Here is a 230,686-nt window from a genome sequence, read left to right on the forward strand (position 1 = left end):
TTCCGTTTGGTATCTACGGTAATCTCTAGAGGCATAATTCCTTCAAACTCTTTTTCAAAAAATAAAATATCCGTATAAAAACCGGTATTCTTTGGCATGTCTTCAATCAAACTTCCGGAGGTTTTTATTTTAAAAGCGCCAATGATGCTTACCAAAAACAAAAATAAAGCAACTAGATACACGTAACGTCTTTTGTATTTAACGGTTTTTTCAATCCATTGAATAAAAACACGGGTGTAATTGCGGTTTAAATGTTCTAGATGTTTGGGTTTTGGTACGGGCTGGTAGCTATAATAGATAGGAATAACAATCAAACACAAAAAGAATAGAGCTACAATACTCAATGACGAAATAATACCAAACTCTTTGAGCAGTTGGCTACTGGTGATAATAAAGGTAGCAAATCCCGCTGCGGTGGTCAAGTTGGTCATTAGAGTAGCGGTTCCAACCTTAGTAATTACGCGTTGTAATGCTTTGGCTTTATTACCATGCACACTGTATTCTTGCTGGTATTTGTTGGTCAAAAAAATGCAATTTGGAATACCAATTACAATCACCAAGGTAGGCACCAAGGCAGTAAGTACCGTAATTTGATAATGAAACAAACCTAACAAACCAAAGGTCCACATCACCCCAACTACAACAATCAAGATAGCAATTAAGGTGGCTCTAAAAGATCTAAAAAAGAAGAAAAATATTAAAGAAGTCAGTAATAAAGAAACGCCAATAAACAAACCAATTTCATTTACAATACTAATGGCATTGAGCGTACGGATGTAAGGCATTCCTGAAACCCGCAAATCAATACCTGTTTCGTTTTCAAAGGCAGTTATTTTAGGGATAAAATCCTTTACTATATACTCTTTGCGATGTGCCGTATTGACAATTTTTTTGTCTAAATAAATGGCAGAACGAATGGTTCCGTTTTTTTTGTTAAAAAGCAATCCTTCATAAAAAGGCATGTTTGTAAACAACTCTTTCCGGAGGCTATTTAAATAATCTTGGCTATTTGTTTTTGTAGGATCTACAAACGAAACGGCTTCAAAGCTTTGTAAAGAATCGTTTTTTTGTAGTTGCTTTAAATCGTGTATAGACACCACTACGTCTACTTCTTTTTGTGCTTTAATAGAGGTCATTAACTGGTTCCAAGCCGCAAAAGCTTTGGGTGTAAAAAAAGTGTCGTCTTTTACACCAACCACAATAAGGTTTCCTTCTTCGCCAAATTGTTCTAAAAAAGCATGGTATTGGTTGTTAACTTCGTTGTTGTCTGGCAGTAAGTTGGCCTCTGTGAATGAAAACTGAATGTTTTTCCATTGTAATGCCAAGAAAACAGTTATTAAAAAAATAACACCGAGTATAGCAAGTCTGTTTTTAAGTACAATCCTGGCAATGAGTTCCCAGAAACCTACTTTTAATCTTTTTTTCATAAATGGGTATAAATGACTGCAAATGTAGTAAAAACAGCCATTAATGAAACCATTTGGCCAAATCTTTTTGGTTATTTTAGTCTTTTTGGGCACTTTAATTCAGGCTTTTAAAATATTTTTTGGACATGTAAAACCTATGCTAGAATTTTACATCTTTGTGTTATTTTTATAACAAATACGCTAGGGTAAAATGGATTTAAAAAAGTACAAAAACAGCTTGTTTTATTTTGGCGTTACCGGAGGGTTTGGCGCCTTAATTTATTGGATAGTCCAAAGAGGGAAAGCTTTAGAGAAAAGCAACAATCTAATGGTTGCCTCCACAGGGCATAGTTCTTGGAATGATTTTATAGATTCTATGCAGCACAATTTTCAAGATCCCTTGGCCATACTTTTGGCACAGATAGTCATGATAATATTGGTAGCACGATTGTTTGGTTGGATTTTCAAAAAAATTGGACAACCTACCGTAATTGGCGAAATCATTGCCGGAATTGTTTTAGGTCCCTCCTTGGTAGGAATGTATTTTCCGGAGTTTTCGGCGGCCTTATTCCCGGTAGAATCGTTGGGCAATTTAAAATTTTTGAGTCAAATAGGATTAATTCTTTTCATGTTTGTGATCGGGATGGAATTGGATATAAAGGTTTTAAAAAACAAAGCCAGCGAAGCAGTTGTTATCAGCCATGCCAGTATTGTGATTCCTTTTGCATTAGGCATAGGCCTGTCTTATTTTGTTTATAATAAATTTGCGCCACAAGGAGTTGCTTTTTTGTCCTTTAGTTTGTTTATGGGAATAGCCATGAGCATAACGGCCTTTCCGGTACTGGCACGCATTGTGCAAGAGAGAGGGATCCATAAAACAAAACTCGGCGCTATTGTAATCACCTGTGCTGCCGCAGATGATATCACCGCTTGGTGTTTGTTAGCAGTAGTAATTGCTATTGTAAAAGCAGGAGATTTTATAGGATCCTTGTACGTAATCTCCTTAGCGGTAGTATATGTCCTGGCGATGATTTTTATTGTAAAACCCTTTTTAAAAAGAATTGGAGATTTATACGGATCCAAAGACAGTATTGGCAAACCAGTGATGGCAATCTTCTTTTTGTTTTTAATTTTGTCCTCTTACGCTACAGAAGTAATCGGTATTCATGCCCTATTTGGCGCCTTTATGATGGGTGCAATCATGCCAGATGTGTCTAAATTTAGAATGATTTTTATAGAAAAAGTAGAAGACGTAGCCGTAATTTTACTCTTGCCTTTATTTTTTGTTTTTACGGGTTTAAAAACCGAAGTAGGCTTGATCAATGATGCGTACTTATGGAAAGTGACAGGAGCTATTATTATGGTTGCCGTGATCGGAAAATTTATAGGTAGTGCCTTGGCAGCCAAATTTGTAGGACAAAACTGGAAAGATAGTTTGACCATAGGTGCCTTGATGAATACCAGAGGACTAATGGAATTAATTGTTTTAAACATAGGGCTTGAGCTCAAAGTACTCACACCAGAGGTGTTTACGATGATGGTGATTATGGCCTTAGTAACTACCTTTATGACTGGACCTGCCTTAGATTTGATAGATTTTGTATTTAAAAACAAAAACACCTCTATAGAAGAAGAATTGCCGGACACCAATAAGTACCGTATTTTGGTTTCTTTTGGAAACAACGAAAAAGGAAAATCTCTTTTGCGATTAGCCAATGGATTCATAAAAAAACAAAAAACCAGCTCGACCATTACTGCCCTACACTTAACCCTTAGTGAGGAATTGCACTCTTTCAACATGGAAGAAAAAGAGAAAGATAGCTTTGAACCTATATTTGAAGAGTCCGAACAACTCAACCTTGAAATTGATACCATCTTCAAAGTAACCACAGATATTGAGACCGAAATTACGGATCTAGCCAACCAAGGCGAGTATGATTTGTTGTTGGTTGGTTTAGGAAAATCTATTTTTGAAGGAACACTATTGGGCAAAGTCATTGGATTTACCACCAGAATTATAAACCCAGATCGGTTGATTGATAAATTTACCGGAAAAGAAGGGTTGTTCGAAAACACTCCTTTTGACGAAAGAACCCGGCAAATTGTAACCAAAACCAAAATGCCCTTAGGGATTTTAATTGATAAAGAATTTCAGAATATTGACCATATTTTTATCCCTCTATTTAAGTCCGAAGATGCTTTTTTGATAGATTATGCCCAAAAACTAATTCATAACAACAACTCTAAGGTCGTGTTGTTGGATCTTAACAACCACATTCAGAGTAATTTTGTGTTGCAAAGCGCAATAGCCTCTTTAGAACAAAAACATGCAGACAACATTGCAGTTATACCCGGCAAAACAGTAGACTTGGCTTTTTTAGAGAAACAAGATTTAATGCTCATTAGTCTAGAGAGTTGGAAATCGCTTTTGGATTCCAATAATGACTGGTTGGTAGGAGTGCCTTCTGTATTAATAATTAAACCCTAAATAACGGCGTTGCCCAAAAAAATCACAGTCCTAATTTTAATACAAAGCTCAATTTGACGGCAATATTGTCTTCTAGTTTGGGCAATTGGTTGGGGCCATACCGATAAAAAGCGGTAAGGCCTAAACCATTAAATAACTGGTTTAGTTCTATGCCCGATTCAAAAAAGCCATCCGTAAGATTTTTATAATCCAGACCAATGTGTTGTTGGGGTTTTTGCATGTCTCCCCAACCCATTCTGGATACTAATACCAAAGAGGGTTTTACTTTAGGAATAATTTTTACGCGGTTAAAACTGTGTTTGAACTGAAAATAAATATATTCAGAAGAGAAAAACTCATTGAAATACATGGTTTCAAAACTGTTTTTGGAAGCAAAGGTAATGCGTTGTATAATGGTTTTTTTGGTAATGTTATTAGGCGAGTTATTGTATAAATGCGTCAACGGAATAGCTCCTGAGGCAAAACCGGCCTCTACTAATAGATTGGTTTTGTGTCCGTTTAGATGTTTCTTTTCGTGCTCTGCCTTAAATTCTATTTTACTAAAGTCAAAAGCATCAGGAGCAATATTAGGGAGTGATTTTGTAAACTGAAAGGTAAACTTCGGGAACCTTTTCTCGGATTCTATACGGCCGTCTGGAGTTTGCATATAGGTACTAAATGGACTCCATTGCATCGACAGCATTGCTGTAGTCAAGGTGTATTTAGAATATAAAGTTCCATTGTACTTAAATAGGTACTTAAATAGGGGGCTAACCTCTATCGAAGAAACCACTAATGCACTTTCTGTTTTGGGTAGTAGTTTGGTTTCAAAACTACCGCTCCAGCCCACATAATTATAAAAAGTACTAATGTTTATGGGTCTGGGGTCATAGAGTTTAAAAGGTTTTTTTTCAATAGCATAGACCGTGCTTGCAATCTCTTTGACATCGTCTGTGTAGGCAATGCCTATCCAAGAATTGGATTTTCGGTTTAATAACGTGGCTAATCCCAGATTGTATTTAAAGGTATCATCTTTGGTTCCGTACGCAACATGGCCATTTATTTGGATATATCTAGAAAATTGTTCGTTTGTAATACCTCCAAAGCCCAATCGGAAACCTTCATAATTGTTATAGCTAACAATTTTGCGCAAATCCATATCCAAAAAACGCAATGGTACATAGCCATTTATAACCTTTCGGCCAAAACGCAATCGGCTTGCAATCTTCTTTTTTATGGCAATGCTATCTAGTGCAAGATAGGTTTTTTGGCTCCTAAGGTCTAGGCTATCTTTTCTGTATTTTTCCCAGAATTGTTCGGGTTGGTGTAGGGCTTTTGGGTCTAATTTAACGGCAATAAATATATTTTTGAGCGGTATAGGCGTGTTGTAGGTAATGTCAAAATTGCTGCTCTCCGAGTGCAGGTAGCTGTAGTCCGAAGCAGCTCTTTTTCGGGTTCCAAAGTTCTCTGGTGTATCGCCATCAAATTGTATGGTGCCCCCCAGAATTTTTATATCATCATCATTTTGGCCTTTTACAATCCGAAAACTTTTTTGAATAGGAAACCAAAGATCCTCTGAGGCGATATAGTCAAATTCATGCGTTCCACTGATGTCTATAACTCCTTTAATACGCATAATGGCTTTGGTAATGGCAAAACTCTTGGTGTCAATGTATAAAACGCCTTCTAGTCCGGTTGTTCTGCTTTTTTTCTTGTTTTTAAACAAAATCATAAAAGAATCTCGGTTGCCAATAGCTACCGTGTCTAGTATTTTGTAAGTATAGTCCTTAAAAGCGTTGTCTGCAATAGGGCTGTTGTATTTGGTTTCAAAGAGTTCATAACTGGAGTCATATATGGAGAAAGATTGTAGGTTAAAAGCTAAAATCTCATATATTGGTTGTTTAAATCCTGCCATTTTTGTGCCCAAAATGGTTTCTTTTAGGGTATGGTTTGCAAATTGGTATCGGGATACTTTTTCGGTTTGGAACAAGTGGTGTTCGCTTACCATTTCTTTTATTTTATAATTGGTAGAGTCTAACTTGCTAAATTTTTTGCCGTAAGCTCTATCTACAAATATGGAGTCTATTTTGCTTGAGATAGAGTCCGCAGGAGCGCTGACTATAAGCTTGTTATAGGATGTAAATTCAAACGAAGAAAGTTTTTTTTGAGGGTTGTTGTGTGGCTTATTGGCAATGGTCTGTTGTATAATGGCAATTTCAGGGTTTGTTTGGGCTAACAACACTGCGTTAGATTGGCTTTGTTTTGGATCCAAATAAATGGTGTAGTAGCTGGTTTCGGGAGTTAAGGTAACGCTAGTGGTGTAATATCCTAGATAGGATATTTTTAAATTAGTTAAAGGGGTTTTGGTAACCAGGTCAAATCTGCCATCTACATCTGTAACAGAGTGGTTGCCTTGAGCAGAAGTGATGGTTGCATAACCAAGCGGCATATTGGTGGCAGATGCTCTTACGGTTCCGCTGATATGAAATTGCGCCTGCATAGAAAGCGTCAATAAAAAAAACCACACACACAATTGTTTCATATAAGATTTTTAGTTCAAAAAGAGCTTTTTTTTGGGTTGTTATAAAAATAGCAATAAAAAATCCGTTTTGTTGCTAGAAACAAAACGGATTTTTATTTTTTTAGTATAAAATAAGATTTACACTTTCATTATCTCGGCTTCTTTAGTTACGAGCAATTCTTCTACTTTTTTGATAAAGCTGTTGGTAAGGTTTTGCACTTCTTCTTCGGCACTCTTGCACACGTCTTCCGAGGTGCCGTCTTTTTCTAATTTCTTGATATCGGTATTGGCATCTTTACGTGCATTTCGGATACCTATTTTTGCGTCTTCAGATTCTGCTTTGGCTTGTTTTGCTAATTCGCGTCTTCTGTCTTCGGTCAAAGGCGGAACACTAATGATGATTACATCTCCGTTATTCATAGGGTTGAAACCAATATTGGCAACCATAATGGCTTTTTCGATGGTTTGCAACATGTTTTTTTCAAACGGTTGTAGGGTGATTGTTCTGGCATCCGGTACGCTTATTTTGGCTACTTGAGACAATGGTGTTGAAGAGCCATAATAATCCACAAAAACACTTCCAAGCATGGCTGGAGAGGCTTTGCCAGCCCGAATGTTTAAAAATTCTTTTTCTAAGTGTGCAATAGAACCCGTCATGGATTCTTTGGTACTATCTAATATAAATTCAATTTCTTCAGTCATTGTTATAGGGTTTAAGTTGGCTCCTTTTAATTTAGAGATTATATATTAACTATGGTTCCAATATTTTCTCCAGCGCATATTTTTTCTAGGTTTCCTTGCTTGTTCATGTCAAAAATAACAATTGGAAGCTTGTTTTCTTGACTCAGTGTAAATGCAGTGGTGTCCATAACATTTAATCCTTTTTTCAGTACTTCTTCAAAAGATATTGTATCAAATTTTAAAGCGGCAGCATTTTTTTCTGGGTCAGAATCATATACACCATCCACTCTAGTTCCTTTTAAAATCACATCTGCATGGATTTCAACACCACGTAAAACAGCGGCCGTATCTGTTGTAAAGTAAGGATTTCCGGTTCCGGCTCCAAAAATTACAATACGTCCTTTTTCGAGATGGCGTACTGCTCTTCTTTTAATATAGGGTTCTGCAATGGCTTCAATTTTTAAAGCAGTCTGTAAGCGGGTAAGCATTCCTTTGTCTTCTAGAGCACCTTGTAGCGCCATACCATTAATAATGGTTGCTAACATTCCCATATAATCCCCTTGTACACGATCCATTCCGTTGCTTGCACCTGCCACACCTCTAAAAATATTTCCACCACCTATAACAATAGCAATTTCTACGCCTTTGTCGTGAATTTTTTTGATTTCTTCGGCATATTCAGCTAATCTCTCGGGATCAATACCGTATTGTCTTTCTCCCATTAAAGCTTCGCCACTTAATTTTAGAAGAATTCTTTTATATTTCATGTGTATGTTGAGTTGATTTGTGCAAATATAGTCATATTCTTTTTTTTTGAAATAGTGTAACTCAAAATTTACAAATTTAGTTCTTCTTAGTGTTTCTTTGCTGCGGCATGGTCCATCTTAAAAAGAACCTTCTTTTTGTTTTTGTTTCTGTCAAAAGTGATGTAGAGAGTTCGTTATTTGGTTGCGATCACCCAATCACTAAAGAGTGTTTTTTGGTAAATCGGAATTAAAAACAACCTTTCGTCAAGAGTAGTATTTGCAGGATATAAAGCGATACTTTTTGGTAGGGCAGTAAGGAACTTAATTTGCCTTAAAAAATAAATAAATCACTAACTTTACTCTCAAACAAAGTGAACTATGAAAACTTCAATTGCAAAAGCACTATTTCAAAGCCATTCGTATATAGAATACCGAAAATTAATTTCGGATTTATTACGCCAACAACAATCTACATCCAAAACTCCGTCAGAAGAACTAACCCATTATAGCAGTTTGAACGACACACGAATGCAGCGTTTGGATAAAACCATGGTGGTTCCAGAGACCATTATTTCTAAACTAACAAGCCTTAAAGAAACCTACATTTGGTTAGTGATTTCCGAAGGCTGGTGTGGAGATGCGGCCCAGTTGCTGCCTATTTTTAATAAAATGGCTCTTGCCTCAGATGGGATCATAGATTTAAGAATTGTTCTGCGAGACGAAAACGAAGAATTGATGCAGTTGTTTTTGACCAACAAAACCAAAGCAATTCCAAAATTAATTGTAATACACAAAGAAACCAGTGGCGCATTGGCGCATTGGGGTCCAAGACCCAAAGATGCCGCGGATTTAATTACAGACTATAAAAAAACACATGGCACAATAGACGAAGCAGCCAAAACAGCCTTGCAGCTTTGGTATTTGCAGGACAAAGGCCGCACTACCCAATTAGAAGTGCTAGACATGATGTTGGATTTAGATAATCCAGAAGTCTAGGCAGTTTTTTTGATTTCTCAAAAAAAGAAAAAAACACTTGGTATAGAATGCAGCGCACTAGTGAGAAAGCGCTGCTCTTTTTTTTGGATTTTATGGCGTCAAATTATCTTCAAAAGACGCTGCATCTACGGCATCCGTAACTAGATAATCTCCAATTTTTGTTCGTCTTAATGCAGTAAGATGGGATCCAGTCTGCATGGCCTGACCAAAATCAAAGGCCAAAGAGCGGATGTAGGTTCCTTTGCTACAAACTACTCTAAAATCAATTTCGGGTAGTGCAATTCTAGTAATCTCAAACTCATAAATGGTAGTTTTTCTAAGAGCAATCTCCACCGTTTGGCCGGCGCGAGCATGTTCATACAAACGCACACCATCTTTTTTGATTGCAGAATAAATGGGTGGTTTTTGATCAATCTCGCCTAAAAATTGTTTTACGGTATCGTGAATAACTGCTTCAGTAACATGTGCTGTTGCAAAAGTGTGGTCTACGGCTGTTTCTAAATCATAAGACGGTGTGGTGGCGCCGATATAAAATGTTCCGGTATATTCTTTGGGTTGTCCTTGGAGTTCGGTGATTCTTTTAGTGAATTTTCCGGTACAAACTAATAGTAGTCCAGTGGCTAGTGGGTCTAAAGTTCCAGCGTGCCCAATTTTAAACTTTTTGGGAAGTCCCAATTTGTTAATTAGGGCGTATTTTAACTTATTTACCGCCTGAAAAGAACTCCATTTCAAGGGTTTGTCAATCAGTAGTATTTGTCCGTTTAAGTAATCTTCTGGAGTCATTAAATAATGGTCAATGGATGAATAAAATAATGAATAACCAGCAAAATAATACCAGCGGCAATACGATAATAACCAAAGACTCTAAATCCTTTTTTGCTCAAAAAACCGATAAAACTTTTGATAGCCAATAACGCTACAACAAATGCAATTAGGTTGCCTATAAATAATAAGTTAATTTGATCGTCTGTCAGTACATAGCCATCTTTGTAGTAGTCATAACATTTTTTGGCTGTAGCGCCAAGCATGGTAGGAACCGCCAGAAAAAACGAAAACTCTGCCGCTGAGGTTCGTGCTAGTTTTTGAGACATACCACCAACAATACTTGCTCCAGAGCGCGAAACTCCTGGAACCATTGCTAGGCATTGAAACAACCCAATTTTAAAAGCCTGTAGGTAGGTTATTTTTGTTTCTTCGGAGTGGCTAAACCATTGGTCTACCTTTAAAAGAATAATACCACCTACCAATAAAGACACCGCCACGGTTAAAGGACTTTCTAATAAGGCATCAATTTTGTCACTCAATAACAAGCCCAAAACTACCGCTGGGATAAAAGCAACCAATAGTTTGAAATAAAAATCAAAGCTCTGAAAAAAACGTTTGAAATAGAGTACCACCACAGAGAGTATGGCGCCTAGTTGTATTACAATGGTAAAAAGCTTGGTAAAATCATCTTGTGCAATCCCAAAAAAAGAAGAAGCAATAATCATGTGCCCTGTAGAAGATACAGGCAAAAACTCTGTAATTCCTTCAATTATAGCTAAAACAATAGCTTGTAATGTGTTCATTTTATTTTAATTTTTTTGGATGGCGTTTTGGAATACAAGTGCAACAGATTTGCTGCAAACTATTTTTTTGGTTTTTTAAAAATGGCATACACCGTAATACCAAAACCAATCAAAACGGTTGTTGGAGCCAGCCTGATTCTTCTAAAACTAAAAATAGCATCATTAAAAACGTTAGGATCTTCGCTGCCACCACCAGACATTAGTATAAAACCAAGGGTTATTACAGCAATTCCTAAAAGTAAAATTTTATAATTAAGTTTCTCAAAAAGAAATTCGTGTTTGTTTTCTGGCTCTTTCATTGCTCTTTTGTTTTTTTATATTCTGAAATTAAAAAGTAATCGTTGCGCATCAGGCCTGATTAATACAAATCGTCTGTTCTTAAATTTAAGAAACGTTGGGTCGCAAAGTGGGTGCTCAACCAAGTAATCAAAACACCAGCACCAAAAACCCCCAACAACACAAAACCAATAAAAGGTTTGTTGTCTAAAATTCCTAAATCTGGAAATTTGGTTTCTAAATAATAAAGTACTCCTAACAAGGCAATTATGGCTAGTAATGCGCCTAACATACCCAATCGCACACTACGCATCACAAAAGGTCTTCGGATAAAAGCCTTGGTTGCTCCAACCATTTGCATGGTCTTGATAATAAAACGGTTAGAGTGGATAGACAAACGCAAAGAGCTATTGATAAGCAATACGGCAATAAAAGTCAAAAAACCGCTAATGATCAAAATCCACATGCTGACTTTTTTGATGTTATCGTTCACTAAATTGACCAATTGTTTGTCATAAACAATATCCGCAATCATAGGATTTTCGCGCAGACGCATTTCAATTTTTGAAATACTATCTTTCTCTACATAATCGGCTTTTAAATGAATGTCATACGAGTTTTGCAACGGGTTTTCGCCCAAAAAAGTCATAAAATCTTCTCCTATAATATCCGTATGCTGTTTAGCAGCTTGCTCTTTGGTTACATACACCGTATGTCTGGCATAGGGAGCTATTTTTAATTCTTTGCCAAAAGCCTTTAAAATACTGTCATTGGCTTCGTTTTTAAAAAATACCGTCATGGCAATTTTTTCTTTAAAATCATCGGCCAACTTTTTAGAATTAATAATAAAAAGTCCTAAAATTCCTAATAGAAACAAAACCAAGAATACACTCAGGACTACCGAAAAATAAGAGGAAATTAATCTGCGTTTTTGAAATTTATCAAAGGAAGAACTCATAGTTTACTTTTAATTATTGGGTAAAAATAATAAACAATTTCTTTATTTAAAGTTAATAACGCCCAAAGTTTTAACTTTCGTGCAATAAATGTAAATTTGTCCTCTGGACACCCCAAAAAAATCCCAGCATTTTTTTAGGCCTTTAGACCTTTAAAAAAGCTAAATGCAGCAAGACAGGGCGCCATTAAAACAAAAATAAAACAAAGGAATGAAATACAACCCGAACCAAATAGAAGCCAAATGGCAAAAATATTGGGCAGAAAACCAAACATTTGCCGCCTCAAATAATTCAGAAAAGCCCAAACATTATGTGTTAGACATGTTTCCGTATCCATCAGGAGCCGGGCTACACGTAGGGCATCCACTAGGTTATATTGCTTCGGATGTATATGCCCGATACAAAAGACACCAAGGATATAACGTTTTGCACCCAATGGGTTACGATAGTTTTGGATTGCCAGCAGAGCAATACGCCATCCAAACCGGGCAGCGTCCCGAAGATACCACAGCAGTAAATATTGATGGAGGCCTAGATAAAGAAGGAAACCAAATTGCAGGATACCGCAAACAATTAGATGCCATCGGTTTTTCGTTTGATTGGAGTAGAGAAGTGCGCACCTCCAATCCGGATTATTACAAACATACCCAATGGATTTTTATCCAATTATTTAATTCTTGGTACAACAAAGATACAGACCAAGCCGAAGATATTGCAACGTTGACGGCGGTATTCCAAAAAGAAGGAAACGCCCAAGTAAATGCAGTTTGTGACGATGCCATTCCAGAATTTTCGGCAAAGCAATGGAACGCTTACGCAAAAGAGACGCAGGAGAAAATGCTGTTGCACTATAGAATGACCTATCTGGCTGAGACCGAAGTCAACTGGTGCCCTGGATTAGGAACCGTTTTGGCCAATGACGAGATCATAAACGGCGTATCTGAGCGAGGTGGATTTGCGGTAGTACGCAAAAAAATGACCCAATGGAGCATGCGTATCTCTGCCTATGCCGAACGTTTATTGCAAGGGTTGAGCACTATTGATTGGAGCGAAAGCATTAAAGAAAGCCAACGAAATTGGATCGGAAAATCCGTTGGTGCCATGGTTTCGTTCCGAGTTAACGAACATCCAGAAAATATCAGCGTTTTTACAACGCGTCCGGACACCATTTTTGGAGTAACCTTTATGACACTAGCGCCAGAGCATGAGTTGGTTGCAAAAATCACTACCCCAGAACAAAAAGCAGCAGTAGAGGCCTATATCCAAAAAACATCCAAACGCTCCGAGAGAGAACGCATGGCCGATGTAAAAAACATATCCGGAGTATTCACTGGAGCCTATGCAGAACATCCATTTACTAAAGAAGCAATTCCGGTGTGGATAGGAGATTATGTACTGGCAGGATACGGAACTGGTGCGGTAATGGCAGTGCCTTGTGGAGATGAGCGAGATTATGCTTTTGCCAATTTCTTTAAAGGACAAAACGGAATGCTAGCTATCAAAAACATTTTTGACAAAGATATTTCTGAGGCGGCTTTTGGATCCAAAGACGGATTTCAATTAGTAGATTCGGATTTCTTAACGGGATTAGGGTATAAAGAAGGAACTAAAAAAGCTATTGAAGCCTTAGAAAAACAAAATCAAGGTTTCGGAAAAATCAATTACCGTTTGCGCGATGCTGTTTTTTCGCGTCAGCGTTATTGGGGAGAGCCTTTTCCGGTATATTATATAAATGGCTTGCCGCAAATGATCGATCCGCAACATTTGCCAATCATTTTACCCGAAGTAGAAAAATATCTACCCACCGAAGATGGTTTGCCTCCTTTAGGAAATGCAGCAGTTTGGGCTTGGGACACAACAGCAAATAAGGTAGTAAATACCGATTTAGTGGATAACAAAACAATATTTCCATTGGAGTTGAACACCATGCCTGGTTGGGCAGGTTCTTCTTGGTACTGGATGCGTTATATGGATGCAAATAACCAAGGAGAGTTTGCTTCGGCAGAAGCCTTAAAATATTGGGAATCTGTAGATTTATATATTGGTGGTAGCGAGCATGCAACGGGACATTTGTTGTATTCTCGTTTTTGGAATAAATTTTTAAAAGACAAAGGTTTTGCGCCAACCGAAGAACCTTTCAAAAAACTGATCAATCAGGGAATGATTTTGGGAACAAGTGCGTTTGTGTATAGGTTAGAAGGAACCAATACATTTGTTTCTAAAAATAAAATTGAAGCACAAACGGTACAACCGATCCATGCGGATGTTTCCTTTGTCAATGCATCGGACGAATTGGATATTCAAAAATTCAAAGCATGGCGACAAGATTATAAAGATGCGGAATTTATAGTAGAGGATAACGGTAAATACATTGTAGGCCGCGAGGTAGAAAAAATGTCCAAATCCAAGTACAATGTGGTCACTCCAGATGACATTTGTGCAGAATACGGCGCAGATACCTTACGTTTGTACGAGATGTTTTTAGGCCCATTAGAGCAAGCCAAGCCTTGGAACACCGCTGGTATATCGGGGGTGTTTGGTTTTCTGAAAAAATTATGGCGTTTATATGTAGACGAAAACAATGGTTGCATTGTAAACCAAGATCCAGCGAGCAAAGACAATTTAAAAACCTTACACAAAACCATCAAAAAAGTAGCGGACGATATTGAGAATTTTTCTTTCAATACCTCGGTTTCTCAATTTATGATTTGCGTGAATGAATTGTCTACGCAAAATTGTCATTCTCGTGCGATTCTAGAACCGTTGGCTATTGTGATTTCGCCTTATGCGCCACATATTGCCGAGGAGTTATGGTCGTTATTAGGTCATGAAGGGTCTATTGCAATGGTTTCTTTTCCAGTGTTCGAACCCAAACATTTGGTGGAATCCGAAAAAGAATATCCAGTATCTTTCAACGGAAAAATGCGTTTTACCATTACGTTGCCTTTGGATTTAACCAAAGACCAAATTGAAGCAATTGTTATGAAAGACGAAAGAACAATAAAACAATTAGAGGGCAGAACGCCAAATAAGGTGATTATTGTTCCAGGAAAAATAATCAATTTGGTGGGTTAAAAACCACCGATTGTAATTGCACAAAAAATCCAAATTCGGCAACGGCTAGAATTTGGATTTTTTAGTTGCGTCTATTTAACGGATGTCAAATTGGCATTTTTGAAATTTGGTTCAGAATTTGCTATTGGATTAGTAACTTTATAAAAAACTAAAAAACAGCACTATGGGAATGGGATATTTAATTTTGGCTGGAGCAATTATGCTTTGCAGCTGGTTGGTAAGTTCAAGACTAAAGAGCAAATTTGAACAGTATTCTAAATTACACTTACAAAACGGCATGTCTGGGGCAGAGATTGCCCAAAAAATGCTTGCCGATAACGGCATACATAATGTGCAAGTAATTTCGACTCCGGGGCAATTAACAGACCATTACAATCCGGTAAATAAAACCGTAAATTTGAGTGAGGCTGTTTATAACCAACGTAATGCAGCAGCAGCAGCGGTGGCGGCTCATGAGTGTGGTCACGCAGTACAACACGCTGTGGGCTATCAGTGGCTTAGCATGCGATCTAAGCTGGTGCCTTTTGTAAATGTGGCCTCAAGTTATATGCAGTGGGTTTTGTTGGCAGGGATTGTCTTAATTCAGACTTTTCCGGTTTTATTGTTGGGTGGGATTGTGCTTTTTGCAGTAACAACAGTATTTTCGATAGTTACCCTTCCGGTGGAGTATGATGCTAGTAATCGTGCTTTGGCTTGGTTAGAAAACAACAGAATGCTTACGCAAAAAGAGCAAGCAGGAGCTAAAGATGCCTTAAAGTGGGCTGCAAGAACGTATGTAGTGGCTGCTTTGGGTTCTATTGGGACGCTATTGTATTATGTTTCGATTTATTTAAACAGAAGGTAATTTATAGTCTACATATACTACTACAAAACGTTGGTCCGGAATAAATTTATACTATTCTAGACCAACGTTTTTTTTAATGTACCCAGTTGTTGTTTGCTTTAGCTAAGCGGGCTTTTGGGTTTAAATTTTTGCAAATTTAGTTTCTAAATTTTGAAGCCATTTTTCTCTAGTATTCTGGCTTACAGATTTTACTTTGTTAAAACTAATCCATTTTCTGTTTTTGTAGCCTAATTTCCAAAAAGTACCTCTCATTAATGCTTTTTGGATGGCGTTGCCAAACACAAGTCTATAGATAAAACCAGGGGTGTTCATGGTAGTGATTACGGTAACTGCTTTTATGTTGGTTAATAAGGGTTTCATTAGCGTGTTGCTTTGGTTTGTATAGTCATAAGCCAAGCCCGGAAATATCACTCGGTCTATAAATCCTTTCATTAAGGCAGGCATTAACTCCCACCATATTGGAAAAATAAAGATAAGTTGGTCTGCTTTTTTTAGACGATCCTGATAGGATAGTACTTGTGGATCAACGGGTTTTTTGTCTCTAAATGCCTTTAAATCTTGGGCACTCATAACGGGATTAAATTTTTCTTTATCCAGGTGTATCAAATCAATAGAATGACCGCCTTTTATTAATCCCTTTTGTACAGACTCTAAAATTGCATTACAAAAACTGCCGTCATAAGGATGGTTAAATAGAATTACTATATTCATTGTAGTTTGGGTTAATAGGATTTTAGTTGGAGGATATTTTAGTCACATATTGGTTGGTAAGAGCGCTTATGGTTGGGTAGTTTTTTGCTTTGCCCAGATTAAAAATAAATTTATCGGGTCTAATAATTACAAAATCTACCTTATTGTCTTGCATCCATTTTTCGAAATAAGAAGACTTAATTTGGTTGGTCTCCGTAGGAGTGTGGCTTACAATTGCAACGTGTTTTATCCAAGGAGTAACTTGGCTTGGCTTTATCTCCGAATTGGACAGATAAAGAACAACCCAGTTAAAACCACAAATTGCATCAAAATAACCAACGCCATCAGAATGTTTTATTTTGGGCTGCGGGAGTCTTTTGCCAACCAGAGCATGTTTTTTAGAGTAAAAATTATTGACCTCTAATCCGTACAAATGTTTCTCAATTAAACGATCTATGGGTTGGTTGGGTAATACATGAAACAATTTTAGAATGCCATTCCGAAGCGGAGATAATATTGGGTTAGAGTATTGTATAAAGCCTCCCAGTATTGCGGCCATTTTTATGATTTTTTTTACCTGTGGTGCTCTTTCTGAATAATAGGTGTCAAGTAATTCTGAGGTGGCATCCTGATAATTGTTACAGGCTTTATGTATTTTCCATGCTAAATTTTTGGCGTCTTTGATCCCAGAGCACATGCCTTGCCCTAAAAACGGCGGCATTTGGTGTGCTGCATCTCCGGCTAAGAATACTCTTTCTGAGCGCCATTGATTTGCGATCAAGGTATGAAATACATACTTTTTTTTGCGAATTATTTCAAAATCATCCAGTGGATAGGTTGCCGCTAATTTAGATATCATTTTCTTTGAAACAACTTCTTCCGATAGTAGACTGTCTTTTTTAGAAACCATAAATTCCCATCTAAAGTGATCTCTTACCCCATTTACGTAAGTCATGGGTTGTATCGGGTCACAATATTGTTTGTGATCTTCAGAAAAGACCGTATTGCCTTTGTATTTGGTGTCAATAACGAGCCACTCTTTTTTAAAGCCAAAATCAGTAACGCTGAGGTTCATCTTTTTTCTAACAAGGCTTTTGCCTCCATCACAAGCAATTAAAAATTTTGCCCTAACCCGAGTTTCTATATTGTGTTGGTCTTGTATTTGGATGCAAACCTCTTCTTTGTTTTGTTGGATTTCTGTCCAAGAAGTGTTTTTTAAAAAAGTAACGTTTGGATATTGCAAAAAACCATTTCTTAAATGCTTTTCAATTTCGGGTTGTAGGATCCAATTGCAATCCGAAACATCTTCCGAAATACTCGAGTTTGGCTGAAATTGAAAAAGAATTTTATCTTTTTTGGATACTAAAGAATAATTTTTGAAAGGTTTTATGGCATCTACTTTCATTTTGTCATACAGCCCTAGTTCCTGAAAAATGCGTATTACATCCTCGTCTATGTGTACTGCTCTAGGGTAGTCTATAATATCCGATTCTTTATCCAAAAGCAGAACCCTTAGACCCAACAGGCCAAAATAATTAGCAAATGTGGCCCCAGTAGGGCCACATCCAACTATAACTACATCAAATGTGTTGTTCATTTTGTTATAATTTTTCTAGTAATAATGCTGTAGCGGTTAATCCAGGTCCAAAAGCCAAGGCAACAATTTTGGTGCCAGATTCTATTTTAGAATCATTCACTATTTCATTAAAAATATGCGGTATAGTAGCCGAAGACATGTTTCCTTGTCTACGCAAAACCTCATAAGACCAACAGGCCTGCTCTTTGAATACGTTAATTTCATCTACTATGTAGTCTATGATTTTTGGTCCACCAGGATGGATCGCAAAGTGCATTTTGTATTTGTGCTCCTCTAAGTCAATATTTGCTTTAGAGCAAAGGGTTTCAATAAAGGATTTGATGTTATTTCTAATAAATACAGGAACTCTTTTGGATAAGGTCATCAAGAAGTTGTATTCTCCAATATCCCACGACATATCTTCTAAGGAATCTGGAATTATCATTTCATGAGAGGCCAATATGCGCAACCCTTTTTTGTCTTCTATAGTGGTGTCTTCCATAAAAGCATTTTCATCATACAAGGAGTATCCAATAAACCCATCCCCGAAAAGAGAGCAAATCATGGTGTTGGCAGCAGAAAATTCGGTGAGGTTTAAATGTGCGGATAGCAGTTCCGTATGCACAATATCTACCCTTTCTTTGGTGTCACTCAAGCACATCAGGCTATTTGCAGTACGTATAGCCGGAAAAGCGCCATAACAGCCCATTTGGTAGGAGTGCGTAACTTGCGTAGTGCCCCAATCTCTTTTGATAACGGCTTCTTGGGCTACACTAGGAGAGGCGTATCCGGAGCAAGTAACATGAACTAAGTTTTCTGGAGCGGTTGGGTTGTTGGCATAGAAAGTATCAAATACTACTTTCATTTTTTGCTTAAACCATTCCATGCGGTAATTGATTTTTGGTCCAAAAACATCTTCTGATTTGGCCGTCAGTGTTTGTGGGAGTTTAAAATCAGAAATAGCGGTATTGTGAAGGTTGTTTTCAATAAAATCGTATACTTCTTCAAAAATTAAAAGTTGTCTTTTGTTAATGTGTTCTGAAGAAACAGAATATTTGTCTACATTGGCCGAGATTAGATCGTAAGGATTAGAATTCGTTCCAGAATCCGTATCGGCTCCAGTGGGAACAAGTTTTGAAATATCTTGAAAATGATGGTAAAGAAATTTGGTGTAAAGATTTAATTTGTTTTGATCAATTAATTTTCCAACTAATATGGGTTGAAAATTCGAAAGGATTACACTTGTTTTCATTGTAGCTTTGTTTTTTAAATTCCTTACAAATTTTACTCAAAAAAAGCTATTAGAAATTAACATAAGTTAATTAAATATCTATATATCAAATATTTACAATTTAATCATGCTTAGTTTACTTTAATCGGGCTCGTATTCTGCTTAATGAAACCGTAGTAATGCCGAGATACGTGGCTATATACTGCAAAGGGACACGTTGTATGATGTGGGGTTTGTCTTTTAACAGCTTGCGGTAGCGCTCTTCTGGGTTGTCTTGTATATAGGATAAAAAATGATTGAAGTAATTGAACATCCGTTGGGTGACAAATTCAAAGGACATTTCTTTGTATTGTGGATTTTCTTTTAGTACTATTTTCCAGTTGCTTTTTTTAATTACGATTAAGTCACAATCTTCAATAGTTTCTAGATAAAAAACGCTTGGTTTGTTTTTTAAAAAGCTTTCAATAGAGCAAACTAAGTCGTTTTCAAAAAAAAACTGGATCGTTATTTCGGCGCCATTATTATAGGTCCAAAGCCGTACGCATCCTTTGTTTATAAAGTAGAGTTTTTTGGACACATCTCCTTCCTTCAAAATAATTTTTCGGGCTCCTATTTTTTTTGGATACCAAAAATCCGGATACTTATTAAAAAGGATTTCTTGCTCCGGAAATGCCTTGTTAAAATTAGTCTTCATTTTTTTAAATTTAGGTTTAAAAAAGGTTTTTGTTTTTAAGGTTAAATGTAGTTTATTTTAAGGTTAAATTACTTATTTTGTATGGCTTTTTAATTCTTTTGTAGAATTCTAAAATAGTCAAAAAATAGAATCTTTGGTAGTGGTGGTATAAAGTATTGAAGCAATTATTTTAGGGCATCTGCAGCGCAACGCGCATGCTGTTAGTGTTATAGATAGGTTGTTCGTAGGGGTTTAAACGGTAAATTAAGGAACAAAGGATAGCTAAGTTGGTACAAAAAACGATTTTTATAACTGAATTTGTCTGTTAATTTGTTGGTCCAAAGAAATAAAAGTTTCAGTCCTAGAAACCCCTTCAATGGCTTGTATTTTGGTGTTCAATAGGTGCATTAAATGCTCGTTATCTTTGCATATTATTTTGATTAAAATAGACCAGTTTCCGGTGGTGTAATGGCATTCCAGCACTTCGGGTATTTTTTTTAATTCTTTTACTGTTTCTGGATTTCTAGCTGCTTTGTCTAAGTAGATACCTACAAATGCCATGGTGTTGTAGCCCAAAACTTTGTTGTCAACAATAAATTTAGAACCAGACAACACTCCAGATTGTTCTAGTTTGCGTAGGCGTTGGTGTATAGCTGCCCCCGAAATGCCTATTTTGTTGGCAATTTGTAAAATGGGTTTTCGGGCATCTTGCATGAGGTCACGCAAAATTTCTTTGTCAATACCGTCTATCTCGACTACCAGCGAATTAATTTTCATGAGTTGTATTTTGAAACTAAAACCTGTATTTTAGTTAAAATTAAAAACCAAAATTACGCAAAAAAATAACAAACTAAAATATGGATTACGTAAAAAGGCTAAAAAAAGCCGCTAATTAGCGGCTTTTGTGTATATCGTCAAAATAGTAATTATTTGGTTTTATTGGCCTCAATAATGTATTTTTCTAGTGCCATGGTCATCGAAGGAGTTTCGGGAGTAGGCGCCAGAATATCAATTTTTAATCCGCGATCTAGGGCTTCTTTCTGTGTGGTACTTCCAAAAACGGCAATTCGGGTATTGTTTTGCTTAAAATCAGGAAAGTTTTTGTACAAAGATTTGATACCTGTTGGACTAAAAAAGGCTAATACATCGTAGTAAACATCTGCCAAATCAGACAAATCACTCATTACGGTCTTGTAAAAAATAGCTTGAGTCCAATCTACCTTTAGGTTATTTAAAGTAATAGGCGCATCTGCATTTAATTGATCCGAGGCGGGCAATAAAAACTTTTCGTCTTTGTATTTTTTGATTAAAGGGGATAAGTCTGCAAAATCTTTTGGGCCTACATAAATTTTTCGCTTTCTGTAAACGACATATTTTTGTAAGTAAAAGGCAACGGCTTCAGATTGGCAGAAGTATTTTAAGTTTTCTGGGACCTTAAAGCGCATTTCTTCGGCAACTCTAAAAAAATGATCTACAGCATTTCTGCTGGTTAAAATAATTGCAGTATACTGATTTAGGTCAATCTTTTGCAGTCTAATTTCTTTAGCATTAACTCCTTCTATGTGAATAAAAGGCCTGAAATCAATTTTTACTTTATGTTTTTGTTGTAACTCAAAGTAAGGAGAGTTCTCTACTTTAGGCTCGGGTTGTGACACCAAAATTGTTTTCACTTTCATATTTTATTTTTTCTAATCGCTACCTTTTGTAAACCAATAATAAATAAAAAAATAGGGGGTTATTTCCAAAGTGCAAAGATATAAAATAAAATAAAACAACTTGCTAAATATTATAGTATGATATTTTTTTATTGCCATAATATATGTTAAAGTATTTAATGCCAATACAATAACGGTTGTTATTAACACAAATTTAGTCGAAAATTGGTTGTAGTAAAACAATAAGATATTGATTGGCAGCAAGAATAATCCAATGTAGGTTCTGTAATTTACTTTTTGTAGGTTAAAATGTTCTACAAAATCTTCAATATTAAAGGCCGTGGCGACAATTTTTTCGAGCAAGTACTTCGCAAGAACAAAAAAGGTAGTAAAGGTGCTAATTTGTATAAACAACAACCAATCGGTCTTGGAGGCAAGTCCAAATATGCTTAACGCTAGTTGAATAAAAAAAGAAAACGAAAGCAATTGAGCAAGAAATAAAGCAATGGTAAAGGTGCTTTTTTGGTTGCTATTTTCTCGATATACCTTGGCGTATTTGTCAGAGAACAGCAGATTCATAAAATCTCTAAATCGGTTTTCGTTAACCGATTTGGCAAAGGCAATGACCGCAAAGGTCAAAACAAACAAAAGGGTGACCCAGTCTTTGTTTTCGGTTATTCTTGGTTGAAGTATTTGTTCCATCATAGCGGTGCAAAATTACTAATTTTTTGTATCAATCTTTTTATTATAATTTTATTATGAATGAAATGGCATAAAAACGTTACTTTTGCCCTGAAATTTACAAGATATATGAACGATTGTATTGTTATAATTCCAACCTATAACGAGATTGAAAACATTGAAAGTATTATCCGATCCGTGCTATCCCAACATAAGCCTTTTCATGTTCTTATTGTGGATGATAACTCTCCAGATCATACGGCAGATAAGGTAAAACTATTGCAACAAGAGTTTGGCGGACGGTTGTTTTTAGAAATCAGAAAAAAGAAATCCGGATTAGGAACCGCTTATGTGCATGGCTTTAAATGGGCATTGGCAAAGAAGTACGATTTTGTTTTTGAAATGGATGCTGATTTCTCTCACAACCCCAACGATTTAGAAAAACTATACCACGCCTGCCATTTTGGAAATGCCGATTTAGCCATAGGTTCTCGTTATGTTACTGGAGTTAACGTAGTCAACTGGCCTTTGAGCAGGGTTCTGATGTCTTATTTTGCATCGGTTTATGTGCGGATGATAACCGGAATGAAGATTCATGACGCTACTGCAGGCTTTGTTTGTTACAAAAGAGAAGTTTTAGAAAAAATAAAGGTAGATAACATCCGATTTGTGGGATATGCTTTTCAGATCGAAATGAAATACCGTACTTTCTGTCAGAAATTTAAAATTACCGAAGTTCCTATTATATTTACAGACCGAACCAAAGGAGTCTCCAAAATGAGTAATTCCATCATTATAGAAGCTGTTTTTGGCGTAATTTCGTTACGAATAAAAAAATTATTTAATACCTTATAATACCAGATTACAATGAACAGTATTTTAATTAAGAATGCCAAAATAGTAAACCAAGGAGTTATTTTTGAAGGCGATGTGCTGATCGAGGATGATTTAATTGTAGAGGTTGCCACCAGCATAAGTGCCAAATCTTCTAATTGTGTTATTATAGACGCAGAAGGTAATTATTTAATGCCAGGAGCCATTGACGATCAAGTTCATTTTAGAGAACCAGGGCTAACCTATAAGGGCGATATAGAGTCTGAATCCAGAGCTGCGGTAGCAGGAGGAATCACTTCGTTTATAGAGCAACCCAATACCGTTCCTAATGCGGTAACGCAAGAAATTTTAGAACAAAAATACCAACTCGCTGCAGATAGATCCTATGCTAATTACTCCTTTATGATGGGAGCTACCAACGACAATCTTGCCGAAGTTTTAAAAACCAACCCCAAGAATGTTGCCGGAATAAAAATATTTTTGGGCTCCTCTACCGGAAACATGCTTGTAGATAATGAAGCTACTCTAGAAAAAATATTTTCGAGCACTCCAATGTTGATTGCAGTACACTGTGAAGACGAAGCTACCATCCGTAGCAATACCGAAAAATATATTGCAGAATTTGGAGACGCTGTTCCAGTAACGGCACACCATTTAATTAGATCCGAAGAGGCTTGTTATATTTCTTCATCCAAGGCGGTGGCTCTTGCCAAAAAAACAGGAGCTCGCCTGCATGTTTTTCATCTATCTACAGCCAAAGAGATGGATTTATTTACGAACAAAATTCCTTTAGAAAAAAAGAAAATTACCGCTGAGGTATGCATTCATCATTTGTGGTTTACCAATGAAGATTATGCCACCAAGGGCAATTTTATTAAATGGAATCCAGCAGTTAAAACTCCCAATGATCGCAAAGTGCTCTGGGAAGCCTTGTTAGATGATCGGATAGACGTTATAGCAACAGACCACGCACCCCATACTCTTGAAGAAAAACAGCAGCCATATTTAAAAGCGCCCTCGGGAGGCCCTTTAGTGCAGCACGCAGTAGTGGCAATGTTCGAGGCCTACCACCAAGGCAAAATTAGTATTGAGAAAATTGTAGAAAAAATGTGTCACAATCCTGCAATACTCTTTAAAGTAGAAAAACGAGGCTTTATCAAAGAGGGCTATTATGCAGATTTGGTTCTTGTAAATCCTGGTTTGCCATGGAGTGTAAAAAAAGAAAATATTTTTGCAAAATGCGGATGGTCTCCTTTTGAAGGTTTTACTTTCAAATCTAGAATTACCCATACTTTTGTAAACGGAAAACTAGTCTATAACGCCTTTAAGGTTAAAGATATTCGTGCTGGAAAAAGGCTTTTGTTTGATCGTTAAAATTTATAAAATGAAAAAAGGTATTCTACTTATAGCAGTGTTGTTTGTGTCTTGGAGTTGCAAAAAAGAGCTGGTTTCCAAACCAGAAGGTCTTATAGATTCAGAAAAAATGATGGCGATTATGTATGATTTATCTCTTTTGGATGCCTTAAAATACGAAACAATTAGCTTAAAAGATAGCATAAAAATAGATCCTTCGGGCTATGTATTTAAAAAATACCAAATTGACAGCCTGCAATTTGCACAAAGCAATAGTTATTATGCTGCCAACTACATTGTTTATAAAGAAATGCACGATGCAGTGATCAAGCGGTTAGAAGACAAAAAGCAAGTAGTAGACTCTTTGTCTAGAGGAAACTAAGAAATCACCAAAATAACGTATGGAAACAGTCTCTGAGAAGAGGCTGTTTTTTTTATGTATTAAAAAAATTTAGTCTCCTGTATATAGCTAGCAATAGAAATAAAATCTGTTTTTAGATCGGTTTTAATCTTGGTGTTCCTAAAAATAATTTTCCTGCAAGAAGCTTTAGCAGTGTCTTTGGTTAGGCTTCTTTTTTTTCTAAAGATAAAAGAAACCAAATAGTCCAGCCTCCAAAGCAGCCCCATAATCACGGCATGGAGCGCAATAGTAGGTCTTTTTGCCTGTAAGGCATCTGCTAGTGTATCGAGTATGGTTTTAAAACTACAGTTCTCTGCAACCAAAATATATCTTTGGTTATTAATTGGGCTTTCCATAAGGGCGATGCATTTAGTAACTACATCTGTAACGGCTACAAACCCTGTAGTGCCAGAGGTATAAAAAGACAAGCCGTTTTTGACCCTTTTAAAAAGCAATCCGCTGCCTTGATCCATAAATCCAGGACCAAGAATTACTCCTGGATTGACAATAAGTACCTTTAAGCCCTCTTGTTGGCCTCGCCAAATTTCCATTTCGGCACCATATTTAGAAATGGCATAATCACTATGGGTATTCTCAGGGTTCCATTCGGATGTTTCGGTAATCTCGGTTTCATTGGGCGCTAAATCACCAAGGGCAGCCGTAGAACTTATGTAGCATATTTTTTTTATACCATTTACAATACTAAAATTGACCACATTTGCAGTGCCTTCAATATTGATTTTACGCATGGCAGCCTCATCTTTAGGATCAAATGAAATCATTGCCGCACAATGGTATACTTGTTGAATGTCTGTGAATGCATTTTCGAGTGCTGGAATATCAGTAATATCTGCCTGTACCCATTGGATGCATTCCAATAAAGACTTTTTTTTATAATACTCAAAAAGTGCTTTGGTTTTTTCAATAGTGTGTGCTTTTCTATAAATGGCACGTATAGAATTGGGTTGACTCTCTGTGGATTCAGCCAAATGCAATAATAAATGGGCGCCTACCAAGCCTGTTCCTCCTGTTACTAATATCATTTTGTAAAGATAAATAGATTGTTGGATTTTTAGTAGGATTGATTTTCAAATTATCCAATTAAAACTATCTTTGTGGAAATTGACAAAACAGATGAAAAATTTTATTGAAGAAGTGACTTGGAGAGGAATGCTCCACGATGTTATGCCAGGCACCGAAGAACATTTGATGGAGCAAATGCGTGTAGCGTATGTGGGTATTGATCCAACTGCTGATTCACTTCATATTGGGCACTTAGTAGGGGTAATGTTGCTAAAGCATTTTCAAATAGCTGGGCACAAACCTTTAGCCTTAGTTGGTGGAGCAACCGGAATGATTGGAGATCCATCCGGAAAATCTAACGAAAGAAACTTGCTTGATGAGCCCACTTTGCGCCATAACCAAGAGGCCATCCAGAAACAATTGAGTCGTTTTTTGGATTTTACTTCAGAGGCACCTAATGCGGCCGAATTAGTAAATAATTACGACTGGATGAAAGAGATTTCGTTCTTAGATTTTATTCGAGATATCGGCAAGCACCTCACCGTTAATTATATGATGGCTAAAGATTCTGTAAAAAAACGTCTGTCTTCAGATGCTGCCGAAGGTATGTCTTTTACAGAGTTTACTTATCAATTGGTACAAGGATATGATTTTTTGCATTTGTATAAAGCCAAAAATTGCACCTTACAAATGGGTGGTTCAGACCAATGGGGTAACATAACGACCGGAACGGAGCTAGTGCGCCGAAAAGAAGCCGGAAAAGCATACGCCTTAACCTGTCCGTTAATTACTAAAGCTGATGGTACTAAGTTTGGAAAATCAGAAGGCGGTAATATTTGGTTGGATCCCGCCCGTACCTCTGCGTACAAATTTTATCAATATTGGCTAAATACCTCCGATGCGGATGCAGAAAAATACATCAAAATATTTACTTTTTTATCTAAAGAAGTGATTGAGGCATTGGTAATAGAACATCACGAAGCACCTCATTTACGTGTTTTGCAAAAACGCCTGGCCGAAGAGGTAACCATTATGGCACATTCCAAACTAGATCTCGAAAATGCTATAAAGGCATCTACTATTCTTTTTGGAAACGCTACCGCTGCAGATCTGAAAGCGCTGGATGAAGCTACTTTTTTGGATGTTTTTGATGGCGTGCCTCAAGCAGAAATTGCAAAAGAAGAAGTTGCGGCAGGGATAGAAATAATTGCTGTTTTGAACGAAAAAACAGGTTTTTTTAAATCCAACGGAGAAGCCAGAAGAGCCTTAATAGCAAATTCTATTTCTGTAAATAGAGAAAAAGTAAAAGAGGATTTCCAACTTTCAAGCAATGATTTAATTAACAATCAATTTGTTTTATTACAAAGTGGCAAGAAAAATTATTTTGTGATACGCGTAGTTTAATTATTTTATATAATAAATAAAGGCAATAGTGGGGTGTTATAATACCATCAAATTGCAACCTCTAATATCCGAATTATCAAAACGTCCCAATACCTCAAAAGAGTTGTTGGGATTTTTTTTGCCAAGATCCTGTGTGGCTATAAAGGAGCAAGAATTGCTGTTGGCCAGGTCAATTACGTTAATACCTCCGGTTTTTCCGTTTGCCACATAGCTCAGGGCGTCTTCGGTATCACGTATTAGTATTTGCATCCAAGAGGGGCATTCAAAAACGCCTTCTCCTAGTGAATAGGCTTGAGATAACAACTCGGTCATTCCATACTCGGAGTGTATGGCAGATACGCCAAAGCCGTTGCAGAGTTGCAGGTGGAGTTCCTCTCGGATCATTTCTTTGCGTTTGCCTTTCATTCCTCCAGTTTCCATAATAATGGTGTTTTGTAATTCAAATTGCTGTTTTTCAATCAAGTCTAATAAGGCATAAGTAACCCCTATCAGGATAACATTTTGTCCGGATTGGTCTAGACTAATTAGATTTTGGATAAGATCCTCCGGATTGTGCAAGTAAAAACCGCTCTCAGAGCGTTTAGAGAGCTCAATTAAGTCCTTAACCATGTAGATCAAAGAAGAGCCTTCGCGCTCCAGATAAGACGGCAATAGTGCCAACACCACGTAGTCCTCAATGTTGCCATAGTATTCTGAGAATGCTTTGCGGTAGCTTTGTTGGTAAATAGAGACATCGGTTACCAGATGTTTGCTCGTAATCATTCCGGTGGTGCCGCTACTGCTAAATGTAGCCTGCACAGCCTTTGAGTTAGAAACAACGGAGTGACTCTTAAAAAACTGTATCGGCAAAAAAGGAATTTGTTGGAGTGATTTTACCTTTGGAACGTCTGTTTTTAATAAATCACAAAAAGTTTTATAAACGGCATTGTTTTCATATTGAAAACGAAAGGTTTTTAAAGCCATTTTTTCAAACTGTTTCTGGGATGCAATAGTAAATATATCGGTAGAGGAAGTCAATTTTTTTTTTGAGCAAAGATATTAATTTTTTTAGTTTTAATATACTGCCCTATAACACTCCAAAAAAAAACTCCCTTTAGTAGGGAGTTTGGTAATCTGTCTATAAAACACGCTATCGGATAATCAATTTACGTGTTGCAGAGGTATTTTGTTCGTTAATTTTAATAATATATACTCCTGGACTAAGCGAGGAAACATTTAATTCCTTTGAGTTCATCATAGTCTGTAAGGTTTTTTTGCCCAAGAGATCAAAAATGATTACTTCTTTATCGCTGTCGTTTTTTGTAGTAATATATACCTTGCCATTAGTCACAGGGTTAGGATACATGTTCAAACCTTCAATTACGGTAGTTTGCTGTATTTTGGGTTGTTGTTTATTGTCTTGTGCGTTGCTGGATACGGTAAAGAAAAAAACAACTAAAAAAAGAGTGTATATGTATTTTTGTGTCATTAGCGTGCAATTTGGTAGTAAATATAACAAAAAACACGTACGATACCAAAAAAAAACACCTTTCGGTTAAGAAAGGTGTTTTTAAAACATTTTTTTTATGTAATACTATGTATTATTTAATAAGCTTTGCCCATTCAGGTAACGTTTCGTCTTTGCTGCCAGCACCTGTTTCGGTAGTAACGTAATCAGAAGTTTTGTTATTAGCAGTTGCAAAAGTTTTACCGTTTACTTTAAAGTCTCCAGCAGCAATTCTTGCAGTAGCACCTGTTCCAGCATCTAATTTTGCAAAAGTGTCAATTCCAGAAACATATACGTTAGTGTAGGTTTGTATTCCACCACCTTCTTTAAAGTTGATTGCAAATTCTTTTGCTGTAAATTTAGCATCTGCACCTTTTACGATAGTAATGTCAGATAATTTAGCATTGGTCATTGGAGTAGCAACATCATTACTTCCGTTGTTAGAACCTTCAATTCCAGCATTTGAAACACCTGAAATGTATACGTTTTTGATAGTACCGATATACCCATCAGCATAATCTAAAGAGTCATCATAAGAGTTTACTAAAGCTAAGTTAGTAGCGTTTACAGCACCTCCAAAAAATTCTACAGCGTCATCTCCACTTTCATAACAGAAAATGTTAGAAACCTCAGTACCACTACCTACACCAAAGAAAGAAACTCCGTTGTATTCTTTTTTGTCTGTGTATTTTGAACCTGTGTACTCAATTCTTAAAAAGTTGATTTTTCCAGAAGAATCTGCATTGTTGTTTCCTCCGTAAGATAAACCACCTACTTCAGAGGTACCATTATCTCCAGTGTTTACTTTTGCATCTCCACAGATGATTAAACCTCCCCAGTTTCCTTCAGAAGGAGATGTTTTTCCAGATGTCATTACTACTGCTTTGTTAGCTTGACCTAAAATGTTGATTTTAGCACCTCTTTCTACAGCAATAAATAATGCGTTTGGATCTATACCTGTAGCTTCAATTCTGGTTCCTGCAGGAATTGTCAAAGTAGCTCCTTTTTTTACATACAAACCACCCGTAAGCTTGTAAACTTTTGAAGCGTCTAATGTTACTGTACCATCTGATATGCTTCCTTTTAAATCATCTACTTTTAAAACAAAAGTACTAGATGGAACAATTGGATCAACATTATCATCTTTAGTACAGCTTGTGAATGCAATAGTTACTACGGTTAACATTGCTAAAATTGATTTTTTCATTTTTTTAATTTTTAATTTTTTTTTACTGTTTGTTTATTTTCAACACAGCAAAGAAACGGACTAAACTTTTTTATAACGTTAACTCATTATTACCTTGTCGTTAAGTATTTGGGTCCGTTTGTAATGGGGTTTAAGTTTTAATTTTGCCCAGTATTTCTTAAAAAATAAAGAGGTAGCCGTTGTAACGACTACCTCTTTTATGATGGGTTCTTAAATAGTTTTTAAAACTTATAATTTAGTGATAAACTTAGGTTGGAACCTATCTTGTAAGAGCTGATCAAAAGGTCTTCTGCTTTTATTCTAGGAGCTTTACTTTGCTCTGAAACCCTTTTGTAAGTAGGGTCTAAGATGTTTTTATAAGACAATCCGATTTTTAAATTTTCGGTCAGGCTCGATTTTAAGATAAAATCTAGTCTGTTTACAGACTTGTCAATCATATTCCCTTTGTCAGAAGTACCAATTACGGCTAATTTATCCGAAAAGTAAGCATATGATAGGGTTGCGGAGATGTCTCTATCTTGATGAAATTGCTTTTTGAAGGAGATATCTGCATTTGCTAATAAATCAGATGCTCCGGATAGCTTGGACTCTGTATAAGTAAAGTTTGCTCCAAATCCATTTTCTTTAAAGACTTTATCGTTATCTAGATCTTGATTGTGGTACATATACGAACCGTTTATACCAAAAGATAATTTGTCTTTTAGATCTTTTGCATTTTCAATTACCAAAATATTTTTTCTTAATTCTACTTCTACTCCTATTGCCACTGCTTTATCCCCTGTATTGGCATAGGTTACGGTTCCGGATCCTGAGTTTTCAAACATTTCGTTGATTGGATTTTGGATTAATTTTCCAAATGCGGTAACTGACACTAATTCATCGGTACTTAAAAAGTTTTCCCATCCTAAATCGATGTTATAATCTGTAGAGGCGTAAAGGCTAGGATTTCCTCTAAAGTCAAGGTTTACATCTTGATATAAAAGGTTTACTTTTTCTTTAAATTGTGGCAAAGTGTAGGTTTTGCTAAATGCAAATTTGATGTTTTGATCGTCATTTACTTTGTATTTTGCAATTACGCTAGGTAAAAAGTTGGTAGGAGAAAACTTAGATGCGCCTCCATCTGCAACCTCTGCAGTTACAAAATAAACGTATTGGTCTAATTGTTCTAGTCTTCCGCCTAAAATTACGGCTAGTTTATCGGTTAGTTTATATTGCAAATTGGCATAAAAAGCATGGATGTCTAAGTTACCTTTATAAAATTGTTTAATTGTACTTGAGTTATCACTGGTTGTTAAGTCAAAATTTGTAGCGTTTAATGCAGTGTCAATATCGTGTATGCTGGCAACTTTTTTGTTTACAGGAAAAAACGAATATTGGTTAGCGTTAAAGTTCACGTCTTTTTTCTTGCCCGAATAACCAAAGGTTATTTTTCCTTTGTAGTCGTCGTCTGTTTTTTTGAATTCATAAGATAAGGCAACATTGGCAGCTAATTCTTTTTCTTCTAGATCCTGAAAGTATCTATGGTTATGAACACTAGAGTTCGTAAAAAACGTGTATACATTAGATCCAATTGCATCAGGAACCAGCGTGTTTTGCATACGGTCTGGAATGGTGTTGTTTAGCACACTGTAACCAATACCCCAATTGGTACTCCACTGTTCGTTTATTTTATTTTTTCCCAGTAATTGGTTTATGATTAATTGCGTTTTGTCAAAGGTACCACGTTTGATAAAACCAGAAAGGTCTCCGCTAAAATCCTGGTTTATACCTTCGTATTCACTGTATTCTTGTCCGCTAGAGTTTAAAAATAAAGGAGTGTATAAGATGCTGTTATTTGCATTTATTTTGTAATTAAAAGATCCCATAACCGTGGTGTTGGTGCTGTATTTGTATGATTTTTTATAAAAATCTGAGTTAGCAAGACCTTGGGCGGTTACACTTCCTCTATCTACACCTTCAGTAAACTTGCTGTCTGTTCCAAATGAAGCAGTAATAAAAGTACTTAAACTTCCTTGTTCCCCAATGTTAAACTTTTTGCCACCAGATAAGGAGTAATTGGCATTCAATACGTTTTTGCTTTCTTTTCTGTCCCAACTAGTGGAGTAGTTGTATGGCAATAACGGATTGTTTGGTGCACTCACCGTACGGAAACCAAAATAGTCAGGACCGTCTTGTAGGTAAAAATGATCCGATTTTATTACATTGGAATTGGCACCAATTCCGACACCTAATTCAATATATGGAGATCCAGTAAATTTCTTTGAAACCACATCAATATTTGCACCACTAAAATCTGCATAATTTTGAGATTCAAAAGTCTTGCTAATCCCTACAGATTCTACAATATCGGTACTAAATATCTCTAAATTAATATTTTTGTGAGATGGATTATTAGAAGGCAATGGTAAGCCGTTTAGTGTCGTAATGTTGTAACGATCTCCTAGTCCTCTTACAAAAATATTTCCAGACCCTTCTTGTTTAGAAACTCCAGACACTTTAGTAACTGCAGCAGCAACATCGCTGGCGCCCTTTCTTGAAATTTCTTCGGCACCAATTGCAGCTTTAAACGTTAGAGCATTTTTTTGTTCCATTAACAAAGCGCTTTCTTTTTGCTTGTTTGATCTAGATATAATCACTACATCATCCAGGGTATATCCGGAAGATCCTAGGGCTTTATTTAAAGTTAATGTTTCTCCATTTTTTACCGTTATATTGGTTTCAATAGATTCGTACCCAATGAAACTAAACTGTATAACATAATTTCCTGCAGGAGCATTTAAGGTGTATTTACCATCAATATCTGTAGTTCCATTGATTGGTGTGCCTTTGAGTAAAACATTTGCAAAAGGTAATGTTTCGTTGTTTGAATCCTTATCAGTTAATACTCCAGTAATAGTTCCTTTGTTTTGCGCAAAAGTAAGGGTACTGATAAAAAGCGTTAAAATCAATAATTTCAGTTTCATAGTTTTGTTTAATTTTTTGCAAAGTAAGGGTGTCATTGTAAATTTTAGGTTACTTGGTTATTATGGTTTTGTTTGGTTAACATTAACAAAGTGTTACCATGTTAAATTACTATACAGGCTGTTTTATTGCAATTTAAATAATGGTATATTTACATTCTAAATTAACTCTATATGGCACTGTTTTGGTGCCATTCAATGCGATAAATATTATTTTGCTACAAATGAAAAAAACACACACAAAAATTTTACTTGTTGATGATGAGCCAGATATCCTAGAAATTGTAGGGTACAATCTAACTCAAGAAGGCTATACAATAGTTACTGCCGTAAATGGTAAAGACGCTATTGCTAAAGCAAAAAAAGAATTGCCGGACCTAATTATCATGGATGTAATGATGCCCGAGATGGACGGCATGGAGGCTTGTGAGAATATCAGAAAAATACCAGAGTTAACCAATGTGATTATAACTTTTTTAACCGCCCGTAGCGAAGATTATTCTCAAGTTGCTGGCTTTGATGCTGGAGCAGATGATTATATTACAAAACCAATCAAACCAAAATTATTAGTCAGTAAAGTTAAAGCCTTGTTAAGACGCTTGAAAGAAAAAGAGCAGAACAGTGAAACCTTAAATGTAGGCGGTATAGAGATCAATAGAGAAGAGTACAAAATTGTGCAAGACGGAATAGAGATTGCGTTGCCACGAAAAGAATTTGAATTGTTTTACCTATTAGCCTCTAAGCCAGGAAAAGTATTCAAAAGAGATGAAATTTTGGATAAAGTTTGGGGCAATGAAGTTGTGGTAGGAGGACGAACCATTGATGTTCATATACGAAAATTAAGAGAAAAAATAGGCGAAGACTTTTTTAAGACTATAAAAGGAGTAGGTTATAAATTTGAAGTTTAGATTAAGGAATATTCTAATCCTTTAATATACAAAAATACGCATACCATAAATGAAAATAAGTTTCAAAAAGACCTATAAATTTGCTATAAAATCCTCGTTTTTTATTAGTGTTTTTTCCACATTCTTTGTTGTTTTGTTGGCTAGAATATTATTTAGTCCTTCTTTTCAAAAGTTAGTTGTTTTTGGACTAATCTTTATTGTTGTAATTTACATATTCTCGTTTCTAGTATTACAATACCGAGTAGAACGATTTATTTACAGACGCGTCAAAAAGATTTATGATGACGTTTCGTTATTGGAGTCTAGCACCTTTATAAACCAGCCCATAACCACAGACATGGAGACGTTGACTAGAGAAGTAAAAAAGTTTGCTACCTACAAAAAATTAGAAATTGAGATGCTTCAAGTCCGAGAAGAATACCGAAGAGAATTTTTAGGCAACGTTTCTCATGAACTAAAAACACCCTTGTTTACTGTTCAAGGTTATATATCTACCTTGCTTGATGGAGCCATGGAAGACAAAACCATCAGAAAAAAATACCTTAAACGCGCCGAAAAAGGGGTAGAACGGCTAATCTATATTGTCGAAGATTTAGATATGATAACCAAGTTAGAGGTTGGAGATCTTAATTTAGATTATTCAGAATTTGATATTGTAGAATTGATTCAGAACGTTTTTGATCTTTTGGAGATGAAAGCCGAGAAGAAAAAAATTGATCTAGTTTTTGAAAACCAGCACATCAAACCCAATTTTGTAAAAGCAGATAAAGATCGGGTGCAACAGGTGATCGAAAATTTAATCGTTAATTCTATTAAGTATGGCAAAACCAAAGGGACTACAGAGGTTGCTGTAGTAAACTTGACCAAAGACAAAGTTCTGGTGCGGGTTAGTGACAACGGAGAAGGTATTGAAAAGCAAAACATACCACGACTCTTTGAACGATTTTATCGTGTCAACAAGAGTGGATCTAGATCCGAAGGAGGTTCTGGATTGGGTCTAGCAATAGTAAAACATATTATTGAGGCCCATAAAGAAAAGATTTATGTTGAAAGTGAATTTGGCGTCGGATCTGAATTTTCTTTTACCCTCGAAAAAAAATAACCACCATATCCAAGACCGTTTCTTAACCTATAGAAACGGTCTTTTTTTTGATGTATACCCAAGTACGTTGGATTGCCATGGTGTGGGTTTTTGATGCTCTACTTGGGGTAAAAGTAGTTTGGTGTTTTTTGCATTCTAAAAAACAAAAAATGCTGTTGTATTTGGGGAGTTTTTTATAGTTTTATTTTCGATAACATCTTTTTGTTTTATAATAATGAACAAAATTCAGGCTTCGGTTTGTTTTTGATAACGTTAATTTGTTTAGAGTCAGAGGGTTGTTTGGTGTAAATTAAATAATTTTATTAGCGACTAAGTTATTTGAAAGTTAATAAACAGTAAAAACAAAGTTAATTAGTTAATGATTAATTTACATTAAGTTAACATTTAGATAGCATCTTTGCCCAAAAAAACAAAGCACTATTTAATCATGAAAAAACTCCTAATTGCTCTTTTTGCACTTGGTGCCGGATTGCTCAATGCGCAACAAACAAACCAGAATGTGGTTTCGAAAGAGGTCATTCGGATATTGGACTCCATCCATAAATCCAAAGAAAGTATCGAAAAGAACAAAGCTCCAAAAGACCCACAATGGTATGACAAAATAAGTATAAGAGGCTATGCTCAGGTTCGTTATAACGGGTTACTGTCTACCAATGACAAGGTGTCTTGTGATCAATGCGATAAGTCTTGGGGGACCACCGCAACCGGCGAATCGGTACGATCCAACAATGGTTTTTTTATAAGAAGAGCCCGAATGGTATTTTCGGGACAAATACATCCAAGAGTATCTTTTTATATCCAGCCAGATTTAGCCAGTTCTACGGCTTTGGGAGTAAATAATTTTTTGCAATTGCGAGATGCTTATTTTGATGTAGTTTTAGATGCTCAAAAAGAGTTTAGACTACGAGTAGGGCAAAGTAAAGTGCCTTATGGTTTTGAAAACATGCAATCCAGCCAAAACCGATTGACCCTAGACCGAAACGATGCTTTAAATAGTGCTGTTGCAAACGAAAGAGATTTAGGGATGTTTTTTTACTGGGCACCAAGCCAAATCCGAGAGCGATTTGCAATGCTTGTAAAAGAGGGATATAAAGGCTCAGGCGATTATGGTGTAGTTGCTTTTGGAGCCTACAATGGTCAAACGTCCAATAAATCCGAAGGCAACAGAAATCTGCATACAGTTGCCAGAATAAGTTATCCATTTTTGGTCAAAGATCAAATATTAGAAGTTGGCATGCAGGCATACACTGGCAAGTGGGCTTTTGGGAATGAAGTCTCGGCGGGCGTTACGGTGAGTGATAAACAAAACATGCTAGATCAGCGTGTAGCGGCATCTTTTATTTGGTACCCCAAACCTTTTGGTATCCAAACAGAATATAATATTGGCAAAGGGCCTCGTTATTTTAAAAATAGCAACTCTATTCAAACCGCTTCTCTACAAGGTGGATACATCACCTTGAATTATAAATGGGATTTGCCTAAAAAACAATTGTTGTATCCATTTGTGAAATTTCAATATTATGATGGAGGCAAAAAATTTGAGAAAGATGCCAGAAGCTACCTAGTTAGAGATTATGAATTGGGATTAGAATGGCAGCCCATTAAGCCTTTAGAACTAACAGCTACTTGGGTTATTGCAGACAGAACATTTGAGGATAGTGTGCTCAAATACAATACCCAACAAGGCAATTTACTGCGTTTGCAGGCACAGTTTAACTTTTAGAAAACCATAACATATTTATATATTAAAAATCACAGTAATGCTATTGTTCTGATTATAACTAATTTAGTTGGTGTTTTAATGGGGTTATTTTGAATGTTTTTAACTTGACATTAGGTTAACATTATCTTAATATTGATAGAGTTCATTAACATTAAATTTGCATTCCAATAACAAAACAATAACAAATTATTAAAATGAAGAAATTTTTATCCAGTGCAGCCTTACTGTTTACACTTATAACGTTGGCTCAGGAAAATAAAATACCAGAAACTACGGTTCCAAATAAAGGAGCCTTATCGCCGTATCTTAATTCGAACAAAAAATTCGGTTTTACAGAAAAAGATAGTTTGTTTCAGGTAAATATAGGTTTCCGAGTTCAAAGCAGATTAGGTTTTGGTAAAGAGGACGGAAAGTCTGGAGTTGTAGAAGGAGAAATTAGAAGAATGCGTCTAAAACTGGATGGTTTTGTTTACAATCCAAAGTTTGGTTACAAAGTAGAGCTTGGTTTCTCGGCGAGAGATATAGGTACAGTGGTAGTAGGTAATAGCGGTAATGTAATTTTAGACGGAGTTCTTTTTTACAAACCAACGTCTCATTTTACAATAGGCTTCGGACAGACCAAGCTACCGGGCAATAACCAGCGTGTTATCTCTTCTAACTCCCTGGAACTTACGGATCGTACAATTAATAACTCTAAATTTAATATTGATCGTGATTTTGGTGTATTTTTAGATTACAACCAAGCAAATCCTACCACATTTTCGTATTCTCTAAAAGGAGCTATTACCAAAGGAGAAGGCCGTAATTGGGTCAAAACCAAAGACGATGGAATTGCCTTGACGGCAAAAGTAGAATTGTTTCCTTTAGGAGCTTTCACTAAAAACGGGTCTAATTTTGAAGCAGATTTAATGCGAGAAAAAACAGTAAAATGGATGGTTTCGAGTGCTTTTAGTCAAAACAACAATGCCTTACGGTCTCAAGGACAACTAGGCGGGAGTTTGTATGAGGCTAGAACCCTAAAGTCTTTGTTTTTAGATACCATGCTAAAGTATAACGGATGGACGGCAACGGCGGCTTATATGTCTAGAATGGCAGATAATCCAGTTACAGTAAGTGCTTTGGATGCTACCAAAAAACAAGCGGTGTTTGTAGGTCATGGTGTAGATATGCAGTTGAGTTATTTATTTGCATCCAATTATCAAATTATAGGTAGGGTTTCTACTCAAAAAGTAGATTCTGAAATTCAAACAATAACGCCTAATATGGACGAATATACCGTTGGATTGTCTAAATATATTTTTGGACATAAAATAAAACTCCAAGGAGAATTTTCGTATGATACCATCAAAGCCTACCAAGGCAGTGTAGATACAAATTGGTATGCTCGTTTTCAGGTCGAAATCGGGATCTAAATGCCAACTGCAATTGTGTGTATTGTAAGACAAACCTCAAATAGTAAATATTGCGTAATGATAGCTTAACGTAAAATTAACATTGAGCGTGTATTTTTGTAGCAGATTTAAATTAATTAAATAATAAAACTAAAATGAATAAAATTAAATTGTTTTTAATGTTGCCCTTAATAAGTGTTTTAAGTTGTGGTAAAGCAAAAACAGAAGATAAAGGAGCGGCTAATGCATCAGCAACTACGTCAGTAACCATAAAAGGGAGTGATACCGTTTTGCCCTTGGCTCAAAAAGAAGCCGAAGAGTTAATGCAAGCAGATGCGAGTGTAAGTGTTACTGTTGTTGGTGGTGGTACCGGAGTTGGTTTAACGGCTTTAATTGATGGCACCACGGATATTGCGATGGCTTCTAGAGATATGAAAACAGAAGAGAAATTAAAATTCTCTGAAATGAATAAAGAAATTGAAGAAGTAGTTATTGCTTATGATGCACTAACAGTAATTGTAAACCCTGCTAATAAAGTTTCACAATTAACACGTGAGCAGTTAGAGAAAATATTTACTGGAGAAATTAAAAACTGGAAAGAAGTAGGCGGCGAAGATGCTAAAATTGTAGCCTATTCAAGAGAGTCTTCTTCTGGGACTTATGAGTTTTTTAAAGACGAAGTTTTGGATAAAAAAAACTACGCATCTAATATTTTGAGTTTGCCAGCTACAGGTGCAATTGTTCAGGCTATAGGCCAGACTAAAGGAGCTATTGGTTACATCGGTTTGGCTTATGAGACTAAAGAGGTAAAGCAGCTATTGGTTTCTTATGATCAAGGCAAAACATTTATTGCGCCATCTGTTGCAAGTGCCAAAGATAAAACCTATCCAATCTCACGACCATTATTTTATATGTTTGACAAAAAAAATGCTTCAAAAGTAAAAACAGTGGTAGATTTTGCTTTGTCTGATGCAGGTCAAAAGATCGTTTCGGAAGTTGGTTATGTGCCTTTAAAATAACACGCAAGTTTTGTTACGTTTTTTAATATACAATAAAGGTTGTCTATAAGGCAGCCTTTATTGGTTTTTTGCAGTATTTTGTTAATTTAGCTGCTTAACATTAAATTAATACAACATTAACAGTGTAAGAACATTGAAAGAGAAACGCTAACGTAGTTTTGTTAAAAAAAATAAACTGATTTGAAAACAAATTTTAAACAGATTAAGGAGAAATTTATTGAAACGGTTTTAATGCTAAGTAGTGCAGCTACTAGTATTACAGTTATTTTAATTGTGTTTTTCTTATTCGTTGAAGGGGCAGGTGTTTTTAGTAAAAAACCAATAGACGATGGTTTCTTGTTGGCAGTTTCAGAGCACAATCCGGTGGCAAAATTAAAGCCTTCTCAGATTAAAGATATTTATGACCAAAAAATAACCAACTGGAACCAATTAGGAGGCAAAGACCAACCTATTGTTTTGTTCCGTGCTGGGGATATAACAGAATATTACACTGAAGAAGAATTAGGTGAAAATTTTGAGTACTTTCCGGACAAAATCAATGAGTTAATAGCCAAAACACCGGGTATAATTGCTTTTTTTTCCGAAAAATACAAAGCAAAAGATTTTAAGGGCAGAGAGTTGGATATAGATAAGATCAAAGTGTCTGAGTTTTTGTCTGGCGAAGAGTGGTTTCCAACAGCGCAACCTATTGCACAAATGGGAGTCAAGCCTTTGATATACGGTACCTTATGGGTTAGTTTTGGAGCGATACTTATGGCGTTGCCTATTGGGTTGGCTGCAGCTATTTATTTAAGCGAAATAGCCCGAAAACGTACTCGAAGTTTATTAAAACCAATCATTGAATTATTAGCAGGAATACCTTCTGTGGTTTATGGATTTTTTGGATTGGTAATAATAGTGCCTCTTATTCAAAGCGTTTTTAATCTGCCAGTAGGCGAGACTGGTTTGGCAGGAAGTGTAGTTTTAGCAATAATGGCTTTGCCTACAATTATAACGATCTCAGAGGACGCCATGCGAAATACCCCTAGGGCAATGAAAGAAGCTAGTTTGGCCTTAGGAGCTAGCCAATGGCAAACAATCTATAAAGTAGTAATACCGTATTCCGCATCTGGAATAACAGCAGGAGCAATTTTAGGTATTGGTAGAGCCATCGGAGAAACCATGGCCGTATTAATGGTTACCGGTAACGCAGCAGTAATACCAACCACTCTTTTAGAACCTGTTCGAACCATTCCAGCTACAATTGCAGCCGAATTAGGAGAAGCTCCCAATGGTGGTTTGCACTACGAGGCATTATTTGCCTTAGGATGTATCTTGTTTATCATAACCTTTGTTATTAATATGTTGGTAGAAATGGTTTCTAACAGAAAATCGCATAAAAAACACTAAAATGAGCGTAAATAATAATTTAGCAAAGAAAAAAGAAAGAAATCAGAATATTGCTTTTGGAATATTTAGACTTACCAGTTATGCCATTGTAGCACTCTTGTTTGTAATTTTAGCTTTTATAGTAATAAAAGGAATTGGCGTAATTAGTTGGGAGTTTATATCCGAAATGCCTAAAAACGGAATGACCGAAGGAGGTATTTTTCCGGCAATAGTAGGGACACTTTGTTTGGTTTTGGTGAGTATGGTTTTTGCATTTCCAGTAGGCGTTTTGGCCGCTATTTATATGAATGAATATGTAAAAGATGGGATATTCAAAAAAATAATCAAACAAATGACAAACAATCTTGCTGGGGTGCCGTCCATTGTTTTTGGACTTTTTGGAATGTCTTTGTTTGTAAATAAAATGGGCTTTGGAGATTCGATACTAGCAGGAGGATTAACACTAGGATTATTAGTGTTGCCAATTGTGATCCGAACCACAGAAGAATCCTTAAAATCGGTTGACGATACCTTCAGACAGGCCAGTTTAGGTCTGGGTGCCAGTAAGTGGGAGACTACAAGCAAAGTAGTTTTTCCTATAGCCTTCCCTAATGTTATTACCGGATTGATACTGTCAATAGGTAGAGTTTCCGGCGAAACGGCACCAATTTTGTTTACAGTGGCAGCATACTTTTTGCCTAAATTACCAACTTCAATATTTGATCAAGCAATGGCTTTGCCGTACCACCTATATGTAATATCTACAAGTGGTACCAATATTGAAGCCTCTAGAGCTATGGCATACGGAACCGCATTGGTATTAATTATAATTGTATTAATTTCTAACATATTAGCGAATGCACTTCGTAAATATTATGGAAAAAAAGTAAAAATGAATTAACATGCATAAAATAGAATCTAAAAATATAAATTTCAACTACGGAGATTTTCAGGCTTTACATGATATTTCAATAGCAATGAAAGAAAATACCGTAACGGCATTAATTGGACCTTCAGGATGTGGTAAGTCTACTTACTTAAGGCTGCTTAACCGGATGAATGATCTGATTGATAATACACACATGACCGGAAGCATTCTTATTGATGGTCAAGATATATACGAAAAACACACCAATGTAGATGATTTGCGCAAAAACGTAGGTATGGTGTTTCAGAAACCCAATCCTTTTCCTAAAACTATTTTTGAAAACGTAGCCTATGGTTTAAAAGTGAACGGGATTACAGACAAAAAAATAATAGAGGAAAGAGTTTATACTTCCATCGAGCAAGTAGCACTCTGGGACGAAGTTAAAGACAAGCTTAAAAAATCTGCATTCGAATTATCAGGCGGACAACAACAAAGACTTTGCATTGCGCGTGCGTTAGCTATACAGCCTTCGGTTTTACTAATGGACGAGCCAACATCTGCTCTAGATCCTATTTCTACTTCCAAAATAGAAGAGCTTATTTATGAGTTAAAAAACAAATACACTATAGTGATTGTAACACATAACATGCAACAAGCTGGGCGAGTTAGTGACAATACTGCATTTTTTTATATGGGTAAACTAATAGAGTATGATAAAACCAAAACAATATTTACAAAACCAGCTATAAAACAAACAGAAGATTATATAACAGGTAGGTTTGGTTAAGATTGATTTTGATTTTAGTTCAAAATCCTATATCTTTAATCTTTTAAATATTAAAAAATGGCAACACACTTAGATCTTGAGCTCGAAAAGCTTAAAAATATCATTATAAAAATAGAAAACTTAGCAGATTCACAAGTTAGTGAAGCTATTAAGTCCTTGCTTTTTGAACCTGTTTCAGAGAGTAAAGAATTAAGGAAAACAGAAACTAAAATTGATAAGTTAGATCTTAAGATAGATAGTATTTGTCAGAATGTTTTTGCTTTGCAACAACCCGTTGCTTCAGATTTACGGTTTATCATGTCGGCCATGCAAATCAGCAATGAGATTGAAAGAATAGGGGATTTATCTTTAAGTATTATCAAACTGACCAAAAGCATCAAAGAAAAACATGAATTAATAACTAAATTTGATGTGGAGGCAATTGCCAGAGAAGTGGGCGAGATTACGGTGAAAACCAATCTTTGTTTTGAAAATTTAGATGCGTTATTAATTGAAGAAATTTTTAATTACAATACCAGTATCAAGCAGAAAAGCGAAGAGGCAATTGATAACATTATTGCTGAGATGAAAGATAATTCTAAAACTGTAGTGTCTGGGACGTATTTAATACTGGCTCTTAAGGATATCCAGCGTATATCGGATCATTGTACCAATATTGCAGAATCGGTTTATTTTATTATAAATGCCAAAACGATCAAACACGAGAAATCTTCGGACAAAAAATAAGATATAGTTACCAAAATCTAACAGAATTATATTGTTTACAAAAGTCTTTAATTTATAATTATATAAATTAAAGACTTTTTTGTCTATAGAAACAAAACTTTAAACCATAATTACAGCAATTTGGTCGAAAAAAAAATAGATCCAAGTATTATAATTGTAATTTAATAAGAGGATAAAAAGATTTTAATTAGAAAATAGTCCTCCAGTAAGGTTGCTTTGTCGTTTATAAATGTTTTTAATCGATTTCTTAAAGCAGAGTTACTCTTTTTAATAGGTTATTACTTGATTTTAATTAGATTTGTATTATATCTATTACTCAAATAGTTAAATGCTTGTTTAATTTGCAATAAAAATCTCTGGGTAATTTTTTTTAAAAATTCATTTCTTTCTATATTGTAGTTGTTTTGATTGCAAATTATATTAGTGTAATGTTTAGATTGCTGTTTTTTTAGAGGATATAGAATAACGCATTATTGGGTTTTGCTGTTAAGAAGTAGGAAACAACTTATTTTTATAATAAATTTATAATAAATCATTAAATCGTAAGTGTCATGAAAATAAAATTACTATCAACTATAATAAAACTATTTTGTATAGGTTTTATTTTTAATTATGCGGACTTAAATGCGCAGGTTTCATTTACCTCAAACCCTTCTAATGCGCAGTTAAACGCAGTAATGTCAGGGCCAGGCATAACTCTAACCGGAGGTGTTCTAACTGGAGGAGCTACTGAAACCAGTATTAGAGCGAACCAGGTTGCTGCTTTTACTAATGGTATTGTTGGTGCAGGGTTGCAGATTTTTGATGGGGGATATTTTTCTACCGGAAGAGCATCTTTTGAGCTTACTAGCAAAAATACAGCTACGACTTCGAGTTACGATAATCCTACTGGAGGAGTAAATCCTACAGATGTGGATCTTTCTTCAATTGATCCAGGCGCTACAAATGATCTAGTGTCTTATGTTTTTACGGTTACTTTAGGTCCGTCTATCTATGGACTGGAAGTGATTTATCAATTTGGTTCAGAGGAGTATCCAGACTATGTAGGAAGTAGCTATAATGATGCTTTTGGGTTTTTTATCTCTGGACCAGGAATTGTTGGAAATAAAAACCTTGCTGTTTTGCCAAATGGTAATGCAACTTCAATAAATAAAGTTAATGCTGGTTTTCCAGGTGCTTCAGGAAATCCACCTATTGCAAGTTTCGATGGGTCACAATCTGGCTTGTATATAAATAATGGACATACTACAGCTATGACTGGAGGAGCTTTCAATACAAATACAAACCCTGGCCCGTCCCCTATACATGTAGAATTTAACGGGATTACTAAATTAATAAAATCATCAATTCTTAACCTTGTGCCTGGCGGTACGTATGCCTTTAAAATTGTAATTGCTGACTCAGGAGATTCTACTTATGACTCTGGAGTATTTATAGACCAATTAAAAGGTTTGTCTTTAACGGATCTTGCTATTGTGAAAACAGTATCTAATTCCTCTCCCAATGTAGGGGATAATGTTACTTTCAATCTAACGGCTTCAAATTCAGGGCCTAGTTTAGGATCTGGAATAGTTGTTAATGATTTATTACCTTCAGGCTATACTTTTGTAAGTGCAACACCTTCTGCAGGAAGTTATGCCAGTGGCACTGGAGTTTGGTCAGTTGGAACTTTAGCTAGTGGCTCAAATGCAACTTTGAGCATAGTTGCCACGGTAAAAGCTACAGGTTCTTATACTAATACAGCAACAATAACTAGTCCTGATTCCGATCCAACGCCTGGAAATAATACTTCTACGGTAACGCCTGTTCCGGTTCCAAAATCCAATATTTCAGTTGTTAAGACGGTAAACAATGCTACGCCAGATGTTGGTAACAATGTTGTTTTTACGATTGTTGCTAGTAATGCAGGACCGAGTGCTGCAACCTCTGTGGTTGTTAATGATTTGTTGCCATCAGGATATACTTATGTAAGTTCCACAGTAAGTACAGGTACTTATAATAGTGCTACAGGAGTTTGGGCAGTAGGTAACTTGGCTACTGGTGCTTCTCAAACCTTAACTGTTACTGCGTTGGTAAAAGCAACAGGAAGCTACGCTAATATTGCAAATATTACTGCCAGCGAATCCGATCCAACGCCTGGAAATAATACTTCTACGGTAACGCCTGTTCCGGTTCCAAAATCCAATATTTCAGTTGTTAAGACGGTAAACAATGCTACGCCAGATGTTGGTAACAATGTTGTTTTTACGATTGTTGCTAGTAATGCAGGACCGAGTGCTGCAACCTCTGTGGTTGTTAATGATTTGTTGCCATCAGGATATACTTATGTAAGTTCCACAGTAAGTACAGGTACTTATAATAGTGCTACAGGAGTTTGGGCAGTAGGTAACTTGGCTACTGGTGCTTCTCAAACCTTAACTGTTACTGCGTTGGTAAAAGCAACAGGTAGCTACGCTAATATTGCAAATATTACTGCCAGCGAATCCGACCCAACGCCTGGAAATAATACCTCTACGGTAACGCCTGTTCCGATAAATGTATTAATCGCGGTTGACGACAGCTTCGGAACACCTTTAGTACCACTAGCATCAAGCAACACAGCCGTTCCAGCAGGAAGCGTACTTTTGGGCGATACCTTAAATGGCGTAGCAGTGACAAGCGCAACTACCGATGTGACGCCAGTTACTACAGGAAATATCTTAATCGATGTAGACGGAAACGTTACCATCGCAGCCAATACCCCAACGGGAAGTTACCCAGTAACGTACACGATTTGCGAGAGTGGGGTAAGCCCAGCGAATTGTAGCAGTGCTACGGTAACGGTAGAAGTAGTTGGAAAACTAATTGCGGTTGACGACAGCTTCGGAACACCTTTAGTACCACTAGCATCAAGCAACACAGCCGTTCCAGCAGGAAGCGTACTTTTGGGCGATACCTTAAATGGCGTAGCAGTGACAAGCGCAACTACCGATGTGACGCCAGTTACTACAGGAAATATCTTAATCGATGTAGACGGAAACGTTACCATCGCAGCCAATACCCCAACGGGAAGTTACCCAGTAACGTACACGATTTGCGAGAGCGGGGTAAGCCCAGCGAATTGTAGCAGTGCTACGGTAACGGTAGCAGTAGTTGGAAAACTAATTGCGGTTGACGACAGCTTCGGAACACCTTTAGTACCACTAGCATCAAGCAACACAGCTGTTCCAGCAGGAAGCGTTCTTTTGGGTGATACCTTAAATGGCGTAGCAGTGACAAGCGCAACTACCGATGTGACGCCAGTTACTACAGGAAATATCTTAATCGATGTAGACGGAAACGTTACCATCGCAGCCAATACCCCAACGGGAAGTTACCCAGTAATGTACACGATTTGCGAGAGCGGGGTTAGCCCAGCGAATTGTAGCAGTGCTACGGTAACGGTAGAAGTAGTTGGAAAACTAATCGCGGTTGACGATAGCCTTGGAACACCTTTAGTACCACTAGCATCAAGCAACACAGCTGTTCCAGCAGGAAGCGTTCTTTTGGGTGATACCTTAAATGGCGTAGCAGTGACAAGCGCAACTACCGATGTGACGCCAGTTACTACAGGAAATATCTTAATCGATGTAGACGGAAACGTTACCATCGCAGCCAATACCCCAACGGGAAGCTACCCAGTAACGTACACGATTTGCGAGAGCGGGGTTAGCCCAGCGAATTGTAGCAGTGCTACGGTAACGGTAGCAGTAGTTGGAAAACTAATTGCGGTTGACGACAGCTTCGGAACACCTTTAGTACCACTAGCATCAAGCAACACAGCTGTTCCAGCAGGAAGCGTTCTTTTGGGTGATACCTTAAATGGCGTAGCAGTGACAAGCGCAACTACCGATGTGACGCCAGTTACTACAGGAAATATCTTAATCGATGTAGACGGAAACGTTACCATCGCAGCCAATACCCCAACGGGAAGCTACCCAGTAACGTACACGATTTGCGAGAGTGGGGTAAGCCCAGCGAATTGTAGCAGTGCTACGGTAACGGTAGAAGTAGTTGGAAAACTAATCGCGGTTGACGACAGCTTCGGAACACCTTTAGTACCACTAGCATCAAGCAACACAGCTGTTCCAGCAGGAAGCGTACTTTTGGGCGATACCTTAAATGGCGTAGCAGTGACAAGCGCAACTACCGATGTGACGCCAGTTACTACAGGAAATATCTTAATTGATGTAGACGGAAACGTTACCATCGCAGCCAATACCCCAACGGGAAGCTACCCAGTAACGTACACGATTTGCGAGAGTGGGGTAAGCCCAGCGAATTGTAGCAGTGCTACGGTAACGGTAGAAGTAGTTGGAAAACTAATTGCGGTTGACGATAGCCTTGGAACACCTTTAGTACCACTAGCATCAAGCAACACAGCCGTTCCAGCAGGAAGCGTTCTTTTGGGTGATACCTTAAATGGCGTAGCAGTGACAAGCGCAACTACCGATGTGACGCCAGTTACTACAGGAAATATCTTAATCGATGTAGACGGAAACGTTACCATCGCAGCCAATACCCCAACGGGAAGCTACCCAGTAACGTACACGATTTGCGAGAGTGGGGTAAGCCCAGCGAATTGTAGCAGTGCTACGGTAACGGTAGAAGTAGTTGGAAAACTAATTGCGGTTGACGACAGCTTCGGAACACCTTTAGTACCACTAGCATCAAGCAACACAGCCGTTCCAGCAGGAAGCGTACTTTTGGGCGATACCTTAAATGGCGTAGCAGTGACAAGCGCAACTACCGATGTGACGCCAGTTACTACAGGAAATATCTTAATTGATGTAGACGGAAACGTTACCATCGCAGCCAATACCCCAACGGGAAGTTACCCAGTAACGTACACGATTTGCGAGAGCGGGGTAAGCCCAGCGAATTGTAGCAGTGCTACGGTAACGGTAGAAGTAGTTGGAAAACTAATTGCGGTTGACGATAGCCTTGGAACACCTTTAGTACCACTAGCATCAAGCAACACAGCCGTTCCAGCAGGAAGCGTACTTTTGGGCGATACCTTAAATGGCGTAGCAGTGACAAGCGCAACTACCGATGTGACGCCAGTTACTACAGGAAATATCTTAATTGATGTAGACGGAAACGTTACCATCGCAGCCAATACCCCAACGGGAAGCTACCCAGTAACGTACACGATTTGCGAGAGTGGGGTAAGCCCAGCGAATTGTAGCAGTGCTACGGTAACGGTAGAAGTAGTTGGAAAACTAATTGCGGTTGACGACAGCTTCGGAACACCTTTAGTACCACTAGCATCAAGCAACACAGCTGTTCCAGCAGGAAGCGTACTTTTGGGCGATACCTTAAATGGCGTAGCAGTGACAAGCGCAACTACCGATGTGACGCCAGTTACTACAGGAAATATCTTAATTGATGTAGACGGAAACGTTACCATCGCAGCCAATACCCCAACGGGAAGTTACCCAGTAACGTACACGATTTGCGAGAGCGGGGTAAGCCCAGCGAATTGTAGCAGTGCTACGGTAACGGTAGAAGTAGTTGGAAAACTAATTGCGGTTGACGACAGCTTCGGAACACCTTTAGTACCACTAGCATCAAGCAACACAGCTGTTCCAGCAGGAAGCGTACTTTTGGGCGATACCTTAAATGGCGTAGCAGTGACAAGCGCAACTACCGATGTGACGCCAGTTACTACAGGAAATATCTTAATCGATGTAGACGGAAACGTTACCATCGCAGCCAATACCCCAACGGGAAGTTACCCAGTAACGTACACGATTTGCGAGAGCGGGGTAAGCCCAGCGAATTGTAGCAGTGCTACGGTAACGGTAGAAGTAGTTGGAAAACTAATTGCGGTTGACGACAGCTTCGGAACACCTTTAGTACCACTAGCATCAAGCAACACAGCCGTTCCAGCAGGAAGCGTACTTTTGGGCGATACCTTAAATGGCGTAGCAGTGACAAGCGCAACTACCGATGTGACGCCAGTTACTACAGGAAATATCTTAATCGATGTAGACGGAAACGTTACCATCGCAGCCAATACCCCAACGGGAAGTTACCCAGTAACGTACACGATTTGCGAGAGTGGGGTTAGCCCAGCGAATTGTAGCAGTGCTACGGTAACGGTAGAAGTAGTTGGAAAACTAATTGCGGTTGACGACAGCTTCGGAACACCTTTAGTACCACTAGCATCAAGCAACACAGCTGTTCCAGCAGGAAGCGTACTTTTGGGCGATACCTTAAATGGCGTAGCAGTGACAAGCGCAACTACCGATGTGACGCCAGTTACTACAGGAAATATCTTAATCGATGTAGACGGAAACGTTACCATCGCAGCCAATACCCCAACGGGAAGTTACCCAGTAACGTACACGATTTGCGAGAGCGGGGTAAGCCCAGCGAATTGTAGCAGTGCTACGGTAACGGTAGCAGTAGTTGGAAAACTAATTGCGGTTGACGACAGCTTCGGAACACCTTTAGTACCACTAGCATCAAGCAACACAGCCGTTCCAGCAGGAAGCGTACTTTTGGGCGATACCTTAAATGGCGTAGCAGTGACAAGCGCAACTACCGATGTGACGCCAGTTACTACAGGAAATATCTTAATCGATGTAGACGGAAACGTTACCATCGCAGCCAATACCCCAACGGGAAGTTACCCAGTAACGTACACGATTTGCGAGAGCGGGGTAAGCCCAGCGAATTGTAGCAGTGCTACGGTAACGGTAGAAGTAGTTGGAAAACTAATTGCGGTTGACGACAGCTTCGGAACACCTTTAGTACCACTAGCATCAAGCAACACAGCTGTTCCAGCAGGAAGCGTACTTTTGGGCGATACCTTAAATGGCGTAGCAGTGACAAGCGCAACTACCGATGTGACGCCAGTTACTACAGGAAATATCTTAATCGATGTAGACGGAAACGTTACCATCGCAGCCAATACCCCAACGGGAAGTTACCCAGTAATGTACACGATTTGCGAGAGCGGGGTAAGCCCAGCGAATTGTAGCAGTGCTACGGTAACGGTAGAAGTAGTTGGAAAACTAATCGCGGTTGACGATAGCTTCGGAACACCTTTAGTACCACTAGCATCAAGCAACACAGCCGTTCCAGCAGGAAGCGTTCTTTTGGGCGATACCTTAAATGGCGTAGCAGTGACAAGCGCAACTACCGATGTGACGCCAGTTACTACAGGAAATATCTTAATCGATGTAGACGGAAACGTTACCATCGCAGCCAATACCCCAACGGGAAGTTACCCAGTAACGTACACGATTTGCGAGAGTGGGGTAAGCCCAGCGAATTGTAGCAGTGCTACGGTAACGGTAGAAGTAGTTGGAAAACTAATCGCGGTTGACGACAGCTTCGGAACACCTTTAGTACCACTAGCATCAAGCAATACAGCTGTTCCAGCAGGAAGCGTTCTTTTGGGCGATACCTTAAATGGCGTAGCAGTGACAAGCGCAACTACCGATGTGACGCCAGTTACTACAGGAAATATCTTAATCGATGTAGACGGAAACGTTACCATCGCAGCCAATACCCCAACGGGAAGTTACCCAGTAACGTACACGATTTGCGAGAGTGGGGTAAGCCCAGCGAATTGTAGCAGTGCTACGGTAACGGTAGAAGTAGTTGGAAAACTAATCGCGGTTGACGACAGCTTCGGAACACCTTTAGTACCACTAGCATCAAGCAACACAGCCGTTCCAGCAGGAAGCGTACTTTTGGGCGATACCTTAAATGGCGTAGCAGTGACAAGCGCAACTACCGATGTGACGCCAGTTACTACAGGAAATATCTTAATCGATGTAGACGGAAACGTTACCATCGCAGCCAATACCCCAACGGGAAGTTACCCAGTAACGTACACGATTTGCGAGAGCGGGGTAAGCCCAGCGAATTGTAGCAGTGCTACGGTAACGGTAGAAGTAGTTGGAAAACTAATCGCGGTTGACGACAGCTTCGGAACACCTTTAGTACCACTAGCATCAAGCAACACAGCCGTTCCAGCAGGAAGCGTACTTTTGGGCGATACCTTAAATGGCGTAGCAGTGACAAGCGCAACTACCGATGTGACGCCAGTTACTACAGGAAATATCTTAATCGATGTAGACGGAAACGTTACCATCGCAGCCAATACCCCAACGGGAAGTTACCCAGTAATGTACACGATTTGCGAGAGTGGGGTAAGCCCAGCGAATTGTAGCAGTGCTACGGTAACGGTAGAAGTAGTTGGAAAACTAATCGCGGTTGACGACAGCTTCGGAACACCTTTAGTACCACTAGCATCAAGCAACACAGCCGTTCCAGCAGGAAGCGTACTTTTGGGCGATACCTTAAATGGCGTAGCAGTGACAAGCGCAACTACCGATGTGACGCCAGTTACTACAGGAAATATCTTAATCGATGTAGACGGAAACGTTACCATCGCAGCCAATACCCCAACGGGAAGTTACCCAGTAACGTACACGATTTGCGAGAGTGGGGTAAGCCCAGCGAATTGTAGCAGTGCTACGGTAACGGTAGAAGTAGTTGGAAAACTAATCGCGGTTGACGACAGCTTCGGAACACCTTTAGTACCACTAGCATCAAGCAATACAGCTGTTCCAGCAGGAAGCGTTCTTTTGGGCGATACCTTAAATGGCGTAGCAGTGACAAGCGCAACTACCGATGTGACGCCAGTTACTACAGGAAATATCTTAATCGATGTAGACGGAAACGTTACCATCGCAGCCAATACCCCAACGGGAAGTTACCCAGTAACGTACACGATTTGCGAGAGTGGGGTAAGCCCAGCGAATTGTAGCAGTGCTACGGTAACGGTAGAAGTAGTTGGAAAACTAATCGCGGTTGACGACAGCTTCGGAACACCTTTAGTACCACTAGCATCAAGCAACACAGCCGTTCCAGCAGGAAGCGTACTTTTGGGCGATACCTTAAATGGCGTAGCAGTGACAAGCGCAACTACCGATGTGACGCCAGTTACTACAGGAAATATCTTAATCGATGTAGACGGAAACGTTACCATCGCAGCCAATACCCCAACGGGAAGTTACCCAGTAACGTACACGATTTGCGAGAGTGGGGTAAGCCCAGCGAATTGTAGCAGTGCTACGGTAACGGTAGCAGTAGTTGGAAAACTAATCGCGGTTGATGATAGCCTTGGAACACCTTTAGTACCACTAGCATCAAGCAACACAGCCGTTCCAGCAGGAAGCGTACTTTTGGGCGATACCTTAAATGGCGTAGCAGTGACAAGCGCAACTACCGATGTGACGCCAGTTACTACAGGAAATATCTTAATTGATGTAGACGGAAACGTTACCATCGCAGCCAATACCCCAACGGGAAGTTACCCAGTAACGTACACGATTTGCGAGAGCGGGGTAAGCCCAGCGAATTGTAGCAGTGCTACGGTAACGGTAGAAGTAGTTGGAAAACTAATCGCGGTTGACGATAGCTTCGGAACACCTTTAGTACCACTAGCATCAAGCAACACAGCTGTTCCAGCAGGAAGCGTACTTTTGGGCGATACCTTAAATGGCGTAGCAGTGACAAGCGCAACTACCGATGTGACGCCAGTTACTACAGGAAATATCTTAATCGATGTAGACGGAAACGTTACCATCGCAGCCAATACCCCAACGGGAAGTTACCCAGTAACGTACACGATTTGCGAGAGCGGGGTAAGCCCAGCGAATTGTAGCAGTGCTACGGTAACGGTAGAAGTAGTTGGAAAACTAATCGCGGTTGATGATAGCCTCGGAACACCTTTAGTACCACTAGCATCAAGCAACACAGCCGTTCCAGCAGGAAGCGTACTTTTGGGCGATACCTTAAATGGCGTAGCAGTGACAAGCGCAACTACCGATGTGACGCCAGTTACTACAGGAAATATCTTAATCGATGTAGACGGAAACGTTACCATCGCAGCCAATACCCCAACGGGAAGTTACCCAGTAACGTACACGATTTGCGAGAGTGGGGTAAGCCCAGCGAATTGTAGCAGTGCTACGGTAACGGTAGAAGTAGTTGGAAAACTAATCGCGGTTGACGACAGCTTCGGAACACCTTTAGTACCACTAGCATCAAGCAACACAGCCGTTCCAGCAGGAAGCGTACTTTTGGGCGATACCTTAAATGGCGTAGCAGTGACAAGCGCAACTACCGATGTGACGCCAGTTACTACAGGAAATATCTTAATCGATGTAGACGGAAACGTTACCATCGCAGCCAATACCCCAACGGGAAGTTACCCAGTAACGTACACGATTTGCGAGAGTGGGGTAAGCCCAGCGAATTGTAGCAGTGCTACGGTAACGGTAGCAGTAGTTGGAAAACTAATCGCGGTTGATGATAGCCTTGGAACACCTTTAGTACCACTAGCATCAAGCAACACAGCCGTTCCAGCAGGAAGCGTACTTTTGGGCGATACCTTAAATGGCGTAGCAGTGACAAGCGCAACTACCGATGTGACGCCAGTTACTACAGGAAATATCTTAATTGATGTAGACGGAAACGTTACCATCGCAGCCAATACCCCAACGGGAAGTTACCCAGTAACGTACACGATTTGCGAGAGCGGGGTAAGCCCAGCGAATTGTAGCAGTGCTACGGTAACGGTAGAAGTAGTTGGAAAACTAATCGCGGTTGACGATAGCTTCGGAACACCTTTAGTACCACTAGCATCAAGCAACACAGCTGTTCCAGCAGGAAGCGTACTTTTGGGCGATACCTTAAATGGCGTAGCAGTGACAAGCGCAACTACCGATGTGACGCCAGTTACTACAGGAAATATCTTAATTGATGTAGACGGAAACGTTACCATCGCAGCCAATACCCCAACGGGAAGTTACCCAGTAACGTACACGATTTGCGAGAGCGGGGTAAGCCCAGCGAATTGTAGCAGTGCTACGGTAACGGTAGAAGTAGTTGGAAAACTAATCGCGGTTGATGATAGCCTTGGAACACCTTTAGTACCACTAGCATCAAGCAACACAGCTGTTCCAGCAGGAAGCGTACTTTTGGGCGATACCTTAAATGGCGTAGCAGTGACAAGCGCAACTACCGATGTGACGCCAGTTACTACAGGAAATATCTTAATCGATGTAGACGGAAACGTTACCATCGCAGCCAATACCCCAACGGGAAGTTACCCAGTAACGTACACGATTTGCGAGAGTGGGGTAAGCCCAGCGAATTGTAGCAGTGCTACGGTAACGGTAGCAGTAGTTGGAAAACTAATCGCGGTTGATGATAGCCTTGGAACACCTTTAGTACCACTAGCATCAAGCAACACAGCCGTTCCAGCAGGAAGCGTACTTTTGGGCGATACCTTAAATGGCGTAGCAGTGACAAGCGCAACTACCGATGTGACGCCAGTTACTACAGGAAATATCTTAATTGATGTAGACGGAAACGTTACCATCGCAGCCAATACCCCAACGGGAAGTTACCCAGTAACGTACACGATTTGCGAGAGCGGGGTAAGCCCAGCGAATTGTAGCAGTGCTACGGTAACGGTAGAAGTAGTTGGAAAACTAATCGCGGTTGACGATAGCTTCGGAACACCTTTAGTACCACTAGCATCAAGCAACACAGCTGTTCCAGCAGGAAGCGTACTTTTGGGCGATACCTTAAATGGCGTAGCAGTGACAAGCGCAACTACCGATGTGACGCCAGTTACTACAGGAAATATCTTAATCGATGTAGACGGAAACGTTACCATCGCAGCCAATACCCCAACGGGAAGTTACCCAGTAACGTACACGATTTGCGAGAGCGGGGTAAGCCCAGCGAATTGTAGCAGTGCTACGGTAACGGTAGAAGTAGTTGGAAAACTAATCGCGGTTGACGATAGCTTCGGAACACCTTTAGTACCACTAGCATCAAGCAACACAGCTGTTCCAGCAGGAAGCGTACTTTTGGGCGATACCTTAAATGGCGTAGCAGTGACAAGCGCAACTACCGATGTGACGCCAGTTACTACAGGAAATATCTTAATTGATGTAGACGGAAACGTTACCATCGCAGCCAATACCCCAACGGGAAGTTACCCAGTAACGTACACGATTTGCGAGAGTGGGGTAAGCCCAGCGAATTGTAGCAGTGCTACGGTAACGGTAGAAGTAGTTGGAAAACTAATCGCGGTTGACGACAGCTTCGGAACACCTTTAGTACCACTAGCATCAAGCAACACAGCCGTTCCAGCAGGAAGCGTTCTTTTGGGCGATACCTTAAATGGCGTAGCAGTGACAAGCGCAACTACCGATGTGACGCCAGTTACTACAGGAAATATCTTAATCGATGTAGACGGAAACGTTACCATCGCAGCCAATACCCCAACGGGAAGCTACCCAGTAACGTACACGATTTGCGAGAGTGGGGTAAGCCCAGCGAATTGTAGCAGTGCTACGGTAACGGTAGAAGTAGTTGGAAAACTAATCGCGGTTGACGATAGCTTCGGAACACCTTTAGTACCACTAGCATCAAGCAACACAGCCGTTCCAGCAGGAAGCGTACTTTTGGGCGATACCTTAAATGGCGTAGCAGTGACAAGCGCAACTACCGATGTGACGCCAGTTACTACAGGAAATATCTTAATCGATGTAGACGGAAACGTTACCATCGCAGCCAATACCCCAACGGGAAGTTACCCAGTAACGTACACGATTTGCGAGAGTGGGGTAAGCCCAGCGAATTGTAGCAGTGCTACGGTAACGGTAGAAGTAGTTGGAAAACTAATCGCGGTTGACGACAGCTTCGGAACACCTTTAGTACCACTAGCATCAAGCAACACAGCCGTTCCAGCAGGAAGCGTACTTTTGGGCGATACCTTAAATGGCGTAGCAGTGACAAGCGCAACTACCGATGTGACGCCAGTTACTACAGGAAATATCTTAATCGATGTAGACGGAAACGTTACCATCGCAGCCAATACCCCAACGGGAAGTTACCCAGTAATGTACACGATTTGCGAGAGTGGGGTAAGCCCAGCGAATTGTAGCAGTGCTACGGTAACGGTAGAAGTAGTTGGAAAACTAATCGCGGTTGACGACAGCTTCGGAACACCTTTAGTACCACTAGCATCAAGCAACACAGCCGTTCCAGCAGGAAGCGTACTTTTGGGCGATACCTTAAATGGCGTAGCAGTGACAAGCGCAACTACCGATGTGACGCCAGTTACTACAGGAAATATCTTAATCGATGTAGACGGAAACGTTACCATCGCAGCCAATACCCCAACGGGAAGTTACCCAGTAACGTACACGATTTGCGAGAGTGGGGTAAGCCCAGCGAATTGTAGCAGTGCTACGGTAACGGTAGAAGTAGTTGGAAAACTAATCGCGGTTGACGACAGCTTCGGAACACCTTTAGTACCACTAGCATCAAGCAACACAGCCGTTCCAGCAGGAAGCGTTCTTTTGGGCGATACCTTAAATGGCGTAGCAGTGACAAGCGCAACTACCGATGTGACGCCAGTTACTACAGGAAATATCTTAATCGATGTAGACGGAAACGTTACCATCGCAGCCAATACCCCAACGGGAAGCTACCCAGTAACGTACACGATTTGCGAGAGTGGGGTAAGCCCAGCGAATTGTAGCAGTGCTACGGTAACGGTAGAAGTAGTTGGAAAACTAATCGCGGTTGACGACAGCTTCGGAACACCTTTAGTACCACTAGCATCAAGCAACACAGCCGTTCCAGCAGGAAGCGTACTTTTGGGCGATACCTTAAATGGCGTAGCAGTGACAAGCGCAACTACCGATGTGACGCCAGTTACTACAGGAAATATCTTAATCGATGTAGACGGAAACGTTACCATCGCAGCCAATACCCCAACGGGAAGTTACCCAGTAACGTACACGATTTGCGAGAGCGGGGTAAGCCCAGCGAATTGTAGCAGTGCTACGGTAACGGTAGAAGTAGTTGGAAAACTAATCGCGGTTGACGATATTGTAAATACCCCGATAAGTGGTGTATTAGGTGGAGATACAGGTATTAATGTTTTGGGTAATGATCTACTAAATAATAGTGTTTTAAACCCGTTAAGTATTACATTAATTCCGGTTAATAATGGTCCATTGACTGTAAATTCCGACGGAAGTTTATTTATAGACGCAAATACTCCAGCGGGTAATTACACAGTAAGTTATACTATTTGTGAAGTATTAAATACGGCTAATTGTTCTCAAGCAACTATTTCTATAATTGTACAAGAACTTCCTAGTATTTCATTGATCAAGCGTGCTATTTTCGAAGACAATAATGGCGATGGTTTTGCTCAAGCAGGCGAGACGGTTCGTTATAGTTTTGAGATCAAGAACACGGGTAATGTGGTTTTATCGTCTGTATTTGTTACAGATAATTTAGCAGGTCTTGTTTTATCTGGTAACCCTATTGCAAGTTTAAATCCTGGAGAAGTAAACACTAGCTCGTACAGTGCGGTATACAGTTTACAGCAATCGGATATTAATTTAGGCAAGGTTGTTAACCAAGCATTGGTTAGTGGAACAAGTCCAGATGCAGTAGTAGTTACCGATTTATCGGATGATTCTAGTGAGTTAGGAGATCAAGCTACCGTGCTGGGTATAAAAGGCTGTGAGATAGAAGTCTTTAATGCAGTTGCACCAAACGGAAATGGAGACAACAAAGTCTTTAGAGTACGTGGTTTAGAATGTTATGTAGACAATAGCGTAGAGATCTACAACCGTTGGGGCGTATTGGTATTTGAGGCGCAAGGCTATAATAATACCGATAAAGCTTTTAGAGGTAGATCTGAAGGAAGAGTTACTGTAAAAACATCCGAAGAATTACCAGAAGGTACTTATTATTATATTTTGAGATACAAAGATGGAGGATCCGTTTTGCAGGAGAAATCAGGATATTTATATATAAACAGATAATTAACCATACTATAAAAAACAAGAAAATATGCGAGCGAAATTAATATTATTCTTAGTGCTATTATCTGGATTGATTCATGCACAGCAAGATTCTCAGTTTACCCAATATATGTACAATACCATCCAGGTAAATCCGGCCTATGCAGGATCGCGGCAAGCCATGAGTATTTTTGCATTACACCGTACCCAATGGGTAGGCTTGGATGGCGCACCAGTAACCAACACGGCATCGTTACATACTCCCATAAACGGGACCAATGTAGGGTTAGGGCTCTCGGTTATAAACGACAGGATAGGACCTTCAGACGAGAGCAACATCGCCGTTGATTTTTCGTACAGCATACCTACCTCCGATAGCTATAAGTTGTCTTTTGGAATAAAAGGATCCGCAAATTTGTTAAATGTAGATTTTAACAAGCTGCACCAATATGACAAAAACGACTACAGCTTTGAGAAAAACATAGACAACAAATTCTCACCCAATGTAGGAGTTGGTTTATACTGGCATTCGGATAAAAATTATTTAGGAATCTCCGCACCTAATTTATTAGAGACCAAACATTTTGATAAATATGCAGGTACAGGAGCAATTTCACATATTGCCAGAGAAAGAATTCATTACTACATAACAGCAGGACATGTCTTTGATTTGCGTAGCAACATAAAATTCAAGCCAGCAATACTAACAAAAATTGTTCAAGGTGCCCCGCTGCAAGTAGACCTTTCTGGAAACTTTTTATTTAATGAAAAAGTTACCCTAGGCCTTGCTTATAGATGGAGCGCAGCACTAAGCGCTTTAGTAGGATTTCAAGCAAGTGACTCTTGGTTTATAGGCTATGGCTATGATTTAGAAACAACACGTTTATCCAATTATAACTCAGGATCCCATGAGATTTTCTTACGATACGAGTTATTCAATAAATACAATAAAATGATTTCCCCAAGATTTTTCTAAAACTACTTACATATGAAACCAAAACCAATACTATACAGCTTGCTCCTATTAGTCCTAACAGACCTAAGCTATGGACAAAATAGCAAAACCACAAGAGCAGATAAGAAGTATGACAACTACGCTTACGTGGATGCCATTACCACCTACGAGAAATTAGCCTCTCGAGGCTACGAAGACCAGGCAATGTTTCAAAAATTAGGGAACGCCTATTATTTTACAGCAGATCTAAACAAAGCCGCTCAGTGGTACGAAGCCTTATTTAAACTAAATCCAGACCAAGAGGCAGAGTATTGTTACCGATATTCCCAAGCATTGAAAGCCTCCGGCGATTATAAAAAAGCCGATAAAATGCTGGAATTGTTTCAGAGCAAATCCGGGAACGATCTACGAGCCAAACTGTTTAAAGAAAACCCAGACTACCTCTCTGTAATCAAGGCCAATTCTGGACGCTTCACCATCGAAGATGCAGGAATCAATTCCAACTACTCCGATTATGGCGCCTCAATAGTAGACGATAAGTTAGTTTTTGCCTCTGCTAGAGACACCGGAGGAGCCTTCAAAAAAGTCTTTAGATGGACCAACCAATCCTTCACCAACCTATACGCTTCGGATATAGATGCAGAAGGAAACCTAGGAGCACCAAAACGCTTTGAAAAAGCAATCAACTCCAAATTTCATGAATCTACCCCTGTTTTTACCAAAGACGGTAAGACCATGTATTTTACCAGAAACAACTATTTAGAAGGAAAGAAAGGCAAAGACGCCCAACGCATCACCTTATTAAAACTATACAAAGCCAATCTAGTAGATGACAAATGGAGCAATGTAACCGAACTGCCTTTTAATAGTGACAATTATAGCGTAGCCCATCCCGCATTAAGCGTAGACGAGCAAACGCTATACTTTGCCTCCGACATGCCTGGCACACTAGGGCAATCGGATTTATTTAAAGTAACTATTTTAAAAAATGGAGGCTACTCAAGCCCAGAGAATTTAGGATCTGGAATAAACACCGAGGGTAGAGAAACCTTTCCATTTATATCCCAAGAAGGAGAATTGTATTTTGCCTCAGACGGAAGACCTGGGCTAGGAGGATTGGATATTTATGTAGCCACAGCAGACAAAAAAGGGGGATTTAATAGCATAGAAAACGTAGGAGCGCCAGTGAATAGCAATACAGACGATTTTTCTTTTTTAATCAACAGCCAAAACCGTAAAGGTTTTTTTACCTCCAATAGATCCGGAGGGCACGGTTATGATGATATTTATAAATTTGTAGAAACAAAGAAACTCGCCTGTAACCAAGCCTTAAGTGGGGTGATAACGGATTTGGATAGCAAAGAAATCCTGGTTGGATCAAAAGTAATGCTATTTGACGAAAAATTTGCCATCTTGGAACAAACCACCACCGATGCAAATGGATTGTATGGTTTTGAGGTTTTTTGTAACAAAAAATATTACGTAAGAGCAGAGAAAGAAGCCTACGAGACCAATGAATCCAATATTACTATTGCCAAAACTACCGGAGCAAGCAGTTTGCCTATTGCATTATCCAAACGCATTAAGATGGTAGGAGTTGGTTCGGATTTAGCCAAAACATTAAACATACCTATTATTTATTTTGATCTAGATAAATCCAACATTCGTAAAGATGCAGAATTTGAATTAGAGAAAATTTTGATAGTGATGAATGACAATCCAAAGATGAAAGTAGACATACGTTCGCATACCGATAGCAGACAAACCAACCGCTACAATGAAGCCCTATCGGATAGAAGAGCCCAATCTACGCGTGCTTGGTTAATAGCCAAAGGGATTGCTAAAGAACGACTAACAGCCAAAGGATATGGAGAGTCACAACTAATAAACGGCTGTGCCGACGGCGTGGCATGTTCTGAAGCAGAACACCAAGCCAACAGACGTAGTGAGTTTATTGTTGTTGCAATAGAATAATATTTAAAGCTATAGCCAGTAGTCAAAAGCTACTGCACAAGCCTAAAACCCCCAAGGATAACTTAAGTATTCAAGTTATCCTTGGGGGTTTATTACTACCTACAAATAGCGATTAGGTGGTTTTAAATAGCTCGAATAATTTTTCCCAGTCTACAGTTGTTTTAAAATAACGTAACCCTTTGAAGTTGTTGGCTCTTTTTAAATCAGTTATTGTAAAAAGATCTTGCTCTGCAAACGGAATTAAACCTTCTTTTTGAAGTTTCTCGGCTAGATATAGTTGTTCAAATTGGCCGGGTGTGGGTATAAAAAAAGCTTTTTTTTCTAGTTTAACCAAATCCATTATGGTGGTATAGCCTGATCTACAAAGGATCATTTTACTTTCATTAAAGGTTTGCTCTAATTGGCGGCTATTCATAAAATTATAATAAGTGACAGTTTGGATTTGTTCTTTACGTTGTTCTTTTTCTAAAACCCCACGGATAAATACTACCCTGCCGGTAAAATTTTGAAGCTCTGCTTTTAGTTTTTTTTCTAAAAAGGTTCTTTGGGGTTCTGGTCCAGATAATATAACCATTAAATCGTATTTAATTGGAATACTTTTTTTATGCATTCGGCTTATAGGGCCAAGGTATTTTATCTTGAAATCCGGATTTTGAACATGGCTTAAAGTACCTGCCAAGTTGGGTGTGTTTTCGGTATCCGGAACCCAACATTCAGAATATTTTTTAATGAAATATTGGTGTATTTTGCTGGTAAACCAGGTAGTACTTCCGGTCATTACATTTAATTGGTGGGTTACAAAAACCGAGGGTACTTTTTGGCTAACAACACCAAGTCTGTTGTCCGAAATAATACCATCTAGAGCATATTTTTCTACCCATTGCGTTACTAATTTTTTTTCTCTCCAAATAGCAGCAATGGTTTTAGGACTGTTTTGTAACAATTTCCACTTAAAATTGGTGGCTTTCTTGGCATATTCAATTTCGTAGGAAGGCAATTGCAATGCTTTCAGATACGGAAATTCTTTTTTTAATAGTTGTAATGCTGCGCCATCCGATGCAATTATCGGAATATAGTTATGGTCCTGTAAGGCTTTAATAATAGGAATGCATCTTGTAGCATGACCTAGCCCCCAATTTAAAGGAGCTACTAATATGGTTCTACATTTGGTATCTACCATCATGTGTAGTTAAATAGGTTTAGATATAGTAAGTTACGTATTGCATGCTTCTCGGGTATTTTTAGGATATTAATAAACTATTAATTTATTCAAAGCAAGTGTTAAGGCCGCTGTAAATAATTAAAAGTAAGCTCTAAGTTGCATGTTTCCGGTATGAATTGCTGGATTGTTTCGGCTTTTTCGGCCTTGGTAGTTTAAGTTAACGTCTAAATACGAAGTTACTTTTTTTTGTAGGAGTACTTGCCAAGTAATGTTTTTTCCGTTTTGTAAGCCTTCCAGCATTTGAAAACCTACGGCAGAAAATTCGTTTCCCGAAAACTTATTTTGATATAAAGAAACGGAGCCGTTTGCTACTATTTTTTGGGTGCCGCTGTACGAAAATGAAGTTCCAAAACGGTTTTGTAAAAGTGTCTCGAATGCCCCAATTTGATTTTGTTTGTTTTGTAATTCATAAAAAACATCCCAACTGGTACTTTTAGAAAACAAGTAACTTATTTTGGGTGCTATTTGGTATCCAGAGAGCAGGTAGTTTTTGTCAGAAAAATTCTCTGAAACCCCTGAAGTTTTTAACGATTGTACCATGGCATTTACTAGCCAACTTTTTTGATATAAATGGGTATATTGTAGTTGGTGGGAACTGTTTTTGGATTCTTGGGATCCTATGGTTAATAAATTTTTGGCTTGATTGTTTAAATAAGAATAGGTAATAGAGTTGTGTTGTTTGCCTCGGTTATAAAACAATCTATTTCTAAAACTCAAACTCAAACCCAATACGTTATTCGGGGATCCATTGAAGGGATTTAAATTAAAGTTAGTGCCAGAATTTTTAGTTTTCCGATCCATTATAAACGAGGTTTGATTGTAAAAAAGAGAAAGAAATTTTTTGTAGCCAGTAGCGTTTTGCCAGATATTTGGATTTAAGGTTAGTGCTTGCGAGAATTTAGTTTGATGGGTTTTGATAAACACTTGACGCGGCAAATAAACCCGAATGTATTTGGCTTGGTCTACAAAGGGAGCTACTTCAAACTCTTGCAGCTCTTGTATTCCATTTGTGTTGTAATCCTTCCAGGTATAAAATCCTTGCCCATCGGCAACTTCTAGATAGGTAAATTCTTGCTGAGGCATGGTTCCAGAGTTGGTTTCGTAGGCGGTGGTGCTTTGGATAAATTGGTTATAAAACTGGTCACTATACACAATTCTAGAGTTCAAGGATGCTTCTTTTTTTTTGGAGGGATCTATAAAATTAAAGGTTCTGTAGTTGGCAAGTAGGGTTAAATCACTGGTATTAGTTTGTATTATTTTGGATTTTAAAGAGTAGGTATGGGAGTTGCTAACTCTTTGTAGTGCTCCGTTTTGTACACTGTCGTTGGCTCGATGGAGGTAGGCTACTGCAACAAAAACCTTAGTGGTGTCTCCTCGGCCCATAAACAAACCATACTCTGAAAACCGCTGGCTAATGGCCGATAATTGGGTGGTTCGTTGGTCTGTTTCTTGATTGTTTTCGGATTGTTGACGGCCTCCAACCCAGTTTTGGTTAAAGTTATACTGTAGTGTAGAGCGACTTCGAGTAAAATGCGAATTATAGGCAGTGCTTTGGCTATTTAGATAACTAGACTGGTTTGAAATACGCCAATTATTGATTTTGTAATTGGCACCAAACAAATGGCGGTTTCCAGAAAAGGCACCACTAAAATCTAGTTTTTCAAACTGGTATTTTATGCTGCCATTTTGTGCAGCATTGGTAGTAGGTGCTAAAGTGTAGTGCAAACCAGTTACCAATAAACTTTGATCGCTATTTCCGGTGGTGCCTAAATTCCAATCTCTATTAAATTCTATGTTATAAAGACGTTCCACGGTTCGGAATTCTTTTTTTGTAAATTGGAAGTTTGCAAACGCATCTAAGTTTCCTTTTTTAGAAAATAGCCGCTGTTTGGTGTTTATTTTGGTGCTAATTCCTTTGTTGTTAGCGTCTTCAAGGGTTGAAAATAAATTTTGATCCTGGTTACTCAAGGCAATTTCTAGGGCAATATTGGTTTTTTCAGAAGGATTATAATTTCCCAAAAAAGTAGCTATTTGTAATTTATTAGGCGCAACTAATTGGGTTATTGGTTCGTATTCCCCTTGCGGAATACCATTTAAGGGCGCTATGTATTGGTAGGTTTTGTTAATACTGTTGGTATTCATCAGGCGGTAATTTCCTTTTTGGACCCCTACAGAAGTAAATCTAACGTGATACAATTGGGCATTTGGGTCCTTGGAGTATTCAAAATAAGTTGCAGTACCGTTGCTCTTTTGTATATAAAGTGTTTTGTTGTCAGAATAGCTATCAATATAAGCAGAAGGGGCATTCATTAAGCGCGGGTCATCGCCAGCATTTTGCAAAACCAAAAGCTGCTCTTGCGAAAGGTTTTGCTGCAAAGGTTGGTTTTTAAGATCGGTTTCGGAATACAAATAGCCTCCAAAGCGCCATTTTTTGGTTTCCTGAATTGCACCGCTATAGTGAACAAAACGGCTGTAACTTTGGTCAGAATATTGGTATTCTACTACCATACGCATCTCAGAAGTTATAGGATACAAGGGGGTAAAAATAATCTCCCCTGCATTATAATCCATGGTGTAATCTTTGTTTTCTCCTCGTTGCAACAAAAGACCATTTACATACACGCGCTCTGATCCAGAGATAACCAATACATATAATTCGCCATTTTGCCCTTTTAGTTTATATGGGCCTTGGTTGCCTTCGTTGGCAGTAAAAGTGCTTTTGGCATACTGTCCTTTTACTAATGCCACGGATGTAAAGATGCTGTTTTTTTGGGCATCGGAACCAAAATCAAAATGGGCGGCTAGTCCTTGTACTTTTTTATTGAAATTTAAAAATTGGGTTTGGTGGTTTTCTAAAAATAAATCCCCACCTCGGATTTTCCAGCGATCACTAGCTAATTCCAGAAATATATTGTCAAATTGGTCTAGTTTTTGGGAGTAACCGCCATCTTGCAAAGGGATGTTGCTGTCTTGTAGTGAGGCCGTTAAACGCACTTTTTCGGATAGGTTTCCGGTAATTTGTAACTCTAAGTTAGAGTTTAAAACACCGTTTTGGTTGTTGCCAACGGTTAGTCCTCTGGTGATGCTTCCGGAGGTATTTAGTCCATCAAATGGCAGGTTTTTTGGAGCAGTAGTTTCTTCTATGGTATAGCGTTTTTCGGAGCCAATATCTTTAGAGACAATTTGATTTTCGTTGTAAATGCGATACTCTTGGGTAATAAAATCCGGAAATTTTAAGTAATGGACCTGTAAGGAGTCTGTTCTTGAAAAAGAAGTGGTTTTTAGAAGTAATTTTCCGTTCCAAAAATTCATGCCATAAAAACTACTATCTATAATGGCGCCTTTAGCATCTTCTATTTTAAAAAAAGCGGGGTTGATCCCTACGGTTTCCAGTACAATACTGTCTTTGCTGGGAGCGATTTTTTTGGAGGTATATAGCGAAAGCTCTTTCTGAGCATGGAGCCCAGAAAAAAAAAGTAGTGCTACAAAAAGAATTCCTTTTTTTAACATAAAGAGGATAACGTCTATAAATCAAAAGTAGTGTATTTTAAGGCTATTTATTGACGTAATAGGTGTTTTTTGGATCGTTAAATCAGGAAGTATTGGTTGGTGAAATAAAACCAGAGGGGATGTACTAGAGTATTTTGCAATTGCAAAAGTACCCTGGCAATCCCCAGGTTTATAAATTAATTTTCACTAATTATAATTTGCATGGTTTCTTTGCTTAGTTGTTTTAAAAGCACTTTTTTGCCCTCTTCTACCATTTGGGCGGCCGTGTCGTTAAAATGTCGGATGGTGTATAGGGTTACCTTTTCGGTATAATCTACTTTGAATTTTTTGGATAAAATAGCATTTACCTCTTTGAAGTTATCAAATTTATCTTCTACACAAACCGAGAAACTAATGGCTGAATTTTGAATCAAATTTACCTTAAGCTTAAATTGATGAAATAAAGAAAAAATCTCACTAATATGTTCTTCCATAATGAAAGAAAAATCAATGGAAGAAAGCGAAATCAATAACTGGTCTCTTTTTACAATATAACAAGGCAAGTAAGGTTCTAGAGTATTTCCTTTAGAAACACTGGTGCCTTTTAATAAAGGGTTAATAAAGGATTTTACATACAACGGAATTTCTTTTTTCTGTAAAGGCTGTAAGGTTTTAGGATGAATCACTGTGGCGCCATAAAAAGCCAGTTCGATTGCTTCTCTGTACGAAATTTGATTCAATAATTGGGCATTCTCAAAATACCTAGGGTCTGCATTCATTACTCCAGGAACATCTTTCCAGATGGTTACACTTTGGGCATTTAAGCAATAGGCAAAAATTGCAGCCGTATAATCCGAACCTTCACGACCTAATGTGGTGGTAAAATTGTTTGGATCGGATCCCAAGAATCCTTGGGTAATATTTAACTGATTGCGTTGGATGTTTTTGGAAATGTTTTCTTGGGTTAGTGCCCAATCTACTTCTGCATCTCTGTAATTGGTATTGGTTTTAATCAAATTTCGCACATCTACCCAAGTGGTTGGAATGTTCTTGTAGTTCATGAAATGGGCAAGTATGGTGGTCGAAATTAATTCGCCATAACTCACCACTTGGTCATAAACAAAGTTGTAATTTGTAGATTTGTTGTGCTCTAAAAAATAGTCTAATTCTAAAAATTTTTTATTCACGTCCTCAAAAACAGCAGGACACTCTGAATCAAACAAATCTAATAAAATTTGATTATGATATTTTTTTACTTCCTGCACAGATGCCTTCAAGGCGGATGATTTTTCAAAATAATCTTTGATTACGGTCTCTAGTGCATTGGTTGTTTTTCCCATTGCCGAGACCACTAATAAAACATCATCATACCCTACTTTTTGTAAAACGTCGTATACGTTTTTTATTCCTTCTGCATCTTTAATGGATGCGCCACCAAATTTGAATACTCTCATATTTATTTAAACAAAATTCTAATTTTCACTCTATTTTTTTATTAATCCGATACTATAAATGGCTTATAAATTGCTGGATTGCAGCCGCATCCATTTGTACGGTATTCCATTCTCTAAACACGGTTGCGCCAGTTTTTTCGTAAAATGCTATTGCGCCTTTGTTCCAGTCGAGTACGTTCCATTCTACCCGCAATACTTGGTCTTTCTGGGCTTGTTTGATCACCTCTGCATACAATGCGTGTCCAATACCTTTGCCACGCATTGCTGCATTAACTACTAAATCTTCCAGGTGAATGGTTTTTCCTTTCCAGGTAGAATAGCGGTAATAATACAACGCAATACCTACAATTTTATGGGGCTGTAGAGGATTTAGGCTGTCTGTTTCGGCTACAAATACAGAAAATAATGGCTGCTCATTAAAGCCATCTCTAATTAAATCCGCCTCGGTGATGGCTACTGCCTGGGGTTCGTTTTCAAAATCTGCTAATTCTTGAATCAATGCTAGAACCGCTTTCATATCCTTTGCTTCTCCTTTTCTAACGATCATGTTTTTATTTTTTTTAAAGTTAAGTGCTTCTTTTATAACTTTTATTTCTTTATTTCGGGTCTTTTATTAGCAAATATACAATACTACTAAACTAAGTAAACTTTATTGAATTCATTTTCACAAAAAAACCGATATTTGTGACTTCAAACTAACTACAACGATTTCTTAATGGAAGAACGCAACAAGACCTTAGGGGAATTTATTATCGAGAATCAAAATGCCTTTCAATACTCGTCTGGAGAGCTATCGCGTATTATCAACTCGATCCGTTTGGCGGCCAAAGTAGTCAACTACAAGGTCAACAAAGCAGGATTGGTAGATATTGTGGGCGCAGCTGGAGAACAAAATATTCAGGGAGAGGACCAACAAAAACTAGATGTATATGCCAATGAAGTTTTTATTCAAACTTTAATCAATCGGGAGATTGTCTGTGGGATTGCCTCCGAAGAAAATGACGAGTACATTACCGTAGAGGGTAGTGATAATAGCCACAACAATAAATATGTAGTTTTGATGGATCCTTTGGATGGATCTTCGAATATTGATGTAAATGTTTCGGTAGGAACTATTTTTTCGGTTTATAGAAGAATAACTCCAATTGGAACTCCAGTAACAATAGAAGATTTTTTACAACCAGGGGTCAATCAAGTAGCAGCAGGGTATGTAATTTACGGAACCTCTACCATGATTGTGTATACCACGGGGCATGGTGTAAATGGCTTTACGCTAAACCCAGCCATAGGAACTTTTTACCTATCGCATCCCAATATGCAATTTTCTAGAGATGGGCATATCTACTCTATAAACGAGGGGAATTATGTGCATTTTCCGCAAGGAGTTAAAAACTATATTAAATACTGTCAATCCGAAGAAGAGGATAGGCCTTATACGTCTCGTTATATCGGAAGCTTGGTTTCGGATATTCATAGAAACATGATCAAAGGCGGGATTTATATTTATCCAACCAGTTCCAAGGCCCCAAAAGGAAAGTTACGTTTGTTATACGAATGCAACCCAATGGCGTTTATAGTGGAGCAAGCAGGCGGAAAAGCCTCTGATGGATTTGGAAGAATCATGGAAATAGCACCTAAAGAATTGCATGAGAGAGTGCCGTTTTTCTGTGGAAGTTACAACATGGTAGAAAAAGCCGAAGCATTCATGCTAGAAGCAAAGCAAAATATATAAGCTGCCGCAAAAGTTAGCAAAGCGATAAAAAAAGCTTCCGATATTTTCGGAAGCTTTTTTTGTATTACAATTTTTCGGTTTTTTCTATTTCAGAAACAAAAAGATCCAAATCCGCTTTCTCATCAGCCAATTCTAATGCTTTTTTGACAATTGCAGCTACGTTTTCGGGAGTAAACCCAATGCCTAAACATAGTTTTTGTAGCATAACCTCTTGATTGTCTCCTAAATGGTGGTCTACGTTAACAATACGCGCCAAATCATACAAACGCTCAATTCTTTGAGAGTTTAAATAAGGTGGATTGATAGGGTATTTCTTAGGGTTCTCTAAAATTTCTTCGTATTCTGCGGCAGAAATTTCAAGTCTAATGGCTAGTTTGTCTAAAAACGCTCTTTCTTCTGGAGCAAAAACTCCATCTGCTAATGCTAATCTAACAATAGATGAAAAGTGACCTTTGTTTCTTTGTTTGAATTCGCTATCAAATAAATCTGAAAATGACATAGTTAATTTTTTATTTATATCGGACAAAGATAATTCAATTTTTAAATTTTTAATTTTCTTTTTAATTTTTCTTTAACAAAATCCTTGTTTTAACACCATTATAAGTTAGGATTTGTGGCTTTCAATCTACCATATTCAAAATAAATCGTAAGTTTACACCCCTTTATCACTATTAATATTATATAGAACTTATGTCGGAATTTTGGATTTATTTTCAAATAGGATTAAAGCATGTTTTGGATATTCATGCCTATGATCATGTGTTGTTTTTAATAGCCTTAACCGTACCGTATGCTTTCAAAGATTGGCAACGTCTTTTTGTATTGGTTTCCATTTTTACCATAGGACACACTATGGCGCTGCTGCTTTCTGTATTGGATATAGTAATCATAAAAGTAAATGTGGTCGAGGTCTTAATTCCGGTGAGTATACTCATCACGGCAGTGTTTAATTTGTTTACAGCAGGCAAGTCTGGTAAGAGTGAGCGTGTCAACCTTGTTTTTTTTGTAACCTTATTCTTTGGGATTATTCATGGTTTAGGATTTTCTAATTATTTTAAATCCATACTCGGAGGGACCGCAAGTTCAAAAATAATACCTCTTGCAGAATTTGCTTTGGGTATAGAGGCCGCCCAGCTAATTGTAGTTTTTGTGGTGTTGGTAGCCTCTTATATTGTGCAAACTGTTTTTAGATTTTCTAAAAGAGATTGGGCTTTAGTTTTGTCTGCATTTATTATTGGAGTAGTGTTGCCTATGATTATAGAAAGTGAAATTTGGATTAGATAACAAACAATGGATACAAAAAAACGAAATAAATACGACAAGGCGTACCTTAGAATAGCAACCGAATGGGGTTTGCTGTCGTATTGCAAACGCAAACAAGTAGGAGCTATTATTGTTCGGGATCGGATGATTATTTCGGATGGTTATAATGGTACACCCTCAGGATTTGAAAACTGTTGCGAAGACGAGGCAGGACTAACCCGATGGGATGTTCTGCATGCGGAGGCAAATGCAATCCTAAAGGTCGCTCGGTCTACCCAATCCTGCGAAGGAGCCACCCTATACATCACCCTATCACCTTGCAAGGAGTGTAGCAAGCTCATACACCAATCGGGCATAAAGAGAGTGGTATACCACCAAGGTTATCGGGATGATTCTGGAATTAAATTTTTAATAAAAGCCGGTGTAGTAGTAGATCATATACCAGATTTAGAAGCCTAAAATGAAAAACAATGGAGCATATTTTCCTTTAATTATAAGTGCTGCTGTTGCGCTAGGCATTGTTATTGGCAGTTGGTTGCCTACTGCTGGTCAGACTTCTTTTTTGGCCAAAAATAGTTCTAAAGAAAAGCTCAATCAATTGATTGATTTTATAGATACAGAATATGTAGATGCCATCAATACGGACTCTATTGTAAATGTAACCGTAAATGCCCTTATGAAACAGTTAGACCCTCACTCTGTATATGTTCCTCCAAGTGAACAAGCACAGCTAGCGGAACACATGAAGGGAGAATTTGTAGGCATAGGTGTTAATTTTTATATGTACAAAGACTCGTTGGCTATTATAAAACCAGTAGCAAATGGTCCTTCTGCCAAGGCTGGTTTACGAGCAGGAGACCGGATTTTGTACGCCAATAAAACCAAACTCTACGGGCGCAAATTGCCTAACGACAGCTTGTTTTCATCGCTCAAGGGAGCTGCAGGATCTGAGGTTGAGCTTACAATTTATAGAAAAACAGACCATAAAAAAATAAAAATAAAATTAAAGCGCGACGTGATTCCGCTGCAAAGCGTAGATGCAGCCCTGCAAATTACGCCAACTATGGCGTATATAAAAATAAATCGTTTTGCGCAGACCACCCATGCTGAATTTCAAGCAGCAGTAACAAAACTACAAAAAGCAGGAGCAACCTCTTTAGTGCTCGATCTCAGAGACAACGGAGGCGGTTATATGGAACAAGCAATAGCCATTGCAGACGAATTGCTTGCAAAAGGGCAGTTGGTTGTATTTACCAAAAACAAAAACAATAAAACCCAAAAAACCTACGCCACCAACAAAGGTAGTTTTGAGCAAGGATCTGTTTATATTTTGATTAATGAAAATAGTGCTTCGGCTAGTGAAATTTTGGCAGGGGCTATTCAAGACAATGATAGAGGAATCATCGTAGGGCGTCGTTCTTTTGGTAAAGGACTCGTGCAGAGAGAAATGGATTTTAAGGATGGTTCTGCAGTGCGCCTGACCGTAGCTAGATACTACACCCCAACGGGTCGGTCTATACAAAAACCCTATACCAAAGGTTCTGAAGATTTGTATTTTAAAGAAGCTTCTTCTCGATTTTTGACCGGCGAATTATACGAAAAAGACAGTATTAAGCTCGCAGATAGTCTGAAGTTTAAGACCCCAAAAGGGAGGATTGTGTACGGAGGCGGAGGGATTGTGCCAGATATATTTGTAGCTTTAGAAGCAGAGCAAGGCAACGAAGACGTTTTTTATCTAATGCAATCCGGAATAGTAGGTAATTTTGTTTTTGAACAATTAGATAAAGACAGAAAAGCATTTTCGGGAGTAACTTTTAAGCAATTTAAAAGCACCATGCATGCCACCAATAAACACGTTGTTTCTTTTGAGGTTTTTCTGTCAGAAAACGGTTTGGGCCTAAAAATAGGTAAAAACAAAGCAGTAGTCAAACGGTATCTAACGGCAGAATTTGCCAGACAACTCTACGGCGAAAACTACTATTATGCCATACTCTTACAAGAAGACGCTATGATAAAAACAATACTTAAGCAATAGCTTTTTTTAAGGATTTGTGGGTGTTTTTGTTTGTATTGAGCTAGATCTCTATGGTTTTCTTGGGATATTTCTAAAAAAATAATTTAGAACCAACAACTACTTAAAGTTGATTTTTGGTTTTTTGTTCGATGGCTTTAGATACTCTAAAGATCCATAAAATAAGCACGGCACAAAACGAAGCAACAATACCAATAAAGGCCACCACGCTATCACCTTGAAAAGGATTGCTAAAATCTAGCAAAGTAATGTTAAAAACGATAAGCGCTACTGCTAGAAAAATTAAAATGTTTGTAAAAATTTTCATAATATGTTGTTTTTAATTGGCATCAATTCAATAGTCTTTATTTTTAGCCTTGTTGAATCAAAGTATAGGGTAAGTAAGATGCAAAAATAAATAAAAATATTTTAGACAAATAAACCTTTAACATTAGCTGCAAATAATTTAACAGCAATGGCAAGCAAAATCACACCAAAAGTCTTCCGGATAACGCCAAGTCCGTTTTCGCCCAACATTCGTTCTATTTTGGCCGAAGATTTTAAAACAATATAGACAATAATAATATTGAGTATAATAGCGATGATAATATTAATGGTTTCAAATTGCGACTTTAGAGACAACAGCGTAGTCATGGTTCCTGCTCCAGCAATCAAAGGAAAAGCCAACGGGACTATCGAAGCAGAGCTAGCCTCTTCGTCTTTGTAAATCCGAATGCCTAAAATCATTTCTAGAGCCAGAAAAAACAATACAAAAGAACCCGCTACAGCAAAAGAGTGTACATCAATTCCTATTAATTTTAAAATCTCTTCTCCAATAAACAAAAAAACGATCATTATTCCTCCAGAAGTTATAGACGCTTTTCCGGATTCTAAATGTCCAAATTTAGAACGTAAATCAATAATGATAGGGATAGAACCAATAATATCAATTACGGCAAAAAGCACCATACCTACAGTAATTATTTCTCTAAGATCAAGTAACATAAGTTTGTTTTTAGGGTGCTAAGGTACACATTTTAAAGAAAAGTAATCTAAAGAAATAGCAAATACCAGCTCAAAATAAAGGGTCTAATTTTTTCAAAAAGAGCGTGTTTTTGCTGCGGCATTTAATCCTTTTTTTTCAATTTTAAAAGGGTTAAATGCTTTTTTAAAATTCTTTTAAAAGCCATTTTTAACAATCCTTTTGTCTTAGTTTGTCTATCTTTGTGCTTTTATAAACACAAGTACTATAGCATGTTTCAATTAGGAAAAACCATCGTTTCAGAAGATATTTTAGAAAAAGATTTTGTATGCAATTTATCTGCCTGCAAAGGCGCTTGTTGTGTAGATGGAGATGCTGGAGCGCCCTTGACCGAGGAAGAAACTAAAATTCTAGAAGCGATCTATCCTAAAGTAAAACCTTTTTTACGAAAAGAAGGTATTGCTGCCATTGAGGCCCAAGGCAGCTGGGTAAAAGGAACCGATGGAGATTTAGAAACTCCCTTGATAGATGGCAAAGATTGTTCGTATGTTATTTTTGATGGCAAAACGGCACTTTGTGGTATAGAGCAAGCATACAACCAAGGTTTGGTAGATTGGAAAAAACCAGTTTCGTGTCACTTATATCCAATTAGAGTAAAAGATTTTACGGAGTTTGCTGCAGTCAATTATGACAGATGGGACATTTGTGATCCAGCTTGTTCTTTAGGGCAAGAGCTTGAGGTGCCTGTTTATAAATTTGTTAAAGAAGCCCTAGTTAGAAGGTTTGGACCAGATTGGTATGCAGAGCTAGATAAAGTAGCCCAAGACATGAAGCGTTCTTAAATCTGAAATTCAGGTTGGATTAAATACAAGCTATAAAAAAATAAAAATCTCTTTTAAAGGCCATAAACCAATTGTTCTTAGAGGGTTCTTTTTGGGCTCTAAAGCTACTGTTTTACAACATTTCAGGGTGTTTTGTGTTTTTTAAATACCTGAAAAACAATAATTTGCGTTTTTGTTTAAAAAAGTCCTTCTAGAGTGGTTTTGTTAAAAACTCCAGCTTATTGTGAATAAGTTTGGCTTTCTTTATTGCTTGCAAATGACAACCTTTGCGGGGCTTTAATTTGGTAGAATATTTGTTAGAATCTCAAAAAAATAAACAACAGTAATGTCAAAAATGGAACCAATTTTACAAGAAAATAAAAATCGTTTTGTGATTTTTCCGATTAAACACCATGATATTTGGGAGTGGTATAAAAAAATGGAGGCTAGTTTTTGGACTGCCGAAGAAATTGATTTGTCTCAAGATTTAAATGACTGGAATAATAAATTAACGGATGACGAACGTTATTTTGTAAAACATATCCTAGCCTTTTTTGCGGCCTCAGATGGGATAGTAAACGAAAATCTGGCGGAGAACTTTGTAAACGAAGTGCAGTACGCAGAGGCAAAGTTCTTTTATGGTTTTCAAATCATGATGGAAAACATTCATAGCGAAACCTATTCGTTATTGATTGACACCTATGTGAAGGATGAAATTGAAAAAGACGAGTTATTCAACGCTCTAGAAATTTTTCCGGCCATCAAGAAAAAAGCAGATTGGGCTCTTAAATGGATCGAATCGGATTCTTTTGCCGAAAGGCTAATTGCTTTTGCGGCAGTAGAAGGAATTTTCTTCTCAGGGGCTTTTTGTTCTATTTATTGGTTAAAAAAGCGTGGCCTAATGCCTGGTTTGACTTTTTCTAATGAGTTGATCTCTAGAGACGAGGGAGTTCATTGTGATTTTGCAGTGCATTTACACAACCACCATTTGATTAATAAAGTTTCTAAAGAACGTATTAGAGAAATCATTGTAGATGCCTTAAACATTGAAAGAGAGTTTATTACAGAATCTCTTCCGGTGAGTTTAATAGGGATGAATGCAGTGTTAATGACCCAATACCTAGAGTTTGTAGCAGACCGATTGTTAGTTGAGTTAGGCTGCGATAGAGAATATCATACCACCAATCCGTTTGATTTTATGGACATGATTTCGCTGCAAGGAAAAACCAATTTCTTTGAAAAGAAAGTAGCCGAATACCAAAAATCTGGAGTGATGAATACGGATGATGATGCTCAAAAAATTTCTTTTGATGCCGATTTTTAAACCGGTGGACTAATGTTCCGATTGCCAGAATACCACTTGGAGACATTGTTTTCCATAAAATATTACAAATAAACAAAAATAAAAAAGGGATTTTTTATTTTAAAAAAAACTAAAAGTATGTACGTAGTAAAGAGAGATGGTCGTAAAGAGCCAGTAATGTTTGATAAAATCACCGATAGAATTAAAAAACTATGCTATGGTTTAAATGATTTAGTAGATGCTGTTAAAGTAGCTATGCGTGTAATTGAAGGACTCTATGATGGAGTAGCTACGTCTGAGTTAGATAATTTAGCAGCCGAGACGGCGGCTTCGATGACAATTGCGCATCCGGATTATGCACAATTAGCAGCCCGAATTGCGATTTCTAATTTGCATTCTAACACCACCAAATCGTTCTCAGAAACGATGACCGAAATGTACCACTACGTCAATCCAAGAAACGGACAATACGCACCGTTAATTGCAGAGGATGTTTATAAAGTTATACAAGACAATGCGGCTTTTTTGGACTCGCATGTCTTATACAATAGAGATTTTAATTATGATTATTTTGGTTTCAAAACATTAGAACGTTCGTATTTACTTAAAATAAACGGAAAAATTGTCGAGAGACCACAACACATGCTGATGCGTGTTGCTGTTGGGATCCACTTGGATGATTTAGAGTCGGTTTTAGAGACCTATGACCTAATGTCCAAAAAGTATTTTACGCATGCCACGCCAACATTATTTAATGCAGGAACTCCAAAACCTCAAATGTCTTCTTGTTTTTTGTTAGCCATGCAAGACGATAGCATTGACGGAATTTACGACACCCTAAAACAAACCGCAAAAATCTCGCAATCTGCAGGAGGCGTAGGGTTGTCTATCCATAATGTCCGTGCAACAGGATCTTATATTCGGGGCACTAACGGCACCTCCAACGGAATCGTTCCCATGTTGCGTGTTTTTAATGATACCGCACGATATGTAGATCAAGGCGGCGGAAAACGCAAAGGAAGTTTTGCTATATATATCGAAACATGGCACGCCGATATTTTTGATTTTTTAGATCTAAAAAAGAATACCGGAAAAGAAGAAATGCGCGCCAGAGACTTGTTTTTTGCGATGTGGACCTCCGATTTGTTCATGAGACGCGTACAAGAAAATGGCAACTGGACCTTAATGTGTCCTAACGAGTGCCCTGGCTTGTATGATGTGCACGGCGAAGAATTTGAAAAAATGTACACAGACTACGAAATAGCAGGAAAAGGCCGAAAAACCATAAAAGCACATGAATTATGGGAAAAAATTCTAGAATCTCAAATTGAGACCGGAACCCCATACATGCTATACAAAGATGCCGCAAACCGCAAATCCAACCAAAAAAACCTAGGAACCATTCGTTCTTCTAACCTATGCACCGAAATCATGGAGTACACCTCCGCAGATGAGGTAGCAGTTTGTAACTTGGCATCCCTATCCTTGCCCATGTTTGTAGAGAACGGCGCGTTTGATCACCAAGCACTCTATAACGTGACCAAACGAGTAACTCGCAACCTAAACAAAGTTATAGACAGAAATTACTATCCAGTACCAGAGGCCAAAAACTCCAATATGAGACACAGACCAATAGGTCTAGGTGTGCAAGGATTAGCAGATGCATTCATTATGTTGCGTTTGCCATTTACCTCCAAAGAAGCCAAAAAACTCAATCAAGAAATTTTTGAAACACTATATTTTGCAGCCGTAACCGCCTCCATGGAAATGGCAAAAGAAGAAGGGCCTTACTCCACATTTCAAGGATCACCTATGTCCGAAGGATCCTTTCAATACAACCTATGGGGTATTGAAGACGAAGCACTATCCGGACGATGGGATTGGGCTTCCTTGCGAAAAGAAGTACTACAACACGGAGTGCGCAACTCCTTATTGGTAGCACCAATGCCAACGGCCTCTACCTCCCAAATTTTAGGTAATAACGAAGCATTTGAGCCCTATACCTCCAATATTTATACCCGCCGAGTACTATCGGGAGAGTTCATTGTAGTCAACAAGCACCTACTGCATGATTTAGTAGAACTCGGACTCTGGAATGACGCCTTAAAACAAGAGTTAATGCGTAACAACGGATCCGTACAAGATTTAAACATTCCGCAGGATCTAAAAGATTTATACAAAACCGTATGGGAATTGTCCATGAAAGACATCATAGACATGTCTCGCGACCGAGGCTATTTTGTAGACCAATCCCAATCCTTGAATTTGTTTATGCAAAACGCCAACTATTCTAAGCTAACGTCGATGCATTTTTATGCTTGGCGCGCAGGATTAAAAACCGGAATGTACTACCTCCGAACCAAAGCCGCCGTAGATGCCATTAAGTTTACCCTAAATAATGACAAAAAAACCGAGCCAATCCAAGTCCAAGTTGCATCCAAACCAGCTCCTGCTCCAGTAGCGGCAGCGGTAGAGATGACCAGCGACGAATACAAAGCCATGATCGAACTAGCTAAAAATGCTGGACCCGAAGATTGCGAAATGTGTGGAGCTTAAATAAAACCACATATTAAAACCTAAAAACAGCTATCACTTATTGGTAGCTGTTTTTTTTTGGAGCTTTTTCCTGCTTTCCGTTGCAATCTTTTTATTTTTAAAGAAAAAATAAAAAGGATTTTCACTACAATCAGGGCTAGAAAAAACAACATGCCATTTGCCATAATTTTATAAGAGAGACCTCAAAGGAGCACTTTACGCATCTCGATGCTTGCCAACAATTTCGTAACAGTATCCAAAAATACTGTAAATCTCAACCGCTTGCTGCAGCGTATGTTTGTACTATCAAACAACACCGTTATGAAAGCAATAGAACATACCAAGCAAATATTCAAAAAAATCATACACTTAATTTACGCCACCTGTACCAATGATATCATTGTATATTCCAAACAAGCCAGCAATATAGAGCTATTTATTGTTGCCTTTTTTGTAGAATGCAACCGCCTTTTTATTGCAGATAGTATTGCAATGAATGCCGTACAAAAACACTATTTCAATAAGATACAAGCCTACACTACATTTAGAAATACAATTGCAGAACACCGATGGTTTCAAATTAAAAAAGCCAGCACAACACTATGGTTTAGCAATAAAACCCTAAGCGGAATTTATCCTAAACAAAATAGGATGCACACCAATACAAAAATGGCATCTGCAAGCAGTTTTTTGCTACTATTGGGTTTTTATCGTCAAGAATAGGCTATCTTACCGTAATGCTTTTACAATTTTAAAAAAAAAGCAATTTACCCCAAAAACCATCGCCATTATGAACCCAGAACACTATAGAATTTCAGAACACTTATTTGCAACAAAAACCCAACGATTTCTACACTTTGTCCTCGACTCGTTGTTTAGCTACATTCTAATCTTGAGTGCAGGAACCACCTTAGTTCTTGCCGGAGAAACCTTTGGTTATCCATCCTTGTCAGAGTGGGTGGAGACAATGACTTTGCTCGAAATCATTGTCTACAGCATAGGAATTATTTTTTTGTACTACTTTTTGACCGAAGTATATTTTGCAAGAACACCAGCAAAAATACTTACAAAAACCATTGTAGTTAAATATGACGGAACCAAACCCACAATCCAAAACATCTTTTATAGAACCTGGAGTCGTTTTATACCCCTGGAATGGTTTTCTTATTTAGGCACCGCAACTATTGGTTGGCATGATGCCTTATCGCGAACGTATGTTGTCCATAAACAAGCATTGCTAAAGGATCGAGTGTCCTTTCAAAATAAAAAATAATTTTAAAACTAATAGAACACTTTTTAACCTAAATACATAACCATACGATAGTTTTTTTATAAAAAATGCCCCAAATAGTGTCTAACTTTTTGGGGCAGATTCCTGCACTTTGCTTTCTGATTTTATTAAATAGTAGGTGTGTCCACTGCCACACGCATTTGTCTGGCAGTCTGTACCATTGCAGGGGATTATGATTTTATGCTAAAAATATTAGTCAAAGACATGGCAAGTTACCAAGATTTTGTAATGAACAAATTGTCTACCATTGAAAACATAGGCAATACCCAGACTATTTTTGTGATGGGCGAAATAAAGCACAGCACCGCTTTGCTTTTTTAGGTAAAAGCAATTCTGATACCGGGAGTAGTATTTTTTAGAAACAACAAGGCAATTTTAAAATCAAACCAAAGGTATTGTGCTGCTTGCTATTTCTCTATCTTTGGGGCAAGAATTAAAATCTGACAATTGACAAGCATGAACTGGGAACAACTTTTATCATTAAGACGACAAGGCGACACAACCAAAAGATTACGCATAGAACAAGACGACACCCGTTTGGGGTTTGAGGTAGATTATGACCGTATTATTTTCTCGGCAGCCTTCAGGAGTTTGCAAGATAAAACCCAAGTAATCCCACTATCTAAAACAGATTTTGTACACAGCCGTTTGACTCATAGTTTAGAGGTTTCGGTTGTGGGGCGGTCTTTAGGACGTTTAGTAGGGAAGAAAATTCTTCAAAAATACCCACATCTACAAGAAGTACATGGCCACCACATGAATGATTTTGGAGCCATTGTAGCTGCAGCCTCTTTGGCGCACGATATCGGAAATCCTCCCTTTGGACACTCTGGCGAAAAAGCCATTGGAGAATATTTTTCTATAGGTAATGGCAAACAATACCAAGATCGGTTGTCTTCTAAAGAATGGCAAGATTTGATTGATTTTGAAGGCAATGCCAATGGATTTTCGGTGCTTACTGCTAGTCGTCCTGGGATAGAAGGTGGCTTGCGTATTTCGTATGCAACTTTGGGTGCTTTTATGAAATATCCAAAGGAGAGTTTGCCTAAAAAGCCTACTAAAAATATTGCAGACAAAAAGTATGGTTTTTTTCAGACCGATAAAAATTTCTTTAATGAAGTAGCCCAAGATATGGGGATGATTTCCAATAAAGAAGCAGGATCTATTGGGTTTGAAAGGCATCCGTTGGCGTATTTGGTCGAAGCGGCAGATGATATTTGTTATACCATCATTGATTTTGAAGATGGGATTAATTTGGGCTTGGTTTCGGAAGATTTTGCCTTAGAATATTTAATCAAATTGGTAAAAGATAGTATTGATACCTCCAAATACAAAACCTTGCAGACCAAAGAAGACCGTATTAGTTACCTGCGTGCCTTAGCAATTGGTAGTTTGATTCAAGATGCCGTAAACGTATTTGTGGATAACGAAGAAGCTATCTTGAACGGGCAATTTCCGTATGCTTTAACAGACAAAAGCAAATACAAGGCTCAAATGGATGATATTATAAAAATTAGTGTAAACAACATTTATCAGAGCCGCGAGGTGATTGAAAAAGAGATTGTTGGTTATCAGATAATTCAGACTTTACTGGACAAATTTATAACCGCTTATGATAATAAATTTAACGGCAAAGCCTCTAATTATGATGAATTACTTCTAAAGATGCTACCAGAGAAACACCATTTTGAAAAAGAAAACCTCTACGAGCGGTTGTTGCATATTTGCCATTATATCTCGCTGCTAACCGATGGCAATGCCTTAGAATTGTTTAATACCATCAACGGCAAAAAAGGGATTTAGGAATTTTTAAAAAGTATACACAAACCCCACGCCTAATACTTGTTTGAGTTGTAGTTTTGGCCCTACAGTAACTTGTTTGCCATCTCTCTCTTCTTTGGCTTTAATATCGTCATCATATATTAGATGCGCTCCAATGTTTGTTTTGACATGGTCATTAACCACCAATTCGACCATAAGGTTGTTGTCAACATCTATATTGCCAAATTTATTGATGTAGTCCGAGTACAGGCTTATTCTGTTTTCTAAAGTAATGTTTTTAAAAATCTCCTCTTTGTATAATGCAGTTACCAAAAAACCAAGTTCAATTTTTGACTTTTGACCTGGTGTTAGGAGGTTGTTTTGGGTGTCATAGGTTGCCTTCCGGACCCCAAAAGAACCCTGATTTGCCAACCTTTCGTCCAATACAAAGGTCATTTTTGAAGTAAATGGCGAGAGATACAACAATCTGTTTTTTTCGGGAGTGGCATATTCCGCTCCAATACCAATAAATACGTAAGCAGGTGCAAAGGGTTTAGAAACCGCTTTTTGAGTATTTGGGTACGCATATCCGTTAGTAAATTGCGTATTGAAATTAAATTTGGCAGTATGGTACCAGTTAGAAAGAGTGTCTCTTCGATAACCAAAAGCAGAATTAAACTGAAAGACATCTTCTGTTTTTCGGACCTCCAGCCCATCTTGTTTGTTTAGCCCATAGCGCATCACCAATTCGTTCGTCCAATTGTAGGTATCTTGGGTGTAAATACGGGTAAATTTGGATTTTAATAAACCTGTAATGGAGCTCGTTCCACCAGCATTCCAGTTTACAAAAGCTATTTCAGAAAGATCAAAACCAACCTGGTTTTTTTTGACCCAATCGGTCAAAGAGTCGCGCTCGGTAGTTATTTTTGGCACCGGTTTACTAGTAATTATTTTTTGAGAACAAACCGTTGCTGAAAATAAGATTAAAAAACAAAGAGAGAATACAGTTTTAAACATAACTTAATGGTTGAAAGGCAAGAGATAATTTAGAGTATAATTTTTGAAAAAAGCAATTCTAAACTGCTAACGTCTATTTTGCAAAATTGTTGCAATTCCGTAACGGTTCCGTGTTCTATAAAGGCATCTGGAACCCCTAGAGTAGTTATTGGTATTAGGTAGTTGTTTTGAGATGCAAATTCTAAAATACCACTTCCAAAACCGCCAACAATAGTACCATCTTCAATGGTAAGGATGCTTTTAAATTGCGCAAAAATAAGGTGTAATTCTTTTTCATCCAAAGGTTTTACAAACGCAAAATTATAATGCGCTATGGCCTCTGGTTCTAAAAGGTTTTTTAGAGCCTGCCTAACGTTGTTGCCAATGGTTCCTGTAGATAAAACGGCTATTTGTGTTCCGGTTTTTAGACAAACAGATTTTCCGATAGCAATAGGTTGGTATTTTCCAAAATTATTTTGGCGCCAATAGGCATTTTGCCCTCTGCCTCTGGGATACCGAATAGCAATAGGATTTTGCAAACCTAGCTGTGCGGTATATAAAATATTTTGAAGGTCTATTTCGTTCAAAGGAGCATATATAATCAGGTTTGGAACACATCTTAAATAAGCAATGTCAAAAACACCATGATGGGTTGCACCATCCTCGCCAACTAATCCGGCACGATCCAGACAAAAAATTACCGCTAGATTTTGTAAGGCTACATCATGGATAATTTGGTCATAGGCTCTTTGTAAAAAAGTAGAATAAATATTGCAAAAAACAACCATTCCTTGTGTAGCCATTCCTGCGGCTAGAGTTACGGCATGCTGTTCTGCAATTCCTACATCAAAGGCGCGCTCTGGCATGGCTTCCATCATGAATTTTAAAGAACTCCCAGAAGGCATGGCAGGAGTAATGCCAAGGATTTTTTGGTTTTTTTGTGCCAAATCCAAAACGGTCAAGCCAAAAACATCTTGGTATTTAGGAGGAAGATTTTCTTCGGATTTCAAATAAATCTCTCCAGATTTGGCGTCAAATTTGCCTGGCGCATGGTACTTTACTTGGTTTTCTTCGGCTTGTTTTAGACCTTTTCCTTTGGTGGTTATTAGATGCAAAAATTTAGGGCCCTTGATTTTTTGTAAACGCCGGAGCTCTTTAATAACGGCAAAAATATCGTGTCCATCCACGGGGCCTGAATAATCAAAATTCAAGGATTTAATCATGTTATTCTGCCTAGGGTTTTTTCCGTTTTTGACCGAAGTCAAATAATTTTTTAAAGCGCCTACGCTCGGATCAATTCCAATGGCATTGTCATTGAGTATTACTAATAAATTGGCATTGGTAACTCCTGCATGATTCAGCCCTTCAAAAGCCATCCCCGAAGCAATAGAGGCGTCTCCAATAACTGCAATATGTTGTTTGTCAAAATCGCCTTTTAGATTAGAGGCTATCGCCATGCCTAATGCGGCAGATATGGCCGTGGAGGAGTGGCCAACACCAAAGGCATCATAAGGGCTTTCGGTTCTTTTTGGGAAACCAGAAATACCGCCAAGTTGTCTATTGGTGTCAAAGTTTTCTCTTCTGCCAGTTAGTATTTTGTGTCCATAAGCCTGATGGCCTACGTCCCAAATAAGCAAATCGGTAGGGGTATTGAATACATAATGCAAGGCAATGGTGAGTTCAATAACCCCTAAGCTAGCACCAAGATGCCCTTCTTTTACGGAAACGATAGCAATGATAAATTCTCGCAATTCTTTGGCAACTTGAGGGAGTTGTACTTCCTCTAACTTACGCAAATCGGTTGGATAATAAATGTTTGAAAGTAAATTATTTGACATGGCACAAAGGTACGATTTGAAATTGTATTTTTGCAATACAGAAAAAAGTTGTTAGAACAACCAACACCAAATAAACTGCATTTTTAGCAAGAAAGTAACTTTGCCAATTTACAATACATGATGATGGATCCCTTTACAGACGAATATTTTATGAAAAAAGCCTTGCAAGAAGCTGCAATGGCTTTTGATAAGGGCGAAATTCCGGTTGGGGCGCTAGTGGTAGCGCACAACACCATTATAGCCAGAGGTCATAATTTGACAGAAATGTTGAACGATGTAACGGCACATGCCGAGATGCAAGCCATAACGGCTGCAGCAAACTATCTAGGAGGAAAATACCTGAAAGATTGCACGCTTTATGTAACCTTAGAACCTTGCCAAATGTGTGCTGGAGCTTTGTACTGGAGTCAGATTTCTAAAATTGTTTTTGGAGCAAGTGATTTGCAGCGTGGGTTTAAAAAAATGGGAAGCCAATTGCACCCAAAAACTACTGTAGTTGGTGGTGTTTTGGCAGAGGAAGCAGCAGATTTGATGCAGCGTTTTTTTGCGGCAAGAAGAAAATAAATTACTCTTTGTAGCCTTGCATTACGTAAATATAGAGGTATCTAGCGGGTTGGTTTCCTCGTAATTGTTGGATTATTGTTGGCGCATTGATTTTTTTAAACTCCGTTGCATAAATTAAATTTGGATCGGTAAAACTGTTCGAAACAGTGATGTAATAAGCGGTATCTCCTTTTTTGAGTTGTTTTCTGTATTGGTTTAGCCAATGGTAGGTATGGATGTCTGCTAGAGTTCCAAGGGCTACAAAATCCATGTTCAAAGGCTGTGCAATGTAATGGTCAATATGTGCCCCCGGAAACCATTTGTTGTTAATTATAAAAGAGGTATTGGTTAAGCCAGAGGTTTGGTTTTTTTGATGTATTTTTTCAAATTCCGTCTTAAATTCGTTCCAATTATAAAGATCCAAAGTAACATCTCCTTTGCCCAAAATAGCTTCTTTTTTGCTTCCTAAGGTTCCTGGATATGCTAGAACTACTGCCATCGCTATAGCAACCATTCCTATTATTAGATAACTAGCATAAGGGACAAGTTTTGTGATTTTAGGTTTTTTTAAATCCGATAAATAGCAACCTGCAAGAATCAGCAATGCAGTGTAGCCAGGTCCGGACCAATGTGGCAAGGTGTTTCTAAATAAAGACAATACCAGTAGTATGCCAATCAATGGCAAGCTTTGCAATAGAAGGATTCTTAGATAAGGTACCGCTAGAATCACTTTGTTTTTGGATAAGGCAATTAGAGTGCCAATAATCAAAAAATAGTTGATTGGATTGTTGTATAAAAAGCCGCCAAATAATTCTCTCCAAAAACCATCGCTATTTATTCCTTGGTTGATTGCAACCCGATTACTGTGAAAAGTATAGGTTATAAAATGGTTGTCAATATTCCATAACAAAATAGGAGAGCTAATTACTAATGTAGTAAGTATTGCCATATAAAAAGCAGGTTTGGATAGGTGTTTTTGGTCATAAATGACAACATACAACCCAAATCCAAACCACAAAAACACCCCATGAATTTTACTCATTATACTTAGTCCGGCACAAAGTCCAAACAGAATCAAATATAGGTTTTGTCTTTTGGGGGTGTGTATTAATTGTACTAGTGCATAGAGCGCTAGCATCCAAAAAAAAAGTTGCGGCGTATCCGGAAGAATAAATACACCTGCAATAATACTAGAATAAATGGACGAAGAATACAATAATGCTGCAATGAGACCACTTTTTTGGTCTTTTATGGTTTTGGTAATTGCATAGATCAAGTAGGTATTTACGGCTGCCAAAATAATGGGACCCAAACGAACAAAAAAAGCACTAGTCTCTAGCAAGTTAAGTGTAGTCAGACGTATTAATAAGGCCACCATTGGAGGATGGTCAAAGTAATTCCATTGCAAATGTTGGGCATAAGTTAGGTAGTACACTTCATCATTACCGAGGTCTATACTCCAAGCAATAATGCATCTAAAGATGGTGGCTACAAACACAAGGAGTGCTATTTTATTTTTCAAAAACATAGCTAGTTATTAAAGGTGTAGAGGTTGTTGGCAGTAAAATTCCAGACAAAAACCAGTAGAGTGACCAGTATTTTGCATACATAAAAATTAAGAGAAGTGTTTTTTTGGAGCAAGTACAAAAAACCAGTATTTAGACCAAAGCCTATCATCGAAATAATTAAAAAGCTTGTAAATTGTGTGCCTATATCTGGATTGTGATTCTCAAAGGTGAAGTATTTATTCAAAAAATAATTGTTGGTCACGCCAAATAAAAACCCCATGCCATTGGCAACATACTTATTTAAGGATAGCTTTTCTTTACAAAGCCAGGTTATGGCAAAATCAATAATTAATCCCGAAAAACCAACAAGACCAAATTTTAAAAATTTTATAAAATTCATTTGTTATTGGTTCAGGAGCGTATTGGTTGGGCTTTCAGAAAAAGCCAAAGACTTATTTTTTTTGGTAGTAGTAGCTACTTTAATTAATGGTTTAATCCATATAGCAGACAAAGAGCCAAAGGCAATGCCAATAATGGCACCTGCAAAAACATCAATCAAAAAGTGGTGTGCCAAATAAATTCTGGAATAGCCCACTAATACACTAAGCAGGACCAATACAATACATAGTTGTCTTTTTTTCCAATAATTCGATAGTACCGTTGCCAGTGCAAAAAACGATGCGGTGTGTCCTGATGGAAAACTCTTGAATCCAATTCTGCTGGTAGCAAAAGTATCTAAGTAATATTGGTATTGGTGCATTTTAAAGAAGACACTAGGTCTAGGTGAAGAGATCATGTGTTTTAAAATTTGTGCAAAAATCCCAGAACTAATATAAGAGAGCAATATGATCCAGGCTAAGGTTTGGTATTTTTTAAAAAGCATAAAGAATAAACCAAGTGCAATTATAAACCAACCATCGCCCAAAAAAGTAATCTTTTCGAACAAAAAATTTAAAAAACTATCATGAAATTGGTTGAGCCATACAAAACCATCTTTTCTGGAAAATGCCAATAGCAAGAAAGTTAGGATACTTATAAGGTATAAGTTGATCGAATAAAAAAAACTGTTTCCGGATAGGATTTTTAAAAATGATTTCATCGCTTACAAAAAAATGTGTTTTGTAAAACTAGTTTGTTTCTGTTTTTTGGAGGTAAATCTAATTTTAATAAAACCCAATCAAATCTTTAACAATAGGTTACTAAAGAAAACTAATGGTTAAATTACTGGTTATAAGGCACAAAAAAACCGCCACACTAGGCTGCTTAGCCGAACTGGCAAAGCAATCTCAAGAGAGGCGGTTTTCTGTTTAGTCTTTTATAGCATTTCCTTTTTTGTCAAAGAAATGGTATTCTAAATACGTGTAAGCGTCACGTGGTATAATTTTCACCCATTTTTTATGTTCAAAAAACCATTTTGAACGTAATGATGGAAAACCTTTGGTAAGGTATGCTGCCACAAAAGGGTGTACATTAAGTACTACTTTTTTGTGGGTTTTTAATATTCTTTCTAGATCAGAGATGATTTTGTCGATAATTAAGATTGGCGCTTCAATTTCGCCATTTACATCGTTTGGATCTTCTTCTCTAGTTTTAATGTTTACTTCTGGTCTTACCCTTTGTCTAGTAATTTGAACTAATCCAAATTTACTAGGAGGCAAGATTTTATGTTTTGCTTTATCGTCGCTCATTTCTTCTCTCAAGAAGTCGAACAAGACTTTACGATTTTCGGGATTAGACATGTCAATAAAATCAATCACAATAATTCCGCCCATATCTCGCAGACGCAATTGTCTAGCGATCTCGGCGGCAGCTATCATGTTTACTTCTAAGGCAGTGTCTTCTTGATTGGAGGCTTTATTAGAACGGTTTCCGCTGTTAACGTCTATAACGTGTAGTGCTTCAGTGTGTTCTATAATAAGGTATGCCCCTTTACTCATGGAAACAGTTTTGCCAAAAGAGGTTTTGATTTGTCTCTCTATGTTGTATTTCTCAAAAATAGGAGTGTCATTTGATTGATAAAACTTAACAATAGATTGTTTGGATGGTGCAATTTCTTGCAAGTAATCCTTTGTTTGGTTGTACAACTCTTCGTCATCTATTTGAATACCACTAAAGGTATCATTAAATACGTCTCTTAAAATAGAAGAAGCTCGGTTGAGTTCTCCTAAAATTTTTGACGGATGAGAAGCAGTTGGTAATTTTTTACACATTGCAGTCCATCTGCCTAGCAGGTTCTGCAAATCTTTTTCTAATTCGGCTGTATTTTTGCCTTCGGCTACTGTACGAACAATAACACCAAATCCTTTTGGTTTGATAGATTGGACAAGTTTTTTGAGTCTGTCTTTTTCTTTTCTGTCTTCTATTTTTTGAGAAATAGAAACCCGATCCGAAAAAGGAACTAGAACTATAAAACGTCCGGCAAGAGATAGCTCTGCGCTAATTCTTGGTCCTTTGGTAGATATTGGTTCTTTTACTACTTGTACCAGTATAGATTGATTGGCATTGATTACATCGGTAATAATACCATCTTTGTCTATTTCTTTTTCAAACTGAAAGTTTTTTAGGGAGAAATCTTTTATTTTACCTGCGCTTACAAGTTTTATGAATTTCATTTGGGAAGATAAGTTAGGTCCTAAGTCGTGATAATGTAAAAAAGCATCTTTCTCGAAGCCTACATTTACAAAAGCTGCATTTAGTCCCGCAACAGGTTTTCTGATTTTGGCAATAAAGATATCACCAACCTGAAAATTGCTTTTTTCTTCTTCTTTATGTAATTCAATTAGTTTTCCATCTTTTAATAAGGCAAAATCTACGAAATCAGAACTGGATCTAATGATTAATTCTTTATTCATCTGTAAATTTTTATCCGAACTTTTGTTAAAGAGTACAGAAATATAGCGTTATAGAAGAAAGATTTTAGAAGAAAAACCCAAAGAGTTTTTTTCTAAAATCTAATTTCTAAAATCTAATTTTCTAATCTCAAACTTTAAGCAAGGATGGATTAAACAATAATTTAACAGGCATTGTACCCGGTGAAAGTTAGCCTGCAACAAGTAGAGAGCCATAATCAGCGAACTGAAGGTGGATTACTTGGGGCGTGTTGCTAATTTTCGATTTCAATGAACAGTTAAAAAGAAAAAAGTAGTTTAAAACTACTTTTTCTTCTTGTGACGGTTAGCTCTCGCTCTTTTTTTACGTTTGTGAGTTGCTACCTTATGTCTCTTTCTTTTTTTACCACTTGGCATATCGAGTTGATTTTATGATTAATTAATATTATTTTGCTTCGTTATTTATTTTTACTCCTTCTACAAAAACTTTTGCAGGTTTGAAAGCAGGGATATTGTGTGCAGGAATTTTTATAGTTGTATTCTTAGAAATATTTCTTCCAGTTTTCTCAGCTCTTGTTTTGACGATAAAACTTCCAAAACCTCTTAAGTAAACATTGTCTCCAGTTTCTAATGAGTTTTTAACTTCATTCATAAAAGTTTCAACTGTTGCTTGAACATCACCCTTTTCAAGACCTAGCTTTTCTGAAATTTTTGCTACGATATCTGCTTTCGTCATTTTCTTTCCGTATTTATTATTTTGTAATAATTTTTTTGAGTGTGCAAATATAGGAATTTAAAAAACAAATATTCAAGCTAATTCATTAAATTTTAATCACATAAACTTTTACTTTTGTAAACAAATAATTAAGAATGAATTTTTCTAAAGTGTTAATTTCGTGGTATTTACTAAATAAACGTGATTTGCCATGGCGAAACACCACCAATCCGTACCCAATTTGGCTCTCAGAAATAATGTTACAGCAGACCAAAGTAGCGCAAGGAACGCCTTATTTTTTGTCTTTTATCACTGCGTTTCCAACTGTTTTTGATTTGGCTAATGCCAGCGAAGAGCAGGTCTTAAAACTATGGCAAGGGTTGGGGTATTATTCTAGAGCGCGTAATTTGCATCAAACGGCACAATATATAGCTACTGATTTGGGAGGAGTTTTTCCAAAAACCTATAACGAACTCCTTCAATTAAAAGGCGTTGGAGCGTATACTGCTGCCGCTATTGCATCTTTTTCTTACAATGAGGTTGTTCCTGTTGTGGATGGAAATGTTTTTAGAGTATTGTCGCGCTATTTTGATCTAGATTTGGATATTGCCTTATCTTCGACCAAAAAAGAATTTACAGCCTTGGCTTTGGAGCTGATGCCCAAAGAGGTTCAAGATGCTGCAAATCCAGCCATTTTTAACCAAGCCATAATGGAGTTTGGAGCCTTGCAATGCGTGCCGCGCAATCCAGATTGTTCTGTATGTGTATTTAATACAGCTTGTTTGGCTTTGCAAAAAAACAAAGTAGCAGTGTTGCCAGTTAAGTCTAAAAAACTAAAAATAACCAAGCGCTATTTTAATTATTTGGTAGTATCGGACCCTTTAGGGAACACCGTAGTTCAAAAAAGAACCTCCAAGGGAATTTGGCATAATCTGTATGAATTTCCACTTATAGAAACCCATAAGGAAGAAGATTTTGATTTTATAGCCTCTCAGATTCCTGAAGGGTTGTTGGCAAGCCAAGACCTAATTAGTCTGGAAGCCTACGGTACCAAAAGCAACTTACACAAACTATCCCACCAACACCTATATATAAAGTTTTGGAAAATCACTACCGCTACTGCTGTTGCTAATGGAGTCAGCCCAGAAGAATTGCAAAGTCTTCCGGTTCCGATTGTGATTCATAATTTTATCCAAAACCAATAATTAATAAATTTAAAATTAATGTACCTTTGGAATTAATACGTTATAAAAATCATGAACGGAACATTAAATAAGGTAATGCTTATAGGATATCTTGGAGAGGCTGTAAAAATGCATTATTTTGACGGAGGTACTTGTGTGGGTAGATTTGCGTTGGCTACCAACGAAGTGTATGTTAGCAAAACGACCAACCAAAAAGTTACCACCACAGAATGGCATACCATAGTAGTGCGTAACAAAGCGGCCGAAATTTGCGAGAAATATTTAACAAAAGGAGATAAAATATATGTAGAGGGGCGCATTAAGTCCCGACAATGGCAAGGAGATGATGGGGTTTCAAAACAAAGCATAGAGATCCATGCGACGGATTTTACTTTTTTGTCTACAAAAAGCAATCTTGAAAACAACCCACAAATTGACAGCGCAAAATCCGTAAAAAACACTAACTTTGACTCGCAAAATGATGGCTTACCAATCAATGATTTGCCGTTTTGATGTTTAACTAATCTTATTTAATTTGGACCCAGATCCCAGTTTGAATTTCGCGTACACACTAGATATGAATCTTGTGTTTGGTTTTCTAGGAATATTTGTATTGTTACTTTGTTCTGCATTAGTATCCGGAGCCGAGGTGGCTTTATTCTCTTTATCACCAAAAGATATAGATCAAGCCATTCAAGGAAATGACACCAAGGGCAAAATTCTGGCAGACCTACTCGAGAGACCCAAGAGATTGCTTGCAACACTTTTGGTTGCTAATAATTTTATTAATATTGGTGTAGTGATCCTTTTTTCTTTTATTGGCAAAGGATTGTTTGAAGCCGTTACTTCGGTTGTTCTAAAATTTATCCTAGAGGTAATTGTAGTTACTTTTTTGTTATTGCTCTTTGGAGAGGTATTGCCTAAGGTTTATGCAAGCAGAAACAATGTTAAATTTGCTAAATTGGTGCTTTATCCTATAGTGGTTTTAGATAAATTGCTGTCGCCAATTAGCATCCCAATGCGCCAATTAACCGTTTATTTGCATAACAAATTAGGAAAGCAAAAAACCAACTTTTCTGTAGACCAACTCTCCCAAGCATTAGAACTCACCTCCTCTGAAGATACCTCTTCTGAAGAACAAAAAATATTAGAAGGGATTGTTTCTTTTGGTAACACAGATACCAAACAAGTAATGAGTCCTAGGATTGATATCTTTGCCCTAGAGGTAACGGCAACTTTTGAGGAGATTTATCCCAAAATTATAGAAAAAGGATATTCCAGAATTCCGGTTTACCGAGATAATGTAGATCAGATTGAAGGGGTTTTGTTTGTAAAAGATTTATTGCCACACATTAATACCAGTCAATTTGATTGGGCGAGTTTAATACGAGCTCCTTTTTTTGTTCCAGAAAACAAAAAACTAGATAATTTGCTCAAAGATTTTCAGAACATGAAAAGCCATTTAGCCATAGTGGTAGACGAGTACGGAGGTACTTCTGGATTGGTATCTTTGGAGGATGTTATAGAAGAAATTGTAGGAGATATTAGTGATGAGTTTGATGATGAGGATATTAATTTTTCGCAGTTGGATGACAAAAACTATATTTTTGAGGGAAAAATAAATTTAAAAGATTTTTATAGAATTATAGAAGTTGACGAGGATTTATTTGAAATTAAAAAGGGAGAAGCAGAAACACTGGCAGGATTTATTCTTGAGATTTCAGGAAATTTTCCAACAAAAGGACAAAAAATATCCTACGAAAACTGCTTATTTACCATAGAAGCAGTAGATAAAAAACGAATAAAACAGATAAAAGTAACCCTGGATGCTTAAATATAAAAAACAAAACATAAACCATGTGTTGCGCCTTTGGACGCTATTGGCATGTGTACTATTATTTGCAGGCTGCAAAGAAGATGTAATCCCAAAGCCAGCAAGTCATTTGAGGCTAGATTATCCTGTGGCTAGCTACGCAAATTTTGAAAACAACTGTCCTTTTACTTTTGAGATTAATGCTTCCGCCATTATAAAAGCAGAGTCTGATTGCGGTTTTGCAATCACCTATCCAAAGATGAAGGCTACTATTTATTTAACCTACAAACCAGTTACTAACAATATCAATGCGTTGCTAAGGGATGCTCAAAAACTAACCTACGAACACGTTATTAAAGCAGATGACATACTAGAACAACCTTTTTTGGACCCTTCCAAGAAAGTTTACGGTATGTTTTATCAAGTAGGAGGTAATGCAGCAACCAATTCTCAATTTTATGTTACAGATAGTACCAAGCACTTTATAACCGGTTCGGTATATTTTTATGCTAAGCCTAATTTTGACTCCATCATGCCAGCAGCTAGTTATGTAAAAAACGACATGCAACGACTCATGGAGACCTTATCCTGGAAATAATTTAAAAGCCTTAAATCACGCTCACAAAAAAAAGCATTTGTTCTAAAACAAATGCTTTTTTTTGGTGTCAAAATGGCCTAGGGTTAGGATTTCATGTCTGTAACCGTGTAGGTTTTTCCGTCTCCAGAGGCTTGCACTGTTTGGGTTAACGTTTCTGGATTTTGAATTGTTTTGTCAAAACGTACTGTGGCTTGTTTTGTTTCAAAATCAACAGCAGCCGTTTGTACTCCTTCTAGCTGGATTAATTCTTCTTGTATTGTTTTGGCACAACCAACGGCACAGGTCATTCCTTCAATAGAAAAACTAGCTGTTTGTAGGTTTTGGGGTGCAATGTCTTTTTTTATTTTAGGAGCCTCCGTAGTTTTAGGAGTTTCGTTTGTAGTTGCGGTGTTCTCTGGAGTGTTTTTTTTGCAACTTACAAACAAAAGGCTTGCGAGAGCTACTGCGGTTATTGCTTTGGTAATTTTCATCAGGATAGGGTTTTAATAATTTAAATAAAATGAAACGCTATTACAAAATTACTTAAAAAAACAAAGGCTATTTCATAAAATTATTACAATTTTGGGGTAAATTATATTTCATGGAATCAAAACAATTAAAGTGGGGTTATTTGGTGCTTCTTTCCTTGGTGTGGGGGAGTTCTTTTATTTTAATCAAAAAAGGATTGGTTGGCTTGAGCGCCATTCAGGTGGGCTCTCTTCGTATTGTTTTTGCGGCAGCTTTTTTGTTGTTAATAGGGTTTAAGAGTTTATCAAAAATCCCTAAAGACAAATGGAAATTTATAGCCTTGACCGCTCTTTTTGGGACTTTTGTACCCGCTTTTTTGTTTGCATTAGCACAAACCGAAATAGATAGTTCGGTGAGTTCTATATTAAATTCTTTGACCCCATTAAACACCTTGATTTTAGGGGCTTTAATTTTTGGAGTGCATTTCCAAAAACGCCAAATTCTAGGAGTCGTAATTGGCCTGGTGGGAAGTTTGTTGTTGGTTTTTAATGGCGCAATGAACCATCCGGATCAAAATTATTACTATGCCATTTTGGTTATTATAGCCTCTATTTGTTATGCGATCAATGTGAATTTAATTAAAAAATATTTGTCTGGTTTAACTCCAGTGAGTATTACCACGGGCAATTTTTTAATTTTAGTTATACCGGCATTGTCTATATTGTATTTGTCTGGTTTTCAGCAAGTATGGACAATTCCAAAAGTACAACATTCTGTAGGGTTTATTGTGGTTTTGGGTGTGGTTGGAACCGGAATAGCTAATATTTTATTTTTTAAATTAATACAAATTTCGTCTCCTGTTTTTGCTACCTCGGTTACTTATTTGATTCCGGTGGTTGCTTTTTTTTGGGGTCTGTTAGATAATGAAATGCTTACAACAATTCAGTTTTTTGGTGCTTTTATAATATTAATAGGAGTTTATTTATCTGCCAAAAAATAAAGAGTGTGCCCAAATTCCGTTTGTTTACAACACAATGGATTGGTTGTTGGAACTGGTTTAAGGATATTTTGGTTTTTCAGTCGGATTGCTATAGCGATCAAAGTAGTATATCGGAAAGCCTAATTTTTCTAAATCTGAGAGTATTTCTGAGCCTTTTCCTACAATGACAATTCGGGTATTGTTGATCAAAAAGTATTTGTTGGCCGCTTGCAAGACCTCTTGAGGAGTTACGGCATCAATATTTTTAATATAATTTTCGTAAAAATCTTTTGGGAGTCCTTCGGTTTCAATGTTTAAGGCATACCGAGCAATGGCAGCGGGTTTTTGTACCTGCATAACAAAACGGCCTACATAAGCGGCCTTTACCTCTTGTAGTAATTCTTCCGATACCATTTCGGTTCGGATGCGTTGGATTTCGGTTATAAATTCTAGCACCGCAGGGGCGGTAGCAAGTGTTTTTATAGAGGAGGCAGATTTGAGTTTGGATACGTATTTTTCGGCACCAATAACAGTGTTGGCACCATAAGTCCATCCGTTTTTTTCTCTTAAATTCATGTTGAGATAGCTGTTAAAACCGCCTCCCAAAATGTAGGTTGCAATAACTGCCGGAAAAAAGTCTGGATCACTCATCTTTAAATCCAGCGTATTGACCAAAGCCACTTCGGATTGAGAAGCGTTAGGCATGTCTACAAAATTGATTTGCGTAAAAGCAACGTTTTGCGCTGGAGTGTATTGCGGTGTGGTAGTGTTGCTTTTTTTCCAAGAGCCAAAAAGTTTTTCAATAGTAGGTTTTATCTCTTTAAATTGAATGTCTCCAATAACCACCAAATAAGCATTATCCGGCGCAAAATGGCGGTTGTAGTTTGTTTTTACATCCTCTAGGGTGGTATTGTTTACGGTCTCTAGGGTGGTGTATTCTCCAAAGGGATGGTTGGTTCCAAACGCCAAAGCATCTACCACTCGGTTCGCAATGGCAGGAACATTTTTTTCTTGCGATTTAATCCCTTCCACTAATTTGGCTTTTTCTTTATCAAATTCTTCGGTTGTAAAATTAGGATACAGTGCTCCGTTGGCCATTAATTCTAAAATTCTGGCGGCATATTTAGAAAGGCAACTAGCATACGCACCATGAGAACTAAAGCTCATGTTTGCTCCCAAAAAATCGATCTCTTCATTAAAGGTGTCTTTGGGTATGTCGCGGCTTCCATTACCGATTAAGCTACTGCAAAGCTGGTCTACTCCTTTTTTGTTTCCTTCGGCAAAAGGAGGGTTGTCTATAGTTAGATTGAAGCTTACTTTTGGTAATTTGTGATTCTCAACAACCAATACTTTTAGGCCATTGGCCAATACAAATGATAAGGGTTTGTTGATTTTTACCGTAGGGGCTTTTCCAGGTTTGGGCTGGTTGCGTTCTTGTGCAGACATAGTAGGGGCTAATAATAATAGAATGAATAGAAAAATAGTTGTTTTCATGCTTACAAAAGGCTTATTCTGAGGGGTTTTCAGTAACAGGAATATAATCCAGAATTAGGCGCTGGTTGGTGTTGAGGTATTTTTTGGCTACCGCTCGGATTTCTTCTCTGGTGATAGATTTATAGGTCTTTAACTCTTGGTTGATAAGCTTTGCATCTCCATATAAAAGGTGGTATTTGGCTAGATTTTCGGCAATACCCTCTACCGTAGAATTGCTGTTGATATACTGCATTTCAAACTGATTTTGCAATTTGAGGTAGTCTCTTTCTGAGATTAAATCGGTTTGTATTTGTGTTATCTCTTGATCTATCTCCAGTAATAACTCTGCTGTGGAGTGGGTGCTCATGGGCAAGCCATACAAAATATACATGCCATAGTCTTCTTGGCTAAAGTTGACTGCACCTATTTGTAAGGCTATTTTTTTGGTGTCCACAATTCGTTTGTATAATTTAGAACTTTTGCCATCGCTCAAATAAGAAGAAATTAAGCTTAAAACCCGTGAATCTCTGGTTTTCATTGCAGGAGTTCTGTAAGCGGCAACCACCATCGGGATTTGTATATTTGGATCCTGATAAGAGGCTCTTATGGTTTGCGAAATTGGTTGCTCCACATGGATTTGTTTTTTTGTTTTCACCCCTTTTGGAATGGTTCCAAAGTATTTTTCAATCCATTGTTTGGCTTCTTTTTTTTCAAAGTCACCCGCCACCACCAGTACGGCATTATTTGGGATGTAGAATTTTTTGTTAAAATCTTGAAAATCCTCCAAAGTAGCGGTGTCCAGATGTTCCATGGCTCCAATTGTAGACCATTTGTAGGGATGGTTTTGGAACAAATGCTCTTTGACCACCGAAATGATTTTGCCATAAGGGCGGTTGTCGTATCTAGAAGCTTTTTCTTCCTTAATTACCCCATTTTGAGTGGTTATTCCAATTTGGTTAATTACCGGATGCAAGAGTCTTTCGGATTCCATCCAAAGAGCCAATTCTAAATTATTGGAAGGAAACACTTCGTAATAATACGTGCGATCATCTGAGGTGTTAGCGTTATTGGTACCTCCATTAGAAGAGACTATCTTAAACCATTCGCCACGCTTTATATTGGCAGTACCCTCAAATAATAAGTGTTCAAAAAAATGCGCAAAACCAGTCTTATCTGGTGCCTCATCTTTAGAACCCACGTGATACATAACCGAGGTCAAAACAACAGGAGCAGCAGTATCTTGGTGCAAAATTACCTGCATGCCGTTATTTAAATGGTATTGTTCAAAACTAATTTTTTGAGCATTTGCCATGCCGCCAAGCATAAGGCTAGTACTTAATGCCATTATAGAATTTTTCATAGAGATTAGTAAAAATGGGATTTTGTAAAAACAATACAAACCACCCTAGTGGGGTCAAATTTACTTTTTTTAAAGCAGTTATGTAGTTTTGGAAGCTTTATTTTTATGCTTGATAGCTTATAACGTGTTGTAAATGCGGGATTATAGAATTTAAATTTTTTTTGGATATGGCGTTGCACGATAAGAATTAAATTGTATATTTGCAACCTTAAAAATCAATAAATCAATTTGATATGTATGCAATCGTAGAGATAGCAGGGCAACAATTTAAAGTAAGCAAAGACTTAAAGGTTTATGTTCATCGTTTAGCTAATGAAGAAGGTTCAAAAGTTTCTTTTGACAAAGTTTTTTTATTAGATGACAATGGAACAATCACTTTAGGCGCCCCAGCTATAGAAGGTGCTTCAGTAGAAGCTAAAGTGTTACAACACTTAAAAGGAGATAAAGTTATCGTTTTCAAGAAAAAAAGAAGAAAAGGATACAAAAAGAGAAATGGTCACAGACAATATCTTACTCAAATTGTAATTGAAGGTATTACTGCGTCTGGTGCTCCTAAAAAAGCAGCAGCAGCTAAAAAACCAGCTGCAAAAAAAGTAACGGCTGATGCAACTACAGAAGAAGCAGTAGCTCCTAAAGTAAAGAAAGCTCCAAAAGCAAAAGTTGCTAAAAAGGACGATACTAAAGAATAATAATAATATTAAAACGAATACGTCATGGCTCACAAGAAAGGTGTCGGTAGTTCCAAGAATGGTAGAGAATCCGAATCAAAACGTTTAGGCGTTAAGATTTTTGGAGGACAAGCTGCCATTGCAGGGAACATCATCGTAAGACAAAGAGGTTCAAAACACAATCCAGGTGAAAATGTTTACATTAGTAAAGATCACACCCTACACGCAAGAGTAGATGGAGTGGTACACTTCCAAAAGAAAAGAGATAACAAATCGTACGTTTCTATACTTCCATTTGAAGTTGAAGCATAATTAGTTTTCTTTAACTATTTTAAAAAAACCCGTTTCGTTAAGAAATGGGTTTTTTTGTTTTCCAAAAAGAAGACTTTGACCCCTTTTTAGCCCTACAATAGAATACGCGGATATTTCGTCTCTACTAATAGAGATGTTGTTTGAACGCACGATATAAATAGCAAAAGCCCTTACAGAATTTGCAAGGGCTTGGTTGTTTGAGGATACTTTTGTTAATAACAAAAAGTTCGATATTATTTGATTTTCAAGCGATCAATAGTATTGTTTACACTTTTTTTAGCTTCTTCTTTGGTATTATTTGCTGCTTTCGCGGCATCTTCTTTGGCAGTGTTTACTGCTTTAGTAGCGTCTTCTTTAGCAGTGTTTACCGCCTTGGTAGCATCTTCTTTGGCAGCGTGGACAGATTCTGTTGCTTCTTGTTTGGTGTTTTTGGCAGCAGTTTCTAGTTGTTCACCAGCTTCTTTAGCATTTTCTTTTATTTCTGTTGCGATCTCAGTAGCTCTTTCTTTAGAGGTTTCCCAAGCTTTTTTGGAGTCGTCAACTACTTTTTGCGCAAGCGCTATTGCTTGTTCGTCTCCGCTTTTTTGAGCTTCTTCCAGTTTCAAGATAGCATCATTATAGGCAGTTTCAAGACCAGTGGTGTCTGTAGATAGTTGGTCATCTGTAGTAACTACGGTAGTTTCTGTAGTAGTTTCCGTGGTTTCTTTTTTGCAAGAAGTAGCAAAAAGTAAACCCAATACCGCCATGCTTAAAATAATTTTTTTCATTGTTTTGATTTTAAAGTTAATTTATAGGGTACAAAATGTATGCCAAGTTTTGATGCTGTGATTTAAATACGATCCTTCCTAATAAGGCAAAGATTACGAATTATGGAGCCGATTTACGGATAACAGTTGCAAATTTAGCACGCATGCTCCATACTAATTCCCAAAGCCTATTCTAAGACCCAATTGTATATTTGGTAGCGTTTCCGTTGTTTTTAAAGGTTTTATAGCCAATCCAAGGTATTTGCCATTGGAGTCGTAATCGTCAACATTTACGAAACGCTCTCGGGTTACATTTGCAAAACCAATACCTATAAAAGATTCAAAAGCAATATTAGAATCTTGAAATATTTGTTTTCCAATAACCAAAGAGATTCCGGTTTTGGTTTTAATATCTTTTTTTCCTTCTAAGACAGAAGGAGTAGTTGTATAAGATTTTTCTTCGGTTTGGTATTCTCGGTTGTTTGTTTTCGAAAATACTTGAATCCCAAAGGACCAACCTTCAATAGCATCATAATCCGATGAAGGGTAGTATTTTATGGCGGCTCTAAAAGCAGTACCCATAGCGGCCTTGGTTTCGCCGTAATCGTCATCATTTTCTCCAGAGAGAGTAAAGTTGTTTGCTATGTAGGCATAGGTCAAGCCTGCGGAGGCTTCTGCACTAAGTTTTTTTGAAAATCTATATTCTGCAATTACAGGAAATTCGCCGGATACAAATCCTAATAAATCGGTTTTTACAACCCACTTATAGGAGTTGTCTTTGGTAGTGCCCGATGTGGATAGTCCTGTTGGGGTGTACACTTTAATTTTTAAAGGAGTTTGTGTTTCTTCTGTTCTTGTTTGGCCAATAGCCAAGGAAGTAGTTAGTAAGGAAGTTAGTAGGAATAGTTTTATTTTCATGAATATTTAAGTTAAATTGTTAACAAAATTAGTTTATTTTTGCAAAAAAATAACAATAATTATGAAATATTTAAAACTAGTATTGCTGTTAGTGGCAATCCAATGTGGTGCCCAAAATGTAACGCTCAAATGGGCCGAAAAAATTAAAACCAAACAAGCTGTTGCTATCCTTGGCGGCAAAAACGGAAATTATTTTACCAGACATATAGATAAGGATAAAAAATTGGTATGCCGATCGTATGATAAGGATTTGAATTTTAAAGATGAAAAAATTGTAAATTTTAATTTAGATAACAAAAGACAACAGTATCAAGGAGCGTATTTTTTAAAAGATAAAATAGTGCATTTTATTCGTGAAAATGTACGTAAAGAAGACAAGGATTATTTGTATGCGGGCATTACGGATTTAAATTTAAAAACTAGCGAAAAAACGTATGTTCTGGACGAAGCGGATGATGATGCGTTAATTTTTGGACAAAGAAGTATTTCTCCAGACTCTACCAAAGTGGTTGTTTACCATGAGATAAAAGGGAAAAAGAAAGAACCAAATACGTTAAATTTTAAAGTATACAACACGGATTTTACAAAAGTTATCCTTCAGAAGTCTGAACAATTACCTATCAAGGCTAAGAATTTTTTGACAGAAGAAATTAAAGTGGATAATTTAGGTAATGTATACGTTTTGGCTAAAATTTATAAAGAAAAAGACGAAAAAGAAAAAGATTTAAGTAAGTACTATTACAAGTTGATTGTGTTTAATAAAGAGAGCCAACACAAAGAATTTGATTTTGATTATCCCAATAAAGATATTGAGTCTATCGGGATTTTGCCAGGAGAGAACAATACGTTTATTTGCACTGGTTTCTTGAAGGTTTTGGACAAAAGCTTTTTTGGAAGTGGAAAAAAAGCGTTAATCTCGGATGAGTTATTTGCTACAATTATTGATTGCAAAACAGGCGCTTTAAAGTCTTCTAAAAAATATGAATTAGAAGGTTTGTATCCAGAAAAACCAAAGAAAACCCAAGATTATGTGCCGTATGAAGTGCGAAATATTTTCTTTAAAAAAGATGGAGGTGCAGTTGTGGTTGCGGAGCAGTACAAATTAGTAGTGGTAACTACTAGTAACAAATATGGCTCTTCCACCTCGTATAATTATTATTATTGTGATATTGCATGTATTCAGATTAATAGTAAATCCGAAGTGCAATCGGTGTCTAAAATGCCAAAATACCAACTAAATGCTGCAAATCCATCTATTATAACTACGTATGTTAATGGAACTACTTTTATTGTGTACGAAGATTTAGAGAAAAATGCTAATGCAGAAAATGATAAGGAAACCAAAAGAAGCACCAATAAAATGTTTTCTTCAAGTTCTAAAAACGCTTTGTTTTTAGTAGCGGTAGCACCAAGTGGTGAGATGAAAAAGGAAGTGATCTATTCGTACAAAGACAGTAAAATTAGGCCAAATATTTTTGGCAGCAAGGTTATTAATAAGAATGAAATTTTACTCAACGCAAACGATCAAATTGGATTGTTAAAAATTACAAAATAAAACAAAAAAGAGGCTGTCCCAACAGGGCAGCCTCTTTTAATAAAATATAGATTAAGCACTAGTATTGCTAGCAACTAGCGTGTTAGTATCGGTAGTATTCTGGTTTGAATGGGCCATCTACGCCTACACCAATATAGGCAGCTTGATCTTCGCGTAATGTTTCTAACTCAACTCCTAATTTAGCTAAGTGAAGCATTGCTACTTTTTCGTCTAAGTGTTTTGGCAACATATATACTTCATTTTGGTAGGCAGCACTGTTTTTCCATAATTCAATTTGAGCCAAAGTTTGGTTTGTAAACGAGTTACTCATCACAAAACTTGGATGTCCTGTAGCGCAACCAAGGTTCACTAAACGGCCTTCAGCAAGTAAGATAATGTCTTTGCCGTTAATGGTATATTTATCAACCTGAGGTTTGATTTCGACCTTAGAGGCTCCGTGGTTGGTATTCAACCAAGCAACTGCAATTTCGTTATCAAAGTGTCCGATGTTACAAACGATAGTTTTGTCTTTCATTTGCTCAAAGTGCGAACCAAGAACGATATCTTTATTTCCAGTAGTGGTAATAATGATGTCGGCATTTGCAACAACCGTATTTAATTTTTTAACTTCAAAACCGTCCATCGCAGCTTGTAAGGCACAAATTGGGTCAATTTCGGTAACGGTCACAATAGATCCAGCACCTCTAAAAGAAGCTGCAGTACCTTTTCCTACGTCACCGTATCCGCATACTACTACTCTTTTACCCGCTAGCATAATATCTGTGGCACGACGAACGGCATCCACTGCAGATTCTTTACAACCGTATTTGTTGTCAAACTTAGATTTAGTAACCGAGTCATTCACGTTGATTGCGGGCATTGGTAAGGTTCCTGCTTTCATTCTTTCGTATAAACGGTGAACTCCAGTGGTGGTCTCTTCAGACAAACCTTTAATTCCGGCAACTAATTCTGGGTAACGGTCAATCACCATGTTGGTTAAATCACCGCCGTCATCTAGAATCATATTTAATGGCCTTTTGTCTTCACCAAAAAACAATGTTTGCTCAATACACCAGTCAAAATCTTCTTCGTTTAGCCCTTTCCAAGCATATACCTGAATTCCGGCGGCAGCCATAGCAGCAGCAGCCTGATCTTGAGTAGAAAAAATGTTACAAGAAGACCAAGTAACTTCGGCACCAAGAGCAATTAGAGTTTCAATCAAAACCGCAGTTTGAATAGTCATGTGCAAGCATCCAGCAATACGCGCACCTTTAAGCGGTTGTTCGTCTTTATACTCTGTGCGTAAAGCCATTAAACCAGGCATTTCAGCCTCGGCCAATTCAATTTCTTTTCTTCCCCAAGCAGCTAGAGAAATGTCTTTTACTTTGAAAGCCACAAAAGGCGTAGTTGTAGTACTCATTTATAGTATATTTGTAGTTGTATTTTTTTGCGAATTTAAGCAATAACTTATGATTTTAAAAGCATTCATTCATATTTGTGAATTGTTTAGTGGTGTAATGTTTTAAAAATCAGTAAAATAATAATTTAATGTTAGTTTGGCTTCTGTTTTAGGAGCTTTTCCCAGAATTCTGGGGCCATATAATCAAGATATAATTACGATGCCTTTATACAAAAAGATCCAACATAATTCCGGTACACAGCTCCTTATTTGGGAAATTACGGAGTCTTATGACCAATTATTTAGCGAAGTGGTTCTAAATATGAAAAACAGAATTCGCCTCAAGGGTATGAAATCTGAACTACACCAAAGAGGTTTTTTGAGCGTAAGAAAACTTCTACAAGAAGCAGGGTTTAATGATTTGGATTTGTATTATGATGCCTTTGGTAAGCCGCATTTAATTGACGGTAATTATATCTCCATTACGCATTCGCACCATTTTTCGGCAATTATCATTAGTGATCAAACTGTTGGAATTGATATGGAATTGCAGCGCGAAAAAATCACTCGCATAGCCGATAAATTTGTAAGTAAAGAATTTAAATATTTAGACACAAAAGACCCCAAAAAATACATTGACCAATTAACCGTGATTTGGGGTGCCAAGGAAGCCATCTTTAAAATCAGAAACGAAAAAGGAATCAGTTTTAAGGAGCACATTGAGGTAGCTTCTTTTGATTTAGAAAAAAAACAAACTACTGCCAATTTGCGGTTTCAGGGCTTAAAACAGCAGTACATAATTAAATACGAATCTATAGCGGGTTTTGGTTTGGTGTATGCTTTTGAGAAAATATAACCAGCTCTGGGAGATAAAAACCCGCTTTTTTTTAGAGTGTTCTAAGGGTTACAACACAAATTATTTTGGAGTTCTGCTTTTAAACATTTCCATGTAGATAAAGGTACCCATTTTACGGGCGCGTCGTTTTAAAATAGAGGCATTTTCTCCCACAAAGAGTTCGTCTAGGGTTTGTGCCCAATGGTTGAGCCAGATTCCAAACTCATTAGGACCTATTTTTTCTTCAAAATGCGTATCTACCGCCACATGTACCTGCAAAGGATTGCCTGTGTAGCCTTTGGTGCCAAAAAGATTCATTTGCCAAAAATCCGTCAGTTTTTCTAAATGTGCGTCCCAGTCGGTAATACTTTCGTTAAAGTAAAAACCAATTTCTTTGTCTGCTCTTATTTTGGTATAAAAAGCGCCAACTAACATGGCAATGTCTTCTCTGGTAGTAATCTCTTTAAGCGGTGTCTTCATTTTTTTTATAATTTAAAAAGCCAAATTGGTTTGGTTAGAGGTACTCACAAAGATAGCTTTTTATACCAAGATAGATGCTGATTTTGGTGGTGTCTTGTAGTTGGTTTGGATTAAAAACCGTAAAAGAGAGGTTTAGCTTTTTCATAAAAAATGCTACTTTTACAACCAGATGCAAAATAAAAACAAAATATACCAGGAGATTTTAAAGGCTAAAGCAAATAAACAGCAATTATTGGCCATCTTGTTGGATCCAGATAAAATCAGCTGGCAGCAATTGGATTCTTTATGCGTAAAAATAAACCAATCTCCCGCAACCCATATTTTCATTGGCGGTAGCCTTGTGGTTTGTGATAGAATGGACGAATTGATAATTAGTTTAAAACAAAAAGTCCGCTTACCGATAGTGTTGTTTCCGGGTGATCCGTCTCAAATTTCGGACAAAGCAGATGCCATTTTGTTCCTGTCCTTGTTATCGGGTCGGAATCCCGATTATTTAATAGCACACCAAGTACAAGCGGCACCTGTTTTAAAGAAAACTTCGCTAGAGATTATTCCGACGGCTTATATTTTAATTTCTGGTGGCAAAAAAACAGCCGTAGAGCGGGTCAGCAAAACCGCTCCATTAGATCCTGAAAATACTGCAGTAGTGACTGCTACGGCATTGGCCGGAGAAATGATGGGAAACCAATTAGTATATCTTGAGGCAGGAAGCGGTGCGGCACTTGCTGTCCCGCAACAGTGTATTGCGTCTGTTGCACAACAACTAACCGCTGCTCCTTTGATTGTTGGAGGAGGCATCGTTAGTGCTCAAGGGATTGCAGATGCCTATAAAGCAGGGGCGGATATGGTGGTTATAGGTACTGCTTTTGAAAAAGATATGCATTTTTTTGATCACTTAAATAACCAATAAAACACGCCATAATGATAGATTTTTTTTTAAACGCCTATGCACAAGCCCCAATATTTCAGATTGTTTTAGAGTTTGTTGCGTTTGTTTTTGGTATCATGAGTGTGTGGTATGCTAGCAAAGAAAATATTTTAGTTTATCCAACGGGTTTAATTGCAACCATAATTTCGGTATATTTACTTTATATTGCAGGTTATTTGGGAGACATGCTTATTAATGGATATTTTACCATAATGAGTTTTTATGGTTGGTACCAGTGGTCTCAAAAAACAAACAATGCAGACAAATTGCCTATTACCAGAACAAATCTGACCCAAAAAGGCATTGGTTTGCTTCTTTTTTTAGGTACTATAGTAGTGGTTTGGAGCATTTACAAACTATTTAATTATACGATTAATCCAGAGAATTATTTGGACATTTTAGCTTCAGGAATTTTTTTTACTGCCATGTGGTACATGGCACACAAAAAAATTGAAAACTGGGTGCTCTGGATTCTAGGAGATCTCCTTGTAACTCCTTTATATGCATATAGAGGTTTAGGAATGCTGTCTTTACAATATTTAATCTTTACAATTTTGGCTATTTTAGCTTATTTAGAATGGAGGAAAATCTTAAACAACAACCAACAGACGTATTCAGAATAGCCTTGTTTGGCCCGGAGAGTACCGGCAAAACAACTTTAGCAATACAGTTAGCATCGTATTATAAAACCTCATGGGTTCCAGAATTTGCAAGAGAGTACCTGCAAAATAAATGGGATAAGAACCAACAAGTCTGTGCCCTTGCGGATATGTTGCCCATTGCAATTGGGCAGCTACAAGCCGAAAACCAACAAGTAGCAAGCGCTAGTGAGTTGCTGTTTTGTGACACCAACCTACTGCTAACTAAGGTTTTTTCGGAGGTAAACTACCAATCTTGCCATCCCTTGTTGGACAATGCCGCACAAGAGCATGGGTATGATTTAACGTTTCTTACAGATGTAGATGTGCCTTGGCAAAAAGACGATTTACGCACCCGCCCCTCTGGCAGAGACGCTGTTTTTTCGGTATTTGAAAAAGCACTAATAGACCATCAAAAACCCTTTGTCATTCTATCCGGAGATAAAGAGCATAGACTCCAAAAAGCGATCCAAATTATAGAGGATTTTAAATTGGCAAAAAAACTAGGGTTTTCATCTATTGATTTTGTACAAATTTACCAACACGGAATTCCTGTTGCAAATATTGAAAGACAATTAGGTTTTTTTAAAAACGGAATACCCAAAGCCCAATTAGTATCTGCTGCAACATTTGACAACGGTATTTTAAAATTATCAGAAAATGATTTTATAGAAAAAGCCGCTTTTTTTGACCAACAAAAAGACCAGTTTAAATTATTGAAATTTGTTCCTGCCTCTGGAGCAGCTAGTAGAATGTTTAAATTTTTGACTGTTTTTTTGACAGAGTATAAATTGAATCAAGAAACTATCAATGCCTATATCAACCGAAAAAAAGATGCAGAACTAGCCGTTTTTATTGTAGGTATGGAAAAATTTGCTTTTTTTGATGCGGTAGATACCCAATTAAAAAAAACATACCCTGGATTTAAGAGCTTAGATAGAAATTCTAAAAATTATTACTTTATCAAAATGCTTTTAGATCCGGCCTATTTTGATTTTGCAAATAAACCCAAAGGAATCATACCATTTCATAAATATTTTGCCAATACAGCCTCACCAATAGAAGAACACCTGTACGAAAGCGGGTACTATTGTAGTTCTAACGGAAAGGCGCACCTTCACTTTACGGTCTCAGAATCCCACCAAGCGCAATTTCAGGAAATCATAACCCCTATTAAGCCAAGGGTAGAGTTGGAGACCCAGACTACCATAGAGATTGCTTATTCGTATCAAAAAGAAAACACGGACACCATAGCAATGGATGCGTCTAACAACGTTTTTAGACAAGCTAACGGCAACTTACTCTTTAGGCCTGGTGGGCACGGCGCCTTGATTGAAAATTTAAACGCCCTTGATGCGGATATCATTTTTATTAAAAATATTGATAATGTTATTTTGCACAACAACACCACAACGGCATTGTACAAAAAAGCATTAGCAGGTGTTTTGGTAGCCTTACAAAAACAAGTTTTTGCATACCTACATACTCTTGATACTGGTGGTGTAGATGCGGCTACCCTGAGAGCAATAATGGTTTTTTTGACAGAAGAATTGCAGGTAAAATTACCTGAAAAGGTAGATTCACTTGCGTTTGAAGATAAAATAACAACTCTCAAATCGGCTTTAAACCGGCCTATTCGGGTATGTGGTATGGTTAAAAATGAAGGCGAACCAGGAGGTGGGCCATTTTGGGTAAAAGACCAAAATAACCAAATAGCCTTACAAATAGTAGAAGCCTCGCAAATTGATTTAGAAAATGCCGAGCAAAGCATGATTTTGAATAATGCAACCCATTTTAATCCAGTGGATTTAGTTTGTGCTACCAAAGATTATAAAAACCAAAAGTTTGATTTAATGCAGTTTATTAATTCCAATAATGGCTTTGTGGTGTACAAAACCAGTGATGGAATACCTATTAAAGGGTATGAATTGCCAGGATTATGGAACGGCGCCATGGCGTATTGGAACACTATTTTTATAGAAGTTCCTTTGCTTACTTTTAATCCAGTAAAAACAGTCAATGATTTATTGAAAAATGCACACCAGCACTAAATACCCTAGTTTTGTAGACTAAAAGGAAGAATCATGGATGTTGAAAAAATCATTACAGAATTAAGTTATAAGGCCGTTCGGAGCAGTGGTGCTGGAGGTCAGAATGTAAATAAAGTAGCTTCAAAGGTAGTGTTGACTTTTAATTTAAGGTGTTCTAACGCATTAAATTTGGAGCAAAAAGCACGTTTAGAAATAAAATTAGCACACCGCCTGACCTCAGACTTTAATTTAATTCTGAACTGTGACGAAGACCGAAGCCAACTAAAAAACAAAGCAATAGTTACCAAACGATTTTTAAATTTAATCAAAAACAGCCTGCAAGTACCTAAAATACGCAAAGTTACCAAAATACCTAAATCGGTTATCCGAAAGCGTCTTAATGACAAAAAAAATACAGCCAAAATAAAAGCCAACCGCAAACGTCCTGACTTAGAATAAGAGCCACGAACTTTAACATCCAATAGTCAAAGAAGTGGTTTGGTTTTAAAACTTTAAAGAGTACTTTTGTGGCGTCTCAAAGGGGTGCTTAAATCTAAAATGTATTTTAGACTCTGGATAACCATTCAGAGTAAAGCTGAGATTATACCCAACGAACCTAGACAAGTAATGTTGTCCAGGGAAGTAATGATAAAAAAAACGCTGATCCAAGGGTTTTTGGCTATCATAAACCATCATTTTCAATTTAACAAAAAAATAATTCCCCCTTTTATTTGTAATTTCCTTTACGAATGAATACTATTTTTGGTTACAAAACCGCAAAGACAACCCGTCCCGAAATCACAAAACAACAACGCTTAAGCACTGCTGCAACCATTCTTTTGTCGGCTTTTTCTTTGGCTACTTTTGCACAAGTGAAAGATACCACCCAAGTCAATAAGCTAGAGGAAGTATTTGTATCTGCAATACGAGCTACTACTAAAACACCGGTTAGTTTTAGTAATTTGAGTAACAAAGAACTGGCGCCTCGCAATTTAGGGCAAGACATTCCTATTTTAATGAATTATTTACCTTCTGTAGTAACTACCTCAGATGCCGGAAATGGAGTGGGGTATACGGGTATTCGGGTGCGTGGTAGTGATGCCACAAGGGTAAATATCACCATCAACGGAATTCCGTATAATGACTCCGAGAGTCACGGAACCTATTGGGTGAACATGCCTGATTTTGCGTCTTCATTAGAGAGTTTACAACTTCAACGTGGCGTAGGGACTTCAACCAATGGAGCGGGTGCTTTTGGCGCAAGCCTGAACATGCTTACCGATAGTTATGCCAAAGAAAGCAAGGGCGAAATTGCGGCTTCCTACGGGAGTTTTAATACCCGAAAAAATACCGTAAAGTTTAGCACCGGATTATTGAACGAGCATCTAGAATTAGCAGGACGTTTGTCTGTTTTAAAGTCGGATGGCTACATTGATCGGGCTTCTTCGGATTTAAAATCGTATTTTTTGCAGGGTACTTATGTAGGCAAAACCACATTAATTAAAGCATTGGCTTTTGGAGGTACCGAAAAAACCTACCAGTCTTGGAATGGTTTGGAAGATTTGGATAAATTGGAGAACAACAGAACCTACAACACTGCAGGAGAATATACGGATTTATTTAATACGACCCGTTTTTATGATAACGAAACCGATAATTACCAACAAGACCATTACCAATTGCATTGGAATGAAACCTTGCCAAACCACTGGAATACCAATTTAGCTTTTCATTACACCAAAGGAAAAGGGTATTACGAAAATTATAAAGCCAACGCAGATTTTTCGGATTTCGGATTAACGCCGGTAATACTGGATACCAAAACAATTGATGTTACGGATTTGGTGCGTCAAAAATGGTTGGATAATGATTTTTATGGCACTACTTTTTCTGCCAATTATGCCAAATCACAATGGGACCTAACTCTTGGTGGAGGATACAATAAGTACGAAGGGGTGCATTTTGGCAAAGTTATTTGGGCTAGATTTGCCTCAAAAACCCAATTAGGAGACCGTTATTACAACGATTATGCTAGCAAAACAGATGGAAACATCTTTGCAAAGGCCAACTACCAGCTAACAGAAAAAATAAATTTATTTGGAGACTTGCAACTAAGAAACGTGCATTATAAAGCCAATGGAAACGAAACTGGAGCGGTAAACGATGTTTTTAATTTTTTTAATCCAAAGGCAGGTTTGAGTTATAAAATAAATCCTAAAAACCAACTATATGCATCGTATGCGCGAGCAAACAGAGAACCCAACCGGACCGATTATGAAAATGGGAACCCAAAACCAGAGAAATTAAATGATTTTGAATTGGGATTGCGCCACCGTTCTGCAAAGCTAACCCTTAATGCAAATGTGTACTATATGGCTTACAAAAATCAATTGATTCTTACTGGAGCATTGGATGAGGTAGGAAGTCCTATTCGTGAAAACAGCGGCGATAGTTACCGATTGGGTTTGGAGTTGGATGCCACCATACCGCTATCGGACAAAGTGTTTCTTAGACCCAATATGACTTTAAGTGCCAACAAAAACAAGGATTTTTATTTTAAAAGAGACAATGTATTGACCTCTTTAGGGAATACCAATATTGCCTATTCTCCTAATTTTATAGCGGCAAACGCATGGACGTATTTGCCTATCAAAGACCTTCAAATAACGTTGCTTTCTAAATTTGTTGGAGAGCAATATATGGGTAATATTGATTCCAAGGGTTCGAAGTTAAATTCGTATTTTGTGAATGATTTAAATGTGTCCTACGAGTTCCAACCCAAAACGATCTTTAAGGCTGTTGTTTTGTCGGCCTTGGTTACTAATATTTTGGATTACAAATACGTCTCTAATGGGTATTTTTATACCTATGATGTTAGTGATGCTAGTTCCAACCCGCCAACGGTTACCACTATAGAAGGAGCTGGTTATTATCCTCAAGCAGGGATTAATGTGCTTGCAGGAGTAACCCTAAAATTTTAGTATTCTGGAGATTTTGTAACACTAAAAAGCGGCTGTTTCTATTCTGGAACAGCCGCTTTTTAGTTAGTTGTAAACCCGAAGTAGCATTCCGTTAACCTCTACTCGATATGGTTTTAATGGGTTGGGCAGGCTTCCTTGTCCAGTAAACAAGCTATATTGGCTTTTATCACAAGAGCAAACCAAGTTAATTCCCTTTAAAGTCATCTGGGTGCAACTACTAATTTCTTGGTTAGGGCAAGCGGCATCAAAGGCAGTGTAGCTTCCTGGTGCGGTACAAAATACAAATACTCCTTTTGCGCCAGCGGTTGGATAATAGATGGCATTACTAGCAAATTTTAAATTAGAATAGGCCGGTAGGTTCAGGTTAAGATCAAAGGTAAAAGAGTAGTTAGGAATATTGGGATTTTTGTTTCTATTCTCGTTGTTGCTACAGCCCAAAATAGTCGCTACAGCAAATAATAAAAGTATGTAATTTTTCATAGAATACGAATAGTTTGAAAGTATTAGGGAAACAAATTTAAATTATTTAACTTTGAAATAGATAGGATTAACATATAATTATATACTAAAAAAAATATACTATCTTTGTGGAAAGAAATCCCGTTCCGATGGGATTTTTTCTATTTACATAAGCCAGAAAGAGCAGCTTAGGCTTTGTTAACTAAAAAAATAAACGTCTTGAGGTTGGTTAAAACAACAGCTTGTAGACCATATCCCAACAATACATTAAAAAATTATGAGCGCAATATCGTATTACACCGCAGAAGGATTAAAAAAATTAAGAGAAGAATTAGACCATTTAAAAAGCGTGATGCGTCCTAAGGCATCTGCAGATATAGCAGAGGCTAGAGATAAAGGTGATTTGTCTGAAAACGCAGAATATGACGCCGCCAAAGAAGCCCAAGGCATGCTAGAGATGCGAATTGCTAAGCTGGAAGAAATTCACTCCAATGCCAGACTTATTGACGAAACCAATTTAGATGTTTCGAAGGTTTTGGTGTTATCTAATGTAAAAATCAAGAACCAATCCAATGGGATGGAAATGAGTTACCGATTGGTAGCCGAGAGTGAAGCGGATTTAAAAACCGGAAAAATATCCGTAACCTCTCCAATAGGCAAAGGATTGTTAGGGAAATCAGTTGGAGAAGTTGCCGAAATATCGGTTCCAAATGGGGTGCTAAAATTTGAGATTTTAGAAATCACCCGTGACTAATGCCTAAATAACTTTTGGTTAAACGAGATGGGTGTCTTGTTTTGTAGTAATTAATGCCATTCTAAATTTAAATAAAAATCCAATGAGTTCTATATTTACTAAAATAGTAAAAGGCGAAATTCCGAGTTATACAATTACAGAAGACGAAAATTATGTCGCTTTTCTGGACGTCAATCCTAATGCAAAAGGACATACACTTTGTATCCCTAAGTTAGAGATTGACATGCTATTTGACATGGACGAGGCACATTATTTAGGATTAATGCATTTTTCTAGAAAAGTTGCCCTAGCCCTACAAAAAACAATTCCATGCAAACGCATTGGTATGGCTGTGGTAGGCCTTGAGGTTCCTCATGCACATGTACACTTAATCCCTTTAAATGAGATGGATGACATGCGTTTTGAGAACAAAGTTAGTCTAACTAAACCAGAATTTGAAGCGTTAGTAACCAGCATACAAGCCAATTTATAAAAGCAAAACACACAAAGGATCTTTAGGGATGATTTGTGTGTTTTTTTAAACTAATTTGTATTGTAGTTCCTTTTCCGAGGGTAGATTGCAGTACTTTTATTTTGCCCGAGTGGTATTCTTCTACAATTCTTTTGGTTAGAGAGAGTCCGAGTCCCCATCCTCTTTTTTTGGTAGTAAAACCAGGTTCAAAAATGGTTTTGAACTGACTTTTCTGGATTCCGCTTCCGGTATCTGTAATACGAATTTTTACAAAATCAGTATCGTGTTCTATTTTTAAACAAAGAGATCCTTTTCCTTTCATGGCATCAATGGCATTTTTGACCAAATTTTCGATAGTCCAGCTGTGCAAACTAGAGTTGAGCAGGGTATAAATAGGGGTTTCGGGTGCTTGAAAACTAAAGATAATTTGTTTAGAAAATCGGGACTGTAAGTAGGTGTAAGAGGCTAGAGTTGCAGCAATAATATCGGTGTTTTCTAAAATAGGCTTGGAACCGATCTTCGAAAAACGGTCCGTAATGGTTTGCAGTCTTTCTATATCCTTTTCAATTTCGATAATAATCGATTCGTCTACTTGATCTGCTTTGAGTATTTCTACCCAACCAATCAATGAGGATAGCGGAGTGCCTATTTGGTGGGCCGTTTCTTTAGCCATTCCGGCCCATAATTTATTTTGCGTGGCTGTTTTGGTACTTCTATAAAAATAATAAATCAGCGCAATAAAGAGCACCAAGATCAGCACTAGGGCTATTGGGTAGTATTTTAGTTTGTTTAGCAAGGCAGAGTTGCCGTAATATAATTTTTGAAACTTGCCGGGAACATATTCAATAACTATAGGTGGGTTTTCATTTTTTAATTTAATCAAAAAACGGGCTGCTTTATCCCTAGTCTGAACCACTTTTTCGGGAACATTAACCGTATTTATAATGTGGTCTTTTTCGGTCAATATTATAGGTATAGAAGTATTGTTGCTAAAAATCAGCAAGGGTAGTTCTACATCCGTTTCGGCTTGGGCGTTGATGAGTGTTTTTTGAGCTTTTGCCCAAAGATTCATCTTTAGACGTTCTTCGTGTTTAAAAATCTGAAAAAAAGTATAGGTGTTCCATAAAATCAAAACTATAATTAAAAAAGAGGTGGCAATGAGTATCCATCTGCTGGTATTTCTTCTTTCAGAGAACTGCATAATTTAAATATTAAAGTATAAATATAACGCATTATATACGGGATTATTTCAAAAAAATCCAACCAGAATGTACAAAAACCAAGTATTGGCGGATTAAAATTATAGATCCACAGCTATAGTTCGTTGATTTGATTACTTTTGTAAGACACCATTTTAACCCGTCTAAATTCTATAAAAATGATTAGTATTGATCCCAAAAACCTCCCCACGGCTAAGGTACAAAGTTATTTGCAAGCAGCCGTAGGTCCTAGGCCTATTGCTTTGGCCAGTACCGTAGATGTTCTTGGCAATGCCAACCTATCTCCGTTTAGTTTTTTTAATGTGTTTAGTGCAAATCCTCCAATTTTAGTTTTCTCGCCCGCAAGACGCACACGAGATAATTCTATAAAACACACCTTGATTAATTGCCAAGCAACCCAAGAAGTAGTTATAAATGTAGTAAATTTTCAGCTGGTGCAACAAACCTCATTGGCAAGTACAGAATACGCAGATGGTGTCAATGAATTTATAAAATCTGGACTAACAGCCATTGCTTCGGACATGGTAAAACCATTTCGGGTCAAAGAATCTCCGGTACAATTTGAATGCAAGGTAACCCAAATTATACCTTTAGGAACCCAAGGAGGTGCCGGTAACTTGATTTTGTGCGAAGTAGTCAAAATACATATTGACCAAGCAGTTTTGGATCCAGACGGTGCCATTGATCCCCATAAAATAGATTTAGTATCCAGACTTGGAGCAAATTGGTATTCCAGATCCAATCAAGGATTGTTTGAAGTAACAAAACCCTTGGCAACACTAGGTATAGGTGTAGATGCAATAAGGGAGGATATAAAACGTAGTGTTGTTTTTGACTCCAATGACTTAGGCAAATTAGGCAACATAGAAGCCTTGCCTACGCCAGAAGAAGTTAGTATCTTTGTAGCCAATAATTTTTCTGTTAAAGCCGTTTTAAGTGCCGATGACCCAGAAAAAGTACATATTGAAGCAAAAAAACACTTAGATAATAACGATGTTATCTCGGCATGGAAAATGCTTTTGGCAAAAAAATAATCTTATATAACAATTAAAATAACGAAGATGGAAGTTACAGGAAAAATAAAAGTGGTTAATCCAGAACAACAAATTAGCGCTTCATTTAAAAAGAGAGAGTTAGTTGTTACTACCGAAGAGCAGTACCCACAGCACATTATGATTGAATTTACCCAAGACAAATGTGACTTACTAAATAACTATACTATTGGAGAACCTGTGAAAGTTTCTATTAATCTAAGAGGTAGAGAGTGGGTGAACCCACAAGGTGAAACCAAATATTTTAATAGCATACAAGGATGGCGAATTGAAAAATTAGTAAACGAGCAACCAACACCACAGGCTCCTATGCCAGCGGCACCTACTTTTGCTCCAGCAACCAATTTAAACGAAGATGAACCAGACGATTTGCCTTTTTAAAAAAAAATAAAAAAGCCTTGAATTGGAACATACCCCAAAAGTTAGATACTATTTGGGGTATTTTTTTTTGGATCTAAAAGTTAGGATATATACTGGCGCCAAAACCGATATGTTTGCCAATTTGTGGGTAGATATAAGCAGTTGTTTTGCTTTTTTTACTAACGCTAAACGCATGAAATAAAGTGCTATTAGAAAATATAATTCCAGAAGCCACACCTATTCCGGCACCAGCGAGTACATCTGAGGCAAAATGTTTGTTATTAGCCATTCTAAAAACAGCTGTTGCACCCGCAAAAATATACCCACTGCTAGCATACCAAAAATGCGATTCTTTATATTGGTAAAACAAAAGCGTTGCATTAGTAAAACCAACGGCAGTATGTCCTGAGGGAAAGCTCGAGTTGTTCGATAAATCTGGTCGTTCTTTTTGGGTTAGTCTTTTAATTAATTCTACAACAACAACCGTAGCGGTATTTGCCATAGCAATAGTGATGGTTTGCTTTTTAAAATTAGTTTTGGGCTCTAGCCCCAGATACATGCCTAGATACATTTGACCTACAGGCAATAATGGAAAGATATTATCTGCTTTGGATTGAAAATCTGAACCAAAAATAGCATTTGTTTTTGCTTGAATAGTGGTATTGTATTTAGAGTGTAACAACCACACACCAGAACCAACCAACACCGAAGGAACTATAAAAGAAGAATAATTTCGTTTTTGGGACACAACCAAACTATCCGCATTTTGTGCATATATTTGTGGCGCTAGGATACTAAAAAGATATAAAACTGCAATTTTTTTCATTTTGGTATTGGTTCTAAAATTAGTTTCTCTTTAGAGCAACGTAGTTTTGTCAAAATTAACCCATTAGCTCGTAATTGAAAGCCTTAGTTTATGTATTATTTAACGCAAGATTTATTTTTTCCAGAGGTTCATTTGGCCCACACATCAGGAGTACTTGCCTTAGGAGGCGATTTGTCTCCAGAACGTTTGCTCTTGGCTTACCAAAACGGTATTTTTCCGTGGTACGAAGATGGGGAGCCAATTACGTGGTGGTCACCCAATCCTCGGATGGTTTTGTTTCTGGACGAACTGATAATTTCTAAAAGCATGCGAAACATTCTCAATAGAGGTCTTTTTGAGGTAACGTTTAATCAGAATTTTACCGAAGTAATGGCAAACTGCCAACAAATAAAACGCGACGGACAAAACGGAACCTGGATTACCCAAGACATGATAGAGGCCTATGGAAAACTCCACCAACTAGGGGTAGCCAAATCTGTTGAGGTTTGGCAAAACAACGAACTAGTAGGGGGATTATATGGTATGGATTTGGGCTCTGTTTTTTGTGGCGAAAGTATGTTTTCAAAGGTTTCCAATGCTTCTAAGGTAGCTTTTATTTCGTTGGTTGGCTTGCTCCAAAAACAACATTACAAACTCTTGGATTGTCAAGTCTATAACCCGCATCTAGAGAGTTTAGGTTGTCGTGAAATTGCTAGAAAAGATTTTATAAACCTACTAAAAGAGCGTTGAATCTTAAAACGTAAGCTTTATAAATTGCCAGTCTAGAGTTTTAAACAAGACCAATTCGTTGTTCAAACAAGGCAAATCCAGGATTAGTTTTAAGGTTTCGTGCGCCATCATCAAACCAATCATTCCAGGTAAAGTCCCTAGTACGCCATTAAGGTTGCAATTAGGTACTTCTTTAGGGTTGGGCGGTTCTGGAAATAAATCTCTTAAGTTTTTGCTTCCTTGATGGTTAAAAACTGCTATTTGTCCTTCAAAGCCTAAAATACTTCCGTACACAATAGTTTTGTCCAATGCCACACAAGTATCGTTAACCAAATAGCGGGTAGTGAAGTTGTCGGATCCATCTACTATAATATCAAATGAAGCAATGATTTTTGCGGCATTATCGGGAGTGATTTTTTCTTCAAATGCCAAAACCTCTACCAACGGATTTAGTTTTTGTAGTTGTGCTTTTGCGGTTTGTGCTTTGGATAATCCTACTTGGTCCTCGGTATATAAAATTTGTCGGTGTAGGTTGTGGATTTCAATGGTGTCAAAATCAACAATTCCAATACGTCCAACCCCGGCTGTAGCTATATATTGTAAAACAGGACATCCCAGACCTCCTGCGCCAATAACCAGTACACTTGCTTTTTTTAGCTTGCTTTGGCCCTGGTCACCAATCTCTGGCAAGATGACTTGTCTGTTGTATCGTAAAAAATCTTGTATTATACTCATTGGTATTAAATTTTAAAATAAATAGGCCGCCGTAAACGCTAACAGTAGCGTCCAAAGAAGTTGTTTTTACTGTTTTTTGCAGCGTTTTTAATTAAAAGCTTTTTCCCAATCTTTCCACACTGGCTCGTAACCACTTTGTTTAATAATATGGGCAATTTCAGATACGGAGCGTTCATCACTAATCTCAAATTGTTCTAAAGACTGTGGATCTACCACATAGCCTCCTGGATTGGTTTTAGAGCCAGCACTCATACTGGTGGTACCAATTGGAATAATATGGTTTCTAAAGGTTTCGTTTTCTCGAGTGGAGATCGAAATTTCTAAATCTTCATTCCATAAACGGTAGGCACAAATTAGTTGGGTTAAATCTTTGTCATCCATTATAAAATTAGGAGGAACGGTTCCTTCAGCAGGGCGAAGTCTTGGAAAAGAAACAGAATATTTGGTCTTCCAGTATGTTTTTTGCAAATAATCCAAATGCAAAGCATTAAAAAAACTATCCGTACGCCAATCTTCTAAACCAAGCAAAACCCCTAGGCCAATCTTATGAATTCCGGCTTTGCCTATTCTGTCTGGGGTGTCTAAACGAAAATCAAAGTTGGATTTCTTGCCCTTGGTGTGGTATTTCTTGTAGACCTCTTGATGGTAGGTTTCTTGATACACCAAAACCGAATACACACCCGCTTTGTGCAAAAGGGTATATTCTTCTTGGGATAGTGGTTGTACTTCTACCGACAAAGTAGAAAAATCTTTTTGGATTACCTCAATTGCATTCAAAAAGTAATTAATGTTTACGGTATAATTGGCTTCTCCAGAAACTAATAAAACATGGTCAAATCCCAGATCCTTTAAAGCCTTTACCTCTTGTTTTATCTCGGAGTCCATTAGGGTTTTTCGTTTAATTTTGTTGTCTAAACTAAAACCACAGTAGGTGCAAATGTTTTGGCATTCATTGCTTAAATACAAAGGCGCATACATTTGGATGGTTTTGCCAAAACGTTTTTGGGTTAACCGATGGCATTCTTGCGCCATTTGTTCCAGGTAAGGCTGTGCTGCAGGAGAGAGCAATACCAAGAAATCGTCTAAATTTCTTTTGGTTTTTGCCAAAGATTGGACTACTTCTTTGGAGGTGGTTTGGTAAATTTTTAATTTTATAGTTTCCCAATCGTAATTTTCAAAAACCGATTTAAATTTTTTCATTAGTAGGATTTATTATGGTAAATTTTGCTGCCTTTTCAGGTAGTTACTTCGGGATTAATTTTAGCGATCCAAAAATGCCGTTAACGGGCTCGAGGCAACGGCATGTTGGTACTGCTGTCCTAGTTTGGCTTCAAAGGCTTTTCTACCCGCAATTACGGCTTCTTTAAAAGCTTCGGCCATTAGTATTGGGTTTCCTGCAACGGCTATGGCTGTGTTAACTAAAACAGCATCTGCACCCAATTCCATTGCTTTTGCTGCATCTGATGGAGCTCCAATTCCGGCATCAATAATTACCGGTACGTTGCTTTGTTCAATTATAATTTCTAAAAAATCAATTGTTTTTAGGCCTTTATTGCTGCCAATTGGGGAGCCTAGTGGCATCACTGCAGCAGTTCCGACCTCCTCTAAGCGTTTACACAAAACAGGATCGGCGTGTATATAAGGCAATACTATAAAGCCAAGTTTGGCCAATTCTTCGGTAGCTTTTAGAGTTTCAATAGCATCCGGCATTAAATACCTCGGGTCCGGATGGATTTCAAGTTTTAGCCAATTGGTGCCCAGTGCTTCTCGTGCAAGTTGTGCCGCAAAAACGGCTTCTTTAGCATTTCGGGCACCAGATGTGTTGGGCAATAAATTAATTTTTGGATGTTGCAAATGGGTTATTATTGTATCGGTATCGGTTTCTAGATCAATCCGCTTAAGGGCCACGGTTACTAGTTCTGTCTGGGAGGCAATAATGGCTTGTTCCATGGTGGCATTAGAGCCAAACTTTCCGGTTCCTAAAAACAAGCGCGAATGGAATGTTTTGTCACCAATTTTAAACAACGAGGTTTCCATATAAATTGTTTTTTAATTGTTTAATTGTTTTTTTTGGATGGCTACAATGGGTTATTAAACCCGAAACAGCAATGCCATAGACCCCGGTTTGCATTAGCGGTTGTACGTCATTGAGCGTAATGCCTCCAATGGCATAAACAGGTGTACTAAGCCCGTTTTGGTGCATTTTAGTTAGTATAGAGCGGTAGCCTTCTAGACCCAAAACAGGGCTTAGATTCTCTTTGGTGGTTGTAAATTGATACGGACCAAGCCCAATGTAATCACAGCCATTTTGGATGTGTTTTTGTATGTCTTCAAAGCTATTTGCGGTAGCGCCAATAATTTTGGTAGCGCCAAAAATGTTGCGAGCTTGGTCAATTGGCATGTCTGTTAGTCCTAAATGCACGCCATCTGCAGCAATGTGTTTGGCAAGAGCTACGTTATCATTGATGATTAAATGGGCCAAATACTCTTGGCATAAAATTTTAACCGCTTCTGCTAGTGCAAAAGTATCCGAATCCTGCTTTGATTTAAAGCGCATTTGGATCCAATGGCATCCGTTATCCAAAGCGAGATGAATGTTGTTTAGTTGTGCCGCAACTGTACTGCCTTGCGAGATGTATTGTAGTTTGTTAAACATGATGGTATCCTAGTTTGGTGGTATTGGATGATAAATAGTTTTCAATATATGTTTTGGCATTTTTACAAGCCATAACCATACGCTGTTTTTTAGCCAAATTAGCCGTAATTGCAGCCGATAGTACGCAGCCAGAGCCGTGTTTTTCATATCCCAGAGTATTCTGTGGATCCAATCTAAAAACAGTATCGTTGGTAAATAATTGGTCGACACCCAATGTCTCGGGATGGTGTCCTCCTTTTAATAAAACCGCAACATGTTCAGAAAGTTTTTGGGCCATAATCTCCGCAGTGGCTAGCGGTGGCATTAGTTGCATTATTTCTGTATAATTGGGAGTGATGAGGTCTATCTGCTCGATTATTGTTAGCAATTGGGCTTGATTTTCGATGGTTAAAAAATCAAAATTGGTAGAAGATTTTAAAACAGTATCCCACACAATTTTGGTGTTGGGAGATAGTCTCTTTATGGTAGCAACCACTTCGCTCAAATAGGCTAGAGAAGGGACAATTCCTATTTTTGCCACAGCTACAGGATGGGTTTGTAATAATTTGGAGATAGATTCTAAAACAAAGTCTAAAGGTGTCCATTGTATAGCAAAAAAACGTTCTGCGGTTTGTATCGTGTTTGCGGTAAGCACAGCAAGGCCAACCACTTGGTGTTGTTCAAATGTTTTACAATCTGCCAAAACGCCTGCTCCTCCCGAGGGATCAAATCCGGCAATACTTAAAACAAAAGGACGATTTTCTGACATAATTTAAAATTTTCAATTGCATTATTTTGATTCCAGATGGTTCCTAACAAGGCTAAATCATCAAAACCATTTTGTAAGGTATAGTGTATTTTGTCTGCTGCAATACCGCCTAATGCTACGAGCTTGGTTTGGTAATTGGTTCTTTTTTTTAATTCTACAAAAGCATCCGTCTTGGGCTGGTAATTTTCTTTAGAAATACTACTAAAAACAGGGCTCAAAAACGCATAATCAAAGCAATGGTCTAATTCATTAAAATCAGTTATGCTATGGGTTGCTGTTGATAGATGAAATCCTGATTTTTTATAATTTTTTAAAACAGATTTAGGAGTACTATTGCGTGCTTTTTCAGTAAAATGAATCCGATGGATCCCTAGAGCTTGCGCCAAATGGTGGTGGCTGTGGAGTACCAAATTCTGGGAGTATTCTAAGCCTATATTTTCAATAAAATGAACCATTTGAGGTGCTGAAAAATCTGGTTTTCGCAAATGAAATGTGCGCATTCCTTGTTGGAATAATGCGTGTATCAAAGAAATTTCATCACCAATAGCTGTAGGACTTGAGATTACAATCATGTGTATTTTTATAAAAACACCAGAGACGCGTTACAATAAAGAATATAGCATACGTCATGGGTTTGTTCCCCGAATCGATATGCTAGATTCTTTTTTTCTAAATTTCAGGATTAACTGTAAATTTCTTTACCTTGTTCAATAAACTCTTCGGATTTTTCTTGCATTCCTTTTTCGGCCTCGGCAACATCCCGTATTTCTTGGGATATTTTCATAGAACAAAATTTAGGACCACACATAGAACAAAAGTGAGCAACCTTAGCTCCTTCAGCAGGAAGTGTTTCGTCATGAAATTCTCTTGCAGTATCGGGATCTAAAGATAAATTAAATTGATCGTTCCATCGGAATTCAAATCGCGCTTTACTTAAGGCATTGTCTCGGTATTGAGAACCTGGGTGTCCTTTGGCTAAATCTGCAGCATGGGCGGCAATTTTATAGGTAATAACACCATCTTTTACATCTTTTTTGTTTGGTAAACCAAGGTGTTCTTTTGGGGTAACATAACACAACATTGCACATCCGTACCAGCCAATCATGGCTGCTCCAATAGCCGAAGTAATGTGGTCATAACCTGGAGCTATATCGGTGGTTAAAGGACCTAGGGTATAAAATGGAGCTTCGTCGCAGTGTTCTAATTGTTTCTCCATATTGTCTTTAATCATGTGCATGGGTACATGCCCTGGCCCCTCAATAAATACTTGAACGTCGTGTTTCCAAGCTATTTTGGCTAATTCGCCTAAGGTTTCTAACTCTGCAAACTGAGCGGCATCATTAGCGTCTGCAATAGAGCCCGGACGCAAACCATCACCAAGAGAAAAGGCTACGTCGTATTGTTTCATGATCTCGCAAATGTCTTCAAAATGCGTGTACAAAAAGTTCTCTTTATGGTGAAACAAACACCACTTTGCCATAATCGAACCACCACGAGATACAATTCCGGTAACACGTTCTGCTGTGAGGTGGATATATCGTAATAGTACTCCTGCGTGAATGGTGAAATAAGAAACCCCTTGTTCGGCTTGTTCAATTAGGGTATCTCTGAAAATCTCCCAGGTCAAATCTTCGGCAATTCCATTTACTTTCTCTAAAGCTTGGTAAATAGGCACCGTCCCGATTGGTACCGGCGAATTTCGGATGATCCATTCTCTGGTTTCATGAATGTTTTTTCCTGTAGACAAATCCATGATGGTATCTGCTCCCCATCGGCAAGCCCAAACTGCTTTTTCTACTTCTTCTTCAATAGAAGAGGTAACGGCACTATTGCCTATATTTGCATTTATTTTTACCAAAAAGTTTCTACCTACAATCATCGGTTCGCTCTCCGGGTGGTTGATGTTATTGGGTATAATGGCACGACCTCTAGCTACTTCTGCACGCACAAATTCTGGCGTAATTTTGCTCTTTGGTGTGTTGGCTCCCCAACTATGCCCTTGGTGTTGGCATTGCATGGCTTGCGTTTGGGAGTTTAGTTGCTCAATACGTTGGTTTTCGCGTATGGCTATATACTCCATTTCAGGAGTAATAATACCTTGTTTTGCATAATATAACTGCGTAACATTGGCTCCTTTTTTGGCACGAAGTGGTTTGTGTAAATACTCAAACCGAAGGCCGTCTAATTTGGCGTCAATAAGACGCTCTTTGCCATAATTGGAACTAATTTCTTTTAATTCCACTACGTCATTACGATCTAAAATCCATTGTTCGCGTATTCTTGGTATTCCTTTGCGGATATCAATGGCAATGTTTGGATCGGTATACGGGCCAGAGGTATCGTAAACGGTTACAGCGGGATTTTTTTCAATTTTTCCGTTGGACATTTTAGTGTCATCTAGTTTAATTTCGCGCATGGCTACTTTTATAGGATGTATTTCGCCATCGATATAAACTTTGGTAGAATTAGGAAAAGGAGTTCTAGAAATTTTTTCTTCGTTTGTCATTTTATTTGTATTAAAATAGATGCGGTTTAAAAGCGGGGATGGGTTTTTATTAAGGTACTATATAGACGTAGCAAAGCCTCCAAAGAAGCTTTTAGCCTCCTTGGGTTGCAGAAAGAATTAAAATTTCGTCCGATTGTGATAACTGCAGTTGGTTCCAGTCCGATTTTGGAATAACAGTATTGTTGATTGCAACAGCAATGCCCGATTGTTTTTGCGGAATTTCAATATCAAGAAGTTCTTGAATGCTTAATGCATTTGCTTGAAATTGTTTAATTTGGTTGTTGATTTTTAATTCCATTCCTGTAGATTTTAGTATATAATTATACTTTAGGAATGGCTACAAAGTGCCCAAATATGGGACTGTGGAAGTCATTTACTTTTCCCTACGCTAGTATGAACTAGATCAGGTTCAGAGGGTAATTCTCAGCCTACAGTATTGCAGACACCCCTAAAGTGTGAAGCAAATGTAATCAAATTTTAATTTAAAACAGAAATTTTGATTTTATTTTATCAAAACGTCTCTTTTGCGGCTTGTGTCGCTTTCCAGCAGCTCTGCAAATGATCGTTAACTATTCCAACAGCTTGTAGGTAGGCATAGGTTACGGTAGAGCCAACAAATTGGAAACCACGTTTTTTTAAGTCTTTGCTAATAGTGTCCGAAAGCGCTGTGGTAGCAGCAACATCTTGAAGGGTTTTGGGATAGTTGTATATGGGAGTGTTGTTAGTAAATGCCCAAATATATTTACAAAAACTACCAAATTCGGACTGAATTTTTATAAAAGCCTGTGCATTGGTTACTGCAGCATGGACTTTGCGTTTGTTTCGGACTATTCCGGCGTCTTGCAATAAATCCTGTATTTTGTCGGGGCTGTATTTGGCTATTTTAGTATAGTCAAATTGATCGAATGCTTGCCTAAAATTTTCTCTTTTTTGGAGTATGGTTATCCAGCTCAATCCGGCCTGAAAGGTTTCAAGAATCAAAAACTCAAATAATGTAGCATCATCGTAGACTGGTTTGCCCCATTCTTGATCATGGTACTCTTGGTATAGCACACTAGAGAGGCACCAGTTGCATCTTATTTTGGTTTGCATTATATTGGATTTAAGAATTCAAATATAAAAAAATCCCATTTCAAATTGCTCTGAAATGGGATTTTATATCTAAAAAGAAGCTTTAGGTTATCCTAATGCAGCTCTTTTAAAGCCAGTAACGATAAGATCTTTGTCTAAAGATTTCACATAGTTAGCTACGCTTAATTTGTTGTCTTTAATATAATCTTGGTTTACTAAAGTATTGTCTTTAAAGAAACGAGCTAATTTTCCTTTGGCAATGTTGTCTAACATAGCTTCTGGTTTTCCTTCTTGACGAAGTAAATCTTTAGCAATTTCAATTTCTTTTTCGATAGTTTCTGCATCTACGCCTTCTTCGTTTAATGCAATAGGAGACATCGCTGCTGCTTGCATTGCTACATTTCTTGCTACGTCATCAGCACCTGCTACGTTTGCAGATAATGCAACTAAAGTAGCAATTTTGTTACCAGAATGAATATAAGAACCTACAAAAGCACCTTCTAATTTTTCAAAAGTTCTGATTTCTAATTTTTCTCCAATAACTCCTGTTTGCTCAATTAATTTATCAGCAATAGTAATTCCGTTAAAATCCGAAGCTAAAAATGCTTCTTTAGAATCGTAGTTCAATGCTTGGTTAGCCATTTCGGTAGCCATTTTCACAAAGCTCTCGTTCATACCTACGAAGTCAGTTTCACAGTTTAGAGTGATTACTACACCAGCAGTTTTTTCCGCATTTACAACAGCAATTGCAGCTCCTTCAGTAGATTCTCTATCCGAACGATTTGCAGCTACTTTTTGTCCTTTTTTACGAAGGTTTTCGATCGCTAAATCAAAATCTCCTTCTGCTTCAACTAATGCTTTTTTGCAGTCCATCATTCCTGCACCAGTAGCTGTTCTTAATTTATTTACGTCTGCAGCAGTTATTGTTGCCATGTTTTTTTATTTAAAGATTAAAAGATTGAAGAATTTAAAAATTAAAAATAGTGCTAATTTAACTCAGGCACTTTAAGTAATCTTTAAATCTTTCAATCTTCAAATTTATTTTATGTTTATTTTTCTTCCGTTGCTGGAGCAGCAGTTTCTGTAGCCGGAGCAGCAGTTTCTGTTGCAACTGGAGCTTCTTTTTCAGGAGTTCCAGCTTCTTTTTCAGCACCTCTATCAGAAAGACCTTCAGTAATTGCGTTAGTTACTAAAGTTAAAATTTTGTCTATCGATTTTGAAGCATCATCATTTGATGGAATTACATACTCTACTTCACGAGGATCCGAGTTAGTATCAACCATTGCAAAAACTGGAATGTTTAATTTTTGAGCTTCTTTTATTGCGATGTGTTCTGCTTTGATATCTACTACAAATAAGGCAGCAGGTAATCTTGACATATCTGAAATGGAACCTAAATTTTTCTCTAATTTAGCACGAAGACGATCAACTTGCAAACGCTCTTTTTTAGAAAGGGTCATGAATGTACCATCTTTCTTCATTTTATCAATAGTAGCCATTTTTTTAACAGCTTTACGGATAGTTACAAAGTTGGTTAGCATTCCACCAGGCCATCTTTCAGTGATGTAAGGCATGTTTGCAGCTTTTGCTTTTTCGGCAACGATGTCTTTTGCTTGTTTTTTGGTAGCAACAAATAATATTTTTCTACCTGATGCAGCGATTTTTTTCAAAGCTTCGTTAGCTTCTTCAATTTTGGCTGCAGTTTTATATAGATTGATAATGTGTATACCATTACGCTCCATATAAATGTAAGGAGCCATGTTTGGATCCCATTTTCTAGTCATGTGTCCAAAATGAACACCTGCTTCTAGTAATTCTTTTACTTCTACTTTGTTTGACATTTTTTTGTACTAGTTTACGTTCTGTTGATTAGCAATGTATAAATGGCGATTTCTCGGCTAAATACATTTAGATGCTAAACTAATTTCTCACCTCAATGAGACAACAACAACATTGTTTTAAATTCAATAATAAATTCAATAAATCTTGAATAAAGGTATTCAAGATAGGTAATATTAACGTTTCGAGAATTGAAATTTCTTACGAGCTTTCTTCTGACCGAATTTCTTACGTTCAACCATTCTTGGATCTCTTGTTAATAAACCTTCTGGTTTCAAGATGCTTCTGTTTTCTGCATTAACTTCACACATAACACGTGCTAATGCCATTCTTACAGCTTCTGCTTGTCCGTTAGATCCACCTCCGTAAACATTTACTTTTACATCAAAGTTAGTTGCATTTTCTGTCATAGACATTGGTTGCATTACTTTGTATTGTAAAGTAGCTGTAGGAAAGTACGTTGCAAATTCTTTTTTGTTTACAGTGATTACTCCTGTTCCTTCTGAAACATAAACACGTGCAACAGCGGTTTTTCTTCTACCGATTTTGTGAATAACTCCCATTACTTAAGATCGTTTAGGTTAACTGTTCTTGGTTTTTGAGCGCCTTGTTTGTGCTCAGATCCAACAACAACATTTAAATTTCTGAAAAGTTCTGCTCCAATTTTGTTTTTTGGTAACATTCCTTTTACTGCTTTTTCTACTAATAATGCAGGGTTTTTGGCTTGCAATACTTTAGCAGTTAAAGTTCTTTGTCCTCCTGGGTAACCTGTATGACGCATGTAAATCTTTTCGTCCATTTTGTTACCTGTAAGGTTAATTTTTTCTGAGTTGATAACAATTACGTTATCTCCACAGTCCACGTGTGGTGTATAACTTGGTTTGTACTTACCTCTTAAAATCATAGCGACTTTTGAAGCAAGACGTCCTAAGTTATGACCGTCAGCATCTACAACGATCCACTCTTTTGTAGAGTTGGCTTTTGTTGCTGAAATTGTCTTGTAGCTTAATGCGTTCACAATAAATAAATTTTAATTAAACATTCCGTCCCCAATAAAGGGGATGCAAAAGTACAATTAATTATTTTAAATACAAATAGCTTAAATGATTATTTTTGATGTGTTTTTTGCCTGATAATCAATTGTATATTTGATCTTAGGATAATTGCAACGGTTTTATAATTCTAAATAGTTAGAAGGGGGCTTTTTTGAGATCTTTTGGGTATGTGTTTTAAAATTTTTACCTTGCAATTTTAGAACCCAACTTAATAGAGAGTACCAAAAAAAACTTGCGACAATTTCTGGCAGTGTTTCTTTGGCATAAATAGATGTAATACGGTAATTATGAAAGTCAAGGCAACCCTTAAGCAAATTGCTAAAGAATTAAATGTATCGGTATCTACGGTCTCTAAAGCGCTCAATGGCAGTCCCGAAATTAGCGAGCAGACAAAGATAAAAGTAAAAGAATATGCCAAACTTAAAAACTACAAGCCCAATATTATTGGTTTGAATTTAAAGAATAGAAAAACCAAGACCATTGGGGTTATTATTCCTAATATATTGAATTCTTTTTTTGCCAAAGTATTTAGCGGTATCGAAAAAGTTGCAGATGCAAATGGGTATAATGTAATTACATGCATCTCTAATGAGTCAATTGTTAAAGAAATAAATACCTTAGAGATGTTGAGTAACGGTACCATTGATGGGTTTATACTCTCTGTGTCCGAAGAGGCTCAGAAATTACAAGACTATTCTCATTTTACTCAAATTATTACGGACGGCACTCCAATAGTTATGTTTGATCGTATTGCCGAAGAAGTTGTTTGTGATAAAGTAGTGGTGGACGATTTTAACTCTGCGGTATATGTTACCCAGCATTTAATAAACTTAGGGTGCAAAAATATTGCTTTGCTTTCGTCTATTGACAATTTGAGCGTCGGAAAATTGCGTACTCAGGGATATTTACAAGCCTTAAAAAACAACGGCATCGTTGCCAACGAAAATATAATACTACGCACCAACTCAGAGGCAGACTTGAAATCTAAGATTATGGCAGTTTTTGAAAATAATTTTATTGATGGTGTTTTTGCGCTGGACGAAAACGACTCTGTGTTGGCTCTCAAAACAGGTTTGAAAGCAGGATATAAAATTCCGGAAACGCTTTCTGTTATTGGTTTTGCAGACGGTATTCTTGCCTCTCGGAGATTGACGCCAAGTTTAACTACCGTTAGTCAGCATGGTGTAGAGATAGGCGAGGTGGCGGCAAAATTATTGCTCCATAGGTTGGAGTCTACTACAGAGAATCTGCCATACCAAACGGTGGTTATCAAAACAAAACTAAAAGAGAGAGAGTCATCTAAAAAATTATAATTCCCAAACAATATCCCATGTGCAAAGGGCAAATGAGGCGTTGTTTGGGAACTATAACGACTTGTTTTTAGTGTGCTTCGAGCCAATTTTTTCCGGTTCCTAAATCTACAATCAAAGGAACTTTTAGCTGAAAAGCATTTTCCATTTCGTGTTTAATCATGGGTTGGATTTTTTCTAATTCAGAATTATGAACATCAAACACCAATTCATCATGTACCTGAAGCAGCATTTTGCTTTTCCAGTTCTCGGTGGTTAGTTTTTGATGAATAGCAATCATTGCAATCTTGATAATATCTGCCGCACTACCTTGTATTGGGGCATTAACGGCATTGCGTTCTGCGCCACCACGTACCATGGCATTTTGGGATTGGATGTCCTTTAAATAACGTCTGCGCCCTAGTACGGTTTGTACATACCCATTTTCTCTCGCAAAATCAATTTGTTCTTGTATGTATGATTTTAATCTAGGATACGTTTTGTAATAGGCTTCAATTAAAGCAGCACTTTCGGCGCGCGATAGCGAAGTTTGGTTGCTTAATCCAAAGGCCGAAACACCATAAATAATTCCAAAATTGACCGTTTTGGCATGGCTACGTTGTTCTCGGGTTACCTCCTCTAGCGGCACATCAAATACTTTAGAAGCGGTAGATTTATGAATATCCTCCTGGTTCAAAAAGGCTTTTATCATGTTTTCTTCTCCACTTAAGGCAGCAATCACACGAAGTTCAATTTGAGAATAATCCGCAGAGACTAAAGTGTAGTTTTCGTCACGTGCTACAAATGCTTTCCGGATTTGGCGGCCTCTTTCGGTACGGATAGGGATGTTTTGTAAGTTAGGGTTGTTAGAGCTCAAGCGTCCGGTAGCTGCTACGGTTTGCATGTATTCGGTATGTACTCGTAAGCTAATTGGATCTACTTGATTCGGTAAGGCATCTACATACGTGTTTTTTAGCTTTACCAATTGGCGCCAATCTTGTATGTTTTTGACCACAGGATGCTCAAGGGCTAGATAGCTCAAAATTTCTTCTCCGGTAGCATATTGTCCTGTTTTGGTTTTTTTTTGTTTTGCACCTCCAATTTTTAATTTATCAAACAAAATAGTGCCAAGTTGTTTGGGTGATGCAAGATTAAAATGTTCTCCAGCAATGTCATAAATAGTTGCTTCCAGTGTCTGGATGTCTTTGTTTAAATCTTCAGACAATGTGTTTAAGAATGCCGTGTCCAAACGGATTCCCTCTTTCTCCATGGCTGCCAGAACGGGTACAAGCGGGATTTCAATAGTTTCAAAAAGTTTTTTGGTCTCTGTTTTTTCTAATTCGGCGGCAAATATTTCTTTTAACTGAAACGTTACATCGGCATCTTCGGCGGCATATTCTTTAATCTCTTCTAAAGAAACGTCGCGCATGGATTTTTGGTTTTTGCCTTTTTTTCCAATTAGACTAACAATAGATTTTGGAGCATATTTTAAATACGTTTCAGACAAAATATCCATATTATGCCGCATATCTGGATTGATTAAGTAATGCGCAATCATGGTGTCAAATAAGTTGCCGTGTACTGTAACCCCGTAGTTGGCAAGAATTTTTAAATCATACTTTAGATTTTGACCAATTTTTTCTATGGATTGATTCTCAAAAAACGGATTGAATTTTGCAATTAATGCTCTTGCTTCTTCCTGATTTTCGGGAAAAGGCACGTAGAATGCTTTGCCTTTTTCGTAAGAAAATGAAATTCCTACTAATTCTGCATGCAAGGCATCTAGACCAGTGGTTTCGGTGTCCAAACAAACGGATTTTTGTTGGAGTAATTTTTGGATTAATAATTTAACACCTAACTCTCCCTGAATAATCTGGTAGTTATGAGGCGTGTTTTCTAGAGTGTTGTAAAATTGTACGTGGTTCGGGCTGGTAACCTCGTTGGTGCTAGGGCTTGCAAAAAGATCAAATTGATCCTCGTTTTTGGCACTAGTTTTTTGGTGCAATTTGGTGTTTCCGGACGGCATATTGGATCCAGAATCTTCTTTTTTGAAAAGCGCATCAAACTGCTCTGCCATTCTTCGGAATTCCAGCTCGTTAAAAAGCGCATCGGTTTTCTCTACATCTGGAGTAGATAATTCGTAGTCAGTTTCGTTAAAAACCACAGGACAATCCAACAAAATAGTGGCTAGTTTTTTGGACAAAAGACCTTTTTCTTGGTTGGCTTCAATGTTTTCTTTCATTTTACCTTTTAACTGGGCGGTATTTGCCAAAAGGTTTTCCATGGATCCGTATTCTTTCAAGAATTTTTTGGCTGTTTTCTCGCCTACGCCAGGAAGTCCAGGGATGTTGTCTGCGGCATCTCCCATCATTCCTAAAAAATCAATGACTTGTTCTGGTTTTTCTATTTCAAATTTTGCCAAAACTTCCGGAACTCCCCAAATTTCAATTCCGTTGCCCATGCGAGCGGGTTTGTACATAAAAATATTTTCGGAAACTAATTGTGCAAAATCTTTGTCTGGCGTTACCATAAAAACTTTGTAATCCTGTTTTTCGGCTTGTTTTGCAATGGTTCCAATCAAATCATCGGCTTCGTAACCAGATACTTCAATGATAGGAATGTGCATGGCCTTTAGGAGGTCTTGGATATAAGGAACGGCAATTTTGATGGCTTCGGGGGTGGCGTCTCTGTTGGCTTTATATTCTGGAAAGAGGTCGTTTCGTAACTGGCTTCCTCCTTTATCAAAGGCTACGGCCAAATGGTCTGGTTTTTCTCTTTTGATAACATCCATTAACGAATTCATAAATCCCATGATGGCAGAAGTATCCATTCCTTTAGAATTAATTCGTGGATTTTTTATAAATGCATAATACCCTCTAAAAATTAAAGCGTAGGCATCGAGTAGAAAAAGTCTTTTTTGTTGTGACATGGTTATAAATTTGTAAAGGTCTCAAAAGTACAAAACTTAAAATATAATGCGGAGGTATCCCGGAATTTTATAAACGAAACCAGAGAGAAAGTAGCGAGCTATGGTTCCTTTTTTGCACGAAGTGGTGTTTGGTAGCTATTGTAATGATAAATAGATTTTTAGGTCTTATTTGTAAGTTAAAACTTGCTAATTAGTGATGTAAATTAACAATTGTTAAAATAACAAGCATTTTGTCGGTTAAATATGCTTTTAATCAAAAATTAACATATATTTGAGTAAGTGCTTTACTCTATACTGTTTTTTTTTAATTATTAATACTAACGATTATGAAAAAAATTACTTTTTTACTTTTATTTTTTTTAAACGTAGCCTTTGCCCAAGTGGGTATCGGTACGGTAACACCAGATCCAAGTGCAGTACTCGAGCTGTCTTCAACCACCCAAGGATTGCTAACCCCTAGAATGACCACCACACAAAGGACGGCAATTGCAAGTCCGGCAAATGGTTTGATGGTCTACGATACTACTCTAAAAACGTTTTATTATTACGATAGTGCTATTACCTCTTGGGTAAACATGAACGCAGTGACTAGTTATGGAAGGTTAAAATTTAAACGAATTAAATCTACTGATGTTCTGGCAACGGTTTTGGCAGCCGAAAAAACAGCAGGAGGTGGGTCTAAATACCTTTTGGATTCGCAAACGTTATATGAGGTAAACGGCACTATTAATGTGGATTTTCCGATAGAGCTGAATAATGCATATATGGTAGGATTAAATTCTACCGAAGATAAATTAATCAAAGCAACCGGCGACCTTTTTGTAGGCACAACCGGCGGAGTGGTCAAGGTTTTGACCCTAACGGCAACTGCGGGTAGTGTTTTTAACATAGTGGCCTCTGCCAGTCAAAGTTTTATTTTTAGAGATACGGTAGTTGCAGGTTCTGCAAGTGTAGGCAAACTGGAGGGTTTTGGGTTGGTTTTTATAAGCATTGTGCAGTTAGCGGCTAATAGTGCCGGAATTGTCTATAAAGATATTAGCAAGTTGTTAATCTCAAATATGGGTTGGTTTGGCAATAATTCTGGAACCTATGAAACGTTTCAGGGAACCTTTGGATTGGTTCAAAAAACGGGTGGATTTAGTGAGGTTATTGGTGCCAAAATAGGAGTAGATGTTTCTTCAAACCCAACCATTACAGGCGATGCAGTTATGGGAGAAGTAGTTTTTACGGGTACGCTAACCTCTGGTAAATATGTTAATGGATACACAGTAGGTAGTTTTTCGGGCTATAATTTTAACAATAAATGGAGTGTTAATTGCGCAGGCATACCCCGAGAGGAAGATGGAGTAGCCACCGGAGATATGAATTTTGATTATGCAGTAGGTTCTGGCGCAGGCACTACTTTTAATACCTCCAACCCTAGTAATACCCTAAAATTAGTAGGAGTTTCGGTATCGAATAGTTTGTTTCGGTTTTCAAGAGACGCTCAAGATAACCGATTGAAGTATTTGGGCTTAAAAAAGAGATTTTTTCAAATTACGGGTTCGGTTTCGTTTCAGGTTAGTAATCCAGGAACCTATATTATTTATATAGCCAAAAACGGAACGCCTATATCGCAATACAAAATATACGGCAGAGGCTTGATCGCAAGTGATATTGTGGTGCTGCCTTTGATCGCTTCTGCGGAATTGGCAAATAGTGATTACATAGAGGTTTATGTACAACGCTATACAAGCAATTCTACGTCAGATTATATAGTAACTCCCAACTTAAATATTGTGGTCAATTAGTAATTAGTTTGTTTTAGGAGTGTTAGAGATTGTCTATTTTGCCCAAATTAGGCAATCTCTTTTTTTGGGTTATAAAAGTATATTGTGATAGTTTTGTTAAATATTAGCTCGTGGCCATACACAATGCAGTGTTAATTTGTTATTTTGTCCCCAAAAAATAATCATAATGGGTTTTCGTGTTGTAGTGCTAAGTGTTTTTTTGTTGTTTGTGGAGTGGTATGCTTTTCAGGCCTTAAGAACGGTAGTTAAAGGTAGAGGAGTGCTAACTGCTTACCAAATTGGGAGTGCTCTTGCACTGCTTTTTCTGATTTATTCGTTTACTCAATTTGATCGTTCGGTAGGGCAAACCAAACAAACCATGCAAACCATGGCATTGTTGTTATTAATTTATGTTCCTAAAATGATTCTGACTTTAGTTCTGTTTGGAGAAGATTTGTTTAGAATAGCCAGCGGTGCTCTACACTATTTTTCGGACACTAAAGAGCCTGTTGCTTTTTTGGCTTCGCGCCGAAAGTTTGTTAGCAGGATTGGCTTGGGTTTAGCAGCAATTCCGTTTGGGTCTTTACTATACGGCATAACCATTGGGAAGTACAATTATAAAGTGATCAAACAGCAAATTTTTTTTCCGGATTTGCCAGATGCTTTTGATGGGTTCAAAATAACCCAAATATCCGACGTGCACAGTGGTAGTTTTGATAATCCAGACAAAATAAATTATGCAATAGATTTGATTAATGCACAAGATACGGATGTGGTTCTTTTTACGGGAGATATTGTCAATACCCATGCCGAAGAAATGGATCCTTGGATAGATGCTTTTAACAGAATAAAAAAACCAGCCTACGGAAAGTTTGCGGTACTGGGCAATCATGATTATGGCGAATACGTTACCTGGCCAACCGAGCAAGACAAACAAGCTAATTTTGATAAAATAAAAAGCCTTTACCAACAAATTGATTTTACGTTATTGCTCAACGAACATACGTATATACAAAAAGGCAAAGATAGATTGGCTATAATAGGAGTAGAAAATTGGGGACATAATTTCAAAAAAGCAGGAGATATAAACAAAGCCTCACAAAACCTTACGCCAGAAGATTTTAAAATAGTTATGAGTCATGATCCAAGCCATTGGGATTATGAGCTAAAAATGCATCCAAAAAACTTTCAACTAACCTTATCTGGGCACACTCACGGAATGCAATTTGGAATTGAAATACCCGGTTATTTCAAATGGAGTTTAGCCCAATATGTTTATGCACAATGGGCTGGTTTGTACGAAAATCTAGGTCGTTATGTATACGTAAACAGAGGCTTTGGATTTCATGCCTATCCCGGGAGAGTAGGAATTATGCCCGAAATTACGGTGCTAGAGCTAAAAAAAGGGCCTAAAGTAGTATAATTCGTTAAAAATGCTACATTTGTAAAGTAGCATCTCTTTTATTAAGTAGATTTAAATATTAAATTTTTAGTTTTATGTCAAAATTCGGAGAACTTATAAACGTACACATTCCGGTATTAATTGATTTTTATACAGACTGGAATGAATCTTCCATAGCAATGAATCCTGTGATCAGAGATGTAGCTGCTGCTCTAGGAGATAGAGCTAAGGTGATCAAAATTGATGTGGATAAAAATAAAGAACTAGCACTTGCTTTGCGTATAAACGGATTGCCTACTTTAATGATTTATAAAGAAGGACAAATGATCTGGAGACAATCTGGAGAATTAGATGCCAATACGCTTATTGGAATTGTGCAGACCAAGCTATAAATAGGTATTCTAAAAGCTGTCTAGATCTATTTTTGCGCAGCTAAATTGGTTTTTATCTAGGTATTCCAAAACCCTAGGCAGGGTGTATTGGAGGTTTTTGTAGGCCTTTAGGCTGTCATGAAAAACAATAATACTTCCGGATTCTATATTTTGAATGGCATTTTCAAGGCATTTTTCTTTTGATATTTTGGTGTCAAAATCGCCGCTGAGTACATCCCACATAATAATTTTGTACCCCCTTTTTTTTAATTCTTTGGTTTGGCTTGGTTTTATTTTGCCGTAAGGCGGACGAAACAATTGTAGCCCATTGGAGATACAATTAGCATGCTGTTGTTGGATGGTTTTTTGGCAATCCATAACGTTTTGTAGGTAATCATTGGTGCTGCTTTTCCAGCCATTTGGGTGGTTGTAGGTGTGGTTGGCAACGGTGTGTCCGCTGTGGATTATTTTTTTAAAGATAGTTGGGTAGGCTGCAATGTTTTTGCCCAGACAAAAAAAACTAGCCTTGGCATGGTGTTTTTTTAATTCACTCAAAACCCACTCTGTAACTTCAGGAATGGGGCCGTCATCAAATGTAAGATATACTTTTTTGCGATTATTTGGTAAAAACCAAATATAATTGGTGAACAATTTTCGAATAATGGCGGTGGTTTTAACCCAGTAAAAGTCCATCTGTTTTTTGGTTTAAGGAAAATCTAAAATTAAAAAAAAATGTAGCAATATCCAGAAGGCTATGCTACATTTTTTAGGGGAACAAATTAGGGTTTTAAATTATTCTTTTTCTCTGCCAAAGCGTTGAAATATTTCAATATAAGTGTTAAATGTTTTTTTATGCTGGTTGTAAAACCCAAGATCCTTATTGTTTTGCATTACTTGCACTAAGCTTCTGTAGCGTTCTATATCTGTAATGATGTCTATGGCAAGACTGGTTTGGTCTGCAGCTGCTAAGGTTCTGTAATAATTGAGGTTTTCTTGGTATTTGTGCACCAATGTTTGCAATAGTTTTTGCGCTTTTTGTTTTTGGTTCACTTTATAATAACCATCTGCAAAGGGTTCTAGTAGCGAGTAATAATTAAATTTTTCTAGAGGCATTTTGGTCATAGCCAAATCAATGATTTCGGCAGCTTTTTGGGTTTTGCCCTCTAGGATTAATTGGTTCATTAGTCGTGCCAGATTGGTTCTATAGTTTATAGATTCTCTACGGGTTTCTGGGTCATGGTATATATGGTTGCTGTCGCTGTTTCCCCATTCCCATTTGTTAACAATTTGAATCATTTTATCGGTATCAACTTGGCCTAAATCAAGAGGGCTAGCGTCTTTGGGTACCGTGGTTTTAACCGGTACTAATTTGTAAACGAGGCCTTCTAATTGCAGGTAGTTTTTCATCCAGAGATAGTCTTCGTCATCAAAGGCGCCTGGACTAAAATAAATAGGTCTTTTCCAGTTGTTATTGGCAACAATATCGAGCATCATTAAGCGATTTTTGTACAATGCTCTTCCGCTAATATCTACGTCAATGTATGGCACAATGGAGTCGTTGTATTTGGATGCAACAACTTTGTTTTGAATAATGGTGTTTTTATCCACCGGAATTCTAATTTTATTTGTAGGATAAAAATGAATGGTTTGCCCGTTTTGCATAGTCACCGTAGATTTTGGGTTTTTTATAAAAGACAAAAAATCTTTTATTTCCCATCTGTTTTCGGTTTTAGGAATGCTTACTACGTAGTCTAGTTTATCTCCTACATATTGGTCATGAGTAAACGAAATAGGTAAGGCTTCGGATTCGTAGGTTTTGGTTTTCATTTGATCGATGTACCAATCGGTCATAAATAGGCTGGTATTTACTAGTTTTACATCGGTTCTAACGCCTTCAATTTCTTGTGCATACCATAGTGGGAAGGTGTCGTTATCTCCAATGGTAAATAATATTGCATTAGGATCACAAGATTCTAGGTATGCTTTTGCCATAGCCGTGGCGGTATATTTTCCGGAACGATCATGGTCATCCCAGTTTTGATAGCCCATCAGTACGGGAGCGGCAAGTAAACTAGCGGCAATAACCGTAGGAGCGGCGATTTTGGGGGCTAAATACTCCTTGATGGTTTCATAAAGAGAATAGACTCCAAAGCCAATCCAGATTGCAAACACATAAAACGATCCCACCAAGGCATAATCTCGCTCTCTAGGTTCAAAAGGACGTTCGTTTAAGTATATTTTTAGGGCAATACCCGTAAATAAAAATAAGGAAAGTAGTACGTAAAAGCTTTTGCGGTCTTTACTTGCGTGAAACATAATCCCGATCAGTCCAAGGATAAACGGCAAGAAATAATACGTATTGCGTCCTTTATTGGTTAGTACATCCGTAGGAAGATTGTCTTGAGATCCAAGGTGAAGGCTGTCTATAAATGCAATTCCGCTGATCCAATTTCCGTCTTGGTTATCGTATCTTCCTTGTAGGTCATTTTGTCTACCAACAAAATTCCACATCAAATACCTCCAATACATGTAGCCAAATTGGTATTCGACCATAAAACTAAGATTGTCTATAGTGGAAGGCTTGTCTATAATTAGATATTCATTATAGCTAGTCAAAAACTTCAGATAATCTTGATTGTCAATTTGTTTTTGGGCGTAAGCCTGTCGAAATTGCTGTACCGTTTTCTGAATTTCATTTTTTAACTGCGCAGTAGCTTTGTTATAATCCTCTTCAGATAGTGCATTTACATCAATGCCATATTGTGCTAGATCGTCTTCGTAATTGTAGTTTGGGTTAATTCTAAATTCGGGTGCTTTAGTAAAATTCATATAATTTTCAATATGATCCGAGCTCCACATTCTAGGCAAAATAGTTTTTTGATCGTTGTCACTATTTTGTTCTGCATTTTTAAAATTATTTACAATAACGTATTTTCCGGTTTTGTAATCTCGCTCATAGTTGGGCGCTTTGTCTAAATATGGGGTGTCTTTGTCTAGTCCTGCAAATTTTTCGGTATATTGAGGGCCATAAAAAAGAGGGTTGACTCCATATTGCTCTCTGTTGTAATAGGCCAAAACCTCTGCAGCATCCGAAGGTTTGTTTTCGTTGATAACCGTATTTGCATTTGCTCTAATTGGGAGCATCATCCAGGTCGAAAATCCAATCAAAATAAATAAAATGCACAACAATAAAGTATTGTACTGCACCATTGCTTTGTTGCGGGTGTATTTTAATCCAAAATAAAAGAACGCAATGATAACCAAGCCGACCAATATGGTTCCAGAATTAAAAGGCATCCCAAAAGTATTGACCATAAATATTTCGGTCTTACCAAAAAAGGCCATCGTTAGCGGCAGCAGTAATTTAAAAATGAATAGCAATATAGAGATCACGACTACATTTGCAATAAGAAAATTTTTGACTGTAACGGTTTTGTAGTTTTTAAAAAAATATAAAAAACCAATAGAAGGTATTGTCAGTAATGCCATAAAATGCACTCCAAAAGAGAGTCCTACCACAAGGGAAATAAGTAACAACCATCGGTCTCCTCTGGCAGTATTCATCTCTTGCTCCCATCTTAAACCCAACCACAACAACAAGGCAATTAACAAAGAAGCCATTGCGTAAACCTCGGCCTCAACGGCATTGAACCAAAAACTATCCGAATAAGTAAAAGCTAAGGCTCCCACAAAAGAGCTTCCTAGAACCACTATCTGGTTATTTTTATTGGGTGCAGAAATCCGAAGAACTAATTTTTGTAAAATCATTGACGATGACCAAAACAAAAACAAAATGGTAAAAGCGCTCGAAAACACCGAAGTCATGTTTACCATCAAAGCAATATGTTGTGCATCTGAGGCAAACATAGCAAAAAAAGCGCCAATCATTTGAAATAAAGGCGCTCCAGGAGGATGGCCTACTTGTAGTTTAGCTGCTGTAGCAATATATTCTCCACAATCCCAGAAACTCATAGTAGGTTCAACGGTAAGTGTGTAGGTAATTAATGCGATTCCAAATGTAATCCAGCCTAGAATAGTGTTCCATTTATTGAAATTGAATGTCGCCTTGTTCATGTATAAAAATTTAGTTTTATTTTCAGATACAAAGAAAATGTTTTTTTATTTAAAGCGAAGACCATTAACAAAAAATTCTGTGAAAGCAGCTGTTTTTTGTAACTAATTGGTTGTTAATACGTTTTGAAACAAATGGATTTTGGCTGAAATTTTTTTTTACTTTTTTTTAAAAAAAGTGCCGAAAAAGTTTGCACAAACTGAAATTTAGTCTAAATTTGCACTCGCTAAGCAATAACAAAGCAACAGCAATTTAAAGTGGTCTATGGTGTAATGGTAACACAACTGTTTTTGGTGCAGTCGTTCAAGGTTCGAGTCCTTGTAGACCAACTCTTTTTAAACCCCGTAAAATATTTTTTACGGGGTTTTTTGTTTTTTAGAATTAAATGGTTTTCAGGCCTTCGATCTACTAAAGTTAGTGGCGCTTATTGTGGGATCAGGGAGGATCAGTCCCAAAACCTGTGGAGCAGCAAAAATTAGGCATAAATAGGATCAATCCCAAAACCTGTGGAGCAGCAAAAATTAGGCATAAATAGTAGTTAGCCTAAAAAGAAAGAATTCTACATTTCGAACCCCTCTAAATTGAGATCTAAATGCTTTTATTTTTGCATTGAACGATTCTGCTGATGCATTAGTACTTCTGTTATCAAAATAGTTTAATATGCTTTGATAATGATTCATTATCGATCTTGAGATTGTATTGAAAGACTTAAATCCAGATTGATTTACTTTTTCATGCCATTTAGCTAGTCTGGCAAAACCAATGATTTTATCGGTTGTGTTTTCAAAAATGTTCCGTAATTCTTGAGATAGATTGTAAGCTTCTTTTATGTCGGGATATAATTCAAACAACAATAATGCTCGTTGTAATTGATTCGCCGTCCATTTTGATTTATTCTTGTATAAGAAATACCTACTTCTAGCAAGTAACTGCTTAATAGTATCTCCATTAGTCAATACTTCAGGCTCAAATCTTTTCTTGTTTTTCTTCGCTTTTTCTATTGCCTGATTTTCTTGGTCTATAGCTTGCCAACGGTATTTAATTCTTATTTCCTGTAAAGCTTCTGTAGCCAATTTTTGAACGTGGAACCGGTCGATTACGCGAGTTGCATTAGGAAAGGATTTCTTGGCAATGAGCCCCATATTTCCTGCCATATCTAGGGTTATCTCGGTGACTAGATTTCGTTGTTTAAGAGGGATTCTTTCAATGATAGCGATTACCGTTTCAGCTTTGGTTCCTGCAATCATAGCCACTATAGTTCCTTTCTTTCCCTTTCCAGCTTTGTTGGTCAAAATAGTATAGAGTTCGCCATTGGACAAGGAGGTTTCGTCAATTGATAAGCGTTTGCCTATGTTTTCTGGAAATATAAGCCATTGTTTTGCGTGTAGTTTTTGATCCCATATTTTGAAATCACTTAGAAAATCTTTGTATTGATGTTGTAGATTTTTACCGCTAACGCCATAGAAAGAGGCGATAGCATTACAATCATTTGGGCTGGAATCTATGGATCTCTTTTAAAAAAGACGCAAACTCCTGGGTTACACGAGTTCCGTCTGCTACTAAATTCCAATCTCTAAAAACTACTTTTCCAGTATCTTCATTCAGCCATCTTCTTCGAGTGATATGAAGATATACCTGATGCCCACGGATAGGGAAATCCTGAACTGTTATTTCATCAAAGAACCCTTTTGAACTTAATTTAGATTGTCGATGTTCTTTAGGAATTGAATTAATCTCCTTTAAGTAAAGATGAAGTATCTCTTCCTCTTTTTTATAGGAAGTCAGTTCAAAGTATTCAACTATGATTTCAGGAAGTAACAACTTGAGAAGGTCGACAAAAGAATCTTGCATTTGTATCTGATTTGGAAATACAAATATCTCTATTTTTATATTTCCCCACAACTTTTAGACTTGATCCCATAAATAGTAGTTAGCCTAAAAAGAAAGAATTCTACATTTCGAACACCTCTAAACTGAGATCTAAAAGCTTTTATTTTGGCGTTAAAGGATTCTGCTGATGCATTAGTACTTCTGTTATCAAAATAGTTTAATATGCTTTGATAATGATTCATTATCGATCTTGAGATTGTATTGAAAGACTTAAAACCAGATTGATTTACTTTTTCATGCCATTTAGCTAGTCTGGCAAAACCAATGATTTTATCGGTTGTGTTTTCAAAAATGTTCCGTAATTCTTGAGATAGATTGTAAGCTTCTTTTATGTCGGGATATAATTCAAACAACAATAATGCTCGTTGTAATTGATTCGCCGTCCATTTTGATTTATTCTTGTATAAGAAATACCTACTTCTAGCAAGTAACTGCTTAATAGTATCTCCATTAGTCAATACTTCAGGCTCAAACCTTTTCTTGTTTTTCTTCGCTTTTTCTATTGCCTGATTTTCCTGGTCAATGGCTTGCCAGCGGTATTTGATCCTGATTTCTTGTAAAGCCTCTAACGCTAATTTTTGCACATGGAATCTATCTGTGACACGAGTGGCATTAGGGAAACATTTTTTAGCAATCAATCCCATGTTTGCGGCTATGTCAAGAGTTATTTCGGTAACAGAATTTCGTAGTTTAAGCGGTATTTTTTCGATAATAGCAATTACTGTTTCTGCTTTGGTTCCTGCAATCATAGCGACTATAGTTCCTTTCTTTCCCTTTCCAGCTTTGTTGGTCAAAATAGTATAGAGTTCGCCATTGGACAAGGAGGTTTCGTCAATTGATAAGCGTTTGCCTATGTTTTCTGGAAATATAAGCCATTGTTTTGCGTGTAGTTTTTGATCCCATATTTTGAAATCACTTAAGAAATCTTTGTATTGATGTTGTAGATTTTTACCGCTAACGCCATAGAAAGAGGCGATAGCATTGCAATCATTAGGCTTGGAATCTATTGATTTCTTTTAAAAAAGACGCGAACTCCTGTGTTACCCGAGTTCCGTCAGCTACTAAATTCCAATCCCTAAATACAACTTGTCCACTATCTTCGTTAAGCCATCTTCTGCGGGTGATATATAGATAAACTTGATGTCCACGAATAGGAAAATCTTGAACAGTTATCTCATCAAAGAATCCCTTGGAGCTTAATTTATATTGACGATGTTCTTTAGGAATTGAATTAATCTCCTTTAAGTAAAGATGAAGTATCTCTTCCTCTTTTTTATAGGAAGTCAGTTCAAAGTATTCAACTATGATTTCAGGAAGTAACAACTTGAGAAGGTCGACAAAAGAATCTTGCATTTGTATCTGATTTGGAAATACAAATATCTCTATTTTTATATTTCCCCACAACTTTTAGACTTGATCCATTTTTTTTTAGAAAGCGTTTATAAACACAGCGTTTATAAATCACTGCTAAAAAAGCTATCTTTGTGATCTAGATTGGCTACACAAAAAAATACACAAGCACTCATGAAAACATTGCATAAAAACAAAAGGCTGCATCTTTTTTTTATCCATATACTCCTCTTGTCTGGTTTTTCGGTTTATTCGCAACAAGATACTACAGTACTAAAAGAAGAAACAACTACCAAAATAGACTCTCTGTACCGAGAAGACCAGTTTTTTTTTAGTTTTACTTACAATACCTTGCAAAATAAGCCCTCAAGAATGGCGCAAAATAAGTTTTCAACTGGTTTTTCGGTTGGTGTTTTAAGAGATATGCCCATAAATAAAGAACGCACTATTGCTTTTGCATCCGGATTAGGCCTTACCTATAATAACTATATACAAAATTTGAGTATCCAAGGCAGTAGTCAAAAAGCACTATACGCCATTTTAGAGGAGCAGTACCAGACCAATAAAATCTCGCAACTATTTATAGACCTTCCTATTGAGTTTAGATGGCGCAATTCTACCTATCAGAGCCATAAGTTTTGGCGAGTTTATGGCGGAGTTAAAGGCAGTTATCTGCTTTATGACAGAACCGTGTTTGATGGAGATTCTGGCAAATCCATTATTAAAGGCAATAAAGATTTTAATAAATTACTGTATGGTGTTTATGTAGCTGCGGGATATAATACCATTAATTTATATGCTTATTATGGTTTGAACCCTCTGTTTGCATCTGCAAAAATAGAAGATAAAAACATCCAGCTCAAAGCGCTTAATGTTGGGCTTATTTTTTACATATTATAGCCATAAATACCACAAAAGCACTTGAGGAACCACGCCTATCAAGACGCCTAAAACAAGCTCTTTTGGCGTATGGGCATGCATAACTAATCGAGAAGAGGCAACCGCACCATTTAGGAGTACCAGTAGAGCCATTATCAAAGAATACGAACCAGAATCCTGTAGACTTAGTCCCAGTACAAAACAGCTAAATCCGCTAATTCCGATCATGTGCAAGCTGGCTTTTGTTCTGCAAAACAATAGCAATAGTGCTATAAGGGTGCTAAGCAAAGCGCCCAGAAAAAAAAAGTGCAATTCTGGATACCGCTCCAGAGTTATGGATCTACGCAGTAATAATATAATTATAAAACTATGTAGCAACAAGGGTATTTGGCGTTCTTTGACAGAAGGAACCATATAAGAGCTAATTTTGCCTGAATACCGCAACACAAAGAAAAAAAGTATAGGAACCAATACGCTAAGCAGTACAATTTGTAGCAAAACAAAAACTTTCTCAGGATTTATAAAATAAGAATTATTAGAAAAAAGATAAAAAAGTGTCGCATACAATGCTATAAAAACAGGATGGAATACATACGAAACAAGAGGAAGTATTTTTTTCAAAACAAAGTATGTTGGTTATCCTAACAAAGATACTACAATAGAACGTACAATACCAAAAGCACCCAGATGCCCCACCATAGCTTATTTTTGATTTTTTAGAATAGAACAAAGGGAGTTTTAGTTTCCAAAAAAGAAGTCGTATTTTTGAAAGAATTTAACAACAGCTGTAGGTTTTAGTTCCCTGTAAGCAAATAATTACGTTTTCAAACAATGAGTATAGCCCTAAAAAATATTGTTCTGGTGGTGCAAGCAACCTGGTCCGGAGAGTCTTTGGATGCCGTGGTCGAAACTGTTTCAATTGATAGTCGTTCTCTTCAAAATAGTTCGCACACCCTATTTTTTGCATTAGTAGGGCCTAATAATGATGCACACACGTATATTAAAGATTTGGTCCATTCTGGAGTTAAAAACTTTGTAGTTCAGTATATACCCGAAGGATGCGCTGGCAAAGCAAATTTTTTGGTAGTTCAAAATACCCTAACGGCACTCCAGGATTTTGCTGCCTACTACCGCAGTACATTTCATTTTCCGGTACTAGGGATCACGGGCAGCAATGGCAAGACAATTGTAAAAGAATGGCTTAATTTTTTGTTAAGTCCGGATTTCAACGTTATCCGAAGTCCTAAAAGTTATAACTCACAAGTTGGCGTCCCGCTCTCGGTGGTCGCTATCAATGAAAAACATAATCTAGGAATCTTTGAGGCAGGAATATCTACCGTCCAGGAGATGGCACAATTACAAAAAGTAATCCAGCCCACCATAGGCGTTTTGACTAATATTGGCACTTCGCATGACGAAGGTTTTGTTAATTTAGAGCAAAAAATAAAACAAAAACTACTGCTTTTTGAGCATGTGTCGGTTTTGATATACCAAAAAAACAAAGTAGTAGACCAATGTTTAGACCCTGCAATCCAAGTATTCTCTTGGAGTTTTGAAGATCCAAAAGCTTCGGTTTTTATCTTCAAAAAACAAACCGATGCACAAGGTACCCTTATTGAATATCGATACAAGCAAAACAACGCTGCTTTCAAAATACCCTTTCAAGACAACGCTTCTATAGAAAATGCGATCTCTTGTTTAATGGTTTTGCTGCATTTTAATTACGATAGCACTTTAATTAGCTCTAGATTGGCCTTGCTTTTTCCAGTAGAAATGCGTCTAAAACTTAAAGATGGTATAAACAATTGCACCCTAATTGACGATAGTTATAGTTCGGATTTTCAGTCCTTAAAAATAGCTTTAGATTTTTTAGAAAGTCAAAAAAAGCTAGAAAACAAAACCGTAATTCTATCGGATATTTTTCAAAGTGGCTTGTCTAACGAGGTTTTGTATGCTAAAGTAGCGCAATTAATCCTTTCCAATAACATCCACAGAGTTATAGGTATTGGCCACACCATATCGGAGTTCAAAGATAGATTTCAAAACTGCATCACCTTTGCAGATACCGCAGCTTTTATCGATAATTTTGAAACCCTCGAATTTGCCAACGAAACTATCTTGGTTAAAGGTGCCCGTTCCTTTGAGTTTGAACAAATTGTGTCTTTGTTAGAAGAAAAAACACACGAAACAGTTTTAGAAATAAATTTAAATGCCATAAGTCACAACCTCAATTTTTTTAAATCCAAGCTCCAGCCCAAGGTAAAAATCATGGTAATGGTCAAGGCTTTTGGATATGGCAATGGCGGTCTTGAGATTGCTAATTTATTGCAACACCACAAAGTAGACTATTTAGGAGTGGCTTTCGCCGACGAAGGAATTGCGTTAAAAAACGGCGGTATTGAGCTACCAATTATGGTCTTAAATCCAGAGAACAGCAGTTTTTCGGCAATTATACACCACCAATTAGAGCCAGAGATTTATTGTTTAAAAGGCTTGCATGCTTTTTTAAAAATAGCAAAACAAAAAAACCTACAACATTTTCCGATACACATCAAATTAGACACCGGAATGCATCGTTTGGGCTTTGAAAAAGAAGCCATTCCAGAGTTAATTGCAACCCTAAAAGGAAATCCTCATGTCAAGGTGCAGAGTATTTTATCTCATTTAGCCACAAGTGATGATTTAGTGCATCGGGATTTTACTATATCTCAAATAAATCTTTTTGAAACGCTGTCTTCCAGAATCATTCTAGAGCTAGAAAACCACCCAATACGGCATATTTTAAATACATCAGGCATAAGCAATTATCCCGATGCGCAATACAATATGGTACGTTTAGGAATTGGTCTTTATGGAGTTTCCAACGATCCATTAGAACAAAAATATCTAGAAAATGTAGGTACCTTAAAATCGGTGATTTCGCAAATCCGAACCATAGCTCCTGGGCAGAGCGTGGGATATGGTCGCAAATTTATGGCCCAAAGCACTACCAATGTAGCCACTATACCTATAGGTTATGCAGACGGAATCTCCAGAGGTTGGGGTAACGGCGTAGGCTTTGTGATTATAAAAAACAAAAAAGCAACCATCATTGGTAGCATTTGCATGGATATGTTAATGGTAGACGTAACTGCAATAGACTGTAGAGAGGGAGATGCGGTGGTTATTTTTGGCGAAAAGCCAACCGTTTCTTACCTAGCCAAGAAATTAAAAACCATACCCTATGAAATTCTGACAAGTATTTCCCAGCGCGTAAAACGTGTTTTTTATCGGTAATAAAGGATTAATATCGATAAAGTTATTGGCTTTGTTAAAAAAAACTTAATTTAGAGTTTTAAAATATTTAATAGCAATTTAAAAATAAAAAACTATGGGATTTTTCAGTGATTTTAAAGCCTCTTTAATGAAAGGCGATGTTTTAAGTTTAGCAACAGCAGTAGTAATTGGTGGTGCTTTTAGTAAAGTTATTGGATCCGCCGTGGATGATATTATCATGCCGTTAGTAGGTTTGTTAACCGGAGGTGTAGATTTTACCACTAAATTTATTGCTTTAAACGGACAGAATTACGAAAATTTAGACGCTGCAAAAGCCGCTGGAGCTGCCGTAATGACCTACGGTAATTTAGTGCAAGCCATAATTAATTTTGTAATTATAGCTTTCTTTATTTTTGTGATATTAAGAGCAGCCGAAAAAGCAAAAAAGAAAGAAGAAGTTGCTGCACCAGCACCAGCAGGACCAACGCAAGAAGAGTTGTTAATGCAAATTAGAGATTTATTAAAAAAACAATAAATGCCCTAACGAACACAAAACCAGACGATAGGGTCTGGTTTTTTTACGGATTTGTTTTATTTGTAACATTTTGTTATTTTTTGTGAAGCCGCTTGTTTTGGATTCAATATTACTTACTTTTGTATTTCAAATTTAATATTCAAAAATAAAATATACTATGAGAATAGCAGTTGTAGGCGCTACTGGAATGGTGGGCGAAGTAATGTTGAAAGTGTTGGCCGAAAGAAATTTTCCGGTAACGGAGTTAATCCCTGTAGCTTCCGAAAAATCAGTAGGTAAAGAAATAGAGTATAAAGGAACCAAATATAAAGTAGTAGGGATGCAGACTGCCGTAGACATGAAGGCGGATATAGCCCTATTTTCGGCTGGTGGAGAAACCTCTTTAGAGTGGGCTCCCAAATTTGCAGCAGCAGGTACTACCGTGATAGATAATTCTTCTGCATGGAGAATGGATCCTACCAAAAAGTTAGTGGTGCCTGAGATCAATGCAACGGTATTAACCAAAGAAGATAAAATTATAGCCAACCCTAATTGCTCTACCATTCAAATGGTATTGGTTTTGGCACCATTGCATAAAAAATACCATATCAAGCGGGTTATTGTTTCTACGTACCAATCCATTACCGGAACAGGAGTAAAGGCAGTAGAACAATTAGAAAATGAGTACGCAGGAATTCAAGGAGACATGGCTTATAAATATCCGATACACAGAAACGCCATCCCACAATGCGATTCTTTTGAAGAAAATGGCTACACCAAAGAAGAAATGAAATTAGTCCGAGAAACCCAAAAAATTCTGGATGACAGAACCATTGCTGTGACCGCAACAGCAGTACGTGTGCCTATTGTAGGAGGCCACAGCGAAGCCGTAAATGTAGAGTTTTCTACTGATTTTGAGGTTGCAGACATTCAAAACATACTACACCACACCGACGGAGTAGTCGTACAAGACAACAACGATACCTATACCTACCCAATGCCTATATATGCACAAGGCAAAGATGCTGTTTTTGTAGGCAGAATACGTCGGGACGAAAGCCAAGCAAACACTCTAAACATGTGGATAGTTGCAGATAATTTACGCAAAGGAGCAGCCACTAATACGGTGCAAATTGCAGAATACCTTGTTGCCGCCAACTTGGTGTAAACCTTCAGGATACGTACTATAGAGCCATCCAAGAGCAATAAACCGTAGTTTTTTGCTCTTGGATGGCTTTTTTTTTGTATGATTTGTTACCTTTGTCCAGCATGAAAAAGAAATCACTCGTATTAAGTCTTTCTTTAGCGATGACAGTATTGTTTTCCATACTGTTTCAATCGTTGCATACCTATGCCCATTTTGTTGCGCAGTTCTCCCAAACAGAATGCCATCATAAACCCAGTAACAATACCACAGAAATAACCCACCAACACCATGCTTTTGAGCAGTGTACGGTGTGTCATTTTACTTTAGGTAATTATGTTTCGCCGAGTGTTTTTTCGTATGTATTGCATACCAATTACAAGTTAATTCCTTATTTTCTTTTTAACTCTCCAAAGGTAGTTTCTTTTTCAGGAAGTCTCTATTCTTATCGAGGTCCCCCTGTTGGCAACCTACTTTAAATAAATAAAACATCCCCTTTTTTTATACAAAACCACAAAAGCAATCTATATCCAAAATAGAAGAGCTGCTTTTGGGCATGACTCATGGTATATTTAAAGGACTCCTTGTTTTATTATTCTAACAATTTAAAATAGTTTCCAACCATTTATTCAGGGCTTCTTCTATCTAGAGGGACCTTGTCAATACCATTATTTCAAATGAAAAAATATATTCTCTTTTTTATTCTAGGGTTTTCGGCTCTATTACAGGCACAGCATACTCTATCCGGAACCGTTACCAATGCGTTAAACCAACCCTTGCAAGGCGTTTCGATTTATTCCTCGGAGCTGCACAAAGGCACCAAAACAGATGCCAACGGAAAGTATCGTATAACCAATTTGCCTACTAAGGCAATCCAGTGGAGCTATGCACATGTGGGTTATGCAACACAATACCAAAATATAGCATTATTAGAGCCAGAGACAGCTGTTGCTATAACCTTACAAGAAACCATTTTCGAAATGGATGAAGTAATTGTTTCAACTGCATTTAACAAAATGCAATCCCAAAATGTCATGAAAGTAACCCACCAAACCATTCAAGAATTGCAGCAAAAAGGAACTGCAACCTTAATGGAAGGATTGGCAACTATAGCAGGAGTTTCGCAAGTCTCCACAGGAACCTCCATTGGCAAACCCGTTATTCGAGGCTTGAGCGGAAACCGAGTTTTGGTTTATTCGCAGGGAGTCCGAATGGAGAACCAGCAATTTGGAGACGAGCATGGTTTAGGGCTCAACGATGCAGGAGTAGAAAGCGTAGAGGTCATCAAAGGCCCCGCATCCTTACTGTATGGATCCGATGCATTGGGAGGAGTTTTGTATTTCAATCCAGAACGATTTGCAGATGCCAAGACCATAAAGGCAGATTTTAGCCAAAAAATATTCTCCAATACCCAAGGCAGCAATAGTTCCCTTGGATTAAAAGGAACCACAGAAAACTGGAAATTTTTGGCACGCGGAACCTACAATACCCATTCGGATTACCGTATTGCAACAGGAAATCGGGTAACCAACACAAGATATAACGAAACCGATTTTAAAACCGCAATAGGATACAGCAACAGCCGCCTATCCTCCGTACTTCGTTACAACTATAACAATCTGGATTTAGGAATCCCTGAAGATGGCATAGCGGCACAAACCACTAGCAAAAACACCCAATTTCCAAGACAAGGCGTTTCTAACCAACTCTGGAGTTTAAACTCTGTCCTTTATTTTAAAAACACAAAACTAGATGTAGACCTAGGATATGTAGCAAATGATAGATCCGAGTTCGAAGATAGTTCCGTTGCAGCTTTGCACATGAAATTAAAAACCTACAATTATGTTGCCAAGTACCATTTGCCAAAAGCAGGAAAACTAGAATCCATTTTTGGAATTCAAGGCATGCACCAAACCAACACCAATTTGGGCGAAGAATATTTAATTCCGGATGCAACCACCAATGATTTTGGTGTTTTTGGAACCGCTATTTACGAGTGGAACAACCAAAATGCACTCCAAGCAGGATTGCGTTTTGACAACCGAAAAATCAACAGTACGACACACGGAACAAGTGGCGAAGAAGGCTATTTTCAAGAAACCGCCAATTCCTTTACTAGTTTTAATGCCGCTTTGGGCTACAAAACCAATATTGCCAAAGATCTTGTCTTGCGTTGGAATATAGCCTCAGGTTTTAGAGCACCCAATCTGGCAGAACTTACCTCCAATGGAGTGCACGAAGGCACCAACCGCTATGAAATCGGGAATGCTGCTCTAAAAACAGAACAAAACCTACAAACAGATGTAAATTTAGAATACAAAACCAATCACTTCGAGTTTTTTGCCAACGGATTCTACAACCACATCAACAATTACATCTACACCACACCAACAGGAACCGTACTCGAGGATAATGACGTATTTAAGTACATACAAAACAACGCAAAATTATATGGAGCCGAAATAGGCCTACATGTGCACCCACACCCTTTGGATTGGCTGCATTACCAGACGAGCTTTGAAACCGTAACCGGCAAAAAACAAAACGGAGATTACCTGCCATTAATACCAGCCAATAACTGGAACAATACCCTAAGAGGAGAGTTCAAAATCAAAAAATGGCTAGAGAATGGTTTTGCTGCTTTAACCACCAGCAGCACCCTAAATCAAAATAACGTAAGTGGTTTTGAAACCAGATCCAACGCCTATACCTTAGTAAATCTAGGCCTTGGCGGAACCATTAAATTAGGCAAAACCACCGTAAATGCCAACCTAAACGCCAACAACCTCTTAGACAAAAAATACATTGCACACCTCTCTAGACTAAAAACAGATGGCATTGCAAACATTGGCAGAAACATTGTGCTAGGGCTTCGGTTTAGCCTTTAGAACACCGTACAAACCACCATCCAAATACTGCCCCCAAAAAGTTAGATACTCTTTGGGGGCTTTTTAAATAAACAAACCAAAACAAGTGCCAAATGGAGCCCAAAAAATATTTTTTATTAGCGCATGCCCTCGCTTCCACTATCGTTACAGCGTGGTCAGGCTGTCCGCTATATCTTTTATTCCATTGCATTACATAAAAGGATGCCGCTTCCATCCTTCATGCCACCGTTAGACCATCTAGTGTTTACAAAAACAATACTCCAGACAATCCCTCCAAACCGAGACCCACGCCGTTGCGCAATCTCTAAGGCGTATGCAGGAGAGCTTATTTAGCATTCTTTTCTTCAATCCACTTAGACAGATATTTAGTACTCCTTAAGGTATGGTGCTGTAGCATTTCTCCCATAAAATTATGCACCCTATGGGTTTTTAAATGGGTTTGCAAAAGCACTATTTTATCTTTAAAATCCGTTTCAAACAAAGGTTTCAAATACCGTTTTCGAACCATCGCAAAACCATTTTGTTGCATTTGGTACCAAATTACGGGATCCTGATACAAGCGCACCGCCTCGGCAGCAAAAAGCGCAGGATTATCTGTCACCATTCCATTCCAAGGCAAATCTCCGTGCATGGCCTCTGCGCCAATAGTTGTAGTAACACTCGGGCTGCCACAATACATAGCCTCTAGTAATTTGCCTTTAATACCCGCCCCAAAACGCAGTGGCGCCAAAACCACCCGCGCCTTAGAAACCACCTCCATAGCATTTGCGGCACGCCCCATAACCCAAAAGCCTTCTTTTTGGTTGTGCAATTGCAACACCTTTTGCGAAGGATAAGCCCCATACACCTGCAAAACCGCCTGAGGTAGTTGTTTTTGTATAAGCGGCCAAAGGGTTTCTTTGAGATACAAAACCGCATTAAAGTTGGGCTCATGCAGAAAATTACCTACAAAAATAAAATCCCTTCGAGTTTGGTAATTCGGGAGCTGTTCCGTCTCTAAAAGAGCCTCAGGATTTACCAACAAGGGCAAGTAATGCAACAACGCAGGCTCTATTTTAAAAAGCGTGGTTAGCAATTCCATTTCGTACTCCGAAACCAACAAAGACAGATCACAGCGCAAAATGCTAGCAATTTCGCGTTTAGCAACCTCCTCAACCAATAAATCGGTGGTTGTGAAAACCCGTTTTTCTTTAAATGCTTTTTGTCTGGCCTGGCGCAAAGAGTGCAAGTCTTCGGTGTCCAAAACCCGTAAAGCATCCGGGCAACTAGCGGCAACACGCCATCCAAATTGCTCCTCGGTCATAAAACGATCAAATAGCACTACTCCCGGTTGAAGCGCTTTTGCAAAAGCGTCAAAGCTAGAACAATTCAGAACAATGTTCTTTTTTTCGATGCCATAGTCGGCCAAATTTACCATATATGCACTATCCATAGCCGCACTTGCAAAAACAATCGTATAGCCCTCTTGTTTAAAAATAGAAAGAAGTTGCAGCATCCTGCCGCCAGCAGCAGAAGAATTAGGCTCTGGCCAAACAGACCCTATAACTAAAAGTGTTTTCAATGGGTATTTATTAGGTTAATGAGCCACAAAATAATACTATTTAAATGGCAAAACCAGCAATTAGAAAGAAAAATAAGAAACAAAACACTAATTTTGTAAGACTCTAAAAAAAAACAGCATGCTAGGATTAAAATTAGCCACAGATCCCAAATGGGTAACTATTGTAGAAACAAATATTGAAGAAATACTAACAGATCACGCTTGGTGCGAACAAAAAGCCGCCTCAAACGCCATTAGTATTGTTACCTACAATTCCGAACTCGAAGAATTGGTCACAGAGATGTTAGTGATTGCTAGAGAAGAACTTGAACACCTGCAAATGGTACATGATTTAATTAAAAGCAAAGGACTCACCTTGGGCAGAGAGCGCAAAGATAATTATGTAAACGAGCTTTTTAAATTCATGAAAAAAGACGGTAGCCGCAAAGATGCCCTGTGTGAGCGGTTGCTTTTTTCGGCAATGATTGAAGCACGAAGTTGTGAACGATTCAAAGTCCTTTCGGAAAACATACAAGATCCAGAATTAGCAAAATTCTATAGAGATTTAATGGTTAGCGAAGCAGGACATTATACAACTTTTTTGGGTTTTGCCAAAAAATACGCAGACAATGTAGATGTGGACAAACGTTGGCAAGAGTGGATTGCCTACGAAACCTCTATTATTACCAATTATGGCAAGCAAGAGACTGTACATGGGTAGTGCGCTTTCAAACTACCGGCTTTCTTGTTTTTAGAATAGCAGTCATGCGCCATGTTTTGCTGGTTTTGTTTATTTTTGTAGCATGAAAAACATTATACTAACCGGAACAAGCAGTGGCATAGGATATGCCTTAGCCTTGCAATTTGCCAATGCAGGCCATCAGGTATTGGCAATTTCTAGAAAAACACCCAAAATACTTATAGAACATCCCAATGTTAGCTGTTTGGCTATAGATTTGTCGGATGAAAAACAATTGGATAAAGTCACCCATTTTATCTCCTCTACTTGGAAACACGTAGATGCTTTGATCCATAATGCAGGGAGTTTAATTCTAAAACCTTTTGAAGAACTCACCCAAGCAGATTTTGAAAAAGTGTACCAAATCAATGTTTTTGCGGTAGCAAATTTGACCCGAATTTGTTTGCCTTATTTGCAAAAAGGGAGCCATGTTGTGACCATAAGCTCTATGGGCGGTATTCAAGGTAGTCTTAAATTTGCGGGACTTGCAGCCTATAGTTCCAGCAAAGGAGCGGTGATTACCCTCTCAGAATTATTGGCAGAGGAGTACAAAGAAAAAGGTATTTCGTTTAATGTATTGGCATTAGGAGCCGTACAAACAGAGATGTTAGAAGAAGCATTTCCGGGCTACCAAGCACCAATTCAGGCTTCAGAAATGGCAGATTATATTTATAATTTTACGCTGACCGGAAACAAATATTTTAACGGAAAAGTATTGCAAGTTTCTTCTACCAATCCGTAAAGCAGTTTTTAATTATGATGGAAACCCTGGCAAAATATATCCCAGAACATGCCGTAAAGCCCGTTTTTGATTTGATTGTAGCGCACCAAGTACATTTAAAAATAGTGAATGAGCGTACTACCAGACATGGCGATTATAGAAAAGGGCGTAGCGGGAAGCATGAAATTACGGTAAATTCGAGCCTTAATAAATACAAGTTTCTCATTACACTACTACATGAAATTGCTCATTTGGTGGCTTTTGAAAAATTTGGTAGGGCTATTAAACCACACGGACAGGAATGGAAATATTCTTTTCAGCATTTGATGGTTCCTTATATACGTCCCGAAATTTTTCCGAACCAGTTGTTGCCTTTGTTGGCCAAACATTTTAGAAACCCTACCGCTAGCAGCGATACGGATGCTAGGTTGTCTTTGGCTTTAAAACAGTTTGATACACAGAATGATAAAAATTTTGTTTTTGAAATTCCGGTGCATAGTGTTTTTAGGATTGCGAACGGAAAAATTTTTAAAAAAGGGGCTTTGCGGGTCAAACGATACGAATGTTTGGAGATTGGTTCTGGGCGGTTGTATTTGTTTAATCCAAATGCCGAAGTAGAGTTGTTGCCAGATCATCTAAAAAAATGAATGTACCTTGCCTAGAGCTAAAATGGATTGCGGATGTAGTATTGCAGGGCTGTGGCTTGCCGCTTACAGACCTTGTGGTGGGGCTAGAGAGTTCCGACTATGCGGCTTGCGATTTTATGGTACGGGATAAAAGTGTAAAATTTAGAGTTGCCAAAGTTACTCCTACTAAATCGGGTTTGTTTGTGGCGATTTGGAAACGCAATGCAAACAATAGTACGGCTCCTTTGGATGCTTCGGATGTTTTTGATTTTTATATGATTGCAACCAAGGTGGGAAGTTTGTTTGGGGTTTTTGTTTTTCCGAGGTCGGTGTTGTTGGATAATAAAATTATTTCTACTGCAAATAGTGTGGGCAAAAGAGGGTTTAGGGTGTATCCGCCTTGGCAGCTTGCTACCAATAAACAGGCGTTACGAACCCAGATATGGCAACAAAAATGCTTTTTGGATCTCTCTGACGCTTCGGCTTTGGACCTGAAGTTAGTGGCATCTTGGCTTGGGGCATAGTTTTGGGGGCATTGTTAGAGATACTGCAATAGGATTGTAGCCCTGATAGCAACGAAAATCCTTGTTTGCCGGGTTTCGGCAAGCAAGATTGTAGTGTATAGCAGGTGCTGTGCATTTTATTGAGCAGTAATTTTCTGCTCCAAGAGTTCGTCCTTTAAGTAGGCTTCTCTTACTTTTTTGAACAAATTAGAGGAGTATACAAAGTCTACTACGGCTTGGTTGTCTGTTTTGAAAATTTCTTCGTTGGTTCCTTCCCAGGCTTTTAGACCGTTTTTGAGAAACAATATGCGGTCTCCAATTTCCATCACGGAGTTCATGTCGTGGGTGTTGATAACGGTGGTGATGTCGTACTCTTCGGTGATTTCTTTGATGAGGTTGTCTATCAGTATGGCAGTATTGGGGTCTAATCCGGAGTTGGGTTCGTCACAGAATAGGTATTTGGGCTTGTTGACAATGGCACGGGCTATGGCTACTCGTTTTTGCATTCCTCCGGAAATTTCGGAGGGTAATTTTTGGTGTGCATCGGTTAGTGCTACTCGTTTTAGTACAAAGTCTACGCGTTCGTCTATTTTGGCTTGGTCATCGTTGGTAAACATGCGCAACGGAAAGGCTACGTTTTCGGCAACGGTCATGGAGTCAAATAGGGCGCTACCTTGAAAGACCATTCCTATCTCGGTACGCAATTCTCTTTTTTCGATGGCTTCTAATTCTGAATACACTCTGCCGTCAAAGCAAATTTGTCCAGATTCTGGAGTGTGGATCCCTAACAAACTTTTTAATAAAACGGTTTTTCCGGAACCACTTTGTCCTATAATTAGGTTGGTTTTTCCGGTTTCAAAAATAGTAGATATTCCTTTGAGAATTTTGGTACCCCCAAAGGATTTTTCGATGTTTTTTATTTCTATCATGCTCCTAGTAACAGTTGGGTTAGTATGTAATTAAAAAGGATGATGGATACGGAGGTCCATACAAAGGATACGGTACTTGCTTTTCCTACTTCGAGCGCGCCTCCCTTCATGTAATATCCATGAAAGGAAGGGATGGTTGCCAAGAGCATGGCAAAAATAAGTGTTTTTATGAAGGCGTAGGTGATATGAAACGGAATGAAATCTAGTTGTGCACCTAGGATAAAGTCATCACTGGAGGTAAATCCGCCATAAACGCCAGCAATCCAACCTCCAAAGATGCCTAAAAACATGCTGATGCCAATTACAAAGGGATACAAGCTTAGTGCTATTATTTTAGGAAAGACCAGGTAGTTTAGAGAGTTGACTCCCATTACTTCGAGGGCGTCAATTTGTTCGGTAACACGCATGGTGCCAATGCTGGAGGTTATAAAAGAACCCATTTTTCCGGCCATGATAACCGAGATAAAGGTGGGTGCAAATTCTAAAATTACGGACTGCCGTGTTGCAAAACCAATTAGGTATTTTGGTATTAACGGATTGGTAAGGTTTAGGGCAGTTTGTATGGCAACTACTCCTCCTACAAAGAAAGAGATGAAGGCAACAATACCAAGAGAATCTATTATTAGATCATCAATTTCTTTGAAGATCAATTTTTTCATTACAGACCATTTGGTTTGCTTGATAAAAATTTCTCGTAGCATTAAAAAGTAGCGACCTACTTGGGATAAATAACGAATAAGCATCATAGGTTTATGAATATGGGCTAAATTACAAATTTAGTAATTAGTAATGTAGTTAGCGGTTGATTTGCTTAAAAAAGTTTTTCTTTCATTTTTTTTAGGCGGTAGCTTCGGATAAATTTTGCTTGTTCTGGGCTGACCATTAGGGGTTTTTTGGCGGCTTTGGCTTGTAGAAAACCGTGTAGGTAATCCAAGAACAAGAGCGGCTTTTTTTTCATAAAAGACAGTTTTGCCGATGCTATGGCAGTAATTGCTAACCCGTAACCTAGGGTGTAAAAAGCTTCTCCTTGTTTGTAACGTGCGCTTTTGTTGTAGTTGGCTCCGGTGGGTTTTAGATGTTTGACTTGCAAGGAGGGATCTGTGACTACTTTCCAATTGTAAAACTTGCAGAGCAATTCGTCTACGGTATCCCAACCCATTTGGGCTTTGAGACCGCCAATTTGTTGAAAGGTCTCTTTGCGGTAGGCTTTTAATGCTCCACGGATGTGGTCTTTGTCTGTTAGGTTTTCTAGAATCCACTGGTTGTTTTTTTGGATATAACAAAAACCACCTACCATACCAATTGTGGCATCGGATTTAAAATGCTGAATAATGGTTTCAAAATACGTATCCGGAAAAATTAAATCCGCATCTGCTTTCATCATAATGTCGTATTGGTCGTCTAGAGTATCTAGGCCCGCCTGAAAAGCTTGGATGACTTTGCTTCCGGGCAAATGGATGGCGCTGGATTGCTTGTTTACGAGGCTAATAAAGGGGTGTTTTTTGGCAAAATCCAACACAACTTTTGCAGTGGTATCTGTAGAATGGTCATTGACTACTACTACTTTTTTGGGCAATACGGTTTGTCTGACCAAGGATTGCAGGGTGAGATGGATTAAATCTGCTTCGTTATGTGCGGGAATAACTACGTAGTAATTCATTTAATGTATTTTTTCGGCATAAACAATGTAGTATCTGTTGGTAAAATAACGCAATAAGGGGCGTAGTCCTACTTTTTTTACGGGATTAGTCCATTTTTGACGGTCTATAATTTTCCAACCTGTTTTTTGGAGCAACCAGTCCAGTTGCCAGTCTTCAAACTCATGATAGTGTCTGTCCCATGGATCTGTTTTGCTACGATAAGCCGCCGCAAACCATAAGCGCATGGGGATAGAAATAATGAGTTTCTTGGCTTTTATTTGGCTTAAAACCGTATATGGGTTTAATAAATGTTCAAAAATTTCTAGAGCGGTAACCACTTCTGTTGTGGTGTTAGCAACGACACTTTGGTCTAGATCCAAATCCTCTCCAGTGGTGTTTTGTACAGAATATCCTTCGTTTTTCATGATTTTTGAAAAAGGATTTTCGACACCTAAATCCAAAATACGTTCGGATTTTTGGACGTGTTTGTTTAAAAATGTTAGGGTATGTTGGAATCGTTTATTCGGAAAGGTTTTTTCGTACATTTTGTTATTATTTTATCCAAGGTATAAAGGTACAAAGATATCTTTTTTTTGAGCAGTTATTTATTTGATGGATAGATTTGCAGGCTATTTTTTGTCTTTTTTGGGTATAAAAAAACATCCGTTTGTTTTTGTGGCAAAAACAAACGGATGCAAATAGCAACTATTTTTTGGGCAATTAATACCTATAAATAAAAGCATTGACATTCATTCCGGCTCCCACAGAAGCAAACAGTAGGATATCTCCTTTATGAATCTCTTGGTTTTTTATTTTTCCTCGTACTAATAAATCAAACAAAGTAGGTACTGTGGCTACGCTACTGTTACCTAATTCATGGATGCTCATAGGCATGATATCTTGTGGTACGGGTTTGTTGTACAACTTATAGAAACGGTCTATAATGGCCTCGTCCATTTTTTCGTTGGCTTGGTGGATAAGGATTTTTTTGACATCCTCTATTGCAACACCGCTTTTGTCTAAACAACTTTTCATTGCGGCAGGTACGGTTGTCAAAGCAAATTCATATATTTTGCGGCCGTGCATCTTTATGTACCGTGTATCGGGATCTAAATCGGTATTGTAAGATTTGCCAAAAAACAGATAATTTGCTTCGTCCATGGCATAGGTAGCACTCTCATAGGATAATAATCCAGAGGCATCCTCGGAGGCTTCTATAATAGAGGCGCCTGCTCCATCAGAGTAGATCATAGAATCTCTATCATGGTCATCTACTACTCTAGATAAAGTTTCTGAACCAATAACCAAACAGCGCTTAGCCATGCCAGATTTGATAAAAGCATTTGCTTGTAATACGCCTTCTATCCAACCTGGGCAACCAAACAAGAGGTCATAAGCTACACACTTTGGATTTTTAATTTGCAATTTTTGTTTAACCCTTGTTGCCAAACTAGGTAGCATGTCAGATTGGATGGTTCCGGATTTTACATCTCCAAAATTATGAGCAAAGATGATGTAATCAATAGTTTCGGGATCAATTTGTGCGTTGTCAATGGCTTTTTGTGCTGCAAAAAAAGCCAAATCAGAAGAAGTGTGCTCTTTTTCGGCATACCGCCTGTGTTCAATGCCTGTAATGCCTTTAAACTTATGGATTATTATTTCATTTGGACGACCAAATGGAGTTCCATCTTCGTTTAAAAACACATGATTTCCAAAATCCGTATTGCTTATTTTTCTTTCAGGAATATAGCTCGCTATTCCGGTTATTTTTATTTTCATCGAATTGTTTTCCAAAAATTTAGGCTAAGTTAAAAATAAATAAATAATTATAGGCACGATATTTAGTATGCGTGCATATAATTGTGTTAAAATGAATATTTAGCTAATTTACTGATGATTTTTTAATAAATATGATAAAAGACGAATAGTTTTGTGTTCTAATTGCCATTGCTGCTTTTTGTTTTATAAAAATGCTCCAAAAAACAAATGCCTCGGATTATTCCGAGGCATTTGGTAGTATTTAGTTGTAATTGGTTAGTCCATATACGCCTCAATAGGGGCACAACTACAAATTAAATTTCGGTCACCATAGGTTTCGTCTACACGACGTACACTTGGCCAGAATTTGTTTTCGGCCACATACTCTAATGGGTATGCTGCGGTTTCTCTAGTGTATGGCAATAGCCAAGTATCTGCTGTAAGCATTGCTAAGGTGTGCGGTGCGTTTTTTAATACGTTGTTAGGCTCTTCAGCAGTAGTTGCTTCTATTTCTTTTCGGATAGCAATCATTGCATCACAAAAACGATCTAACTCTGCTACATCCTCAGATTCGGTAGGTTCTACCATTAGGGTTCCTGCTACCGGAAAAGAAACCGTTGGTGCATGGTATCCATAATCCATTAAACGTTTGGCAATATCCGTAACTTCGATTCCTTTTGCTTTGAATGCTCTACAATCTAAGATCATCTCGTGAGCGGCTCTTCCTTTTTCTCCTGAATACAAGATTGGGTAGTGCTCCTCTAAACGGGCTTTCATGTAGTTTGCATTTAGGATCGCATATTTGGTTGCATTGGTAATTCCTTCCGAACCTAACATACAAATGTATCCATAAGAAATCAAACACACTAAAGCAGATCCGTATGGCGCTCCAGAAATTGCAGTTATGGCTTTTTCGCCACCAACCGGAATTAATGGGTTGCTAGGCAAGAACGGAACTAATTTTTCGTTCACACAAATTGGCCCAACTCCTGGTCCACCACCACCGTGAGGGATTGCAAAGGTTTTGTGTAGGTTTAAGTGACACACATCTGCTCCAATAGTTGCAGGATTGGTTAATCCTACTTGTGCGTTCATGTTAGCACCATCCATATAAACCAAACCGCCATTGTCATGGATGATTTGTGTAATTTCTCTAATAGCGCTTTCAAATACACCATGCGTAGATGGATACGTTACCATTAGGCAAGATAGTTGGTCTTTGTATTTAAGAGCTTTTTCTCTCACATCTTCAACATCAATATTACCATTTTCCATTGTTTTGGTAACAATGATTTTCATTCCAGCCATAGCTGCCGAAGCTGGGTTTGTACCGTGCGCAGAGGCAGGAATCAAACAAATGTTTCGTTGGTCATCTCCTCTAGATTGGTGGTATGCTCTAATGGTCATTAAGCCAGCATATTCTCCTTGAGCACCAGAGTTAGGTTGTAACGTAGTGCCTGCAAAACCAGTAATTACGTTTAATTGATGCTCTAATTTTTTAAGCATTTTGATGTAGCCTTGCACTTGATCAAGTGGTGCAAAAGGGTGGATAGTGTTCCAATAAGGCATGCTTAATGGCAACATTTCGGCAGCGGCATTCAGCTTCATGGTGCAAGAGCCTAGAGCAATCATAGAGTGGTTCAAAGACAAATCTTTACGCTCTAGTTTTTTGATATAACGCATCAAGCTAGTCTCGGAGTGGTATTTATTAAATACCTCATGCGTTAAAAATTCAGAGGTTCTGTTTAGGTTCTCTGGATAGTTACTATCGGAGTTGTATTGAGAAACCTCAAAGGCTTCTTTTCCTACTGCTTCCGCAAAAACGGCAATGATTTGATTGATATCTGGAGATAGAATTGTCTCGTTCAAAGAGATAGAAATCGTCTCGTTATCTATATAATAAAAGTTTATTTCTTGTTTTTCGGCAATAGCTCTTACTTTTTGAGCATCGGCTTTTACTACAATGGTATCAAAAAATGCAGTGTTGGTTTGGTAAACCCCCAATTTATTTAAAGCTTCTGCCAAAGTTACCGCAGAAGAGTGTACTTTATTTGCAATGTATTTTAACCCTTTTGGTCCGTGATAAACAGCAAACATCCCTGCCATTACAGACAACAATACTTGAGCAGTACAAATGTTTGAAGTTGCTTTTTCGCGTTTGATATGCTGCTCGCGAGTTTGTAACGCCATACGAAGCGCACGGTTTCCGTTTGCATCCTGCGAAACACCAATAATTCTACCCGGCATAGAACGTTTGTACTCTTCTTTGGTGGCAAAATAGGCAGCGTGTGGTCCACCATATCCCATAGGAATACCAAAACGCTGTGTAGTACCTACAACGACATCTGCTCCCATTTCTCCAGGAGGAGTTAATTTTACTAAAGATAAAATATCTGCAGCAACGGCTACTTTAATTTCTTTCGCATTTGCTTTTTGGATAAAGCCAGCATAATCATGCACCTGGCCATATTTTCCTGGGTATTGTAATATAGCACCAAAAAATTCTTCCGAAAAATCAAATTCTTGGTGATTTCCAATCACTAATTCAACACCAATAGGGGCAGAACGTGTTTCTAAAACAGATAATGTTTGTGGGAGTATTTCTTCGGAAACAAAAAACTTACATACGTTGTTTTTCTTTTGATCCCTAGAGCGCACATCAAATAATAACGCCATAGCTTCTGCAGCAGCAGTACTCTCATCAAGTAACGATGCGTTTGCAATTTCCATTCCGGTTAGTTCAATAACCATGGTTTGAAAATTCAAAATAGCCTCTAAACGACCTTGTGCAATTTCTGCTTGGTATGGAGTATAAGCCGTGTACCATCCTGGGTTTTCAAAAATATTTCTTTGAATTGCTGGTGGAACAATTGTAGGGTGGTACCCCAAACCAATATAGGATTTGTATACTTTGTTCGTACGGCCTAATAATCGGATGTGATTAGCATATTCATATTCAGTCATAATGTGTTCTAAATCCAAAGGATTTTTCAGACGGATATCCGCCGGAATTGTTTCTTGGATTAATTGATCTAAAGAAGCAACACCTATGGTTTCTAACATTTTTGGTAAATCGTTTTCCCTTGGGCCTAAGTGTCTTAAAGCAAATGAGTCTGTTTTCATGTAAATATGATAATGTTGTGTTTTTTTAGTCCTACAAAAATAAGTATTATAAACAATCTAATTCATGTTTTTCAATTGATTTTTCAACTAAATATGGTTTTTGTTCACAATTGATTATTTTTGTTTAATGATTCGTTTAAAAAAAGCAATTGATTTTTATATCCACAGCAGCATTCCGGTGGCTTTGTCAGTATATGCGCTCATCCAAATAACCTATTTGATGTGCAAGATACCGCCTCAGCAGAGCGTTTCTAACTTTGCTTTTTTGGGAACCATAGCGGGCTATAATTTTGTGAAATACGCCACTTTGGTTCGTGTTCCAAAAAAATCCATGGGCAGGCAGCTTAAACAAATTGTTTGGTTGAGTTTTTTTGCCCTACTCGGATCGGGATATTATTTTTGGCAATTGCAATGGCATACCCAACTCATTTCGTTAGTTGTTTTGGCGTTAACACTTTTGTATGCGCTGCCTTTTTTTCCAAATAAAAAAAACGCAAGACATTGGGCTGGCGTCAAAATATATATAGTAGCACTTTGTTGGGTAGGGGTAACGCTGGTATTGCCAGTTTGGAATGCCGAAATTCCTTTGGGTAGTACTTTTTTTATAAAAGGCATCCAGCGTTTTATTTTGGTTTTTGTCTTGATTTTAATCTTTGAAATACTAGATTTATCCCAAGACGATCCTCTTTTGCAAACCGTACCGCAGCAAATAGGGGTTAGGCAAACCAAAATCTTGGGATTAGTTTTGTTGTTGCCTTTTTATTTTTTAGAATTTCTAAAAAATAACGATACCCCAAAACCAGTAGTTATCAACGCAATTTTAGTAGTGGTACTTTCCTTGTTTTTGGTCTGCGCTAACCACCAACGTTCGAAATACTATACTTCTTTTTGGGCAGAAAGTATTCCTGTATTTTGGTGGTTGTTTGTGGTTGCTTTTGGAGGATTAAATTTAGAGTAACCAGATAAATGCGGGTTGTTTATTAAATACAAAAAACCGAAGCATCGCTACTTCGGTCTGTTTTTTCCTGTCAAAATTCCTACAACAATCCAGCTCTTTTTAGCAAGGCATCTGGTTTTGGCTCTTGGCCTCTAAAACGTTTGTATAAAATCATTGGATGTTCGGTTCCTCCTTTGGAGAGTACGTTTTCCTTAAATTTAGTAGCTACTTCGGGATTGAAAATTCCTTTTTCTTGAAAATATTCAAAAGCATCGGCATCCAAAACTTCGGCCCATTTGTAGCTGTAATACCCAGAAGAATAGCCTCCTTGAAAAATATGTGAAAAAGCGGTACTCATAGCATTTTCGGCTACTTCGGGATATAATTGTGTGGCTGCAAATTGTTGGTTTTCAAAAGCTTTTACATCCGTAATATTTGTTGGGTCTTGTCCATGCCATCCCATGTCGAGTAATCCAAAACTCAACTGGCGCATGGTTGCCAATCCTTCCTGAAAACTAGCGCTTTCTTTTATTTTCTGTACGTATTCCATCGGAATTACTTCGTTGGTTTGGTAGTGTGTAGCAAATAATGCCAAAGCTTCGGGCTCATAACACCAGTTTTCCATAACCTGACTTGGTAGTTCTACAAAATCCCAATACACAGAGGTTCCAGACAAACTAGGGTAGGTGGTGTTGGCAAGCATTCCGTGGAGGCCATGTCCAAATTCATGAAACAAAGTAGTTACTTCGTTAAACGTTAATAATGAGGGTTTGCTTTCTGTTGGGGGCGTAAAGTTACAAACGTTTGAAATGTGGGGTCTTTCGTTGGTTGTGTCTTTTATATATTGGGATTTGAACGACGTCATCCAAGCACCGTTTCGTTTTCCTTTTCGAGGAAAAAAATCGGCATAAAAAACAGCAACTAACGCTTTGTTTTCGTCCGTTACTTCATAGGTCATCACTTCGGGATGGTATTTGTCAATATCAAAGACTTCGGTAAAGGTCAAACTGTATAATTTTTGAGCAATCGTAAAGGCACCGTTCAAGACCTTTTCTAACTGAAAATAGGGTTTTAATTTTTCGTCGTCAAAATCAAATAGTTTTTGTTTTAGTTTTTCGGAATAATACCCACCGTCCCATTTCTCTAATTGTTGGATGCCGTCGATCTCTTTGGCGAAAGCCGATAACTCAGCAAATTCTTTTTGAGCAGCTGGTTTGGCCTTAGCTAATAAATTGTTAGAGAACAGAAGCACTTTTTCGGGACTTTCGGCCATGCGTTCCTCAAGCACAAAGTGGGCGTGCGTAGCATAACCCAATAATTGCGCACGCTCAAAACGGAGTTGGACAATTTGGAGCACAATTTTTTGGTTATCAAATGCATTGTTTTGAAAACCTCTTGCGCCAAAAGCTAGCGCTAGTTTTTTACGCAATTCCCGATTATCGGCATAGGTCATAAAAGGCACATAACTTGGGTGATCTAAGGTAAAAATCCAGCCTTCTTTTTCTTGGGCTTTCGCCAAAGAACCAGCGGCTTCAATAGCTCCTTCGGGCAAACCAGCAAGATCGTTCTTATTGGTTAGATGCAGTTGGAAAGCATTGGTTTCGGCCAAAATATTTTCGCCAAATTGCAAACTCAACGTGGATAATTCTTGGTCTATTTTACGTAATTTGGTTTTTTTGTCTTCAGGCAAATTAGCGCCATTTCGAGAAAAACTTTTGTACTTTTTGTCAAGCAAAGTGCTTTGCTCTGGAGTAAGATCTAAAGTTTCTCTAGAATCATAAACCGTTTTAACACGAGCAAATAATTCAGGATTTAAACGAATGTCATTGCCAAACTCCGACAATAGTGGCGAAATTTCTTGCGCAATTTTTTGCATTTCGTCATTAGTTTCGGCCGAATTTAAATTAAAAAAAATGCTCGAAGCACGATCCAAAACCTCTCCAGTATATTCCATGGCTGCAATTGTATTTTCGAAGGTAGCAGCATCTGGATTGTTTACAATGGCATCTATTTCGGCTTTTGCCAAAGCAATTCCTTCTTGAATGGCAGGAGTATACTCGGCGTTTTTTAGTTTAGAAAATGGAGCCGTATCGTGTTTGGTGTTAAATTTAGATAATAAAACGTTCATGGTAGGGTACTTTTTTTAGGAGTTGAAAGCCAACTTTTTTAGAAAGGTAAAGATAATCATTTATAAAAAGATAACCCCATGCCGAGGATGGATTCTGGGCATAAAATCTAGAGGATAATTTTGTTATTACAAGGTTATTTATTGTTCAAGTTAATAAAAAAACACTAAATTGGAACGGTAGATTATCACTGAAGATCGTCTCTAATAAGTAGTAAAAATGAATTACCAAATAACAATAAAGAGAATTGATACCGTTAATGAAATAGAAGGATATTGGACTACCCAAGATTATATAGCATTGTGTGAAAGATTTAATTTTCCGGATGCGGCAACTGCAGAACCAGAAAACTTGCCAGAATTGCTTCAAATGGCAATCTCCGATTACGAACCCCACGAAGCCGCTGCAATTGTGTTGGATTATAAGTTAGGTGCGGAACTAAGCCAAGGACAAATAGAACAAATAGCACATAATATGTTAATTGATAAGGTATGCGAAGAATATCCCGAAATTCAGATGCAAGGCAGGTTGTTTCATGCCAATCAATTGTTGTTTAAAGCCTACAACGGAAAATTTCCGAATGCCAAAGCCTCTATCGTTCATTTTTCGATGGCACCAACTCAGGGCGAAGCAAAAGAATTAACCGCCGAAAACGTATTGAAATTGTTAAACAAAGGATTGTCAGACCGTAATTTAATCAAACGATTGTTTGAAGACCAAATGACACAAAATATTCCGTTTCCTAATGCTGCCGCAATTATTTGGGAACTGCGTACAACAGACGCTGTAAATTTTAGCCTGATTACTTCGGAGAATTGGATCAATAACGAGGATGTTATTTTGTCTGAATTTGAATCCGTACTAGAACAAATTGAACAAGAGGATTAAATAAGCAGACTAAGCCCGTGCTAAGACGTAGCTTAGAGTGATTTTTACAAAAAGATTCGCTACAAATTAGCCAAGTTCCACCACATTTTTGGTAGTCTAGGTCAAAATACTTGTAGCGAATCTTTTTTATTTAGTTATAAAAGAGGATTATTTTTTTAAACCTTCAGAAGATTTATAAACAGCCTCTTTCAAGCTCTGTTTGTAAGCAATCATTTTATCCATAATTGCTTTGTCCTGGCTTCCGATGATTTGAGCTGCCAGAATACCAGCATTTTTAGCGCCATTAAGCGCAACAGTGGCAACAGGAACGCCGCCTGGCATTTGTAGAATTGACAAAACCGAATCCCATCCATCAATGGAGTTGCTAGATTTTACGGGAACCCCAATAACAGGTAATGGTGACATAGAAGCAACCATTCCGGGCAAATGTGCCGCTCCACCAGCGCCTGCAATAATCACTGCAATACCACGTGTGTGGGCCTTGTTGCTAAAATCAAACAGTTTTTCGGGGGTACGGTGCGCAGATACAATATCTACTTCTACTTCAATATCAAATGATTTTAATATATCGATGGCATCTTGCATTACGGGCATATCAGAGATACTTCCCATGATTACGGCTACTTTCATTTTTATTTATTTATTTTGGTTGCGGGATCATGTCCCATATATTTATTTTAAACTCTTCTTGAATGGCCCTGATGTATGAAATTTGATTTATGTCATCATCGATTAATACTTGAAAAAAATCTTCTGGAGAAACGCCGAATTTTTCTATTTCACTTGTTTTTCGTTTGATGTAATTTTTTCTTTGGTTAGCTAAAATTATATCATCAAGTTTTATAAGTTTAATTAAATTGAAGGCTTCATTGTCCTTTGAATCAGAAACTCTATAGTCACCATTATCATAAACAATTCTATCTTCGAAAGAAGAATCCGTCGGGAGTAAAATCGGTTGGTATTTGTCCCATTTGTTTGATTTTTCTGTGTTCCATTGATGTTTTACTAATGACCAATTAATGTAAGAGTCCTGAGGGGTGTTTTTGAGGTTAGGATTGAAGTGCTCAATGTCTTTGGCATCTGCTCTTCCTATGAACTCTTCGGTGTAAGCACAAAAACCTTTTTGTTCAGAGTATAGAATCTTAGAAATTTTTAAATTATTATTTGAATTTCCTTCGATGTAATTTAATTCATTTTTCCTAACTAGAGAATTAGGGTTTTTTACTATTCTTCTCATAATTAAAAATTATAAGTATCACCGAGTTTAACGGTTTCTAATAATAAATATTTTTTCTTTTGGGGATCGGTTTCATTAGCTATTTCTTCTTTTAAATTAAGATATTTTTGATAAGCTTCTTCTCCATGTTTGTTGTAATAATTAATGCCAAAGTCGTTTTTCAATATATCATTTGGGTCATCGCCAATTGGTGAAGTGCCTCTTCGAACAGCAACTTTTCCTTCTTCATCAAAATACAAAATAAAACGTTCGTCGGCTTCAAATGAAGCTGCTATAAACGGAGAATGTGTTGCTACCACAAACTGTGCTTTGGGAGCCAAGTTTTGATAATGGTCCATCAAATCCATTTGCATATCAGGGTATAGGGAACGTTCTGGTTCGTCGATTAAAATTATAGAATCGGTTGTATCAAGTTTAAATAAAGGTAAAAACGACAGTAATAATCCTTTGGTTCCAGTACTTATATCTTGGATGGGAATTATCTCTTGAGTTCTTCTGTTTTTTATTGGAATAGAATATTCGGTGTTGACTAAATCCACTTCTAGATTTAATTTTTCTAAAATGGGATTGAATTCTTTGGCAAAAAAAGCTAATCCATTAGGGTTTTCATTTTGCCATTTTTGGTATTCTAATGGAAATTTGTTAATATCTAGGTTGTGCAGTAATTCGGATATTTTTTGAGTAGATTTTTTTCGGTAATCTAAAATTTCACTTAAAACGGTTAGCCATATTCGGGGATCAACTTCACTATTAAAAATAAATTCGTTGTTATGTACATGCCTAAAATAGTGAGCTAGGTCTTTTAACTGATTGTTGTTTTTTTCAATTAAATCAATAGGGTTTTTTGAGAAAAGTTCTAAGTTGTTTTCCGAAATAATATTGGCTTTGAAGTAGAATATCTTTTTTTTATCGTCAGGATTTTTAAATAATTCGCCAGATAGATTAAGTGTTCCAGTTTGAGGAGGTCTGTTGTAGTAAGTATTCCCATTAAGTTTAAATTCCTTCTTGTTTAGTTCAAGAGTAGATTTATGAGCTTCAAATTTAATCTTACCATTGATGGACTTTATACCAATAAGATCATTGTATTGGTTGTTATTAGTAACAAATAAATTGTTTATAAACGAAAATTGTTCATAAATCAACTCCAATAACCCGGTTTTCCCTGTAGCACTTTGACCAATAAAACAAATTTTATCCAAAGGTTGTCCTTTGCGTTCTCCTGTTTGATACGTAAAATCAAAGTTTAGGTTTTGCAAATGACGGTAGCTTTCGATATTTAATTTTGAAATTTTCATTGGTTCTTTCTGTGTAAATTTAAAGATTTTAGTAGTGCCTCAAATTTCGAGTCCAACTATTTTTTAATCATTTAATTATGCGATCACTCTAATGGTATTCTTTACATCCTCGGCAATTCGTCTGGCTTCTTTTATATCTTGATTTACTATGGTTACATGGCCCATTTTCCTAAAAGGGCGGGTTTGTTTTTTGCCATAAATATGTGGTGTTACACCGTTCCAACCCAAAATGGTTGTGATGTTTTCGTAAATAACATTTCCAGAAAAACCATCTGCACCCACTAAGTTTACCATGATTCCGGCTGCTTTGCTATCTGTACTGCCTAGAGGAAGGTTCAGAACGGCGCGTATGTGGTTTTCAAATTGAGAGGTATAACTGGCCTCAATGGAGTAATGACCGGAGTTGTGTGGGCGAGGAGCGACTTCGTTTACCAGTATTTGATCGTCTTGTGTCTGGAACATCTCTACGGCCAATAATCCTACATGATTGAATTTTTCTGAAACATTCAATGCAATAGCTCTGGCTTTAGCTGCTACAGCATCCTCAATTCTGGCAGGGCAAATTACATATTCTACTTGGTTGGCTTCGGGATGAAATTCCATCTCCACCACCGGATAGGTTTTGATTTCTCCAGAGGGACTGCGGCAAACAATAACCGCAAGTTCGTTCTTAAATGGCACCATGTCTTCGGCAATACATTCTACATCGGGCAAGTGGATCAGGTCTAAGGTAGAACGAACTATTTTTACGCCGTTACCATCATAGCCAAATTCGGCACATTTCCACACAAACGGAAACTCTAATTCGTCATTTTCTAATGCTTTTTTTAGGTCAGATAGATCCACAAACCGAAGATGCTTAGAGGTCGGAATTCCGTTTTCGACATAAAAATCCTTTTGTTTTCCTTTGTTCTGAATAGCCTTTAGTGTTTTGGACGAAGGAAATACTCTCAGTCCTTCGTTTTCTAATTTTTCTAATGCATCCAGGTTTACTAATTCAATTTCGATGGTAAGCACATCCACCATTTTACCAAATTGATACACGGTTTCAAAATCCATCAAATCCCCTTTAAAAAATTTATTACAAGCCATTCTAGAGGGAGCTTCATCACTTGGGTCTAATACATAGGTTTGTATGTCTAATTTGCGGGTGTCCGATAACAGCATTTTACCGAGCTGTCCGCCACCTAATATTCCTAATTTAAAATCAGAAGAAAAATAATTCATCGTATTGTTGTTTGTTGCCCGCAAAGGTACTTTATATCCCGCAAACGGAAAAATGCTATTTTATTTTCTTTAAAATTTCTCTCGCAACGGCTTTATAGCCCGCAGAATGTTTGGGATAATCCTCCGTAAGAATACGGTATAGTTGTGGGTAAATCCAGTCTTGGCTTTTGCCTAAAGCAAACAAAGTTCTGATGGCATAGGCCTTTGTGGCAACTTTTCGGTTTTCGGCAATAAGCCAATCCAGAGCATTTTCAGTAATTAGCTCCTGTTGTAGGGCAGTCAAGCTTAAGTGTTGGCTCACAAAAAGACAGATTTTAGACACCGATCGGAGCGCACTTTCGTTAGAAAAAGAAGAAAGACCCTCGCAAAAAACATCCAAATGTTCCGCCAGCAAAAACAATTCTTTTTCCAGAACTAATTCCATAATCCAGCAGGCTTTGTGGTGGTTTTTGTCCTGAGTATTCCACGCCAATGCCAATAAATCACCAAACAAGTGCGCATTAGCCCATATATATTGAGCATTGCGGTACCTACTGGCTTTGTGGGCGGTACTATTGGCTATATTTTTGTAAAGATCGGAGTGCATACTCCTGCCAAAAATACCAGTTATTTTGGTACACTAGTTATTCTTATGGATTTAATTTTAAATTCTCCGCACATAAATTGTTATCTTTGCACCTTATTTGTAACACAAAATAAGCATCCAACTTGGCAACAAACACTTTGGTACATCTATAACGGACCAAAAAGAAATTTGCCCGAAGTATAGCAATTTAAAAAATAACCATACCATACATATACACTAAAAATTATGACGAATATTGTTTTATTTGGGAAACCAGGAGCCGGAAAAGGAACACAAGCAGAATTTTTAAAAGAAAAATACCATCTAACCCATATTTCCACAGGAGATGTGTTTCGTTACAACCTAAAAAACGATACCGAACTAGGCAAACAATGTAAAGTTTTTATGGACGCAGGAGATCTAGTTCCAGACGAACTAACCACCAAAATGCTTCTAGAGGAGATAAACAAGCATCCAGATACCAACGGGATTTTATTTGACGGATACCCAAGAACCATCTCCCAAGCCCAAGCCCTAGACACCTTTTTGGCATCTATAGGCTCCCAAGTAGCGGCAACGGTTGCTCTAGAGGCCGATGACGAAATTCTGGTAGCACGCTTACTAGAGAGAGGAAAAACAAGCGGTAGAATAGACGACCAAGACGAAGAAAAAATCCGGAATCGCTACCAAGAGTACAACGAAAAAACAGCCCCATTAATAGGATACTACCAAGCGCAAAATAAATTTCATGCCGTAAACGGGATCGGAACCATCCAAGAAATTACCGTAAGACTAAGTGCAGTTATAGATAATTTATAAGAAGCAATTCCAGCTGTACGCTACAAGTTCTTGCTTATAAACCAATTTTTCTAGGCCAAAAAAGGAGCTTCCTTACGGTCGCTCTTTTTTGACCAGAAAAATAAAGATTTACAAGCGGCGCCCTTGTCTGCTGCCATCTGGGCTAAAAAAAACCATGGAAATACTCATCATATTTTTTCTGATTTTACTCAATGGACTTTTTTCTATGTCCGAAATTGCACTAATTTCGGCCCGAAAAAACAGGCTAGAATCGGCTGCCAAAAAAGGAAACAAAAGCGCCCAAGTAGCCCTAGAGCTAGCCAATGCGCCCAATAAATTTTTGTCAGCAGTACAAATAGGCATCACCCTAATTGGTATCCTGACCGGTATTTACAGTGGAGACAAAATCACCACAGACGTACAGTCTTTTGTTGGCTCCATTGCGGTATTAAAACCCTATGCACCAACAATAGCAGTGGGAGTAGTAGTAGTGGTTTTAACCTTTTTTTCGTTGGTATTAGGGGAGTTACTTCCTAAAAGGATCGGTTTAAACCATCCCGAAGCCATAGCCAAAAAAGTAGCCATGCCCATGAAAATAGTGTCCATCATTACGGCACCTTTCATTTGGTTGCTCACCCATTCTACCGAGTTTTTATTAAACGTGTTGCAAATACGGCCTACCGCAGACGGAAAAGTAACCGAAGAAGAAATCAAAGCCATTATTAAAGAAGGCACCGAAGGCGGCGAAGTGCAAGAGATAGAACAAGATATTGTGGAGCGGGTTTTTCATATTGGAGACCGAAAAATCAACTCCTTAATGACCCATCGCAAATCCGTAATATTTTTGCCCTTAGCCTCAAGTAAAAGCCAAATCAAAGCATATATGCTAGAAGAATTGCACTCCATATATCCGGTTTATAATCAGAATTATGACGATATAGTAGGAGTTGCTAATTTGAAAAGTATCTTTGCCAATATAGATCACGAAGATTTTGATCTCTCCTCCATACTAACCGATGCGCCATACATGATCGAACACACCACTGCATACAAAGCATTGGAGCAGTTTAAAAAAAGTGGCATTCACTATGCATTTGTTTCGGATGAGTATGGTGTTTTTCAGGGAATTATAACCTTAAATGACATTTTAGAAGCCCTTGTGGGGGATGCCTCAGAGTTTTATAGAGATGATTTTCAGTTAGTCGAACGAGAAGATGGATCTTGGTTAGTAGATGGACATTATTCGCTGCATGATTTTCTGACCTATTTTGAGTTAGATGACTTAATACAAGATTATGACGTAACCACTGTTAGTGGTTTGATAATGACCGAATTGTCTCATATTCCAAAACAAGGAGAGCAGCTAATTTGGAATAAATTTAAGTTAGAAGTGATCGACATGGATGGAATTAAAATTGATAAAGTAATGGTAAAAGCATTACAAGAATAAAAAAGAAGAAGCGTTTGGAGTTCCTGGTTTACGGATCTTTGCTACGCACTTTATACTATTAAATTGTGGTTTGTTTTAGGAACGTTTTGCCACCACAGAACCAATACAACCTATAAACGGCACACAGAATACTTAAAACAATGACTGAGGGAAATTTTGTAGATTACGTAAAAATATTTGTTTCTTCCGGTAAGGGAGGAAAAGGATCTACGCACTTGCACAGAGAAAAATTTATTGAAAAAGGCGGGCCAGATGGAGGAGATGGAGGTCGAGGCGGGCACGTATATTTAGTTGGTAACAAAGGACTCTGGACTTTGTTTCATCTTAAATTTGCCAGACACGTCAAGGCAGGAAACGGAGGCGATGGTAGTGGCGACCGAAGCACTGGTGCCGATGGCGAAGATAAGTTTATTGAAGTGCCTTTAGGAACAGTTGTAAAAGACAAAGAAACCGGAGAAATCTTGTTCGAAATTACCGAAGATGGAGAACGTCAAGTACTCTCAAGAGGAGGTAAGGGAGGTTTAGGAAACTGGCACTTTAGGAGTTCTACCAACCAAACCCCACGATATTCTCAGCCAGGATTGCCAGGTACGGAGAGCGATGTAATACTAGAACTTAAGGTATTGGCAGATGTTGGATTGGTAGGGTTTCCAAATGCAGGAAAATCTACCTTATTGTCTGTATTGACTTCGGCTAAACCTAAAATTGCAGATTATCCCTTTACTACCCTAAAGCCCAACTTAGGGATTGTGTCTTACAGAGATTTTCAATCGTTTGTAATTGCGGATATTCCGGGAATTATAGAAGGTGCTGCCGAGGGTAAAGGTTTGGGACATTATTTTTTACGCCATATTGAGCGCAACTCTACCTTGTTGTTTTTAGTGCCTGTGGATACTCCAGATATTAAAGCAGAATACGAGATTCTGGTAAACGAGTTAACTAAATACAACCCGGAGATGTTGGATAAAGAACGTTTGTTAGTTATCTCAAAATGCGATATGCTTGATGATGAATTGCGTGCAGAATTAAAAACGGAACTCGATGTTGCTTTTAAAGACGTGCCGTATATGTTTATTTCTTCGGTGGCGCAGCAAGGTTTAACGGAGTTAAAAGACAAACTTTGGAAAATGCTGAATGATTAACTGCTTTGGCATATTGAGATACTAAAAAATCCGCTTCAAATTACTTGAAGCGGATTTTTTGGTATTTGGAGGTTTGTTTTTACAAATTTGGAATTCTTAAAACTTGTCCTGGATAGATTTTATCTGGATCTGTAAGCTAATGCTAAGGTACGATGACTTAATGCGTCAGAATATCTAACATAGTTTGTGTAAAAACATCCCAAATAGTGTTGTGTTTTTGTAGGGAGTCTACAGGTATTTAATGCTTAATTATTTTACTGGTTAAGACGCCAACTTTAGTTGTTATTTTAACAATATAATTTCCTGAAATTAAGGAAGATAAATCTATTTTTTTGAAATTAGATTGGGTGTAAAGCACCTCTTGTCCAAGAGTATTAAAAACGCTAATGGAAATAATGTTTTCCGTATTGTCAGAATACGCTAGGTTTAAAATTCCATCAGTTGGATTTGGACTTAAGGTATAATTAGCTGGTTTGGTAGTTACAGCAGTTGTGCCTAAGGTACAATTGGATGTTACTGTAACGCCGGTATAACCATATTGTATTAGAAAATCATTGATAAAATTAATTTCTGAAGCATCTTCGCAGATGTAATTTATATTGGGATTATTATTAAAAGAAAAACCTTCCCCATTTAAAGAAGGCCCATTATTTTTTAAATACAAAGAACTTAAGTTATTGTTGTTGCAAGCTAAAGAACTAAGTAAACTTGCGTTGGATAGATCCAAAGTTGTTAATGAGTTATAGCTACAAATCAAAGTGTTTAAAAGGGGAGATTCTAAAACATCTAATGTAGTTAATAGGTTGTTGCTACATCTTAAGTCTTCTAGTGTTACTAAATTAGTAAGCGATAAATTGGTTAATTGATTATTAGCACAACTCAGGTTTGTAATTTGATTTAATGCACCTAAGTTTAAACTTGTGATTTGATTATAGTCACAAGTTAGTTTTTTTAAATTATTTAAAGAGGTTACATCAAGAGTGGAATATTGGTTTTCAGACAGGACTAAATCTTCTAAGTTTGTCATGTTAACAAAAAAAGAAGTAGATAGGTTGTTTTTTTCTGCGTGAAGTATTTTTAAAGAATTAGGACTATTGTAACTAATTGCGTTAACGGTGTTGTAGTTTAAAAACAATTGTTCTAAGTTAGGGTTGGAGGTTATATCAATATTAGTAATGAAATTGTAACTTACATCAATAAACGTTAAGTTAGTCAAATTGTTTACTGTGATGCCATTTAGTCCAATAGCAACAGCTGAAATTTTTTGTAAATTAGTTAATGCAGTTAAGTCTAAAACCTGTAATTCTAAAGCTCTATTGAAGCCGAGGTCTAATTCTTTGATAGGTAATTGATGAATTGGTGCAATGCTTGAAATATTATTATCATAGAGGTCAAGCACATTTAGGTTAGTAAATATCTGCAAATCATCAAGCCTTACAATACGATTTCCGTAGGTATGTTTTAGGTTTAAGGCATAAACCTGTTGTGCTTCTGCGGCGGTGATTATTCCGTCACCATTATCAATGGTTATTGCGTTACCAGTATTATCTAAGGCAATAGTATTTGTGTTGTTTGCATTTAATAATAGTTGGTACAATACTGCATCAGCGGGTTGTGCATAGCTATAAAGGGTAGTTCCCAGCAATAAAAAAAGTAATTTTCTAAATTTCATAATATGTTTTTTAAAATTTTGCAACAAATATAGTTTTTTACAAAAGAAAACAAACATTTCTGAAGATCCTTGATGTTGGTTTGTAAAGGATGATGCGACTAAGTTTTTTAAAAAAAAATACCCCAAATGGTTTGTAAACCTTTGGGGTATTTTAATTCAAATTACTTGAAGTGGATTTTTTGGTATTTTGAGGTTTGTTTTTACAAATTTGGAATTCTTAAAACTTGTCCTGGATAGATTTTATCTGGATCTGTAAGCATGGGTTTGTTGGCCTCAAAAATTACATCAAATTTATTGGCGTCTCCGTAGTAGGTTTTGGCAATTTTAGATAACCAATCGCCGCTAACTACGGTGTGGTATCTGGCTTCTGGTTCTTGGATGGCTACATTCATTTGGTTGTCTACCTCAGATACGCCGTCAATGTTTCCTACGGCTAGTGCAATTTTTTCGGCGTCTACTTGGTTTTCTACTTCGCCTTGTAGAATTACTTTTTCGCCTTGTAGGAGTACTTTTATACTCTTAAAGGGTAGCTTTAGTGCTTGTACGTGTGCCAAGAGTGCGCTTGCTTTTAAGGTTTCTTTTTCGGCTACTGGAGCTTCTTCTTCCTTTTTGCCAAATAGTTTGGTTCCTGCTCCTTTGATAAATGATAATAAACCCATTTTTTGTTTTTTTAGAATTAATAAGTACTAATTTAACTAAAATAATGCTTTTGGAGGGTTTTTTAGTTTAATTTTTTATTAATTTTTGTTTTTGTGTATGGTTTTGGCTTTGAATGAGGGATAGTAGCAGAAATCCTTTTTGGAGTTTTTTTACTCCAAAAAGATTGGAGCGTATAGCCCGACCCGCTTTTTTTAGCGGGGCATTCCCTAGATGGGGTTGTTGTAGGTGTCAAATAAATACTCTAGGGTTTCGGGAATGTTGTTGGCTTCTATTTTTGGATATAGTAGGGTTGCGTTGAGCCAATCGGCAATGGTGTCGCTAAAGTTTTTGTCTACGTCGTAGACTACCGGAACGCCCATTTTTTGGAGTGCTGCTGCGTTGCACTCTTGTTCGTAATGGTTGCGGATAGGGATGGAAAGGACTTTTTTGCCTAAATATAATGCTTCGGCGGGGGTTTCAAAGCCGCCTCCGGTGATGATGCCTTCGCAATTAATGAGGCTTTGGTTAAAGTCTTTTTGGTTTACGGGATAGTAGGTGATATTGCCGATGCGGTGTTGGTGGGTTACGCCAGACAGAAACCAATCAAAGTGCACTTCATGTAGGGTATGGAAGGCTTTTTGGAGGCAGTCTTTATCAAAGGATGGAAGGTATACGGTGATGTGTTTTAGGTTTTTGGGGTTGGCCTCTAGTATTTGGTCTTTGATGATTGGTGGACGGATGAAGTCGGCATATTTTTCAAAGTGTAGGCCGATGTTTTTTGGGGCGTTGGCATAGTGTTTTAAAATCATTTCGCCCATAAAACTTTTGTTTTCGGGCCTAGGGGTGTTTGGAGAGATAAAACTGGCTTGATGTCCAAATTGTACCGATGGGATTTTTTGCATTTTGCAGGCTAAGGAGGTTATGGCGTCAAAATCGTTAATGATTACGTCATAGTCTTTGAGTGGTAGGCTGTCTGCGTCTTTGTAAACTTGTCTGGGTTGGATGTTTTTTAGAATGTTCCAATAGTCTAATCCGCCGCATTTGCTGTAATGCAAACTGCAACCGTTACTTTTAAATTTAATGGGTATGCCGGGGCTTAGACTGGCGTTGTTGCCGCTCAAAAAAAAATCGACGCTACCGTGTTTTAATAAATAGGGATAGAGTTGGGTTGCTCTGCTGATGTGTCCGTTTCCTGTGGCTTGAATGGCATAAAATATTTTCATATAACGTGGTGGTACTTTAAGCAACGCGTGTTTGATTTTAAAAACAGTTGTTTTTGGGTGGTTGCTTGGGTAATTTGGGTTTAAATTTAGATTGCTAATTTACTGGGTAGGTGTTATTATAAGGTGTTTTTAAGTTTTCTATTGTATTATGCTTTGGGATTTTAATGTTAATTAATAATCTTTTTTAGACTTGTATAAAATGCTTATTTTTGAAAAATGAAACAGCTGTTACTTTTATTATTTCCTTGGATTCTTTTTGCACAAGTTGGTCTGGATCGTGCCCAAAAAATGTTGGATAACAAACAATATGCTCAAGCCAAACCAGTGCTTCAAACACTCTTGAAATCGGATCCTTATAATGTGGTGGTTATTGCCGCCTTGGGGGATGTGGCGGGCTATTACAAGGCATGGCCTGAAGCAATAGACTATTATAAAAGAGCAAAAAATCTTAGGCCTAATGTAGCAGACTATCACTATAAATACGGTGGCGCTACCGGAATGCATGCTCTGGAGGTAAATAAATTTAAGGCTTTAGGCATGATTGAGGAAATTAAAACCTCTTTTGAAAAGGCTATTGCGCTTAATCCCAAACATATTGATGCCCGCTGGGCCTTAATAGAATTGTATCTTAAATTGCCTAGAATTGTAGGTGGGAGTGAGGTTAAGGCCATTCAATATTCTAAAGAATTGGCTGCCATAACTGCCGTAGATGGCTATATGTCTCGAGGCCGTATTGAGGAGTATTACCAACGATATAAAACGGCAGAGATTGCGTACAAAAATGCAGTTGTAGCTAGTAATAACTCTGTTAAGAGTTGCCAAATGCTTGCAAGTTTATATAAAAATAAAATGAATGAACCTGCTAAGGCAGCTAGTATACTAGAACAAATTAAAACAAACAACTAACATACCATATGAGAACTCACTTTATAGCTATTGGAGGTAGCGCAATGCATAATTTGGCTTTGGCATTAAAAAACAAAGGCTATCAAGTAACCGGAAGTGATGATGCTATTTTTGAGCCCTCAAAATCCCGATTAGAAAAAAAAGGAATACTGCCAGAAGCGTTGGGTTGGTTTCCTGAAAAAATCACACCCAATATTGAGGCAGTGATTTTGGGCATGCATGCAAAGGCAGACAACCCAGAATTGCTGCAAGCACAGCAGTTAGGGCTAAAGATCTACTCGTATCCAGAATTTTTGTATGAGCAATCCAAAAATAAAACCCGAGTAGTAATTGGAGGTTCTCACGGAAAAACTACCATTACTTCTATGATTTTGCACGTAATGCATTATCATGATATTGCGGTAGATTATATGGTGGGAGCCCAATTAGAAGGCTTTGACACTATGGTGCATCTTACCGATGAAAATGATTTTATAGTTCTAGAAGGAGATGAGTATTTATCGTCGCCTATAGATAGAAGACCCAAGTTTCATTTATACCAACCCAATATTGCCTTGTTGTCTGGGATTGCTTGGGATCATATTAATGTATTTCCTACGTATGAAAATTATGTAGAACAATTTGAACTATTTATAGGCAAAATTACCAATGGAGGTATTTTGGTTTACAATCAAGAAGACAGTGCCGTTGCAACTATAGCCGAAGCAGCCACTAATCCAATCCGAAAATTAGCCTATACGACACCAGAGTACAAAGTAGAAAACGGAGTTACCCTATTGGAAACACCAGAAGGTGCTATGCCTATTGCCGTTTTTGGGGCGCATAACTTAAACAATTTGGCAGGAGCCAAGTGGATTTGTCAAAACATGGGGGTTGATGAGGCCGAATTTTATGAGGCCATTGCTAGCTTTAAAGGAGCCTCCAAAAGACTAGAGAAAATTGCAGAGAGCAAAACCAGTGTGGCTTATAAAGATTTTGCCCATTCGCCAAGCAAAGTGGCAGCAACCACCAAGGCAGTGAAGGAGCAATATCCAAATCATAAATTACTAGCCTGTTTGGAGCTGCATACCTACAGTAGTCTGAATGCAACATTCTTGAAAGAGTACGAAGGAGCCTTGGCGTATGCAGACCAAGCCGTGGTGTTTTACTCTCCAGATGCCGTAAAAATTAAGCAACTAGAAGAGGTAACCTACCAGCAAATAGCAACGGCTTTTAACCGAAAAGACCTCGTTATTTATACCAATCCTAAGGAGTTTGAAGCGTATCTTTTGGAGCAAGATTTTACCAATACAGCTTTGTTATTGATGAGTTCTGGTAATTATGGCGGTCTAGACCTAGAGCAGCTAAAAGCGCGGATGGAATACCCCTGTATTTTTTAGGCATCTACAGGTTTTTTTATCAAAGTATAAAATTAAATCATCTCGAGTATTCGGGATGATTTAACCTAAAATTAAGGATAGGATAAAGCTCCAAAGTTATTTTATTTTTAGTTTGGAAGAAATTTGAAGCCCACGTAGTGCTATCAGAATAATCTAAATCCGATACGATGTTGCCAAACCATTTTTCTATAAAAGATTGGTCTCAAGAAGACAAACCTAGAGAAAAGCTTATCTACAAAGGCAAAGGTGCTTTGAGCGATGCAGAACTCATTGCTATACTGATCGGTTCGGGCAGCCGTAACGAATCTGCTGTGGCATTAAGCAAAAGAATTTTGGCAGGAGTGACCAACAACCTAAGTGCCTTAGGGAAACTCTCCATGGAACAATTAATGGCGCATAAAGGAATAGGAGAGGCAAAGGCAATAGCCATTATTGCCGCCTTAGAGTTGGGACGCCGTCGCAGAGCCGAAGCAGCCTTGGATCTGGTAAAAATAACCTCAAGTAAAGCTATTTTTGAACTAATGCAACCCGTAATAGGAGAACTCTCGCACGAAGAGTTTTGGATTATTTATCTCAATAATTCTAACAAGGTAGTGTCCAAGTTGCAATTAAGCAAAGGCGGTATTACTGGCACACTAGTAGATGTGCGTATTGTTTTTAAATGCGCTTTGGAGCGTGGCGCCACGGCTTTAATTCTGTGCCATAACCATCCCTCAGGCTCATTGATACCTAGTGATGCAGACAAACGCATTACCCAAAAACTAGTGCTTGCAGGCCAGAGCTTAGATATTAAAGTTTTGGACCATGTTATTGTTACCGAGACCCATTACTTTAGTTTCACAGATGCAGAAATGCTTTAAATAAAACCAATGAAAATAACCAACATTCGGGACGTGTTTTTTGACTTAGACCACACCCTTTGGGATTTTGATAAAAATTCAGAAATTACCTTCACCAAAATATTTGCCAACAGCCATCCTTCTATAGCAATAGAACCCTTTATTGCAAAATACATCCCAATCAATCAAGCCTGCTGGCAACAATACCAATTGGACCAAATTGGTTTTGAAGAGTTACGTTACAACAGACTCAAACAGTCCTTCGATGCTATAAATTATATAATTTCGGATGCGCAAATTGCCCAAGTGGCACAGCAATATTTGATTGGTTTGCCCCAAAACAAGTTGTTGTTTGAAGGCGCTTTAGAAATCTTAGACTACCTAAAACCAAAATACAACCTGCATATCATTACCAATGGATTTGCCCAAGTTCAAGACCAAAAAATACATAACGCAAACCTAAAAGACTATTTTGCAACCATCACAAATTCCGATCAAGTAGGAGCCAAAAAACCAAACCCCATTATTTTTGAGTACGCCTTAGATCAAGCCAAAGCACAAAAAACAACCAGCATTATGATTGGAGACTCCTTTCATGCCGATATAAAAGGCGCTTTGGATATAGGTTTGGATGCTATTTTTTTTAATGAAAGCCAAACTCCAGTTACCGCTACTATTAAGCAAATACAGCACTTATTGGAGCTCAAAAAATTTCTTTAAAAGCCCTAACCTTTCCAAACAGATTCAATAACCGTATTTGTCTTTCCAACGGTTTTTTAAAAAATCTCTAGTAGTGTTTTCTCTAGCATTGGTTCCAGGAGAATATAGCGGCGTGTTTTTTACCTCTTCGGGTAGGTACTCTTGGGCCGCAAAATTATTTTGATAATCATGCGAATAGTGGTACTCCTGGCCATAACCCAATTCTTGCATTAATTTAGTGGGCGCATTACGCAAATGAATTGGAACCGATAAATCTCCAGTTTGCTTCACCAACTGTTGCGCCGCACCAATGGCCAAATACGAAGCATTGCTTTTAGGCGAAGTTGCCAAATAAATAGCACACTGACTCAAGATAATTCTACTCTCAGGATACCCAATCGTGCTTACCGCCTGAAACGTATTATTTGCCATTATAAAAGCAGTAGGGTTTGCCAAACCAATATCTTCACTAGACAAAATAAGCAAGCGTCTGGCAATAAACTTGACATCCTCGCCACCTTCAATCATTCTAGCCAGCCAATATACCGCCGCATTGGGATCGCTACCCCGAATGGATTTTATAAAAGCCGATACAATATCATAATGCTGTTCTCCGCTTTTGTCATACAATACCGTGTTTTGTTGCACCAACTCCAAAACCCGCTCGTTGGTAATAACAATGGGATCCGTAGTGGCAGCATGTATAACCAGTTCAAATATATTTAGCAACTTACGGCCATCACCGCCAGACAACCGAAGAAGCGCCTCAGTTTCCTCTAGCAAAATATTCTTGGATTTTAAATAAACATCTCTACGTAACGCTTGCCGCAACAGTGCCTCCAAATCCTCTTTACTAAAAGCATTCAAAATATATACCTGACAACGAGACAAAAGAGCAGGGATGACCTCAAAACTAGGATTTTCAGTGGTAGCACCAATCAGCGTAATCCAACCTTTTTCGACAGCCGCCAAAAGCGAGTCTTGTTGGGATTTGCTAAACCGATGGATCTCATCAATAAACAAGATAGGATTCTTGGTCGTAAACAACCCCCCACTTTGTTTTGCTTTTTCAATAACCTCTCGAATATCTTTAACCCCCGAATTGATAGCACTCAAAATATAAAAAGGCCGCTTAGACTCCTGTGCAATTATTTGCGCCAGAGTAGTTTTTCCGGTACCAGGCGGCCCCCACAAAATCAACGAAGGAATAATTCCTTTAGAAATTTGATGCGTCAAAGAGCCGTTAGGCCCTACTAAATGAGACTGACTAATATAATCGTTTAAATTCTGAGGTCGTATGCGTTCTGCTAATGGTGCTTCCATGTTGCAAAATTAGGCATTTTATTCGAAGCTATTCCAGCTCTCCACTATATCTTTTTAGTTGCAAGTTCGTTCCTCACTAGCAACTAAAAAGGATGCCGTTTCGATCTGGGCTAAAAAAAAGATAGATCCCGTTTCCAAACCAAACCCTGTTTGCAAAGTGACACAATAGCATACTTTTTATTTGGTTTCATTTTTGCATACCCTTTACAAAACAAGAGCACACCACCCATGGAAAAAGATTTTAAATATACCAACGCCGTAATGGCATTCCCGCTTTTTTTTGTTCTAAGCCTCTGGTTGGTTTATTGGATTGAGATCCGATTTCATTACAACTTTACCACCAACGGTATTTTGCCCCGAACATTTTCCGGATTACAAGGCATCGTGTGGAGCCCTTTTATACATGCCAATTTAAGTCATTTGTACCACAACTCAGTGCCATTGCTAGTTTTGTTGGCAGCACTCCAATATTTTTATCCACAACATTCCCTAGTGGTAGTGGTAGCCGGAATTTTAGTAAGCGGTAGCCTGACTTGGCTAATCGGCAGATCCAGTTACCATATTGGAGCCAGTGGATTGGTATATGTTTTGGTAGGCTTTGTATTTCTAAAAGGAATACTCACAAAATACTTTAGACTCGTAGCCTTATCCCTAACCGTAGTATTGGTATATGGAGGCATGATTTGGTATGTTTTGCCCAAGGTAGATGATGCCATTTCCTGGGAAGGGCACCTGGCAGGATTGCTAACTGGCTTTGTTTTTGCCATCTTGTTTAAAACCCCCGAGTACCGCACCAAGGCAAAATACGATTGGGAAAAAACAGATTTTGATCCCTCAGAAGACAAATTTATGCAACGATTTGATGCCAATGGCAATTTTGTAAACCTACCCGAGCCACCCATAGAAGAAATCCCGGTTGCATATTTTAGCTCCGATAGAGTAGTAAATTATGAACTAGTTGTAACAAAAGAAAACGAACCAAAACCAGAGTCTTAATTCGTTTAATGCTAATTTATATGCGGTTAGAAGTGTTTAGCTTCTTTGTCTAACGGCCTCGTACAAAAATGCCCCACAAGCCACCGAAACGTTCAAAGAACCAATGGTTCCAAACATGGGCAACTTGGCTTTTTCATCGACTATTTTTAATACCGAAGGGTTTACACCACGATCCTCAGATCCCATAATGATAGCTACAGCTTCCTTTAAATCTATTTCGTATAGGCTACTATCTGTTTTTTCAGTGGCTGCAACCGTTTTTATACCACTAGCTTGCAAAAGAAAGATAGCGTCTTTGATGTGCTCAACTTTACAAATAGGAATATTAAAAACCGCTCCTGCCGAAGTTTTTACGGTATCTCCATTCACTGGTGCTGCACCAGATTTTTGAATAATAATTCCATTTACACCCGTACATTCTGCAGTTCTAATAATAGCACCAAAATTCCGAGCATCGGATATTTGATCTAAAACCAAAAACAACGGTTTTTTGCCATTTTCAACCACGGTGTTAATTAAAGTCTCTAAATCAAAAAAAGAAATAGGCGATATAGTAGCAACAGCTCCTTGGTGGTTATTAGGCGTTAATTTGTTTAGTTTTTCAACGGGCACATAGGAAAAGTTTATGTTAGCGCGCTTCATAACCTTCATTAAATCTTTCATTAATTCGCCGGAGGCTTCTTTTTGAATGTACACTTTGTCTATAGTTGTTCCCGCCTGTACGGCCTCAATGATAGCTCTAATTCCAAAAATTTGATGTTCTTTTTCCATGCTACAAAGATATAAAAAAAAACCACCAGCGGAAACTGGTGGTTTAAAATAATAGGGTGTATAAGGATTAGTTTTTATCCCAAAATATACGATTTTTTAACTTGTCTCCGCCAATGGCAAGAACGGCATCTTTGTAGTTTTTGCCATTAACTGTTTGCTCATTTATAGGATAGGTTAATCTTTTTGGTACTTCTCCTTCTGCTTCAGAGTAGGCTTTTGCTGGTGCAACTAATACCGGCGAATTTAATCTTCGGTACATTGTCCATGCTTCAAAACCTCTATTGTAAAAAGCAATCCACTCTTGTGTTGCTATTTTTTCTTCTGCAGTAGCGCCAGCAGCGGTAGCAAAACTAACATCTGGATTGGCTAAATAGCCTGCAGCTTGATTGGCAATCCCCCAGCTTTCAAAAGAGGCTGTAATTGCTTTATTGTAATAGTATTCTGTATTGTTTCCTACAGAAATGCCTTTGGCAGCAGCTTCGGCTAAGTAAAAGTTTACCTCCGTAGCTTCTAGCAATTGGGAAGGAAATTCAGGAACCGTCAAAATTGGATTAACATGCGAAAAGTTGTTGTAATTATTGGTAGTACCATATACGCCTCCTAAATAACTAGTGTCTTCTAGAGCCGTAAAGTAACGGGTTCTTCTTGGGTCTTTTAGAAAATTCATTTTGTCTACAATGGTTGCTGCTATTACAAAATCATTTCTGTTAGAGGCTACTAGGTTTTCGTAGATAGGGTTGTAATTTGGTGCAGATACAGCATATTCAAAGGTTGCATTATTTGCATTGGTCAATATTACACCACTATTGTAAGCGCTTTCTATTGTAGATTTAGCCAAAGTAGGGTTAGATTCTATAAGGTTTACACCGATTTTTACTTTTAAAGAATTTGCAAATAATTTCCATTTTGCAACGTCACCATTATAAATGATGTCTCCTGATGGGAACGATTTATTTGCAGTATCAAAATTAGCAATTGCAGCATCAAGACGTACAATTAACTTAGAGTAAATAGTTGCAGCATCGTCATATTTTGGCAAAACATTTGTTTTTGGATCCAAAGATTCAGTATACGGAACATCACCAAAAGAGTCTACCAATACTTGGTAGGTATAGACTTGTAATACATCTATGATGGCTAGTTTGTTTCTTTGTTCTACAGAAGCTTTGGTATCTGCAGCTGTAGTTTCTTGGATAATGTTTTTGGCAGACTCCAGACCACCCAATACGGTGGCGTACATAATTCTCCAATGACGATCTGCAATAGATCGGGAGCTAATTCTATATCTAGACTCAGTTGTGTATTGAGTTGCTGCTAGATATTGTGGAAAATATCTAAAAATGGCACCCTCATTTACGTTTGGACTTGATAATTGTTTGGTTAGCTCTTTTTGAGAATTTGCTAATAATGTTTCTGCTGGTACGTTGTATGCGGCGTCTTTGTTCTCGTTGAAATCAACGCTATCATTTACGCAACTTGTCATAAATAACGACAATATTGCTATTGAAAATATACTTTTTTTCATTGTTTAGAATTTTACTTTTACGTTAAATGAATATACTTTAACCGAAGGCATAACTCCAGACTGGAAGCCTTGTATGTTACCTGAAGAGGTTCCTGCTTCAGGATCTGCGTCTGGTAAATTTTTGTGTATAATCCAAACATTATTACCTATCACGCTAAAGGACATGTCTTTAATGAAAGCGTCTTTAAGGTATTTTGTTGGCATAGAATAGGTAAACCCAATCTCTCTTAATTTAACATACGACGCATCGTATACATAGTTGCTGTTTGGGTTTGCAGATACTCCAAATCCTTCCCCAAATGCCTCACTTGAATCCGAAGCATTTACACGTGTTGTGTTTGGTACATAATTGTTGTCTTTGTCCAACATTACTCCTGGATTGATGTATCCACCACCATTACTTAAGCTGTTTCTTACTGGGTTACCCAAATCATTTATGTAAGCAGTTTGGGTGCTAATTCCGGTGTCTTGTCCGTAAGCTTGGTCAAGTGAAAATACACTTCCTCCTTTTTTAACATCTACAAGAAAGTTGAAAGAAAGATTTTTGTAGGTAAGTCTGTTGGATACACCACCAATCCAATCTGCTTGGATATTTCCAATTATTTGGTCTTCTTCGGTAATGTATGTACCATCTTTGTCTACAATTTTGTTTCCGTTTGGATCGCGCAATATTCCTTGTCCTCTAATGGCGCCATATTGTTCTCCAACAGTAGCGTTAAGAGATACATTTTGGTTCCAACCAGCTAATTTTAAATTGGTTCTACCTTGGTTTAAAGAAAGAACTTTGTTTTTATTTTTAGACCAGTTTACACCAACTTGCCATTGAAAATCTTTGGTTTTAATTGGAGATCCAGATAAAGCGATTTCAATTCCCTTGTTTTCAAGTTCACCAGCATTAACTTGTGAAAAGCTGTAACCTGTAGCAGGAGATTGTGGTACATTAAATATTTGATCTTCTGTATTGGTTTTATAAACAGATAAATCAAGTGTTATTCTATTTTTTAAGATAGATGCTTCTAGACCAGCTTCCCAACTTTTTTGAGTTTCAGGTTTTAAGTTTTTAAAATCTACAAAAGTGCTGCTGTTTTCAAATAATGGATTACCATTCAATAAAGCATTGTTTATTCTGGCACCCAATATACCCGCTTCAGGATCATTTCCTACTTGTGCATAGTTAAGTCTTAATTTTCCTAAGGACAACCAATCTGTTTTTAAAACTTCAGAGAATACAAAACTAGATCCTATGGAGAAATAATCATAGGTGTTGTTGTCTACATATAGGCTTGTTGATTGGTCTCGACGATAAGATCCTTCTAAATATAAGGTTCTGTTGTAGTCCAAAGAAACTTGAGTGTATAATCCAGATTTTTCGGAATTGATTTCGCGTTCCACTGGCGCTACAAAAGTATTTGAGTTCGCTAGAGTATATAAACCAGGTTTCACTAGTCCACCAGTAGTAGATCCGTTGAAAGAGTCCATTGTAGATTTTACGAATGTACCTCCTCCTAATATTTTGGCTCCTACTTTGTCGGCTAATTTAAAATCGTAGGTTGCAATGAAATCATAAGTTTGTTGCATGAATGCTCTGGTGTATAAAGCATAACCCGAAGATTCGTTAATTTGACTTACTCCAAATTCTTCTGCATGACTTCCTTTTGCTTTTCGGAGTTCTTGTCTGTCGTTTGAATTGTCAATAGTAACCCTTGCCAATAAATTAAATTTGTCGGTAACATCATAGCTTAGATTAGCACCAGTCAAAAATCGGCGTCTAACATCACTTTGGTAGTTTTCGTATCTATCCCAATATGGGTTATTCCAGTATTGGGGGCTTAAATTTCCGGATGTTGGGTCTGTCATATTCCAAGTGATATTTTCATGGTTTCTAAAATACTCTTGTTTCTGTTCTTTGATGTCCACGTTGGTTTGCCACCATTGTCTGAAACTCGTTAGTAAATTATCTCCATAACCAATGCTATTTCTACCAATTGTGTTTTGATCCGTAAGGGTAAAGAAAGCCGTTGCGGTCAATTTAGTGCTTAAATCTTTAGAAAAACTACCGTTAATGATATTTCTTTTAAGGCTACTATTAGGCATAACCCCTTTGTCAGAATTATTGGTTATACTTAAATTGAATGAACTTGTGGCGTCTCCACCATTTAAGTTTAAACTATTAACAGTACTGAATGCTTTTTCAAAAAAAGTAGTTGGGTCATTTTTGGCAGCAACCCAAGGAGTTGTTTTTCCAAAATTTGCATTACCAGGAGCAAAAGCATTCCAATTATAAACTTGCAAATTTGGATCAAAAGCATTACCATAAGACATGTCATGCCCCGTTGGTACTAATAGATCGTCTATACCGTCGCCATTAACATCTTGAACAAGTAAGTTGTCGTTCCCGTCATAACCACCACCACCGTATTGTTTTTGGTATTCCACAAAGGTGGATTTGTCAATGGTTCCTACAGAAGCTGTAGAGCTAAACGAAACTCCAAGTCCGGTGTTTTTCTTTCCTTTTTTGGTAGTAATCATGATGGCTCCATTTGCAGCAGAACTTCCGTATAAAGCCGTAGCTGCGGCTCCTTTTAATACGTTTACAGACTCCACATTATTTGGGTCTATATCTGAGGCAGAGTTACCAAAGTCAAAACCACCTCTACCATTTTTAGTGTCTGTAGTATTTAAATTAGAATTGTTTAAAGGTACTCCATCTACAACAATTAAGGCTTGGTTGTTACCGGTGATACTTTTAATCCCTCTCAATACAATATTAGTAGATCCTCCAAAGTTAGAATTGCTTCGTACCTCAAGACCAGCTACTTTACCGGTTAAATTATTTAAAAAATTTGTGGTAGGTGTGGTGCTGATAGCTTCTGCTTCAAGCTTTTGAGAGGAGTATCCTAAGGATTTTTTGTCTCTACTGACACCTAGTGCCGTAACCACTACGCCATCTAACTCTTGAGCGGTACTTTCTAGTTTTACTTTTAAGTTAACAGAAGTTGCTTTGATTTCTTTAGTTTGCATCCCTATGTAACTAAAGATAATTGTTTGACTGGCACTTGCTTTCAAAACAAATTTTCCGTCAAAATCAGTTTGTGTTCCGTTTTTGGTGCCTTTAACCAGCACACTTACACCAGGCAATGGCATTCCGGTATCATCCGAAACGGTACCCGTTACTGGTCTTTCTTGCGCAAAAGTGAGTTGCGCCATTAGTACTAATAATAGTACTAAGATTCCATTGAACTTTAGTTTCATATTAATTAATTTTTGAATTAGTACTGCTAATCTCTTAATATTTTGTTAACATTCCTAATTAAATGATGTTTATTTTTAACATTCTAAAATTTAACTAAATAGCTAAAATGAAGTAAGCTATTTTTGAACCTAACGGATTGGATCTTTTCACTTCCATTTGCCAGAGATATTTTTAAAAAACTATCCTTGTTTTTGATTGTTATACCTGCTCCCAATGCCAAAAGTGTAGTTTGTTTTTTAGGTAGGTGGTTGTTTTTTAACAAGCTGTAATCCAGTATGGTATGTAGTTTTAGCTTGTTATTGGCGATGTAGTTGTATTCGGTCAAAAACAAAAAATATTGGTTTGCTTGCAGTATACCTTCTTCAAACCCTCGGATAGAATTAATACCGCCAAAGCGGTATAGTTCAGCATCTAGGTAGTGTTTGCTATGCAAAATGTAACTCTTGTTTCGTAGATTAAAATAGGTATTGCTAGATAGGTGTAGATTGTAAGAACTTTCGGATTCAATAAAATATTGCTTGCTTTGGTTTAAGGTGTTGTTTTCTAAAGGGTTGTTTCTTTGGCCAATTCCGCACCGAACCAAAAAGCTTGTTTCTGTTTCAAATAGGGCGTTATTGGAGTCTTTTTTGGTGTATTCAAAATTTAATTTGTAAAAAATGTTTTTGTAATCTGTAATCGTAGCGCTATTTTGATTTTGGATGTCGCTAGAGGTTGTGGTTGCGTAGCCAAGATATAGTTTAGTGTTGTAATTTAATAGGTATCCTAAGTTGAGTTCTATTTTGGTGTTTTGAAAAATACTATCTTGTTTAAAGATTCCTAATTCAGAACGTATAGCAAATCTAGATTTGAATATATAAGGGATCTCTAAGCTTGTTTTGAATGCGGTTTGTTTGTTTCCATCATTTTTCCATAACAGCATAAAAGATTCTCCAGAATGTATGGTGTTCTCTAAATTTAAATTTAAGTAACCATTTATTTTTAATTTATTGTCTGCATTGTTGTTAAATCCAATAAAACCGTCAAACCTATTGGCGTTATTTTTTTCTATATAAACATATAGTTTGGTGGTGTCTTTAAGGAATAAAATTTCGGGATACTTCAGGGTGTTGATAAAGCGGAGTTCTTTAAATTCATTATGAATCTTACGGATGCGTTTTTTAGTGATTTTTTTGTGGAGATATTTTTTTTTGATTTGAAACAAATGACTTGACGGAAATTTGTTGTGCGAACCATCCAGACTTGTTAGCAATAAGTCGTCCACGTTTTTTTGGACATTGGTGTTTATTTTAAGTTGCGTGTGCAAGGTCTTGCCTTTGATGTGAGTAGGAACAAAATGAATTTTACTCAACGGGTATCCCTCGTCTTCTAATTGGTGTAGTGTATTTTGTACAAAAACATCTAAATCAGTAATTGGTAAGATAATACTGTCCTTTCTTTTATTTAAAAATAAATTATCAGTCAGTATATCCTTTTCCACAAAAATCTGTAGTTGCTTTATTTTTCTTCCAAGTTTCAGATGGACTTGGTAGCTGCTATCGTTAATTTTTTGGGATTTCAGAACTTGGTTCTCTATATAGCCACTTTTTTGCAGTTCTTGCGTGATCTTATGGATAGAATTAGTTGCAGAGCTCAGGTTTTGATGCAATTTGAGGTAGCCTAAAGAGTCTATAGTTTTGGTTTCTAATGGACTGGAGCCCATTATCTTTAGCTCAAAATTTTGCGAATAGCAGTTCCCATAAAAAAAATAAAGCAAAATAAATGGAAGCAGTTTTTTCAAGTTTCTTTTTTTATAAAAGTACTATAAATTTCTAATTTGGGCCATTAAAAACAAAATCATAAATAATGTTGTTGAAAATTAATGGATTAACGTTTGTTCTGTAAAAAATATTTTATACATTTGCAACCCCGTAAAAAGCGGGAATTAAATATACATAATAAATTTTTAGTATTAATTATGCCAACAATTCAACAATTAGTAAGAACAGGAAGAACTCAGATAACTAAGAAGAGTAAATCGGTTGCTTTAGATTCTTGTCCTCAAAGAAGAGGGGTTTGTACGCGTGTTTACACTACAACACCAAAAAAACCAAACTCTGCAATGCGTAAAGTAGCGCGTGTACGTTTGACAAATGGTAATGAAGTAAATGCTTACATCCCAGGTGAAGGACACAATTTACAAGAGCACTCGATAGTATTAGTTAGGGGTGGAAGGGTAAAAGATTTACCAGGAGTTAGATATCACATCGTTCGTGGAGCACTAGATACGTCAGGTGTTGCTGGAAGAACGCAAAGAAGATCTAAGTATGGTGCTAAACGCCCAAAAGAAGCAAAAAAGTAATTTAAAAGTTGTTTTTAAAATGAAATAAATTGCTATTTTGTTTTAGAGATAAAATTTTATTAAAAAAAAGACATGAGAAAAAGAGCGGCAAAGAAAAGACCACTTTTACCAGATCCAAGGTTTAATGACCAATTGGTAACCCGTTTTGTGAATAACTTAATGTGGGATGGTAAAAAATCAACAGCTTTTAAAGTTTTTTATGATGCAATTGACATTATAGAATCTAAAAAGCAAGATGCAGAAAAACCATCATTAGAAATTTGGAAAGATGCTTTAACAAACGTTATGCCTCACGTAGAAGTACGTAGTCGTAGAGTAGGTGGAGCTACCTTTCAAATTCCGATGCAAATCCGTCCAGACAGAAAAATTTCGATGGCTATGAAATGGTTGATTCTTTATTCAAGAAGAAGAAACGAAAAATCCATGGCGCAAAGATTGGCTTCTGAATGTTTAGCTGCGGCTAAAGAAGAAGGTGCTGCGGTTAAGAAAAGAATGGATACTCACAAAATGGCAGAAGCAAACAAAGCTTTCTCTCACTTTAGATTTTAATTCTTAAGAAATGGCTAGAGAACTTAAATATACAAGAAATATAGGAATTGCTGCTCATATTGATGCTGGTAAAACAACAACAACAGAGCGTATATTATTCTACACAGGAAAATCACACAAAATTGGTGAAGTGCACGATGGTGCTGCAACAATGGACTGGATGGCACAAGAGCAAGAAAGAGGTATTACAATTACTTCTGCAGCAACAACTTGTGAATGGAATTTTCCAACTACTCAAGGTAAAGTTTTACCTGAGACGTTACCGTATCACTTTAATATTATTGATACTCCTGGACACGTTGACTTTACAGTTGAAGTAAACCGTTCTTTACGTGTATTGGATGGTTTGGTTTTCTTGTTTAGTGCTGTTGATGGTGTAGAGCCACAATCAGAAACTAACTGGAGACTTGCGGATCAATATAGAGTGCCTCGTATTGGTTTTGTTAACAAAATGGATAGACAAGGTTCTAACTTTTTGATGGTTTGTCAACAAGTAAGAGATATGTTAAAATCAAACGCAGTTGCAATCACTTTGCCAATTGGTGAAGAGAATGATTTCAGAGGTGTTGTGGATTTAGTAAGAAACCAAGCTATTGTTTGGGATGATGCAGGGATGGGAGCGACTTATGAAGTTGTAGATATACCTGCGGATATGGTGGATGAAGTTAAAGAGTATAGAGACATTCTTATTGAGGCAGTTGCTGATTATGATGAAAACTTACTCGATAAGTACATGGAAGATCCGGAGTCTATTACAGAAGAGGAGATTAACATTGCTTTACGTGCTGCAGTAATGGATATGGCAATCATTCCAATGATTGCGGGTTCTTCTTTCAAAAACAAAGGAGTTCAATTCATGCTTGATGCTGTATGTAAGTACTTGCCATCGCCAATGGACAAAGACGGTATTGAAGGAATTCATCCTGATGATGCTGAATTATTAGAAGAAGATCAAACTAAAATTTTGCGTAAGCCAGATGTTAAAGAGCCATTTGCTGCTTTAGCTTTTAAGATTGCTACAGATCCTTTCGTGGGTCGTTTGGCTTTCTTCCGTGCTTATTCAGGACGTTTAGATGCAGGTTCTTATGTTTTGAACACACGTTCCGGAAACAAAGAAAGAATTTCACGTATTTACCAAATGCATGCTAATAAACAAAATCCAATCGAGTACATCGAAGCTGGAGATATTGGAGCAGCAGTTGGATTTAAAGATATTAAAACTGGAGATACTTTGTGTGACGAAAAGCACCCAATTATACTTGAGTCAATGAAATTCCCTGCGCCAGTAATTGGTATTGCTATTGAGCCTAAAACTAAGGCTGACGTAGATAAAATGGGTATGGCTTTAGCTAAATTAGCAGAAGAAGATCCAACATTTACTGTTAGAACAGATGAGGCTTCAGGACAAACTATTATCTCTGGAATGGGTGAGCTTCACCTAGATATCTTGGTAGATAGAATGCGTCGCGAATTTAAAGTTGAAGTAAATCAAGGAGAGCCTCAAGTGGAATACAAAGAAGCTTTTACAAAATCTGCTCAACACCGAGAAACATACAAGAAACAATCTGGAGGTCGTGGTAAATTCGGGGATATCGTGTTTAAGTTAGAGCCTGCTGATGAAGTTGATGGTAAAGCTGCTGTAGGTTTACAATTTATTAATGCTGTAAAAGGAGGTAACGTTCCTAAGGAGTATATTCCTTCTGTTGAAAAAGGTTTCAGAGAAGCTATGAAAACAGGTCCTTTAGCAGGATATCAAGTAGATAGTTTGAAAGTAACTTTATTGGATGGATCTTTTCACCCAGTGGATTCGGATGCACTTTCGTTTGAATTGGCAGCAAGAATGGGTTATAGAGAAGTAGCAAAAGCTGCTGGTGCTGTAATTCTAGAGCCAATCATGAAAATGGAAGTAATTACACCAGAAGAAAACATGGGGGATATTGTAGGAGATATTAACCGTCGTAGAGGTCAGGTTAATGACATGGGAGACAGAAATGGAGCTAAAACTATTAAAGCAGATGTGCCATTATCAGAAATGTTCGGATATGTTACTACATTAAGAACGTTGTCTTCAGGTCGTGCAACTTCAACAATGGAATTTTCACACTACGCAGAAACGCCTTCAAACATATCTGAAGCGGTTATTAAAAAAGCAAAAGGAAACGCTTAATCTTTAAGAAAATGAGTCAAAAAATCAGAATAAAATTAAAATCTTACGATCACATGTTGGTAGACAAGTCTGCTGAAAAGATTGTAAAAACGGTAAAAACTACCGGTGCAGTGGTTACAGGTCCAATACCATTGCCAACTCACAAAAAACTTTTTACAGTATTGCGTTCTCCACACGTTAACAAAAAAGCGAGAGAACAATTTGAAGTAATGTCATACAAGAGATTAATTGATATTTATTCATCTTCATCTAAAACAATTGATGCTTTAATGAAATTAGAATTGCCTAGTGGAGTTGAAGTAGAGATTAAAGTTTAAGTAACTACAAAAGAGAAAAGGGCACTTTGTTTAAATGAAAACTTTTTTTGGATTGTGTGTAAATAAGTTATACTTTTGCACCTCTTTAAAATTAGGCTTTCATTTAAATGATGTGTTCTATTTTTATATTTAATAATTAATAATTAATATTTATGTCTGGGTTAATTGGTAGAAAAATCGGCATGACAAGTATTTTCGATGAAAACGGGAAAAACATTCCTTGTACAGTAATCGAAGCTGGTCCATGTGTTGTTACCCAAGTCAGAACCAAAGGTGTTGACGGGTACGAAGCGTTGCAACTTGGTTTCGATGACAAAAACGAGAAACATTCCTCAAAAGCGGCATTAGGTCACTTTGCTAAAGCAGGAACTGTTGCTAAGAAAAAAGTCGTTGAATTCCAAAATTTTGCAACTGAACAAAAATTAGGAGATCTTTTAGATGTTTCTATGTTTGTAGAAGGAGAATTTGTAGATGTACAAGGTGTTTCTAAAGGTAAAGGTTTTCAAGGGGTTGTAAAACGTCACGGTTTTGGTGGTGTTGGTCAAGCAACTCATGGTCAACATAACCGTTTGAGAGCACCAGGTTCTGTAGGGGCTTCATCTTATCCGTCAAGAGTATTCAAAGGAATGCGTATGGCTGGAAGAATGGGAGGAGAAAATGTAAACGTTCAAAACCTTAGAGTTTTAAAAGTAGTTACTGAAAAGAATCTACTTGTTATTAAAGGATGTGTTCCTGGACATAACAACTCTTATGTAATCATTCACAAGTAATGGAAGTAAAAGTATTAGATTTCAACGGAAAAGATACTGGAAGAAAAGTACAACTTTCGGATTCAGTATTCGCAATTGAACCAAATAATCACGCTGTATACCTTGATGTTAAGCAATATTTAGCTAATCAAAGACAAGGAACGCACAAGGCTAAAGAAAGAGCTGAAGTTGCGGGAAGTACACGTAAGATTAAAAAACAAAAAGGAACAGGTACTGCTCGTGCGGGTAGTGCAAAAAACCCTTTGTTTAAAGGAGGAGGAACTGTTTTTGGACCAAGACCAAGAAGTTATTCATTTAAATTGAATAAAGGCTTGAAGCGTTTGGCAAGAAAATCAGCTTTCTCAATGAAGGCAAAAGACGCAAGTATTATTGTACTTGAAGATTTTAATTTTGAAGCTCCAAACACTAAAAATTTCATTAATGTTTTGAAAGCTTTAGAGTTAGAGAATAAAAAGTCTTTATTTGTGTTGGGTGATGCAAATAAAAACGTATATTTGTCCTCACGAAATTTAAAAACGTCAAAAGTGGTAAGTAGTTTAGAATTAAGTACTTATGCTATATTGAACGCTACTAATTTAGTGCTTTTGGAGAGTTCTTTGGAAGTAATTGAAGAAAATTTAAGTAAATAATAGGATATGAGTATCATAATTAAACCTATAGTAACGGAAAAAGTAACCAAAGAAAGTGAAGTTTTAAACCGTTTTGGGTTCGTTGTTAATAAAAATGCAAACAAAATTGAGATCAAGAAAGCTGTTGAGGCTGCCTATGGTGTAACTGTTTTGAGTGTTAATACAATGAATGTAAGACCAGATAGAACTACAAAATACACTAAAAGTGGTTTAATCAGTGGAAAGACAAATGCGATCAAAAAAGCAATTGTTCAAGTACAAGAAGGAGAAACAATTGATTTTTACAACAATATCTAAGATAGAAAAATGTCAGTAAGAAAATTAAAACCTATTACCCCAGGTCAGCGATTTAGAGTTGTGAATGGTTATGACGCTATTACAACTGATAAGCCGGAACGCTCTTTGATAGCGCCGATAAAAAACTCTGGAGGTAGAAATAGTCAAGGAAAGATGACCATGCGTTATACGGGTGGTGGTCACAAGCAGAGATATCGTATTATTGATTTTAAACGTACTAAAGAAGGAATTCCAGCTACGGTTAAATCTATAGAATACGATCCAAATCGTACTGCGTTTATCGCTTTATTAGCTTATGCTGATGGTGAAAAAACATATATTATTGCTCAAAACGGATTGAAAGTTGGTCAGAAATTAGTTTCAGGTCCAGAATCACAACCTGAAATTGGTAACACATTGCCTTTGAGTAAAATTCCTTTAGGAACAGTAATCTCTTGCATTGAGTTACGTCCAGGTCAAGGAGCTGTAATTGCTCGTTCAGCTGGTACATTTGCTCAATTAATGGCAAGAGATGGAAAATATGCAACAATTAAAATGCCATCTGGAGAAACAAGATTAATCTTGTTGACCTGTTCGGCTACAATTGGAGCGGTTTCTAATTCAGACCACCAATTAGTTGTATCTGGAAAAGCAGGTAGAACAAGATGGTTAGGTAGAAGACCTAGAACAAGACCTGTTGCAATGAACCCTGTCGATCACCCAATGGGTGGTGGTGAAGGACGTTCTTCTGGTGGACATCCACGTTCAAGAAATGGAATACCAGCAAAAGGTTATAGAACACGTTCTAAGAAAAACCCGAGTAACAAGTATATCGTAGAACGTAGAAAGAAATAATAAGATATGGCACGTTCATTAAAAAAAGGACCTTTCGTTCATTATAAGTTAGACAAGAAAGTTCAAGAAAACATAGCAGGTGGAAACAAAGGAGTGGTAAAGACATGGTCTAGAGCTTCAATGATTACTCCGGACTTTGTTGGACAAACTATCGCAGTTCATAACGGTCGTCAATTTGTACCAGTTTACGTAACAGAAAACATGGTAGGTCACAAATTAGGAGAATTTTCACCAACTAGATCTTTTAGAGGTCATGCTGGAGCAAAAAATAAAGGTAAAAAATAAGAAGCAATGGGAGTTCGTAAAAGAGAAACAGCAGATGCGAGAAAAGAGGCTAATAAGTCTATTGCTTTCGCGAAATTGAATAACTGCCCTACTTCACCTAGAAAAATGCGCTTAGTAGCGGACTTGGTAAGAGGTCAGAAGGTAGAGAGAGCACTTAACATCTTAAGATTTAGTTCTAAAGAAGCTTCAAGAAAATTAGAAAAACTATTATTATCTGCAATCAACAACTGGGAGCAAAAAAATAGTGAAGCTAGTTTAGAAGAAGCTAGTTTATTTGTTAAGGAGATCAGAGTAGATGGTGGAATGATGTTAAAAAGACTTCGTCCAGCACCTCAAGGTCGTGCACACAGAATTAGAAAACGTTCTAACCACGTAACAATCGTGCTTGGATCTATTAATAACACACAAGCAATTTAATACAAGATGGGACAAAAGACAAATCCAATTGGAAATAGACTTGGTATCATCAGAGGATGGGACTCAAACTGGTATGGTGGAAATGATTATGGTGATAAAATTGCCGAAGATTATAAAATCAGAAAGTATATCCATGCTCGTTTATCAAAAGCTAGTGTATCAAAGGTAATTATCGAGAGAACTTTGAAACTTGTAACCGTTACTATCACTACAGCTAGACCTGGTATTATTATCGGAAAAGGTGGACAAGAGGTAGACAAGTTGAAAGAAGAACTTAAGAAAATTACAGACAAAGAGGTTCAAATCAACATCTTTGAAATCAAAAGACCTGAACTTGATGCTTATTTAGTTGCAACAAGTATCTGTCGTCAAATCGAAAGTCGTATTTCATACAGACGTGCAATCAAAATGGCTATTGCTGCTTCAATGCGTATGAACGCAGAGGGTATCAAAGTTTTGATTTCTGGTCGTTTGAATGGTGCTGAGATGGCTCGTTCAGAAGGTTTCAAAGAAGGAAGAGTTCCTTTGTCAACTTTTAGAGCTGATATTGATTACGCATTAGCTGAGGCACATACTACTTATGGTAGAATGGGAATCAAAGTGTGGATCATGAAAGGTGAAGTTTACGGAAAGAGAGATCTTTCGCCACTAGCTGGAATGGATAAAAAACAATCTGGTGGAAAAGGTGGAGATTCTCATAGAGGAAAATCCAACTTTAATAAAGGTGGAAAACCAGACGCTCGTAAAAGAAAGTAATTTTTAAATTAAAGAAAAATGTTACAGCCTAAAAGAACAAAATACCGTAAGGTACAAAAGGGTAAAATGAAAGGGAACTCTGGAAGAGGGCATGAACTTTCTAATGGAATGTTTGGTATTAAATCGGTACATGAAGATGGAATGTTTCTAACTTCTCGTCAAATAGAAGCTGCACGTATTGCAGCAACTCGTTTCATGAAAAGAGAGGGACAATTATGGATCAAAATATTTCCAGACAAACCAATTACTAAGAAACCTCTTGAGGTACGTATGGGTAAAGGAAAAGGAGCAGTTGAGTATTGGGCTGCCGTTGTTAAACCCGGAAGAATTATGTTTGAAATTGGAGGAGTACCTTTGTCTGTTGCAAAAGAGGCGTTACGTCTTGCGGCACAAAAGCTTCCAGTAAAAACTAAATTCGTTGTTGCTAGAGATTTCGAAGCATAATCTATATTATATTATGAAACAATCAGAAATAAAAGATCTTTCTGCAGCGGAGTTGCAAGAAAAACTTAGTCAAACTAAGAAGGCATATGCCGACCTAAAAATGGCTCACGCTATTTCTCCAATTGAGAACCCACTTCAAATTAGAAGTGTAAGGAGAACAGTTGCTAGATTAGCTACAGAACTTACTAAAAGAGAGTTACAATAATTGTAATCTGCTGAAAGATGGAAGAAAAAAGAAATTTAAGAAAAGAAAGAGTTGGTGTTGTAACTTCAGACAAAATGGATAAATCTATTGTTGTTGCAGAAGTACGTAAAGTAAAACACCCGTTATACGGTAAGTTCGTGTTGAAAACAAAAAAATATGTTGCACACGACGAAACAAACGACTGTAACATTGGAGATACTGTAAGAATTAGCGAAACGCGTCCTTTAAGTAAATCTAAATGTTGGAGATTAGTTGAAATCCTAGAAAGAGCTAAATAATTATGGTACAACAAGAATCAAGACTAAAAGTAGCAGATAACACAGGAGCTAAAGAAGTTTTAACTATCCGTGTTTTAGGAGGTACCAAAAGAAGGTATGCCTCTGTTGGTGACAAGATTGTGGTTTCTATCAAAGATACAACTCCAAACGGAAGCGTTAAAAAAGGAGCTGTTTCAACTGCAGTTGTTGTACGTACCAGAAAAGAAGTGAGAAGAGCCGATGGTTCTTATATCCGTTTCGATGACAATGCATGTGTTCTTTTGAATGCTGCAGGAGAAATGAGAGGAACTCGTGTTTTTGGACCGGTAGCAAGAGAACTTCGTGAAAAACAATTCATGAAAATTGTATCATTAGCACCAGAAGTGCTTTAATTCGTTTTAAGATGATAAAGCTAAAAATAAAAACAGGTGACATCGTAAGAGTAATAGCTGGAGACCATAAAGGTGCAGAAGGTAAAGTTTTACGTGTTGACCGTGAGAAAAACAAGGCTATTGTTGAAGGTGTAAATATGGTTTCAAAACACACGAAACCAAGTGCAAAAAGCCCTCAAGGTGGTATTGTAAAAAAAGAAGCTTCTATTCAAGTGTCTAATATTTCTCTAATTGATCCTAAAACTAAGGAAACAACTAGAGTAGGTATTAGAATTGAAGGAGATAAGAAAGTAAGATTTTCAAAAAAATCTAATCAAGTACTATAGTAATGGCGTATATACCTAGATTGAAAGAAGAATATAAGAGTAGAGTTATCTCTGCTCTTAAAGAAGAGTACGGATATGTAAACGTAATGCAAGTTCCAAAATTGGAAAAAATCGTTTTAAGCCGTGGAGTTGGTGCAGCAGTATCCGATAAAAAACTAATTGACTATGCAGTTGATGAGTTGACTAAAATTACTGGACAAAAAGCAATATCTACTATTTCTAAGAAAGACGTTGCGTCTTTTAAATTAAGAAAAGGAATGCCAATTGGAGCAAAAGTAACTTTGCGTGGAGAAAGAATGTACGAGTTTTTAGATAGACTTATTACTTCTGCTTTACCACGTGTAAGAGATTTTAGTGGGATAAAAGCTACAGGTTTTGATGGAAGAGGAAATTATAACCTTGGAGTATTAGAGCAAATCATTTTTCCAGAAATTGATATTGATAAAGTAAACAAAATCTCTGGGATGGATATCACTTTTGTGACTACTGCTCAGACAGATAAGGAAGCGAAATCATTGTTGACTGAATTGGGATTACCTTTTAAAAAGAATTAAGATATGGCTAAAGAATCAATGAAAGCCCGTGAGGTTAAGAGAGAAAAAACGGTAGCAAAATATGCTGAGAAAAGAAAAGCTTTGTTAGAAGCTGGAGATTTCGTAGGTTTGCAAAAACTACCGAAAAACGCTTCGCCAGTTCGTTTGCACAACAGATGTAAATTAACCGGTAGACCAAGAGGGTACATGCGTCAATTCGGTATTTCACGTGTAACATTTCGTGAAATGGCTAACAATGGATTGATACCAGGTGTTAAAAAAGCCAGTTGGTAGAAAATTGAATTTTAATTGGTTAAAGGTTTTTCAGAAAGTCTGAAAAAAACCATAACCGCAAATATATACATATGTATACAGATCCTATTGCAGATTATTTAACAAGGGTTAGAAACGCTGTGGCTGCAAACCACAAAGTTGTCGAAATTCCTGCATCTAATCTAAAAAAAGAAATAACTAAGATCTTATTTGATCAAGGTTATATCTTAAGTTACAAATTTGAAGACAACGCTGTTCAGGGTTCAATCAAAATTGCTTTGAAGTATGATAAAGATACTAAAGAGTCCGTAATTAAAGATATCCAAAGAATTAGTAAACCAGGTTTACGTAAATATTCAAGTTCTTCTTCTATTCCAAGAATCCTTAACGGATTAGGAATTGCTATCGTTTCCACTTCAAAAGGTTTGATGACCGGAAAAAAAGCAAAACAACTTAACGTTGGTGGAGAGGTAATTTGTTACGTATACTAATAAAAAGACTATAAGATGTCAAGAATAGGTAAAAGTCCAATTGTAATCCCTGCTGGAGTAACTGTTGAAGTTAAGGACGGTATTATTACGGTAAAAGGAAAAAATGGTCAACTAACTCAGGAGTTTTCGGACGTTACTGTTACAGTTGAAGGTGATCAAGTTCAAGTTGATAGATCATCGGATCACAAAGACCAAAGAGCTAAGCACGGTTTATACAGATCATTAATTAACAATATGATTTTAGGTGTGACTACTGGTTTTACAAAATCTTTGGAATTGGTAGGTGTTGGTTATAGAGCTTCTAATCAAGGTCAAAAACTAGATTTAGCTCTTGGATATTCTCATAATATTGTTTTAAATGTTGCTCCAGAAGTAATCGTTGAGACAATATCTGAAAAAGGAAAAAACCCAATTGTGAAATTAACATCAATTGATAAACAACTTTTAGGTCAAGTTGCGGCCAAAATCAGAGGTTTCCGCAAACCAGAGCCATATAAAGGAAAAGGTGTTAAATTTGTGGGTGAAGTATTAAGAAGAAAAGCAGGTAAATCAGCTTAAAAAATAAGAGATTATGTCATTAACAAAACCTGAAAGAAGACAGAGAATTAGATTCAGAATTAGAAAAACAATTAGCGGTACAGCTGCTAATCCAAGACTATCTGTTTTTAGAAGTAACAAAGAAATCTACGCGCAACTTATTGATGACGTAAATGGAGTTACTTTGTTAGCTGCTTCTTCAAGAGAAAAAGAAATAGAAAAAGGTACGAACGTTGCACTTGCTACAGCAGTTGGAAAACTAATTGCAGAGAAAGCATTAAAAGCGGGAATTGAAGTGGTAACTTTTGATAGAGGAGGTTATTTATACCACGGTCGTATTAAATCATTAGCAGAAGGCGCAAGAGCGGCTGGACTTAAATTCTAATATAGTATGTCTAATAAATACAAGAATGTAGAGCTAGTAAAACCAACTGGTCTTGAATTAAAAGATCGATTGGTAAGTGTTAATCGTGTTACTAAGGTTACAAAAGGAGGTAGAGCATTTGGTTTTTCTGCTATTGTAGTTGTAGGTGATGAGAATGGTGTTGTTGGTCATGGATTAGGGAAATCTAAAGATGTTTCTGAAGCAATTGCGAAAGCAGTAGAAGATGCTAAGAAAAATTTAGTAAAAATTCCTTTAAATGGACAATCAGTACCACACGAACAAAAAGGTAAATTTGGTGGTGCACGTGTATTCTTAATTCCTGCCTCTCATGGTACAGGAGTTATTGCTGGTGGAGCTGTTCGTTCAGTTCTTGAATCAGTAGGGATTCACGATGTATTATCTAAATCTCAAGGATCATCAAATCCTCACAACGTAGTTAAAGCAACATTTGATGCTTTATTACAAATGAGAAGCGCTTACAGTGTTGCAAAACAAAGAGGCATTTCTTTAGAAAAAGTTTTTAAAGGTTAATTCAAGGAAATTATGGCTAAATTATTAGTAAAACAAGTTAGAAGTAAAATCAACTGTCCACTTGATCAAAAAAGAGGATTAGAGGCTTTAGGTCTACGTAAAATGGGTCAAGTTGTAGAACATGATTCCAACCCTGCAATCCTTGGGATGATAAACAAAGTTAAACACTTAGTTTCTGTAGAAGAAGCTAAATAACAAATACTGTTATGAATTTAAGTAACTTACAACCAGCTGAAGGGTCAACACACAATCAAAATAAAAGATTAGGTAGAGGAGAAGGTTCTGGAAAAGGTGGTACTTCTGCAAGAGGACACAAAGGAGCAAAATCTCGTTCTGGATATTCTAAAAAGATTGGTTTTGAAGGAGGGCAAATGCCACTTCAAAGACGTGTGCCTAAGTTTGGTTTCACAAACATCAATCGTAAAGATTACGAAGGTGTTAATTTGGATACAATTCAACTACTAGTAGATAATGGTATTATTACAGATACTGTCGATATGACAACATTTGTGGCAAACCGTTTAGCTACTAAAAATGAGATCGTTAAGATTTTAGGAAGAGGAGAATTAAAAGCAAAATTAAAAGTAACCGCTCACAAATTTACCGCTACTGCAAAAGCTGCTATTGAAGCCGCTGGAGGAGAAGCTGTAACAATATAATTTTTCAATTTATGAAGAAATTTATTGAATCAATAAGTAATGTTTGGAAAATCGAGGAACTAAAAAACAGAATCCTAATCACATTGGGTCTGCTTTTAGTTTATCGATTTGGAGCACACGTTACGCTTCCTGGAATTGATGCAACACAATTAAACAGTTTAGCAGGTCAAACCAAAAGTGGTATTGGATCTATACTAGACATGTTTACTGGTGGTGCTTTTTCCAAAGCGTCTATTTTTGCCCTAGGAATTATGCCTTATATCTCTGCTTCAATTGTAGTACAGCTAATGGGAATTGCTATTCCTTACTTGCAAAAGCTACAAAGTGATGGAGAGAGTGGAAGAAAAAAGATTAATCAAATAACACGTTGGTTGACCATTGGAATTACTTTACTTCAAGGTCCTACGTACATTTATAATCTATACAAAACCTTACCTGGTAGTGCATTTTTATTAGGGTTTAATTCTTTTGAATTCTTATTTTCTTCAGTAGTTATCTTAGTTACGGGTACAATATTTGCCATGTGGTTAGGAGAAAAAATAACTGATAAAGGAATTGGAAATGGTATATCTCTTTTAATTATGGTTGGTATACTTGCAAGATTTCCTCAAGCATTTATACAAGAATTTACAACTAGAGTTACCAACAATAACGGTGGACCAATGTTATTGGTTATCGAGATTATTATATGGCTTTTAGTTATCGTTGCTTGTGTCTTATTGACTATGGCAATTAGAAAAATACCAGTTCAGTATGCACGTCGTACTACTTCGGGGGATTATGAACAAGATCTAATGGGTGGAAATAGACAATGGATTCCTTTAAAGCTAAATGCTTCTGGAGTTATGCCTATTATCTTTGCTCAAGCAATTATGTTTATTCCTGCTGCTGTTGCTGGGTTATCAAAATCAGATGCATCGCAATCCATTGCTGGCGCTTTTAGTAATATGTTCGGTTTTTGGTACAATCTTTTGTTTGCGACTTTAATAGTTGTATTTACATTCTTTTATACCGCAATAACAGTTCCTACCAACAAAATGTCAGACGATCTTAAACGAAGTGGCGGATTCATTCCTGGTGTTAGACCAGGTGTTGAAACTTCGGAGTTTTTAGATAAAGTGATGTCTTTGATAACTTTTCCAGGATCTTTATTCCTTGCTTTAATAGCTGTGTTTCCAGCGATTGTTGTAAGTGTTATGGATGTGCAACAATCCTGGGCAATGTTTTTTGGGGGTACCTCATTAATCATTATGGTTGGTGTTGCAATAGATACAATTCAACAAATCAATTCATATTTGTTAAATAAGCATTATGACGGTTTAATGAAAAGTGGAAAAAATAGAAAAGCAGTAGCTTAATTTTATGGCAAAACAATCAGCAATAGAACAAGACGGATCCATAATTGAAGCATTATCCAATGCGATGTTCCGTGTAGAATTAGAGAATGGACATATTGTAATTGCTCATATTTCTGGAAAGATGCGTATGCATTATATCAAATTATTACCTGGTGATAAAGTGAAGTTAGAAATGAGCCCTTATGATTTGTCAAAAGCAAGAATTACTTATAGATATTAAAGGATATTCACTATGAAAGTTAGAGCATCAGTAAAAAAGAGAAGTCCCGAGTGCAAAATTGTGCGTAGAAAAGGGAGATTATACGTTATAAACAAAAAGAATCCTAGATTTAAACAAAGACAAGGATAATTATGGCAAGAATAGCAGGGGTAGATATCCCAAAAAATAAGAGAGGTGTTATAGCACTTACCTACATCTTCGGATTAGGAAAAAGTAGAGCTATTGAGATTTTAGAGAAAGCTCAAGTAAGCCAAGACAAAAAAGTTCAAGACTGGAATGATGATGAGATTGGAGCAATCCGTGAATCCGTATCAGAATTCAAAATTGAAGGAGAATTACGTTCTGAAGTTTCATTAAACATCAAACGTTTAATGGATATTGGTTGTTACAGAGGAATTCGTCATAGAACTGGTCTTCCTTTAAGAGGACAAAGAACTAAGAACAACTCTAGAACTAGAAAAGGTAAAAGAAAAACTGTTGCTAACAAGAAAAAAGCAACTAAATAATAAGTAATATGGCTAAAGCAACTGCAAAAAAACGTAAAGTTATCGTTGAATCAACGGGAGAAGCTCATATTTCTGCTACCTTCAATAACATCATCATTTCTTTGACAAACAAAAAAGGTGAAGTTATTTCATGGTCTTCAGCTGGTAAAATGGGTTTTAGAGGTTCTAAAAAGAACACTCCATACGCAGCCCAAATGGCAGCAGAAGATTGTAGTAAAGTAGCTCTTGAAGCAGGACTTAAAAAAGTGAAAGTTTATGTAAAAGGACCAGGAAATGGACGTGAGTCTGCTATCCGTTCTTTACATAACGGTGGAATTGAAGTTACAGAGATTATCGATGTTACTCCAATGCCTCACAACGGATGTCGTCCTCCAAAAAGACGTAGAGTTTAATAAAATATTTAAGTATAACTAGGTAGAATATACGATTATCGAAGGATATGACCTGAATTCATAATCTCTACCTTAATTTAATTTTTGAAATGGCAAGATATACTGGTCCAAAAACTAGAATTGCTCGTAAATTTGGCGAAGCAATATTCGGAGATGACAAAGCATTCGAAAGAAGAAGTTACCCACCTGGACAACACGGGATGGCTAAAAAAAGAGGAAAAAAATCGGAATATGCAATCCAATTAATGGAGAAGCAAAAAGCTAAATATTCTTACGGAATTTTAGAAAAACAATTCCGAGGATTATTCAAAAAAGCATCAGCTACTAAAGGTGTTACTGGTGAAGTTCTTTTACAATTGTGTGAAGCAAGATTAGACAACGTAGTATTCAGAATGGGGATAGCTCCATCTCGTAGAGGCGCTAGACAACTTGTTTCTCATAGACATATTACTGTAAATGGTGATGTTGTAAATATTGCTTCTTACCACCTTAAACCTGGTGATAAAGTTGCTGTTCGTGAAAAGTCTAAATCATTAGAAGCTATCGAACGTTCTTTATCTAATTCAAGTCATGTTTATGAATGGATTACTTGGAACAACGATGTTAAAGAAGGTACTTTTGTTTCTGTGCCTGCTAGACTACAGATTCCAGAAAACATTAAAGAACAATTAATCGTAGAGTTGTACAACAAATAATAATTGACTTAGTCGAAATTTATGGCAATATTTAATTTTCAGAAGCCCGATAAAGTTATCATGATTGATTCAACTGATTTTGAAGGAAAGTTTGAATTCAGACCTTTAGAACCAGGATATGGATTAACCGTTGGTAATGCACTTAGAAGAGTTTTGCTTTCAGCATTAGAAGGTTATGCAATTACATCTGTTCGCATAGAAGGTGTAGATCATGAGTTTTCTACTATTTCAGGAGTTGTTGAAGATGTTACCGAAATCATTCTAAATCTAAAACAAGTACGTTTCAAGCGTCAGATCGAAGATATAGATAATGAGGCAGTTACTATTTCTGTAACCGGTAAAGATCAATTAACAGCTGGAGATTTTCAAAAATTCATCTCAGGTTTTCAAGTTTTGAATCCAGAACTAGTTATCTGTAATTTAGATAGTAAAATCAAACTGAATCTTGACTTAACAATCGAGAAAGGTAGAGGATATGTTCCTGCTGAAGAGAACAAAAAACAGAATGCTGCAATTGGAACCATATTTACAGATTCAATTTTTACCCCGGTAAAAAATGTAAAATATGCAATAGAAAACTTCCGTGTAGAGCAAAAAACAGATTACGAAAAATTAGTTTTTGAAATTAAAACTGATGGTTCTATTAATCCAAAAGATGCTTTAACTGAAGCTGCTAAAGTTTTAATTCACCACTTCATGTTGTTCTCTGATGAAAGAATTACACTTGAGGCCGATGAAATTGCACAAACAGAATCTTATGATGAAGAGTCCTTGCATATGAGACAATTGCTTAAAACTAAGCTTGTTGATATGGATTTATCTGTTAGAGCATTAAATTGTTTGAAAGCGGCTGAAGTTGATACACTTGGAGATTTAGTATCTTTTAATAAAAATGACCTAATGAAATTCCGTAATTTTGGTAAAAAATCTTTGACAGAACTAGACGAACTAGTAGCTGTTAAGAATTTAACCTTCGGAATGGATTTAGCTAAGTACAAACTAGATAAAGAATAAATTACTTCATATTTTGATCTCCAAAGCGGATAGAATCAAGATGAAAGTATAAAAATACACGTCATGAGACACGGAAAAAAATTCAATCACTTAAGCAGACAGACAGCACATAGAAAATCTATGTTAGCTAATATGGCTTGTTCTCTTATAGAGCACAAACGTATTAACACTACTGTTGCTAAAGCAAAAGCGCTTAAACAATTTGTTGAGCCTTTAATTACAAAATCAAAATCAGATACTACTCACAATCGTCGTATTTGTTTTGCTTATTTACGTAGCAAATACGCTGTAACTGACTTGTTCAGAGACGTAGCTGCAAAAGTAGGAGACCGTCCAGGTGGATACACACGTATCATTAAAGTTGGAAATCGTTTGGGAGATAATGCTGATATGGCAATGATTGAACTTGTAGATTTTAATGAACTTTACAACGGAGGTAAAAAAGAAGTTAAAAAAGCTAAAAGCCGTCGTGGTGGTAAAGCTAAAAAAGCAGATGAAGCTACTGAAGCTCCAGCTGCCGATACTGAAACAACTACTGATGCTGCTGAATAGTTATGAAAATACATATTCAATAAAATTAAGGATAAGCTATTTATAGTTTATCCTTTTTTTTTTGCTTTTTTTTTAGACCAATCGGGCGGATTTAAGAGCTAAATTTTAGGATTCTTATAATTTATAAAAAATCTTTAGGCTTCTTTTGATAACTTTTATAGTATAATGAAATTAAAAGTTTGTTTCCGTTCTATTAAAAAATTAAATTTGCACCATATTTGATTATACAGGAAGCGCTTTTAGCCTCCATGACACTACTAAAAGATAAATCGAAATCAAAGAATGAAATATACAACAAGACAAAGCGCCCTACTATTATTAAGTGACGGGACAATTTTTCACGGAAAATCAATTGGAATAAGTGGCACCACTTTTGGAGAAGTTTGTTTTAATACTGGAATGACTGGTTACCAAGAGATTTTTACAGACCCTTCTTATTTTGGTCAGATAATGGTGGCAACAAATCCCCATATTGGTAATTATGGTGTAAACGATAATGAGGTGGAATCAGCAGGAATTAAAATTGCAGGTTTGGTATGCAAAAACTTTAGTTTTAATTATTCTAGAGAAGACGCTTCGGGTAGTTTAGAAAATTACTTTGAAAAAGAAAACCTAATATGTATTTCGGATGTGGATACTCGCGCTTTAGTGAGTTATATCCGAGAAAACGGAGCCATGAATGCCGTAATTTGTACTGACGGTACTTCTGTTGCAGATTTGAAAGTAGCTTTAGCAAAAGTGCCAGATATGAAAGGCTTAGAATTGGCTTCCAAAGTATCTACTAAAGCACCTTATTTTTATGGAGATGAAAAAGCAAAATATAAAATTTCGGCACTAGATTTAGGTATAAAAACAAATATCTTGCGCAATCTATCGAGTAGAGATTGTTATATTAAGGTTTTCCCTTTTGATGCTACTTTTGCAGACATGCAAGCCTTTAATCCGGATGGGTACTTTTTGTCTAATGGACCTGGAGATCCAGAACCACTTGCTAATGCAATACAAGTTGCCAAAGATATTATTGCAGCAGACAAACCATTATTTGGGATTTGTTTAGGGCATCAAGTAATTGGTTTAGCAAACGGAATTTCTACCTACAAAATGTTTAACGGACACCGAGGGATCAACCACCCTGTCAAAAATCTACTTACAGGCAAAGGGGAAATTACTTCGCAAAACCATGGATTTGCAATTAATAAAGAAGAATTAGAGAAAAACAAGGACTTAGAAATAACCCATCTGCATTTAAATGACGCTACTGTAGCGGGAATGCAAATGAAAAACAAAAAATGTTTTTCGGTGCAATACCATCCGGAAGCCAGTCCAGGTCCTCATGATTCTTCTTATCTTTTTGATCAGTTTATAGCAAGTCTAACAGACTAATGTATACCAAGAATCTTCAAAGGGTACTATTTATTTATAAGTAGTACCCTTTTTGGTTTTAAATCTATTTTATTTTTTTCTAGAGATTTCTTTTGTCATAAAAAAAAGCCTTGTTTTAGTAACAAGATGACTAATTTTAATAAAGGATTAAAAAAGATAGAATATCTTTGTAATACTAAATTAAAAAATAAAGCAGTATGAGTATTATTATAAAAATTCACGCAAGACAAATTTTCGATTCAAGAGGAAACCCTACTATTGAAGTAGATGTAATTACAGACAATGGTGTTTTAGGAAGAGCAGCAGTTCCTTCTGGAGCTTCAACTGGAGAGCACGAAGCGGTAGAATTGCGTGATGGAGGAAAGGCATTCTTAGGAAAAGGAGTTTTAAAAGCTGTGGAAAATGTTAATACAACTATTGCCGAAGAATTGCTAGGGGTTTCTGTATTTGAGCAAAACTTGATTGATCAAATGATGCTTCGTTTGGATGGTACGCCCAACAAATCTGCTTTAGGTGCAAATGCCATCTTGGGAGTTTCGTTAGCGGTTGCTAAAGCTGCAGCCAATGAGCTTGGGTTGCCTTTATATCGTTATGTAGGTGGAGTTTCTGCAAATACGTTGCCGGTTCCAATGATGAACATCATCAATGGTGGTTCTCATTCTGATGCGCCAATAGCTTTTCAAGAATTTATGATTTTTCCAGTAAAAGCCACTTCTTTTTCGCATGCCATGCAAATGGGTACCGAAATTTTCCATAGTCTAAAAAAAGTTTTGCACGACAGAGGCTTAAGTACTGCCGTTGGAGACGAAGGCGGATTTGCGCCTAATTTGCCAGGAGGCACTGAGGATGCTTTAGATACCATTAAAATGGCAGTCGAAAATGCTGGGTATACTTTTGGTGACGAAATTAAAATTGCTTTAGATTGTGCCGCAGCAGAATTTTATGTAGATGGAAACTACGATTATTCAAAATTTGAAGGGCCAACAGGTACAGTTAGAACCTCACAAGAACAAGTAGATTATTTGGCAGCATTAGTGGCTAAATATCCTATTATTTCTATTGAAGACGGTATGGATGAGAATGACTGGGATGGATGGAAACTTCTAACAGACAAAATAGGAGATACCGTACAATTGGTAGGAGATGATTTGTTTGTAACCAATGTCAATAGATTAGCTACCGGAATAGAAAGAGGGATTGCTAACTCCATCCTTATTAAAGTAAATCAAATTGGAACCCTCACCGAAACCATTGCAGCTATAAACATGGCTAAAAATGCGGGTTACACCTCTGTGATGTCGCACCGATCTGGTGAGACCGAAGATACTACCATAGCCGATTTGGCAGTAGCCTTAAATTGTGGTCAAATCAAAACAGGATCTACATCCCGTTCAGATCGTATGGCAAAATACAACCAATTGCTTAGAATAGAAGAAGAACTAGCAGATACGGCTTATTTTCCGGGCATGCACGCGTTTAAAATTAAATAGATTCTAGCCACACCACTAAAAAGAGATTTTATAAAGGTAAAATACATTTATATTAAATTTAACGCTATGTTGGTGTTTTTCTCTTTTTAATTCGTGTTTTTATACTTAGATTTGATAAATTAATAAATATAAAGATTTAGTTCCAAAATATTATGTCAAAAACAGCTATATTAGAAATTGATGGTAAGCAATATGAATTTCCGGTTATAAAAGGAACCGAAAATGAAGAAGCCATAGATATTAACAAACTTAGAGATTTAACCGGTTTTATAACCTTAGACCCTGGATATAAAAATTCGGGATCTTGTACTAGTAAAATCACTTTTTTAGATGGTGAACTAGGTATTTTGCGCTACAGAGGGTATGCAATTGAAGATTTAGCCGAAAAAGCAGACTTTTTAGAAGTTTCTTATCTGCTTATCTTTGGTGAGTTGCCTACCGCAGCACAGTTAGTGCAATTTGAAACAGATATTAGAAAGCATACCTTGGTAAACGAGGAGATGAAAAACATTATTGATGGTTTTCCAAGAACCGCACATCCAATGGGTGTTTTGGCGGCTTTAACAAGTGCTTTAACCGCGTTTAATCCAAAATCGGTTAATGTAGATAACGAAAAAGAAATGTACCATGCAGTTTGTAAAACAATGGGTAAATTTTTAGTTATTGCTACTTGGACGTATCGCAAAAGCATGGGGTATCCTTTAAATTATTATGACAATACCAAAGGCTATGTGGAGAATTTCATGCGTTTAATGTTTCAATTGCCAACACAACCCTACATGGACAACCCTGTTGTGATTGATGCCCTAGACAAACTATTTATCCTTCATGCGGATCATGAACAAAACTGTTCTACTTCTACAGTAAGAATGGTTGGATCTTCGCAGGCAGGATTGTTTGCTTCGATCTCGGCTGGAGTTTCCGCATTATGGGGATCTCTGCATGGTGGTGCCAATCAAGCAGTGCTTGAAATGTTAGAGGAAATAAATAAAAACGGAGGCGATATAGATAAATACATGGCCAAAGCCAAAGACAGAAACGACCCTTTCCGTCTAATGGGCTTTGGGCACAGAGTCTACAAAAACTTTGATCCACGTGCTAGAATAATCAAAAAAGCAGCAGACGAAGTTCTGGCAACCCTAGGAGTAGACGATCCTATTTTGGATATTGCCAAAAAATTAGAAGCCGCTGCACTAGAAGACGAATACTTTAAATCCCGAAACTTATATCCTAACGTGGATTTCTATTCTGGAATCATTTACAGAGCCCTGGGCATACCAACAGATATGTTTACGGTAATGTTTGCCATCGGGCGTTTGCCAGGTTGGATCGCACAATGGAAAGAAATGCGAGAAAATAAAGAGCCTATAGGCAGACCAAGGCAAGTCTATACTGGAGCTACTTTAAGAGATTTTGAAAAAAAATAAAACCAATCCATAATCAAAACCCCACTAATCAGTGGGGTTTTTTTGCCTTTCTAAAACATCAAGATAACACAGATTAGCTATATTTAGTAAAACCTATATAAAACAACACGCACATGAAACAAACCACAAATTCTATTTTAATGATTCGTCCCGTAGCGTTTCGTAAGAATGAAGAAACTGCAGTAAACAATTTTTACCAAAAAAATAGTGACGATCTTTTGCCAGCCAGCATCAATGCCAAGGCGCAAGCAGAGTTTGATGGCTTAGTACAACAACTGCGAGCAGTAGGAGTGTCCGTATTGGTGGTTGAGGATATTTTGACACCAGATACACCAGATAGTATCTTTCCAAACAATTGGGTCTCTTTTCATGAAAATGCAGAGGTAGCCCTGTATCCAATGTTTGCCGAAAACAGACGTGCCGAAAGAAGGGAAGATATATTGGATACATTAGAACAAAAAGGCTTTCAAATAGAAAACATAGTAGACTACACCTCCGCCGAAGAAGACGGTTTTTTCTTAGAAGGAACCGGTAGCATGGTGCTAGATAGAGCAAACAAAAAAGCATACTGCGCCTTGTCTGCAAGAGCAGACGAAGAATTATTTATAGAATTCTGCGAAGATTTTGATTATGCTCCCATACTCTTTGAAGCCTATCATACCGTAGCAGGCCAGCAAGAACTCATCTACCACACCAACGTAATGATGACTATAGGGACAGACTTTGCAGTAGTGTGTGCAGCAGCTATAGAAGATAAAAAAGAGCGCAAAATGGTTCTAGATACATTAAAAAATGACGGCAAAGAAATCATTCTAATCACCCAAGAACAAGTAGCCCATTTTGCAGGAAACATGCTAGAGGTGCGTGGCACAGCAGATAAAAAATATTTAGTAATGAGTGCCGCAGCACAGCAGAGTTTAACCGCCCATCAAACAGCACAGCTAGAGCAGCATGCTAGCCTGTTGAGCGCAGACCTACAAACCATAGAAAGCTGTGGTGGCGGAAGCGCACGTTGCATGATGGCAGAGATATTTTTACCAAAAGCCTAACCATCCCCAAACAAAACAAAGCCCTTTTAATACACTTAAAAGGGCTTTGTTGTATTATGCAATAAAATTGTCTGCAACTAATTCATAAAATTATTCTGCACAATAGTTATAATAGAACTAATAATATACTGCACCCCAATGGCAATAACAATAAAACCAACAATTCTAGAAATAGCCACAATACCCGAAGCTCCCAAGAGCCTTGCCAAATAATGCGCACTCCTTAGAGTAACAAAAATAGCAATAGCTACCGCAAAAATAGCCAGGATAGACACTATAATATCGGATAAATTATGGTGTTCATGATAAAAAGCAATCAATAAAGAAATAGAACCAGGGCCAGCCAACATAGGTATAGCCAATGGCGTCAAAGCAATATCATTTCTTCTATGTGCATCGTCTTCAACTTTTTTGTTCACCCCTCTTTTTTTGTTAAAATTACCCGTAAGCAAAGAAAAACCCGAAGTAGCAATAATAATCCCTCCAGCAATCCGAAGCGCCTCAATACTAATTCCAAAAAAAGTCAAAACATATTCTCCAAAGAAAAACGAAATAATTAAAATTATAAATACATTAATAGCCGTCCATAAAGAAATTCTAGACCGCTCCTTATCACTATCCTCGAGTGTCAAACCTACAAAAATAGGCACCGTACCAATAGGATTTAGAACAGAAAATAAAGCGGCAAATAAGTAAATAAAAAGTTCCATGTTTTTTTTCGCGAAATTAGTGGGTTAAATTCTCTCAAATCTCCCCTGGGATGTTAATAAAACGTTATGGTTTAAAAAAAGATTTTGATACCAAAACCCGTTAAAAAAACGAAAGATATTAAATTAACACCAAATCAACTACACTAATTTAGTACTTTTGTAAAAAAAAGCCCATAATGAAAAACAAAAAAACAGTAGTTCTCGGAGCCTCAACAAAACCAGAACGATATGCCTACAAAGCCATCACCATGCTGACCGAAAAAGGCCATTCCGTACTTGCAATCGGTCAAAACACAGGCGAAGTAGCCGGCATAAAAATCAAAACCAAAGCCATACCACTCTCCAATATAGACACCATAAGCCTATACTTAAACCCAATACGTCAGAGGGATTATTACAATTACATCCTAGAGGCCAAACCCAAACGCGTAATTTTTAATCCAGGCACCGAAAACCCAGAATTAAAACAATTGCTAGAACTCAACAACATCAAATCCGAAAACGCCTGTACCCTAGTATTGTTAACCACCAACCGGTATTAATATTTTTTTCAGGAGCTTAAACCTGCTATCCGTTGCAATCTTTTGCTTTTTTGAACCCCAAAAAAGCAAAAGGATTTCCACTACTATCAGGGCTAAAACCACAAAAACCACACACCAAACCACCCACCAATTCTGCCAATACCACCAGCTACCGCAAACCATTAGCCCGCATTATTACCATGGAATTTTCATCAAAATTAATAGAAAAAGCAGTCAACGAAATTGCCCAACTACCCGGTATAGGCAAACGCTCCGCCTTGCGGTTAGTGCTGCATTTATTAAAACAACCCAAAGAACAAACCACCTTTTTGTCGCAAGCACTAACACAAATGCGCGAAAACATCCAATATTGCACCAATTGCCATAACATATCCGATAGCCTTGTTTGCGAAATCTGCTCCAACACCAACCGAGACCACCAAGTAGTATGCGTAGTAGAAGACATCAGAGACGTAATGGCCATAGAAAACACAGGCCAATACCGAGGTATTTATCACGTTCTTGGAGGCAAAATATCGCCCATTGACGGCGTAGGTCCCAGCCAACTCAAAATAACTACCCTTCTAGAAAAAGTCAAACAAAACCAAGTATCCGAAATCATTTTTGCCCTGAGCGCCACCATGGAAGGAGACACCACCAACTTTTATATATACAAACAAATTGCCCATTCCAACGTTCAGATATCTACCATAGCCCGCGGAATTGCCGTAGGAGATGAACTAGAATATGCAGACGAAGTAACCCTTGGTCGGAGTATTTTGCAACGGGTCCCGTTCGAAAAATCATTCAAGAACAATTAATTTTCTTAAAGCATAGCTAAAGTTTTAATATACTAAATGAAAAGCTATATTTGTTATCTAAAACAAAGCAATGGATAAGTATGTGTTTTTTTTATGCCTAAGCATTAGTATGTTGTTTGCCTCGTGTATTCCTACACAGGATTTAATCTATTTGCAACAAAAAGAGGCAGACCCAATGCAGAATACCATCACAGAAGTAGCTGCAAAACCCTATAGATTACAAACAAACGATGTTTTGAGTATAGACATCAAAGCAAGTGACCCCAAGTTGGTTGCTATATTTAATACCAAAGAAGATCTAGTTACCGAAAAATCCACCAACGATCTATATTTTAATGGTTTTACAGTAGATGACCACGGCAACATCCGAATGCCTATTTTGGGTCTGGTAAACGTTATAGGGTTTACCCTTGAAGAGGTGAGAGCAAAGATCGAAAGCCAATTGCTATCGGAATATTTTAAAAAAGAAGCCAATATTTTTGTAACCGTAAAGCTGGCCGGATTTAGATACACCATCAATGGCGAAGTAACAAATACAGGAACAAAAATTTTGTTTCAAGATAGCGTCACCATAATGGAAGCCATTGCCAATGCGGGAGATATCACCATTACCGGAAACAGAAAAGCCGTAACCATAATCCGAAAAACCCCTACAGGCAATACCCTACAAGAGATTGACCTTACAGATCAAAAAGCCATGCAATCTCCGTATTATTATTTGCAACCCAATGACTATATTTATGTAAAACCACTCAAACAAAAAACATGGGGTACCGGAAAAACAGGCATAGAATCCTTGAGTACCCTAATTGCTTTGTTATCCTTGGCAACCACTACTTTTTTGTTACTTAGAAAATAAACCATTACCTAATGTTAGATATAAAAGACTTTTCTATTTTTGATAACCAATCTAGCTTTGACCTTAAAGGCTTTTTGATGAAAATTGCGGGTTACTGGAAATGGTTTCTAGGGAGTCTAATCGTAGCTTTTACCATAGCCTACCAAGTGAACATTCGTAAAGAAAAAATTTACGCAATGCAAACACTCATTTCTGTCAAAGAAGAAAACAACCCTTTATTTACCTCCAATACCAGCCTAGTTTTTAATTGGGGCGGCACTTCGGATCAAGTACAAACCATAGCAACCACCCTACAATCCAGATCCCATAACGAGTTAGTGGTAGATAATTTGCATTACTACATTGATTATTTAGAGCAAGGAGATTACAACCTGATAGACGCCTATGGATCGGTTCCTTTTCAGGTAAGTATTGATAAAACCAAAGGGCAACTTGTGGGCACGCCTATAGCAATTACATTTTGTAGCAATACCGAGTATGTACTGCGTATTGCTTTTGAGCAAAACAGCATTTCTACGGTAGCCTATAGTGATAATTCGTACCGTACCATTGCGGTTATGCCAGGAGAATTTGTAAAAAAATACAAAGTTGGCGAGCAAGTTACACTACCGTTCTTAAATTGGAAATTACAAATAAACCCTGCGCCAGGATGGTACAAAGGCAAAGAGTATTTTGTGCGGTTTAATGATTTTGATACCACGGTATCTCAGTACAAAGGCATCAACATAAACTCCGATGACAAAGGCGGTTCTATAATTACCTTGTCTTTGCAAGGAACCAATAAGGCAAGAATGGTTACGTATCTTAACTCGACGGTAAAAATGCTCATCAAAAGGCAATTAGACAGTAAAAACCAGTTTGCGACCAATACCATAGCTTTTATAGACAGTACTTTAGTAGCTATGGAAGCGCAATTAAAACAAACTGGAAACGAGTTAAAATCCTTCCGAAAAGACAAAAATATTTTAGATATAGAGGAAGGCGGCACCAAGTTTTCGGACAAAATTCTCGAATTGGACATCCAAAAAGAAGAGTTGACCCGCAAGATAACCTATTATAACTCTTTGAGCGCATACTTAAAACGAAGTGTAGATTATGCCAAGCTACCCGCGCCAACAGTTGCAGGTATAGAAGATCCCAATATTGTAACCAATGTTTCTAGGTTGATAGCCCTTTCTAGGCAACGATCCGAGATGGCATATGCCGTAAAGAGTGACAAACTATTTCAGGATTTTGACAACCAAATGGCAGCGGTAAAAAACGTTTTGTTAGAAAACATAATTTCGGCAAAAGCCAGCTTGCAGTTGGATCTAGCCCTAGTTACCAACAAAATAAACCAAGCAGAAGGAAGTGTTAAAAAACTTCCGGATGACCAACAAGAGCTTTTAAAAATAAAAAGAAAATACGATTTAAGTGACAACATATACAGCACTTTTCTTCAAAAAAGAAGTGAAGCAGATATTGTAAAAGCAGCCAATTTATCCGACATTCATTTTATTGACCCTGCAAAAGATGTTGGCGGAGGCTTGATAGGTCCCAAAACATCTGTAAACTATATCTTGGCTTTATTTCTGGGATTGTTATTTCCGTTGTTACTTGTTTTGGCTATATTTTTTGTGAACAATTCGATTCAAAATGCCGAGGATATTCATAAATTGACCAAAATTCCGTTACTAGGAGTAGTGGGTCATTTAAAAGAAAAGAGGGATTTAGCAGTATTTGAAAAACCCAAATCTGCTTTATCAGAATCCTTTAGAGCCATCCGTTCTTCGTTACAATTTTTGTACAAAAAACAAGATGTAGAGGGCGCAAAAACACTAATGATTACCTCTTCAGTAGGAGGAGAAGGTAAAACGTTTTGTTCTATAAACATTGCTACAGTTTTTGCTTTGAGCGAAAAAAAGACCGTTATTGTAGGTATGGACTTAAGAAAACCCAAGCTTTTTGAAGAGTTTGACTTAAAGAATAACCAAGGAGTGGTGGATTATTTAATCCAACAAAAAACAGTTGCAGAAATCACCAATTCTACCCAAATACCCTATTTAGACGTTATCCTTTCGGGGCCAATACCGCCTAATCCATCCGAACTTATTATAAGCGACCGCATGGAGGAGCTTATCACAGAATTAAAACAAAAATACGATTACATTATACTAGACACTCCTCCGGTGGGGCTGGTTTCGGATGCTTTAGAGTTATCGCAGCACGCAGACGTTACCTTATATATTGTTAGACAGAATTATTCCAAAAAAGAAATGCTTACTCTGCTAAACAACCGTCTCAAAAGAGGCGAATTGTATAATGTAAGTATTATTTTGAACGGCTTTCAGAACAAAGCAAAATATGGCGCTGGTTACGGCTATGGTTACTACGGAGCCTCAAGCTATGCCAATGGGTATCACGAAGAGCAGGAGCCAGATACTCTTTGGAGTCGCTTTATAAAGAGGTTTAATAAATAAAAAAAAGTTTAAAAAATAAAAAGCAGTATGAAAGAAGAAATGAATAGTAAGATATTAATTACAGGCGGCGCTGGATTTATAGGATCTAATCTATGCGAGTATTTTTTGTCCCAAGGGCATGAGGTAACTTGTTTGGATAATTTTGCCACAGGACACAAGCATAATTTAGCGAAATGCGTTGGTAATTCAAAATTCACGTTAATTGAGGGCGATATTCGGAATTTAGAAGATTGCGAGAAAGCCGTAATGGGCAAAGATTTTGTTTTTCATCAGGCGGCTTTGGGTTCTGTGCCACGATCTATCAAAGATCCCGTTACTACAAATGATGTCAATGTTTCGGGGTTTTTAAACATGCTAACCGCTTCTAGAGATGCTAGGGTTAGGCGATTTATATATGCGGCAAGTTCCTCTACTTACGGAGATTCAGAAGGATTGCCAAAGGTAGAAGATGTTATCGGGAAACCACTATCTCCTTATGCAATAACAAAATATGTCAATGAGCTATATGCGGAGATTTTTAGTAAAACCTATGGTCTAGAAACCATAGGATTGCGTTATTTTAATGTTTTTGGCAGAAAGCAAGATCCCAACGGGGCGTATGCGGCAGTTATTCCAAAATTTGTAATGCAATTGATGCAACTAGAAAGTCCAAAAATTAACGGAGACGGAAATTATTCTAGAGATTTTACCTATATAGACAATGTGATCCAAATGAATGCGTTGGCCATGCAAACGACAAATAGTGCTGCAGTTAATACAGTCTACAATACTGCATTTGGAGACAGGACGACCTTAAATGATTTAATGCATTATTTAAAGGAAAGTTTGTCAAAATACAACCCTGAAATTGCAAATGTAGTTCCAGAATATGGTCCCAATAGAGCAGGAGACATACCACATTCTTTAGCCAGTATTGCCAAGGCCAAAGAATTGCTGGGTTATGATCCGCAATTTTCGTTGCAACAAGGCTTGCAAGAGGCAGTGGCGTGGTATTGGGAAAACCTCAAATAAGCCCTGTTGTTTTTTTGAATACAGTTTTAATAAAATTTAATACATGAAAATTACAAAAATTTGTTGCATTGGGGCAGGATATGTAGGAGGGCCTACTATGGCTGTAATTGCGCAAAAATGCCCGCACATACAAGTTACCGTTGTTGATTTAAATGAAGAGAGAATTGCTGCTTGGAATGATAAAGATGTAAATAATATCCCAATATACGAACCCGGACTTGCAGAAGTTGTTGCTGATGCTAGAGGAAGAAACTTGTTTTTTTCTACTGATGTCGATAAAGCGATTGCCGAAGCACAAGTGATTTTTATCTCGGTCAATACGCCTACAAAGACCTACGGAAAAGGGAAAGGAATGGCAGCCGATTTAAAGTTTATCGAATTATGCGCTAGACAGATCGCTAGAGTTTCCAAAGAAGATAAAATAGTAGTAGAAAAATCTACTTTGCCTGTAAGAACAGCAGAGGCTATTAAAAGTATTTTGGACCATACGGGCAATGGCGTGCAATTTCAAATTCTTTCTAATCCAGAATTCTTGGCCGAAGGAACCGCAGTTACTGATTTGTTAAACCCAGACAGAATATTAATAGGAGGAGATGCGTCTGATGAAGGACAAAAAGCCATCCAATCCTTGGTAGAGGTGTATGGTAATTGGGTTTCAAAGGATAAGATTTTGACCACTAATGTTTGGTCGTCAGAATTATCTAAGTTAACAGCAAATGCTTTTTTGGCACAAAGAATATCTTCGATAAATGCCATGTCAGAACTGTGTGAAAAAACGGGAGCTGATGTCAATGAAGTTGCAAAAGCAATCGGAATGGATAGCAGAATAGGTGCTAAGTTTTTAAAAGCCTCGGTTGGATTTGGAGGTTCTTGTTTCCAGAAAGATATTCTAAATTTGGTGTATATCGCTAAATCGTATGGCTTAAATGAAGTAGCAGATTATTGGGAACAAGTTATTATTATGAATGACTACCAAAAAAGACGTTTTTCTAACAAAATAGTGCAAACGCTCTACAATACTGTTTCGGGCAAAAAAATCACTTTCTTGGGATGGGCCTTCAAAAAAGACACCAACGATACCCGAGAATCTGCTGCCATTTACGTAGCCGATGATTTGATTAACGAACAAGCACAAATAGCAGTCTTTGATCCAAAGGTTTCGCAGAAAAAAGTTTTAGCAGATTTGAATTATTTAGAAACCCGTTCTTCAGATAAAAATGAAGATTCTGTAACTTCTTTTGAAGATCCATATCAAGCCTGTAAAGGAGCCCATGCTATTGCTATTTTGACCGAATGGGACGCCTTCACAGAATACAATTGGCAAAAAATATATGATTCTATGCAAAAACCAGCCTTTCTATTTGATGGAAGAAATATTTTGAATGCTCAAGAACTAAGAGCCATAGGATTTGTGTATCAAGCCATAGGATCGTAGAGGCATTTTTAAACAAGTAGCCAGCGCTAAGGTATAATGTGTTAATATAATTTAAGTATGAACTGGTATGTAGTCTATACAAAACCAAAGTGGGAAAAAAAAGTTGCGGAGCAATTATTGAAAAAAGGAATAGAGTGCTATTGCCCATTAACAACTGTCGTGCGGCAATGGTCAGATAGAAAGAAAAAAGTGAAAGTTCCGCTTTTTAATTCCTATGTTTTTGTTCAATTAGCTGAAGGAGACCGGAATTTAGTGTTTCAGTCTATAGGTGTTGTTCGGTATTTGTTTTGGTTAGGTAAACCGGCGATTGTGAAAGGAGAGGAGATTGACACTATAAAAAAATGGATTAAAGAACCGGATAGCTATACTGTTTCAGTTGCCGTATTTCAAGTGGGGGATAAAATCACATTAGAATCGGGGCCGTTCCTGAATCAAGAAGCGATTGTTAAGGAAGTTACAAATAACCATTATGTTCTCGTATTGGAATCCTTGGGCTGTGTTTTGAAAATGAATTATAATAGATAGAAAGGATTTACTTTAAACGATTCGTTTAAAGTATTTAATATTTAACGAACCACTTTATAAAAATAATTATTTAAAAGTATAAAATATGGAAAGTAAGTCAATTACACACGTTATTCTTACAGGAGGAGTAGGGAGTAGGTTATGGCCATTATCCAGAAAAAGCAGACCCAAACAGTATTTGGATATTTTTGACGGAAAATCATTATTTGAAATGACGGTAGAGCGCAATCGAAATATCGCCGATAAAATAATGGTAGTAGGGAACATTGATAACTGCCATTTAAGCAAAGCTATTTTAGAAAAAACCGCCACAGAATATGTAGATATCATTGAGTCTACTCCCAGAAACACGGCAGCTGCCATTGCTTTTGCAGCATTTGCATCCAACCCAAACGATATTTTAATAGTCACTCCATCGGACCATATAATAGGCAACATGCCTAGTTATCAAAAGGCCATGGACGAAGCAATAGATAAAGCCTCCAAAGGATTTATAGTAACCTTTGGGATTGTTCCTACAAAGCCAGAAATTGGATACGGCTATATAGAAAGAAACGCCGACGATGTTCTTTCGTTTAGAGAAAAACCCAACCAAGTAACGGCTGCCGAATTTATTTCGCAAGGAAATTTTTTATGGAATAGTGGCATGTTTTGTTTCAAAGCAGGCGTATTTTTAGAAGAGTTAAAAGCGCATGCCCCTAAAGTGTATGAAAAATCTAAAATTGCCTGGGAAAAAAGCAAAGATGGCGTGGTTGATTTTGATGCCTCTATGCTAATCCCATCCATAAGCGTGGATTATGCGGTTATGGAACGCAGCCGGAAAATAAAAGTAGTTTCGTCTGCATTTGTATGGTCCGATTTGGGCTCTTTTGAATCTGTTTATGATTATTTGGTTTCCATAGGGCACCCTGTAGACAAACATAGAAATATGGTCATTGGAACCGATATCTATACTGCATTTATTGGAATGAAAGACACCATATTTATCCATACCGATACAGCACATTTGATACTTCAGAAAGAATTTTCGCAAGACGTCAAGAGTTTATATGGCAGCTTAGAAAGAAGCAATCCAGAATTGTTAACATAATACTAATAAACGGTTTTGTTTACGTAATGTGTTAAAATTATAAAAAAAAACCAAAAGCCTAATGTTCTCACTAATTTAGGGGATATTTCTGGCTTTAATCTATTGGTTTTTAGTATATAGTGTTGGAAGTTGTTTGTTGGTGTTTTTTTGAATTGTTTAATACGAGATTAAAGAATTGTTTTTTTTCTATATTTGCCAAAACTGTAAGGAAATATAGCTAAATATCGGTTACCTTCGTTTTCGTTTTAGATCAAAAAAACAAAAAAATTAGTATAACCCATCTCCAAAATGGGATTTACTACAGCGGAGCTATACCAAAGCGTTTGCGGATATATAAAAAAATAAAAGATAATTATGAAAAAAATAATTTTTGCTTTCCTCTTTTGTACCGTTTTTATGGTTTCGTACCAAATAAAAGCACAAAATATACTACAAGCAAAAGATTTGAGTACCGTAAGTGTAGACCAACTTTCGGAAGCAGATATTGTTAAAATTCAAGCTCAGCTTCAAAGCAACAACCTTACTATAGATCAAGCAGAGCCGATGTTGCTCTCCAAGGGTATGAGTGCCAGCGAGTTTATAAAACTAAAGAGTAAAATAGCAGCAAATGCACCAAAAACAGCCTCCGAAAAATCTAGTGCATCGAGTTCTGGCAGAAAACAAATAGCCATAACCAACTCTATTGTAAAAGATACTTTAAATACGTTGGTTTTTGGGTCCGAACTTTTCTCTAACCCTACCTTAAATTTTTCGCCGGATTTACAATTAGCAACCCCAGTTAATTATGTTTTAGGCCCAGGAGATGAATTACAAATAAGCATATATGGCGTGCAGCAATATTCTGCCAATGCTTTAGTTACTGCAGAAGGCAAAATTGCAGTGGATTATGTCGGGCAACTATCTGTAGCCGGAATGACTATTGAAGCAGCCACCCAAAAAATTAAAAATGCCATAGCAGGCGTATACAGCACCGTATCCTCTGGACAATCTAAGGTAAGCATAAGTTTGGCACAAATACGGACCATTAAGGTCACTATAGTGGGCGCCAAACAACCCGGAAATTATTCTGTATCCTCACTGGCATCGGTTTATAATGCGTTGCATGTGGCGGGAGGACCTTCCAAAAACGGAAGCTACCGTAATATAGAACTTATTCGGAACAACAAAGTTTATAAATATATTGATATCTACGACTTTTTGGTCAAAGGAGACCAATCTAGTAATGTAAGTCTGAAAGACAATGACGTAATCCGTATTCCGGCATATAGCACCAGAGTTACTATAGAAGGCGAAGTAAAACGCCCTGGGATTTTTGAGTTAAAAAAAGGAGAACATTTTGCTAATTTGGTTTCTTTTGCATCTGGTTTCTCAGAATCGGCTTATACGGCTTCTGTAAATGTAGTGCAAAAAACAAGCAAAGAGTTTAAAGTAAAAGATATTGCTCAAAGTGAATTTAAAAATTATTTACCACAATCTGGAGATGTTTTTAAAGTAACTAAAATTTTAGATCGATTTGAAAACAGAATTAAAATAACTGGTGCCGTGTTTAGGCCGGATTTTTATTCCTTTACAGAAGGCATGCAAATCACGGATCTGATCGCCCTGGCAGAAGGACTAAAAGAAGATGCCTATACCAACCGAGCACGTATTATTCGTCTCAAAGAAGACCTCACCACCGAAATAATTAACGTAGATCTAAAGGCTGCTTTATCTGGAGAAGCTACAGCAAATCAGCCCCTAAAGCGCGAAGACCTCGTTACCATCTATTCGGTTTTAGATTTTAAAGAAGAATATAAAATAACCATAAACGGAGAAATTCAAAAACCAGGGACTTACAATTATTTTGAAGGATTATCCCTCAATGATGTAATCATAGAATCTGGAGGACTAACTGGATCTGCCTCAAAACGAGTAGAAATTGCGCGCATGCTCAAGGCCGAAAGCATTGATGCAGCAAGTGATGCTCGAATAAAATTATTCAATATTGAAATTACACCCGACAACAACGAACAAACAAAGGATTTTATTTTAGAGCCATTTGACGTAATCAATGTTAGAAAATTAGCCGTTTATGAAAAACCACAAACCGTAACCGTAAGTGGCGAAGTTACCTACCAAGGTAATTATGTATTGGCATTAAAAGAAGAAAAAATTTACAACATGATAGTAAGAGCAGGAGGTTTAAAAAAGACTGCCGATATAAATGGAGTAAGAATAAAACGTCTTATAAAAGAAGAACAAATTGAAGCCATAGCCAATGTAGCGGCATCCGATAGCCTTAAAGACGAATTAACCAATCGATTAAAAAACAAATTAAAATACGCCACAATACCCATCAATTGGGAAAGCATTGTCAAGAATAGAAACAGTTCTTCTAATATTCGGTTGTTTGAAGGGGACGAAATTGTTGTGTCTTCTTACAATGAAAGTATAAAAGTAACCGGAAATGTGTTGTTAAATTCGGAGATGCCCTATAGCAAAGGCAAAAGCTTTAAATACTATCTAGATGCCGTAGGAGGAGTAGATGCCAAAGGTTGGAAAAGAAAAGCCTATATCATATATCCTAACGGAAAAGCAGCAGTGTCCAAATCTTTTTTGTTTATCCGAAGCACTCCTAAGGTTCTAGCAGGATCACAAATTGTAGTGCCCGAAAAACCAGAAGTTAGAAAATTAAGCACCGGAGAGTTTGTGAGTATTGCAGGAGTTTTGGCAAGTTTGGCAGGGGTAATTATTGCAATTTTAAGATAAAATAGAAATGAGTAAAGACATAAAACAAAATTTTAATGATGAAATTTCGTTAAAGGAACTCCTTGAAAAAGGAAAGGAGTGGTATACATTTTTACTTTCAAAATGGAAAATAATTTTGTTTGCAGCTGCTATAGGTTCTGTATTAGGAGTAACTTATTCTCTTATAAAAAAACCGGTTTACACAGCAACGCTTACATTTGTAGTTGAAGATGATAAATCAGGAGGTGGTTTAGGAAGTGCACTGGGTTTAGCAAGTTCTTTAGGTGTTAATTTAGGAGGAGGTGGTGGTAGTGTTTTCTCTGGTTCAAACTTAATGGAGTTGTTTAAGTCTCGTGCTATGGTAGAGAAAACGTTATTAAGTAATGTTGTTGTTAATGGGAAAGAAATTTCATTGGCAGAAATGTATATTCAAGATCAAGGCTGGAGAGAAAAGTGGAATAAAAATGCTCAACTAAGTAAAATCAGTTTTCAGCGCAAAAACAATAAGGAGCAATTTAGTAGGGTACAAGACAGTATTTTTGGGGAAATTTTTAACAATTTGTCTAAAAACAGTTTGAATGTTGAGCAGAAAGATATCAAAGTATCAATAATTAATATTGATGTATCTTCTACTAATGAACTTTTTTCTAAAATGTTTACCGAAGGTTTAGTTAAGCAAGTGTCAAACTTTTATATTGATACTAAAAGCAAAAAATCACGAGAAAATATGCTGATTTTAGAGCATCAAACGGATTCTATTAGACGTGCTTTAAATGGAGCGATTACAGGTGTTGCTGTTGCTAATGACAATACTTTTAACTTGAATCCTGCACTTAATGTAAAAAGAGTACCATCTGCTCGCAGACAGGTAGATGTTCAGGCTAATACCGCTATTTTAACAGAGTTGGTTAAGCAAACTGAATTAGCAAAGGTTACACTTCGAAAAGACACTCCTTTAATTCAAGTCATAGATAAACCTATCTTGCCTTTGCCAAAAGAAAAATTTGGTATAGTAAAGGGCGTTTTACTAGGAGGTATGTTTTTTGGTTTTTTGACCGTTTTAACATTAGTGATTAAACAATTTTTAAAACAATTACAATAATTAATCTATGGTTTAAGAAAACCAGTAAAATTTTAGAAAATAATAAATATGAAAAAAATTGCCATAATTGGTCTAGGATATGTAGGATTGCCACTTGCAAGATTATTTGCAACTAAATTTAAGGTTGTTGGTTTTGATATTAATGCAAACAGAATAGCTAGTTTACGTTCAGGAACAGATACTACTTTAGAGGTTTCTGATACTGTTTTACAAGAGGTACTTGTTGATAGTTTTAATACTATTTCAAATGGATTACTATGTTCGTCTAAGTTGGAGGATATAGCTGATTGCAACTATTATATTGTTACAGTTCCTACCCCAGTTGACAAGAATAACAGGCCTGATTTGACACCATTATACAAGTCTAGTGAAACCGTAGGTAAGGTGCTTAAAAAGGGAGATATTGTTATTTATGAATCAACAGTATATCCCGGAGTTACCGAAGATGAATGTGTACCTGTTTTAGAGCGTGTGTCAGGTTTAAAATTTAATGTTGACTTCTTTGCGGGTTATTCTCCTGAAAGAATCAATCCAGGGGACAAAGAACATACTGTAGAAAAAATATTAAAAGTAACTGCTGGATCTACACCAGAAGTTGGTAAAATAGTTGATAATTTGTACAAGTCTGTGATTACGGCAGGGACTCATTTAGCTCCTACTATTAAGGTTGCAGAAGCTGCTAAAGTCATTGAGAATTCACAACGCGATATAAATATTGCTTTCGTTAACGAGTTAGCTAAAATTTTCAACTTAATGGATATTGATACACATGCCGTATTAGAAGCAGCAGGTACAAAATGGAACTTTTTACCTTTTAAGCCAGGATTAGTTGGAGGACATTGTATAGGTGTAGATCCATACTATCTTGCACAAAGAGCTCAAGAATTTGGATACCATCCTGAAATTATTCTGGCGGGTCGACGTTTAAATGACAGTATGGGAGAATATGTAGCGTCCCAAGTTGTTAAAATAATGATTAAAAAAGGTATCGCAATTAATAATTCAAGTTTATTAATGTTAGGAATTACTTTCAAAGAGAATTGCCCAGATGTACGTAATACTAAAATTGTAGATGTTATTGCTGCTCTAGTTGATTATGGTATCAAAGTTACTATATACGATCCTTGGGCAAATCCAACAGAAGTAATGCACGAATATCAATTAAAGACTACTACTAATCTTCCTAATGAAAAATTTGATGCAGTTGTACTGGGTGTAGCTCACAAGGAGTTTTTAGATTTAGATGTAAATATTTTGAAAAAAGAAAATAGTATTATTTATGATGTAAAGGGGGTTTCTAATTTCAAAGTTGATGGTAAACTTTAATTGATTAATAATTGAACACATTTGTTAAACATACTTTTATATACTTTTTAAGTAAAGGTCTTCCAGGGATACTCTCTTTTTTAGCAATATTATACTATTCCAAAAATTTAAGCCCTGAAGATTATGGGGTCTATTCCCTTATTATAAGTGTTGTAGGTATTATTAATATTGTTTGTTTTGATTGGTTTCGTTTTGGAATGTCTCGCTTTCTGCCAGAATATATCGCTAATGATGAGCGAGATGTATTCCTTTTGTTCGTAAAAAATAAAATGAGAATAGCTATTCTCATTTTTATTTTTGTATGTTTATTTTTCTATATATTCTTACCGTTTTTCCCTAATGTTAAAATTAATAGAGACTTTATTTTATATGTAGGCATATTAGTAGTTTTGCAGTATGTTTTTACATTATTTACCCAAATTTTTATTACAGAGCTTAAACCTACTAATTATATGTGGGCTAATTTCATTAGAGCTTTTTTTGCAGTATTTGTTAGTGTACTACTTGTTTATTTTGGATTTGGTTATTTAAGTTTAATCATTGGAGCAATAGCGAGTTTTTTATTTTCTACCATTTATTCTTTATTTAAAATTAAATTTCCAAAAAGCAAATTAAAATTTACTATTGATAAAGATTTATTAAAAAAAATAACTTATTACAGTTTGCCATTATCTGCTTCAGCAGGATTAAGCTTTTTTTTATCATATTCAAATCGTTTTATTATTAATCATTTTCGAAGTGTTGAAGAAACGGGTTTGTTTTCTTTGGGCTATGACTTTAGTCAACAGACTATTGGGGTGTTTATTTCAATAGCGGCAACTTCAGCTTTTCCAATTGCGATGAAATTATTTACAGAACAAGGAAATACTAAAACATTGCACTCACATATGAATAAATCGTTATTAATGATTTTTTTTATAGCGCTACCTATTGTGATTATTTTTTGCGCTACATCTGTTGATTTGATACATTTAGTGTTGGGTAATAAATTCTCACAATTAGATGTTCTTTTTTTACCAATAATATCGATCAATGCATTTATATTGGGTATAAAAAGTTTTTATCTGGATCTTTTTTTTTATTTGAAAAAAGAAACCAAATTTCAAATGATAATATTATTAGTTGTGACAATTATCAATATTGCTTTAAATCTTATTTTTGTTCCAAGATATGGGTATATAGCAGCAGTGTGGTGTAGTTTAGTTACAAGTACAATTGCAGTTGTAACAACTTATTTTGTTACTAGAAAAATTATATTCATACCTATATATTTTAAACCAATCATGAAAATAATTATTTCGGCATTATGTATGTTGTTGGTTATGAAGTATTTTGGAAATGTTTCAAGTATTAAATGGCTGGCTTTTAAACTCATTTCAGGAGTTTTAGTGTTTTTATTTATGGCCGTTTTATTAAATAAAAATATGATCAATTATATTTTAAAATATTTTAATAGGCCTTAATGATGTATTTATTTAAAATTTTATCGAATCTATTTGGTTATAATGTTTCTATAAAGATTAATTCTTTACGAAATTATTTGCTTTCTATTTCGTTGTCTTCAAAGTTGAACATGGAAAAAGAACTGGCTCGCTTTCAATACCCAATTAAAATCCAAGGCTTTAAAAATATTAAAATTGGTAAAAATTTTACAAGTGGTAAAAATTTTAGAATTCAAGCCATTGATAAATATAATGGATTTACATATAGTCCTCACATTAATATAGGAGATAATGTGGTTATAAATCCGAATTGCCAAATTGTAGCTATTGATAACATATCTATTGGTAATAATGTTTTGATTGCTAGTAACGTATTTATTTCGGATCATTCACATGGGGATAAATTTTTTAAAGATATTGAAACGCCGCCAGCTTTAAGGAAATTAGACTCAAAAGGGAGTATTTCAATTGCTGAGAATGTGTGGGTAGGTCAAAATGTCTCTATTTTATCTAATGTCTCTATTGGAAGAAATGCAATAATAGGAGCCAACTCTGTAGTTACTAAAGATATTCCTGAATATGCCATAGCCGCTGGTATACCCGCAAAAGTTATAAAAATTTTAAAAATAAATAATGTTAGTGAGTAGTGAAAAATCTAAAAGGTTAAATACGTATGTTTTTTCATTATTGTTGTTTGTAGGGGTTTTTTTTCCAACGTCATCAAAAGGAATCATGAGTGTTAAATTTTCATTCATTGCTTTTGCAATATTGTTTATAATTTGCACTTTTTTCTTAAAAAAAAGAATAACTAAGTCTTCTTTAATTTTATTCTTATTAGTTAATGGTTCTTTATTTTTTTTCACGATTCCAGCTAGCTTTTTAATTAAAAATTATTCATTTGGAATTTATCCAAATTTTTTATTCCTAAGTTGTCTTTTTTTTCTGGATCTTAAGAGTATACAGGTTAACAAGAGTATTAATCTCTTCTTTTTAATTTGTAGTTATTTAGTAATTACTTTAGGTATTGGAATAATTTTTAGAATTATCCCTATCGTAAATTTTATCTTGGATTATTATACTGCGGGATACGACGCTTTATTGCCTAATATGCTGTCCGGTCTTAAGCCAGTTACTACTTTTGCAACGCATTCTATTGCTGCACTATTTCTTTTTCTTTTTTTCTACTTAAATATTAAAGCATATAAAAGTTTGAAAAAAAATATTTATTTACTAACTGCAATTATATTTTTACTATTGTTGTTGTTCATTAGGTCAAATAGTGCATTAGTTTTTATTTCTTTTTCATTATTTATTTTATTTAAATTGTTTAAATCTAATAAGTCTAGTTTGGGTTACTTTACTTTAATTATTATTGCTATCATCATATATTTTACATTCGTAGATGATACTTTAATTGTTTTTCTAAATAATTTTGATATTTCGGTGATCCTTTCTAGTGATAAAAACGGACTGCAAGGTCGTTATT

At 37.2% G+C, this 230,686-nt stretch carries 211 protein-coding genes, 1 tRNA gene, 1 pseudogene and 1 riboswitch (2 of these 214 only partly in view); of the genes and pseudogenes, 126 read left to right on the top strand and 87 right to left on the bottom strand.

Translation table 11 applies throughout. From position 1 onward, the window contains the following. A protein-coding gene (locus tag LB076_RS04350; protein ID WP_066333301.1) for an efflux RND transporter permease subunit crosses the window boundary here: on the bottom strand, positions 1–1,427 show its 5' portion. It extends 982 nt beyond the left edge of the window; the window shows 1,427 of its 2,409 coding nt (coding positions 1–1,427); its start codon is at positions 1,425–1,427; its stop codon lies beyond the left edge, outside the window. Between the two features lie 190 nt (positions 1,428–1,617). On the opposite strand from LB076_RS04350, the gene LB076_RS04355 reads away from it, so the two are divergent. Continuing rightward, positions 1,618–3,894, top strand: coding sequence for a cation:proton antiporter domain-containing protein (locus LB076_RS04355; protein WP_066333302.1), 2,277 nt, complete (start codon positions 1,618–1,620; stop codon positions 3,892–3,894). 22 nt (positions 3,895–3,916) lie between these two features. Here the strand turns inward: LB076_RS04355 and LB076_RS04360 are convergent, their stop codons facing one another. From LB076_RS04360 to pyrH, 3 genes are all read right to left on the bottom strand, one after another. Next, entirely contained in the window at positions 3,917–6,415 is a 2,499-nt protein-coding gene (locus LB076_RS04360; protein ID WP_066333303.1) for a DUF5686 family protein, read from the bottom strand. 117 nt (positions 6,416–6,532) lie between these two features. Further along, on the bottom strand, positions 6,533–7,096 hold the full coding sequence (gene frr / locus LB076_RS04365) for a ribosome recycling factor (protein WP_066333305.1): 564 nt from the start codon (positions 7,094–7,096) through the stop codon (positions 6,533–6,535). 38 nt (positions 7,097–7,134) lie between these two features. Continuing rightward, complete coding sequence (pyrH, locus tag LB076_RS04370) at positions 7,135–7,842, bottom strand: UMP kinase (RefSeq protein WP_066333307.1); 708 nt, start codon at positions 7,840–7,842, stop codon at positions 7,135–7,137. A 357-nt stretch (positions 7,843–8,199) separates the two neighbouring features. Between pyrH and LB076_RS04375 the strand changes: the two genes are divergently transcribed. Next, the gene (locus LB076_RS04375; protein ID WP_066333310.1) at positions 8,200–8,817 is read left to right on the top strand and encodes a thioredoxin family protein; all 618 of its coding nucleotides are present in this window, start codon (positions 8,200–8,202) and stop codon (positions 8,815–8,817) included. A 90-nt stretch (positions 8,818–8,907) separates the two neighbouring features. Here the strand turns inward: LB076_RS04375 and truB are convergent, their stop codons facing one another. From truB to LB076_RS04395, 4 genes are read right to left on the bottom strand one after another with little or no spacing between them, the layout of a single operon-like run. Beyond that, positions 8,908–9,600, bottom strand: coding sequence for a tRNA pseudouridine(55) synthase TruB (gene truB, locus LB076_RS04380; RefSeq protein WP_066333313.1), 693 nt, complete (start codon positions 9,598–9,600; stop codon positions 8,908–8,910). Then, entirely contained in the window at positions 9,600–10,385 is a 786-nt protein-coding gene (locus LB076_RS04385) for an undecaprenyl-diphosphate phosphatase (RefSeq protein WP_066333315.1), read from the bottom strand. The genes truB and LB076_RS04385 overlap by 1 nt, the downstream gene beginning before the upstream one ends. A gap of 59 nt (positions 10,386–10,444) precedes the next feature. Next, positions 10,445–10,684: a DUF3098 domain-containing protein gene (locus LB076_RS04390; RefSeq protein ID WP_066333318.1), complete on the bottom strand. Its 240-nt coding sequence runs from the start codon at positions 10,682–10,684 to the stop codon at positions 10,445–10,447. Positions 10,685–10,743: 59 nt separating this feature from the next. Beyond that, the gene (locus LB076_RS04395) at positions 10,744–11,619 is read right to left on the bottom strand and encodes a cell division protein FtsX (RefSeq protein ID WP_066333321.1); all 876 of its coding nucleotides are present in this window, start codon (positions 11,617–11,619) and stop codon (positions 10,744–10,746) included. Between the two features lie 208 nt (positions 11,620–11,827). On the opposite strand from LB076_RS04395, the gene leuS reads away from it, so the two are divergent. Beyond that, complete coding sequence (gene leuS, locus LB076_RS04400; RefSeq protein ID WP_066333323.1) at positions 11,828–14,692, top strand: leucine--tRNA ligase; 2,865 nt, start codon at positions 11,828–11,830, stop codon at positions 14,690–14,692. A 163-nt stretch (positions 14,693–14,855) separates the two neighbouring features. Continuing rightward, positions 14,856–15,536, top strand: a complete 681-nt coding sequence (locus LB076_RS04405; protein ID WP_099092422.1) for a zinc metallopeptidase — start codon at positions 14,856–14,858, stop codon at positions 15,534–15,536. A 120-nt stretch (positions 15,537–15,656) separates the two neighbouring features. On the opposite strand, the gene LB076_RS04410 is transcribed toward LB076_RS04405, so the two are convergent. The 7 genes from LB076_RS04410 to LB076_RS04440 form a co-directional block, all read right to left on the bottom strand. Further along, the gene (locus tag LB076_RS04410; RefSeq protein WP_066333326.1) at positions 15,657–16,247 is read right to left on the bottom strand and encodes an NAD(P)H-dependent oxidoreductase; all 591 of its coding nucleotides are present in this window, start codon (positions 16,245–16,247) and stop codon (positions 15,657–15,659) included. 22 nt (positions 16,248–16,269) lie between these two features. Beyond that, complete coding sequence (locus LB076_RS04415; RefSeq protein WP_066333328.1) at positions 16,270–17,823, bottom strand: bifunctional 3-(3-hydroxy-phenyl)propionate/3-hydroxycinnamic acid hydroxylase; 1,554 nt, start codon at positions 17,821–17,823, stop codon at positions 16,270–16,272. Between the two features lie 4 nt (positions 17,824–17,827). Next, positions 17,828–19,054, bottom strand: coding sequence for a 3-oxoacyl-[acyl-carrier-protein] synthase III C-terminal domain-containing protein (locus LB076_RS04420; protein ID WP_066333332.1), 1,227 nt, complete (start codon positions 19,052–19,054; stop codon positions 17,828–17,830). Between the two features lie 115 nt (positions 19,055–19,169). Beyond that, positions 19,170–19,727: a Crp/Fnr family transcriptional regulator gene (locus LB076_RS04425; protein ID WP_066333334.1), complete on the bottom strand. Its 558-nt coding sequence runs from the start codon at positions 19,725–19,727 to the stop codon at positions 19,170–19,172. A gap of 285 nt (positions 19,728–20,012) precedes the next feature. Continuing rightward, on the bottom strand, positions 20,013–20,483 hold the full coding sequence (locus tag LB076_RS04430) for an Lrp/AsnC family transcriptional regulator (protein WP_066333337.1): 471 nt from the start codon (positions 20,481–20,483) through the stop codon (positions 20,013–20,015). Positions 20,484–20,632: 149 nt separating this feature from the next. Then, positions 20,633–21,382 (bottom strand): uroporphyrinogen-III synthase, encoded by a 750-nt coding sequence (locus LB076_RS04435; RefSeq protein ID WP_066333339.1) that lies wholly within the window; start codon positions 21,380–21,382, stop codon positions 20,633–20,635. Between the two features lie 12 nt (positions 21,383–21,394). Then, positions 21,395–22,066, bottom strand: a complete 672-nt coding sequence (locus tag LB076_RS04440) for a DUF4271 domain-containing protein (protein WP_099092423.1) — start codon at positions 22,064–22,066, stop codon at positions 21,395–21,397. A gap of 105 nt (positions 22,067–22,171) precedes the next feature. Here LB076_RS04440 and LB076_RS04445 point away from each other — a divergent pair, with 105 nt between their 5' ends. Genes LB076_RS04445 through LB076_RS04455 form a run of 3 tightly spaced genes read left to right on the top strand, consistent with a single transcriptional unit; the run spans position 22,172 to position 24,611 of the window. Beyond that, positions 22,172–22,897 carry a polyprenol monophosphomannose synthase gene (locus tag LB076_RS04445; protein ID WP_066333441.1) on the top strand — a complete coding sequence of 242 codons (726 nt, stop codon included), beginning with the start codon at positions 22,172–22,174 and terminating at the stop codon, positions 22,895–22,897. A 12-nt stretch (positions 22,898–22,909) separates the two neighbouring features. Continuing rightward, positions 22,910–24,250, top strand: coding sequence for a dihydroorotase (locus LB076_RS04450; RefSeq protein ID WP_066333341.1), 1,341 nt, complete (start codon positions 22,910–22,912; stop codon positions 24,248–24,250). Positions 24,251–24,260: 10 nt separating this feature from the next. Then, a complete protein-coding gene (locus LB076_RS04455) occupies positions 24,261–24,611 on the top strand; it encodes a DUF4296 domain-containing protein (RefSeq protein WP_066333343.1) in 351 nt (116 codons plus the stop codon). A gap of 59 nt (positions 24,612–24,670) precedes the next feature. Here LB076_RS04455 and LB076_RS04460 read toward each other — a convergent pair whose 3' ends face one another. Next, positions 24,671–25,672: an NAD-dependent epimerase/dehydratase family protein gene (locus tag LB076_RS04460; protein ID WP_066333345.1), complete on the bottom strand. Its 1,002-nt coding sequence runs from the start codon at positions 25,670–25,672 to the stop codon at positions 24,671–24,673. 91 nt (positions 25,673–25,763) lie between these two features. Between LB076_RS04460 and tyrS the strand changes: the two genes are divergently transcribed. Beyond that, the gene (gene tyrS, locus LB076_RS04465; RefSeq protein WP_066333347.1) at positions 25,764–27,056 is read left to right on the top strand and encodes a tyrosine--tRNA ligase; all 1,293 of its coding nucleotides are present in this window, start codon (positions 25,764–25,766) and stop codon (positions 27,054–27,056) included. 36 nt (positions 27,057–27,092) lie between these two features. Here tyrS and LB076_RS04470 read toward each other — a convergent pair whose 3' ends face one another. The 4 genes from LB076_RS04470 to LB076_RS04485 all read right to left on the bottom strand — a co-directional run bounded on the left by LB076_RS04470 (position 27,093) and on the right by LB076_RS04485 (position 32,712). Then, on the bottom strand, positions 27,093–28,019 hold the full coding sequence (locus LB076_RS04470; RefSeq protein WP_425598066.1) for a LuxE/PaaK family acyltransferase: 927 nt from the start codon (positions 28,017–28,019) through the stop codon (positions 27,093–27,095). A gap of 166 nt (positions 28,020–28,185) precedes the next feature. Then, entirely contained in the window at positions 28,186–28,524 is a 339-nt protein-coding gene (locus LB076_RS04475) for a T9SS type A sorting domain-containing protein (RefSeq protein ID WP_066333351.1), read from the bottom strand. A 112-nt stretch (positions 28,525–28,636) separates the two neighbouring features. Beyond that, positions 28,637–29,749 (bottom strand): hypothetical protein, encoded by a 1,113-nt coding sequence (locus LB076_RS04480; protein ID WP_066333353.1) that lies wholly within the window; start codon positions 29,747–29,749, stop codon positions 28,637–28,639. 221 nt (positions 29,750–29,970) lie between these two features. Beyond that, positions 29,971–32,712, bottom strand: coding sequence for a TonB-dependent receptor (locus tag LB076_RS04485; RefSeq protein WP_066333355.1), 2,742 nt, complete (start codon positions 32,710–32,712; stop codon positions 29,971–29,973). Positions 32,713–32,933: 221 nt separating this feature from the next. On the opposite strand from LB076_RS04485, the gene LB076_RS04490 reads away from it, so the two are divergent. The 12 genes from LB076_RS04490 (at position 32,934) to LB076_RS04545 (ending at position 60,418) form a co-directional block, all read left to right on the top strand. Beyond that, complete coding sequence (locus LB076_RS04490) at positions 32,934–33,617, top strand: response regulator transcription factor (RefSeq protein WP_066333444.1); 684 nt, start codon at positions 32,934–32,936, stop codon at positions 33,615–33,617. Between the two features lie 49 nt (positions 33,618–33,666). Continuing rightward, positions 33,667–34,719: a sensor histidine kinase gene (locus tag LB076_RS04495; protein WP_066333357.1), complete on the top strand. Its 1,053-nt coding sequence runs from the start codon at positions 33,667–33,669 to the stop codon at positions 34,717–34,719. Between the two features lie 427 nt (positions 34,720–35,146). Next, positions 35,147–36,442 carry a porin gene (locus LB076_RS04500; RefSeq protein ID WP_176699275.1) on the top strand — a complete coding sequence of 432 codons (1,296 nt, stop codon included), beginning with the start codon at positions 35,147–35,149 and terminating at the stop codon, positions 36,440–36,442. Between the two features lie 194 nt (positions 36,443–36,636). Further along, entirely contained in the window at positions 36,637–37,854 is a 1,218-nt protein-coding gene (locus tag LB076_RS04505) for a porin family protein (RefSeq protein ID WP_066333359.1), read from the top strand. A gap of 134 nt (positions 37,855–37,988) precedes the next feature. Further along, a complete protein-coding gene (locus LB076_RS04510; RefSeq protein ID WP_078055259.1) occupies positions 37,989–38,852 on the top strand; it encodes a PstS family phosphate ABC transporter substrate-binding protein in 864 nt (287 codons plus the stop codon). Between the two features lie 180 nt (positions 38,853–39,032). Next, positions 39,033–40,241 carry a phosphate ABC transporter permease subunit PstC gene (gene pstC / locus LB076_RS04515; RefSeq protein WP_232505674.1) on the top strand — a complete coding sequence of 403 codons (1,209 nt, stop codon included), beginning with the start codon at positions 39,033–39,035 and terminating at the stop codon, positions 40,239–40,241. 1 nt (position 40,242) lies between these two features. After that, a complete protein-coding gene (pstA, locus tag LB076_RS04520) occupies positions 40,243–41,121 on the top strand; it encodes a phosphate ABC transporter permease PstA (RefSeq protein ID WP_066333361.1) in 879 nt (292 codons plus the stop codon). A gap of 1 nt (position 41,122) precedes the next feature. Next, positions 41,123–41,875, top strand: a complete 753-nt coding sequence (gene pstB / locus LB076_RS04525) for a phosphate ABC transporter ATP-binding protein PstB (protein WP_066333363.1) — start codon at positions 41,123–41,125, stop codon at positions 41,873–41,875. Positions 41,876–41,932: 57 nt separating this feature from the next. Continuing rightward, a complete protein-coding gene (gene phoU, locus LB076_RS04530; protein ID WP_066333364.1) occupies positions 41,933–42,601 on the top strand; it encodes a phosphate signaling complex protein PhoU in 669 nt (222 codons plus the stop codon). Positions 42,602–43,152: 551 nt separating this feature from the next. Beyond that, positions 43,153–57,510 (top strand): choice-of-anchor L domain-containing protein, encoded by a 14,358-nt coding sequence (locus LB076_RS04535; protein ID WP_070786671.1) that lies wholly within the window; start codon positions 43,153–43,155, stop codon positions 57,508–57,510. A gap of 28 nt (positions 57,511–57,538) precedes the next feature. Beyond that, positions 57,539–58,465 (top strand): PorP/SprF family type IX secretion system membrane protein, encoded by a 927-nt coding sequence (locus LB076_RS04540; protein ID WP_066333456.1) that lies wholly within the window; start codon positions 57,539–57,541, stop codon positions 58,463–58,465. 12 nt (positions 58,466–58,477) lie between these two features. Further along, positions 58,478–60,418: an OmpA family protein gene (locus tag LB076_RS04545; protein ID WP_066333460.1), complete on the top strand. Its 1,941-nt coding sequence runs from the start codon at positions 58,478–58,480 to the stop codon at positions 60,416–60,418. A gap of 112 nt (positions 60,419–60,530) precedes the next feature. Here the strand turns inward: LB076_RS04545 and LB076_RS04550 are convergent, their stop codons facing one another. The 4 genes from LB076_RS04550 to LB076_RS04565 all read right to left on the bottom strand — a co-directional run bounded on the left by LB076_RS04550 (position 60,531) and on the right by LB076_RS04565 (position 67,130). After that, on the bottom strand, positions 60,531–61,601 hold the full coding sequence (locus tag LB076_RS04550) for a glycosyltransferase (protein ID WP_066333463.1): 1,071 nt from the start codon (positions 61,599–61,601) through the stop codon (positions 60,531–60,533). A gap of 117 nt (positions 61,602–61,718) precedes the next feature. Further along, entirely contained in the window at positions 61,719–65,150 is a 3,432-nt protein-coding gene (locus tag LB076_RS04555; protein ID WP_066333467.1) for a hypothetical protein, read from the bottom strand. Positions 65,151–65,326: 176 nt separating this feature from the next. Next, a complete protein-coding gene (locus LB076_RS04560) occupies positions 65,327–66,583 on the bottom strand; it encodes an aspartate kinase (protein WP_066333469.1) in 1,257 nt (418 codons plus the stop codon). A gap of 52 nt (positions 66,584–66,635) precedes the next feature. Next, positions 66,636–67,130: a GNAT family N-acetyltransferase gene (locus tag LB076_RS04565; RefSeq protein WP_066333470.1), complete on the bottom strand. Its 495-nt coding sequence runs from the start codon at positions 67,128–67,130 to the stop codon at positions 66,636–66,638. Positions 67,131–67,298: 168 nt separating this feature from the next. On the opposite strand from LB076_RS04565, the gene fbp reads away from it, so the two are divergent. Next, positions 67,299–68,315, top strand: a complete 1,017-nt coding sequence (fbp, locus tag LB076_RS04570) for a class 1 fructose-bisphosphatase (RefSeq protein ID WP_066333473.1) — start codon at positions 67,299–67,301, stop codon at positions 68,313–68,315. A gap of 64 nt (positions 68,316–68,379) precedes the next feature. Here the strand turns inward: fbp and LB076_RS04575 are convergent, their stop codons facing one another. After that, a complete protein-coding gene (locus LB076_RS04575) occupies positions 68,380–68,814 on the bottom strand; it encodes a tellurite resistance TerB family protein (protein ID WP_066333474.1) in 435 nt (144 codons plus the stop codon). A 191-nt stretch (positions 68,815–69,005) separates the two neighbouring features. On the opposite strand from LB076_RS04575, the gene LB076_RS04580 reads away from it, so the two are divergent. From LB076_RS04580 to LB076_RS04590, 3 genes are read left to right on the top strand one after another with little or no spacing between them, the layout of a single operon-like run. Next, positions 69,006–69,599, top strand: a complete 594-nt coding sequence (locus LB076_RS04580; RefSeq protein WP_066333477.1) for a HupE/UreJ family protein — start codon at positions 69,006–69,008, stop codon at positions 69,597–69,599. Positions 69,600–69,605: 6 nt separating this feature from the next. Beyond that, a complete protein-coding gene (locus tag LB076_RS04585) occupies positions 69,606–70,037 on the top strand; it encodes a deoxycytidylate deaminase (protein WP_066333479.1) in 432 nt (143 codons plus the stop codon). 1 nt (position 70,038) lies between these two features. After that, a complete protein-coding gene (locus LB076_RS04590) occupies positions 70,039–71,613 on the top strand; it encodes a S41 family peptidase (protein ID WP_066333481.1) in 1,575 nt (524 codons plus the stop codon). Between the two features lie 100 nt (positions 71,614–71,713). Here LB076_RS04590 and LB076_RS04595 read toward each other — a convergent pair whose 3' ends face one another. Next, positions 71,714–71,917, bottom strand: coding sequence for a hypothetical protein (locus LB076_RS04595; RefSeq protein WP_066333483.1), 204 nt, complete (start codon positions 71,915–71,917; stop codon positions 71,714–71,716). Positions 71,918–72,018: 101 nt separating this feature from the next. Then, positions 72,019–72,594 (bottom strand): MarC family protein, encoded by a 576-nt coding sequence (locus LB076_RS04600; RefSeq protein ID WP_066333485.1) that lies wholly within the window; start codon positions 72,592–72,594, stop codon positions 72,019–72,021. A gap of 249 nt (positions 72,595–72,843) precedes the next feature. Between LB076_RS04600 and LB076_RS04605 the strand changes: the two genes are divergently transcribed. From LB076_RS04605 to LB076_RS04635, 7 genes and pseudogenes are all read left to right on the top strand, one after another. Next, on the top strand, positions 72,844–73,413 hold the full coding sequence (locus LB076_RS04605) for a DUF3109 family protein (RefSeq protein WP_066333487.1): 570 nt from the start codon (positions 72,844–72,846) through the stop codon (positions 73,411–73,413). Positions 73,414–73,738: 325 nt separating this feature from the next. Then, positions 73,739–74,716, top strand: a complete 978-nt coding sequence (locus LB076_RS04610) for a ribonucleotide-diphosphate reductase subunit beta (protein ID WP_066333489.1) — start codon at positions 73,739–73,741, stop codon at positions 74,714–74,716. Between the two features lie 117 nt (positions 74,717–74,833). Beyond that, on the top strand, positions 74,834–77,251 hold the full coding sequence (locus tag LB076_RS04615) for a ribonucleoside-diphosphate reductase subunit alpha (RefSeq protein WP_066333491.1): 2,418 nt from the start codon (positions 74,834–74,836) through the stop codon (positions 77,249–77,251). Between the two features lie 300 nt (positions 77,252–77,551). Beyond that, complete coding sequence (locus LB076_RS04620; RefSeq protein ID WP_141672818.1) at positions 77,552–77,953, top strand: hypothetical protein; 402 nt, start codon at positions 77,552–77,554, stop codon at positions 77,951–77,953. A gap of 67 nt (positions 77,954–78,020) precedes the next feature. Then, positions 78,021–78,503, top strand: coding sequence for an RDD family protein (locus tag LB076_RS04625; RefSeq protein ID WP_066333496.1), 483 nt, complete (start codon positions 78,021–78,023; stop codon positions 78,501–78,503). 177 nt (positions 78,504–78,680) lie between these two features. Continuing rightward, positions 78,681–78,842, top strand: a pseudogene (locus tag LB076_RS04630) (Lrp/AsnC ligand binding domain-containing protein); the annotation flags it as partial. A gap of 135 nt (positions 78,843–78,977) precedes the next feature. Next, complete coding sequence (locus tag LB076_RS04635) at positions 78,978–80,324, top strand: deoxyguanosinetriphosphate triphosphohydrolase (RefSeq protein WP_066333500.1); 1,347 nt, start codon at positions 78,978–78,980, stop codon at positions 80,322–80,324. A gap of 6 nt (positions 80,325–80,330) precedes the next feature. On the opposite strand, the gene LB076_RS04640 is transcribed toward LB076_RS04635, so the two are convergent. After that, the gene (locus LB076_RS04640; protein ID WP_066333503.1) at positions 80,331–81,299 is read right to left on the bottom strand and encodes a DUF3078 domain-containing protein; all 969 of its coding nucleotides are present in this window, start codon (positions 81,297–81,299) and stop codon (positions 80,331–80,333) included. A 29-nt stretch (positions 81,300–81,328) separates the two neighbouring features. After that, positions 81,329–83,116 (bottom strand): 1-deoxy-D-xylulose-5-phosphate synthase, encoded by a 1,788-nt coding sequence (locus LB076_RS04645; protein WP_066333506.1) that lies wholly within the window; start codon positions 83,114–83,116, stop codon positions 81,329–81,331. Between the two features lie 120 nt (positions 83,117–83,236). Between LB076_RS04645 and LB076_RS04650 the strand changes: the two genes are divergently transcribed. Then, positions 83,237–83,680 carry a nucleoside deaminase gene (locus LB076_RS04650; RefSeq protein WP_066333643.1) on the top strand — a complete coding sequence of 148 codons (444 nt, stop codon included), beginning with the start codon at positions 83,237–83,239 and terminating at the stop codon, positions 83,678–83,680. A 1-nt stretch (position 83,681) separates the two neighbouring features. On the opposite strand, the gene LB076_RS04655 is transcribed toward LB076_RS04650, so the two are convergent. The 5 genes from LB076_RS04655 to LB076_RS04675 all read right to left on the bottom strand — a co-directional run bounded on the left by LB076_RS04655 (position 83,682) and on the right by LB076_RS04675 (position 88,731). Beyond that, positions 83,682–85,181 (bottom strand): glycosyltransferase family 39 protein, encoded by a 1,500-nt coding sequence (locus tag LB076_RS04655; RefSeq protein WP_157776665.1) that lies wholly within the window; start codon positions 85,179–85,181, stop codon positions 83,682–83,684. Between the two features lie 8 nt (positions 85,182–85,189). Further along, the gene (locus LB076_RS04660; RefSeq protein ID WP_066333510.1) at positions 85,190–85,567 is read right to left on the bottom strand and encodes a GtrA family protein; all 378 of its coding nucleotides are present in this window, start codon (positions 85,565–85,567) and stop codon (positions 85,190–85,192) included. Between the two features lie 3 nt (positions 85,568–85,570). Then, entirely contained in the window at positions 85,571–86,179 is a 609-nt protein-coding gene (locus tag LB076_RS04665) for a phosphatase PAP2 family protein (RefSeq protein ID WP_157776666.1), read from the bottom strand. 295 nt (positions 86,180–86,474) lie between these two features. After that, a complete protein-coding gene (locus LB076_RS04670; RefSeq protein ID WP_066333514.1) occupies positions 86,475–88,019 on the bottom strand; it encodes an Rne/Rng family ribonuclease in 1,545 nt (514 codons plus the stop codon). A gap of 421 nt (positions 88,020–88,440) precedes the next feature. After that, the gene (locus tag LB076_RS04675) at positions 88,441–88,731 is read right to left on the bottom strand and encodes an HU family DNA-binding protein (RefSeq protein ID WP_016989051.1); all 291 of its coding nucleotides are present in this window, start codon (positions 88,729–88,731) and stop codon (positions 88,441–88,443) included. 134 nt (positions 88,732–88,865) lie between these two features. On the opposite strand from LB076_RS04675, the gene mutY reads away from it, so the two are divergent. The 4 genes from mutY to gldD are packed head-to-tail and all read left to right on the top strand — an operon-like array spanning position 88,866 to position 92,305. Continuing rightward, positions 88,866–89,915 carry an A/G-specific adenine glycosylase gene (gene mutY / locus LB076_RS04680; RefSeq protein ID WP_066333516.1) on the top strand — a complete coding sequence of 350 codons (1,050 nt, stop codon included), beginning with the start codon at positions 88,866–88,868 and terminating at the stop codon, positions 89,913–89,915. A gap of 51 nt (positions 89,916–89,966) precedes the next feature. After that, the gene (locus LB076_RS04685; protein WP_066333518.1) at positions 89,967–90,407 is read left to right on the top strand and encodes a single-stranded DNA-binding protein; all 441 of its coding nucleotides are present in this window, start codon (positions 89,967–89,969) and stop codon (positions 90,405–90,407) included. A gap of 22 nt (positions 90,408–90,429) precedes the next feature. After that, positions 90,430–91,728 carry a gliding motility-associated protein GldE gene (locus tag LB076_RS04690; protein WP_066333520.1) on the top strand — a complete coding sequence of 433 codons (1,299 nt, stop codon included), beginning with the start codon at positions 90,430–90,432 and terminating at the stop codon, positions 91,726–91,728. Continuing rightward, complete coding sequence (gene gldD / locus LB076_RS04695) at positions 91,721–92,305, top strand: gliding motility lipoprotein GldD (RefSeq protein WP_078055260.1); 585 nt, start codon at positions 91,721–91,723, stop codon at positions 92,303–92,305. The genes LB076_RS04690 and gldD overlap by 8 nt, the downstream gene beginning before the upstream one ends. Positions 92,306–92,388: 83 nt before the next feature. Here the strand turns inward: gldD and LB076_RS04700 are convergent, their stop codons facing one another. After that, entirely contained in the window at positions 92,389–92,775 is a 387-nt protein-coding gene (locus LB076_RS04700) for a heavy-metal-associated domain-containing protein (RefSeq protein ID WP_066333521.1), read from the bottom strand. Between the two features lie 110 nt (positions 92,776–92,885). On the opposite strand from LB076_RS04700, the gene LB076_RS04705 reads away from it, so the two are divergent. Continuing rightward, positions 92,886–93,752 (top strand): DMT family transporter, encoded by an 867-nt coding sequence (locus LB076_RS04705; protein WP_066333524.1) that lies wholly within the window; start codon positions 92,886–92,888, stop codon positions 93,750–93,752. Positions 93,753–93,809: 57 nt separating this feature from the next. On the opposite strand, the gene LB076_RS04710 is transcribed toward LB076_RS04705, so the two are convergent. Then, positions 93,810–95,225 (bottom strand): M16 family metallopeptidase, encoded by a 1,416-nt coding sequence (locus tag LB076_RS04710; protein WP_066333526.1) that lies wholly within the window; start codon positions 95,223–95,225, stop codon positions 93,810–93,812. 13 nt (positions 95,226–95,238) lie between these two features. Further along, positions 95,239–96,564 carry a M16 family metallopeptidase gene (locus LB076_RS04715; RefSeq protein WP_066333528.1) on the bottom strand — a complete coding sequence of 442 codons (1,326 nt, stop codon included), beginning with the start codon at positions 96,562–96,564 and terminating at the stop codon, positions 95,239–95,241. Positions 96,565–96,797: 233 nt separating this feature from the next. On the opposite strand from LB076_RS04715, the gene rplU reads away from it, so the two are divergent. Then, the gene (rplU, locus tag LB076_RS04720; RefSeq protein WP_066333536.1) at positions 96,798–97,253 is read left to right on the top strand and encodes a 50S ribosomal protein L21; all 456 of its coding nucleotides are present in this window, start codon (positions 96,798–96,800) and stop codon (positions 97,251–97,253) included. Between the two features lie 24 nt (positions 97,254–97,277). Further along, a complete protein-coding gene (gene rpmA, locus LB076_RS04725) occupies positions 97,278–97,544 on the top strand; it encodes a 50S ribosomal protein L27 (protein ID WP_066333538.1) in 267 nt (88 codons plus the stop codon). A 233-nt stretch (positions 97,545–97,777) separates the two neighbouring features. On the opposite strand, the gene LB076_RS04735 is transcribed toward rpmA, so the two are convergent. Both LB076_RS04735 and LB076_RS04740 read right to left on the bottom strand, forming a co-directional pair. After that, on the bottom strand, positions 97,778–98,311 hold the full coding sequence (locus tag LB076_RS04735; protein ID WP_066333541.1) for a hypothetical protein: 534 nt from the start codon (positions 98,309–98,311) through the stop codon (positions 97,778–97,780). A 153-nt stretch (positions 98,312–98,464) separates the two neighbouring features. Next, the gene (locus LB076_RS04740) at positions 98,465–99,208 is read right to left on the bottom strand and encodes a DUF3575 domain-containing protein (RefSeq protein WP_066333545.1); all 744 of its coding nucleotides are present in this window, start codon (positions 99,206–99,208) and stop codon (positions 98,465–98,467) included. A 61-nt stretch (positions 99,209–99,269) separates the two neighbouring features. On the opposite strand from LB076_RS04740, the gene LB076_RS04745 reads away from it, so the two are divergent. Then, complete coding sequence (locus tag LB076_RS04745; RefSeq protein WP_066333548.1) at positions 99,270–100,763, top strand: hypothetical protein; 1,494 nt, start codon at positions 99,270–99,272, stop codon at positions 100,761–100,763. Between the two features lie 82 nt (positions 100,764–100,845). On the opposite strand, the gene ahcY is transcribed toward LB076_RS04745, so the two are convergent. After that, positions 100,846–102,162 carry an adenosylhomocysteinase gene (gene ahcY, locus LB076_RS04750; protein WP_066333551.1) on the bottom strand — a complete coding sequence of 439 codons (1,317 nt, stop codon included), beginning with the start codon at positions 102,160–102,162 and terminating at the stop codon, positions 100,846–100,848. Between the two features lie 199 nt (positions 102,163–102,361). Between ahcY and LB076_RS04755 the strand changes: the two genes are divergently transcribed. Further along, the gene (locus LB076_RS04755; protein ID WP_066333647.1) at positions 102,362–102,997 is read left to right on the top strand and encodes a 4'-phosphopantetheinyl transferase family protein; all 636 of its coding nucleotides are present in this window, start codon (positions 102,362–102,364) and stop codon (positions 102,995–102,997) included. 60 nt (positions 102,998–103,057) lie between these two features. Here the strand turns inward: LB076_RS04755 and LB076_RS04760 are convergent, their stop codons facing one another. Continuing rightward, positions 103,058–103,456, bottom strand: a complete 399-nt coding sequence (locus LB076_RS04760; protein ID WP_066333554.1) for a group III truncated hemoglobin — start codon at positions 103,454–103,456, stop codon at positions 103,058–103,060. 169 nt (positions 103,457–103,625) lie between these two features. On the opposite strand from LB076_RS04760, the gene LB076_RS04765 reads away from it, so the two are divergent. The 5 genes from LB076_RS04765 (at position 103,626) to LB076_RS04790 (ending at position 110,033) form a co-directional block, all read left to right on the top strand. Further along, positions 103,626–104,366: a phosphoglycerol geranylgeranyltransferase gene (locus tag LB076_RS04765; protein WP_066333560.1), complete on the top strand. Its 741-nt coding sequence runs from the start codon at positions 103,626–103,628 to the stop codon at positions 104,364–104,366. An 11-nt stretch (positions 104,367–104,377) separates the two neighbouring features. Next, positions 104,378–105,007, top strand: a complete 630-nt coding sequence (gene pnuC, locus LB076_RS04770) for a nicotinamide riboside transporter PnuC (protein WP_066333568.1) — start codon at positions 104,378–104,380, stop codon at positions 105,005–105,007. Further along, a complete protein-coding gene (locus LB076_RS04775) occupies positions 104,962–107,073 on the top strand; it encodes a DUF4301 family protein (RefSeq protein ID WP_066333571.1) in 2,112 nt (703 codons plus the stop codon). Before pnuC ends, LB076_RS04775 begins: the two co-directional genes overlap by 46 nt. Before the next feature lie 33 nt (positions 107,074–107,106). Continuing rightward, positions 107,107–107,511 (top strand): alternative ribosome rescue aminoacyl-tRNA hydrolase ArfB, encoded by a 405-nt coding sequence (arfB, locus tag LB076_RS04780; RefSeq protein ID WP_066333573.1) that lies wholly within the window; start codon positions 107,107–107,109, stop codon positions 107,509–107,511. A gap of 290 nt (positions 107,512–107,801) precedes the next feature. Then, positions 107,802–110,033 carry a TonB-dependent receptor gene (locus LB076_RS04790; protein WP_066333577.1) on the top strand — a complete coding sequence of 744 codons (2,232 nt, stop codon included), beginning with the start codon at positions 107,802–107,804 and terminating at the stop codon, positions 110,031–110,033. A gap of 63 nt (positions 110,034–110,096) precedes the next feature. Here the strand turns inward: LB076_RS04790 and LB076_RS04795 are convergent, their stop codons facing one another. Continuing rightward, positions 110,097–110,513, bottom strand: a complete 417-nt coding sequence (locus LB076_RS04795; protein WP_066333578.1) for a Rieske (2Fe-2S) protein — start codon at positions 110,511–110,513, stop codon at positions 110,097–110,099. Positions 110,514–110,769: 256 nt separating this feature from the next. Between LB076_RS04795 and greA the strand changes: the two genes are divergently transcribed. Both greA and LB076_RS04805 read left to right on the top strand, forming a co-directional pair. Continuing rightward, positions 110,770–111,246 carry a transcription elongation factor GreA gene (gene greA, locus LB076_RS04800; protein WP_066333580.1) on the top strand — a complete coding sequence of 159 codons (477 nt, stop codon included), beginning with the start codon at positions 110,770–110,772 and terminating at the stop codon, positions 111,244–111,246. 82 nt (positions 111,247–111,328) lie between these two features. Continuing rightward, entirely contained in the window at positions 111,329–111,718 is a 390-nt protein-coding gene (locus tag LB076_RS04805; protein ID WP_066333650.1) for an HIT family protein, read from the top strand. Positions 111,719–111,740: 22 nt separating this feature from the next. Here LB076_RS04805 and LB076_RS04810 read toward each other — a convergent pair whose 3' ends face one another. Beyond that, positions 111,741–112,898, bottom strand: a complete 1,158-nt coding sequence (locus tag LB076_RS04810) for a sensor histidine kinase (RefSeq protein ID WP_066333583.1) — start codon at positions 112,896–112,898, stop codon at positions 111,741–111,743. A 177-nt stretch (positions 112,899–113,075) separates the two neighbouring features. On the opposite strand from LB076_RS04810, the gene LB076_RS04815 reads away from it, so the two are divergent. Further along, positions 113,076–113,951, top strand: a complete 876-nt coding sequence (locus LB076_RS04815; protein ID WP_066333584.1) for a flavin reductase family protein — start codon at positions 113,076–113,078, stop codon at positions 113,949–113,951. A gap of 27 nt (positions 113,952–113,978) precedes the next feature. Beyond that, complete coding sequence (locus tag LB076_RS04820; RefSeq protein WP_066333588.1) at positions 113,979–114,350, top strand: DUF3127 domain-containing protein; 372 nt, start codon at positions 113,979–113,981, stop codon at positions 114,348–114,350. A gap of 73 nt (positions 114,351–114,423) precedes the next feature. On the opposite strand, the gene LB076_RS04825 is transcribed toward LB076_RS04820, so the two are convergent. Then, positions 114,424–115,155, bottom strand: coding sequence for a phosphatase PAP2 family protein (locus LB076_RS04825; RefSeq protein WP_066333590.1), 732 nt, complete (start codon positions 115,153–115,155; stop codon positions 114,424–114,426). 90 nt (positions 115,156–115,245) lie between these two features. Between LB076_RS04825 and aat the strand changes: the two genes are divergently transcribed. Further along, complete coding sequence (gene aat / locus LB076_RS04830) at positions 115,246–115,884, top strand: leucyl/phenylalanyl-tRNA--protein transferase (RefSeq protein ID WP_066333593.1); 639 nt, start codon at positions 115,246–115,248, stop codon at positions 115,882–115,884. Positions 115,885–115,887: 3 nt separating this feature from the next. Here aat and LB076_RS04835 read toward each other — a convergent pair whose 3' ends face one another. The 13 genes from LB076_RS04835 to rplM form a co-directional block, all read right to left on the bottom strand. Next, complete coding sequence (locus LB076_RS04835; protein WP_066333594.1) at positions 115,888–116,598, bottom strand: HesA/MoeB/ThiF family protein; 711 nt, start codon at positions 116,596–116,598, stop codon at positions 115,888–115,890. Between the two features lie 87 nt (positions 116,599–116,685). Then, a complete protein-coding gene (thiH, locus tag LB076_RS04840; protein WP_066333602.1) occupies positions 116,686–117,798 on the bottom strand; it encodes a 2-iminoacetate synthase ThiH in 1,113 nt (370 codons plus the stop codon). Positions 117,799–117,858: 60 nt separating this feature from the next. Next, positions 117,859–118,635, bottom strand: coding sequence for a thiazole synthase (locus LB076_RS04845; protein ID WP_066333604.1), 777 nt, complete (start codon positions 118,633–118,635; stop codon positions 117,859–117,861). Further along, entirely contained in the window at positions 118,616–119,254 is a 639-nt protein-coding gene (locus LB076_RS04850) for a thiamine phosphate synthase (RefSeq protein WP_066333607.1), read from the bottom strand. Before LB076_RS04850 ends, LB076_RS04845 begins: the two co-directional genes overlap by 20 nt. Next, the gene (locus LB076_RS04855; RefSeq protein WP_066333608.1) at positions 119,247–120,002 is read right to left on the bottom strand and encodes a hydroxymethylpyrimidine/phosphomethylpyrimidine kinase; all 756 of its coding nucleotides are present in this window, start codon (positions 120,000–120,002) and stop codon (positions 119,247–119,249) included. Before LB076_RS04855 ends, LB076_RS04850 begins: the two co-directional genes overlap by 8 nt. Continuing rightward, positions 119,975–120,574, bottom strand: coding sequence for a thiamine phosphate synthase (locus LB076_RS04860; protein ID WP_066333610.1), 600 nt, complete (start codon positions 120,572–120,574; stop codon positions 119,975–119,977). Before LB076_RS04860 ends, LB076_RS04855 begins: the two co-directional genes overlap by 28 nt. Positions 120,575–120,684: 110 nt before the next feature. Continuing rightward, positions 120,685–122,508: a phosphomethylpyrimidine synthase ThiC gene (gene thiC / locus LB076_RS04865; protein WP_066333611.1), complete on the bottom strand. Its 1,824-nt coding sequence runs from the start codon at positions 122,506–122,508 to the stop codon at positions 120,685–120,687. 91 nt (positions 122,509–122,599) lie between these two features. Beyond that, entirely contained in the window at positions 122,600–122,806 is a 207-nt protein-coding gene (gene thiS / locus LB076_RS04870) for a sulfur carrier protein ThiS (protein ID WP_066333612.1), read from the bottom strand. A gap of 65 nt (positions 122,807–122,871) precedes the next feature. Then, positions 122,872–122,968, bottom strand: a riboswitch (TPP riboswitch). Positions 122,969–123,018: 50 nt separating this feature from the next. Beyond that, positions 123,019–123,600 (bottom strand): DNA-3-methyladenine glycosylase I, encoded by a 582-nt coding sequence (locus LB076_RS04875; protein WP_066333614.1) that lies wholly within the window; start codon positions 123,598–123,600, stop codon positions 123,019–123,021. An 87-nt stretch (positions 123,601–123,687) separates the two neighbouring features. Next, complete coding sequence (tsf, locus tag LB076_RS04880; RefSeq protein ID WP_066333616.1) at positions 123,688–124,512, bottom strand: translation elongation factor Ts; 825 nt, start codon at positions 124,510–124,512, stop codon at positions 123,688–123,690. A 116-nt stretch (positions 124,513–124,628) separates the two neighbouring features. Further along, positions 124,629–125,420: a 30S ribosomal protein S2 gene (gene rpsB, locus LB076_RS04885; protein ID WP_066333621.1), complete on the bottom strand. Its 792-nt coding sequence runs from the start codon at positions 125,418–125,420 to the stop codon at positions 124,629–124,631. 174 nt (positions 125,421–125,594) lie between these two features. Beyond that, on the bottom strand, positions 125,595–125,981 hold the full coding sequence (rpsI, locus tag LB076_RS04890) for a 30S ribosomal protein S9 (RefSeq protein WP_066333623.1): 387 nt from the start codon (positions 125,979–125,981) through the stop codon (positions 125,595–125,597). Next, on the bottom strand, positions 125,981–126,436 hold the full coding sequence (gene rplM / locus LB076_RS04895) for a 50S ribosomal protein L13 (RefSeq protein ID WP_066333626.1): 456 nt from the start codon (positions 126,434–126,436) through the stop codon (positions 125,981–125,983). The genes rpsI and rplM overlap by 1 nt, the downstream gene beginning before the upstream one ends. A gap of 324 nt (positions 126,437–126,760) precedes the next feature. Between rplM and LB076_RS04900 the strand changes: the two genes are divergently transcribed. Further along, the gene (locus tag LB076_RS04900; protein WP_066333630.1) at positions 126,761–127,786 is read left to right on the top strand and encodes a LacI family DNA-binding transcriptional regulator; all 1,026 of its coding nucleotides are present in this window, start codon (positions 126,761–126,763) and stop codon (positions 127,784–127,786) included. A 67-nt stretch (positions 127,787–127,853) separates the two neighbouring features. Here the strand turns inward: LB076_RS04900 and polA are convergent, their stop codons facing one another. Next, positions 127,854–130,691: a DNA polymerase I gene (gene polA / locus LB076_RS04905; protein ID WP_066333632.1), complete on the bottom strand. Its 2,838-nt coding sequence runs from the start codon at positions 130,689–130,691 to the stop codon at positions 127,854–127,856. A gap of 326 nt (positions 130,692–131,017) precedes the next feature. Here polA and LB076_RS04910 point away from each other — a divergent pair, with 326 nt between their 5' ends. The 3 genes from LB076_RS04910 (at position 131,018) to LB076_RS04920 (ending at position 134,254) form a co-directional block, all read left to right on the top strand. Then, positions 131,018–132,481, top strand: coding sequence for a hypothetical protein (locus tag LB076_RS04910; RefSeq protein ID WP_066333635.1), 1,464 nt, complete (start codon positions 131,018–131,020; stop codon positions 132,479–132,481). Between the two features lie 166 nt (positions 132,482–132,647). Then, positions 132,648–133,883: a metallophosphoesterase gene (locus LB076_RS04915; RefSeq protein ID WP_066333638.1), complete on the top strand. Its 1,236-nt coding sequence runs from the start codon at positions 132,648–132,650 to the stop codon at positions 133,881–133,883. A 74-nt stretch (positions 133,884–133,957) separates the two neighbouring features. Next, a complete protein-coding gene (locus LB076_RS04920; RefSeq protein WP_066333639.1) occupies positions 133,958–134,254 on the top strand; it encodes a thioredoxin family protein in 297 nt (98 codons plus the stop codon). Between the two features lie 9 nt (positions 134,255–134,263). On the opposite strand, the gene LB076_RS04925 is transcribed toward LB076_RS04920, so the two are convergent. Together LB076_RS04925 and LB076_RS04930 are read right to left on the bottom strand one after the other, a co-directional pair. Then, complete coding sequence (locus LB076_RS04925) at positions 134,264–134,926, bottom strand: polysaccharide deacetylase family protein (protein WP_066333641.1); 663 nt, start codon at positions 134,924–134,926, stop codon at positions 134,264–134,266. A gap of 99 nt (positions 134,927–135,025) precedes the next feature. After that, entirely contained in the window at positions 135,026–138,307 is a 3,282-nt protein-coding gene (locus tag LB076_RS04930; RefSeq protein WP_066333642.1) for a glycosyltransferase family 117 protein, read from the bottom strand. A 256-nt stretch (positions 138,308–138,563) separates the two neighbouring features. Between LB076_RS04930 and LB076_RS04935 the strand changes: the two genes are divergently transcribed. Then, positions 138,564–138,634 (top strand) — tRNA-Gln (locus tag LB076_RS04935). A gap of 192 nt (positions 138,635–138,826) precedes the next feature. On the opposite strand, the gene LB076_RS04940 is transcribed toward LB076_RS04935, so the two are convergent. From LB076_RS04940 to LB076_RS04955, 4 genes are read right to left on the bottom strand one after another with little or no spacing between them, the layout of a single operon-like run. Next, a complete protein-coding gene (locus LB076_RS04940; RefSeq protein ID WP_070786672.1) occupies positions 138,827–139,810 on the bottom strand; it encodes an ISAon1 family transposase in 984 nt (327 codons plus the stop codon). After that, the gene (locus LB076_RS04945; RefSeq protein WP_066334588.1) at positions 139,791–140,156 is read right to left on the bottom strand and encodes an ISAon1 family transposase N-terminal region protein; all 366 of its coding nucleotides are present in this window, start codon (positions 140,154–140,156) and stop codon (positions 139,791–139,793) included. Before LB076_RS04945 ends, LB076_RS04940 begins: the two co-directional genes overlap by 20 nt. 35 nt (positions 140,157–140,191) lie before the next feature. Continuing rightward, positions 140,192–141,202, bottom strand: coding sequence for an ISAon1 family transposase (locus LB076_RS04950; protein WP_070786673.1), 1,011 nt, complete (start codon positions 141,200–141,202; stop codon positions 140,192–140,194). Beyond that, positions 141,186–141,548, bottom strand: a complete 363-nt coding sequence (locus LB076_RS04955; protein ID WP_070786674.1) for an ISAon1 family transposase N-terminal region protein — start codon at positions 141,546–141,548, stop codon at positions 141,186–141,188. The genes LB076_RS04950 and LB076_RS04955 overlap by 17 nt, the downstream gene beginning before the upstream one ends. A 171-nt stretch (positions 141,549–141,719) precedes the next feature. Between LB076_RS04955 and LB076_RS04960 the strand changes: the two genes are divergently transcribed. After that, complete coding sequence (locus LB076_RS04960; RefSeq protein WP_066334257.1) at positions 141,720–142,445, top strand: porin family protein; 726 nt, start codon at positions 141,720–141,722, stop codon at positions 142,443–142,445. Here the strand turns inward: LB076_RS04960 and LB076_RS04965 are convergent. Beyond that, entirely contained in the window at positions 142,440–143,045 is a 606-nt protein-coding gene (locus LB076_RS04965) for a hypothetical protein (RefSeq protein WP_066334224.1), read from the bottom strand. The genes LB076_RS04960 and LB076_RS04965 overlap by 6 nt on opposite strands. A gap of 210 nt (positions 143,046–143,255) precedes the next feature. On the opposite strand from LB076_RS04965, the gene LB076_RS04970 reads away from it, so the two are divergent. From LB076_RS04970 to LB076_RS04990, 5 genes are all read left to right on the top strand, one after another. Continuing rightward, positions 143,256–145,700, top strand: coding sequence for a bifunctional UDP-N-acetylmuramoyl-tripeptide:D-alanyl-D-alanine ligase/alanine racemase (locus tag LB076_RS04970; protein ID WP_066334221.1), 2,445 nt, complete (start codon positions 143,256–143,258; stop codon positions 145,698–145,700). A gap of 94 nt (positions 145,701–145,794) precedes the next feature. After that, the gene (gene mscL, locus LB076_RS04975) at positions 145,795–146,214 is read left to right on the top strand and encodes a large conductance mechanosensitive channel protein MscL (protein WP_066334220.1); all 420 of its coding nucleotides are present in this window, start codon (positions 145,795–145,797) and stop codon (positions 146,212–146,214) included. Positions 146,215–146,371: 157 nt separating this feature from the next. Further along, positions 146,372–147,361, top strand: a complete 990-nt coding sequence (locus LB076_RS04980) for an aspartate-semialdehyde dehydrogenase (RefSeq protein ID WP_066334218.1) — start codon at positions 146,372–146,374, stop codon at positions 147,359–147,361. A gap of 101 nt (positions 147,362–147,462) precedes the next feature. After that, a complete protein-coding gene (locus tag LB076_RS04985) occupies positions 147,463–147,816 on the top strand; it encodes a hypothetical protein (protein WP_066334216.1) in 354 nt (117 codons plus the stop codon). A gap of 198 nt (positions 147,817–148,014) precedes the next feature. Then, entirely contained in the window at positions 148,015–150,225 is a 2,211-nt protein-coding gene (locus LB076_RS04990) for a TonB-dependent receptor (RefSeq protein ID WP_066334214.1), read from the top strand. 325 nt (positions 150,226–150,550) lie between these two features. On the opposite strand, the gene LB076_RS05000 is transcribed toward LB076_RS04990, so the two are convergent. Further along, positions 150,551–151,786 (bottom strand): glycosyltransferase family 4 protein, encoded by a 1,236-nt coding sequence (locus LB076_RS05000; protein ID WP_066334208.1) that lies wholly within the window; start codon positions 151,784–151,786, stop codon positions 150,551–150,553. Between the two features lie 118 nt (positions 151,787–151,904). On the opposite strand from LB076_RS05000, the gene LB076_RS05005 reads away from it, so the two are divergent. The 4 genes from LB076_RS05005 to LB076_RS05020 all read left to right on the top strand — a co-directional run bounded on the left by LB076_RS05005 (position 151,905) and on the right by LB076_RS05020 (position 154,375). Next, on the top strand, positions 151,905–152,486 hold the full coding sequence (locus LB076_RS05005; protein ID WP_066334205.1) for a MiaE family protein: 582 nt from the start codon (positions 151,905–151,907) through the stop codon (positions 152,484–152,486). Positions 152,487–152,568: 82 nt separating this feature from the next. After that, positions 152,569–153,246 carry an SDR family NAD(P)-dependent oxidoreductase gene (locus tag LB076_RS05010; protein ID WP_066334203.1) on the top strand — a complete coding sequence of 226 codons (678 nt, stop codon included), beginning with the start codon at positions 152,569–152,571 and terminating at the stop codon, positions 153,244–153,246. Between the two features lie 14 nt (positions 153,247–153,260). Next, positions 153,261–153,872 carry a SprT-like domain-containing protein gene (locus LB076_RS05015; protein ID WP_066334200.1) on the top strand — a complete coding sequence of 204 codons (612 nt, stop codon included), beginning with the start codon at positions 153,261–153,263 and terminating at the stop codon, positions 153,870–153,872. Continuing rightward, complete coding sequence (locus LB076_RS05020; protein WP_066334197.1) at positions 153,869–154,375, top strand: MepB family protein; 507 nt, start codon at positions 153,869–153,871, stop codon at positions 154,373–154,375. Before LB076_RS05015 ends, LB076_RS05020 begins: the two co-directional genes overlap by 4 nt. Before the next feature lie 116 nt (positions 154,376–154,491). On the opposite strand, the gene LB076_RS05025 is transcribed toward LB076_RS05020, so the two are convergent. From LB076_RS05025 to gcvP, 6 genes are all read right to left on the bottom strand, one after another. Continuing rightward, entirely contained in the window at positions 154,492–155,283 is a 792-nt protein-coding gene (locus tag LB076_RS05025; RefSeq protein ID WP_066334193.1) for an ABC transporter ATP-binding protein, read from the bottom strand. Continuing rightward, positions 155,280–156,029 carry an MlaE family ABC transporter permease gene (locus LB076_RS05030; RefSeq protein WP_066334190.1) on the bottom strand — a complete coding sequence of 250 codons (750 nt, stop codon included), beginning with the start codon at positions 156,027–156,029 and terminating at the stop codon, positions 155,280–155,282. The genes LB076_RS05025 and LB076_RS05030 overlap by 4 nt, the downstream gene beginning before the upstream one ends. 65 nt (positions 156,030–156,094) lie before the next feature. Further along, entirely contained in the window at positions 156,095–156,943 is an 849-nt protein-coding gene (locus tag LB076_RS05035) for a glycosyltransferase family 2 protein (protein WP_066334189.1), read from the bottom strand. After that, entirely contained in the window at positions 156,944–157,468 is a 525-nt protein-coding gene (locus tag LB076_RS05040) for a methyltransferase (protein WP_066334188.1), read from the bottom strand. A gap of 175 nt (positions 157,469–157,643) precedes the next feature. Continuing rightward, positions 157,644–158,702, bottom strand: coding sequence for a 3-oxoacyl-ACP synthase III family protein (locus LB076_RS05045; protein WP_066334187.1), 1,059 nt, complete (start codon positions 158,700–158,702; stop codon positions 157,644–157,646). A 255-nt stretch (positions 158,703–158,957) separates the two neighbouring features. Continuing rightward, on the bottom strand, positions 158,958–161,804 hold the full coding sequence (gcvP, locus tag LB076_RS05050; RefSeq protein ID WP_066334186.1) for an aminomethyl-transferring glycine dehydrogenase: 2,847 nt from the start codon (positions 161,802–161,804) through the stop codon (positions 158,958–158,960). 127 nt (positions 161,805–161,931) lie between these two features. Between gcvP and LB076_RS05055 the strand changes: the two genes are divergently transcribed. Then, positions 161,932–162,762 carry a UbiA prenyltransferase family protein gene (locus LB076_RS05055; protein ID WP_066334178.1) on the top strand — a complete coding sequence of 277 codons (831 nt, stop codon included), beginning with the start codon at positions 161,932–161,934 and terminating at the stop codon, positions 162,760–162,762. 79 nt (positions 162,763–162,841) lie between these two features. On the opposite strand, the gene LB076_RS05060 is transcribed toward LB076_RS05055, so the two are convergent. Further along, complete coding sequence (locus LB076_RS05060) at positions 162,842–164,869, bottom strand: M3 family metallopeptidase (protein WP_066334175.1); 2,028 nt, start codon at positions 164,867–164,869, stop codon at positions 162,842–162,844. 217 nt (positions 164,870–165,086) lie between these two features. Here LB076_RS05060 and LB076_RS05065 point away from each other — a divergent pair, with 217 nt between their 5' ends. Continuing rightward, complete coding sequence (locus LB076_RS05065; RefSeq protein ID WP_066334173.1) at positions 165,087–165,755, top strand: hypothetical protein; 669 nt, start codon at positions 165,087–165,089, stop codon at positions 165,753–165,755. A 147-nt stretch (positions 165,756–165,902) separates the two neighbouring features. On the opposite strand, the gene purE is transcribed toward LB076_RS05065, so the two are convergent. From purE to LB076_RS05090, 5 genes are all read right to left on the bottom strand, one after another. Continuing rightward, entirely contained in the window at positions 165,903–166,385 is a 483-nt protein-coding gene (purE, locus tag LB076_RS05070) for a 5-(carboxyamino)imidazole ribonucleotide mutase (protein ID WP_066334170.1), read from the bottom strand. Between the two features lie 10 nt (positions 166,386–166,395). After that, the gene (locus LB076_RS05075; RefSeq protein ID WP_066334167.1) at positions 166,396–166,992 is read right to left on the bottom strand and encodes an HNH endonuclease domain-containing protein; all 597 of its coding nucleotides are present in this window, start codon (positions 166,990–166,992) and stop codon (positions 166,396–166,398) included. Positions 166,993–166,994: 2 nt separating this feature from the next. After that, a complete protein-coding gene (locus LB076_RS05080; RefSeq protein ID WP_066334165.1) occupies positions 166,995–168,287 on the bottom strand; it encodes an ATP-binding protein in 1,293 nt (430 codons plus the stop codon). A 75-nt stretch (positions 168,288–168,362) separates the two neighbouring features. Next, the gene (locus LB076_RS05085; protein ID WP_066334162.1) at positions 168,363–169,514 is read right to left on the bottom strand and encodes a 5-(carboxyamino)imidazole ribonucleotide synthase; all 1,152 of its coding nucleotides are present in this window, start codon (positions 169,512–169,514) and stop codon (positions 168,363–168,365) included. A gap of 55 nt (positions 169,515–169,569) precedes the next feature. Next, positions 169,570–170,100 (bottom strand): hypothetical protein, encoded by a 531-nt coding sequence (locus LB076_RS05090; RefSeq protein WP_066334159.1) that lies wholly within the window; start codon positions 170,098–170,100, stop codon positions 169,570–169,572. Positions 170,101–170,325: 225 nt separating this feature from the next. Between LB076_RS05090 and LB076_RS05100 the strand changes: the two genes are divergently transcribed. The 3 genes from LB076_RS05100 to obgE all read left to right on the top strand — a co-directional run bounded on the left by LB076_RS05100 (position 170,326) and on the right by obgE (position 173,469). Continuing rightward, positions 170,326–170,898 (top strand): adenylate kinase, encoded by a 573-nt coding sequence (locus tag LB076_RS05100; protein ID WP_066334153.1) that lies wholly within the window; start codon positions 170,326–170,328, stop codon positions 170,896–170,898. 154 nt (positions 170,899–171,052) lie between these two features. Then, positions 171,053–172,327, top strand: a complete 1,275-nt coding sequence (locus LB076_RS05105; RefSeq protein ID WP_078055271.1) for a hemolysin family protein — start codon at positions 171,053–171,055, stop codon at positions 172,325–172,327. Positions 172,328–172,467: 140 nt separating this feature from the next. Then, positions 172,468–173,469: a GTPase ObgE gene (obgE, locus tag LB076_RS05110; protein ID WP_066334149.1), complete on the top strand. Its 1,002-nt coding sequence runs from the start codon at positions 172,468–172,470 to the stop codon at positions 173,467–173,469. A gap of 238 nt (positions 173,470–173,707) precedes the next feature. On the opposite strand, the gene LB076_RS05115 is transcribed toward obgE, so the two are convergent. From LB076_RS05115 to LB076_RS05125, 3 genes are all read right to left on the bottom strand, one after another. After that, positions 173,708–175,141, bottom strand: a complete 1,434-nt coding sequence (locus tag LB076_RS05115) for a leucine-rich repeat domain-containing protein (protein ID WP_157776667.1) — start codon at positions 175,139–175,141, stop codon at positions 173,708–173,710. A 200-nt stretch (positions 175,142–175,341) separates the two neighbouring features. Further along, positions 175,342–175,800 (bottom strand): peptidoglycan-binding protein LysM, encoded by a 459-nt coding sequence (gene lysM, locus LB076_RS05120; RefSeq protein WP_066334145.1) that lies wholly within the window; start codon positions 175,798–175,800, stop codon positions 175,342–175,344. Between the two features lie 207 nt (positions 175,801–176,007). Next, the gene (locus LB076_RS05125) at positions 176,008–177,003 is read right to left on the bottom strand and encodes a glycosyltransferase family protein (RefSeq protein WP_066334138.1); all 996 of its coding nucleotides are present in this window, start codon (positions 177,001–177,003) and stop codon (positions 176,008–176,010) included. 216 nt (positions 177,004–177,219) lie between these two features. On the opposite strand from LB076_RS05125, the gene LB076_RS05130 reads away from it, so the two are divergent. The 4 genes from LB076_RS05130 (at position 177,220) to LB076_RS05145 (ending at position 180,847) form a co-directional block, all read left to right on the top strand. Next, on the top strand, positions 177,220–177,909 hold the full coding sequence (locus LB076_RS05130) for a tetratricopeptide repeat protein (protein WP_066334135.1): 690 nt from the start codon (positions 177,220–177,222) through the stop codon (positions 177,907–177,909). Positions 177,910–177,917: 8 nt separating this feature from the next. Further along, positions 177,918–179,288 (top strand): UDP-N-acetylmuramate--L-alanine ligase, encoded by a 1,371-nt coding sequence (locus LB076_RS05135; RefSeq protein WP_066334132.1) that lies wholly within the window; start codon positions 177,918–177,920, stop codon positions 179,286–179,288. A gap of 167 nt (positions 179,289–179,455) precedes the next feature. After that, positions 179,456–180,148, top strand: coding sequence for a RadC family protein (radC, locus tag LB076_RS05140; RefSeq protein WP_066334130.1), 693 nt, complete (start codon positions 179,456–179,458; stop codon positions 180,146–180,148). Positions 180,149–180,157: 9 nt separating this feature from the next. After that, on the top strand, positions 180,158–180,847 hold the full coding sequence (locus LB076_RS05145; RefSeq protein ID WP_066334128.1) for a YjjG family noncanonical pyrimidine nucleotidase: 690 nt from the start codon (positions 180,158–180,160) through the stop codon (positions 180,845–180,847). A gap of 24 nt (positions 180,848–180,871) precedes the next feature. Here LB076_RS05145 and LB076_RS05150 read toward each other — a convergent pair whose 3' ends face one another. Beyond that, positions 180,872–182,149, bottom strand: a complete 1,278-nt coding sequence (locus tag LB076_RS05150) for a replication-associated recombination protein A (protein WP_066334125.1) — start codon at positions 182,147–182,149, stop codon at positions 180,872–180,874. Positions 182,150–182,377: 228 nt separating this feature from the next. On the opposite strand from LB076_RS05150, the gene LB076_RS05155 reads away from it, so the two are divergent. Continuing rightward, a complete protein-coding gene (locus LB076_RS05155; RefSeq protein ID WP_066334122.1) occupies positions 182,378–183,145 on the top strand; it encodes a rhomboid family intramembrane serine protease in 768 nt (255 codons plus the stop codon). 36 nt (positions 183,146–183,181) lie between these two features. Here LB076_RS05155 and rlmB read toward each other — a convergent pair whose 3' ends face one another. From rlmB to LB076_RS05175, 4 genes are all read right to left on the bottom strand, one after another. Beyond that, the gene (gene rlmB, locus LB076_RS05160) at positions 183,182–183,916 is read right to left on the bottom strand and encodes a 23S rRNA (guanosine(2251)-2'-O)-methyltransferase RlmB (RefSeq protein WP_066334119.1); all 735 of its coding nucleotides are present in this window, start codon (positions 183,914–183,916) and stop codon (positions 183,182–183,184) included. 67 nt (positions 183,917–183,983) lie between these two features. Beyond that, the gene (locus LB076_RS05165) at positions 183,984–185,441 is read right to left on the bottom strand and encodes a SusD/RagB family nutrient-binding outer membrane lipoprotein (RefSeq protein WP_066334117.1); all 1,458 of its coding nucleotides are present in this window, start codon (positions 185,439–185,441) and stop codon (positions 183,984–183,986) included. A 3-nt stretch (positions 185,442–185,444) separates the two neighbouring features. After that, positions 185,445–188,693, bottom strand: a complete 3,249-nt coding sequence (locus tag LB076_RS05170; protein WP_066334114.1) for a SusC/RagA family TonB-linked outer membrane protein — start codon at positions 188,691–188,693, stop codon at positions 185,445–185,447. Between the two features lie 83 nt (positions 188,694–188,776). After that, positions 188,777–190,393 (bottom strand): BamA/TamA family outer membrane protein, encoded by a 1,617-nt coding sequence (locus LB076_RS05175; protein WP_141672824.1) that lies wholly within the window; start codon positions 190,391–190,393, stop codon positions 188,777–188,779. A 255-nt stretch (positions 190,394–190,648) separates the two neighbouring features. On the opposite strand from LB076_RS05175, the gene rpsL reads away from it, so the two are divergent. The 36 genes from rpsL (at position 190,649) to ctlX (ending at position 213,172) form a co-directional block, all read left to right on the top strand. Further along, entirely contained in the window at positions 190,649–191,032 is a 384-nt protein-coding gene (gene rpsL, locus LB076_RS05180; protein WP_007136570.1) for a 30S ribosomal protein S12, read from the top strand. Positions 191,033–191,104: 72 nt separating this feature from the next. Beyond that, positions 191,105–191,581, top strand: a complete 477-nt coding sequence (gene rpsG, locus LB076_RS05185; protein WP_035668130.1) for a 30S ribosomal protein S7 — start codon at positions 191,105–191,107, stop codon at positions 191,579–191,581. Between the two features lie 10 nt (positions 191,582–191,591). Further along, positions 191,592–193,748 (top strand): elongation factor G, encoded by a 2,157-nt coding sequence (gene fusA / locus LB076_RS05190; protein ID WP_066334103.1) that lies wholly within the window; start codon positions 191,592–191,594, stop codon positions 193,746–193,748. Positions 193,749–193,759: 11 nt separating this feature from the next. Continuing rightward, complete coding sequence (rpsJ, locus tag LB076_RS05195) at positions 193,760–194,065, top strand: 30S ribosomal protein S10 (RefSeq protein WP_007803605.1); 306 nt, start codon at positions 193,760–193,762, stop codon at positions 194,063–194,065. Positions 194,066–194,217: 152 nt separating this feature from the next. Further along, complete coding sequence (gene rplC, locus LB076_RS05200; RefSeq protein WP_066334100.1) at positions 194,218–194,835, top strand: 50S ribosomal protein L3; 618 nt, start codon at positions 194,218–194,220, stop codon at positions 194,833–194,835. After that, entirely contained in the window at positions 194,835–195,464 is a 630-nt protein-coding gene (gene rplD / locus LB076_RS05205) for a 50S ribosomal protein L4 (RefSeq protein ID WP_066334098.1), read from the top strand. The genes rplC and rplD overlap by 1 nt, the downstream gene beginning before the upstream one ends. 6 nt (positions 195,465–195,470) lie before the next feature. Then, positions 195,471–195,761 carry a 50S ribosomal protein L23 gene (gene rplW, locus LB076_RS05210; protein WP_066334096.1) on the top strand — a complete coding sequence of 97 codons (291 nt, stop codon included), beginning with the start codon at positions 195,471–195,473 and terminating at the stop codon, positions 195,759–195,761. Between the two features lie 9 nt (positions 195,762–195,770). Continuing rightward, positions 195,771–196,595, top strand: a complete 825-nt coding sequence (gene rplB / locus LB076_RS05215) for a 50S ribosomal protein L2 (protein WP_026707014.1) — start codon at positions 195,771–195,773, stop codon at positions 196,593–196,595. Positions 196,596–196,601: 6 nt separating this feature from the next. Continuing rightward, positions 196,602–196,880 (top strand): 30S ribosomal protein S19, encoded by a 279-nt coding sequence (gene rpsS, locus LB076_RS05220; RefSeq protein ID WP_007136562.1) that lies wholly within the window; start codon positions 196,602–196,604, stop codon positions 196,878–196,880. 6 nt (positions 196,881–196,886) lie between these two features. Next, positions 196,887–197,297: a 50S ribosomal protein L22 gene (gene rplV, locus LB076_RS05225; RefSeq protein ID WP_066334094.1), complete on the top strand. Its 411-nt coding sequence runs from the start codon at positions 196,887–196,889 to the stop codon at positions 197,295–197,297. A 6-nt stretch (positions 197,298–197,303) separates the two neighbouring features. After that, entirely contained in the window at positions 197,304–198,053 is a 750-nt protein-coding gene (gene rpsC, locus LB076_RS05230) for a 30S ribosomal protein S3 (protein ID WP_066334091.1), read from the top strand. Between the two features lie 18 nt (positions 198,054–198,071). After that, a complete protein-coding gene (rplP, locus tag LB076_RS05235; protein WP_066334088.1) occupies positions 198,072–198,497 on the top strand; it encodes a 50S ribosomal protein L16 in 426 nt (141 codons plus the stop codon). Positions 198,498–198,510: 13 nt separating this feature from the next. Next, positions 198,511–198,702: a 50S ribosomal protein L29 gene (gene rpmC, locus LB076_RS05240; protein WP_035668115.1), complete on the top strand. Its 192-nt coding sequence runs from the start codon at positions 198,511–198,513 to the stop codon at positions 198,700–198,702. Between the two features lie 17 nt (positions 198,703–198,719). Further along, positions 198,720–198,980, top strand: coding sequence for a 30S ribosomal protein S17 (gene rpsQ, locus LB076_RS05245; RefSeq protein ID WP_016989323.1), 261 nt, complete (start codon positions 198,720–198,722; stop codon positions 198,978–198,980). A gap of 2 nt (positions 198,981–198,982) precedes the next feature. Continuing rightward, positions 198,983–199,351: a 50S ribosomal protein L14 gene (gene rplN, locus LB076_RS05250; RefSeq protein WP_007136556.1), complete on the top strand. Its 369-nt coding sequence runs from the start codon at positions 198,983–198,985 to the stop codon at positions 199,349–199,351. 11 nt (positions 199,352–199,362) lie between these two features. Further along, positions 199,363–199,677, top strand: coding sequence for a 50S ribosomal protein L24 (rplX, locus tag LB076_RS05255; protein ID WP_066334082.1), 315 nt, complete (start codon positions 199,363–199,365; stop codon positions 199,675–199,677). A 2-nt stretch (positions 199,678–199,679) separates the two neighbouring features. Beyond that, positions 199,680–200,231 carry a 50S ribosomal protein L5 gene (gene rplE / locus LB076_RS05260; RefSeq protein ID WP_066334078.1) on the top strand — a complete coding sequence of 184 codons (552 nt, stop codon included), beginning with the start codon at positions 199,680–199,682 and terminating at the stop codon, positions 200,229–200,231. A gap of 3 nt (positions 200,232–200,234) precedes the next feature. Then, on the top strand, positions 200,235–200,504 hold the full coding sequence (gene rpsN / locus LB076_RS05265; protein ID WP_026707007.1) for a 30S ribosomal protein S14: 270 nt from the start codon (positions 200,235–200,237) through the stop codon (positions 200,502–200,504). 71 nt (positions 200,505–200,575) lie between these two features. Then, positions 200,576–200,974: a 30S ribosomal protein S8 gene (rpsH, locus tag LB076_RS05270; RefSeq protein WP_026707006.1), complete on the top strand. Its 399-nt coding sequence runs from the start codon at positions 200,576–200,578 to the stop codon at positions 200,972–200,974. A gap of 15 nt (positions 200,975–200,989) precedes the next feature. Then, positions 200,990–201,532, top strand: coding sequence for a 50S ribosomal protein L6 (gene rplF / locus LB076_RS05275; protein WP_066334076.1), 543 nt, complete (start codon positions 200,990–200,992; stop codon positions 201,530–201,532). 13 nt (positions 201,533–201,545) lie between these two features. Further along, positions 201,546–201,896, top strand: a complete 351-nt coding sequence (rplR, locus tag LB076_RS05280; protein ID WP_066334074.1) for a 50S ribosomal protein L18 — start codon at positions 201,546–201,548, stop codon at positions 201,894–201,896. A gap of 6 nt (positions 201,897–201,902) precedes the next feature. Continuing rightward, the gene (gene rpsE, locus LB076_RS05285; RefSeq protein ID WP_066334072.1) at positions 201,903–202,427 is read left to right on the top strand and encodes a 30S ribosomal protein S5; all 525 of its coding nucleotides are present in this window, start codon (positions 201,903–201,905) and stop codon (positions 202,425–202,427) included. 12 nt (positions 202,428–202,439) lie between these two features. Beyond that, a complete protein-coding gene (gene rpmD, locus LB076_RS05290) occupies positions 202,440–202,622 on the top strand; it encodes a 50S ribosomal protein L30 (protein WP_026707002.1) in 183 nt (60 codons plus the stop codon). A gap of 11 nt (positions 202,623–202,633) precedes the next feature. Then, positions 202,634–203,086, top strand: a complete 453-nt coding sequence (rplO, locus tag LB076_RS05295; RefSeq protein WP_066334070.1) for a 50S ribosomal protein L15 — start codon at positions 202,634–202,636, stop codon at positions 203,084–203,086. An 11-nt stretch (positions 203,087–203,097) separates the two neighbouring features. Next, positions 203,098–204,444, top strand: coding sequence for a preprotein translocase subunit SecY (gene secY, locus LB076_RS05300; protein WP_066334066.1), 1,347 nt, complete (start codon positions 203,098–203,100; stop codon positions 204,442–204,444). A gap of 4 nt (positions 204,445–204,448) precedes the next feature. Beyond that, positions 204,449–204,664: a translation initiation factor IF-1 gene (gene infA, locus LB076_RS05305; RefSeq protein ID WP_007136545.1), complete on the top strand. Its 216-nt coding sequence runs from the start codon at positions 204,449–204,451 to the stop codon at positions 204,662–204,664. A 12-nt stretch (positions 204,665–204,676) separates the two neighbouring features. Then, the gene (gene ykgO, locus LB076_RS13610; RefSeq protein WP_008992256.1) at positions 204,677–204,793 is read left to right on the top strand and encodes a type B 50S ribosomal protein L36; all 117 of its coding nucleotides are present in this window, start codon (positions 204,677–204,679) and stop codon (positions 204,791–204,793) included. A 2-nt stretch (positions 204,794–204,795) separates the two neighbouring features. Then, entirely contained in the window at positions 204,796–205,170 is a 375-nt protein-coding gene (gene rpsM, locus LB076_RS05310) for a 30S ribosomal protein S13 (RefSeq protein WP_066334063.1), read from the top strand. Between the two features lie 8 nt (positions 205,171–205,178). Beyond that, complete coding sequence (gene rpsK / locus LB076_RS05315; RefSeq protein WP_024981527.1) at positions 205,179–205,562, top strand: 30S ribosomal protein S11; 384 nt, start codon at positions 205,179–205,181, stop codon at positions 205,560–205,562. A gap of 89 nt (positions 205,563–205,651) precedes the next feature. Next, positions 205,652–206,257, top strand: a complete 606-nt coding sequence (gene rpsD, locus LB076_RS05320) for a 30S ribosomal protein S4 (RefSeq protein ID WP_066334062.1) — start codon at positions 205,652–205,654, stop codon at positions 206,255–206,257. A 21-nt stretch (positions 206,258–206,278) separates the two neighbouring features. Further along, on the top strand, positions 206,279–207,271 hold the full coding sequence (locus tag LB076_RS05325) for a DNA-directed RNA polymerase subunit alpha (RefSeq protein WP_066334061.1): 993 nt from the start codon (positions 206,279–206,281) through the stop codon (positions 207,269–207,271). A gap of 63 nt (positions 207,272–207,334) precedes the next feature. Beyond that, positions 207,335–207,823 carry a 50S ribosomal protein L17 gene (gene rplQ, locus LB076_RS05330; protein ID WP_066334060.1) on the top strand — a complete coding sequence of 163 codons (489 nt, stop codon included), beginning with the start codon at positions 207,335–207,337 and terminating at the stop codon, positions 207,821–207,823. Between the two features lie 282 nt (positions 207,824–208,105). After that, complete coding sequence (gene carA, locus LB076_RS05335) at positions 208,106–209,206, top strand: glutamine-hydrolyzing carbamoyl-phosphate synthase small subunit (protein ID WP_066334058.1); 1,101 nt, start codon at positions 208,106–208,108, stop codon at positions 209,204–209,206. A 197-nt stretch (positions 209,207–209,403) separates the two neighbouring features. Beyond that, on the top strand, positions 209,404–210,696 hold the full coding sequence (eno, locus tag LB076_RS05340; protein ID WP_066334056.1) for a phosphopyruvate hydratase: 1,293 nt from the start codon (positions 209,404–209,406) through the stop codon (positions 210,694–210,696). Positions 210,697–210,848: 152 nt separating this feature from the next. Next, the gene (locus tag LB076_RS05345) at positions 210,849–212,123 is read left to right on the top strand and encodes a citrate synthase (protein ID WP_066334054.1); all 1,275 of its coding nucleotides are present in this window, start codon (positions 210,849–210,851) and stop codon (positions 212,121–212,123) included. A gap of 113 nt (positions 212,124–212,236) precedes the next feature. Then, the gene (gene ctlX, locus LB076_RS05350) at positions 212,237–213,172 is read left to right on the top strand and encodes a citrulline utilization hydrolase CtlX (protein WP_066334052.1); all 936 of its coding nucleotides are present in this window, start codon (positions 212,237–212,239) and stop codon (positions 213,170–213,172) included. A gap of 77 nt (positions 213,173–213,249) precedes the next feature. Here ctlX and LB076_RS05355 read toward each other — a convergent pair whose 3' ends face one another. After that, positions 213,250–213,882 carry a MarC family NAAT transporter gene (locus tag LB076_RS05355; protein ID WP_066334050.1) on the bottom strand — a complete coding sequence of 211 codons (633 nt, stop codon included), beginning with the start codon at positions 213,880–213,882 and terminating at the stop codon, positions 213,250–213,252. Positions 213,883–214,058: 176 nt separating this feature from the next. Here LB076_RS05355 and LB076_RS05360 point away from each other — a divergent pair, with 176 nt between their 5' ends. The 14 genes from LB076_RS05360 to LB076_RS13825 form a co-directional block, all read left to right on the top strand. After that, on the top strand, positions 214,059–214,424 hold the full coding sequence (locus LB076_RS05360; protein WP_066334048.1) for a CoA-binding protein: 366 nt from the start codon (positions 214,059–214,061) through the stop codon (positions 214,422–214,424). A gap of 179 nt (positions 214,425–214,603) precedes the next feature. Further along, positions 214,604–215,224, top strand: coding sequence for a recombination mediator RecR (gene recR / locus LB076_RS05365; RefSeq protein ID WP_066334255.1), 621 nt, complete (start codon positions 214,604–214,606; stop codon positions 215,222–215,224). A 70-nt stretch (positions 215,225–215,294) separates the two neighbouring features. Further along, positions 215,295–216,083 (top strand): polysaccharide biosynthesis/export family protein, encoded by a 789-nt coding sequence (locus LB076_RS05370; RefSeq protein ID WP_066334045.1) that lies wholly within the window; start codon positions 215,295–215,297, stop codon positions 216,081–216,083. A gap of 11 nt (positions 216,084–216,094) precedes the next feature. Further along, entirely contained in the window at positions 216,095–218,542 is a 2,448-nt protein-coding gene (locus LB076_RS05375; RefSeq protein WP_066334043.1) for an exopolysaccharide transport family protein, read from the top strand. 27 nt (positions 218,543–218,569) lie between these two features. Then, positions 218,570–219,553, top strand: coding sequence for an SDR family oxidoreductase (locus tag LB076_RS05380; RefSeq protein WP_066334040.1), 984 nt, complete (start codon positions 218,570–218,572; stop codon positions 219,551–219,553). A gap of 43 nt (positions 219,554–219,596) precedes the next feature. Beyond that, the gene (locus tag LB076_RS05385) at positions 219,597–220,988 is read left to right on the top strand and encodes a UDP-glucose 6-dehydrogenase (RefSeq protein ID WP_066334037.1); all 1,392 of its coding nucleotides are present in this window, start codon (positions 219,597–219,599) and stop codon (positions 220,986–220,988) included. A gap of 57 nt (positions 220,989–221,045) precedes the next feature. After that, on the top strand, positions 221,046–221,513 hold the full coding sequence (locus LB076_RS05390; protein ID WP_066334035.1) for a UpxY family transcription antiterminator: 468 nt from the start codon (positions 221,046–221,048) through the stop codon (positions 221,511–221,513). Between the two features lie 85 nt (positions 221,514–221,598). Beyond that, positions 221,599–222,603, top strand: coding sequence for a mannose-1-phosphate guanylyltransferase (locus tag LB076_RS05395; RefSeq protein WP_066334033.1), 1,005 nt, complete (start codon positions 221,599–221,601; stop codon positions 222,601–222,603). Positions 222,604–222,957: 354 nt separating this feature from the next. Next, on the top strand, positions 222,958–225,351 hold the full coding sequence (locus LB076_RS05400) for an SLBB domain-containing protein (protein WP_066334032.1): 2,394 nt from the start codon (positions 222,958–222,960) through the stop codon (positions 225,349–225,351). A gap of 7 nt (positions 225,352–225,358) precedes the next feature. Next, entirely contained in the window at positions 225,359–226,432 is a 1,074-nt protein-coding gene (locus LB076_RS05405; RefSeq protein WP_066334030.1) for a Wzz/FepE/Etk N-terminal domain-containing protein, read from the top strand. Between the two features lie 48 nt (positions 226,433–226,480). Beyond that, the gene (locus LB076_RS05410; RefSeq protein ID WP_066334025.1) at positions 226,481–227,758 is read left to right on the top strand and encodes a nucleotide sugar dehydrogenase; all 1,278 of its coding nucleotides are present in this window, start codon (positions 226,481–226,483) and stop codon (positions 227,756–227,758) included. An 11-nt stretch (positions 227,759–227,769) separates the two neighbouring features. Next, on the top strand, positions 227,770–229,221 hold the full coding sequence (locus LB076_RS05415) for an oligosaccharide flippase family protein (RefSeq protein WP_078055270.1): 1,452 nt from the start codon (positions 227,770–227,772) through the stop codon (positions 229,219–229,221). A 110-nt stretch (positions 229,222–229,331) separates the two neighbouring features. Continuing rightward, on the top strand, positions 229,332–229,847 hold the full coding sequence (locus tag LB076_RS05420; RefSeq protein ID WP_176699278.1) for an LbetaH domain-containing protein: 516 nt from the start codon (positions 229,332–229,334) through the stop codon (positions 229,845–229,847). Further along, positions 229,834–230,686, top strand: the 5' portion of a protein-coding gene (locus tag LB076_RS13825; protein WP_141672823.1) for a hypothetical protein. Its footprint extends 338 nt past the window's final position; only the first 853 of its 1,191 coding nucleotides appear in the window; the start codon lies at positions 229,834–229,836; its stop codon lies off the right edge, out of view. The genes LB076_RS05420 and LB076_RS13825 overlap by 14 nt, the downstream gene beginning before the upstream one ends.

It is taken from the genome of Flavobacterium crassostreae (assembly GCF_001831475.1).
Classification (GTDB): Bacteria; Bacteroidota; Bacteroidia; order Flavobacteriales; family Flavobacteriaceae; genus Flavobacterium; species Flavobacterium crassostreae.

What these genes read in the sequence shown, in the direction of transcription:
- LB076_RS04355 (WP_066333302.1), top strand. Translation starts at nt 1,618, where the DNA reads ATGGATTTAAAAAAGTACAAAAACAGCTTGTTTTATTTTGGCGTTACC.
- LB076_RS04360 (WP_066333303.1), bottom strand. Translation starts at nt 6,415, where the DNA reads ATGAAACAATTGTGTGTGTGGTTTTTTTTATTGACGCTTTCTATGCAG.
- frr (WP_066333305.1), bottom strand. Translation starts at nt 7,096, where the DNA reads ATGACTGAAGAAATTGAATTTATATTAGATAGTACCAAAGAATCCATG.
- pyrH (WP_066333307.1), bottom strand. Translation starts at nt 7,842, where the DNA reads ATGAAATATAAAAGAATTCTTCTAAAATTAAGTGGCGAAGCTTTAATG.
- LB076_RS04375 (WP_066333310.1), top strand. Translation starts at nt 8,200, where the DNA reads ATGAAAACTTCAATTGCAAAAGCACTATTTCAAAGCCATTCGTATATA.
- truB (WP_066333313.1), bottom strand. Translation starts at nt 9,600, where the DNA reads ATGACTCCAGAAGATTACTTAAACGGACAAATACTACTGATTGACAAA.
- LB076_RS04385 (WP_066333315.1), bottom strand. Translation starts at nt 10,385, where the DNA reads ATGAACACATTACAAGCTATTGTTTTAGCTATAATTGAAGGAATTACA.
- LB076_RS04390 (WP_066333318.1), bottom strand. Translation starts at nt 10,684, where the DNA reads ATGAAAGAGCCAGAAAACAAACACGAATTTCTTTTTGAGAAACTTAAT.
- LB076_RS04395 (WP_066333321.1), bottom strand. Translation starts at nt 11,619, where the DNA reads ATGAGTTCTTCCTTTGATAAATTTCAAAAACGCAGATTAATTTCCTCT.
- leuS (WP_066333323.1), top strand. Translation starts at nt 11,828, where the DNA reads ATGAAATACAACCCGAACCAAATAGAAGCCAAATGGCAAAAATATTGG.
- LB076_RS04405 (WP_099092422.1), top strand. Translation starts at nt 14,856, where the DNA reads ATGGGAATGGGATATTTAATTTTGGCTGGAGCAATTATGCTTTGCAGC.
- LB076_RS04410 (WP_066333326.1), bottom strand. Translation starts at nt 16,247, where the DNA reads ATGAATATAGTAATTCTATTTAACCATCCTTATGACGGCAGTTTTTGT.
- LB076_RS04415 (WP_066333328.1), bottom strand. Translation starts at nt 17,823, where the DNA reads ATGAACAACACATTTGATGTAGTTATAGTTGGATGTGGCCCTACTGGG.
- LB076_RS04420 (WP_066333332.1), bottom strand. Translation starts at nt 19,054, where the DNA reads ATGAAAACAAGTGTAATCCTTTCGAATTTTCAACCCATATTAGTTGGA.
- LB076_RS04425 (WP_066333334.1), bottom strand. Translation starts at nt 19,727, where the DNA reads ATGAAGACTAATTTTAACAAGGCATTTCCGGAGCAAGAAATCCTTTTT.
- LB076_RS04430 (WP_066333337.1), bottom strand. Translation starts at nt 20,483, where the DNA reads ATGAAAATTAATTCGCTGGTAGTCGAGATAGACGGTATTGACAAAGAA.
- LB076_RS04435 (WP_066333339.1), bottom strand. Translation starts at nt 21,382, where the DNA reads ATGAAAGTGAAAACAATTTTGGTGTCACAACCCGAGCCTAAAGTAGAG.
- LB076_RS04440 (WP_099092423.1), bottom strand. Translation starts at nt 22,066, where the DNA reads ATGATGGAACAAATACTTCAACCAAGAATAACCGAAAACAAAGACTGG.
- LB076_RS04445 (WP_066333441.1), top strand. Translation starts at nt 22,172, where the DNA reads ATGAACGATTGTATTGTTATAATTCCAACCTATAACGAGATTGAAAAC.
- LB076_RS04450 (WP_066333341.1), top strand. Translation starts at nt 22,910, where the DNA reads ATGAACAGTATTTTAATTAAGAATGCCAAAATAGTAAACCAAGGAGTT.
- LB076_RS04455 (WP_066333343.1), top strand. Translation starts at nt 24,261, where the DNA reads ATGAAAAAAGGTATTCTACTTATAGCAGTGTTGTTTGTGTCTTGGAGT.
- LB076_RS04460 (WP_066333345.1), bottom strand. Translation starts at nt 25,672, where the DNA reads ATGATATTAGTAACAGGAGGAACAGGCTTGGTAGGCGCCCATTTATTA.
- tyrS (WP_066333347.1), top strand. Translation starts at nt 25,764, where the DNA reads ATGAAAAATTTTATTGAAGAAGTGACTTGGAGAGGAATGCTCCACGAT.
- LB076_RS04470 (WP_425598066.1), bottom strand. Translation starts at nt 28,019, where the DNA reads ATGGCTTTAAAAACCTTTCGTTTTCAATATGAAAACAATGCCGTTTAT.
- LB076_RS04475 (WP_066333351.1), bottom strand. Translation starts at nt 28,524, where the DNA reads ATGACACAAAAATACATATACACTCTTTTTTTAGTTGTTTTTTTCTTT.
- LB076_RS04480 (WP_066333353.1), bottom strand. Translation starts at nt 29,749, where the DNA reads ATGAAAAAATCAATTTTAGCAATGTTAACCGTAGTAACTATTGCATTC.
- LB076_RS04485 (WP_066333355.1), bottom strand. Translation starts at nt 32,712, where the DNA reads ATGAAACTGAAATTATTGATTTTAACGCTTTTTATCAGTACCCTTACT.
- LB076_RS04490 (WP_066333444.1), top strand. Translation starts at nt 32,934, where the DNA reads ATGAAAAAAACACACACAAAAATTTTACTTGTTGATGATGAGCCAGAT.
- LB076_RS04495 (WP_066333357.1), top strand. Translation starts at nt 33,667, where the DNA reads ATGAAAATAAGTTTCAAAAAGACCTATAAATTTGCTATAAAATCCTCG.
- LB076_RS04500 (WP_176699275.1), top strand. Translation starts at nt 35,147, where the DNA reads ATGAAAAAACTCCTAATTGCTCTTTTTGCACTTGGTGCCGGATTGCTC.
- LB076_RS04505 (WP_066333359.1), top strand. Translation starts at nt 36,637, where the DNA reads ATGAAGAAATTTTTATCCAGTGCAGCCTTACTGTTTACACTTATAACG.
- LB076_RS04510 (WP_078055259.1), top strand. Translation starts at nt 37,989, where the DNA reads ATGAATAAAATTAAATTGTTTTTAATGTTGCCCTTAATAAGTGTTTTA.
- pstA (WP_066333361.1), top strand. Translation starts at nt 40,243, where the DNA reads ATGAGCGTAAATAATAATTTAGCAAAGAAAAAAGAAAGAAATCAGAAT.
- pstB (WP_066333363.1), top strand. Translation starts at nt 41,123, where the DNA reads ATGCATAAAATAGAATCTAAAAATATAAATTTCAACTACGGAGATTTT.
- phoU (WP_066333364.1), top strand. Translation starts at nt 41,933, where the DNA reads ATGGCAACACACTTAGATCTTGAGCTCGAAAAGCTTAAAAATATCATT.
- LB076_RS04535 (WP_070786671.1), top strand. Translation starts at nt 43,153, where the DNA reads ATGAAAATAAAATTACTATCAACTATAATAAAACTATTTTGTATAGGT.
- LB076_RS04540 (WP_066333456.1), top strand. Translation starts at nt 57,539, where the DNA reads ATGCGAGCGAAATTAATATTATTCTTAGTGCTATTATCTGGATTGATT.
- LB076_RS04545 (WP_066333460.1), top strand. Translation starts at nt 58,478, where the DNA reads ATGAAACCAAAACCAATACTATACAGCTTGCTCCTATTAGTCCTAACA.
- LB076_RS04550 (WP_066333463.1), bottom strand. Translation starts at nt 61,601, where the DNA reads ATGATGGTAGATACCAAATGTAGAACCATATTAGTAGCTCCTTTAAAT.
- LB076_RS04555 (WP_066333467.1), bottom strand. Translation starts at nt 65,150, where the DNA reads ATGTTAAAAAAAGGAATTCTTTTTGTAGCACTACTTTTTTTTTCTGGG.
- LB076_RS04560 (WP_066333469.1), bottom strand. Translation starts at nt 66,583, where the DNA reads ATGAGAGTATTCAAATTTGGTGGCGCATCCATTAAAGATGCAGAAGGA.
- LB076_RS04565 (WP_066333470.1), bottom strand. Translation starts at nt 67,130, where the DNA reads ATGATCGTTAGAAAAGGAGAAGCAAAGGATATGAAAGCGGTTCTAGCA.
- fbp (WP_066333473.1), top strand. Translation starts at nt 67,299, where the DNA reads ATGGAAGAACGCAACAAGACCTTAGGGGAATTTATTATCGAGAATCAA.
- LB076_RS04575 (WP_066333474.1), bottom strand. Translation starts at nt 68,814, where the DNA reads ATGTCATTTTCAGATTTATTTGATAGCGAATTCAAACAAAGAAACAAA.
- LB076_RS04580 (WP_066333477.1), top strand. Translation starts at nt 69,006, where the DNA reads ATGTCGGAATTTTGGATTTATTTTCAAATAGGATTAAAGCATGTTTTG.
- LB076_RS04585 (WP_066333479.1), top strand. Translation starts at nt 69,606, where the DNA reads ATGGATACAAAAAAACGAAATAAATACGACAAGGCGTACCTTAGAATA.
- LB076_RS04590 (WP_066333481.1), top strand. Translation starts at nt 70,039, where the DNA reads ATGAAAAACAATGGAGCATATTTTCCTTTAATTATAAGTGCTGCTGTT.
- LB076_RS04595 (WP_066333483.1), bottom strand. Translation starts at nt 71,917, where the DNA reads ATGAAAATTTTTACAAACATTTTAATTTTTCTAGCAGTAGCGCTTATC.
- LB076_RS04600 (WP_066333485.1), bottom strand. Translation starts at nt 72,594, where the DNA reads ATGTTACTTGATCTTAGAGAAATAATTACTGTAGGTATGGTGCTTTTT.
- LB076_RS04605 (WP_066333487.1), top strand. Translation starts at nt 72,844, where the DNA reads ATGTTTCAATTAGGAAAAACCATCGTTTCAGAAGATATTTTAGAAAAA.
- LB076_RS04610 (WP_066333489.1), top strand. Translation starts at nt 73,739, where the DNA reads ATGTCAAAAATGGAACCAATTTTACAAGAAAATAAAAATCGTTTTGTG.
- LB076_RS04615 (WP_066333491.1), top strand. Translation starts at nt 74,834, where the DNA reads ATGTACGTAGTAAAGAGAGATGGTCGTAAAGAGCCAGTAATGTTTGAT.
- LB076_RS04620 (WP_141672818.1), top strand. Translation starts at nt 77,552, where the DNA reads ATGAAAGCAATAGAACATACCAAGCAAATATTCAAAAAAATCATACAC.
- LB076_RS04625 (WP_066333496.1), top strand. Translation starts at nt 78,021, where the DNA reads ATGAACCCAGAACACTATAGAATTTCAGAACACTTATTTGCAACAAAA.
- LB076_RS04635 (WP_066333500.1), top strand. Translation starts at nt 78,978, where the DNA reads ATGAACTGGGAACAACTTTTATCATTAAGACGACAAGGCGACACAACC.
- LB076_RS04640 (WP_066333503.1), bottom strand. Translation starts at nt 81,299, where the DNA reads ATGTTTAAAACTGTATTCTCTCTTTGTTTTTTAATCTTATTTTCAGCA.
- LB076_RS04645 (WP_066333506.1), bottom strand. Translation starts at nt 83,116, where the DNA reads ATGTCAAATAATTTACTTTCAAACATTTATTATCCAACCGATTTGCGT.
- LB076_RS04650 (WP_066333643.1), top strand. Translation starts at nt 83,237, where the DNA reads ATGATGGATCCCTTTACAGACGAATATTTTATGAAAAAAGCCTTGCAA.
- LB076_RS04660 (WP_066333510.1), bottom strand. Translation starts at nt 85,567, where the DNA reads ATGAATTTTATAAAATTTTTAAAATTTGGTCTTGTTGGTTTTTCGGGA.
- LB076_RS04670 (WP_066333514.1), bottom strand. Translation starts at nt 88,019, where the DNA reads ATGAATAAAGAATTAATCATTAGATCCAGTTCTGATTTCGTAGATTTT.
- LB076_RS04675 (WP_016989051.1), bottom strand. Translation starts at nt 88,731, where the DNA reads ATGACGAAAGCAGATATCGTAGCAAAAATTTCAGAAAAGCTAGGTCTT.
- mutY (WP_066333516.1), top strand. Translation starts at nt 88,866, where the DNA reads ATGAATTTTTCTAAAGTGTTAATTTCGTGGTATTTACTAAATAAACGT.
- LB076_RS04685 (WP_066333518.1), top strand. Translation starts at nt 89,967, where the DNA reads ATGAACGGAACATTAAATAAGGTAATGCTTATAGGATATCTTGGAGAG.
- gldD (WP_078055260.1), top strand. Translation starts at nt 91,721, where the DNA reads ATGCTTAAATATAAAAAACAAAACATAAACCATGTGTTGCGCCTTTGG.
- LB076_RS04700 (WP_066333521.1), bottom strand. Translation starts at nt 92,775, where the DNA reads ATGAAAATTACCAAAGCAATAACCGCAGTAGCTCTCGCAAGCCTTTTG.
- LB076_RS04705 (WP_066333524.1), top strand. Translation starts at nt 92,886, where the DNA reads ATGGAATCAAAACAATTAAAGTGGGGTTATTTGGTGCTTCTTTCCTTG.
- LB076_RS04710 (WP_066333526.1), bottom strand. Translation starts at nt 95,225, where the DNA reads ATGAAAACAACTATTTTTCTATTCATTCTATTATTATTAGCCCCTACT.
- LB076_RS04715 (WP_066333528.1), bottom strand. Translation starts at nt 96,564, where the DNA reads ATGAAAAATTCTATAATGGCATTAAGTACTAGCCTTATGCTTGGCGGC.
- rplU (WP_066333536.1), top strand. Translation starts at nt 96,798, where the DNA reads ATGTATGCAATCGTAGAGATAGCAGGGCAACAATTTAAAGTAAGCAAA.
- rpmA (WP_066333538.1), top strand. Translation starts at nt 97,278, where the DNA reads ATGGCTCACAAGAAAGGTGTCGGTAGTTCCAAGAATGGTAGAGAATCC.
- LB076_RS04735 (WP_066333541.1), bottom strand. Translation starts at nt 98,311, where the DNA reads ATGAAAAAAATTATTTTAAGCATGGCGGTATTGGGTTTACTTTTTGCT.
- LB076_RS04740 (WP_066333545.1), bottom strand. Translation starts at nt 99,208, where the DNA reads ATGAAAATAAAACTATTCCTACTAACTTCCTTACTAACTACTTCCTTG.
- LB076_RS04745 (WP_066333548.1), top strand. Translation starts at nt 99,270, where the DNA reads ATGAAATATTTAAAACTAGTATTGCTGTTAGTGGCAATCCAATGTGGT.
- ahcY (WP_066333551.1), bottom strand. Translation starts at nt 102,162, where the DNA reads ATGAGTACTACAACTACGCCTTTTGTGGCTTTCAAAGTAAAAGACATT.
- LB076_RS04755 (WP_066333647.1), top strand. Translation starts at nt 102,362, where the DNA reads ATGCCTTTATACAAAAAGATCCAACATAATTCCGGTACACAGCTCCTT.
- LB076_RS04760 (WP_066333554.1), bottom strand. Translation starts at nt 103,456, where the DNA reads ATGAAGACACCGCTTAAAGAGATTACTACCAGAGAAGACATTGCCATG.
- LB076_RS04765 (WP_066333560.1), top strand. Translation starts at nt 103,626, where the DNA reads ATGCAAAATAAAAACAAAATATACCAGGAGATTTTAAAGGCTAAAGCA.
- pnuC (WP_066333568.1), top strand. Translation starts at nt 104,378, where the DNA reads ATGATAGATTTTTTTTTAAACGCCTATGCACAAGCCCCAATATTTCAG.
- LB076_RS04775 (WP_066333571.1), top strand. Translation starts at nt 104,962, where the DNA reads ATGGAGGAAAATCTTAAACAACAACCAACAGACGTATTCAGAATAGCC.
- arfB (WP_066333573.1), top strand. Translation starts at nt 107,107, where the DNA reads ATGGATGTTGAAAAAATCATTACAGAATTAAGTTATAAGGCCGTTCGG.
- LB076_RS04790 (WP_066333577.1), top strand. Translation starts at nt 107,802, where the DNA reads ATGAATACTATTTTTGGTTACAAAACCGCAAAGACAACCCGTCCCGAA.
- LB076_RS04795 (WP_066333578.1), bottom strand. Translation starts at nt 110,513, where the DNA reads ATGAAAAATTACATACTTTTATTATTTGCTGTAGCGACTATTTTGGGC.
- greA (WP_066333580.1), top strand. Translation starts at nt 110,770, where the DNA reads ATGAGCGCAATATCGTATTACACCGCAGAAGGATTAAAAAAATTAAGA.
- LB076_RS04805 (WP_066333650.1), top strand. Translation starts at nt 111,329, where the DNA reads ATGAGTTCTATATTTACTAAAATAGTAAAAGGCGAAATTCCGAGTTAT.
- LB076_RS04810 (WP_066333583.1), bottom strand. Translation starts at nt 112,898, where the DNA reads ATGCAGTTCTCTGAAAGAAGAAATACCAGCAGATGGATACTCATTGCC.
- LB076_RS04815 (WP_066333584.1), top strand. Translation starts at nt 113,076, where the DNA reads ATGATTAGTATTGATCCCAAAAACCTCCCCACGGCTAAGGTACAAAGT.
- LB076_RS04820 (WP_066333588.1), top strand. Translation starts at nt 113,979, where the DNA reads ATGGAAGTTACAGGAAAAATAAAAGTGGTTAATCCAGAACAACAAATT.
- LB076_RS04825 (WP_066333590.1), bottom strand. Translation starts at nt 115,155, where the DNA reads ATGAAAAAAATTGCAGTTTTATATCTTTTTAGTATCCTAGCGCCACAA.
- aat (WP_066333593.1), top strand. Translation starts at nt 115,246, where the DNA reads ATGTATTATTTAACGCAAGATTTATTTTTTCCAGAGGTTCATTTGGCC.
- LB076_RS04835 (WP_066333594.1), bottom strand. Translation starts at nt 116,598, where the DNA reads ATGAGTATAATACAAGATTTTTTACGATACAACAGACAAGTCATCTTG.
- thiH (WP_066333602.1), bottom strand. Translation starts at nt 117,798, where the DNA reads ATGAAAAAATTTAAATCGGTTTTTGAAAATTACGATTGGGAAACTATA.
- LB076_RS04845 (WP_066333604.1), bottom strand. Translation starts at nt 118,635, where the DNA reads ATGGAAACCTCGTTGTTTAAAATTGGTGACAAAACATTCCATTCGCGC.
- LB076_RS04850 (WP_066333607.1), bottom strand. Translation starts at nt 119,254, where the DNA reads ATGTTTAACAAACTACAATACATCTCGCAAGGCAGTACAGTTGCGGCA.
- LB076_RS04855 (WP_066333608.1), bottom strand. Translation starts at nt 120,002, where the DNA reads ATGTCAGAAAATCGTCCTTTTGTTTTAAGTATTGCCGGATTTGATCCC.
- LB076_RS04860 (WP_066333610.1), bottom strand. Translation starts at nt 120,574, where the DNA reads ATGATTGTAATCTCAAGTCCTACAGCTATTGGTGATGAAATTTCTTTG.
- thiC (WP_066333611.1), bottom strand. Translation starts at nt 122,508, where the DNA reads ATGACAAACGAAGAAAAAATTTCTAGAACTCCTTTTCCTAATTCTACC.
- thiS (WP_066333612.1), bottom strand. Translation starts at nt 122,806, where the DNA reads ATGGAATTAAAAATCAACAACCAAATTAAACAATTTCAAGCAAATGCA.
- LB076_RS04875 (WP_066333614.1), bottom strand. Translation starts at nt 123,600, where the DNA reads ATGCAAACCAAAATAAGATGCAACTGGTGCCTCTCTAGTGTGCTATAC.
- tsf (WP_066333616.1), bottom strand. Translation starts at nt 124,512, where the DNA reads ATGGCAACAATAACTGCTGCAGACGTAAATAAATTAAGAACAGCTACT.
- rpsB (WP_066333621.1), bottom strand. Translation starts at nt 125,420, where the DNA reads ATGTCAAACAAAGTAGAAGTAAAAGAATTACTAGAAGCAGGTGTTCAT.
- rpsI (WP_066333623.1), bottom strand. Translation starts at nt 125,981, where the DNA reads ATGGGAGTTATTCACAAAATCGGTAGAAGAAAAACCGCTGTTGCACGT.
- LB076_RS04900 (WP_066333630.1), top strand. Translation starts at nt 126,761, where the DNA reads ATGAAAGTCAAGGCAACCCTTAAGCAAATTGCTAAAGAATTAAATGTA.
- polA (WP_066333632.1), bottom strand. Translation starts at nt 130,691, where the DNA reads ATGTCACAACAAAAAAGACTTTTTCTACTCGATGCCTACGCTTTAATT.
- LB076_RS04910 (WP_066333635.1), top strand. Translation starts at nt 131,018, where the DNA reads ATGAAAAAAATTACTTTTTTACTTTTATTTTTTTTAAACGTAGCCTTT.
- LB076_RS04915 (WP_066333638.1), top strand. Translation starts at nt 132,648, where the DNA reads ATGGGTTTTCGTGTTGTAGTGCTAAGTGTTTTTTTGTTGTTTGTGGAG.
- LB076_RS04920 (WP_066333639.1), top strand. Translation starts at nt 133,958, where the DNA reads ATGTCAAAATTCGGAGAACTTATAAACGTACACATTCCGGTATTAATT.
- LB076_RS04925 (WP_066333641.1), bottom strand. Translation starts at nt 134,926, where the DNA reads ATGGACTTTTACTGGGTTAAAACCACCGCCATTATTCGAAAATTGTTC.
- LB076_RS04930 (WP_066333642.1), bottom strand. Translation starts at nt 138,307, where the DNA reads ATGAACAAGGCGACATTCAATTTCAATAAATGGAACACTATTCTAGGC.
- LB076_RS04945 (WP_066334588.1), bottom strand. Translation starts at nt 140,156, where the DNA reads ATGCAAGATTCTTTTGTCGACCTTCTCAAGTTGTTACTTCCTGAAATC.
- LB076_RS04955 (WP_070786674.1), bottom strand. Translation starts at nt 141,548, where the DNA reads ATGCAAGATTCTTTTGTCGACCTTCTCAAGTTGTTACTTCCTGAAATC.
- LB076_RS04960 (WP_066334257.1), top strand. Translation starts at nt 141,720, where the DNA reads ATGAAAACATTGCATAAAAACAAAAGGCTGCATCTTTTTTTTATCCAT.
- LB076_RS04970 (WP_066334221.1), top strand. Translation starts at nt 143,256, where the DNA reads ATGAGTATAGCCCTAAAAAATATTGTTCTGGTGGTGCAAGCAACCTGG.
- mscL (WP_066334220.1), top strand. Translation starts at nt 145,795, where the DNA reads ATGGGATTTTTCAGTGATTTTAAAGCCTCTTTAATGAAAGGCGATGTT.
- LB076_RS04980 (WP_066334218.1), top strand. Translation starts at nt 146,372, where the DNA reads ATGAGAATAGCAGTTGTAGGCGCTACTGGAATGGTGGGCGAAGTAATG.
- LB076_RS04985 (WP_066334216.1), top strand. Translation starts at nt 147,463, where the DNA reads ATGAAAAAGAAATCACTCGTATTAAGTCTTTCTTTAGCGATGACAGTA.
- LB076_RS04990 (WP_066334214.1), top strand. Translation starts at nt 148,015, where the DNA reads ATGAAAAAATATATTCTCTTTTTTATTCTAGGGTTTTCGGCTCTATTA.
- LB076_RS05005 (WP_066334205.1), top strand. Translation starts at nt 151,905, where the DNA reads ATGCTAGGATTAAAATTAGCCACAGATCCCAAATGGGTAACTATTGTA.
- LB076_RS05010 (WP_066334203.1), top strand. Translation starts at nt 152,569, where the DNA reads ATGAAAAACATTATACTAACCGGAACAAGCAGTGGCATAGGATATGCC.
- LB076_RS05015 (WP_066334200.1), top strand. Translation starts at nt 153,261, where the DNA reads ATGATGGAAACCCTGGCAAAATATATCCCAGAACATGCCGTAAAGCCC.
- LB076_RS05020 (WP_066334197.1), top strand. Translation starts at nt 153,869, where the DNA reads ATGAATGTACCTTGCCTAGAGCTAAAATGGATTGCGGATGTAGTATTG.
- LB076_RS05025 (WP_066334193.1), bottom strand. Translation starts at nt 155,283, where the DNA reads ATGATAGAAATAAAAAACATCGAAAAATCCTTTGGGGGTACCAAAATT.
- LB076_RS05030 (WP_066334190.1), bottom strand. Translation starts at nt 156,029, where the DNA reads ATGATGCTTATTCGTTATTTATCCCAAGTAGGTCGCTACTTTTTAATG.
- LB076_RS05035 (WP_066334189.1), bottom strand. Translation starts at nt 156,943, where the DNA reads ATGAATTACTACGTAGTTATTCCCGCACATAACGAAGCAGATTTAATC.
- LB076_RS05040 (WP_066334188.1), bottom strand. Translation starts at nt 157,468, where the DNA reads ATGTACGAAAAAACCTTTCCGAATAAACGATTCCAACATACCCTAACA.
- LB076_RS05045 (WP_066334187.1), bottom strand. Translation starts at nt 158,702, where the DNA reads ATGAAAATAAAAATAACCGGAATAGCGAGCTATATTCCTGAAAGAAAA.
- gcvP (WP_066334186.1), bottom strand. Translation starts at nt 161,804, where the DNA reads ATGAAAACAGACTCATTTGCTTTAAGACACTTAGGCCCAAGGGAAAAC.
- LB076_RS05055 (WP_066334178.1), top strand. Translation starts at nt 161,932, where the DNA reads ATGATTCGTTTAAAAAAAGCAATTGATTTTTATATCCACAGCAGCATT.
- LB076_RS05060 (WP_066334175.1), bottom strand. Translation starts at nt 164,869, where the DNA reads ATGAACGTTTTATTATCTAAATTTAACACCAAACACGATACGGCTCCA.
- LB076_RS05065 (WP_066334173.1), top strand. Translation starts at nt 165,087, where the DNA reads ATGAATTACCAAATAACAATAAAGAGAATTGATACCGTTAATGAAATA.
- purE (WP_066334170.1), bottom strand. Translation starts at nt 166,385, where the DNA reads ATGAAAGTAGCCGTAATCATGGGAAGTATCTCTGATATGCCCGTAATG.
- LB076_RS05075 (WP_066334167.1), bottom strand. Translation starts at nt 166,992, where the DNA reads ATGAGAAGAATAGTAAAAAACCCTAATTCTCTAGTTAGGAAAAATGAA.
- LB076_RS05080 (WP_066334165.1), bottom strand. Translation starts at nt 168,287, where the DNA reads ATGAAAATTTCAAAATTAAATATCGAAAGCTACCGTCATTTGCAAAAC.
- LB076_RS05085 (WP_066334162.1), bottom strand. Translation starts at nt 169,514, where the DNA reads ATGAATTATTTTTCTTCTGATTTTAAATTAGGAATATTAGGTGGCGGA.
- LB076_RS05090 (WP_066334159.1), bottom strand. Translation starts at nt 170,100, where the DNA reads ATGCACTCCGATCTTTACAAAAATATAGCCAATAGTACCGCCCACAAA.
- LB076_RS05100 (WP_066334153.1), top strand. Translation starts at nt 170,326, where the DNA reads ATGACGAATATTGTTTTATTTGGGAAACCAGGAGCCGGAAAAGGAACA.
- LB076_RS05105 (WP_078055271.1), top strand. Translation starts at nt 171,053, where the DNA reads ATGGAAATACTCATCATATTTTTTCTGATTTTACTCAATGGACTTTTT.
- obgE (WP_066334149.1), top strand. Translation starts at nt 172,468, where the DNA reads ATGACTGAGGGAAATTTTGTAGATTACGTAAAAATATTTGTTTCTTCC.
- LB076_RS05115 (WP_157776667.1), bottom strand. Translation starts at nt 175,141, where the DNA reads ATGAAATTTAGAAAATTACTTTTTTTATTGCTGGGAACTACCCTTTAT.
- lysM (WP_066334145.1), bottom strand. Translation starts at nt 175,800, where the DNA reads ATGGGTTTATTATCATTTATCAAAGGAGCAGGAACCAAACTATTTGGC.
- LB076_RS05125 (WP_066334138.1), bottom strand. Translation starts at nt 177,003, where the DNA reads ATGAAAATATTTTATGCCATTCAAGCCACAGGAAACGGACACATCAGC.
- LB076_RS05130 (WP_066334135.1), top strand. Translation starts at nt 177,220, where the DNA reads ATGAAACAGCTGTTACTTTTATTATTTCCTTGGATTCTTTTTGCACAA.
- LB076_RS05135 (WP_066334132.1), top strand. Translation starts at nt 177,918, where the DNA reads ATGAGAACTCACTTTATAGCTATTGGAGGTAGCGCAATGCATAATTTG.
- radC (WP_066334130.1), top strand. Translation starts at nt 179,456, where the DNA reads ATGTTGCCAAACCATTTTTCTATAAAAGATTGGTCTCAAGAAGACAAA.
- LB076_RS05145 (WP_066334128.1), top strand. Translation starts at nt 180,158, where the DNA reads ATGAAAATAACCAACATTCGGGACGTGTTTTTTGACTTAGACCACACC.
- LB076_RS05150 (WP_066334125.1), bottom strand. Translation starts at nt 182,149, where the DNA reads ATGGAAGCACCATTAGCAGAACGCATACGACCTCAGAATTTAAACGAT.
- LB076_RS05155 (WP_066334122.1), top strand. Translation starts at nt 182,378, where the DNA reads ATGGAAAAAGATTTTAAATATACCAACGCCGTAATGGCATTCCCGCTT.
- rlmB (WP_066334119.1), bottom strand. Translation starts at nt 183,916, where the DNA reads ATGGAAAAAGAACATCAAATTTTTGGAATTAGAGCTATCATTGAGGCC.
- LB076_RS05165 (WP_066334117.1), bottom strand. Translation starts at nt 185,441, where the DNA reads ATGAAAAAAAGTATATTTTCAATAGCAATATTGTCGTTATTTATGACA.
- LB076_RS05170 (WP_066334114.1), bottom strand. Translation starts at nt 188,693, where the DNA reads ATGAAACTAAAGTTCAATGGAATCTTAGTACTATTATTAGTACTAATG.
- LB076_RS05175 (WP_141672824.1), bottom strand. Translation starts at nt 190,393, where the DNA reads ATGGGCTCCAGTCCATTAGAAACCAAAACTATAGACTCTTTAGGCTAC.
- rpsL (WP_007136570.1), top strand. Translation starts at nt 190,649, where the DNA reads ATGCCAACAATTCAACAATTAGTAAGAACAGGAAGAACTCAGATAACT.
- rpsG (WP_035668130.1), top strand. Translation starts at nt 191,105, where the DNA reads ATGAGAAAAAGAGCGGCAAAGAAAAGACCACTTTTACCAGATCCAAGG.
- fusA (WP_066334103.1), top strand. Translation starts at nt 191,592, where the DNA reads ATGGCTAGAGAACTTAAATATACAAGAAATATAGGAATTGCTGCTCAT.
- rpsJ (WP_007803605.1), top strand. Translation starts at nt 193,760, where the DNA reads ATGAGTCAAAAAATCAGAATAAAATTAAAATCTTACGATCACATGTTG.
- rplC (WP_066334100.1), top strand. Translation starts at nt 194,218, where the DNA reads ATGTCTGGGTTAATTGGTAGAAAAATCGGCATGACAAGTATTTTCGAT.
- rplD (WP_066334098.1), top strand. Translation starts at nt 194,835, where the DNA reads ATGGAAGTAAAAGTATTAGATTTCAACGGAAAAGATACTGGAAGAAAA.
- rplW (WP_066334096.1), top strand. Translation starts at nt 195,471, where the DNA reads ATGAGTATCATAATTAAACCTATAGTAACGGAAAAAGTAACCAAAGAA.
- rplB (WP_026707014.1), top strand. Translation starts at nt 195,771, where the DNA reads ATGTCAGTAAGAAAATTAAAACCTATTACCCCAGGTCAGCGATTTAGA.
- rpsS (WP_007136562.1), top strand. Translation starts at nt 196,602, where the DNA reads ATGGCACGTTCATTAAAAAAAGGACCTTTCGTTCATTATAAGTTAGAC.
- rplV (WP_066334094.1), top strand. Translation starts at nt 196,887, where the DNA reads ATGGGAGTTCGTAAAAGAGAAACAGCAGATGCGAGAAAAGAGGCTAAT.
- rpsC (WP_066334091.1), top strand. Translation starts at nt 197,304, where the DNA reads ATGGGACAAAAGACAAATCCAATTGGAAATAGACTTGGTATCATCAGA.
- rplP (WP_066334088.1), top strand. Translation starts at nt 198,072, where the DNA reads ATGTTACAGCCTAAAAGAACAAAATACCGTAAGGTACAAAAGGGTAAA.
- rpmC (WP_035668115.1), top strand. Translation starts at nt 198,511, where the DNA reads ATGAAACAATCAGAAATAAAAGATCTTTCTGCAGCGGAGTTGCAAGAA.
- rpsQ (WP_016989323.1), top strand. Translation starts at nt 198,720, where the DNA reads ATGGAAGAAAAAAGAAATTTAAGAAAAGAAAGAGTTGGTGTTGTAACT.
- rplN (WP_007136556.1), top strand. Translation starts at nt 198,983, where the DNA reads ATGGTACAACAAGAATCAAGACTAAAAGTAGCAGATAACACAGGAGCT.
- rplX (WP_066334082.1), top strand. Translation starts at nt 199,363, where the DNA reads ATGATAAAGCTAAAAATAAAAACAGGTGACATCGTAAGAGTAATAGCT.
- rplE (WP_066334078.1), top strand. Translation starts at nt 199,680, where the DNA reads ATGGCGTATATACCTAGATTGAAAGAAGAATATAAGAGTAGAGTTATC.
- rpsN (WP_026707007.1), top strand. Translation starts at nt 200,235, where the DNA reads ATGGCTAAAGAATCAATGAAAGCCCGTGAGGTTAAGAGAGAAAAAACG.
- rpsH (WP_026707006.1), top strand. Translation starts at nt 200,576, where the DNA reads ATGTATACAGATCCTATTGCAGATTATTTAACAAGGGTTAGAAACGCT.
- rplF (WP_066334076.1), top strand. Translation starts at nt 200,990, where the DNA reads ATGTCAAGAATAGGTAAAAGTCCAATTGTAATCCCTGCTGGAGTAACT.
- rplR (WP_066334074.1), top strand. Translation starts at nt 201,546, where the DNA reads ATGTCATTAACAAAACCTGAAAGAAGACAGAGAATTAGATTCAGAATT.
- rpsE (WP_066334072.1), top strand. Translation starts at nt 201,903, where the DNA reads ATGTCTAATAAATACAAGAATGTAGAGCTAGTAAAACCAACTGGTCTT.
- rpmD (WP_026707002.1), top strand. Translation starts at nt 202,440, where the DNA reads ATGGCTAAATTATTAGTAAAACAAGTTAGAAGTAAAATCAACTGTCCA.
- rplO (WP_066334070.1), top strand. Translation starts at nt 202,634, where the DNA reads ATGAATTTAAGTAACTTACAACCAGCTGAAGGGTCAACACACAATCAA.
- secY (WP_066334066.1), top strand. Translation starts at nt 203,098, where the DNA reads ATGAAGAAATTTATTGAATCAATAAGTAATGTTTGGAAAATCGAGGAA.
- infA (WP_007136545.1), top strand. Translation starts at nt 204,449, where the DNA reads ATGGCAAAACAATCAGCAATAGAACAAGACGGATCCATAATTGAAGCA.
- ykgO (WP_008992256.1), top strand. Translation starts at nt 204,677, where the DNA reads ATGAAAGTTAGAGCATCAGTAAAAAAGAGAAGTCCCGAGTGCAAAATT.
- rpsM (WP_066334063.1), top strand. Translation starts at nt 204,796, where the DNA reads ATGGCAAGAATAGCAGGGGTAGATATCCCAAAAAATAAGAGAGGTGTT.
- rpsK (WP_024981527.1), top strand. Translation starts at nt 205,179, where the DNA reads ATGGCTAAAGCAACTGCAAAAAAACGTAAAGTTATCGTTGAATCAACG.
- rpsD (WP_066334062.1), top strand. Translation starts at nt 205,652, where the DNA reads ATGGCAAGATATACTGGTCCAAAAACTAGAATTGCTCGTAAATTTGGC.
- LB076_RS05325 (WP_066334061.1), top strand. Translation starts at nt 206,279, where the DNA reads ATGGCAATATTTAATTTTCAGAAGCCCGATAAAGTTATCATGATTGAT.
- rplQ (WP_066334060.1), top strand. Translation starts at nt 207,335, where the DNA reads ATGAGACACGGAAAAAAATTCAATCACTTAAGCAGACAGACAGCACAT.
- carA (WP_066334058.1), top strand. Translation starts at nt 208,106, where the DNA reads ATGAAATATACAACAAGACAAAGCGCCCTACTATTATTAAGTGACGGG.
- eno (WP_066334056.1), top strand. Translation starts at nt 209,404, where the DNA reads ATGAGTATTATTATAAAAATTCACGCAAGACAAATTTTCGATTCAAGA.
- LB076_RS05345 (WP_066334054.1), top strand. Translation starts at nt 210,849, where the DNA reads ATGTCAAAAACAGCTATATTAGAAATTGATGGTAAGCAATATGAATTT.
- ctlX (WP_066334052.1), top strand. Translation starts at nt 212,237, where the DNA reads ATGAAACAAACCACAAATTCTATTTTAATGATTCGTCCCGTAGCGTTT.
- LB076_RS05355 (WP_066334050.1), bottom strand. Translation starts at nt 213,882, where the DNA reads ATGGAACTTTTTATTTACTTATTTGCCGCTTTATTTTCTGTTCTAAAT.
- LB076_RS05360 (WP_066334048.1), top strand. Translation starts at nt 214,059, where the DNA reads ATGAAAAACAAAAAAACAGTAGTTCTCGGAGCCTCAACAAAACCAGAA.
- recR (WP_066334255.1), top strand. Translation starts at nt 214,604, where the DNA reads ATGGAATTTTCATCAAAATTAATAGAAAAAGCAGTCAACGAAATTGCC.
- LB076_RS05370 (WP_066334045.1), top strand. Translation starts at nt 215,295, where the DNA reads ATGGATAAGTATGTGTTTTTTTTATGCCTAAGCATTAGTATGTTGTTT.
- LB076_RS05375 (WP_066334043.1), top strand. Translation starts at nt 216,095, where the DNA reads ATGTTAGATATAAAAGACTTTTCTATTTTTGATAACCAATCTAGCTTT.
- LB076_RS05380 (WP_066334040.1), top strand. Translation starts at nt 218,570, where the DNA reads ATGAAAGAAGAAATGAATAGTAAGATATTAATTACAGGCGGCGCTGGA.
- LB076_RS05385 (WP_066334037.1), top strand. Translation starts at nt 219,597, where the DNA reads ATGAAAATTACAAAAATTTGTTGCATTGGGGCAGGATATGTAGGAGGG.
- LB076_RS05390 (WP_066334035.1), top strand. Translation starts at nt 221,046, where the DNA reads ATGAACTGGTATGTAGTCTATACAAAACCAAAGTGGGAAAAAAAAGTT.
- LB076_RS05395 (WP_066334033.1), top strand. Translation starts at nt 221,599, where the DNA reads ATGGAAAGTAAGTCAATTACACACGTTATTCTTACAGGAGGAGTAGGG.
- LB076_RS05400 (WP_066334032.1), top strand. Translation starts at nt 222,958, where the DNA reads ATGAAAAAAATAATTTTTGCTTTCCTCTTTTGTACCGTTTTTATGGTT.
- LB076_RS05405 (WP_066334030.1), top strand. Translation starts at nt 225,359, where the DNA reads ATGAGTAAAGACATAAAACAAAATTTTAATGATGAAATTTCGTTAAAG.
- LB076_RS05410 (WP_066334025.1), top strand. Translation starts at nt 226,481, where the DNA reads ATGAAAAAAATTGCCATAATTGGTCTAGGATATGTAGGATTGCCACTT.
- LB076_RS05420 (WP_176699278.1), top strand. Translation starts at nt 229,332, where the DNA reads ATGGAAAAAGAACTGGCTCGCTTTCAATACCCAATTAAAATCCAAGGC.